Annotated in this window: 225 protein-coding genes, 1 tRNA gene and 1 riboswitch (1 of these 227 cut by a window edge); of the genes, 104 read left to right on the top strand and 122 right to left on the bottom strand. The window is 58.7% G+C overall.

The window, feature by feature from the left end; genetic code table 11:
* The 6 genes from bchZ to pufM form a co-directional block, all read left to right on the top strand.
* On the top strand, positions 1–1137 hold the 3' portion of the coding sequence (bchZ, locus tag AAF739_04400; protein MEM6381893.1) for a chlorophyllide a reductase subunit Z. 330 nt of this gene lie to the left of the window's left edge; 1137 of the gene's 1467 nt are visible here — the last part of the coding sequence; its start codon lies off the left edge, out of view; the stop codon is at positions 1135–1137.
* Between the two features lie 76 nt (positions 1138–1213).
* The gene (locus tag AAF739_04395) at positions 1214–1450 is read left to right on the top strand and encodes a hypothetical protein (protein ID MEM6381892.1); all 237 of its coding nucleotides are present in this window, start codon (positions 1214–1216) and stop codon (positions 1448–1450) included.
* A 135-nt stretch (positions 1451–1585) separates the two neighbouring features.
* A complete protein-coding gene (locus AAF739_04390; protein ID MEM6381891.1) occupies positions 1586–1732 on the top strand; it encodes a light-harvesting protein in 147 nt (48 codons plus the stop codon).
* A 29-nt stretch (positions 1733–1761) separates the two neighbouring features.
* A complete protein-coding gene (pufA, locus tag AAF739_04385) occupies positions 1762–1956 on the top strand; it encodes a light-harvesting antenna LH1, alpha subunit (protein MEM6381890.1) in 195 nt (64 codons plus the stop codon).
* A gap of 253 nt (positions 1957–2209) precedes the next feature.
* Positions 2210–3049: a photosynthetic reaction center subunit L gene (pufL, locus tag AAF739_04380; protein ID MEM6381889.1), complete on the top strand. Its 840-nt coding sequence runs from the start codon at positions 2210–2212 to the stop codon at positions 3047–3049.
* A gap of 9 nt (positions 3050–3058) precedes the next feature.
* Positions 3059–4033, top strand: a complete 975-nt coding sequence (pufM, locus tag AAF739_04375) for a photosynthetic reaction center subunit M (protein MEM6381888.1) — start codon at positions 3059–3061, stop codon at positions 4031–4033.
* 1020 nt (positions 4034–5053) lie between these two features.
* On the opposite strand, the gene puhB is transcribed toward pufM, so the two are convergent.
* The 14 genes from puhB to bchF form a co-directional block, all read right to left on the bottom strand.
* On the bottom strand, positions 5054–6205 hold the full coding sequence (gene puhB / locus AAF739_04370; GenBank protein MEM6381887.1) for a photosynthetic complex putative assembly protein PuhB: 1152 nt from the start codon (positions 6203–6205) through the stop codon (positions 5054–5056).
* Positions 6206–6232: 27 nt separating this feature from the next.
* Positions 6233–7033: a photosynthetic reaction center subunit H gene (gene puhA, locus AAF739_04365; GenBank protein MEM6381886.1), complete on the bottom strand. Its 801-nt coding sequence runs from the start codon at positions 7031–7033 to the stop codon at positions 6233–6235.
* Between the two features lie 210 nt (positions 7034–7243).
* Positions 7244–7774 carry an isopentenyl-diphosphate Delta-isomerase gene (gene idi, locus AAF739_04360; GenBank protein ID MEM6381885.1) on the bottom strand — a complete coding sequence of 177 codons (531 nt, stop codon included), beginning with the start codon at positions 7772–7774 and terminating at the stop codon, positions 7244–7246.
* A gap of 482 nt (positions 7775–8256) precedes the next feature.
* Positions 8257–9474, bottom strand: a complete 1218-nt coding sequence (gene hemA, locus AAF739_04355; GenBank protein MEM6381884.1) for a 5-aminolevulinate synthase — start codon at positions 9472–9474, stop codon at positions 8257–8259.
* A 161-nt stretch (positions 9475–9635) separates the two neighbouring features.
* A complete protein-coding gene (gene puhE, locus AAF739_04350) occupies positions 9636–10586 on the bottom strand; it encodes a putative photosynthetic complex assembly protein PuhE (protein MEM6381883.1) in 951 nt (316 codons plus the stop codon).
* A 21-nt stretch (positions 10587–10607) separates the two neighbouring features.
* Positions 10608–11720, bottom strand: a complete 1113-nt coding sequence (gene acsF / locus AAF739_04345) for a magnesium-protoporphyrin IX monomethyl ester (oxidative) cyclase (protein ID MEM6381882.1) — start codon at positions 11718–11720, stop codon at positions 10608–10610.
* The gene (locus tag AAF739_04340; protein ID MEM6381881.1) at positions 11717–12022 is read right to left on the bottom strand and encodes a hypothetical protein; all 306 of its coding nucleotides are present in this window, start codon (positions 12020–12022) and stop codon (positions 11717–11719) included. Before AAF739_04340 ends, acsF begins: the two co-directional genes overlap by 4 nt.
* A gap of 21 nt (positions 12023–12043) precedes the next feature.
* Positions 12044–13444 (bottom strand): BCD family MFS transporter, encoded by a 1401-nt coding sequence (locus AAF739_04335; protein MEM6381880.1) that lies wholly within the window; start codon positions 13442–13444, stop codon positions 12044–12046.
* A gap of 32 nt (positions 13445–13476) precedes the next feature.
* A complete protein-coding gene (gene bchM, locus AAF739_04330) occupies positions 13477–14226 on the bottom strand; it encodes a magnesium protoporphyrin IX methyltransferase (GenBank protein MEM6381879.1) in 750 nt (249 codons plus the stop codon).
* The gene (gene bchL, locus AAF739_04325; protein MEM6381878.1) at positions 14226–15167 is read right to left on the bottom strand and encodes a ferredoxin:protochlorophyllide reductase (ATP-dependent) iron-sulfur ATP-binding protein; all 942 of its coding nucleotides are present in this window, start codon (positions 15165–15167) and stop codon (positions 14226–14228) included. Before bchL ends, bchM begins: the two co-directional genes overlap by 1 nt.
* A complete protein-coding gene (locus AAF739_04320) occupies positions 15164–18988 on the bottom strand; it encodes a magnesium chelatase subunit H (protein MEM6381877.1) in 3825 nt (1274 codons plus the stop codon). The genes bchL and AAF739_04320 overlap by 4 nt, the downstream gene beginning before the upstream one ends.
* Entirely contained in the window at positions 18963–20627 is a 1665-nt protein-coding gene (gene bchB, locus AAF739_04315) for a ferredoxin:protochlorophyllide reductase (ATP-dependent) subunit B (protein MEM6381876.1), read from the bottom strand. The genes AAF739_04320 and bchB overlap by 26 nt, the downstream gene beginning before the upstream one ends.
* A gap of 11 nt (positions 20628–20638) precedes the next feature.
* Complete coding sequence (locus AAF739_04310) at positions 20639–21922, bottom strand: ferredoxin:protochlorophyllide reductase (ATP-dependent) subunit N (protein ID MEM6381875.1); 1284 nt, start codon at positions 21920–21922, stop codon at positions 20639–20641.
* A gap of 5 nt (positions 21923–21927) precedes the next feature.
* Complete coding sequence (bchF, locus tag AAF739_04305; protein MEM6381874.1) at positions 21928–22587, bottom strand: 2-vinyl bacteriochlorophyllide hydratase; 660 nt, start codon at positions 22585–22587, stop codon at positions 21928–21930.
* 566 nt (positions 22588–23153) lie between these two features.
* On the opposite strand from bchF, the gene AAF739_04300 reads away from it, so the two are divergent.
* The 5 genes from AAF739_04300 to AAF739_04280 all read left to right on the top strand — a co-directional run bounded on the left by AAF739_04300 (position 23154) and on the right by AAF739_04280 (position 29470).
* Entirely contained in the window at positions 23154–24089 is a 936-nt protein-coding gene (locus AAF739_04300; GenBank protein ID MEM6381873.1) for a cobalamin B12-binding domain-containing protein, read from the top strand.
* A 65-nt stretch (positions 24090–24154) separates the two neighbouring features.
* Positions 24155–25588 (top strand): transcriptional regulator PpsR, encoded by a 1434-nt coding sequence (gene ppsR / locus AAF739_04295; protein MEM6381872.1) that lies wholly within the window; start codon positions 24155–24157, stop codon positions 25586–25588.
* 103 nt (positions 25589–25691) lie between these two features.
* The gene (chlG, locus tag AAF739_04290) at positions 25692–26639 is read left to right on the top strand and encodes a chlorophyll synthase ChlG (GenBank protein MEM6381871.1); all 948 of its coding nucleotides are present in this window, start codon (positions 25692–25694) and stop codon (positions 26637–26639) included.
* A 69-nt stretch (positions 26640–26708) separates the two neighbouring features.
* Positions 26709–28058: a BCD family MFS transporter gene (locus AAF739_04285; protein MEM6381870.1), complete on the top strand. Its 1350-nt coding sequence runs from the start codon at positions 26709–26711 to the stop codon at positions 28056–28058.
* Between the two features lie 2 nt (positions 28059–28060).
* Positions 28061–29470, top strand: a complete 1410-nt coding sequence (locus AAF739_04280; protein MEM6381869.1) for a geranylgeranyl diphosphate reductase — start codon at positions 28061–28063, stop codon at positions 29468–29470.
* 140 nt (positions 29471–29610) lie between these two features.
* On the opposite strand, the gene AAF739_04275 is transcribed toward AAF739_04280, so the two are convergent.
* The 8 genes from AAF739_04275 to AAF739_04240 form a co-directional block, all read right to left on the bottom strand.
* On the bottom strand, positions 29611–30147 hold the full coding sequence (locus AAF739_04275; GenBank protein MEM6381868.1) for a hypothetical protein: 537 nt from the start codon (positions 30145–30147) through the stop codon (positions 29611–29613).
* A gap of 13 nt (positions 30148–30160) precedes the next feature.
* Positions 30161–30994, bottom strand: coding sequence for a YdcF family protein (locus tag AAF739_04270; protein ID MEM6381867.1), 834 nt, complete (start codon positions 30992–30994; stop codon positions 30161–30163).
* Positions 30995–31020: 26 nt separating this feature from the next.
* On the bottom strand, positions 31021–32355 hold the full coding sequence (locus AAF739_04265; GenBank protein ID MEM6381866.1) for a branched-chain amino acid ABC transporter permease: 1335 nt from the start codon (positions 32353–32355) through the stop codon (positions 31021–31023).
* Complete coding sequence (locus AAF739_04260; protein MEM6381865.1) at positions 32352–33365, bottom strand: branched-chain amino acid ABC transporter permease; 1014 nt, start codon at positions 33363–33365, stop codon at positions 32352–32354. Before AAF739_04260 ends, AAF739_04265 begins: the two co-directional genes overlap by 4 nt.
* The gene (locus tag AAF739_04255; GenBank protein ID MEM6381864.1) at positions 33365–34078 is read right to left on the bottom strand and encodes an ABC transporter ATP-binding protein; all 714 of its coding nucleotides are present in this window, start codon (positions 34076–34078) and stop codon (positions 33365–33367) included. Before AAF739_04255 ends, AAF739_04260 begins: the two co-directional genes overlap by 1 nt.
* Positions 34075–34887 (bottom strand): ABC transporter ATP-binding protein, encoded by an 813-nt coding sequence (locus tag AAF739_04250; GenBank protein ID MEM6381863.1) that lies wholly within the window; start codon positions 34885–34887, stop codon positions 34075–34077. The genes AAF739_04255 and AAF739_04250 overlap by 4 nt, the downstream gene beginning before the upstream one ends.
* Positions 34888–34995: 108 nt before the next feature.
* Entirely contained in the window at positions 34996–36195 is a 1200-nt protein-coding gene (locus AAF739_04245; GenBank protein MEM6381862.1) for an ABC transporter substrate-binding protein, read from the bottom strand.
* Positions 36196–36379: 184 nt separating this feature from the next.
* Positions 36380–37828 (bottom strand): NAD-dependent succinate-semialdehyde dehydrogenase, encoded by a 1449-nt coding sequence (locus tag AAF739_04240; GenBank protein MEM6381861.1) that lies wholly within the window; start codon positions 37826–37828, stop codon positions 36380–36382.
* Positions 37829–38040: 212 nt separating this feature from the next.
* Between AAF739_04240 and AAF739_04235 the strand changes: the two genes are divergently transcribed.
* The 8 genes from AAF739_04235 to AAF739_04200 all read left to right on the top strand — a co-directional run bounded on the left by AAF739_04235 (position 38041) and on the right by AAF739_04200 (position 45365).
* Positions 38041–39297: an amidase gene (locus tag AAF739_04235; protein ID MEM6381860.1), complete on the top strand. Its 1257-nt coding sequence runs from the start codon at positions 38041–38043 to the stop codon at positions 39295–39297.
* Complete coding sequence (locus AAF739_04230) at positions 39294–40082, top strand: isochorismatase family cysteine hydrolase (GenBank protein MEM6381859.1); 789 nt, start codon at positions 39294–39296, stop codon at positions 40080–40082. Before AAF739_04235 ends, AAF739_04230 begins: the two co-directional genes overlap by 4 nt.
* Positions 40079–40540, top strand: a complete 462-nt coding sequence (locus AAF739_04225) for a cupin domain-containing protein (protein ID MEM6381858.1) — start codon at positions 40079–40081, stop codon at positions 40538–40540. Before AAF739_04230 ends, AAF739_04225 begins: the two co-directional genes overlap by 4 nt.
* On the top strand, positions 40540–40935 hold the full coding sequence (hpxZ, locus tag AAF739_04220; protein ID MEM6381857.1) for an oxalurate catabolism protein HpxZ: 396 nt from the start codon (positions 40540–40542) through the stop codon (positions 40933–40935). Before AAF739_04225 ends, hpxZ begins: the two co-directional genes overlap by 1 nt.
* Positions 40932–42296 carry an FAD-binding oxidoreductase gene (locus tag AAF739_04215; GenBank protein MEM6381856.1) on the top strand — a complete coding sequence of 455 codons (1365 nt, stop codon included), beginning with the start codon at positions 40932–40934 and terminating at the stop codon, positions 42294–42296. The genes hpxZ and AAF739_04215 overlap by 4 nt, the downstream gene beginning before the upstream one ends.
* Positions 42297–42521: 225 nt before the next feature.
* The gene (locus tag AAF739_04210) at positions 42522–43547 is read left to right on the top strand and encodes an ABC transporter substrate-binding protein (GenBank protein MEM6381855.1); all 1026 of its coding nucleotides are present in this window, start codon (positions 42522–42524) and stop codon (positions 43545–43547) included.
* A 105-nt stretch (positions 43548–43652) separates the two neighbouring features.
* Positions 43653–44483 carry an ABC transporter ATP-binding protein gene (locus AAF739_04205; GenBank protein ID MEM6381854.1) on the top strand — a complete coding sequence of 277 codons (831 nt, stop codon included), beginning with the start codon at positions 43653–43655 and terminating at the stop codon, positions 44481–44483.
* A 129-nt stretch (positions 44484–44612) separates the two neighbouring features.
* Positions 44613–45365, top strand: coding sequence for an ABC transporter permease (locus AAF739_04200; GenBank protein MEM6381853.1), 753 nt, complete (start codon positions 44613–44615; stop codon positions 45363–45365).
* Between the two features lie 83 nt (positions 45366–45448).
* On the opposite strand, the gene ugpC is transcribed toward AAF739_04200, so the two are convergent.
* From ugpC to AAF739_04150, 10 genes are all read right to left on the bottom strand, one after another.
* The gene (ugpC, locus tag AAF739_04195; protein ID MEM6381852.1) at positions 45449–46507 is read right to left on the bottom strand and encodes a sn-glycerol-3-phosphate ABC transporter ATP-binding protein UgpC; all 1059 of its coding nucleotides are present in this window, start codon (positions 46505–46507) and stop codon (positions 45449–45451) included.
* Between the two features lie 12 nt (positions 46508–46519).
* Positions 46520–47851, bottom strand: a complete 1332-nt coding sequence (locus tag AAF739_04190; GenBank protein MEM6381851.1) for a trehalase family glycosidase — start codon at positions 47849–47851, stop codon at positions 46520–46522.
* A gap of 4 nt (positions 47852–47855) precedes the next feature.
* Positions 47856–49064, bottom strand: a complete 1209-nt coding sequence (locus tag AAF739_04185; GenBank protein MEM6381850.1) for a carbohydrate ABC transporter permease — start codon at positions 49062–49064, stop codon at positions 47856–47858.
* Between the two features lie 89 nt (positions 49065–49153).
* Complete coding sequence (locus AAF739_04180) at positions 49154–50476, bottom strand: sugar ABC transporter permease (protein ID MEM6381849.1); 1323 nt, start codon at positions 50474–50476, stop codon at positions 49154–49156.
* 91 nt (positions 50477–50567) lie between these two features.
* Positions 50568–51917: an extracellular solute-binding protein gene (locus AAF739_04175; protein ID MEM6381848.1), complete on the bottom strand. Its 1350-nt coding sequence runs from the start codon at positions 51915–51917 to the stop codon at positions 50568–50570.
* Positions 51918–52091: 174 nt separating this feature from the next.
* Entirely contained in the window at positions 52092–52925 is an 834-nt protein-coding gene (locus tag AAF739_04170) for an ABC transporter permease (protein ID MEM6381847.1), read from the bottom strand.
* Positions 52918–53685 carry an ABC transporter ATP-binding protein gene (locus AAF739_04165; GenBank protein ID MEM6381846.1) on the bottom strand — a complete coding sequence of 256 codons (768 nt, stop codon included), beginning with the start codon at positions 53683–53685 and terminating at the stop codon, positions 52918–52920. Before AAF739_04165 ends, AAF739_04170 begins: the two co-directional genes overlap by 8 nt.
* 76 nt (positions 53686–53761) lie before the next feature.
* Positions 53762–54775, bottom strand: a complete 1014-nt coding sequence (locus AAF739_04160; protein ID MEM6381845.1) for an ABC transporter substrate-binding protein — start codon at positions 54773–54775, stop codon at positions 53762–53764.
* Between the two features lie 130 nt (positions 54776–54905).
* Positions 54906–55460: a cytochrome b/b6 domain-containing protein gene (locus AAF739_04155; protein ID MEM6381844.1), complete on the bottom strand. Its 555-nt coding sequence runs from the start codon at positions 55458–55460 to the stop codon at positions 54906–54908.
* Positions 55461–55555: 95 nt separating this feature from the next.
* Complete coding sequence (locus AAF739_04150) at positions 55556–56170, bottom strand: TetR family transcriptional regulator C-terminal domain-containing protein (GenBank protein MEM6381843.1); 615 nt, start codon at positions 56168–56170, stop codon at positions 55556–55558.
* Between the two features lie 174 nt (positions 56171–56344).
* Between AAF739_04150 and AAF739_04145 the strand changes: the two genes are divergently transcribed.
* The 9 genes from AAF739_04145 to AAF739_04105 all read left to right on the top strand — a co-directional run bounded on the left by AAF739_04145 (position 56345) and on the right by AAF739_04105 (position 64577).
* Positions 56345–57607, top strand: coding sequence for a Zn-dependent hydrolase (locus AAF739_04145; protein MEM6381842.1), 1263 nt, complete (start codon positions 56345–56347; stop codon positions 57605–57607).
* Between the two features lie 156 nt (positions 57608–57763).
* Positions 57764–58051 carry a GIY-YIG nuclease family protein gene (locus tag AAF739_04140; protein MEM6381841.1) on the top strand — a complete coding sequence of 96 codons (288 nt, stop codon included), beginning with the start codon at positions 57764–57766 and terminating at the stop codon, positions 58049–58051.
* A 136-nt stretch (positions 58052–58187) separates the two neighbouring features.
* Complete coding sequence (hydA, locus tag AAF739_04135; GenBank protein MEM6381840.1) at positions 58188–59642, top strand: dihydropyrimidinase; 1455 nt, start codon at positions 58188–58190, stop codon at positions 59640–59642.
* A 10-nt stretch (positions 59643–59652) separates the two neighbouring features.
* Entirely contained in the window at positions 59653–60162 is a 510-nt protein-coding gene (locus tag AAF739_04130) for a hypothetical protein (GenBank protein MEM6381839.1), read from the top strand.
* A 210-nt stretch (positions 60163–60372) separates the two neighbouring features.
* Positions 60373–61164: an ABC transporter ATP-binding protein gene (locus AAF739_04125; protein MEM6381838.1), complete on the top strand. Its 792-nt coding sequence runs from the start codon at positions 60373–60375 to the stop codon at positions 61162–61164.
* A 7-nt stretch (positions 61165–61171) separates the two neighbouring features.
* Entirely contained in the window at positions 61172–61780 is a 609-nt protein-coding gene (locus AAF739_04120; protein MEM6381837.1) for a hypothetical protein, read from the top strand.
* Positions 61777–62655: an ABC transporter permease gene (locus AAF739_04115; protein ID MEM6381836.1), complete on the top strand. Its 879-nt coding sequence runs from the start codon at positions 61777–61779 to the stop codon at positions 62653–62655. Before AAF739_04120 ends, AAF739_04115 begins: the two co-directional genes overlap by 4 nt.
* A gap of 65 nt (positions 62656–62720) precedes the next feature.
* Complete coding sequence (locus AAF739_04110; protein ID MEM6381835.1) at positions 62721–63518, top strand: ABC transporter permease; 798 nt, start codon at positions 62721–62723, stop codon at positions 63516–63518.
* A 60-nt stretch (positions 63519–63578) separates the two neighbouring features.
* The gene (locus AAF739_04105; protein ID MEM6381834.1) at positions 63579–64577 is read left to right on the top strand and encodes an ABC transporter substrate-binding protein; all 999 of its coding nucleotides are present in this window, start codon (positions 63579–63581) and stop codon (positions 64575–64577) included.
* Between the two features lie 129 nt (positions 64578–64706).
* Here AAF739_04105 and AAF739_04100 read toward each other — a convergent pair whose 3' ends face one another.
* The 3 genes from AAF739_04100 to AAF739_04090 form a co-directional block, all read right to left on the bottom strand.
* Positions 64707–65078 carry an STAS/SEC14 domain-containing protein gene (locus tag AAF739_04100; protein ID MEM6381833.1) on the bottom strand — a complete coding sequence of 124 codons (372 nt, stop codon included), beginning with the start codon at positions 65076–65078 and terminating at the stop codon, positions 64707–64709.
* Positions 65079–65226: 148 nt separating this feature from the next.
* Positions 65227–65874 (bottom strand): thiopurine S-methyltransferase, encoded by a 648-nt coding sequence (tmpT, locus tag AAF739_04095; GenBank protein ID MEM6381832.1) that lies wholly within the window; start codon positions 65872–65874, stop codon positions 65227–65229.
* Between the two features lie 52 nt (positions 65875–65926).
* The gene (locus tag AAF739_04090; protein MEM6381831.1) at positions 65927–66412 is read right to left on the bottom strand and encodes a CIA30 family protein; all 486 of its coding nucleotides are present in this window, start codon (positions 66410–66412) and stop codon (positions 65927–65929) included.
* 221 nt (positions 66413–66633) lie between these two features.
* Here AAF739_04090 and AAF739_04085 point away from each other — a divergent pair, with 221 nt between their 5' ends.
* Complete coding sequence (locus AAF739_04085; GenBank protein ID MEM6381830.1) at positions 66634–67623, top strand: agmatine deiminase family protein; 990 nt, start codon at positions 66634–66636, stop codon at positions 67621–67623.
* Positions 67624–67669: 46 nt separating this feature from the next.
* On the opposite strand, the gene AAF739_04080 is transcribed toward AAF739_04085, so the two are convergent.
* Positions 67670–68362, bottom strand: a complete 693-nt coding sequence (locus AAF739_04080) for a fasciclin domain-containing protein (protein MEM6381829.1) — start codon at positions 68360–68362, stop codon at positions 67670–67672.
* A 1084-nt stretch (positions 68363–69446) separates the two neighbouring features.
* Here AAF739_04080 and cofG point away from each other — a divergent pair.
* From cofG to AAF739_04020, 12 genes are all read left to right on the top strand, one after another.
* Positions 69447–70568: a 7,8-didemethyl-8-hydroxy-5-deazariboflavin synthase CofG gene (gene cofG / locus AAF739_04075; protein ID MEM6381828.1), complete on the top strand. Its 1122-nt coding sequence runs from the start codon at positions 69447–69449 to the stop codon at positions 70566–70568.
* A complete protein-coding gene (gene cofH / locus AAF739_04070; GenBank protein MEM6381827.1) occupies positions 70562–71860 on the top strand; it encodes a 7,8-didemethyl-8-hydroxy-5-deazariboflavin synthase subunit CofH in 1299 nt (432 codons plus the stop codon). The genes cofG and cofH overlap by 7 nt, the downstream gene beginning before the upstream one ends.
* Entirely contained in the window at positions 71860–72801 is a 942-nt protein-coding gene (gene cofD, locus AAF739_04065; GenBank protein MEM6381826.1) for a 2-phospho-L-lactate transferase, read from the top strand. The genes cofH and cofD overlap by 1 nt, the downstream gene beginning before the upstream one ends.
* A complete protein-coding gene (gene cofC, locus AAF739_04060) occupies positions 72798–73427 on the top strand; it encodes a 2-phospho-L-lactate guanylyltransferase (GenBank protein MEM6381825.1) in 630 nt (209 codons plus the stop codon). Before cofD ends, cofC begins: the two co-directional genes overlap by 4 nt.
* Entirely contained in the window at positions 73424–74194 is a 771-nt protein-coding gene (gene cofE, locus AAF739_04055) for a coenzyme F420-0:L-glutamate ligase (protein ID MEM6381824.1), read from the top strand. Before cofC ends, cofE begins: the two co-directional genes overlap by 4 nt.
* On the top strand, positions 74191–74859 hold the full coding sequence (gene npdG, locus AAF739_04050; GenBank protein MEM6381823.1) for an NADPH-dependent F420 reductase: 669 nt from the start codon (positions 74191–74193) through the stop codon (positions 74857–74859). The genes cofE and npdG overlap by 4 nt, the downstream gene beginning before the upstream one ends.
* 21 nt (positions 74860–74880) lie before the next feature.
* On the top strand, positions 74881–75885 hold the full coding sequence (locus tag AAF739_04045; protein ID MEM6381822.1) for a TIGR03842 family LLM class F420-dependent oxidoreductase: 1005 nt from the start codon (positions 74881–74883) through the stop codon (positions 75883–75885).
* Positions 75886–76290: 405 nt separating this feature from the next.
* Entirely contained in the window at positions 76291–76551 is a 261-nt protein-coding gene (locus AAF739_04040) for a DUF4212 domain-containing protein (GenBank protein ID MEM6381821.1), read from the top strand.
* 16 nt (positions 76552–76567) lie between these two features.
* Positions 76568–78343 (top strand): sodium:solute symporter family protein, encoded by a 1776-nt coding sequence (locus AAF739_04035; protein MEM6381820.1) that lies wholly within the window; start codon positions 76568–76570, stop codon positions 78341–78343.
* Between the two features lie 212 nt (positions 78344–78555).
* Positions 78556–80406, top strand: a complete 1851-nt coding sequence (locus tag AAF739_04030; protein ID MEM6381819.1) for a DUF294 nucleotidyltransferase-like domain-containing protein — start codon at positions 78556–78558, stop codon at positions 80404–80406.
* 109 nt (positions 80407–80515) lie between these two features.
* On the top strand, positions 80516–81082 hold the full coding sequence (locus tag AAF739_04025) for a hypothetical protein (protein ID MEM6381818.1): 567 nt from the start codon (positions 80516–80518) through the stop codon (positions 81080–81082).
* Positions 81083–81270: 188 nt separating this feature from the next.
* Complete coding sequence (locus AAF739_04020; GenBank protein ID MEM6381817.1) at positions 81271–83346, top strand: exonuclease domain-containing protein; 2076 nt, start codon at positions 81271–81273, stop codon at positions 83344–83346.
* A 68-nt stretch (positions 83347–83414) separates the two neighbouring features.
* Here the strand turns inward: AAF739_04020 and AAF739_04015 are convergent, their stop codons facing one another.
* The 9 genes from AAF739_04015 to ccoN all read right to left on the bottom strand — a co-directional run bounded on the left by AAF739_04015 (position 83415) and on the right by ccoN (position 92030).
* Positions 83415–84014 (bottom strand): hypothetical protein, encoded by a 600-nt coding sequence (locus AAF739_04015; protein MEM6381816.1) that lies wholly within the window; start codon positions 84012–84014, stop codon positions 83415–83417.
* Complete coding sequence (gene ccoS, locus AAF739_04010; protein MEM6381815.1) at positions 84011–84196, bottom strand: cbb3-type cytochrome oxidase assembly protein CcoS; 186 nt, start codon at positions 84194–84196, stop codon at positions 84011–84013. The genes AAF739_04015 and ccoS overlap by 4 nt, the downstream gene beginning before the upstream one ends.
* Positions 84196–86496: a heavy metal translocating P-type ATPase gene (locus AAF739_04005; protein MEM6381814.1), complete on the bottom strand. Its 2301-nt coding sequence runs from the start codon at positions 86494–86496 to the stop codon at positions 84196–84198. Before AAF739_04005 ends, ccoS begins: the two co-directional genes overlap by 1 nt.
* A 39-nt stretch (positions 86497–86535) precedes the next feature.
* Positions 86536–87084: a FixH family protein gene (locus tag AAF739_04000; protein MEM6381813.1), complete on the bottom strand. Its 549-nt coding sequence runs from the start codon at positions 87082–87084 to the stop codon at positions 86536–86538.
* Entirely contained in the window at positions 87081–88544 is a 1464-nt protein-coding gene (gene ccoG, locus AAF739_03995) for a cytochrome c oxidase accessory protein CcoG (GenBank protein MEM6381812.1), read from the bottom strand. Before ccoG ends, AAF739_04000 begins: the two co-directional genes overlap by 4 nt.
* Positions 88545–88692: 148 nt before the next feature.
* Positions 88693–89592 (bottom strand): cytochrome-c oxidase, cbb3-type subunit III, encoded by a 900-nt coding sequence (gene ccoP / locus AAF739_03990; protein MEM6381811.1) that lies wholly within the window; start codon positions 89590–89592, stop codon positions 88693–88695.
* Positions 89585–89791, bottom strand: coding sequence for a cbb3-type cytochrome c oxidase subunit 3 (locus AAF739_03985; protein MEM6381810.1), 207 nt, complete (start codon positions 89789–89791; stop codon positions 89585–89587). Before AAF739_03985 ends, ccoP begins: the two co-directional genes overlap by 8 nt.
* Positions 89788–90528: a cytochrome-c oxidase, cbb3-type subunit II gene (gene ccoO / locus AAF739_03980; protein MEM6381809.1), complete on the bottom strand. Its 741-nt coding sequence runs from the start codon at positions 90526–90528 to the stop codon at positions 89788–89790. The genes AAF739_03985 and ccoO overlap by 4 nt, the downstream gene beginning before the upstream one ends.
* 5 nt (positions 90529–90533) lie before the next feature.
* Entirely contained in the window at positions 90534–92030 is a 1497-nt protein-coding gene (gene ccoN, locus AAF739_03975) for a cytochrome-c oxidase, cbb3-type subunit I (GenBank protein MEM6381808.1), read from the bottom strand.
* A gap of 419 nt (positions 92031–92449) precedes the next feature.
* On the opposite strand from ccoN, the gene AAF739_03970 reads away from it, so the two are divergent.
* A complete protein-coding gene (locus tag AAF739_03970) occupies positions 92450–93304 on the top strand; it encodes a DUF2189 domain-containing protein (GenBank protein ID MEM6381807.1) in 855 nt (284 codons plus the stop codon).
* Between the two features lie 63 nt (positions 93305–93367).
* Here AAF739_03970 and AAF739_03965 read toward each other — a convergent pair whose 3' ends face one another.
* Entirely contained in the window at positions 93368–93886 is a 519-nt protein-coding gene (locus AAF739_03965) for a hypothetical protein (protein MEM6381806.1), read from the bottom strand.
* 305 nt (positions 93887–94191) lie between these two features.
* Here AAF739_03965 and AAF739_03960 point away from each other — a divergent pair, with 305 nt between their 5' ends.
* Positions 94192–94689 carry a hypothetical protein gene (locus AAF739_03960; GenBank protein MEM6381805.1) on the top strand — a complete coding sequence of 166 codons (498 nt, stop codon included), beginning with the start codon at positions 94192–94194 and terminating at the stop codon, positions 94687–94689.
* Complete coding sequence (locus AAF739_03955; protein ID MEM6381804.1) at positions 94689–94910, top strand: helix-turn-helix transcriptional regulator; 222 nt, start codon at positions 94689–94691, stop codon at positions 94908–94910. The genes AAF739_03960 and AAF739_03955 overlap by 1 nt, the downstream gene beginning before the upstream one ends.
* 120 nt (positions 94911–95030) lie before the next feature.
* Here AAF739_03955 and AAF739_03950 read toward each other — a convergent pair whose 3' ends face one another.
* From AAF739_03950 to AAF739_03905, 10 genes are all read right to left on the bottom strand, one after another.
* A complete protein-coding gene (locus tag AAF739_03950; GenBank protein ID MEM6381803.1) occupies positions 95031–95366 on the bottom strand; it encodes a hypothetical protein in 336 nt (111 codons plus the stop codon).
* A gap of 128 nt (positions 95367–95494) precedes the next feature.
* On the bottom strand, positions 95495–96304 hold the full coding sequence (locus tag AAF739_03945) for a creatininase family protein (protein MEM6381802.1): 810 nt from the start codon (positions 96302–96304) through the stop codon (positions 95495–95497).
* A complete protein-coding gene (locus AAF739_03940; GenBank protein MEM6381801.1) occupies positions 96301–97248 on the bottom strand; it encodes a 2-oxoglutarate and iron-dependent oxygenase domain-containing protein in 948 nt (315 codons plus the stop codon). Before AAF739_03940 ends, AAF739_03945 begins: the two co-directional genes overlap by 4 nt.
* On the bottom strand, positions 97245–97898 hold the full coding sequence (locus tag AAF739_03935; GenBank protein MEM6381800.1) for an NAD(P)H-dependent oxidoreductase: 654 nt from the start codon (positions 97896–97898) through the stop codon (positions 97245–97247). The genes AAF739_03940 and AAF739_03935 overlap by 4 nt, the downstream gene beginning before the upstream one ends.
* Before the next feature lie 6 nt (positions 97899–97904).
* Positions 97905–98498, bottom strand: a complete 594-nt coding sequence (locus AAF739_03930; GenBank protein MEM6381799.1) for an NAD(P)H-dependent oxidoreductase — start codon at positions 98496–98498, stop codon at positions 97905–97907.
* A gap of 42 nt (positions 98499–98540) precedes the next feature.
* Positions 98541–99953 (bottom strand): FAD-binding oxidoreductase, encoded by a 1413-nt coding sequence (locus tag AAF739_03925; protein ID MEM6381798.1) that lies wholly within the window; start codon positions 99951–99953, stop codon positions 98541–98543.
* A complete protein-coding gene (locus AAF739_03920; protein ID MEM6381797.1) occupies positions 99954–101231 on the bottom strand; it encodes a cytosine deaminase in 1278 nt (425 codons plus the stop codon).
* Complete coding sequence (locus AAF739_03915; GenBank protein ID MEM6381796.1) at positions 101232–102107, bottom strand: ABC transporter permease; 876 nt, start codon at positions 102105–102107, stop codon at positions 101232–101234. It abuts the gene before it with no gap.
* Positions 102108–102110: 3 nt separating this feature from the next.
* On the bottom strand, positions 102111–102884 hold the full coding sequence (locus AAF739_03910; GenBank protein MEM6381795.1) for an ABC transporter ATP-binding protein: 774 nt from the start codon (positions 102882–102884) through the stop codon (positions 102111–102113).
* 134 nt (positions 102885–103018) lie between these two features.
* A complete protein-coding gene (locus tag AAF739_03905) occupies positions 103019–104044 on the bottom strand; it encodes an ABC transporter substrate-binding protein (GenBank protein ID MEM6381794.1) in 1026 nt (341 codons plus the stop codon).
* Positions 104045–104308: 264 nt separating this feature from the next.
* On the opposite strand from AAF739_03905, the gene AAF739_03900 reads away from it, so the two are divergent.
* Positions 104309–104710, top strand: coding sequence for a RidA family protein (locus AAF739_03900; protein MEM6381793.1), 402 nt, complete (start codon positions 104309–104311; stop codon positions 104708–104710).
* On the opposite strand, the gene AAF739_03895 is transcribed toward AAF739_03900, so the two are convergent.
* Positions 104707–106353: an FAD-dependent oxidoreductase gene (locus AAF739_03895; protein MEM6381792.1), complete on the bottom strand. Its 1647-nt coding sequence runs from the start codon at positions 106351–106353 to the stop codon at positions 104707–104709. The genes AAF739_03900 and AAF739_03895 overlap by 4 nt on opposite strands.
* 85 nt (positions 106354–106438) lie before the next feature.
* On the opposite strand from AAF739_03895, the gene AAF739_03890 reads away from it, so the two are divergent.
* Together AAF739_03890 and lhgO are read left to right on the top strand one after the other, a co-directional pair.
* Positions 106439–106894 (top strand): VOC family protein, encoded by a 456-nt coding sequence (locus tag AAF739_03890; GenBank protein MEM6381791.1) that lies wholly within the window; start codon positions 106439–106441, stop codon positions 106892–106894.
* Complete coding sequence (gene lhgO / locus AAF739_03885) at positions 106888–108093, top strand: L-2-hydroxyglutarate oxidase (GenBank protein ID MEM6381790.1); 1206 nt, start codon at positions 106888–106890, stop codon at positions 108091–108093. Before AAF739_03890 ends, lhgO begins: the two co-directional genes overlap by 7 nt.
* Here the strand turns inward: lhgO and AAF739_03880 are convergent.
* The 7 genes from AAF739_03880 to AAF739_03850 form a co-directional block, all read right to left on the bottom strand.
* Positions 108090–111323: a glycoside hydrolase family 38 C-terminal domain-containing protein gene (locus AAF739_03880; GenBank protein MEM6381789.1), complete on the bottom strand. Its 3234-nt coding sequence runs from the start codon at positions 111321–111323 to the stop codon at positions 108090–108092. The genes lhgO and AAF739_03880 overlap by 4 nt on opposite strands.
* 20 nt (positions 111324–111343) lie before the next feature.
* On the bottom strand, positions 111344–113137 hold the full coding sequence (locus AAF739_03875; protein ID MEM6381788.1) for an ABC transporter ATP-binding protein: 1794 nt from the start codon (positions 113135–113137) through the stop codon (positions 111344–111346).
* 12 nt (positions 113138–113149) lie between these two features.
* Complete coding sequence (locus AAF739_03870) at positions 113150–114115, bottom strand: ABC transporter permease (protein MEM6381787.1); 966 nt, start codon at positions 114113–114115, stop codon at positions 113150–113152.
* Positions 114115–115197 carry an ABC transporter permease gene (locus AAF739_03865; protein MEM6381786.1) on the bottom strand — a complete coding sequence of 361 codons (1083 nt, stop codon included), beginning with the start codon at positions 115195–115197 and terminating at the stop codon, positions 114115–114117. Before AAF739_03865 ends, AAF739_03870 begins: the two co-directional genes overlap by 1 nt.
* A gap of 94 nt (positions 115198–115291) precedes the next feature.
* The gene (locus AAF739_03860) at positions 115292–117025 is read right to left on the bottom strand and encodes an ABC transporter substrate-binding protein (GenBank protein MEM6381785.1); all 1734 of its coding nucleotides are present in this window, start codon (positions 117023–117025) and stop codon (positions 115292–115294) included.
* 61 nt (positions 117026–117086) lie between these two features.
* Positions 117087–117446 carry a hypothetical protein gene (locus tag AAF739_03855; protein ID MEM6381784.1) on the bottom strand — a complete coding sequence of 120 codons (360 nt, stop codon included), beginning with the start codon at positions 117444–117446 and terminating at the stop codon, positions 117087–117089.
* A gap of 87 nt (positions 117447–117533) precedes the next feature.
* On the bottom strand, positions 117534–118214 hold the full coding sequence (locus tag AAF739_03850; protein MEM6381783.1) for an MBL fold metallo-hydrolase: 681 nt from the start codon (positions 118212–118214) through the stop codon (positions 117534–117536).
* Positions 118215–118317: 103 nt separating this feature from the next.
* On the opposite strand from AAF739_03850, the gene AAF739_03845 reads away from it, so the two are divergent.
* The gene (locus AAF739_03845) at positions 118318–118791 is read left to right on the top strand and encodes a DMT family transporter (protein MEM6381782.1); all 474 of its coding nucleotides are present in this window, start codon (positions 118318–118320) and stop codon (positions 118789–118791) included.
* On the opposite strand, the gene AAF739_03840 is transcribed toward AAF739_03845, so the two are convergent.
* On the bottom strand, positions 118788–119618 hold the full coding sequence (locus tag AAF739_03840; GenBank protein ID MEM6381781.1) for a phytanoyl-CoA dioxygenase family protein: 831 nt from the start codon (positions 119616–119618) through the stop codon (positions 118788–118790). The two genes, AAF739_03845 and AAF739_03840, sit on opposite strands and share 4 nt — an antisense overlap.
* Positions 119619–119733: 115 nt before the next feature.
* Here AAF739_03840 and AAF739_03835 point away from each other — a divergent pair, with 115 nt between their 5' ends.
* From AAF739_03835 to AAF739_03815, 5 genes are all read left to right on the top strand, one after another.
* Positions 119734–120594, top strand: coding sequence for an AraC family transcriptional regulator (locus AAF739_03835; protein MEM6381780.1), 861 nt, complete (start codon positions 119734–119736; stop codon positions 120592–120594).
* A 142-nt stretch (positions 120595–120736) separates the two neighbouring features.
* The gene (locus AAF739_03830; protein MEM6381779.1) at positions 120737–121042 is read left to right on the top strand and encodes an usg protein; all 306 of its coding nucleotides are present in this window, start codon (positions 120737–120739) and stop codon (positions 121040–121042) included.
* Between the two features lie 83 nt (positions 121043–121125).
* The gene (locus AAF739_03825; protein MEM6381778.1) at positions 121126–121839 is read left to right on the top strand and encodes a D-lyxose/D-mannose family sugar isomerase; all 714 of its coding nucleotides are present in this window, start codon (positions 121126–121128) and stop codon (positions 121837–121839) included.
* A 63-nt stretch (positions 121840–121902) separates the two neighbouring features.
* Positions 121903–123237: an MATE family efflux transporter gene (locus AAF739_03820; protein MEM6381777.1), complete on the top strand. Its 1335-nt coding sequence runs from the start codon at positions 121903–121905 to the stop codon at positions 123235–123237.
* Positions 123238–123414: 177 nt separating this feature from the next.
* Entirely contained in the window at positions 123415–124530 is a 1116-nt protein-coding gene (locus AAF739_03815; GenBank protein ID MEM6381776.1) for a LacI family DNA-binding transcriptional regulator, read from the top strand.
* Here AAF739_03815 and AAF739_03810 read toward each other — a convergent pair.
* Entirely contained in the window at positions 124524–125186 is a 663-nt protein-coding gene (locus tag AAF739_03810) for a thiamine diphosphokinase (GenBank protein ID MEM6381775.1), read from the bottom strand. The two genes, AAF739_03815 and AAF739_03810, sit on opposite strands and share 7 nt — an antisense overlap.
* A 71-nt stretch (positions 125187–125257) precedes the next feature.
* A riboswitch (TPP riboswitch) is annotated at positions 125258–125372 on the top strand.
* Between the two features lie 63 nt (positions 125373–125435).
* Here AAF739_03810 and thiB point away from each other — a divergent pair.
* From thiB to AAF739_03780, 6 genes are all read left to right on the top strand, one after another.
* Positions 125436–126449, top strand: a complete 1014-nt coding sequence (gene thiB, locus AAF739_03805; GenBank protein ID MEM6381774.1) for a thiamine ABC transporter substrate binding subunit — start codon at positions 125436–125438, stop codon at positions 126447–126449.
* 25 nt (positions 126450–126474) lie between these two features.
* Positions 126475–128067 (top strand): ABC transporter permease subunit, encoded by a 1593-nt coding sequence (locus tag AAF739_03800; protein ID MEM6381773.1) that lies wholly within the window; start codon positions 126475–126477, stop codon positions 128065–128067.
* Positions 128064–128792, top strand: coding sequence for an ATP-binding cassette domain-containing protein (locus tag AAF739_03795; protein ID MEM6381772.1), 729 nt, complete (start codon positions 128064–128066; stop codon positions 128790–128792). Before AAF739_03800 ends, AAF739_03795 begins: the two co-directional genes overlap by 4 nt.
* 77 nt (positions 128793–128869) lie before the next feature.
* Positions 128870–130342, top strand: coding sequence for a bifunctional enoyl-CoA hydratase/phosphate acetyltransferase (locus AAF739_03790; protein MEM6381771.1), 1473 nt, complete (start codon positions 128870–128872; stop codon positions 130340–130342).
* Positions 130342–131511 (top strand): acetate/propionate family kinase, encoded by a 1170-nt coding sequence (locus AAF739_03785; protein MEM6381770.1) that lies wholly within the window; start codon positions 130342–130344, stop codon positions 131509–131511. The genes AAF739_03790 and AAF739_03785 overlap by 1 nt, the downstream gene beginning before the upstream one ends.
* Before the next feature lie 23 nt (positions 131512–131534).
* On the top strand, positions 131535–132185 hold the full coding sequence (locus AAF739_03780; GenBank protein ID MEM6381769.1) for a hypothetical protein: 651 nt from the start codon (positions 131535–131537) through the stop codon (positions 132183–132185).
* On the opposite strand, the gene AAF739_03775 is transcribed toward AAF739_03780, so the two are convergent.
* Positions 132182–133093, bottom strand: a complete 912-nt coding sequence (locus AAF739_03775) for a metallophosphoesterase (protein MEM6381768.1) — start codon at positions 133091–133093, stop codon at positions 132182–132184. The two genes, AAF739_03780 and AAF739_03775, sit on opposite strands and share 4 nt — an antisense overlap.
* A gap of 392 nt (positions 133094–133485) precedes the next feature.
* On the opposite strand from AAF739_03775, the gene AAF739_03770 reads away from it, so the two are divergent.
* On the top strand, positions 133486–133893 hold the full coding sequence (locus tag AAF739_03770; GenBank protein MEM6381767.1) for an NUDIX domain-containing protein: 408 nt from the start codon (positions 133486–133488) through the stop codon (positions 133891–133893).
* A gap of 4 nt (positions 133894–133897) precedes the next feature.
* On the opposite strand, the gene AAF739_03765 is transcribed toward AAF739_03770, so the two are convergent.
* Complete coding sequence (locus AAF739_03765) at positions 133898–134890, bottom strand: glutathione S-transferase family protein (protein ID MEM6381766.1); 993 nt, start codon at positions 134888–134890, stop codon at positions 133898–133900.
* A gap of 304 nt (positions 134891–135194) precedes the next feature.
* On the opposite strand from AAF739_03765, the gene AAF739_03760 reads away from it, so the two are divergent.
* Complete coding sequence (locus AAF739_03760) at positions 135195–135770, top strand: N-acetyltransferase (protein MEM6381765.1); 576 nt, start codon at positions 135195–135197, stop codon at positions 135768–135770.
* Between the two features lie 4 nt (positions 135771–135774).
* Here AAF739_03760 and AAF739_03755 read toward each other — a convergent pair whose 3' ends face one another.
* From AAF739_03755 to AAF739_03740, 4 genes are all read right to left on the bottom strand, one after another.
* A complete protein-coding gene (locus tag AAF739_03755; protein MEM6381764.1) occupies positions 135775–137916 on the bottom strand; it encodes a hypothetical protein in 2142 nt (713 codons plus the stop codon).
* On the bottom strand, positions 137916–140828 hold the full coding sequence (locus AAF739_03750; GenBank protein ID MEM6381763.1) for a DUF4159 domain-containing protein: 2913 nt from the start codon (positions 140826–140828) through the stop codon (positions 137916–137918). Before AAF739_03750 ends, AAF739_03755 begins: the two co-directional genes overlap by 1 nt.
* A 4-nt stretch (positions 140829–140832) precedes the next feature.
* On the bottom strand, positions 140833–141669 hold the full coding sequence (locus tag AAF739_03745) for a DUF58 domain-containing protein (protein ID MEM6381762.1): 837 nt from the start codon (positions 141667–141669) through the stop codon (positions 140833–140835).
* 110 nt (positions 141670–141779) lie between these two features.
* Positions 141780–142727, bottom strand: a complete 948-nt coding sequence (locus tag AAF739_03740) for a MoxR family ATPase (GenBank protein MEM6381761.1) — start codon at positions 142725–142727, stop codon at positions 141780–141782.
* A 362-nt stretch (positions 142728–143089) separates the two neighbouring features.
* On the opposite strand from AAF739_03740, the gene AAF739_03735 reads away from it, so the two are divergent.
* From AAF739_03735 to AAF739_03720, 4 genes are all read left to right on the top strand, one after another.
* Positions 143090–143647 carry a DUF1285 domain-containing protein gene (locus tag AAF739_03735; protein ID MEM6381760.1) on the top strand — a complete coding sequence of 186 codons (558 nt, stop codon included), beginning with the start codon at positions 143090–143092 and terminating at the stop codon, positions 143645–143647.
* A gap of 69 nt (positions 143648–143716) precedes the next feature.
* Complete coding sequence (locus AAF739_03730; protein MEM6381759.1) at positions 143717–144439, top strand: CoA pyrophosphatase; 723 nt, start codon at positions 143717–143719, stop codon at positions 144437–144439.
* A gap of 11 nt (positions 144440–144450) precedes the next feature.
* The gene (locus tag AAF739_03725; GenBank protein MEM6381758.1) at positions 144451–144705 is read left to right on the top strand and encodes a DUF6111 family protein; all 255 of its coding nucleotides are present in this window, start codon (positions 144451–144453) and stop codon (positions 144703–144705) included.
* Positions 144702–145949, top strand: a complete 1248-nt coding sequence (locus AAF739_03720; GenBank protein MEM6381757.1) for a CCA tRNA nucleotidyltransferase — start codon at positions 144702–144704, stop codon at positions 145947–145949. Before AAF739_03725 ends, AAF739_03720 begins: the two co-directional genes overlap by 4 nt.
* A 23-nt stretch (positions 145950–145972) precedes the next feature.
* Here the strand turns inward: AAF739_03720 and hemF are convergent, their stop codons facing one another.
* On the bottom strand, positions 145973–146908 hold the full coding sequence (gene hemF, locus AAF739_03715; protein ID MEM6381756.1) for an oxygen-dependent coproporphyrinogen oxidase: 936 nt from the start codon (positions 146906–146908) through the stop codon (positions 145973–145975).
* Between the two features lie 40 nt (positions 146909–146948).
* The gene (locus tag AAF739_03710) at positions 146949–147416 is read right to left on the bottom strand and encodes a tRNA (cytidine(34)-2'-O)-methyltransferase (GenBank protein ID MEM6381755.1); all 468 of its coding nucleotides are present in this window, start codon (positions 147414–147416) and stop codon (positions 146949–146951) included.
* Positions 147417–147748: 332 nt separating this feature from the next.
* On the opposite strand from AAF739_03710, the gene petA reads away from it, so the two are divergent.
* The 5 genes from petA (at position 147749) to AAF739_03685 (ending at position 151532) form a co-directional block, all read left to right on the top strand.
* Positions 147749–148327, top strand: a complete 579-nt coding sequence (gene petA, locus AAF739_03705) for a ubiquinol-cytochrome c reductase iron-sulfur subunit (GenBank protein ID MEM6381754.1) — start codon at positions 147749–147751, stop codon at positions 148325–148327.
* Positions 148328–148366: 39 nt separating this feature from the next.
* Positions 148367–149662: a cytochrome b/b6 gene (locus AAF739_03700; protein ID MEM6381753.1), complete on the top strand. Its 1296-nt coding sequence runs from the start codon at positions 148367–148369 to the stop codon at positions 149660–149662.
* A 31-nt stretch (positions 149663–149693) separates the two neighbouring features.
* On the top strand, positions 149694–150536 hold the full coding sequence (locus AAF739_03695; protein MEM6381752.1) for a cytochrome c1: 843 nt from the start codon (positions 149694–149696) through the stop codon (positions 150534–150536).
* Positions 150537–150678: 142 nt separating this feature from the next.
* Positions 150679–151230, top strand: coding sequence for an adenine phosphoribosyltransferase (locus tag AAF739_03690; GenBank protein ID MEM6381751.1), 552 nt, complete (start codon positions 150679–150681; stop codon positions 151228–151230).
* 92 nt (positions 151231–151322) lie between these two features.
* Positions 151323–151532 (top strand): DUF2892 domain-containing protein, encoded by a 210-nt coding sequence (locus tag AAF739_03685; GenBank protein ID MEM6381750.1) that lies wholly within the window; start codon positions 151323–151325, stop codon positions 151530–151532.
* Between the two features lie 10 nt (positions 151533–151542).
* Here the strand turns inward: AAF739_03685 and AAF739_03680 are convergent, their stop codons facing one another.
* The 5 genes from AAF739_03680 to AAF739_03660 all read right to left on the bottom strand — a co-directional run bounded on the left by AAF739_03680 (position 151543) and on the right by AAF739_03660 (position 155549).
* On the bottom strand, positions 151543–152145 hold the full coding sequence (locus tag AAF739_03680) for a cobalamin biosynthesis protein CobQ (GenBank protein ID MEM6381749.1): 603 nt from the start codon (positions 152143–152145) through the stop codon (positions 151543–151545).
* 30 nt (positions 152146–152175) lie between these two features.
* Positions 152176–152934, bottom strand: coding sequence for a dienelactone hydrolase family protein (locus AAF739_03675; protein MEM6381748.1), 759 nt, complete (start codon positions 152932–152934; stop codon positions 152176–152178).
* Between the two features lie 69 nt (positions 152935–153003).
* A complete protein-coding gene (gene ychF, locus AAF739_03670; protein ID MEM6381747.1) occupies positions 153004–154101 on the bottom strand; it encodes a redox-regulated ATPase YchF in 1098 nt (365 codons plus the stop codon).
* Between the two features lie 15 nt (positions 154102–154116).
* Positions 154117–154857, bottom strand: a complete 741-nt coding sequence (gene pth / locus AAF739_03665; protein MEM6381746.1) for an aminoacyl-tRNA hydrolase — start codon at positions 154855–154857, stop codon at positions 154117–154119.
* Positions 154858–154904: 47 nt separating this feature from the next.
* A complete protein-coding gene (locus AAF739_03660) occupies positions 154905–155549 on the bottom strand; it encodes a 50S ribosomal protein L25/general stress protein Ctc (protein MEM6381745.1) in 645 nt (214 codons plus the stop codon).
* A gap of 618 nt (positions 155550–156167) precedes the next feature.
* On the opposite strand from AAF739_03660, the gene chrA reads away from it, so the two are divergent.
* Positions 156168–157487, top strand: a complete 1320-nt coding sequence (gene chrA, locus AAF739_03655; protein MEM6381744.1) for a chromate efflux transporter — start codon at positions 156168–156170, stop codon at positions 157485–157487.
* A gap of 50 nt (positions 157488–157537) precedes the next feature.
* Positions 157538–157837, top strand: coding sequence for a hypothetical protein (locus tag AAF739_03650; GenBank protein MEM6381743.1), 300 nt, complete (start codon positions 157538–157540; stop codon positions 157835–157837).
* Between the two features lie 8 nt (positions 157838–157845).
* Here AAF739_03650 and AAF739_03645 read toward each other — a convergent pair whose 3' ends face one another.
* From AAF739_03645 to lgt, 5 genes are all read right to left on the bottom strand, one after another.
* Entirely contained in the window at positions 157846–158781 is a 936-nt protein-coding gene (locus AAF739_03645) for a ribose-phosphate pyrophosphokinase (GenBank protein MEM6381742.1), read from the bottom strand.
* 102 nt (positions 158782–158883) lie between these two features.
* Positions 158884–159771 carry a hypothetical protein gene (locus AAF739_03640; GenBank protein MEM6381741.1) on the bottom strand — a complete coding sequence of 296 codons (888 nt, stop codon included), beginning with the start codon at positions 159769–159771 and terminating at the stop codon, positions 158884–158886.
* Between the two features lie 73 nt (positions 159772–159844).
* Positions 159845–160618: a peptidoglycan editing factor PgeF gene (pgeF, locus tag AAF739_03635; protein MEM6381740.1), complete on the bottom strand. Its 774-nt coding sequence runs from the start codon at positions 160616–160618 to the stop codon at positions 159845–159847.
* 18 nt (positions 160619–160636) lie between these two features.
* Positions 160637–161725, bottom strand: a complete 1089-nt coding sequence (locus AAF739_03630; protein ID MEM6381739.1) for an SAM-dependent methyltransferase — start codon at positions 161723–161725, stop codon at positions 160637–160639.
* On the bottom strand, positions 161712–162548 hold the full coding sequence (gene lgt / locus AAF739_03625; GenBank protein ID MEM6381738.1) for a prolipoprotein diacylglyceryl transferase: 837 nt from the start codon (positions 162546–162548) through the stop codon (positions 161712–161714). The genes AAF739_03630 and lgt overlap by 14 nt, the downstream gene beginning before the upstream one ends.
* A 193-nt stretch (positions 162549–162741) precedes the next feature.
* Here lgt and AAF739_03620 point away from each other — a divergent pair, with 193 nt between their 5' ends.
* The 5 genes from AAF739_03620 to AAF739_03600 all read left to right on the top strand — a co-directional run bounded on the left by AAF739_03620 (position 162742) and on the right by AAF739_03600 (position 165714).
* Complete coding sequence (locus AAF739_03620) at positions 162742–163002, top strand: accessory factor UbiK family protein (GenBank protein ID MEM6381737.1); 261 nt, start codon at positions 162742–162744, stop codon at positions 163000–163002.
* Between the two features lie 256 nt (positions 163003–163258).
* A complete protein-coding gene (locus AAF739_03615) occupies positions 163259–163759 on the top strand; it encodes a YbjN domain-containing protein (protein MEM6381736.1) in 501 nt (166 codons plus the stop codon).
* Between the two features lie 6 nt (positions 163760–163765).
* The gene (proC, locus tag AAF739_03610) at positions 163766–164608 is read left to right on the top strand and encodes a pyrroline-5-carboxylate reductase (protein ID MEM6381735.1); all 843 of its coding nucleotides are present in this window, start codon (positions 163766–163768) and stop codon (positions 164606–164608) included.
* 54 nt (positions 164609–164662) lie between these two features.
* The gene (locus tag AAF739_03605; GenBank protein ID MEM6381734.1) at positions 164663–165367 is read left to right on the top strand and encodes a TetR/AcrR family transcriptional regulator; all 705 of its coding nucleotides are present in this window, start codon (positions 164663–164665) and stop codon (positions 165365–165367) included.
* Positions 165364–165714 (top strand): tRNA-binding protein, encoded by a 351-nt coding sequence (locus AAF739_03600; protein ID MEM6381733.1) that lies wholly within the window; start codon positions 165364–165366, stop codon positions 165712–165714. The genes AAF739_03605 and AAF739_03600 overlap by 4 nt, the downstream gene beginning before the upstream one ends.
* A gap of 28 nt (positions 165715–165742) precedes the next feature.
* Here the strand turns inward: AAF739_03600 and AAF739_03595 are convergent, their stop codons facing one another.
* Genes AAF739_03595 through AAF739_03585 form a run of 3 tightly spaced genes read right to left on the bottom strand, consistent with a single transcriptional unit; the run spans position 165743 to position 168506 of the window.
* On the bottom strand, positions 165743–167230 hold the full coding sequence (locus AAF739_03595) for an ATP-binding protein (protein MEM6381732.1): 1488 nt from the start codon (positions 167228–167230) through the stop codon (positions 165743–165745).
* A 52-nt stretch (positions 167231–167282) separates the two neighbouring features.
* A complete protein-coding gene (locus AAF739_03590; GenBank protein ID MEM6381731.1) occupies positions 167283–167993 on the bottom strand; it encodes a response regulator transcription factor in 711 nt (236 codons plus the stop codon).
* A 12-nt stretch (positions 167994–168005) separates the two neighbouring features.
* A complete protein-coding gene (locus AAF739_03585; protein ID MEM6381730.1) occupies positions 168006–168506 on the bottom strand; it encodes a MarR family transcriptional regulator in 501 nt (166 codons plus the stop codon).
* A gap of 268 nt (positions 168507–168774) precedes the next feature.
* Between AAF739_03585 and AAF739_03580 the strand changes: the two genes are divergently transcribed.
* On the top strand, positions 168775–169668 hold the full coding sequence (locus AAF739_03580) for a branched-chain amino acid aminotransferase (protein MEM6381729.1): 894 nt from the start codon (positions 168775–168777) through the stop codon (positions 169666–169668).
* 73 nt (positions 169669–169741) lie between these two features.
* Here the strand turns inward: AAF739_03580 and AAF739_03575 are convergent, their stop codons facing one another.
* From AAF739_03575 to AAF739_03535, 9 genes are all read right to left on the bottom strand, one after another.
* A complete protein-coding gene (locus AAF739_03575) occupies positions 169742–170200 on the bottom strand; it encodes a molybdenum cofactor biosynthesis protein MoaE (protein ID MEM6381728.1) in 459 nt (152 codons plus the stop codon).
* Positions 170201–170205: 5 nt separating this feature from the next.
* Positions 170206–170457, bottom strand: a complete 252-nt coding sequence (gene moaD, locus AAF739_03570) for a molybdopterin converting factor subunit 1 (protein ID MEM6381727.1) — start codon at positions 170455–170457, stop codon at positions 170206–170208.
* Positions 170454–171053 (bottom strand): CDP-diacylglycerol--glycerol-3-phosphate 3-phosphatidyltransferase, encoded by a 600-nt coding sequence (gene pgsA / locus AAF739_03565; protein MEM6381726.1) that lies wholly within the window; start codon positions 171051–171053, stop codon positions 170454–170456. Before pgsA ends, moaD begins: the two co-directional genes overlap by 4 nt.
* 86 nt (positions 171054–171139) lie before the next feature.
* Positions 171140–173146, bottom strand: coding sequence for an excinuclease ABC subunit UvrC (gene uvrC / locus AAF739_03560; GenBank protein MEM6381725.1), 2007 nt, complete (start codon positions 173144–173146; stop codon positions 171140–171142).
* 101 nt (positions 173147–173247) lie between these two features.
* The gene (locus AAF739_03555; GenBank protein ID MEM6381724.1) at positions 173248–174027 is read right to left on the bottom strand and encodes an SDR family oxidoreductase; all 780 of its coding nucleotides are present in this window, start codon (positions 174025–174027) and stop codon (positions 173248–173250) included.
* 42 nt (positions 174028–174069) lie between these two features.
* Entirely contained in the window at positions 174070–175032 is a 963-nt protein-coding gene (locus AAF739_03550) for a calcium/sodium antiporter (GenBank protein ID MEM6381723.1), read from the bottom strand.
* A 205-nt stretch (positions 175033–175237) separates the two neighbouring features.
* The gene (locus AAF739_03545; GenBank protein MEM6381722.1) at positions 175238–175843 is read right to left on the bottom strand and encodes a glutathione S-transferase N-terminal domain-containing protein; all 606 of its coding nucleotides are present in this window, start codon (positions 175841–175843) and stop codon (positions 175238–175240) included.
* Positions 175844–175916: 73 nt separating this feature from the next.
* Positions 175917–176624 (bottom strand): ribonuclease T2, encoded by a 708-nt coding sequence (locus AAF739_03540; GenBank protein ID MEM6381721.1) that lies wholly within the window; start codon positions 176622–176624, stop codon positions 175917–175919.
* Positions 176625–176645: 21 nt separating this feature from the next.
* Positions 176646–177179, bottom strand: a complete 534-nt coding sequence (locus AAF739_03535; GenBank protein MEM6381720.1) for a hypothetical protein — start codon at positions 177177–177179, stop codon at positions 176646–176648.
* Between the two features lie 107 nt (positions 177180–177286).
* Here AAF739_03535 and AAF739_03530 point away from each other — a divergent pair, with 107 nt between their 5' ends.
* Both AAF739_03530 and AAF739_03525 read left to right on the top strand, forming a co-directional pair.
* On the top strand, positions 177287–177973 hold the full coding sequence (locus AAF739_03530; protein ID MEM6381719.1) for an MBL fold metallo-hydrolase: 687 nt from the start codon (positions 177287–177289) through the stop codon (positions 177971–177973).
* Positions 177974–178111: 138 nt separating this feature from the next.
* Positions 178112–179041 (top strand): phosphatase PAP2 family protein, encoded by a 930-nt coding sequence (locus tag AAF739_03525; GenBank protein ID MEM6381718.1) that lies wholly within the window; start codon positions 178112–178114, stop codon positions 179039–179041.
* Here AAF739_03525 and AAF739_03520 read toward each other — a convergent pair.
* From AAF739_03520 to AAF739_03505, 4 genes are all read right to left on the bottom strand, one after another.
* Positions 179038–179436 (bottom strand): DUF4189 domain-containing protein, encoded by a 399-nt coding sequence (locus tag AAF739_03520; GenBank protein ID MEM6381717.1) that lies wholly within the window; start codon positions 179434–179436, stop codon positions 179038–179040. The genes AAF739_03525 and AAF739_03520 overlap by 4 nt on opposite strands.
* A complete protein-coding gene (locus tag AAF739_03515; GenBank protein MEM6381716.1) occupies positions 179436–179639 on the bottom strand; it encodes a dodecin family protein in 204 nt (67 codons plus the stop codon). The genes AAF739_03520 and AAF739_03515 overlap by 1 nt, the downstream gene beginning before the upstream one ends.
* Before the next feature lie 1293 nt (positions 179640–180932).
* On the bottom strand, positions 180933–181439 hold the full coding sequence (locus AAF739_03510; protein MEM6381715.1) for a hypothetical protein: 507 nt from the start codon (positions 181437–181439) through the stop codon (positions 180933–180935).
* Positions 181440–182798 carry an HD domain-containing protein gene (locus tag AAF739_03505; protein ID MEM6381714.1) on the bottom strand — a complete coding sequence of 453 codons (1359 nt, stop codon included), beginning with the start codon at positions 182796–182798 and terminating at the stop codon, positions 181440–181442.
* Between the two features lie 232 nt (positions 182799–183030).
* Between AAF739_03505 and AAF739_03500 the strand changes: the two genes are divergently transcribed.
* Complete coding sequence (locus AAF739_03500; GenBank protein MEM6381713.1) at positions 183031–183402, top strand: septal ring lytic transglycosylase RlpA family protein; 372 nt, start codon at positions 183031–183033, stop codon at positions 183400–183402.
* Positions 183403–183821: 419 nt separating this feature from the next.
* Entirely contained in the window at positions 183822–184232 is a 411-nt protein-coding gene (locus AAF739_03495) for a nuclear transport factor 2 family protein (protein MEM6381712.1), read from the top strand.
* A 258-nt stretch (positions 184233–184490) separates the two neighbouring features.
* Here AAF739_03495 and uvrB read toward each other — a convergent pair whose 3' ends face one another.
* Positions 184491–187265: an excinuclease ABC subunit UvrB gene (uvrB, locus tag AAF739_03490; GenBank protein ID MEM6381711.1), complete on the bottom strand. Its 2775-nt coding sequence runs from the start codon at positions 187263–187265 to the stop codon at positions 184491–184493.
* 215 nt (positions 187266–187480) lie between these two features.
* Between uvrB and AAF739_03485 the strand changes: the two genes are divergently transcribed.
* The 3 genes from AAF739_03485 (at position 187481) to AAF739_03475 (ending at position 190402) form a co-directional block, all read left to right on the top strand.
* Positions 187481–187915 carry a hypothetical protein gene (locus AAF739_03485; GenBank protein MEM6381710.1) on the top strand — a complete coding sequence of 145 codons (435 nt, stop codon included), beginning with the start codon at positions 187481–187483 and terminating at the stop codon, positions 187913–187915.
* 229 nt (positions 187916–188144) lie between these two features.
* Positions 188145–190118: a bifunctional 2',3'-cyclic-nucleotide 2'-phosphodiesterase/3'-nucleotidase gene (locus AAF739_03480; GenBank protein MEM6381709.1), complete on the top strand. Its 1974-nt coding sequence runs from the start codon at positions 188145–188147 to the stop codon at positions 190116–190118.
* 116 nt (positions 190119–190234) lie between these two features.
* A complete protein-coding gene (locus AAF739_03475) occupies positions 190235–190402 on the top strand; it encodes a hypothetical protein (protein MEM6381708.1) in 168 nt (55 codons plus the stop codon).
* Positions 190403–190415: 13 nt separating this feature from the next.
* Here the strand turns inward: AAF739_03475 and AAF739_03470 are convergent, their stop codons facing one another.
* A complete protein-coding gene (locus AAF739_03470; GenBank protein MEM6381707.1) occupies positions 190416–191324 on the bottom strand; it encodes a LysR family transcriptional regulator in 909 nt (302 codons plus the stop codon).
* Between the two features lie 85 nt (positions 191325–191409).
* Between AAF739_03470 and AAF739_03465 the strand changes: the two genes are divergently transcribed.
* Complete coding sequence (locus tag AAF739_03465; protein ID MEM6381706.1) at positions 191410–192135, top strand: class I SAM-dependent methyltransferase; 726 nt, start codon at positions 191410–191412, stop codon at positions 192133–192135.
* Here AAF739_03465 and AAF739_03460 read toward each other — a convergent pair.
* Genes AAF739_03460 through AAF739_03445 form a run of 4 tightly spaced genes read right to left on the bottom strand, consistent with a single transcriptional unit; the run spans position 192132 to position 194368 of the window.
* The gene (locus AAF739_03460; GenBank protein MEM6381705.1) at positions 192132–193034 is read right to left on the bottom strand and encodes an alpha/beta hydrolase; all 903 of its coding nucleotides are present in this window, start codon (positions 193032–193034) and stop codon (positions 192132–192134) included. The genes AAF739_03465 and AAF739_03460 overlap by 4 nt on opposite strands.
* A complete protein-coding gene (locus tag AAF739_03455; protein ID MEM6381704.1) occupies positions 193024–193416 on the bottom strand; it encodes a hypothetical protein in 393 nt (130 codons plus the stop codon). The genes AAF739_03460 and AAF739_03455 overlap by 11 nt, the downstream gene beginning before the upstream one ends.
* Complete coding sequence (locus tag AAF739_03450; protein ID MEM6381703.1) at positions 193400–193822, bottom strand: DUF3775 domain-containing protein; 423 nt, start codon at positions 193820–193822, stop codon at positions 193400–193402. The genes AAF739_03455 and AAF739_03450 overlap by 17 nt, the downstream gene beginning before the upstream one ends.
* Positions 193823–193855: 33 nt before the next feature.
* The gene (locus tag AAF739_03445; protein ID MEM6381702.1) at positions 193856–194368 is read right to left on the bottom strand and encodes a DUF1499 domain-containing protein; all 513 of its coding nucleotides are present in this window, start codon (positions 194366–194368) and stop codon (positions 193856–193858) included.
* A 169-nt stretch (positions 194369–194537) separates the two neighbouring features.
* Here AAF739_03445 and AAF739_03440 point away from each other — a divergent pair, with 169 nt between their 5' ends.
* The gene (locus AAF739_03440; GenBank protein MEM6381701.1) at positions 194538–195185 is read left to right on the top strand and encodes a glutathione S-transferase family protein; all 648 of its coding nucleotides are present in this window, start codon (positions 194538–194540) and stop codon (positions 195183–195185) included.
* 3 nt (positions 195186–195188) lie between these two features.
* Here AAF739_03440 and AAF739_03435 read toward each other — a convergent pair whose 3' ends face one another.
* A complete protein-coding gene (locus tag AAF739_03435) occupies positions 195189–196364 on the bottom strand; it encodes a PQQ-dependent sugar dehydrogenase (protein ID MEM6381700.1) in 1176 nt (391 codons plus the stop codon).
* Between the two features lie 193 nt (positions 196365–196557).
* Here AAF739_03435 and AAF739_03430 point away from each other — a divergent pair, with 193 nt between their 5' ends.
* A complete protein-coding gene (locus AAF739_03430) occupies positions 196558–197481 on the top strand; it encodes a cupin-like domain-containing protein (GenBank protein MEM6381699.1) in 924 nt (307 codons plus the stop codon).
* Between the two features lie 50 nt (positions 197482–197531).
* Here the strand turns inward: AAF739_03430 and AAF739_03425 are convergent, their stop codons facing one another.
* Positions 197532–197897, bottom strand: a complete 366-nt coding sequence (locus tag AAF739_03425; protein MEM6381698.1) for a hypothetical protein — start codon at positions 197895–197897, stop codon at positions 197532–197534.
* Between the two features lie 286 nt (positions 197898–198183).
* Here AAF739_03425 and AAF739_03420 point away from each other — a divergent pair, with 286 nt between their 5' ends.
* The 5 genes from AAF739_03420 to AAF739_03400 all read left to right on the top strand — a co-directional run bounded on the left by AAF739_03420 (position 198184) and on the right by AAF739_03400 (position 203254).
* Positions 198184–199386, top strand: a complete 1203-nt coding sequence (locus AAF739_03420; protein MEM6381697.1) for a pyridoxal phosphate-dependent aminotransferase — start codon at positions 198184–198186, stop codon at positions 199384–199386.
* Positions 199387–199510: 124 nt separating this feature from the next.
* Positions 199511–200530: a protein-methionine-sulfoxide reductase catalytic subunit MsrP gene (msrP, locus tag AAF739_03415; protein MEM6381696.1), complete on the top strand. Its 1020-nt coding sequence runs from the start codon at positions 199511–199513 to the stop codon at positions 200528–200530.
* Positions 200531–200665: 135 nt separating this feature from the next.
* Positions 200666–201427 carry a hypothetical protein gene (locus tag AAF739_03410; protein MEM6381695.1) on the top strand — a complete coding sequence of 254 codons (762 nt, stop codon included), beginning with the start codon at positions 200666–200668 and terminating at the stop codon, positions 201425–201427.
* Between the two features lie 152 nt (positions 201428–201579).
* Entirely contained in the window at positions 201580–202194 is a 615-nt protein-coding gene (locus AAF739_03405) for a LysE family translocator (GenBank protein ID MEM6381694.1), read from the top strand.
* 22 nt (positions 202195–202216) lie between these two features.
* Positions 202217–203254 (top strand): cysteine synthase A, encoded by a 1038-nt coding sequence (locus tag AAF739_03400; protein ID MEM6381693.1) that lies wholly within the window; start codon positions 202217–202219, stop codon positions 203252–203254.
* Positions 203255–203610: 356 nt separating this feature from the next.
* Here the strand turns inward: AAF739_03400 and AAF739_03395 are convergent, their stop codons facing one another.
* The 3 genes from AAF739_03395 to AAF739_03385 form a co-directional block, all read right to left on the bottom strand.
* Positions 203611–204504 carry a LysR family transcriptional regulator gene (locus tag AAF739_03395; protein ID MEM6381692.1) on the bottom strand — a complete coding sequence of 298 codons (894 nt, stop codon included), beginning with the start codon at positions 204502–204504 and terminating at the stop codon, positions 203611–203613.
* Positions 204505–204605: 101 nt separating this feature from the next.
* A complete protein-coding gene (trxB, locus tag AAF739_03390) occupies positions 204606–205592 on the bottom strand; it encodes a thioredoxin-disulfide reductase (GenBank protein MEM6381691.1) in 987 nt (328 codons plus the stop codon).
* Positions 205593–205731: 139 nt separating this feature from the next.
* The gene (locus AAF739_03385) at positions 205732–206718 is read right to left on the bottom strand and encodes a mitochondrial fission ELM1 family protein (GenBank protein ID MEM6381690.1); all 987 of its coding nucleotides are present in this window, start codon (positions 206716–206718) and stop codon (positions 205732–205734) included.
* An 86-nt stretch (positions 206719–206804) separates the two neighbouring features.
* Between AAF739_03385 and AAF739_03380 the strand changes: the two genes are divergently transcribed.
* Complete coding sequence (locus tag AAF739_03380) at positions 206805–207281, top strand: Lrp/AsnC family transcriptional regulator (protein ID MEM6381689.1); 477 nt, start codon at positions 206805–206807, stop codon at positions 207279–207281.
* A 27-nt stretch (positions 207282–207308) separates the two neighbouring features.
* Here the strand turns inward: AAF739_03380 and AAF739_03375 are convergent, their stop codons facing one another.
* Complete coding sequence (locus AAF739_03375; protein MEM6381688.1) at positions 207309–207680, bottom strand: VOC family protein; 372 nt, start codon at positions 207678–207680, stop codon at positions 207309–207311.
* Positions 207681–207795: 115 nt separating this feature from the next.
* Between AAF739_03375 and AAF739_03370 the strand changes: the two genes are divergently transcribed.
* A complete protein-coding gene (locus AAF739_03370; GenBank protein ID MEM6381687.1) occupies positions 207796–208140 on the top strand; it encodes a metalloregulator ArsR/SmtB family transcription factor in 345 nt (114 codons plus the stop codon).
* Between the two features lie 2 nt (positions 208141–208142).
* A complete protein-coding gene (locus tag AAF739_03365; protein MEM6381686.1) occupies positions 208143–208655 on the top strand; it encodes an SRPBCC domain-containing protein in 513 nt (170 codons plus the stop codon).
* Here AAF739_03365 and greA read toward each other — a convergent pair.
* The 3 genes from greA to AAF739_03350 form a co-directional block, all read right to left on the bottom strand.
* Positions 208649–209119 (bottom strand): transcription elongation factor GreA, encoded by a 471-nt coding sequence (gene greA, locus AAF739_03360; GenBank protein MEM6381685.1) that lies wholly within the window; start codon positions 209117–209119, stop codon positions 208649–208651. The two genes, AAF739_03365 and greA, sit on opposite strands and share 7 nt — an antisense overlap.
* Positions 209120–209203: 84 nt before the next feature.
* Positions 209204–212623, bottom strand: a complete 3420-nt coding sequence (carB, locus tag AAF739_03355) for a carbamoyl-phosphate synthase large subunit (protein ID MEM6381684.1) — start codon at positions 212621–212623, stop codon at positions 209204–209206.
* Positions 212624–212805: 182 nt separating this feature from the next.
* On the bottom strand, positions 212806–213162 hold the full coding sequence (locus AAF739_03350) for a helix-turn-helix transcriptional regulator (GenBank protein ID MEM6381683.1): 357 nt from the start codon (positions 213160–213162) through the stop codon (positions 212806–212808).
* A 467-nt stretch (positions 213163–213629) separates the two neighbouring features.
* On the opposite strand from AAF739_03350, the gene AAF739_03345 reads away from it, so the two are divergent.
* Positions 213630–214571, top strand: coding sequence for a neutral zinc metallopeptidase (locus AAF739_03345; protein MEM6381682.1), 942 nt, complete (start codon positions 213630–213632; stop codon positions 214569–214571).
* Positions 214572–214619: 48 nt separating this feature from the next.
* Here the strand turns inward: AAF739_03345 and AAF739_03340 are convergent, their stop codons facing one another.
* Positions 214620–215147, bottom strand: coding sequence for a hypothetical protein (locus AAF739_03340; GenBank protein ID MEM6381681.1), 528 nt, complete (start codon positions 215145–215147; stop codon positions 214620–214622).
* A gap of 232 nt (positions 215148–215379) precedes the next feature.
* Here AAF739_03340 and AAF739_03335 point away from each other — a divergent pair, with 232 nt between their 5' ends.
* Together AAF739_03335 and AAF739_03330 are read left to right on the top strand one after the other, a co-directional pair.
* Positions 215380–216444 (top strand): AraC family transcriptional regulator, encoded by a 1065-nt coding sequence (locus AAF739_03335; protein ID MEM6381680.1) that lies wholly within the window; start codon positions 215380–215382, stop codon positions 216442–216444.
* Positions 216445–216770: 326 nt separating this feature from the next.
* Positions 216771–217247: a MerR family transcriptional regulator gene (locus tag AAF739_03330; protein ID MEM6381679.1), complete on the top strand. Its 477-nt coding sequence runs from the start codon at positions 216771–216773 to the stop codon at positions 217245–217247.
* Positions 217248–217253: 6 nt separating this feature from the next.
* On the opposite strand, the gene carA is transcribed toward AAF739_03330, so the two are convergent.
* Positions 217254–218474, bottom strand: a complete 1221-nt coding sequence (carA, locus tag AAF739_03325; GenBank protein MEM6381678.1) for a glutamine-hydrolyzing carbamoyl-phosphate synthase small subunit — start codon at positions 218472–218474, stop codon at positions 217254–217256.
* 290 nt (positions 218475–218764) lie between these two features.
* Here carA and AAF739_03320 point away from each other — a divergent pair, with 290 nt between their 5' ends.
* The 4 genes from AAF739_03320 to AAF739_03305 all read left to right on the top strand — a co-directional run bounded on the left by AAF739_03320 (position 218765) and on the right by AAF739_03305 (position 223983).
* Positions 218765–219226 carry a GatB/YqeY domain-containing protein gene (locus AAF739_03320; GenBank protein MEM6381677.1) on the top strand — a complete coding sequence of 154 codons (462 nt, stop codon included), beginning with the start codon at positions 218765–218767 and terminating at the stop codon, positions 219224–219226.
* A gap of 57 nt (positions 219227–219283) precedes the next feature.
* The gene (gene dnaG / locus AAF739_03315; GenBank protein ID MEM6381676.1) at positions 219284–221122 is read left to right on the top strand and encodes a DNA primase; all 1839 of its coding nucleotides are present in this window, start codon (positions 219284–219286) and stop codon (positions 221120–221122) included.
* 426 nt (positions 221123–221548) lie between these two features.
* Positions 221549–223567 (top strand): RNA polymerase sigma factor RpoD, encoded by a 2019-nt coding sequence (gene rpoD / locus AAF739_03310; GenBank protein ID MEM6381675.1) that lies wholly within the window; start codon positions 221549–221551, stop codon positions 223565–223567.
* Positions 223568–223698: 131 nt separating this feature from the next.
* Complete coding sequence (locus AAF739_03305; protein MEM6381674.1) at positions 223699–223983, top strand: HlyU family transcriptional regulator; 285 nt, start codon at positions 223699–223701, stop codon at positions 223981–223983.
* A gap of 124 nt (positions 223984–224107) precedes the next feature.
* Here AAF739_03305 and AAF739_03300 read toward each other — a convergent pair whose 3' ends face one another.
* On the bottom strand, positions 224108–225886 hold the full coding sequence (locus tag AAF739_03300) for a TadE/TadG family type IV pilus assembly protein (GenBank protein MEM6381673.1): 1779 nt from the start codon (positions 225884–225886) through the stop codon (positions 224108–224110).
* A gap of 153 nt (positions 225887–226039) precedes the next feature.
* Positions 226040–226822 carry an SIMPL domain-containing protein gene (locus AAF739_03295; protein MEM6381672.1) on the bottom strand — a complete coding sequence of 261 codons (783 nt, stop codon included), beginning with the start codon at positions 226820–226822 and terminating at the stop codon, positions 226040–226042.
* A gap of 206 nt (positions 226823–227028) precedes the next feature.
* Between AAF739_03295 and AAF739_03290 the strand changes: the two genes are divergently transcribed.
* Positions 227029–227105 (top strand) — tRNA-Ile (locus AAF739_03290).
* A 376-nt stretch (positions 227106–227481) separates the two neighbouring features.
* Here AAF739_03290 and AAF739_03285 read toward each other — a convergent pair.
* Genes AAF739_03285 through AAF739_03275 form a run of 3 tightly spaced genes read right to left on the bottom strand, consistent with a single transcriptional unit; the run spans position 227482 to position 230004 of the window.
* The gene (locus tag AAF739_03285) at positions 227482–229149 is read right to left on the bottom strand and encodes a recombinase family protein (protein MEM6381671.1); all 1668 of its coding nucleotides are present in this window, start codon (positions 229147–229149) and stop codon (positions 227482–227484) included.
* Positions 229146–229589, bottom strand: coding sequence for a DUF2924 domain-containing protein (locus AAF739_03280; GenBank protein ID MEM6381670.1), 444 nt, complete (start codon positions 229587–229589; stop codon positions 229146–229148). Before AAF739_03280 ends, AAF739_03285 begins: the two co-directional genes overlap by 4 nt.
* Before the next feature lie 34 nt (positions 229590–229623).
* Positions 229624–230004 carry a DUF3489 domain-containing protein gene (locus AAF739_03275; protein MEM6381669.1) on the bottom strand — a complete coding sequence of 127 codons (381 nt, stop codon included), beginning with the start codon at positions 230002–230004 and terminating at the stop codon, positions 229624–229626.
* Positions 230005–230686: the final 682 nt, after the last annotated feature.

Here is a 230686-nt window from a genome sequence, read left to right as displayed (position 1 = left end):
ATCAAACGCTTCCTGCCGCGCACGATCGATGAGGATCAGTGGCAGAGCGCCGACCGTGCGTTGAAATGGCTTTGGACTGAGTTCGGGCCGAAGAAGGTGAAAGCGGTCAGAGCGCGCAAGCCGGACCAGAAGCCGAAGGTGAACATTATCGGCGCCATGTACGGCACGTTTAATTCGGCGTCCGATTTGGCGGAAATTCGGCGCCTGATCGAAGGCATAGGTGCCGAGGTCAACATGACCTTCCCGCTGGGTAGTCATTTGGCCGATGTGTCCAAGCTCGCAGACGCCGAGGTGAATGTCTGCTTGTATCGCGAGTTTGGCCGATTGTTGTGTGAGCATCTGGACCGCCCGTATCTCCAGGCGCCGATGGGACTGCATTCAACGACGCAATTCCTGCGGACACTTGGCGAGCTTCTGGGCCTCGATCCCGAACCGTTCATTGCCGAAGAGAAGCACACCACCATCAAGCCATTGTGGGATCTGTGGCGCTCGGTGACGCAGGACTTCTTCGGTACGGCGACTTTCGGGATTGTCGCAACTGAAACCTACTCCAGAGGTGTTCGGCACTTTCTCGAAGATGAGATGGGCTTGCCTTGTGCGTTTGCCGTGGCGCGGGAGAGTGGTCGGAAAACCGATAATGATGCCGTCCGCGAGATGGTGCATTCGAAAGCGCCGCTGGTGCTATTCGGCTCGTACAATGAACGCATGTATCTTGCCGAGAAACAGGCAGGATTTGGACCGCAACCGGTGTTCATTCCGGCATCCTTCCCCGGCGCCATTATCAGACGGAGCACCGGCACCCCCTTCATGGGGTACGCCGGCGCGGTCTACCTGGTCCAGGAAGTCTGCAACGCGCTGTTTGATGCGCTTTTCGCAATTCTCCCGCTTGCCTCGTCAATGGACAACGCGCCGGCGACCCCTGCGAGGGTCTCCGATGCGATCAGCTGGGATGCCGAGGCATCAGCCCTTCTCGACCGCGCGGTCGAGGCTGCGCCGGTTCTGGTTCGCATTTCCATGGCCAAGCGTTTGCGTGACGTGGCTGAGGCTAAGGCGCGTTCAGAGGGTTTACGGCACGTAGGCGTCGATCTTTTGCGGACCGGGCTTGCCGAAACCTATGACGAAAAGGAGCTGGCATGATGTCCATTGCACCTGTGCTGAGGACGCACCTGCGGGGTGAAACCTTCTGTGCCAACAATTCCAAGGAGTTGAGCTCGTGACTGACACACCACTGAACCGGGCTGGGTTGGGGCGCAATCGGCGCACAGAGCGGCGATCCTACGTTGTTTTGTACGCTCTAACTTTTGGACTTTTCTTGTTGGTGGCGATCCTTGCTCGGCTGATGCCGAGGCGGATTGATCCATTTCATTCGGGTGGCGGGGCCCGCAGATCAGTGTTGGCGGAGGCTCAGTCCGCCGCCAGCGCAACCATCGGGTACGCCTTCATGGGCTAGCCGATGATCTCAGATGGGCCGGCTTGCCGGTTCATCGCCCGGTGGTGAGCGAGAGCTTTCATCTCCGGTAATCCCCGCCGCGCGGGAGTTGCGCGGTAACGGCCGGTTTCGGCCACACATACGGAGGTCATCTTCATGGCTGCAGAAAAAGCAAGCCTATCGGGTCTGACCGCACAGGAAGCGCAGGAGTTTCACAAGCTCTTTGTGAAGGGTGCCATCGCGATGTCGCTGCTCCCTTTCCTCGCGCATATTTCTGCGTGGTTCTGGCGTCCGTGGCTCTAATCCCTTCAACCGAATAAGGACATCAAAACATGTGGAGAATCTGGCTCCTCTTCGATCCGCGGCGCATCATTGTCGCGCTGGCGGTCTTCCTGTTCTCGCTCGCAGTGTTGATCCACTTCATCTTGCTCAGCGATCCTTACTTCTACTGGCTTGGCGGTCCTGGTGGGGACGACATGTCGTCGATCGAGACCATCAAGAACCTGCTGCTTGTTCTGCCGACTTAGTGCGGCGGCTCGCCAGTAAACGCAACAACGCGATGTGGAGGGCATCGGCCGATTGGTCGGGCGTCTCGCAAAGCCTGGACTGCCTGTCTGAGAACCGGCATGCCCCCCGCTCGCACGCAACATTGTTTAGCAGCTAAGGCACCAGAGCACCCGCGAGCCGGGCCGGATGGTGATCGCTTAAAGCGGCCGCGCAAAGGGCAGGTCTTCCCCGCGGGGATGGCGGTCAGATGCCCGCTTGGCTAAGGAGGTTACTATGGCTTTGCTCAGCTTCGAGCGAAAGTACCGCGTCCGTGGCGGCACGCTCATCGGCGGCAATCTGTTCGATTTTTGGGTTGGCCCGTTTTACGTTGGTTTCTTCGGCGTAACGACGATGTTCTTCGTGATCCTGGGGACCGCGTTGATCATATTCGACGCATCCCAAGGTCCGACGTGGAACATCTGGATGCTGTCGATCGATCCGCCCGACATCAGCTACGGTCTTGGTTTTGCCCCGATGTCCGAAGGCGGATTCTGGCAAATCATCACCATCTGCGGTTTTGGGGCGTTTGCGTCCTGGGCGCTCCGAGAAGTTGAGATCTGCCGCAAGCTGGGCATGGGCTACCATGTGCCGTTCGCTTTTTCGGTCGCGATCTTCGCCTTCGCATCGCTCAACATCATTCGGCCGTTCATGCTTGGTGCATGGGGTCATGGCTTTCCCTACGGGATCATGAGCCACCTCAACTGGGTTTGGTTCACTGGCTACCAGTATGGGAATTTCCACTACAACCCCGCGCATATGGTCGCGATCACGTTCTTCTTCACGACCACTTTTGCGCTTGCGTTGCACGGTGGGATGGTGCTGTCGGCGACCAATCCTCAGCGCGGTGAGACCGTTAAATCTCCGGAGCATGAGGATACTTATTTCCGCGATACCATCGGCTATTCCATCGGCACGCTCGGTATCCACCGTCTTGGACTTTTCCTGGCGCTGAACGCCGGCTTCTGGAGCGCGATCTGCATCATCATTTCTGGACCGATTTATGCCGGTTCTTGGATCGATTGGTGGGAGTTCATTCGCGAAACCATGAACTGGGGCGGCCCAGGCCCGCAGTAGGAGAAGATCATGAACAACTATCAAAACATCTTCACCCGCGTGCAGGTCATGGGTCATCCCGAGCCGGGAATTGCCATCGATGATGACATGGAATTCGAGCGTAAGGGGGGCATGCTCAGCTACTGGATCGGAAAGATCGGTAACGCTCAGCTTGGACCCATCTACCTCGGCTTTCTGGGGGTCGCGTCGATCATCACCTTTATGATCAGCTTTACGATCATGGGTTTCAGCATGGCGATGGATGTCAACTGGAACCCGTATCTGTTCGTTCGGGAGTTCCTTTGGCTATCACTTGACCCCCCCTCGCCAGAGTACGGCCTGTCCTTCCCACCGCTGCGCGAAGGCGGTTGGTTCCTGATTGCCGGCTTCTTCCTGACGACCTCGATCCTGCTCTGGTGGGTTCGGATGTACCGTAGAGCGAAGAAACTCGGTCTTGGGCTGCATGTTTGCTACGCCTTCGCGGCTGCGATTTGGCTCTTCCTCGTTCTTGGGTTTTTCCGCCCAATCGCGATGGGAAGCTGGAGCGAGGCCGTCCCTTACGGGGTGTTTCCACACCTCGACTGGACCAACAACTTCTCGCTCGCTTGGGGGAACCTCTTCTGGAACCCATTCCACATGCTGTCGATTGTGTTTCTGTACGGTTCGGCTCTCCTGTTCGCCATGCATGGAGCAACGATCCTGGCGGTAACGCGCTACGGTGGCGAACGCGAAATCGAGCAGATCACCGATCGCGGTACTGCTTCTGAGCGTGCTGCACTGTTCTGGCGCTGGACCATGGGTTTCAACGCGTCAATGGAATCGGTTCACCGGTGGGCGTGGTGGTTTGCCATGCTGACCACTTTAACCGGTGGGATCGGCATTCTGATCACGGGCCCTGTCGTTGATGATTGGACGATCTGGGCGATGAAGCACGGTGTCGTGCCTGTAGATTTGTCGTGGTGGCCCATCACGCCCGACTCCACCACATCCAGTTGGGGCAATTAGCCCGCAAACGTTGCCTTGAAGGGATGTGGTGCTGGGACGGCGCCGGTCGAGAGACCGGCGCCGTTTACATTTTCAATGATGAGATCGTGAAACGCGTTCGAGCGTTACGTATCCGTAGCTGTCATTTTGCCTCGTGATCGACCAAAGTTCTGCCAGGCCTTCCGGCCATAGCGCTTCCGGGCGTTGCCGGCAGGGCTGGAGGGATCACATTACTTGCCAGACAAATGGCAGGTTCCACCCGCAACAATCTCCTGATTGCCGGATGACGGGTGATAGGAGCATGTCACGGTATAGATTTCGCTGACCTTCTGCCCGGTCTGTTGCCCTAGCGGTTGATAAAGAAATGAACGACGCGCCTGTGAGCGACGCGGAATTGGTCGCGGTCGCTTGGGTTTGGTCTGCGACTAAACCTTAGCTGCAGTCCCTTGACAGGGGTGGCGACTAACGGCCGAACGTCTTTTGTTACGGTGTTTCGTAGCTGACGTGCGAGCGGTTCAGGATCTGAAGCGCGATGATGCCTGCGTACTTAGTGCTTGGTACGACTTCCTGGCTGGTCGGTTGTATCGTGAGTTTGCCGAGGGCTCATGGAGCCGCCAATTTTTTGATGTTTCTTACCTTGAGCTCATCGTACAAGCGGAGACGGCGCTGCGGTGCCGAGCAGGGCTGTTTTTCCTCTCCGGCTAATCGCCTGAGAAAACGAACCGACCCAATCTCCGCCTATCAGCTGCGCTTACGCGCCCAACGTGTTTTCAACGCCTTGCGCCAACCGGTCTCGGTCAAAAGCCTACAACTCTGCTTGAGAGGCTTCGCTCTTCTTCGATCGGGTACCAGCGCCCTTGCACGCTTTTTTACGTACGTGCCGCAGGGGAGCGTCACGTTGCTCCACAGCCCTTTAGTTGGGGTGCACATGGCTGCTGTGCCGTAGCCCACCGTTCCTGTGCCGGATCCGGTTACAGTCCATAGGCACATAGGCACATAGGCACATACGGTGCGCCTATTTCCTGTGGTCTTGCAGAGCGCTTAAAGCCCCAATGCGAGCAGGTCGGCTAAGGCGCCGGTTTGAGTGGGGCCGAAGGAATCAAGCCTGATGTCGCGGCCTGTCTGGGGGTCGAACAGATACATGCCGTCGTTGGGCAATCTGCGAAGTTCGTAAGGCTCTGCCAATTCTGCTCCGATCGCAGTCCTGCTTCTGCCCAATCCTCGGATCGCCGCGCGCAGTAAGCCTTCACCTTGTGCCGGCATGGTGGTCAGGGTCTGCCCCGATACTGGGTCGATGATAGCAATGGTCTGATCGGTATTCTCGGTGAAGACGATGGACTGTTGAAAGGACGGCTGAATGCTCTCAATGGACCGAACCGGGTCGCCAAGGAGGGAATGAATACCAACGAACAGCAACGCGGCGATCGCAACACCGAATGCGAGCATTGCGGGGCGGCGCCCGACATAGGGCTTGCTCGGCGCGAGCGGGGGAAGGCGCTTGTTTTGTGCATCGGGTCCCATCTCGCTCCCAAGCGCCCCTTTTGAATTCGCTGAAAGTGCCGTCGCGCTTCGGACGGTGTTCGCCTCTTCCTGCTCGACAAACGCACGCAGAGCTTCGCCCAAAAGCATCGCCGTTTTTTCAGCTTGTGGGATGGCCCGGAGCATGGGTTCCGTGCGCCCGAGACGCCAGGGTCGCGCATGCGGCCACAGAATAAGATAGGCAATCGACACGCCTGGCTTGAACTGCACGCAGATGCTGCCAAAGCCACCTCTGCCATGCATATTAACCTGGGCACCGTCTATCTGCGCGAAGGGGATGCTGAAGGTCTTTTGGATAGCAACGCCAACCCGCAGAACAATTCGGCGGTTTGTTATCGTATAGACGGTGGTCTTTTCGACGAGCTTGGCAATGCCGTACAGGATCGCCAGCCCGACCAGTCCGAACGCGACAATGACCGCCGATTGGCCCGCTGCCAAACCAATGGATTGACCGGACGCCAGCGCAGCAGCACCTTGCGTCAGCGCCCCTGCGAGCACGGCTGTTCCAATCAGATGGGTCCTGTAGGCCTGCCGAGCGAACATGCGCCAGTTTGGCCCGCCTTGCCAAAGAATAAACTCGCCCCGAGGCAAAAGCGCAGGTAGCCCGCGCTTCGGCTCGGTGGCGAAATCATCGTCATTGTATATGTAGTTCAACGGCCCGCCTCGTTGATTGCGTCCTAGCTAGACAAGTGGATTGGCTCGATCAGGCATGGCGTAGAAGAAGCCTGCACCGTAATATCCCATGATCTTCTCTTCCTCGAGCATGGTGATGGTCTCGGGGTCTTTGGTCAGCGGTACATCCGCAAACTGGGAGCCTGTGATTGCGTCCACATACAGATGCGTTTCCGGCTTTGTGCGAACGACCGCAAAGTTTGCCGGCATCAAGACCGTGCGAACCTTGGGATCGTCGGAAACCTTGATCTCGTAGTAGCGAATCACGCTCTCCGCTTTATCGACCCAAACATCGACAACCGTGCCGCCGACAGCATCGTCACAGCCCTTAACCTCTCCTCCAATGGGATTGGGGTCACCGGACGGAATGGCGTAGACGTCCGCAACGCGCATTGGTTTGATCTTGACCTCGCCGCTCCACATCTGATCGGGAACGTCCGCGCGCTCCGCCCATGCGCCCGGTCCAACGCCGTCGAGCATTGGGTTGGATCCCGTTGGGTCTTTGGGAGCTCCGGACCATGGCTCTGATGGCTCCAAATTCAGCTTGCGCGATTCGCGTTTGTAATCGGGCAGGGCCACATCTCCGTGGCCATGGGGCAGCTTAAAAACCTTTGCGTCTGGCATGTAGATCACACCATGATTGACCACGGCGCCGGTCTCGTCAGACTCAAGCGGATAGCCTTCCCGCCTTGTTTCTTTTTGTATGTAAAACAAGAGGTAAGCGAAAAATGCCCAGAACAGATACAGAAGGATCTGAGCGAGATCCACGTAGGGCCCAAAGTTCACGAAATCAAAGTCGGAGAAATCCATGCCAGCCTCCAGAGGCGTCCAACGGTGTTCGGCCCGTGCAGCGGCGTTCGCCGCGCATCAAAGCGCGCTAAAAGTGACGGTCCGGCGAAACCGATGGCCCGCTATGGCACTCGACGGCACGCATCACTGACCGAAGGATAAAAGTACCGTCAGCCAGTGTCAAATAAATTGGACGGTAAGTTGCCTTTACGCAAATGGGTTTTCAGCGGACTAAGCCGCTGGAACCCACATATCGGACCGCTCCCGTAGATAAATACGGAACCATGGCGTGATCGCTTCGGGATTGTTGTCTGCCATCTCTGCAAGATCCGGGATGGATTGCCAGGCGACGGCCTCAACTTCCGACGGCTCCAGCCTAACGGTCAGCTCTTGTGGATTTGCTGTGCCGCGGAACAAATGCACGTGTTCATGCTCGGTCAGTCCCCCACCAACATCGGCCTTGTAGATCAGAGAGCCGACCGGGGTCAGCGGTACGCTGAAGCCCAGCTCTTCGTGTAGCCTCCGAGCTGCGGCCGTTGGTAGGTCCTCATTCCAGTGCGGATGGCTGCAACACGTGTTCGCCCACTGCCCACCACAGTGGTACTTTGACCATGCGCGCTGTTGCACAAGCAAACGACCATCTGGGCTGAACACGAAGACCGAAAGGGCAAGGTGCAACTGGCCTTGGCGGTGCGCCTCCATCTTCTCGATCGGAAAAACCGACCCGTCTTCGTCAATCGCCGGAATGATGATCTGCGACATGGTTTGCTCTCGCGCTCATTGGCGTTGTCCCGGTCTTCACCGAGGCTGGTCGCGGCGGTCTTCCGCGGTTCGCATGCAGTGTTTGGCCCTTTGGGAGTGACTGGGCTCCGGTCCTTAAACTGCGCAAAGCGCTCTGAGCCAAAACTGGAGTCTACGACCGCAAGCACCCCAAGAGCGACTTCGCACTTTAACCGATCAGAAAAAATGACAGGTAATTATGTCCATTCTTTCTGACACGTCACAAATGATGCCCTTGCTTATCGATGTTCTATACATGTTCTTGTTATGATCCGCCTTGTCGAACAATGTTCTGTTCTGGTTTGACTTAGGCCAACCCTGTTCTGCTTGCTGCCGAGCAAGCCGGCTAGAGCGTAAGGCGCTGCCTGACCCAGTCTCGCTGAAGCAGACTTGCCGGCTCAATGACAAGCGCCGACCGCGCAGGACGTGCCCTGTTTTGCTTCATTGCTCGCGGATCCGCCAGGCTATGCTACCGCTCGGCTGAGCGCACAGTGCGACCACAACTCGTTGAGAGCTTTGATCAGGTGATCGATATCCTCATCGGTATGCAGGGGCGATGGCGTAATACGAAGCCGTTCAGTACCCTTGGGTACGGTGGGGTAGTTGATCGGTTGAATGTAGATCCCGTACTGATCCAGCAAGACGTCGGAGATGAACTTGCATTTCTTCGGATCGCCGACCATCACCGGTATGATATGGCTTGGATTGGGTTGATGAGGAATGCCGTTTTCGTCCAATGCAGCGCGCACCTTTGCGACACGCTCTTTCTGGCGATCGCGCTCGGTTGCTGACCGTTTCAGATGGGCAATCGAGGCTGTTGCAGCTGCAGCCACAGCCGGCGGAAGCGCCGTTGTAAAAATGAAGCCCGACGAGAACGAACGGATGTAGTCGCACAGCGCGTTTGAACCGGTGATGTAACCACCCATGACGCCAAATGCCTTGCCTAGCGTTCCTTCAATCAACGTGACGCGGTCCATTACGCCGTCGCGTTCGGCAATACCGGCCCCACGTGCGCCGTACATGCCGACGGCGTGCACCTCGTCGAGATAGGTCATGGCGCCATGCCGCTCGGCCACATCACAAATCTCGTCGATCGGGGCGATGTCGCCATCCATCGAGTAAACGGATTCAAATGCCACGATTTTTGGCAGCGCGGGATCAAGGCCCGCGAGTATCTCGTCAAGATGAGCTGGGTCGTTGTGCCGCCAGATCATCTTCTTGGCGCGCGAATGGCGGATGCCTTCGATCATCGAGGCGTGGTTGAGCGCATCTGAGAGGATGACGCAGCCGGGTATCGTCGAGCCAAGCGTACCAAGCGAGGCCCAGTTCGAGACGTAGCCCGACGAGAAGATCAGAGCTGCTTCCTTTTGGTGCAGGTCTGCCAGCTCCTGCTCCAACATAACATGAAAGTGGTTTGTGCCTGAGATGTTGCGCGTTCCACCGGCGCCCGCACCGCAGCGATCAATCGCATTGTGCATGGCCTCGAGAACTTTGGGGTCCTGGCCCATACCGAGGTAATCGTTTGAACACCACACAGTAACCTCATGGGTCCCAGTCTGCGTGTGGCGGGTCGCCTTGGGAAAGTTGCCCTGCTGCCGCTCCAGATGGGCAAAAACCCGATAGTGGCCTTCCTGGCGCATGTCCGAAAGTTTGCGCCGGAAGAACCATTCGAAGCCGCTGATATTGGAGAACTCTGCATGGTGCTCCGCGCTATGTGCCTCGATTGTCTCGCTGGCAACATGGCTGATCGGGCACTTCCCACCCTCATCGAAGGGAGGCAGCTCAACGCTTAGTTGATCGTCATTGTCCCCGAGGCGGGCAATACCCCGCTGTGCGCCGTCTGTCATGATTGAGATCCCCCGATTGTACAGCCTGCCGCCACCGGCGACTGGTCATGAATGAGAAAAGATGACGAAGGTTTGCCCGCCCGAACGGGTTGCCCTTCCTTGTTGGTGGCCGCCAGGTTCAACGAGCGCCGGCGGAAGTCAGTGGATTTCTGGGTGTCCGCAACCGGTAGCGCTTTGACGTTGTCAGCCGGGCGCAAGTACCAGCGCCAGAGTTTCTCGTCTGGTAGCGGCAGAACGAGAAACCAATGTTCGAGAACGCCGAGCCCGCCCAGCGTGGTCAGAAGCGAAAATGCTACGGCCTGGCTTGTTTGACCGGCTTCCACGGCACCGATAGCGAGATGAGCGAACCAGAAGGTGAGCGCTGAACCCACCGTGATTGAAATTGGGAAAAGCAGGTTGAGGGCACGCGTGCGGAAGTAGCTTTTCAGGTGCGCAAGCCTGGCTGGCAGAAACTCCGAGGTGACGTTGGGCACGCCCAAGAAAATGTTGAACTTTGCCGACAGGCGCATCCCCCACAACAGCAAGAACGCCCAGAGCCCAGCCATGTTCAGCGATCCCGACAGCATGAGCCACAGGATTGCAGCGGTCCCGGCAATCGTTAGCTCGTGGTAGATCAAGGTCTGCGTGGCGTAGATGAAGCGTTGAAAGCCGCTCAGTTCTGGCGGACACACGGTGCGGCGCGGACCGGTGATCGTGCCGGATAGGAACGCGACCTCATTCCACCCCCAAAGGACGATGCCGGCGCAGAAAGACATGTAGGCGCCGGCAATCGTCATGTTGTCTTTGGTCAACCACAGCGCAGCCAACGCGACCACGGCCGTGACGCTGGCAAGCACCATCATGGCGCGCTCGCTCAGGCTTGGCATCCGATCGGCCAGTAGAATCAGGCCGGTCGAAAACCACCATAAGAACATGGCAAAAAGCGCTGGGATGACGAAATGGCTCAAAGTTCAGCTGTCCTTGTGCATCTACCAGGCCGGTTGAAGCCGGCTTAGTTCGGGAATTTCGTTGGATTTGGTCGGCAAGAAGTAGAGCCCGGCGAATGCAGTAACTGCCTGAGCGCCCAAGGCGTAACTCTTCAGCTTTCCGCCAAGCCCGCCCTGACGTTTGGCGCGGTCAAGCGCGAGGTTAATGCGGTTGAGCTTGCGCAAACCCTCGAGAAACTTCGGATTATCGAGGTCCAGCAGAACCGGAAAACACTGTTTCGAGATTTCCGTCGTCGTCCGGAAAACCTGCATGTCGTAGTCTTCGACATCAACGCCCAATGCTTCGTGGAACGCGGGACGCGCTTGGTCGCGCACATGCATCGTGCAGAACACCGCCAATAGGAAGAAACGGATCCACAGCTTGTTACGACCCTTGAGAAGGTCAGGATCCGCTCGCATCAGAAGCGAGAATGCCTCGCCATGGCGGAACTCGTCATTGCACCACTCACGGAACCATTTGAAAATCGGATGAAAACGCCTGTCGGGGTTCTTCTCGAGATGCCGGAAGATCGTGATGTAGCGCGCGTAACCGATCTTTTCAGAAAGATAGGTGGCGTAGAAAATGAACTTCGGCTGGAAGTAATGGTACTTCTTGGCCTTCGTTAGGAAGCCGAGATTCACACCGATGTTGAACTCTTTGAGCGCATCGTTGATGAACCCCGCGTGACGACTTTCATCGCGCGCCATCAGCGAGAACAGTTCGCAAATCTCTTTGTTTTTGCCGCGTTTTTTCATCTCCTTATAGAGAACACAGCCTGAAAACTCCGATGTCAGTGACGACACGAGAAAATCAACAAACTCCTTGCGAAGTTCGGGTGAAAGCTCGTCGAGATCGATGGAATCCCAATCTTCGTTGCGCTTGAAATGCCCCCGGTTGGGGTCATCGCGCATCTCCTGGATCAGCGCGTCCCACTCCTCGCGCACCGGCGAGACATCCACCTGGTCGAGCTTGTCGAAATCCGTGGTGTAGAAGCGCGGATCGAGCAAGGTTTTGCTCTCTGCCGCCATGCGGGTGGTTTCATTGACCGGCAGCTTGGCTTTATCGGCGCTGCGCAGACGTTGAGCTGAGATTGGCGCTTGATGGTGAACGTTCATAGTGTTGCCTCCTCTGAGAAGGAGAACTCGCAGAGTTCCATGAACTCCATATCGCCCGTGAGCCGGATCCACGTGCGTTCGAGCCAACCGGCGCGACGTACGGTTGCCTGGCGTCGGAATACCTGGTGCTCGCCATAGGGAACCTCGACTGGGTTCCCGTGTACGATCACCTCGTCGCCCGGATGGATGGCAATGTCACCGTCCAGCTCGACATAGGCGTGCAAACTGTCGAACGTGTTTTGAACATCGACCGTACAGCCGACATCAAAGCTCTCACCGTTCAGTATACTTGGAAATCGCATGGCGATATCCTCCTTCCCCCGCTAACTGGGAAATTCCGCCAGGCCGAACGTATGTTCGGACTTGGGATTTTCCGGATGGATGGTACGCTTGCCAACCAGTGGGCCAAGCGCGATGAGGGTTGCGAAAAGCAACCAGATTTCAATGTGATAGACGGCACTGTATCCAAAGGATGGATCGCTGATTATGGGGCCGAACCAGCTGGCGCTGCCTGCAGATGCGAAGGCGTCCTTCAAGGCCCCACCAAGAGCCAGACCGAGCCCAGCTGCGCTGGCATTGACCGCCCCCCAAGCGCCCAGCGCCATACCGGTTGAACCCTCGCTTGCTCGTGCGATCACCGCTGTGAGAAGACACACCGCGAAAAGCCCGCTGCCGAAGCCTACGAGAAGTGTCGCGATCCGGAAGAGCGTCGCCGAGCCGAAATAGCCCGCAAACACGATCATCGAGAATCCGGCTATCCCGACGAGCAGCCCGATCGCGGCGTATCGATACGGATCGCATTGACGGCTGAGCCGCCGCGCGGCGAGCGCAAAGCCAAGCAGCGTGCCGCCGGCGAAGATCGCTGTCAGCAATGTGGTCGCGCTCACCGACAGGCCAAGCACTTCACCGCCATAGGGTTCAAGGAGAATATCCTGCATAGCGAACGCCAGCGTCCCCAGCCCCACGGCAACCAGAAGCCGCTTTGTCCCGTCATCGGACGAAAAGCTGGCCCAAGCCTCGCGAAAGCTCGGAAGGTGCCGGTCTGCCCGCGTCTTTTCCGGTTGGCGGGCCTCCTGCTTCCAAAGCGCCACTATGTTCAGCACCAGCGTCACAACGGCGGCACCCTGGATGACCTGAATAAGCTTGATGTCGGTGAAATCGTTCAGGAGCCACGAAAACGCGCCAGCGCTCAAGACCATTCCGACAAGCAGCATCACGTACAAGAGTGCGACCACTCGTGGTCTTGCATGGTCCGGTGCGAGGTCGGTGGCAAGGGCAAGACCCGCCGTCTGTGTGGTATGAAATCCAGCGCCGATCATCACGAATGCGATCGCGCTGATCGCGTGGCCTGTGTAGGCTGGTCCGCCGCCTTCGCTCATCAGCAAGATGGCGAACGGCATCACGGCCAAGCCCCCGAACTGGAAGATGGTGCCCATCCAGATGAACGGCACCCGCCGCCAACCGAGTACGGAGACGTAGGTGTCAGAGCGGTGTCCCACGAGTGCCCGGAAGGGGGCAAAAAGCAGTGGCAGCGCGATCATGCTTGCGACCAGCCAGGCGGGTGCCTGAAGCTCGAGGATCATCACTCGATTGAGTGTTCCTGTGACTAGGGTGATCGCGATGCCTACGGAAATCTGGAATAGCGCCAGCCTGAGGAGCCGCGAAAGCGGTAGGTCATCCGTTGCAGCGTCCGCAAACGGCAAGAAACGCGGCGCGACGCGCATCCACTGTCTTTGGAGGCCTTGCGGTTGATCCGTCACGCCGTACCTCCAAGACTGTCCGTCTGGACGATCTGCATCGCCTGCGAGGTGTAGAAGCCGGACCGGATGGTTTCAGTGTTGCTGATTGTGAAGGTTGCGAGGTCTGAAGACCGCCCGATCAGCCGGCGCATTGTTCGCTCGGCAACCGGCACGATAGCTGGCGCGCGATCGCCTCTTGGGAAGAGCTTGCCCACAGTGTGCATCGCCGTAAGGGCTGGATTGGATGGGGGGAAGGTGAACAGGACGGAGCGCTTTGCCCGTGTCGCAAGGCCAGCTAGCGCTGCGACCTTGTCGGTGCTTTCATAATGAATGACCGAATCCATTGCGATGACATGGTCAAACCGACCGAGCGCAGGGTCGAGCATGTCACCGGCATGCCACGTCACGGTTCCAGAAAGACCCTTTGGCATCCGATCGCGGGCCACCTCGATCAGATTCGGTGAAAGATCAACCGCCACAACGTCCGCACCCCGCGCGGCAGCTTCAACCGCCAAGGCGCCGGTTCCGCAGCCGGCATCCAGCAAGCGCAGGCCCGACAGATCAGGGGGCAACCATGAAAGCAGCGTAGCGCGCATCCGGTCGCGGCCGGCGCGGACGGTGGCGCGAATGCCCGAAACGGGCGCATCAGAGGTGAGCCGCTCCCAGGCTTTGGCCGCGGTACGGTCGAAATAGTGCTCGATCTCGGCACGCCTGGTCGCGTAACCGGAATGGGTATCTACCGTGCTGAACTGGGATGCGTCTGACATCAGTCGAACCCCAGAAAGTCAAAGATTTCGCGATCTTTCATGGGCGTCGGATCCAGCACTTCGGTTCCATCCAGCAGGCTTTGTGCAAGGCGCAGATATTCCTGCTGGACCGCCAGAACGCCAGGCGTTTCGTCCATTTCGAACAGCGTGCGCTTCTTCAGGCGCGAGCGGCGAATTTCATCGAGGTCGGGTAGGTGCGCGATGCGGTTGAGGCCGGTCGACGCGGCAAAGCGGTCGATCTCATCGGTGTCTTTCGAGCGGTTGGCGATCACGCCGCCCACGCGGACATCGTAGTTCTTCGACTTCGCCTTGATCGCCGCTACGATGCGGTTCATCGCGAAGATCGAGTCAAAATCATTCGCGGTTACGATCAGAGCGCGCTCGGCGTGCTGCAGTGGGGCTGCGAAGCCGCCGCAAACCACGTCCCCGAGGACATCGAAGATCACCACATCTGTATCTTCGAGTAGGTGATGCTCCTTTAGCAGTTTGACGGTCTGACCGACGACATATCCGCCGCACCCGGTTCCCGCTGGCGGCCCGCCGGCTTCGACGCACATCACGCCGTTGTAGCCCTCGAACACGAAGTCCTCGGTCTGCAGTTCCTCTGAGTGGAAGTCGACTTCTTCGAGCACATCAATGACCGTCGGGCACAGGCTCTTGGTCAAGGTGAACGTGCTATCGTGCTTGGGGTCGCAGCCGATCTGAAGCACGCGCTTGCCCAACTTGGAGAATGCGACGGACAGGTTGGAAGACGTCGTTGACTTGCCGATCCCGCCTTTGCCGTAAACCGCGAACACCTGTGCAGTGTCGATTTTAAGGTTGGGATCAAGCTTAACCTGAACCGAGCCTTCACCATCCTCGCCCTTTGGCGCAAACCCCTTGGGTGCGCGGTCGAGCAAGGTCGTGGTTCCAGGCGCGGGTGGTTTTTGAATAATGTTCATGAAGCTGCCTCTAAGCGCGTGGGTTCGCCATGCGCGGATGTGCCGGGTACGGACGTATCGGGCGCGTAGGGCCCAACGCCTTCAAGCCGATCTTCGAGTTCATCTCCGGCTTCCCGGAGCGCATCGAGCGTGTCGTCGTCGGGCTGCCAATAGTCGCGCTCATGCGCCTCTATGAGGCGCTCAGCGAGGCGGGCGGATGCGGCCGGGTTTAGTCGCGCAAGTCGATCACGCATCTCGGGATCAAGAACAAACGTTTCGGTAAGCTCGCGATAGACCCATGGCTGAACCTGCCCCGTGGTCGCCGACCAGCCCACCGTGTTGGTGACGTGTTCTTCGATCTGGCGCACGCCCTCATAGCCGTGCTTGAGCATACCCTCATACCATTTGGGGTTCAGCATGCGCGTGCGCGTCTCGAGCGCGACTTGTTCTGACAACGAGCGCACGCTGCCCTGGCCACGCGTTTGGTCGCCGATATAGACCGGTACCTCGCCTTCCTGACCGCTGTTGCGTCGTGCAAGTGTTGCGGCTTTTGAAATGCCACCGAGTGTGTCGAAATAGTGATCGATGGTCGTGACGCCCAACTCGACCGAATCGAGGTTTTGGTAGGCAATGTCGATCTTGCCGAGCATGGATTTCAGCAGCTCCGCCTGTTGTACCGGCTTGCCCGAAGCGCCGTAGGCGAAGCTCTTGCGGCTCTGGTAGGTTTCGGCGATCTGCTCGTCCTCGTCCCATGCACCTGACTCAACGAGATTGTTGACGTTCGAGCCGTAGGCACCATCTGCGTTTGAGAAGACCCGCAAAGCTGCGGTTTCAAGGTCGCAACCGTGTTCGGCCATGTAGGCCAGCGCATTGGCGCGGATGGGATTGGCATCGGCAGGCTCGTCCGCTTGGGCGGCCAGGAGCGCTGCTTCGGCCAGCATGCGGGTCTGAATCGGCAGCAGATCGCGGAAGATCCCTGACAACGTGAAGACGACGTCAATCCTTGGTCTGCCCAGCTTATCCAACGGGATCAGTTGCGCGCCGCACAGGCGACCGTAGCTGTCAAATCGGGGTTCAGCGCCCATCAAGGCCAGCCCTTGCGCGATGGCTCCGCCCTCCGTCTTGAGGTTATCGGTTCCCCAAAGAACCAGAGCAATCGATAAGGGCATCGATCCGGTTTCTTCGCGATGCCGCGCAAGCAACCGATCAGCCTGCAAGGCGCCGTCCTTGATGGCGAAAGGAGAGGGGATGCGGAAGGGATCAAAGCCGTGAATGTTGCGACCCGTCGGCAGAACTTCCGGTGTCCGCACAACATCACCGCCGGGCGTCGGCTGGATGAAGCTGGCGTCTAAGGCCCGGAACAAGGCTGGCAGCTCATGATCCTTTGCCAGCAATTTTGAGGTATCCGACAGCGCTTGAAGGGCTGAACCCTCCAAAGGCGCTATCGGGTCTTCGCCTAGCGCGACCGCCAGCGCATCGTCGAGGGAAAGCTCCAGCCCATGAGCACTTTGGGCAATGGCTTGGACCATTTCGGCGCGCTCTGCATCGCTCATGCCATCGCCGACGACGTGAAGCCCGTGCGGAATGAGCGTGTATTCCAGCTCGAGAACCGCTGAATTAAGCGCTGAGATGCGCACTTCAGCGTCAGCGGCCCATGCCGGTTCTGCATCGGCGAGTTCCAGCTGGGCCGCCTGTGCCTGAATAAGGCTTGCAAGCTCGGCCGCGGAGCCTTCGCGTTCGTCGATACCGGTGCGCCAGCGATCAATGGATGCCTTGAGCTCATTGAGCCCTTTGTAGAGACCTGCGTGCGCCAAGGGAGGCGTCAGGTAGCTGATGAGCGTTGCGCCAGACCGCCGCTTCGCGATCATGCCCTCGGAGGGGTTGTTCGCCGCGTACAGATAGAAGTTGGGGGTATCGCCGATCAGCCGGTCCGGCCAGCATTTGCCCGAAAGACCTGTCTGCTTGCCGGGCATGAATTCGAGCGCGCCATGGGTGCCGAAATGCAGCACCGCATCGATGCCGAAATCATCGCGCATCCAACGGTAGAACGCGCTGAACGCATGCGTCGGCGCGAACCCGCCTTCAAAAAGAAGGCGCATGGGATCGCCCTCGTAACCGAACGCTGGCTGAACGCCGACGAAGACGTTTCCGAACGTGGCGCCCAAAACGAAGATCGATTGGCCGTCGGTTTGATGCTTGCCCGGCGCTGGGCCCCACACGGCTTCAAGCTCCGACAGATAGGGCTCACCTCTTACGTGATCGTCGACCGAAACCTGTGTAGCAACATTCGCAATTGTGCCGTAGCGCGCCGCATTTCCGGTGATGATCGCGTCGCGCAGAGCATCTACGGATGACGGAACCTCGACGTCATACCCTTGCGCTTCGAGGCCCTTGAGCAGGTTGAACAGCGACTGGAAGACAGACAGATACGCTGCCGTCCCTGTGTTCCCGCCATTGGGCGGAAAGTTAAACAGTACAATTCCGATCTTGCGATCGCGGCGCTCCGAACGGCGGAGTTGGATAAGCCTGTCCACGCGCGCGGCGAGCGCGACCACGCGCTCGGGTTCAGCGTGCATCAGTTTTGCTTGCGTGGGGTCGCTATTGCCGTAGGCATCGGCGGTTTCACCTTCGCCGGCTGCCTGATCCGGGTCGATCCTCCCACCGAACACAGTGGGCCCGGTGGCCCCATCCAGCTCGGGTATCGCGACCATGATGGTCGCTTCGACCGGCATGAGCCCGCGCGACGACCCGCCCCAGCTTTGCAGGGTTTGAAACTCGATGGCGTGGGCCGCGATGTATGGAACATCGAGGTCGGCCAGCAGCTTTTGAGCGGCTTTGGCGTCATTGTAGGCCGGTCCGCCGACAAGCGAAAAACCGGTGAGTGAGACCAGCGCATCGATAATCGGGCGCCCGTCCTTGATGAAAAAGCGCTCCGCCGCAGGCCGGGCGTCGAGCCCGGCAGCGAAGACAGGGATGACCTTCAGGCCCCGCGCCTCAAGTGCCTTGATGACCGCATCATAATGGTTGGTATTGCCCGCCAGCAGGTAGGACCGCATCAGCATTAGCCCGACGGTGCCCTTTGATGGTCTAGGGGAGGGGAGCCCCGCGTCGGTCTCGGTGATGCGGGTCGGCAGGTCGGGATGGTAGATTCCGACTTCTGGATACTCAGTTGGTTTTTGCGCTTCGATTGCCTGCCTAAGGCTCTCCCGTGGACCGGTTGCGTATCGGCTGACCAGGAAGCGCACCATGTTGGCGACGTTCTCTTCGGAGCCCGCCAGCCAGTATTGCAAGGTGAGGAAATAGGCGCGCACATCCTGCGCCGTGCCTGGGATGAAACGTAAAATCTTCGGCAAGCGTTTGAGCATGGCGAGCTGCTTGGCGCCAGAGTTGGACGTTGCAGCGCTCGCTTTCTTGCCCGGTTGGTCCTTTGCCGCTCCACGGAGCCTCTTGAGAAGCTTCATGGCGGTTGATTGCTTGCCGTCCATCGTAAACTGACCAATCCGCGTCAGCTTCATGATCTCGCCCGACGACATCATGCAGACCATCGCGTCGCAGCGGTTGCGCCTGGCTTCGAGCGCCGGACGGATGGCCTCGATCTGATCTTCGAGGAACAGCATGGTAACGATGACGATATCCGCCGTCGCGATTGCGTTGCGGCAGGCGTCAAGTTGGTCCGGCCGCTCACCCCATTCGGCGCAAGCATGAAGCTCGATGGATAAGCCCGGAATCTCCTTGCGCAGAGCATGTTGCGCACGTTCAACCGCACCAGACAAATGATTGTCCAGCGTGACGATCACCACATTGACGGTCGTGTCTTCAGCGGCCGAAATGGGCTTTGGCATCGTAAAGCGTCTCCAGGGTGATTTCTTTGAGCCCGTGGTTCTGAGCAAAGGACTCTGTGTTCCGTCGGGCTTTTGAGCGGACGAAGAATGGGATCTTTTTCAACTCCATTTCGGCTTCGGTGGTCCAAGGAGCCTTGGTCTCGAGGGTCAGGGTGTTGTCAGCGGTCTGCTGACGCGTCGGCGGCAGCAGCTCAGTTTCGCTCGCAACAGGCACGCTGCTGGCGGCCCCAATGTCTTCATCGCTGCCCACTGCGATTTCAGGGCCGACCTGATTGAGCGGGTGGCGTTGTGGCTGATGTCCGTGATGCGACGGCCCGTTCGCGTCAGAGAACTCGAAATCATCGCGGAACATGCCCAGCAGATGTTCCTCAAGGCCCATCACAAGCGGGTGTACCCATGTATCGAACAGCACATTGGCCCCTTCAAAGCCCATCTGCGGGGCGTAGCGGGCCGGGAAGTCCTGAACATGGACTGGTGCCGATATGACCGCGCATCCAACGCCGAGACGCTTGGCGATGTGCCGCTCCATCTGCGTACCGAGCACCAGTTCAGGTGCTGCGTCGATGATGGCCTGCTCGACTTCGAGATAATCGTCGGTAATCAGAGGCTGAACGCCAATTTCTTTGGCGGCGGCGCGAACGTCGCGGGCGAACTCGCGGCTGTAAGTTCCTAGCCCGACGACTTCGAAGCCCATTTCCTCGCGTGCGACGCGGGCTGCTGCAAGGGCATGGGTGGCGTCGCCAAAGATAAAGACGCGTTTGCCGGTGAGATAGGTCGAATCGATTGAGCGGGAGTACCAGGGCAGATGGCTGTCGTCGGTGTCGAGTGTCGCATCCACATCGATCCCTGTGATGTCGGCAACCTCCCGAAGGAAATCCCTTGTTGCCCCAACGCCAATCGGAACCGTCTTGGTCATGGGCTGGCCGAAGGTGCGCTTCAACCAATCGGCGGCAGTTCGCCCGATTTCGGGATACAGAACGATGTTGAAGTCAGCATCGCCCAGCCGCGCAATGTCCGCCGGTGTGCTGCCCATCGGGGCGATGACGTTGACGTCGATGCCAAGACCGGCGAGCAGCCCAGTGATTTCCTTGATGTCATCGCGGTGACGGAAGCCAAGGGCCGTTGGACCAAGCAAATTCGCCGATGGCCGCGTGCCGTCCGGCCTGTTTGGGCGCGGCGTGCCGGGCTCGGGCGCATGCGCACCGGCTATGGCGCGAACGATCTGGTAGAAGGTTTCAGACGCGCCCCAGTTCTCCTTTTTTGAGTAGGACGGCAACTCCAGGGGAATGGTTGGAATGGGTAGGCCCATGGCCTTTGACAGCCCGCCGGGGTCGTCCTGGATGAGCTCGGCCGTGCACGATGCACCGACAATCATCGCCTGGGGCTTGAAGCGGTCATAAGCCTCTCGCGCCGCCGACTGGAACAGTTCGGCGGTGTCTTTTCCCAGATCGCGGGCTTGAAACGTCGTGTAGGTGACCGGGGGTCGCCCCTTCCGACGCTCGATCATCGTAAAAAGGAGGTCCGCATAGGTATCGCCTTGCGGGGCGTGCAGGACGTAGTGGAGCCCCTCCATGCCCGTCGCGATCCGCATCGCACCGACATGAGGTGGGCCTTCGTATGTCCAAACGGTAAGTTGCATCGCTTCGCCCCCTAGACCTGCAGCCGCGTGCGGCGGACAAGGGGACGGGCAAACAGTTCAGCGAGATCGCCGGCCTGCTCAAAGCCCTGGATCGGCGTGAACACCAGTTCGATCGACCATTTGGTCGTCAGGCCTTCGACCTCGAGCGGATTGGCAAGCCCAAGCCCGCAAACGGTAATATCGGGCCGCGCCTCGACGCAGCGATCAAGTTGCTTGTCGACATCCTGCCCTTCGCTGAGTGTTGTTGATGCTGGAAGACACGCAATCTCAGGCGCCATCAACCGCCGGTTGAGGAACGGGGTCCCGACTTCGATCGGGACCATGCCCAACTCCTCGTGCAGGAACCGCGCGAGCGGGATTTCCAGCTGCGAATCGGGAAACAGAAAGACGCTTTTGCCCTTCAGCGCATCGCGATAGTGCGCCAGCGCCTTTGCTGATCTTGCCTTGGGCGCGGAAATCACAGCGTCAAATGTTACCTCACTGACCCCAAAGCTCTCAGCCGCCGCGCGCAGCCAGGCGGTCGTTCCGTGCGAACCAAGCGGGAAGGAAGCGGGCAGGTGCACCGCGCCTCGCCGCGCCAGCGCACGAACCGTCTCCGTGAGAAAGGGTTGGGCCAGCAAAACCCGTGTGCCTTCGCCAATGGCGGGCATGGACGCCGCGTTGCGCGCAGGCAAAAAATCGACCTTGTCGATGCCCATTTGATTGAAAAGACGCCTGAATTGATCTTCCACCACATCGGCAAGTGCGCCCACAACCAGCAAGCGCTCGCTTGCGTCTTCGGCAATCGGTAACGTTGGCACGAGCGAGGCGAGGCATGCATCCTCACCTTCGGTGAAAGTCGTCTCAATGCCCGATCCCGAGTAGTTCAGGATCCTGACGTGCGGCGTGTACTGGGCCGAAAGGCGTTCTGCGGCGCGGGCAAGATCGAGCTTGATGACTTCCGAAGGGCACGAGCCGACCAGGAAGAGCATCTTGATGTCGGGGCGCCGCTCAAGAAGGCGGGCGACGACCTTGTCGAGTTCCTCATTGGCGTCAGCCAGGCCCGCAAGGTCTTTCTCTTCCATGATCGCCGTGCCAAAGCGCGGCTCGGCGAAAATCATGACGCCAGCTGCCGACTGCATCAGATGTGCGCAAGTGCGCGATCCTACGATCAGAAAGAATGCGTCCTGAATCTTCCGGTGCAGCCAGATGATGCCGGTTAGGCCGCAAAAGACTTCCCGTTGCCCGCGCTGCTTCAGGATCGGTCTTTCGCCTGCACCAACGGCGCAGCCGGCAACAGGCTCGATTCGCGCCATATCGTTCATGGCGCTGTCTCCAACGACAGGGTGGAGGCATGGGTTGTGGTCACAGGCCCGGCGGCATCGAGGCGCGCAAGGCGCAGTTTCCAGACGAACTGAGCTGCGTTGATGGCGTACGCAGCGTAGGCTGCGAGCGCGAGAACCATCTGGCTCTGGGCGCCGAGCGCTCCGGTGAACACCGCAATCAGATAGGCGGTGTGCAGGGCCAGCACCAGCATCGAGAAGACGTCTTCCCAGAAGAAGGCAGGCGCAAACAGGTAGCGGCCGAAAACCACTTTCTCCCAAATCGCGCCAGTGATCATGATCAGGTAGAGAACCAGCGTCTTGAGGATGACCGATCCGGTTGCGACGCCAAAGCCTTCGCCGGTCGCCAGGTAGCGCAGGACGAGCGCAAGCGAGATCAAGAACACCACAAACTGTAGGGGTGCCAAAATCCCCTGCACCAATGTCCAACCAGTGGCGTCGCGCTTCGCGCGCTGTTCGGGCGTGTAGAGCGGTGCCCGCGCCGCGCGTGATGCTGCTCGACCCGGCGTGTTTGAATGCGCAGATCGCGCGCCTGGTGCCGCGTCCACAGAATTGCTGTCGGAACACGCGAGGACCGCCGCGCGTCGCGAAGCGTGCTCCGTCGAGGCTGATGGGTCAGGTGGTATGCGATTGGGCATAAATGCCACCAACTCCTAGAATTCCCGCAAATTCCGTTGAGTGGATGGCCGCCAGAAGCAGCGCGATAATCACCGGAATTGGACGTTAGTTTGGAATTGGGCGGCGCTAATGTCAATTCGACTGAACGTCAAAAAAATTTGACACACGAGCCCCAGAAGACGCTCTTTACGGCCAGTTTCTACGCGCTTGCCCTGATCTGTGGCGCCAAAACCTGCAGATGAATCATGCTAATGGCGTAGGCGTTTTCCCGTGCGAACTGGTGAATCTGCTTAAGTTAAGTGATATTGTTTCTAATTTCGACTAGATAAAGCCTTTTTATGCGAAAGTGGAAAAATTAGCTGGACCTTAGGTCTAAACAGGTCTTTGATAGGGCGAAGGATACGCGAGCCGCGACTCGTTGCGTGCAGTTCATTGTTGCGTGTCTGTAAAAATGGACGCTGGGCTGAACTCGGCGCTGGTTTCACCGCATCGGCGTAGCGGGGCGTCGATAACTGGGGGCGTCTACCGCATCTGAAGACAGTTGCCTGTTGAGTAGGAAGCGCGCGCTCCAAAGAAGGCGTTACGCATGACGGATCGAAGCAGCCAGTCTGTCGATCAAATACAGTCAGAGCCTCGCTCGGCCATGAGCGAAGGCCTTCGTTCGGACGGCTTCAATCTTGTTTCCGCCGTTCAGGAACAGATCATTCCCCACCTGCTCACCGGGCTGAGAGAAGGCCGTGCCGAGACACTTGGACAGGCTGCCTATGAAGACGGCCAGCCGGAACTTTCTTATGCCAATGAGAAAAACGCGGCATCATCGTCTGAGCAGAACATCAGCGCCGACGCTTATTCCGACGCTGCGATTGATGAGTTCGCCTCGATCTTGCTGACCTATGACGCCTTCGCGGCGCTCAGGCACGCCGAAGGCTATGTAGCGCGCGGTGCACGCGTTATCGACGTTCTGCTTGATCTCTGCGCGCCTGCTGCCAGACGGGTCGGTGATCTGTGGCTTAACGATGCCTGCAGCTTTTGTGATGTGACAGTCGCCACATCATCGCTCGAAAAGGTTATTCTGCGCTTTGGCAGGCTTGAGGAGGAGGCACCGGTTTGGTCGGACCCCTCCCGCACAATTCTGCTGGGTCGAGCGCCAGGAGAACAGCACCTGTTTGGTTTGCTGATTGTAAGGGAGATGCTGCGTAAGGCCGGATGGTGCGTCAGGATGCCAGCCGGCAATTCGGCCCACGCTCTTGTTGATGCCGTCCGGCAAACGCGCTTCACTGCAATCGGACTATCGGTCGGAAACAGGGATCGGCTGACAAACCTGGCAGAATTAATAGGGGACTTGCGCAGCGAATCACTTAATCAGAACTTGCTAATAATGGTAGGCGGGCAAGCCGTCGAACATGAATCTCCCGAAGTGCGGGCTTTGGGCGCCGATTTGATTGCCAAAGATGGCCGTGATGGCCTTCAACAGTTGGATCGCATGGTTTCCGGACATGGTCCGGCGCACCATGTGAACTAGACAGGACAAGCAACAAAGCGACCCCGTGGGACTTACGCCACAGCCGCAAATCGTGGGAGACCCCCTTGTTAAACCCCCTGATGGCGCGAAGCTTCAGGAACCCCGGCCAGAATTTAGGAGCAATGGATGCCGATGCGGCGGCGATCCTGCTTACGGCTGCGGCGGATCTGACGCTGGTGCTCGATAACACAGGTGCCATACTTGATATCGCTTTTTCGGGAGCCGAAATCGCAGGCGAAGGCCTCGACCAATGGGTCGGGCAACCGCTGATCGACAGTGTTGCCGAAGACAGCAGAAGCAAAGTGTCTGCGACGCTCGGAGAGGTCATCTCTGGCGGGACGTCGCGCAAGCGAGAGTTGAATTTCGTCGGCGACAGTGACGAGATGCTCCCGATGAGCTGCGTTGCGGTCAAGTTGGCTGAGGACGACCGCATCATCTTGTTCGGTCGCGATATGCGCGGACTTGCGCGTCTCCAACAGCGCCTGGTGAACACTCAGATCTCCATGGAGCGCGAATACACCCGGTTGCGGCAGGCGGAGGCCAGCTACCGGTTGCTTTTCCAGATGGTCGGTGAAGCGGTCCTGATTGTCGACGCGTCTTCAATGATCATCAGTGATGCAAATCCCATGGCGGCCGAAGTGCTCGATGTGCCCGTGGGCAAAATGGTGGGCCGGCGTGCCACGCACGTGTTTTCAAGCAACCATCGGGAAGCCGTTCGCGCCATGCTTGGTTCTGCCCAATCGGTTGGCAAGGCTGAACTCAGCGATCTGACGCTGGCTGGCGAGACGCGCTACACGGCGCGCGCAACGCTTTTTAGACAAGCTGACGTGTCGTATCTGATCGTCCGCTTACTCAGCGCAGAAAGGGCCTCCGCTGACGCATCCGGCGGCGCCGAAAACGATGCGTTGGCCGTTATCGAACGGCTGCCTGATGGCTTCGTCATGATCGACGAGCAACGCCGGGTTAAGCGCGCAAATACCGCCTTTATCGAGATGGTTCAGGCCGCAAATATGGATCGCGTTATCGATGGTCCGCTCGACAATTGGTTCGAACGTTCAACTGTTGATGCGAACGTGCTTTTGGCGAACGTCCGCGAGCATGGGCTTGTAAGACGGTTCCCGACGGTCCTGCGTGGCGAGTTAGGCGCGACTGAAGACGTTGAGATTACGGCTGTTTGTGTTCCATCCGATGGGCAGAGCCTGTACGGGTTGGTTCTGCGCCGTGTCAGCCGTATGCCGGCCGCCGATGAGCCGGTTTCCGGGTTCCCAGCGAAATCAGCGGAACAATTGACCGATCTCATTGGGCATATGCCGCTCAAAGAAGTTGTGCGCGAGACAACGGATGTGGTCGAGCGTTTGTGCATCGAAGCGGCGCTGAAACTGACCGGTGACAACCGGGCCTCGGCAGCGCAGATGCTCGGCGTGTCGCGCCAAAGCCTCTACGCGAAAATGCGCCGTTTCGGGCTCGGCGATCTGACGGGACCAAGCGGTGGCTCGTAAGGTCCATACCGGTCTCATCCGGTGACGAGTTGTAGGCGAGACTAGTCAGAAAAAAGTGTCAAATAAAATTGACACTCGAAAATCCCAAAGCTAATCTTTGGGAATGAAACGCTCAGCCGCAGCGGCCCTCCCATCGCCTGCCGATTCAAGCATTCCGCAGTTGTCGGCGGTGGTCGAACTGCTCAAACCAGTCACATGGTTTGCCGCCATGTGGGCCTTCCTGTGCGGCGTTATCTCGTCGGGTGCGTCGCTAACGGGCAATGTGTTCTTTATCGCGTTGGGTATGGTTCTCGCCGGGCCGCTTGTGTGTGGGATGAGCCAGGCAATCAATGATTGGTACGATCGCGATGTTGACGCCATTAACGAGCCTGATCGACCTATCCCATCCGGGCGGGTGCCGGGGCGTTGGGGGCTATGGATTGCGCTGATTTGGACCGCGCTCTCGTTGGTCGTCGCTGCGGTTCTGGGGGCTTGGGTGCTGGTCGCGGCCATTGTGGGGTTGATCCTCGCCTGGGCGTATTCCGCGCCGCCTTTGAGGCTCAAGCGAAATGGCTGGTTTGGCAACGCCGCCGTCGGTTTCAGCTATGAAGGGCTCGCTTGGTTCACGGGTGCGGCTGCGGTGCTGTCTACCTTTCCCGATGGCAGCATTATCGCGCTTGCGGTGCTTTACTCCATCGGGGCGCACGGCATCATGACGCTAAACGATTTCAAGGCGATCGAAGGCGATCGGCAAATGGGTGTGCGCACCTTGCCGGTGCAGCTTGGAGCGGCGGGGGCCGCCCGTGTTGCGTGCCTTGTGATGGCGGTCCCGCAGCTCATTGTGGTGGCGCTGCTCATGGCCTGGGGAAAGCCGGTCTTTGCGGCTGCGGTGGTCGTGCTGATCATAGCGCAACTTGCCTTGATGGTGCGGTTTCTCCTGAACACGGACCGTTTGATGGCCGCGCCCTACCGAAACGCAGCGCTCTACAACGCGACCGGCGTCACGCTGTACGTTTCGGGGATGATGGTCAGCGCGTTCGCGGTTCGCTCAATCATGATTGCTGGGGGTTGAATCATGGCCATGGTCGCAGATGCATCTGTGCCAAAGCACGGCAGCGGGACGGCCCGTCCGGCAGGACGGATGCCTTATCTCGGCTGGCTGGGGATTTTTCGGCTCGGTCTTGTCCAAACCGCACTTGGTGCAATTGTTGTCCTGACAACCTCCACGCTCAACCGCGTTATGGTCGTCGAACTGATGCTGCCAGCCATGCTGCCTGGCATCCTCGTAGGCCTGCATTACGCGGTGCAGATGTCACGGCCCCGCTGGGGCTACGGCTCCGATATGGGAGGGCGGCGCACGCCTTGGATCGTCGGCGGGATGGGCGTGCTGGCGCTTGGCGGGTTTGCCGCTGCGCTGTCTGTTGCGCTCATGGCGCAAAGCACGGTCATCGGGATAATCGCAGCCACGCTGTCTTTTGTTGCGATCGGCGTTGGGGTTGGGGCTTCGGGGACGTCTTTGCTGACGCTCCTGGCCGTCCAAGTTGACCCGGAGCGCCGTGCGCCGGCCGCTACCATCGTCTGGGTGATGATGATCGTCGGGTTCATTCTCACCGCCGGTATCGCCGGCGGCCAACTCGACCCCTTCAGCATGACCCGACTGATCACGGTCACAGCAGTGGTTTGCGCGTTTGCATTCGCTTTGACGGTCGTCGCGTTATGGAAAGTTGAAAGACCGCGCGACTTGACCGCCGAAGCCGCGAGCGAAGAACAAGCAGCCAAGCCGCCTTTCAGGCAGGTGATGGCCGAGGTCTGGGCCGATCCGAAGGCCCGCTCGTTTGCAATTTTCGTGTTCGCGTCGATGCTGGCTTACTCGACCCAAGATTTGATTTTGGAGCCGTTCGCTGGCGCCGTCTTTGGTTACACACCTGGCGCGTCAACGCAGCTTGCCGGTGTTCAGCATGGTGGCGTCCTGGTTGGCATGATTGTGGTTGCGCTGGCAGGCATGGGTTTTCGCGGCATTCGCTTTGGCTCCCTCAAAGCCTGGACAGTCGGCGGATGTGCGGCCTCCGCGCTTGCCCTGCTGGGGCTCGCGGTCTCCGCGAATTTTCCCGGGTCCTGGCCATTGAAGGCGAACGTCTTTGCGCTTGGACTTGCCAACGGCGCGTTTGCCGTCGCCGCGATTGGTTCCATGATGAGCATTGCGTCCGATGGGGGTAAAAACCGCGAGGGTGTCCGTATGGGCCTGTTCGGTGCAGCCCAGGCAATCGCTTTTGGCCTTGGTGGGCTCGTTGGAACCATAGGGATTGATGTGACGCGCGCGCTTACCGGCTCCATCCCTGTCGCCTACGGAACAGTTTTTACCCTTGAGGCCTTTGTTTTCTTCGTTTCTGCGGCGCTCGCTGCCCGCATTGGGATGGATCATCTTGCGGAGCGCCGCGACCGGCTGTCCGTTGCGGGCGACGGTTACCTGTCGGGCGTGGGAGGGCCCTGAACATGAGCTTGGATTTGCGCGAAAATATCGACTTTGAATCCGCGGAGGATCTTGCGGTAAGCGCTAGCGCTGCATCGATGCCCGTTGATGAGGACCAGCCCGGGGTCGACGTCCCGGGGACGGAATGGAAAACCCATCCCCTTCCTGACCAAGACCAGCGATTTGATGTGGTTGTAGTTGGTGGGGGGCCATGCGGTGCGACGGCTGCCAATGGTCTGGCGCAAGCCGGCCACTCGGTCCTTCTGCTCGACAAAGACGGGCGCATCAAACCATGTGGCGGTGCTATTCCGCCCCGTTGCGTCGAAGATTTCGACATCCCCGACGATCAGCTCGTGGCGCGGATTAAGTCCGCTCTGATGGTCGCGCCGTCGGGGCGTCAGGTGCCGATGCCCATCGATGGCGGCTATGTCGGCATGGTTGATCGCGAGCATTTTGACGAGTGGTTGCGCACCCGCGCCCAATCATCGGGTGCCACACGCGCCTATGGCGGGTTCGAACGCTTCGAAGACTGTGACGACGGCACTGTACGGGTTTTCTTCAAAGCCAAGAGAGATGGCAGCGGGGCACCCTTACGGTCCGTCATTGCACGGGCTGTCATAGGCGCCGACGGAGCACGCTCTGCCGTTGCAAAGCAGGCTGTGGACGGCGCAGAGCGCGTACCATGCGTGTTCGCCTACCATGAAATCGTGAAATCGCCCGAGCCCGAATCGGATGCCGCTATTGACGCGGATTTCGCGCCCACCCGGTGCGATGTCTATTATCAAGGGCGGGTCTCGCCCGATTTCTACGGTTGGGTTTTTCCGCACGGCCCGCATACATCGATCGGCGTGGGTAGCGCCAACAAGGGCTTTTCGCTTCGCGGTGCAACCAAGACGCTGCGCGAGGTCGCCGGCCTCGATGGCTGTGAAACCGTCCGTAAGGAAGGCGCGCCCATACCGCTCAAACCCCTCAAGAAATGGGACAATGGCCGGAATGTTGTCGTTGCAGGCGATGCGGCGGGAATTGTGGCGCCAGCCTCGGGTGAGGGCATCTACTATGCAATGGAAGGTGGACGCCGGGCCGCGGACGCGGTGGCGATGTTCCTTGCGACCGGCGACGCGCGGGCCCTTGCTACCGCGCGCAAGAAATTCATGAAGGATCACGGCCGGGTCTTTATGATCTTAGGCATCATGCAGCACTTTTGGTATTCATCCGATAAGCGGCGCGAGCGTTTCGTCTCGATCTGTGAGGACCCTGACGTTCAGCGGCTGACCTGGCAGGCCTACATGAACAAGAAACTCGTGCGGGCCGATCCAATGGCCCACCTTCGCATCTTCTTCAAAGACCTTGCGCATCTTATGGGGCTGGTCTCTGCCGCTCCGCGCGACGGTTCGGCGGTGCAAACGGACGTGGCGCCTAAGCCCCAAGGCTAGGCGCACGTTCAGACGCCGCAGATTGCCGGTCGCATTATTTGGTCCCCGTGTTTGAAGCAGCTTTGCCGCGTGCGAGCTTCCGGCGGGCGTTGATGATTTCGAGCGACCAACTGTTTGTTGGTGGGCTTTATCGTTCGAGGTCAAAATGGCTTTTCGGGCTTGGATGGAAACTGCAGCGGCAGGTCGTCAAAAAGCGACGATCCACCGGCCTGGCCATCGGCGTTCTCGTATTTGCGCATCCAGGAAAGAGCACCTGCAAACGCACCGGCTCGTTCCCAGTTGAAGTAGCCCAGCTCCCCTTTTGCGGGGATGGGCTCACACGGCCGTGGCTCCTCCAAGACGAGGCCACGATTGTCGGGCCTTGATCGTCCGAACCACGGACTTGCGCTCTCGCTGACAATATCGACAACCTTGACCTGGCCAATAATCGCGCCACGCACGAGGTCTCGAGGTAACGGGCATTGAACGCCGTGCTCGGACAGTTTGTCGTAACCCCAGCGGAATTCCTTCTCCGTCAGCCCGGTTGCAGCATGGATTGCTATGGGTCTGCAGTCCATCTTCCCCGAGATAATTGACCCGATGGACCGGTTTTCGATCGCTTTGCCGCCATGAATGATGGCCCACGCCCATGGCTGTCGAACTGAAAGCGCGAGGGGCGGCAGGTTAGTGCTCAACATGCTGTCAGCTGGGTCAGCATTGTGATGGAAACACGTTCGGCGTGTGGCCTTTCAAGTGGTAAGCAATGAGCCCCGCCCATTCGCGGAATGCCAACTTGAGGTCCCCAAGGTTATTGGCATAGTTCCAGCGAAGCCGGTGCGCCAAGCTGCGACCGGGTGTGGTGCGAAAATCTGTGGGGTCGGCGACGAGATGCCGGAAGCCCGCTTGGCACAAGACGCCGATCGTCCGCGGCATATGAAATGCACTTGTGATGATCAGCAGTGGCTGTTCCGCGCTCGGTTCGACGCCCAACTGGTCGAGCATCTGGACGATGTCTTCCGTGTGCTCCGCTGTCCGGCGCGCTTTCCCGAGATGTTGCACCCGATCCTCCGGCAGCCCAAGCTGACGGAACAGGCTTGCCGCCTGGTCCGCGCCGTTCACCAGAGAGGGGTCGTTGAGTGGATTGAACGCGCGCCCCGTGAACAGAAGCGGCGTATCGGGATACTCCAGCGCGCGTTCGACCCCACGGGTGAGGCGGTCGCCAGCGTCATTGATGTTGACCTGGCCCCAGGCGCTGCTGATAGCGGCTTCTTCGCCACCACCGAGCACGATGATCGCCGATGGCGCGCCCGCGAGGGACGGGTTTACAGGAAATCGATTTTCTAGAGGCGCAAGCCACAGTGAGCCGACCGGATAGAAACCGACGAGCGTAACCGCGATAACAATTGACCAGGTGACCCACCGCGCGAGCTTGATCCACCCGCGGTGGAGAGCAAGCAGTACCGTCAGTAAGCCCAGCCAGAGCCAGAAATCCGGCCTCACAAACAGGGCGAGCAGCTTGCTGGGCAGGAGGTCGAGATCGGTCATATCCAGCTCCCGATTGGGTTGGCGCGCTACCGTTCAGGCAGCAAACCGCGTGGACGAAACCGCAAAACAAGCACCAGAATAAGGCCCATCAGAACCGGTCGCAGGTGCGGGGCTGCGTCGCGGAAACTGTCGCGTAGCGGGCTTTGTTCGGCGAGCGTCGAGGATGCGAGGTCCGCGAGCAATGTACCCAAGGCTTCCGACTGGACCCAGACGAACCAGATCAGAAAGCCCCCAAGCACCGAGCCGAGATTGTTGCCCGATCCGCCAACCACGACCATCACGAGGACGAGGAACGTGAAGCGCAAAGGCTGGTAGGAGCCGGGCGTGAATTGCCCGTCGAGCGTAACGAGCATGGCGCCGGCGATGCCGCATATCGCTGATCCAATGACGAAGGCTTGAATGTGCCGTGCCTTGACGTCCTTGCCCATCGCCGATGCAGCGGCGGGCCGGTCGCGGATGGCACGCATCATGCGGCCCCAGGGAGAGTGCAGGGCCTTTTCGGCCAAATACACCATTGTGATCAAAACGATGCCGAACAGGGCGATGAAGGCCAGCTTGACAACGATGCCCGCTGCGACGTTTGGTTCAGCGCCCAGGCCTGCCGCAAACTCGATGAAACCGGGATCGGTTTGCAAGTCCACCTCGTAGGGAACAGGCCGGTCGAGGCCGGTCACATTCTTGACGCCACGCGTAAGCCAATCCTCGTTCTTGATCACCGCGAGGATGATCTCGGCGATCCCCAAGGTGGCAATGGCGAGGTAGTCGGAGCGCAGCCCAATCGCGATTTTTCCGATGACCCAAGCTGCCCCTGCAGCAAACAGTCCGCCCAAGGCCCAACCAAACAGGATCGAAACGCCCATGCCGCCCAGATAGCCCGATTGTGCCGGGTTGACCGCCTCAACGGCATCGCGGGCAGGCTCGAATAGCTGGGTGAATATGGCGAAACCCGCCACGATCAAAATGAGTGTTGCCAGTGAGCGGGCGAGGCTACCTAGGCGCTGGCGGGCCAGAACGACCGCAACGATCACCACTGCCAGAAAAACAAAGGCGAGCACGATCCGCCCACCGCCCGCGCTCCAGGCTTCCGCTACCGGCGGAGCCGATGCAAGGACCGCTGCCACGCCGCCAAGCGCGACGAAGCCCATCGTTCCGGCATTGAAGAGGCCTGCATAGCCCCATTGCACATTGACGCCGAGCGCCATGATCGCTGAGATCATGCACAACTGGACGATGGTCAGTGCCAGAAGCCAGCTTTGGACGAAGCCGGTGAAAGCGAGCAGGCCGCCCATGATCGCGAACAGCAGCCACGGGTTTTCCCACCAGGCGGCGGGCTGTCCGTTTTGGGCGGCAGTGTCGCTCATACGATCCTCCCCCTAAAGATGCCCGTCGGCCTGATCAGCAGAACGATCACCAGCAGGATGAACGAGATTGCGAACTTGTATTCGGTTTCAACCAGTTGGAAGAGCCCTTCGGGGTCCCAGTTTTCAGGGCCGACATAAGCGAAGACGCGGCGGTAGGCATATGTCAGCGCGACCTCCGAAAAGGCGATAACGAAGCCGCCGACGACCGCGCCGATGGGCTGGCCGATACCGCCAAGGATGGCTGCCGCGAACATGGGCAAGAGCAGCTGGAAATAGGTGAACGGGCGGAAGCTCTTGTCGAGGCCGTACAAGACCCCTGCTATTGTGGCCAGCCCGCCAGCGATGATCCAGGTGACCAGCACCACGCGTTCGGGATTTATGCCCGACAGAAGCGCAAGGTCTTCATTGTCGGAGAAGGCGCGCATCGATTTGCCGGTTCGGGTTTTCTGCAAGAACCAGAACAAAGCGGCCATCACGCCCACCGCCACAACGATGGTGATCACTTGCGTGGTGCGCAGGGCCAAACCCTCATCGAGACCCGTCATGTCGCGGAACTCACGCGCGCGCAGGAGGAACCGGCTGCCGTCGGCGAACGCTATATCGCCGGTCCCGATGAAAATGCGAACCAGTCCATTCATCATGAACATGACGCCCACCGAGGTCATCACGAAAATGACCGGATCAATCTTCCTGTTGCGATAATGTTTGTAGATCAGCTTATCGGTGCCCAGCACGAGCAGCGCCGTCGCAACCATCGCAAACGGCAGCGCAAGAAGCGCCACCGGAAAGATGCCCAGCGACAGCCCCATCGCTTGAAAGGCCCAGGTCAGGAAGATCGCAACCATCGTGCCGAACGCCATGGTGTCGCCGTGAGCGAAATTGGCGAAGCGCAAAATCGCATAGATCAGCGTGATGCCCAGCGCCCCGAGCGCGAGCTGCGCGCCGTAGGTCACCGATGGAATCAGAACGAAGTTTGAAAACAGCACCAGCGCGTTGAGAAGGTCGGCCATCAGGACTGATCCCCTCCCAGGAAGGTCGCGCGCACCTGTTTATCGGCGAGGAGCGCGGCGCCAGTATCGGTGTAGCGGTTGCCCCCTTCCACAAGGACATAGCCGGTATCGGCGATTTCGAGCGCCTGCCGGGCGTTCTGCTCGACCATGAGTATGGCGACGCCCGTCTTCGCAATCTCGAGGATGCGGTCGAACAATTCGTCCATAACGATTGGAGATACGCCAGCAGTTGGCTCATCAAGGATCAGAAGGGTCGGCTCCGTCATCATCGCGCGGCCCACCGCAACCTGTTGTCTTTGGCCGCCGGAAAGCTCGCCCGCTTGCTGATAGCGCTTCTCATAAACGGCGGGAAACAGTGCGTAGACCTTGTCCATGATGCCGGCGCCGCCGTCGTCACGCAGGAACGCGCCCATTTGCAGGTTTTCTTCGACCGTCATCGTTGGGAAAACATTGTTGGTCTGCGGGACAAGACCCATGCCAGCTTCGACGCGCTGCTGAGGAGCAACTCTGGTGATCTCCTGACCATCGAGCGTCACTGACCCACCGCGCAGGTTGAGCATGCCAAAAATGGCCTTGATGGCTGTCGACTTGCCCGCGCCATTCGGCCCGACGATGACCGCCACTTCGCCGCGATCACAGGCGATGGTGCAGTCCTGCAGGATGTCGGCTGCGCCGTAGCCGCCACGCATCTTATCGGCGACGAGAAGCGTCACGAAGCCGCCTCCGTAGCGCTGGGGGCCTCGCTTTCATGCTTGGCCGCTTGTTTGCGACCGACGCCAAGGTAGGCCTCGATCACGCGGTCGTCCTTTTGAACGACATCGGCCGGCCCTTCGACCAGAACCTTGCCTTCCGCCATCACGATCACCGGGTCGCACAGCCGCGAGATGAACGCCATGTCGTGTTCGATCATACAGAAGGTGTAGCCACGTTCCTTGTTCAGGCGGATGATCGCGTCGCCGATTGTGTTGAGCAGCGTCCGGTTCACGCCGGCACCGACCTCGTCGAGGAACACGATCTTGGCGTCGACCATCATCGTGCGCCCCAACTCCAGCAGCTTCTTCTGGCCGCCCGACAGGTTGCCGGCGCGTTCATCGACGAGATGGGTGAGGTTAAGGAAATCGAGAACGTCATCGACCTTGTCCGCGATGGCTTTCTCGCGCGAACGCACCGCAGAACCCTTGAACCACGCGCCCAAAAGGCTCTCACCGGGCTGGTCCGGTGGCACCATCATGAGATTGTCGCGAACTGTTAGGGATGAAAACTCGTGTGCGATCTGGAAGGTTCGCAGCAGACCTTTATGGAAGAGGCTATGCGCCGGTAAGCCTGTAATGTCCTCGCCGTCTAGTTCGACCTTGCCGGACGTCGGCGGGAAAGCGCCCGCGATCACGTTGAAAAGGGTGGTTTTACCGGCTCCGTTTGGCCCGATCAGCCCCGTGATGGTGCCCGTCCTGATCTCGACAGATGCCCCATCGACGGCGTGCACGCCGCCAAACTGCTTGTGAAGATCCGTGACGCGGATCATCGGGGAGCTCCATCGGCAGACGAGATAAGGAAAACGGATGTGTGCGGTTCAGAAAAAGGCTTGGCCGCCCCTTGGAGAGAGGCGGCCAAACACATCACGGGCGTGCGCTTAGCGAACGCGAACGGTTTCCAGTGAGCCGTCCTGAAGCTCGAACTCGTTGAAGACGCCGCTTGGCTCGCCAACTTCACCGAACTCGACACCAGTTGCACCGACATAATCGATATCACCGCCAGCAGCGATGATTTCCAGCGCTTTGGCCAGTTCGCCAGCAGCGATCGGCTCGCCTGGAGCGTTTGCAACGGCCATCATGTTGGCAGCTGCGGCTTCAGAGGTGTGATCACCACCAGCGGCCATGGCCAGAAGGATCAGTGCAGCCGCGTCATAAGACTGGCCGACGAACGGGCCTTCATGGTTGACGCCTGCTGCGTCAGCAACAGCCGGCCAAGGATTGTCGCCACCGACAGCTGATCCGGGCAGGGTGCCGAACCAGCTCTCAAGGTCAGCGCCCAGGTTCTCGACGAGCGAGGTTCCGAACATGCCGTCGCCGCCGACGAAAGTTTCGAACGCGCCGGTGTCGATGGCTGACCGGATCACGCCGAGACCGCCCCGGTCGACATAGCCAAGAACGACCAGTGCATCGCCGCCAGCGGCTGCCAGAGCGCCAACTTCGGCGGAATAGTCGCCGCGGCCATCTTCATGCGGAGCCGAAAGGGTGACAGAGCCGCCCATGCCCTCGTAGGCGGCGACAAATGCGTCGGCGAAGCCCTTGCCGTAATCATTGTTGGTGAAGGAAACGGCCACCTCTTCAATGCCGCGATCCATCACAACTTCAGCCAGAACGATCCCCTGCCGTGCATCTGACGGCGCGGTGCGGAAGAACAGGCCATTGTCTTCAATATCGGTTAGCGCCGGCGACGTGGCAGACGGCGAGATGTTGACGATGCCCTGCGGCACGGTTGCATTGTTGATAATGGCCGTCGTCACGCCCGAACAGTCGGCACCCATGATCGCGGCGACGCCTTCGGCTGAAATGAGGCGCTCAGCTGCCGCGGTTGCGGCAGCGGCGTCAACGCAAGTTGAGTCCGCGCGAACCGAGGTCACCACATGACCATCAAGGAAGAGGCCCGACTCGGAAATTTCACTCATGGCCAGTTCGGCACCTGCCGCCATGTCCGGCGTGAGCGATTCAATTGGGCCTGAGAAGCCCAGAATGACGCCGAGTTTCACTTCATGGCCTTCTGCCTGTGCGGCGACGCCAGATGCCATCAGCGCAGATACGCTCAGGCCGGCGAGAAGAAGCTTTTTCATCAGTACTGTTCCCTGTTTTTTTGCACGCGGCATAAAGCGCGTTTTATGTGAGCGGACCAACCTCGCGGAAGCAGCAGCCGGACGCGCGCATCGGCGTTTCTTAGGACAATCGCTTATGGCCGTGCAACTCTTGTTTGCAGTGCATGGTTAGTGGGCACTCCGGCGGTAGGGCCATCCTTGAGACTTACCGCCGGTCTTCAACGACGAGCCGCGTTCGCTGGTAGGCTTGCAGGCCTTCGATACCGCCCTCATGGCCGTAACCGGATTCGTCAATTCCGCCGAAGGGCGTCTCCGGAAGTGAGATCGCGATTGCATTGATGCCAAGCATCCCGACTTCAACCTCACGCGCAAAACGGTCGGCGGTCGTGCTGTTGGTGGTGAAGGCATAGCCGGCGAGGCCGACCTCTAGCCTGTTGGCGCGCGCGATCATCTCATCGACGCTGTCAACGGGTGAGATCGGGGCAACCGGGCCAAAAGGCTCCTCGTTCATCATATCCATATCATCGGTCATGTCGGCGAGGACGGTGGGCGCGTAGAACGAACCGAGATTGCCGACGCGTTCGCCGCCGGTTGTAACGGTCGCGCCTTTGGAAGTTGCGTCCTGTACGAGCCGCTCCATGCGCTCGACCTGCCGTTCGGCAATCAGCGGACCCATCGTGACGCCTTTATCGAGACCGTTGCCCACGTTGATCGCCTTCGATGCTTCGGTCATGCCATCGACGAAATCTGCATAGACCTTGCGTTCGACGAGGAAGCGCGTGGGAGAGATGCAGACTTGGCCCGCATTGCGATATTTGAAGCTGCTGGCGAGCTTCACTGCCTTGTCGAGGTCAGCATCAGCCGTCACCAGGACCGGCGCATGCCCGCCCAGCTCCATGGTGACGCGCATCAAGGTCTGCGCCCCTAAAGCTGCCAGATGTTTGCCGACAGGTACCGAACCTGTGAAGGATAGCTTCTTTGTGACGTTGGACGCGATCAAGTGCCGGGAGATTGTGTCAGGGACACCGAAGACAATCTGCAAGGCTCCGTCGTGCACGCCTGCTTCGAGGAAACATTTTGCGATCTCGACCGCCGTTCCTGGGGTTTCTTCGGAGGGCTTCAGCGTCATCGAGCAGCCCGCACCCAGAGCGTGAGCGATTTTCCGAATGACGTTGGTGCCCGGAAAGTTCCACGCGACGAACGCGCAGGCGGGCCCGACCGGCTCGCACACTGCATGATAGCGAGGTCCGGGCACCGATGACGGGATGATGCGGCCATAGGCGCGTTTTCCCTCTTCGCCGCACCACCGCGTCATGCCAATCACAAAGTCCATTTCGGTCTTCGCCTCGGCCAACGGCTTGCCCATTTCCATGGTCAAAACCTGCGCGATGGACGTCCGCCTTTCGGTCATCAGGTCGGCCGCTTTGTTCATCACAGCCTGCCGGGCGGCCGGGGTCTTTGAAGACCAAGAGTTGAAGCCTTTTTGAGCGGCCGCGAGTGCTGCATCAAGATCGGTGGAGCTGGCGTGGGGCACCTCGCCGAGCGTTTCACCTGTTGCTGGATTGATCACCTCATCGCGGTCGGTCGATGACCCGGAGGTCCATTTGCCGTCGATAAGCATGGCGATGGTGGGATAGGGAGCGGTGTCGGTCATGGAGACTTTCCGGCGAGACGTTAAGGGTTGGGCATGCCTAGTTGCTGGTTTGCCCATTTAAGGCTGCCCAAAATGGAGCGAGCATTGAGCGCCGCAAGTCCCCCATACGCTGCGATCCTTTCAGCGTGTAAACACACTGGATACTCCGTATGGGTGTTGAACGGGAGCAATGGCATCGGTCTTGCATTCTTTAGCTGCATAAGAGCAAGCTGATGACCGTGGAAATCGACATTCCATTAGTCTTTACCGTTCCGGACGAGACAAGCCCCGATCCGCTTGGGGCGTTCATGGCGCATGCGCCTTATTCAACCGCAGGCTATGCGCCGGCTCCACAAAGCCAGCTCTTGAGCGGGCTGTCGGTTGGGATCAAGGATCTCTACGACGTTGCGGGTTTGAAAACCGGTGCCGGTTCGCCTGCCTGGTTTGCGCAGGCTAAGCCGGCGCAGCGTTCAGCGCCCGCGGTTGTCGCGCTGCTTGATGCAGGTGCTCAGTTCGTTGGCAAGACCTTGACCGATGAACTGGCCTGGAGCCTGAACGGGGAAAACGTTCACTACGGCACCCCGGTCAATGTCGCCGCGCCGGGCCGGATTCCCGGCGGCTCGTCGGCAGGTTCCGCAGCGGCGGTCACGGGTGGATTATGCGATCTGGCGCTGGGCTCGGACACTGGCGGCTCGGTGCGCGCACCGGCAAGCTATTGCGGTGTATGGGGTATTCGACCGACGCACGGGCGGATTTCGCTGTCCGGGGCGGTCGCCTTGGCGCCGAGCTATGACACAGCCGGTTGGTTTGCACGTGATGCTCGTGTCCTGGCTTTGGCAGGTCAGGCACTTCTCAATGCTGACAACGCCGTGCCTCTGACCCCAGAGCGTTTGCTCGTTGCTGAGGAATTGTTTGAGCGGCTCGACGCGCCGCTGCGCGCACCGTTGTTGGAGAAGGTTCGCGTGTTGGCGCGTCGTTTAGGATTGGTGCCGGAGTTCGTAACCTTGTCTGCAACAGATGAGAGGGTGGGGGATGTTGCTGCGTGGCGACAGGCTTTCATCACCACCCAATCCGCAGAGGTCTGGGACGTACACGGCGATTGGGTTGAGCGGGAAAAACCTCAGTTTGGCCCCGGCGTGGGTGAGCGCTTTCTGGCTGCCCAATCCCTGCCTGCCGATGATATCGCTGAAGCACGCGGAAAACGCACCGCTGTTGCTGACCATGTCCGCGGTTTTTTGGGTGACGCGAGCCTTCTGGTTGTCCCGGGCGCTGCGGGCGTCGCGCCGCACAAGAATCTGGATCCAGAAACACTGCAGGAAATCCGCATGCGCGCGCTGGATATCTTATGTGTCGCTGGGATGGCGGGCTTGCCCCAACTGGCTATTCCAGCTCTCAAGACCCCCGAAGGCCCTGTCGGTCTGGGGCTGATCGGCCCCGCTGGTACCGATGAGGTCCTGTTAAATTTGGCGCAGGAGCTTGAAGAACTGTGAACGAGTTTGAACCCCTCCGTCCGCTTGGACCTAACAGTCGGAACAGCTGGAAGGTCAACGCACAGTCTGCCGATCTGGTCCGCCCGCCCTTGGAGGTCCGCGCCGCAATCGTGGCGAGCGAACCGAAGCCCGCGCGCTTTGACATCAATCGATCGGCGCTGATCGTGATCGATATGCAAAACGACTTCTGCCACGCCGACGGTTGGCTGGCGGGCATCGGGGTCGATGTTGCCCCCGCTGCGTCGGCGATTGCACCCTTGCAGCGGGTCCTACCAGCCGCGCGGGCAGTCGGCATGCCGGTATTCTGGGTCAATTGGGGCAACCGACCCGATCTGGCCAACATCTCTCCGGCGCTGCGTCACGTTTACGATCCGGCTGGACAAGACGTCGGACTGGGCGCGCCCATGGGCCCGCGCCGCGCACCTGTCCTTGAAAAGGGTAGTTGGGGCGCGGCCATCGTTGAACCTTTGATGACCGAGCCGACCGACATCTTTGTCGACAAACATCGGATGTCCGGTTTCTGGGATACGCCTCTCGACTCGATCCTGCGTAACTTGCGGGTCGATACGCTGTTTTTCGGTGGCGTGAACGCTGATCAGTGCGTCTACCACACGCTCGCCGATGCAAACTTCCTCGGCTACGACACCTTCATGTTCGAGGACGCCGCCGCGACCACCTCGCCCGAATATTGCATGCAAGCAACCATCTACAATGCGCGCCAGATCTTTGGCTTCACGCTGAAGGCCGATGCGTTTGTGACCGCCCTGGAAGGAGAGTCCCCATGAGTATTCAGATCGCAACGCCACCAGCTGATGCCGTCATGCGGACGCCGTCAGACCTCAAAGCCTACAAGATCAGCCCCAACGATACGAACTATTTTGCCTGCCTCGCGGATCCCGTTCAGGATGGTGTTCCGTTCACATTCATCGTTGAAATCTATGAGAAAGGTGGCGCAACACCGCCAAACACGCACACGGTGGCGCACGAGTTCTTTTTCATTCTCGAAGGCACCGGCAAGGGCTATTGCGACGGGGTCGAGGTCGACCTAGCGCCCGGTTCTTCGCTTCTGATCCCGCCGGGCAAAGAGCACGTTGTCGAGAACACGGGCGAAGGGAAGCTCTATGCCCTGTGCGCGATGGTCCCCAATGAAGAGTTCGCAGAGCTGATTCATTCCGGTCAGGAGGTACCCCTCACGGAAGAGGATCTGGCGGTGATCGGGCGCAGGATGCCGGTTGCGGCTTGATGGTCGATGTCAATCGAGCGGATGTTCTGGCCGAAGTGGAAGCCGTCTTCGCTGATTATGAGCGGGCCTTGGTGACCAATGACGTGAACACCCTCGACACGCTGTTTTGGAGTTCCGAGCACACCATCCGTTACGGCCCGGCGGAGAGCCTGTACGGGCAGGACGAAATTCTCGCGTTCCGCAAAGCAAGGCCTTCAACGGGGCTTGAACGCGCCTTGCGCCGCACGGTTATCACGACATTCGGGGCGGACATGGCGACAGCGAACACGGAGTTCGTCCGTGGCGACGGAGCGAAAATCGGCCGCCAATCGCAGACATGGGTACGCATGGAGGATGGTTGGAAAGTTGTTGCCGCCCATGTTTCGCTGCGCGACCGGGTGGAGGGAGATCCGTGACGCTGGCCTACGCGTTTGACCGGGAACGCTATGACCTTGAAGGGTTTCGAGGTGCCGTCAATGGCGTGAAGCTGTTTGACGACCCGGTCACCCTGAAGCGCCGCTCGCGGGACTATTACTGGTTCAGCCCAATCGCGAAAGCTGCGCTTGATGGGCTTCAAGCTGATCTCGTAGCGGTACCGGCCACCGTCGAAGAAGTCATCGCCATCGCATCCGCCGCGGCGCGTTTGCGCATCCCCGTGACCGTCAGAGGTTTCGGGACTGGGACCTATGGTCAGGCTGTCCCTCTGCATGGCGGGATTGTTCTCGATCTTTCCGAGATGACGGACATTCTCGAACTGGGGCCGACCGGTTTTCGGGCCATGTCCGGCGCCAAAGTCGACGCGGTGGAACGTGCGGCCCATGAACAGGGGCTTGAGCTGCGCATGCACCCGTCGACCAAGAAAATCGCCACCATCGGCGGCTACTTCTGCGGCGGCTCGGGCGGAATAGGCTCGGTTACTTGGGGCGGTTTGCGTGAAGAAGGTAATCTCCACGGTGCAACGGTGATCACCCTCGAAGATAGTCCACAAACCATCCGGCTTGAGGGTCTCGATACCAATCTCGTCAATCGCACATTTGGCTCGACCGGCGTCGTGGTCGACGTCGCCGCGCCGCTTGAGCCCGCGCGCGCCTGGCAGGACATGGTTGCCGCCTTTGATGATTTCGACGCCGCCTTACGCTTCGCGCACGATGTGGCCGCAGATCCCGGCATTGCTAAACGGCTGGTTTCGTTTCACGTTGCGTCCTGCGCGCATTATCTGCGGCCGCTCATTCCACAGCTCGAGGGGGGCAAGTGCGCGGTCCTCATGATGATTGACCAGCGCGACCTGCCGAAAATCGACCCAACGCCGATCATCGTCAGTGAGCCCTCCGATGCGCGTGAGGCCGATCCGAAAAAGCTGCCCATCTACGAGATGAGCTGGGGTCATACGACGTTGCACGCGGTCAAGCAGGACCGCTCGATTTCCTATTTGCAGACACTGTTTCCGCCCGGCCGCATCATCGAGACAGCCAGCGCAATGCATGCAGCACTCGGTGATGAATTACCGCTGCACATGGAATTCATCCGTTATGAGGGCGAGCTTGCCGCCAACGGCGCACAGCTGTGGCCCTTTACAAGCCCTGAGCGACTGAGCGAGATCATCGCGCTGCATGAAGATAACGGGGTTCCTGTCGCCAACCCGCACGTTTTCACCGTTGAGGACGGTTCACGCCACAAGCGTGTGCCCGGTGATCAGTTGGCTTTCAAGGCACGCGTCGACCCTTATGGACTGTTAAACCCTGGAAAGATGCCGAGCTACGTTCCGGTTCGTTCATAAGCTTTCGCTGATAAATGCCTAACCCTTAGGCAGCTTTAAGGGCATTCAGCGCCAATATTGGGCATGGCGTAAAATTGTGCGCTTCCTTAACCAAGCCAGCGTTGCCCCTGTTCGCGCAGCACAGTACCTCTACCATTACGGCGGTTTGCGGATGTGTTCTGCCGCCAAGATAATTCGCACCGACGCGCCTGGACGCGAAACGGCGCTTCAACAGGAGAAACGACAATGGGTCGAACACTTTTCACCCGCGGTATCATCGCTGCTGGCCTCACGGTCGGGCTTGGCGCAACAAGCGCGCTGGCCACCGATGTCCGCTTCACGATGGACTGGGCTTGGCAGGGGCCGCAGGCGTACGCGCTGATGGCGCAGGAATCTGGCTGCTTCGAAGAGGGCGGCGTCAACATCTCATTCGACCGTGGGTTCGGCTCCGGCCGCGTTCCGGTCGATCTGGCCGCTGGCACTTACGATATGGGCGTTGCGGACATCAATCCGACAATCAAGTTTCGCGCTGAGAACCCTGACAGCGACCTGATCGCGGTAGCCGTGCTGTTCGATGGCTCACCTCTTGTTGCGGTCGTTTCTGCCGATAGCGAAATCGTCGAGCCCAAGGATTTCGAGGGGACAACGCTCGCCGCTCCAGACTTCGACGCCGGTCGCCAGCTTTTCCCGATTTTTGCAAAAGCCAACGAGATCGACGAGTCCACCATCGAGTGGATTTCCGTGAGCCCCGAACTGCGCGAACCGATGCTGGTGCAGGGTGAAGCTGATGGGGTAACGGGCTTCATCACCTCCTCAACGATGAGCCTGGCGCGCCTTGGCATGACCGAAGACCAGCAACGCGTGTTCCGCTACAAGGATTACGGCGTCGAGCTGTACTCAACCTCTATCCTGACAAGCCGCGCATTTGCCGAAGCCAATCCCGAGGCTGTAACGACCGTCGTGGGTTGCATGCTGGAAGGCCTGAAGATGGCCATTGCCGACCCTGATGCGGCTATTGCCGGGCTGGCGGAGTTCGAGCCACTGACCGACGTGCCGATCGAGCGCCAGCGCTGGCAGATCTCGATTGATGAGATGATCATGACGGACAACGTCAAGGAAAATGGCATTTCGTCGGTGGACGAAGAGCGGTTTAATCTGGGGATCATCGAAGTTGAGAATGCATACGACATTCCCAATTCCCTGACGATGGACGACATTTATACCGACGCGTATCTTCCCTCGAAAGAAGATCGCATGCTGCCAACGATGTAAGCGGAAACGCATGATGACACGGTATGCCGGGCTTGGACCTCGTCCTCGCCTGGTATCCGTCACAGGCGAGCACATGATCCGAAGGCAGCGGCCGGAGAGACCTGCATGAGTGGTGGATTTGTTGAGCTTGACGATGTTTCGCTGCGCTACGGCGGCGAAGAGTCGGGAACGCTGGCGCTGTCCGGTGCTAATCTGAAGGTCGACAAGGGCGAATTCATCGCTGTGGTTGGTCCCTCGGGATGTGGCAAATCCACTTTGATGAAAGCCATGTCTGGTCTGTGGCCGGTGACATCAGGCGGCGTGCGCGTCGCTGGTCAGTATGTCGACGGGCCACTTTCCATCGTTGGCATGGCGTTTCAGGCCGCGACCTTGCTTCCGTGGCGCAACACGATCGACAATGTGATGTTGCCGCTTGAGATTGCGCAGCCCTATCGTTCCCAGCTTTCGTCTCGCAAGGAAGAGTTTCGCGAGAAAGCGCGGAGTCTTTTGAAGCTTGTCGGCCTTGAAGGGTTCGATGAGAAGTACCCTTGGCAGCTTTCAGGCGGGATGCAGCAGCGGGTTTCGCTTTGCCGTGCGCTGATCCATGAGCCTGAACTGTTGATGCTCGACGAACCATTCGCGGCCCTCGACATGTTCACGCGTGAAGAGCTGTGGGGCGTTCTGCAGAACGTATGGATGGCGAAGAAGCCGACCATCATTCTCGTCACGCACGATCTGCGCGAAGCGGTGTATCTGGCGGACAAGGTTTACGTCATGAGCGCGCGACCGGGCCGCATGATCCATGAACGCGATATCGAGTTTGCCCGCCCGCGCCAGCTGGACATCACCTTCCGCCCCGATTTTGGCGGAATCGCGCAGGATTTGCGCGATCATATTTACACCGCGCGCTCAGACGAAAGCGCCCCTGTCGCGCCGATCCCGGCGGCAGCTGAATAGGCGAGGAGCTCGCAACAGATGGTCGACACCACCGCACAAACGCAAACCCCGGCTCCATCGTCAGCTGCGGCGCAGCCTTCTCGTAAAACCGGGGGCTTGAAGCTCAGCAGCAAGCAGCTGGAACGCATCATGCCGTGGCTTGTGGTGTTCAGTTTGTTTGCAATTTGGGAGGGGACGGTTCGGCTGTTCGACTTTCCGCAGTTCATTCTGCCCGCGCCGACGGTCATTTTTGAATCCATGTGGCAATGGCGCGTTCCCATTATCGACAACGCCATGCAGACTGCGTTCACCACGGTGGTCGGCTTTGGCATAGCTATCGTTTTCGGTCTGGTGACGGGCGTTCTGATCGGCTCGTCTTCACTCGTCTACAACGGCTTCTATCCGGTCCTGATCGGCTTCAATTCCATCCCGAAGGTGGCTGTGGTTCCGATCCTCGTCATTTGGTTCGGTATCGGCACCGTGCCTGCGATCATCACCGCGTTCCTGATCTCGTTTTTCCCTATTCTGGTAAACGTCGCGACCGGCATTGCCACGGTGGAGCAGGAGCTTAAGGACGTGCTGCGTGCGCTCGGCGCGTCCAAGCGCGACATCATCATGAAGGTCGGCATACCGCGCTCGCTGCCGTACTTTTTTGCGTCGCTGAAGATCGCGATCACCGTTGCATTCGTTGGCTCGATCATTGCGGAGACCGTCGCCTCCAACAAAGGCATTGGCCATCTCATGATCCAGGCGTCCTCACGGTTTGAGGTGCCTCTGGTGTTTGCCGGTTTGATGGTAACCGCGATCATGGGCGTGCTGATGTATCTTGCCGCGAACTTTGTTGAGCGCCGCATGACCGGTTGGGCGACGCGTTCGCAAGGCGACCCGGCAAGCCAGGTCTGATTGGTTTCAGCTACCCGTGAGCAAAAGCTGGCCGTTTAGAACGGCCCCTTGTTTTGCAAATGGCCCGCTTGTTGCTTGGCCGTTCAGCGAATAGCGCGGCCTTCCGCATTGAAGAAGTGGGTGTGCCCGTCCTGGAACGCGAGACCGACATGAGCCCCGACTTCGAATACGTCTGACCCCGGTGCGCGAACGGTCAGCGTCTGCTCATCGTCGAGCGTCACGTACAAATAGGTATCGGCGCCAAGATACTCGATCACGTCGATCCGGCCGTGGACGAGGCCTTCGCTATCCGGGGTTATGGTGATGTGCTCGGGCCGGATCCCGACACGCGCGGCGGACGCGCCGCCCTGGCCGTAGGGAAACAGCCCAGAGCCGTGTCCCGAAACGGTGAAGCTGTCGCCGGACGTGGTGCACGGCAGCACGTTCATCTTTGGCGAGCCGATGAACTGCGCGACGAAGAGGTTTCCGGGCCGTTCATACAGTTCCCGCGGGCTTCCAACCTGCTCAATCTGGCCTGCCGATAGCACGACGATCTTGTCGGCGAGGGTCATCGCTTCGACCTGATCGTGGGTGACGTAGATCATCGTTGCGTTCAGGTTCTGGTGCAGCTTGGCGATCTCGAAGCGCATCTCAACGCGCAAGGCCGCATCGAGGTTCGACAGCGGTTCATCGAACAGGAACGCTGCCGGCTCGCGGACAATGGCCCGTCCGATCGCCACCCTCTGACGCTGGCCGCCGGACAGCGCTTTCGGCCTACGGTCAAGGTAGTCGTCGAGCTTCAGGACATTGGCCGCATAGGCGACTTTTTCTTCGATCTGCGGTTTGGCAATGCCGGCAGTCTTCAGTGGAAAGCCGACATTCTCGCGCACCGACATGTGGGGGTACAGCGCGTAGGACTGGAAGACCATGGCGAGGCCCCGCTCGGAGGGTGGGGCGGTCGCGACCGATTTGCCATCGATGAGGATGTCGCCGCGGCTGGTCTCTTCCAGGCCCGAGATCATGCGTAGAAGCGTCGATTTTCCGCATCCTGACGGGCCAACGAAGATCACGAACTCGCCATCGTTGATCTCAAGGTCAACGCCCTTGATGACTTGCAGATCGTCAAACCATTTTTCGACCGCCTTCAGTTCAATCGCGCCCATAGTTCCCCCTGATCAAATCCTCGATGTGGGCACGGCGGTTGGCGCCCACGGTGCACCGATGGCGGCGAATTGCAGCCATGCCGCAGCGGTCCATGAGAAGGCCACCCCGCCCGCCGGGTTGCCGTTGTTGCAATCGAAATACTCCGCAAAGCCCGCGCTGCGGATGAGTGTTCGGGTGTCGTCCCACACCTGCAAAGCTTCGCGAACATGGCCGTGGGTAAACAGGCCCCGTCCGATCATCATATTCATGAAGGCCCATACCGGCCCACGCCAGTAGCGCTTGGGATCGAAAACAGGTGTGTCGGGATCGTGGCTGGCGACGCCGTAACCGGTCTTGCGGCGGATGCGATGATAATGCTCCAGCATGGCGCGCTTTTGCCGGGCGCTGCCGGTTTCGGCGAAAAAGCAAAGCAGTGCTGCGTTTGAAACGCCGAGGCTATGCTGCGAGGACCTCAAATCGAGCGAGGTGAACGTTTGTTGCTCCTCGTCCCAAAGGCGCTGCGTTCCGGCTTCCCCGCGCGCGATCCACTCCTCAAGGTCCGCCATATCGTCCAGTTTCTTGAGCGTCTGCGCCATGCGCATCAGGGCACGATCAGCGGCGAGCAAAATGAAGGTGGAGCCCGGGTCGGCGACAAAGAACGGGTTGCGGGTTCCTATATCGCGGGCGTTCCAGCCCAGCGATCGTCCGAACTCAACTAGCGCGATATAGCGGTTGTATTCCTCGTGGGTCGGTCGCATGGCCGCATCAACATGCTGCAAGTCCCGCCGCTCATACGGCGTGACGTTGGAGCCGTCGACGGCTTCCATTGCATCGTCCCAGTCGGTGCTGTTGTCACGACCTGACTCCCATGGGTGGGTAACAGCCACGACCCCCAGCTGCCCCGGGTCGCGGTAATCGTGCCACCAGCGATGCCAACGCATGAGCGCGTCGAAAACGCGCGATGCGCGCTCAAGGCTGCTGCGCCCTTCACTGCGTTTAAGTAGCTCCTCGGCGCAAAAGGCTGCGACGGGAGGCTGGGAAATGCCGGACGTGGCGATGGGCCGCTGGGTGTCCCAAACCGACGGGCCGGGGAAGTAGGAGGGAACCTCCTCGTGGAAGATGATGTGGGGGATCATTCCATCTGGCCACTGATGGGTGACCAGCGTTTCGATTTCGGTCCACGCGCGATCAAGATCGAACGCCCCGAAGCCCATCGCGACGATCGCTGAATCCCAGTTCCACTGGTACGGATACAGGCCCGCTGTTGGCACCGTGTAGCCGCCACGATCATTACCGGCGATGATCGATTGTGCAGCTTGGGTCAAAGCTTCATCAGAAATCGGCAACACATCTTCGAGGGCCACAAGGCTATCCCTTTACTGAGCCGGCGGTCAGGCCCGCCACCAGAAACCGCTCGAGCCATAAAAAGATCACGAGCACCGGCACCGTCGCAACAACCGCGCCAGCCATGAGATGCTGCCTTGGGACTTCCGAAGAATTGAGAGAGACGACCCCGCGCGAGAGCGTGAAGATCGAGGGGTCGTCGAGGAACATGAACGCGAAGAGGAACTCGTTCCAGGCGATCATGAACACGTAGAGCGAGACCGAAGCGAGCGCGGGCAGGGCAAGCGGCAGCGTGATCTTCATGATCACGCCAAACCGTGTGAGGCCATCCATCAGGCCCGCTTCTTCAAGCTCAGCCGGCAGGCCTTCAAAGTAACCCTTGAGCATGTAGAGCGCGACCGGCACCGTTGTGGCCGGATAAACGATCAACAGGCCGAGAAGCGAGTTCCGCAGCCCCAGCTGCGAGAAGACCGCGTAAAGCGGGATCACCAGCACGATAGCCGGGACCATGTAGATCAGAAGGATAGAGCGTGCGAAGGCTTGCCGACCTGTGAAGCGCAGCCGCGCAACCGCGTATGCGCCCGGGATCGAAAACAGCAGCGTCAGGATGACCGTCGCTGTCGAGACGATGAACGAGACCAGCAGATAGCGGCCGAAATTGAATTGTGTGAACAGTTCGATGTAGCTGGAAAACAGACCCTCGGCGCCGCCTTCGAAGCTGATAGACAGGTCGAGCGGGTTGGCGAGAAGCTCCGACTGGTTTTTCAGCGATGTCATGACCATCACGTAGAAGGGCAGGGCAACCATGACCGTGAAGATCACGTAGCCTAGACCCTTCATCGTGCGGATGAACGCTTCTTCGCGTTTGTAACGCGAGACTCCCGTAATGGGCAGGTCGCCGATGATGACCGCGCTGCCGACGACCGTGAGATAGGCGAAGATGGCCAGCGCGACCGCTTGTGCGGCCGGGACGTTCTCTACGCTGAGGCCGAAGGGCATTGCGAACGTGACCGCCAGAAGCGCGACCAGCAACACGATGGCTGCGACGATCTTCGCGCGCAGACTTTGGCGTGCATGGGGCGGGTTCGCGCCGAGATAGACGCCCATCAGCAGACCGGCAAGCGCGGCGGAGCCTGCGGGCGGGGCGGCAAAAGCGCCGGTGACGAGGCCCAGCGTCACGCCAACGACGATCATGACGACAAAGCCGCTCAGCGCGCCGATGGCTGCGCTCATGATCGTGCCTGCGCCAAGGCCAAAGCCGCCTTGCGGTGCTTCATCAGCCGACCGATCCGGGGAGAGGGAAGTGTCCATCGTGGCCATGATCAGGCACCTCCCTCTTTCGGCGAGAAGCGGAAGAAGACCAGAGCAAACGCGAGCAGGACAAAGAACACGACCACGGCAACCGCTGCGCCCGCGCCGAGGTTCGACAAAGCAAACCCCTGCTCATAGACCTGGACGGTGAGGGTGCGTGTCCCCGCTGCGCCCCCGGTCAGCAGGAAGATGTCGTCAAACTTGTTGAAGGTCCAAATGAAGCGCAGCAGAAACAGGACCGAAAGAATGCCGATCAGTTGGGGTAATGATAGGTACCAAAATTGCTGCAGCGGTGATGCGCCGTCGATTTCCGCCGCTTCGTACATGTCGGTGGGAACAGCCTGCATTGCTGCCAAGATGAACAGGAACGAAAGCGGGAAGTAGCGCCAGGCCTCGAACGCGATCACGGTCGAAAGGGCGACGGGGAACTGAAAGGTCAGACCGAGGATCGTCACATCGACTTCACGAGTGCCGAAAAAATTGATCGGTGCACCTATAAGCCCCATCTCGACGAGCATCGCGTTTATTGTGCCCGAAAACGGATCAAGCAGGATCAGCCAAGTGAAAGCGACCGCGATGACCGGGGCGACATAGGGGAACAGCAACAGTCCGCGCAAGATACCGCGCCCCTTGAAGGCCGTATTGAGAAGTTGCGCCGCGAACAGGCCAACCACCAGCGCGCCGGCGGTCGAGAAAACCGTGTAGTAGATGGTGACGCGCAAGACCGACCAGAACTCGGAGGCCGAGAAAACGCGCTGGAAATTTTCGGCTGTGAAATCAAGGCTGGTCAGCACATTGACGCCAGACCCTGTGACCAGGGGATCGGTGTCACGCACATCGGAAGGCGCGTCAAGAAACGCCTGGGTAACCTCCGCTTCAAGCTCGAAACGTTCACGGAACCCGCCTTCGAGATCACCAAGCGCGCAAGTCAGATTACGGCCGTCCAACGTGCACCGCTGATCGAGCGCAGTGACCGTCAGGCCAAGGGGAATGGTATCGCTGAAGCCCGCTTCGATGACCGGTCGCTCCGGCGATGAGTTGCGGATGCGGTACTGAAGTTCCACCACATCGCCCACCGCGTCAGCGTCGCCGCGCAAGCGTTCGGTGACCAGCGCTGTCGGCGCGCGCAAATCCGCCAATTCCACCGGTTTGACCGATATCCAGAAATTGGCCAGCAGCGGCCCCAGAACAACGAGAATGATGATCAGCGCGGTGGGTAACAACATGCCCAACGCAAGCTTTGCTTCGCGCTTGCGCATCGGACCCGCGCCTCTTGGAGGCTTGGCTTCGGACTGCTGGACTGCAGCAGCAGGTGTGTTTTCAGCCATCGACATCTGGGATGCCTCGAAAAATGGCGGCATTGCCGCCTGTCAGGCAATGGGAGGCGCGCACGATCGTGTGCGCGTCTCCTTCACGTGTTGGCATTTATTCGACTGCGGCCGCCAACTCTTCGTTGATGATCGCAACGGTCGCCGCCGCATCGCGTTCGCCGTCGATGAACTCGCGCACATACCGATTGATGATCTGCGTGTTGATAATCTGCGATGCGATGGAAAGCTGATTTTCGCTGACGCCCCAGCGATCCGCCGTTTCGAGACCCGAAACGATCTCCGAGATCACCTCTGCAGGGTAGAGATCGGATAACGGAGCGCGGCGATCAACGCCGACATCAAGCATCGACCAGGCATCGACAAACGCGGTTGGGTCATCGGACGTGCCGCGGCGGACCGGGAACTTGCCTTCGGGCGCAATGGACAAGGTCGATGTGTAGCCATCACCCATCGAAAACTCGACAAAGGCTTGTGCTGCATCGAGGTTCGCGCCGGATGTGATGCCCATGTAGCGGATGTCCGCCCACGCAGCGCCATCGGGGTTGGACGGACCCGAGAAGGTGGTCACGATGCCGGTCTTGGAGGCAAGCTCTGATGATGTTGGGTCATCATTGATGGTAGGGGGTGCGCTGTCGCGCAGGCCTGCCAGTTCATCAAGGATGAAGGGCGACCAGATGATCATCGCCGCCTGCCCGGCGAAATACAGTTCGCGCGACTGTTGCCAGAACAGATCGCCCGGAGGGGACGCTTCGGCGATGGCCTTGTAGAATTCGAGGACCTCGACGGTGGCCGCTTCATCCAGCGGAGCAAACCCATCGGCCGAGACCGGTGAAACGCCGTTCGCCAGGAAGACATGTTCGAGCACCTGGCTCATGAAGTTCTCGTCGATCTTTGTCGCGGCGACGAAACCGAACAGTTCTGGCGGATTGTGCAGCGCTTCGACGGCAGCCAGAATGTTGGCGTAGGAGGTGGGTGGCTCAAGGCCTGCTTCTTCAAACAGATCAGCGCGGTAGACCACCATCTGGGTCCAGCCATCGACGGGGACCGCAGCGTACAGCTCGGCTTCAACGGACGCCATTTCCAACGCGCCGGGCGCGAACGTGTCTGCGCCCAGATCATCGATGATGTCCGTTGCGGCATCGGGGTCGAGGATGCCCGCTTCCGTCCATGGGAAGACATATTGGAGCGTGTGGTAGATCACGTCTGGCAGGTCACCAGCAGCGAAGGCGGCCGTTGCACGGGTGCCCAAGTCAGACTCGGTCACCGGAATGACCTCGACTTCCGTCCCTGTTGCTGCTTCGAAGTCGGCGGCCATCTGCTGTTGGATGGCCAGTCGCTCGGGCTGCTCTTCGGTGGTCCAGAAACGGATGGTTTCGGCGTTGGCGGCGCTTGCAAGCATGGTCGTTGCGAGCAGTCCGCTCAACAGCGCGGTGGTGCGCGTCATGGGTGATCCTCCCAGATCGTTTGAAGCCTCTTGCGGGCATGGGGCATCTTGGCGTGCCCGCAGGCCCTGTTCATCAGGGCTCGGTCAAATTGGGTAGCCAATAATGCCGGTCCCGTCCAGCCTTCAAACCGGTGTCGAGATGCGCCAGCGTGGCAAGTTGAACGCGACCGGTGACTAGCTGCGCCAGCGCAAAACGCGATTTTCGATCAAGCCGAGCAGGAAATTCATCAGGACGCCAAGCACCGAAAGGATAATTACGCCGGCGAACAGCCGCTCAAGATCGTAGAGCGATCCCGCTTCGAGAATGTAGGCGCCAATCCCGCGCCGTGCGCCCAGCATCTCGGCGGCTACCAGCAAAATGATCCCGATGGCGACCGAGACGCGAAGCCCTGAAAAGATGCCGGGCATCGCACCAGGCAAGACGATCTTGCGCACGATGGATGCCCAGGACAGCGAAAAGCTCTGACCCATGCGGATCAGTGTGCGATCGACATTGTCGACCGCGCCATAGGTTGCGACAACCATCGGCGTGAAGGTTCCCAGCGCAATCAGCGCGTATTTCGACCCTTCGCCGATGCCGAACCAGATGATGAACAGGGGGAGAAGCGCGATTTTGGGGATGGGAAAGATCGCCGCCACCAGCGGCACAAGGCCGGATCTCGCGTAAGAAAACAGCCCGATCATGATCCCGACGGCGACCCCTGCAGCGCAGCCCATCGCCGTGCCGACGAAAAACCGCGTCAGAGACGGCAGAAGATGATCGATCAGGGCGCCGGTGCGCCAGAGTTCACCGAAAGTACCCGCAACATCGCCAGGGCGCGGCAATGTCAGGCTCGAGATGAAACCGTACCGCGTTCCCAACTCCCAGATCAGTACAAGCGCCGCAAAGACCACAGGGCCAATCCAGTAGATGGTGCGCGTTCGGAACCCGCCGCCGCGGAAGCGCACGGACGTATTGGACGTATTCGACGTGCCTGGGCGCGAGCCCCCGCTCGAGACCTCAGCCATGAACCAGCTCCTGATCGGCCGCCTGAGCCTCTTCGCGCATCAGATCCCACAGCCTTGCCTCGGTGGCGACTAGGTCGCTGTCGGTGCGAGAGCGCTGGTCGAGGGGTGTTTCAATGCTGATGATCTCGCGGATGGTTCCCGGCCGTCGCGACAGGACCACGATGGTGTGCCCCAACCTCACCGCCTCGGCGAGATTGTGCGTTACGTAAACAGCGGTGAAGCGCTCACGGGCCCACAGCGCAATGAGATCATCCATCAACAGTTCGCGGGTCTGGCTGTCGAGGGCCGAAAGCGGCTCATCCATGAGCATGACGGCAGGGTTGACGGACAGCGCGCGCGCAATCGCGACACGCTGCTTCATGCCGCCTGAAAGCTGTTTGGGAAGCGCGTCGGCAAACTCGGTTAGTTTCGTCCGGGCCAGCACATCGGCGATGATGGCAGCTTGTTGCGCGGCACCGAGGCCGTGGTCTTCAAGGACGAGCGCGATGTTGCCCGCTACCGACCGCCACGGAAGCAGCGCAAAGTCCTGGAAAACATAGGTTAGCGGATTGAGGCTGCCTGCCGGCGGTTCTCCGCGCTGCACCACGCGCCCCGCGCTTGGTCGCTCGAGCCCGCCGATCAGGCGCAAAAGCGTCGATTTTCCGCAGCCCGATGGCCCAATGATCGAGACGATCTGCCCCTGCCGGATATCCAGATCGATTTGGCGCAGAACTTCCAGATGGCCGTACTCGTGCGAGAGCGCCTCGATAGCAAGGTCCATATGGCCTGCGCCTTATCTCACCAGAAGCAGTGGAGCCCGCTTCTGGTTCTGCTGTGAAAAGCCTGTTCGTCAGGCCTTACATGGTCTCCACGTACGATCCGTCCACCAGATTGTCCATCGATGCGCTTTCATCGATCAGCCCTTCGGATTTGAACCAGTTCATCTGGTTTTCAAGCGAGGTGGTGTTCAGCGCCGCGCCTTCATTGATCCGCATCGCACCGTTGACGATCGCCGGACGCGCGGCATCAAGCTCACGGTCGGTGTAGACGTATTTGTGGATGAGCTGGACCATCTCCTCAGCGCCGTCCTCGCCTTGCGTCTTATCGACAAGGGCCGCGTTGAAGTCGGCGGCACCGCGCGAGAACGCAGCGATGAACGCTTCACTTTTCGCGCGCTCATTGGCGGCGTTGTCCGACGAGGTGAACACCGTCGTCACCTGATAGTTGGGCAGATAGTCAGCGACATCCCCGATGATGTGGACGGCACCGCTGGCGTCGAGCGGCTTGGCGATGTGAGGAACAATGGACCAGGCATCGACCTGATCGGACCGCAGGGCCCCGATGATGTTGCCGACGCCCTGGAGTGGCTGGAACTCGACCTCGACCCCTTCGGCTTGGGATATCTTAGAGCCCATATAGTGGAACGACGAGCCGGCTTGCGTGACGGCCCATGTCCGCCCTCCGAGGGCTGACGGGCTGTCGACACCATCCGCCAGCGCTGCGTTCGAGACGACGATTTTCTGCCCGTCGATGCCCTGCTCTTCGGACAGAGCACCACCGATAACTTTAGTTGCTCCGCGCTCGGCCAGTGAGATCAGCGCACCGGAAACGGCGGTCACCGCGAAATCGGCGTCGCCCGCAGCGATCGCCAGAGCCATCGGCTGAGCGGCCTGGAAAAACTCGAAGTTCACATCGAGCCCGGCGTCGTCGAAGTAGCCTCGCTCGAAGGCAACAAAGCTTGCGGCGTGGCTGGTGAAGCGAAGTGCGCCAACGGTGATGGCTGTGTTGGCATAGGCGGGTCTGCTGAGAAGTGGGGCAGCGGCCGCTGCGCCCATCAACCCCATGGTCTGGCGGCGTGTCAGCTTGGTCATGATGTTCTCCCTCATCTCGCGCGCTTTTGTCTCGTTGTTTTTGGCTGCGCGTTTGTGGGGCAGGGATAGGCGAGTGCGGTAAGGGTGGCAAGACTGGTTCCGCAGCGCCTACGCTCGTGCCGCCGACTGCCTAAGTGGCCCGGTCTCCGAACCACATGCGGCGTAACAGCTCCGTGCCGCGCATTTCATGCATGGTAACCGCAGCCAGGTGCACAGCGATGAACCCGATAAGCGTAAACGCAATGAATGTATGCGCTGCTCGCGTCGGCAGGTCGTCGAAGGTTGCTGGGAGCGGATCGCCTGAGCCGAAAAACACGATCGCCGGCAAGCCCGCCATCACACTCATGGCCATGCCGGTGCCGACCATACCGAAGACGAGGGCATATGCCAGTAGATGCACGGGACGCGCGATGCGGTTGAGAAATGCCGACCCGCTGTCCGGCTCGGGCGGCTTGCTTGTGCGGAAGCGGACAATCAGCCGAACGGTGATCAAGATGGCGATCAGGCTGCCGGCTATCATGTGCCCGAAAAGCGCTCCGATCTTGTCGGGTGAATCATTGGGGATGCCGTCGAGGATCGCCATGCCACCAATCAGCGACATGGTCAGCAGGATCGCCAATGCCCAATGCAGCGCCACAAGCGCTGGGTGATAGCGGTTGACGCCCGATGGGTTCGCTTGTGCCATGGTCCATTCCTCGAAGCTTTGGCCGCTCTGCGCTACCCGCTTAGACTAGCGCGACTATGTGGATCGGCCAGTGAATTTGCTCAAAGCCTGGAGCTTCAGCGCGGCTTCACGCCGTTCAGGATGATCGATAGCACGGCTTGGCTGGCCTGCTCATGAAAACCCGGACTGCGCGGTTGCCCGCCGGTGACGGCGTCGATCTGAGCGTCGAAGTCGGCATAGTGCTGCGTCACAGACCAGATCATGAAGATCAGGTGGTAGGGGTCGACCGGCGCCATCTTGCCCGTATCGATCCAGTGCCGAATGATCCCGGCTTTTTCATCGACAACGCTTTTCAGGCGACCTTCGAGAAAGTCCTTGAGGATCGGTGCGCCGGCAATGATCTCGGACGCGAAAAGGCGGGAAGCTTCCGGCCTGTCCATCGACATTTGCATCTTGAGGGAAATGTAGCGCCGCAGTTCCTCCACGGGATCGCCTTGCGGATCAAGGGTCAGAAGGGGACTGAGCCACTCCTCCACGATCTGCTCCAGACAGGAGCGATAAATCGCTTCTTTCGACGGGAAATAGTAAAGCAAGTTGGGCTTGGACATGCCCGCTTTGCCGGCGATCGCGTCAATGGTTGCTCCATGATAACCGCGCACGGAAAACTCGGTCATCGCAGCTGATGATATTGCGGCGCGATTGGCGCGCTGAATGCGGCTTGCTTTCGGCACGGCCTGCCCTCCTCCTTTGCCGCCTAAAATCTAACGCGTGAAATGGATTGCGCGCAAGTTACTCTTTAAGATCAATGGCATTGGACCAGTTGGTCAAAATCTTGACGCGGGCGGCGCGGCGGTCTTCACTGCAAACGGTTCGATCATTGGGGACGCGACACAGGGGAACGCACAATGGGCATGCAAGGCAGCCAGCCTGGGGAAAATCTTCGGATCAATCCCGATCGGCTTTGGGATACCATTCACGAGATCGCTGAGATCGGCCCGGGCGTTGCCGGTGGCAACAACCGGCAGACCGTTACCGATGAGGATGGCGAGGGCCGCAGGCTGTTCCAGCGCTGGTGCGAAGAGGCCGGCCTGACGATGGGCGTCGACGAGATGGGCACCATGTTCATGCGGCGCGAAGGGACGGACCCTGACGCGCTGCCCGTCTATGTCGGTTCGCACCTCGACACGCAGCCGACCGGTGGGCGCTATGATGGCGTGCTGGGGGTGCTGGCGGGCCTTGAGATCGTGCGCACGCTCAATGATCTCGACATCAAGACCAAGCACCCGATTGTTGTGACCAACTGGACCAACGAAGAAGGCACACGTTTTGCGCCGGCCATGCTGGCGTCCGGCGTTTTCGCAGGCATTCATGCGCTCGATTGGGCCTATGACCGCGTCGACGCGGAAGGGAAAAAGTTCGGCGACGAGCTGGAGCGCATCGGCTGGAAGGGCGAGGAAAAGGTTGGTGATCGCAAGATGCACGCCTTTTTTGAGCTGCACATCGAACAGGGCCCGATCCTCGAAGCCGAAGGCAAGGATATTGGCGTTGTCACGCACGGGCAGGGGCTGCGCTGGATCGAATGCACGGTGACAGGCAAGGAGAGCCATACGGGTTCGACGCCGATGCCGATGCGAAAGAATGCGGGGCGTGGCCTCGCGCAGATCACTGAGCTTGTGCACCAGATCGCGATGGACAATGCACCCAACGCGGTGGGCGCCATCGGTCATATCGACGTCTACCCCAACAGCCGCAACATCATCCCCGGCAAGGTGGTCTTCACCGTGGACATCCGATCGCACGAATTGGACCGGCTCCAGCGGATGGTTGCGCGTTTTGAAGAGGAAGCGCCAAAGCTGTGTGAGGCGATCGGCGTTGAACTGTCGTGGGAAAGCGTCGGTTCGTTCGACCCGCCTGCCTTCGACGAGGGCTGCGTGACGATGATCCGCGAGGCGGCGGAGCGTCTCGGCTACAGCCACATGAACATTGTGTCTGGCGCGGGGCATGACGCCTGCTGGATCAACCGGCTGTACCCGACCGCGATGGTCATGTGCCCCTGCGTCGATGGCCTGTCGCACAATGAGGCCGAAGAGATCACCAAAGAGTGGGCGCGCGCCGGGGCGGATGTGCTGTTCCACGCGGTGGTGGAGAAGGCGGAGATCGTGGGGTGAGTGAAGCGTTCTTCACTTGGCGCGAGGCCCCGGATCAAGTCCGGGGCTTAGCCAATACGAGCCAAGCCCCGGACTTGATCCGGGGCCTCCTGGCTCATTCGCAAGTCCCGGCCTTGAGCCGGTACCTCGAGCGCGTGGCACGCCGATGAGCTGCCGATGAGCTTCTGGGTCTACATTCTCGCAAGCCGGCCTCACGGCGCCGTCTACGTTGGCTCAACTGGAAACTTGCACCAGCGCGTTGAGCAGCACCGATCTGGCTCGGTTTCGGCGCACACCAGACGCTATGATATTCATACATTAGTCTGGTGCGAAGAGCATGGAGAACGCCACTTGGCAGTCAAACGAGAGCATCAAATCAAACGCTGGAGGCGCGCTTGGAAAGATGCGCTCATCCCAGAAATGAACCCGACTTGGCGTGATTTGAGCGCTGAACTTATCGGCTAGAACTGCGCGAGGTCCCGGATCAAGTCCGGGACTTTGCGAGATCGGGAAATGACCCCGGATCAAGTCCGGGGCTTGGCTCTACACCCTTCAAGCCCCGGACTTGATCCGGGGCCTCGAGCACAATGAGGCACCAACCATGACCACCACCATCAAGAACGGCACGATCGTCACCGCCGATCTGACCTACAAGGCCGACATTAAAATCGAAGACGGCAAGATCGCCGAGATCGGGCCGAACTTGTCCGGCGGGACCGAATTGGATGCATCTGGCTGCTACGTGATGCCCGGTGGGATCGACCCGCATGTGCATCTCGAAATGCCGTTCATGGGAACCTACTCGTCGGACGATTTCGAGAGCGGCACGCGCGCGGCGCTTTCTGGCGGCACGACGATGGTGGTCGATTTCTGCCTGCCGAACCCCGAGCAGAGCCTTCTTGAGGCCATCGACCGCTGGGACAACAAATCGACCCGCGCGAACTGCGACTACTCCTTCCACATGGCGATCACCTGGTGGGGTGAGCAGGTGTGGAACGAGATGGAGACGGTGGTCAGAGACAAGGGCATCAACACCTTCAAGCACTTCATGGCCTACAAGGGCGCGCTCATGGTGGATGATGATGAGATGTTCTCATCGTTCCAGCGCTGCGCCGCGCTGGGTGCCCTGCCGCTGGTGCATGCCGAGAACGGCGATGTGGTCGCGCAGCTTCAAGAAAAGCTGATGGCCGAGGGCAACAATGGCCCCGAGGCGCACGCCTATTCGCGGCCTGCCGAGGTCGAAGGCGAAGCGACCAACCGCGCGATCATGATCGCCGATATGGCGGGTGTGCCGGTCTACATCGTGCACACCTCCTCCGAGCAGGCGCACGAAGCCATTAGAAGGGCGCGGCAGAACGGAATCCGCGCTTATGGCGAACCGCTGATCCAGCATTTGACGTTGGACGACAGCGAGTACACCCACCCCGATTGGGACCATGCGGCGAGGCGCGTGATGTCTCCCCCGTTCCGGGACAAGAAGCATCAGGATTCGCTGTGGGCGGGCCTCGCAGCGGGGTCACTGCAAGTGGTGGCGACCGACCATTGCGCCTTCACCACTGAGCAGAAGCGCAACGGCGTTGGTGATTTCCGCTTGATCCCGAACGGCACCGGCGGGCTCGAGGACCGCATGCCGATGCTATGGACCTATGGCGTTGCGACCGGTCGGCTGACGATGAACGAGTTCGTCGCGGTTACGTCCACCAACAGTGCCAAGATCCTGAATATGTACCCGAAAAAGGGCGCGATCCTTGAGGGCGCGGACGCGGACATCGTGGTGTTCGACCCGAATAAGGAAAAGACGATCACCGCCAGCGCCCAGCAATCGGCCATCGACTACAATGTGTTCGAGGGCAAGCACGTCAAAGGCCTGCCGCGCTACACGCTCACCCGTGGGGTTGTCGCGGTGGATGACGGTGCCATCAAAACGCAGGAAGGCCACGGCAAGTTCGTTAAGCGCGAGCCGTTCCAGGCCGTCAATGCGGCCTACTCAACGTGGAAAGAGATCACGGCTCCGAGGAAGGTGGAGCGGACGGGTATACCAGCGAGCGGGGTTTAAACCGCTCCTGATGGCTTATCCGAAGGGCACCTGGTGGAAGGCCTCGCTTCTAGCCGCGACGCTTGGCTGGCTGGGAGCGGTGCTGCCGATGATAGCTTTTCCGCCGCCGGATGCTTCAGAAAATTGGGCCACTATGGTGCTTTTTTCTGGCGCGATATTTGGGCTTCCAATTGCGATCGTTGCAACGTTTTTTGTCGGCGGGCCGATCCTGTGGGTTCTGCTCCAAAAACTAGTTAGTTGGTTGAGGGCGGCGTCATTGGGTGCTCTTGTGCCGGCTATCATGATCCTGATGGCCGGCCTCCTTTCCTGGTATCCAGACTTTTACGCTTCGGTACGTGAGGCGCGTGAAGCGGCTGGATTATTCGAGGCCGTTCCTAGGGTGTTGGCGACGGACGTGTTTGTCTGGCCCCGGGTTTCTATAAGCGACGGCGTTGAGCTAGCCTTGTTCATTGCTGTTGGGGTTGGGACCGCACTAGCGTTAAGGGCGGTTCTCGGACCGGGCCATGCGCCAAGCGGATGAGTCTGTCGAAGCTGGGCCACCTCTACCGCACTTACCCTAGGCCTTGTGCCTAGGGTCCATAAGATGCTGGCTAACCCAAAGCGTCCCCAAAGTTCCCATGGATCCTAGGGACAAGCCCTAGGATGACGTCTTGTGGTCGGGGCTGGTTTTGTGCAGTTTTGAGGCATGCTCAGAGACAGGGCATTGCTAGACTGATATGAAGGCCCGTTCTTGACCGCCCCACCCATTATCTCCGCAAAAAACCTCGATCTCGTCTTCAAGACCGGTGACGGCGATGTTCACGCCCTATCGGACGTCAATCTGGACATTCAGAAGGGCGACTTCGTCTCGTTCATCGGGCCGTCGGGCTGCGGCAAGACCACTTTCCTTCGCGTGATCGCAGACCTTGAACAGCCCACTGGCGGCAGCATCACTGTCCAGGGCACGACACCAAGAAATGCGCGGCTCGACCGGGCCTATGGCTATGTGTTTCAGCAGCCCGCGCTCTACCCGTGGCGCAAGATCGAAGACAATGTCACCCTGCCGCTAGAGATCATGGGCTTCACAAAGGCCGAGCAGCGCCAGCGAGCGCAAAAGGCGCTGGAGCTCGTTGACCTTGCCGGCTTCGGTAAGAAGTTTCCATGGCAATTGTCCGGCGGGATGCAGCAGCGTGCGAGCATCGCGCGCGCGCTGGCGTTCGACGCGGATATCCTCTTGATGGACGAGCCATTCGGCGCGCTCGACGAGATCGTCCGCGATCACCTCAACGAGCAGCTTCTGGCGCTGTGGGCGCGGACCGAAAAGACGACCTGCTTTGTCACCCACTCGATCCCCGAGGCGGCGTATCTCTCCACCCGCATCGTGGTCATGAGCCCGCGCCCGGGCCGCGTCACGGATGTCATCGAGTCAACGCTTCCCAAGGAACGCCCGCTCGATATTCGTGAGACACCCGAGTTCCTCGAAATCGCGCAACGCGTGCGGGATGGGCTTAGGGCAGGGCATGCCTATGAGGAGGCGAACTAAGGTGTTTGTGGGTTCACTCGCCTATCTGGCCCGTATGGAAGACGAACTTGTCGAACGTTTGGAATGTCAAAGACATCAAGATGGCATCCCCGATGTCACGGATAACGAGCCTGCCCATTACGACAGATCGGCATATCGCCAGACTGAGAATTCCGTATTGCTTGTCGGCATCTTTTCGCTTGTTGAGTCCGTTCTTCAAGTGAGTTCTTTTGAAGTCGCCAACAAGCGGCCGCGTTGCTTCAAAGAACTTCTACGCGATCAATTTTCTTATCTGGGTCCCGAATTGATCAAGGAGCTGGAATTCTGGTCTCGCGTTGTCAACGTGCTGAAACATGGCAACGGTCCATCGTACAAAAAACTGGAGGAGCTGAACGCTGAGCGCTCAAAAGATAAGCGCGTAACGCTTATAGCGCGAAAGGAAGGGTCCTATACAAGAAACGGGGAAACGTACGTTACCTATCCGTTTGTGCTTGGACCTTTGCCCTATCTTGTCGAGGTAACGCTCGATGACGTGAGTGAGTGTTGCTCGGTTATTCGACAAGTCTTTCATGCGGTTTTTGAGCACGAGCGCATCGAAACCATTGAACGAGTTCGCAGGGAGGCGGCACATAAATGATCACCCGCTCCGTCCTCCCCATTCTCACCGTTCTCGGGATCATTCTCGCGGCCTGGTACGCTGGGACGATTGGCATGAACTGGCGGGTCGAGACCGAGCGGCTCGAGCGCATGGGGCTTGAGCGGACCTTCATGGAGAAGGTCGAGCTGACGATGCAGATGGACCGGCCGATCCTGCCGGCGCCGCATCAGGTCTGGGCGGAAATCCAGTCGTCCGTCTTCGAGCGGTCGCCAACCTCGCGCAGGAGCCTTGTCTACCACGCCTGGATCACGCTCTCCTCGACGCTGGTCGGCTTTGGTATGGGCACACTGCTGGGCATTCTACTCGCCGTGGGTATCGTGCATTCGCGGGTGCTCGACAAATCGCTGCTGCCCTGGATTATCGCGTCCCAGACGATCCCGATCCTCGCCATCGCGCCGATGATCATCATCGTGTTCAACACAGTTGGAGTGACGGGGCTGATCCCCAAGGCGTTCATCTCGACCTATCTGGCGTTCTTCCCTGTCGCGATCGGGATGACCAAGGGTCTGCGGTCTCCAGAGGCTATGCATCTCGATCTGATGCACACCTACAATGCGAGCCGATCGGAGATTTTCTGGAAGTTGCGGTTGCCGTCGTCGCTTCCCTATCTGTTCGCCTCGATGAAGATTGCGGTGGCGATTGCGCTTGTCGGCGCCATCGTCGGTGAACTGCCCACCGGCGCCGTCGCAGGGCTCGGCGCGCGGCTCCTGTCCGGTTCGTACTATGGCCAGACCACACAGATCTGGTCGGCGCTGTTCATGGCCGCCTTCATGTCGGCGCTGCTGGTCTATTCCATCGGCTGGATAGGCGCGTGGGTGAACAAGCGCATGGGTGCGCGCGAGGTGAACGTGTGACCGGCACCGGCATTCTCATCGCGGCACTTGTTTTCTGGCTGCTCGCCTGGGCGGCGAACCAGCGTATGGCCCGCCTTGAGCTTTCTGGGCCGGCGAAGTGGGCGATCAACCTCGCGATCCCTGTCCTGTTCGGCGTAACGCTGCTGGTGCTGTGGGAAGGCATCGTCCGCGGCCTAGACGTGCCCCAAGTGGTCATGCCGCCGCCCTCCATGGTGTGGGACCGGATCGTCGAGTCAACCGACATGCTCTGGGCCGACTTCGTGCAGACCTTCGTCCGCGCCGTTATTCCCGGCTACCTGATGGGCTGTGCATTGGGCTTCACCATCGCGGTGCTCATCGACCGCTCGCCGTTCTGGAAGGCGGGCATCATGCCGGTCGGCAACCTCATGAGTGCGCTGCCCATTATCGGGATCGCGCCGATCATGGTGATGTGGTTCGGCTTCGATTGGCCGTCCAAGGCGGCCGTCGTGGTCGTCATGACCTTCTTTCCGATGCTGGTGAACACCATGGCCGGGCTCTCCGCGGCGGGGCGCATGGAGCGCGATCTGATGCAGACCTACGCTTCTTCCTACGGGCAGGAACTGGTGAAGCTGCGCTTGCCGGCAGCTATGCCGTTTATCTTCAACGCTTTGAAAATAAACTCAACTTTGGCGCTGATTGGGGCAATCGTTGCTGAATTTTTCGGCACCCCGATCGTCGGTATGGGCTTTAGAATTTCAACCGCCGTTGGCAGCCTGAATATCGATCTGGTGTGGGCAGAAATTTTCGTCGCCGCCTTGGCAGGATCGCTCACCTATGGTGCGATAGCGCTACTGGAGCGGCGGATCACATTCTGGCACCCGTCCATGCGGCGGGCGCGCTAGGGCAACAGGGGAACAGACACCGCGATCGTGCGGTGCTGCATAAAAAGGGACTTTCTCACGATGAAGACAACCACCAAGCTGATCGCAGGGGCGGCGCTGCTCGCCTCATCAACGGCCTTCACGGCGCCTGCGATGGCGATGATGGATGAGCTGACGCTGCAGCTCAAATGGGTCACCCAGGCGCAGTTCGCTGGCTACTATGTCGCGCTGCACGAGGGGCTGTACGAAGCTGAAAATCTTGATGTCACCATCAATCCAGGTGGGCCGGATATCGCGCCGCCGCAGGTGATCGCCGGTGGTGGCGCTGATGTCATTATCGAGTGGATGCCCGCCGCGCTCGCTGCGCGTGAGCGTGGTGTGCCGCTCGTCAACATCGCCCAACCGTTCGTCCGCTCGGGCATGATGCTGACCTGCCGGAACGATTCCGGTGTCACCAGCCCGCAAGATTTTCCCGGTTCGACGCTCGGCGTCTGGTTCTTCGGCAACGAATATCCGTTCCTGTCGTGGATGAGCCAGTTGGGCATCCCCACCGATGGCGGCGATGAGGGCGTGACGGTCGTCCGTCAGGGCTTCAACGTTGACCCGATCATCCAGGGTCAGGCCGATTGTGTGTCCACCATGAACTACAATGAATACTGGCAGATTATCGATGCGGGTTTCGCGCCGGATGATCTGACGGTGTTCAACTACACCGACCAGGGCGTCGCGACGCTTGAAGATGGTCTGTACGTGGTTGAAGAGTCGCTTGAAGACCCCGCCATGGTCGACAAGCTGACCCGTTTTGTTCGCGCCTCGATGGCCGGATGGGCGTGGGCGCAGGAAAACCCCGAAGAAGCGGCCATGATCGTACTCGAGTATGATGAGACCGGCGCACAGACCGAAGCGCATCAGACGCGCATGATGGGCGAGATCAACGTCCTGACCGCGGGTTCGACCGGTGTTCTCGATGTTGCGGCTTACGAGACGACGGTGGAAACGCTGCTTGCTGGTGGTGATGACCCGGTGATCACGGCTGCTCCCGAGGGGGCGTGGACGTCGGTGGTGACCGACGGGCTGTAAGCCATCCGCCTTATCCGAAACGGGCGGTTCCGTTGCTGTCGCAAATCAGACGACCGCTTACCGAGACGACATCATGCATGACAAGGGGCCGGGAAACCGGCCCCTTTTTCGGCTCAGAGCCGTCGGTTCTCAAGCGCTCGCCGTCAGCCACGTTTCGGCTTCGGTTGCGTGCTGTGGTTCGAATGTCTTGATGGTGAGACCTGGTATCAGTGCGCCTTCAACTTCAGCCGCGGTGCGGATCCAACCCGCATCCGTAACCACCGCGCAGCGGCTAAATCGCCCGATCAGCGCGAAAAGTTTGGGCAGGCGACTAAACTCGACCGCGAGCGCACCGGCACTGGGCAAGGCGAAATCCGAGATCGTGTAAAGCATCACGCCGTCGGATATGCCATCGGAATGGGCGATCAGTTCATCGAGACCCGTTTGCATGGCGTCCGCATCGAGGCTGCCGCTCAGCACAATGTCCAAGCGGTTTTCGGACGGTTTGGTGACTGTCAACATGGTTTCTCTCCCGCTCTGTCGTCAGCGCGCCGCCCGTTGGGCGCGGTGCCTTGACCAAAAGAATGTGGGGACAATCGGAACCGGCTACAAGCCGAGCACCGCACTCAAGCGCTGGCTGACAGGGATAGGTATAAGCCTGGCTCGAAGCTTACGCAGCCGTCATAGGCGTCAGAAGCCAGGTCTGCTCACGGCCTTGGCAGCGTTGCGCGAGGGGCCCGCTAATTGGCCTATCGTCCAGCTGTTTGATCGCGTAGCGGGACGCGTAATAGGCTTCGATTTTTGCTTGCGGCACCGAAAACGGCGGGCCGCTCATCTGGCTCTGATCGTAATCATACGTCACCAGAAGTTGCGGCGCGAAACCGGACAGCGCCGACAGATGAGCGGCATAGTCCGCGCGCATCGTTTCTGGCATCGCGACCAGCGCCGCGCGATCGTAGATCGCATCGAGCGAACCGGTCATTTCGGCGGTCAACGCGAAGAAGTCCCCGACAAACACGGTGAGTGCGCCGAACCGGTAGCGCTTGAGCGGCCCCACCTGTTCGACGTCAGGGGTGATGGATTGGCGTTCAAAAACTTCCCGTACGGCACCTTCGTTGAGCTCAACGCCAGTGACGGTTCTGCCCTTGGCCAGAAGCCAGTCGAGGTCGAGCGTTTTGCCGCAAAGCGGCACAAAGACATGCTGGTCGCCGGTCAAGTTCAGCGCATCGACATGATCGACGAGGCGCGGGTTGGGCTGAAATTCATGGAACGCGATGCGGTTCTCGCGCCAGCGTTCCTGCCAAAAGGCCGCTTCCATCAGACTGGATCCATGCTGTTGGTCCTCAACTTGAGGGTCGTTCGATCGCGGCTCAAACCAACCGCATATCGGCAATGGCGATATCTGCCTGGAATGGCCGACCAATGGCAAGCACCCCGATCCGCCGAAGCCTCGAAAGATCGAGCGGCGCGGAGGCTCGGTGCGGTTCAAAATCTTCGAAGGCGATCCGGTGCGTCTCCCAAACGGCCCCCGCCATGAAGCTCTGGCGGTAGCTCTGCCATGGGCGGGTCAGGTCCGCTGTGCGCAGGTGCACATTGTATGTCTCGCCGCGCCGCAAGCCCTCAAACGCTGCCACGTCGATGGCCTCAAACGCCACACCAGAGAAGCTGCTCGCATTGAGTGCCCCGCCACGCGGCGGAAGGTCCGCTGCCATCTGGATAAAGCCGCCATTGTTGTCGAGGCTGATCGAGCCGCGCAGCCGCCACGCCTGTCGGCCCGCAACGATCTCTTCGCTCAGCGATCCCTGCGAGACGCCACCCATCACGGTGTCGGCAACATAGCCCCACTGCAAGTCCATTATCGTCAACGCGCTCTCCCGGTCTCTGCGCCTCTTGCTGTCCAGCATTGCCCAATTTTGCAAGCGGTGGTCTACCCTGTTCGCCTCGTTTGCATGGGATAGACGCAATGGCGCGAACAAGACGACAGGTGGTGCGCATGGGTCTTAAGATCGGCTTGGCCGCGGCGCTTTCAGGTGGTTCGGGAGCGGCGCGCGCGCAGGCGTCCGCAAACCGCTGGCGCATGCCCGCCGAAGAAGAGCCGCACGCGCGCACCTTCATGCAGTGGCCCGTCAGCCGCGCGGTCTATGATGACCGCCGGTTTCTCCGCGCCGTGCAGAAGACGATTGCCGACATCGCCAACACGATTTCCCAGTTCGAGCCGCTGACCATGCTCGCTGCCGCCGAGCATCATGCTGATCTCCGTCGCCAGCTCGCCGGAGACATCGAGCTTTGGGATATCCCGACCGAGGATCTGTGGTGCCGCGGTTCCGGACCGATCTTTGTCGTCGATGATGCGGGCGGCATCGCCGCCGCCGATATCCGGTTCAACGGCTGGGGCGACAAGCAGGTGCACCGGCATGACGGGCAAGTCGCGCGCCGCGTCGCCGAGCGGCTGGGGATCGAGATGCTGCCGACCGGGCTCGTCGGCGAAGCGGGCGGCGTCGAGCAGGACGGCCATGGCCTTCTGATGGCCCATGAGAGCAGCTGGGTAAACGATAATCGCAATCCGGGAATGGATCGTGACGAGATCGGGCGACGGTTGCTCGCGGCTTACGGTGCGGACGGGGTCATCTGGAGCCCCGGCGTGTGGGACGAGGACATCACCGACTATCACATAGACAGCCTGGCGCGCTTTACCGGCCGCAACGATGAGGGGGTGAGCCGGGTCCTGCTTAACCTTCCAGATGAGCCTGACCCGCGCGATCCCTTTCATCAGGCGGCGCTCGAAACGCATGATATTCTAGCGGCTTACGACCTCGATCTGGAGGTTATCCCGGAGCCTTCACGCCGCCGCGTCCGCTCCGCTGACTTCGTCGCGTCCTACGTGAACTACTATGTCTGCAACGGCGGGGTCGTCGCCGCACAGTTCGGCGATGACGAGGCCGACGACATCGCCCTCGACGCTCTGCAAAGGCACTATCCGGGCCGCGAAGTCGTGATGCTCAACGCCGATGCCCTCGGCGAGATCGGCGGCGGCATCCATTGCGCAACGAAGGAAATGCCAGGGTAGATAACCCCGCCATGCTCAATGATGTAAATGTATTGTACCCAAATATTTAGTCTATCACAATTAAATCCGCAAATGAATCAGTGATAATCAATTGATTTACTACCTGTATTATTATATTATCAGAAACATTCAAGTTTGGTCGCACTACAATTATTTCTGCTCGATCCACTGCTTCCGACCATTCGGACGGTTCAACAACGGTTTCCGTAACGTATTCGCTTACGGGCGTAAGAAAATCCATTTCATTTCGCCCGACAAGAGTATGATTTGCTAAGAAAGTGCCAAGCCTATCAGGATCGCTAGGGTCTACAAGTTGTTGGACAAAATCGTCTGGCAGTTCAAGGAATGCTTCATCAGATGGAGCAAGTAACGTAATTTCTTCCCCTGATAGATCTAAGTCCGTCATAAGCCTCTCAAGACCATATGATTCGATGAGTGCTTGGAAGGTGGCCGTGGGCGCGCGCGTCGGATAACTTGTTGTATATTCGAAGTCGAATAAGCTCGGGTCTCTGATCAAGACGGCAGGAAAGCCCAGGTCCGTTGTGATACTTACCTCATCATCAGATAGGTTGATATAGTCGATACCTTTAACTATTGCTTCTGCCAGCCCTTCCGATGGATAGACGTTATTCCAATCGGAGGCAGATATCAGAGTACCTACGTAACCTTCTGGCTGGGCTGAATCAGTTGGATTTGAAAATATGAAGCCGACCATGGCGTAGTCACCAGAGGCTTCCATTTGTGCTATGACTGGCGCTCCCCTCCAGTCGTAGCTCCCGAATAATGCCGGCCATGGGCCCGTTGGCTCGTCATCGCAGTCACTGAGCTCCGGCTGCAAAGTGCTTATGTCGACCCAAGCACGGTCTCCGTTGCAAAACTGAAAATTCGTACCTGTTTCAGTTGCTTGATCAAGTGATAGTATAAAACCTTTCCTTGGGTCGTCTGGGTCTCCAAGCCTGTAAAAGCTTGGGGGAATCGATGATTGACCAACCAGACCGTCTTGCGCAACGGCTGGTACCGAAACGGCTACTGGAACTAGGATGGCAGTCCTGCATGCAATGATTAGTCTTGAAAGACACGTAAGGTAACGGTGTCGGATTTCTGAAATCGTACAAGCCACCATCGATCCCCTCCTTGAAATATTGCGACCGCGAAATGTGTGTCGGGTGATGATGTAAGATATTTGTATTGAGTGTTAGGGGGTGACGGTAGATTTACAATAACGTTTTGCTCTGTAAAGATACTTAGCTGCATTGGATTAAGTCTAGATAAATCAGACTTTGCTTGGTCTAAACCTAATGAATGTGCAGAAATTGATGCAATTGCGATAATGAATATTCCAAAAAATACAATAAATCGCCGTAATAAAAAATAAAAATTATTTGATATTTCGAATATAAGTCCGATAATTATTAATCCGCTCAATAGTGGAAGTGTGATTACGAATCCTGTTTTACTTGCAATTTGAAAAAAGAATATCGCTCCGTGAGCGATTATTTCATGTATATCGGGAGAAATTTCGCGTACTGAAATATCGTAATATTCATAATACCCGTCGAGGTAAGCGTATCCAGAAAAATAAAGTATCGACGCGAATGCGACGAGCAACAATCCGTTCTTTAAATCTGCCATTCTGTGTGTCGATCCGAAAAGAACTGAAAGCTGCGTATTATGATCTCGAAATCTCTGCGGTCGCAAGTGGCTGGGATACCTCACCCCCTTGACCCGTTTTTGACCGAATGGTCTAGTTTGATTTTGCGGGAGAAAGCGATTTGGTCGTCAGTGCCGAAGAGGCGAAGCATTACGTCCATGCCGGCTCGGATTTGCGGCGGGTTCTGTACGAGGAAGCCTGCGCTATTCGGGCACGCCACTGGGGCGACCGCGTCACCTATTCCCGCAAGGTTTTCGCACCCCTGACCACCATGTGCCGCGACACCTGCGGTTACTGCTCATTCGTCAAGCGCCCCGGTGATCCGGGCGCCTATTACATGACCCCGGAACAGGTTCTGGATACCGCGCGGCGAGGCGAGGTGGCAGGCTGCAAGGAGATGCTGTTCTCGCTCGGCGAAAAGCCCGAAGCGCGTTACCGCGAGGCGGCGGACGCGCTTGCGGAACTCGGCCACGCCTCGACCATCGACTATTTGGCCGCAATGTGTGCGCTCGTCCTCGATCAGACGAGCCTTCTGCCGCATGTGAATGCCGGCACGCTAACGGATGATGAGATCGAAGCGCTCGAACCCGTCTCCGCCAGCATGGGCATGATGCTCGAAACGGTGTCCAACCGGCTGATGCAGCCGGGCATGCCGCATCATCGCTGCCCCGATAAGTCGCCTAAGGCGCGGCTGCGCACGCTGGAGACCACCGGCCGACATGGCATTCCGTTCACGACCGGCCTTCTCATCGGCATCGGCGAAAGCTGGGAGGAGCGGATCGAGGCGCTCGCGGCGATTGAAGCCGTTCACCAGCGCTATGGCCACATTCAGGAAGTGATCATTCAGAATTTTCAGCAGAAGCCGGGAATTGCGATGGAGCATCACCCCGAGCCGAGCCTCGATGACATGCTGCTGACGCTCGCGACCGCGCGGCTGATGCTCGACCCGTCGATCAGCCTGCAGGCGCCGCCCAACCTGTCCGCGCGCCACGTGGCTTACCTTGATGCGGGCATCAACGATTGGGGCGGGTTGTCGCCGGTGACAATCGATTTCATCAATCCCGGCCATCCCTGGCCGCAGATCGATCAGCTGGCAAAAACCTGCCTTGAGAAAGGCCTGCTGCTCGAGGAGCGGCTGACCGTTTATCCGGCGTTTCTTGAGCGGGATGCGCATGTGGTTGATGGCGATAGCCCGACGGCCCGGGCGCGGCGCATGGCTCGCGCCGACGGGCTTGCAAGGGATCAGGCGCTTGCCGCCTCTGGCACCGGCGCGGAGGTGGCGGTCTTATGTTGATGAAAGACCCCGCTTCGCCCGCCGTTCGGCGCATCCTCGACAGGGCGCTGTCCGGCGGTGAGGTATCGGAAGCCGAGGGCGCGGTGCTGTTCGCCGCGCGCGGTGCGGACCTTGAAGCGGTCGTGGCAGTGGCCGATCAGCTGCGACGACAGACCATTGGTGATGACGTCAGCTTCTGCGTCAACCGCAACATCAATTTCACCAATGTCTGCTACATGGGTTGCCAGTTTTGCGGGTTTGCCAAGCGGATGGACGAGGCGCGCGCCGAGTGGCTGCCGATCGAGACCATCGTGGCCCGCGCCCGGCAGGCATGGGATCGCGGTGCCACAGAGGTGTGCATCCAGGGCGGCTTGCATCCGAAGATGCCGGGCACCCATTACCGCGACATCGTGGTTGCGCTGAAAGCGGCTTTGCCGGAGCTGCATATCCATGCCTTCTCGCCGTTCGAAATCTGGTACGGGGTGAAGAAAACTCGCACGCCGCTGCGTGCGTTTTTGCAGGACCTCAAGGATGCTGGTCTCGGCAGCATGCCGGGGACGGCGGCGGAGATTTTGGACACCGAGATCCGCAAGGTCCTGACGCGTGACAAGCTGTCCGCTGATGCGTGGGAAGAGATCATCAGCACCGCGCATGAGGTCGGTATCCCGACGACGGCGACAATCATGTATGGCCACATCGACGGGCCGGAGCATTGGGCGGCGCATGTGGCGCGTATTCGCGACATTCAGCGGCGTTGTCGCGACAAAAACACCGTTTGTCGCGACAAGAATGGCGGTATTCCGGCCATAAGGGCGGACAATCCTCCCGTTACGGAATCAATAGGTTTTACTGAATTCGTTCCGTTGAGCTTCGTGCATGAAGATGCGCCGCTTTACCGCAAGGACCCCAATTCGGTCCGCCCCGGCCCGACGATCGACGAGATTGTCGCCATGCACGCGGTCAGCCGGATCATGCTGCATGGCTGGATCAATAACATCCAGGTTTCCTGGACGAAGCTGGGTCCGGAAATGGCGCAGGCCATGCTCGCATGCGGTGTCAACGATCTCGGCGGCACCTTGATGAACGAGAGCATAAGCCGCGCGGCTGGCGCGAAGAACGGCCAGGAAGTGACGGCGCACGAGATGGTGCAGATCATTCGGGCGGCGGGGCGTATGCCTGTCCAACGCTCGACGCTTTACAGGACGATTGAGCGCTTCGACGATCACGATCCTCAGGTCCATGAGCCGCTGGTTGCGCGGGCCGGCGCAGATCCACTCGCGTTTTTGGTACGCGACCGCCTTCGGTCCGCCTGATGGTGTCGGTGACGCTTCTGGCCGGCGGCGTCGGCGGTGCGAAAATGGCGGAGGGGCTCGCTGCGGTGGAGGGCGTCGAGCTGACCGTTATCGGTAACGTCGCAGACGATTGCGCCTTCCATGGCCTATGGGTTTCGCCCGATATCGACACGGTGACCTACACGCTCGCTGATATCATCAATCGCAAGCAGGGCTGGGGACTTGCCGATGAGAGCACGCGCGCGCTGCAGATGCTGGAGCGGTTTGGCGAAGCGACCTGGATGACCTTGGGTGACGCTGATTTGGGGCTGCACATCTACCGCACCATGCGCCGCGCACGCGGTGACCGGCCAACGCAGATCGCGGCGGATATTGCTCGGGCGCTCGGTGTCGGGCCGCGAATAATTCTGCCGACGGACGATCCGGTCCAAACACGGCTTCGGACGTCGATCGGAGAGCTTGGTTTTCAGGAGTACTTCGTGCGTGAACGGTGCGCGCCAACGGTGACTGGCATCTGGTTTGAAGGCGCCGATGCCGCGCGTCCGACGCCGGAAGCCCTAGAGGCCATCGCTCAAGCCGACCTTTTGGTCATCGCGCCGTCCAATCCGCTGGTCTCCATCGATCCCATCCTCGCTGTCGCCGGGTTGAGGGATGCGATGATTGCGGCGGCGACGCCCGTTGTGGCTGTCAGTCCGCTGATCGCCGGGAAGACCATCAAGGGGCCGGCGGCGCGTATGATGGAAAGCACTGGGCTTGAAGCCAGCGCGCTGGGGATCGCGAGGCACTATGCAGGGCTCATCGACCGGCTATTGATCGATAGTGTCGATGCCGGCCTTGCCGATGCTGTGCGCGAAAGTGGCATTGATCCCGTCGTTTGTCCGATTGTCATGGCAGACCTTGCAGCGAAGCGCTCAGTTGCCATGCAGGTGCTGCATGCCGGACAAGTAGACCTTGCAGCATGAATATTTGCGTTATCATTCCGATGAAAGACCCGAGCGAAGCGAAGAGCCGCCTCGAAAACCGCCTGCCGCACGCAGCGCGCGCCGCCCTCGCGCGGACGCTCTTTCGTAATCTGCTCAGTGTCCTTGGAAAGATCGCCGCTCAACCCACCATCCTCGTTGTCTCGTCGTCACCCGCGATCCGGGCTATCTGCAGCTCAGCTGACGTGGCTTGTATTGATGATCCAAGCGGTGATCTGAATGCCGCGGTCACCGCCGGAGCGCGACACGCCGCCGACCTCGGCCATCGCAGCGTATGCGTCCTGCCGGGCGACCTGGCCGATCCATCGATCGCCGATCTCGATGCGCTGTTCGCTCTGCCGCGCAACTTTGAATCTGTGATCGTCTCGCCTGCCCATGATGGTGGCACGAACGCGCTTATCGTCACCCCGCCGACCGGGCTTGCGTTTGCCTACGGCCCGCAATCGAGCCTTGAACATCAAAGACGTGCGGAAGCCTCGGGAATGGCAGTCATCGTCGCACCGCTCGATAGCCTGCTCTACGACGTTGATACCCAGGCCGATCTTGGAGAGCGCCTGACACGCGGTTTGCAGCGAGCGTTCGGTGAGAAGACGGAGCGGCGGTCATGAGTGTTGAGCTTATAGCGCTGCATGGATTGCCCGAAGTGCGCTTGAACGACAGTCTCGATGTGCTGATCGGTGACGCGCTGGAGGCAAATGGGCTCCATCTTGTCGACGGGGACGTGCTGACGATTGCGCACAAGATTGTGTCAAAAGCCGAGGGCCAGGTTCGGAGATTGGCGGACGTCAAGCCTCAACCCGAGGCGCATTTCTATGCCGAGAAGCTCTCCAAGGACCCGCGAAAGGTTCAGATCGTTCTCGATGAAAGTGTCGATGTTTTGCGGGCGTTCAAGCATCCCGGCGCCGACGAGGGGACGATGATCTGCGAGCATCGTCTTGGCCTGATCTCGGCTAATGCAGCGGTGGATGAATCGAACACCGCCGGTGACGGCGAAGCAATCTTGCTGCCTCAAAATCCTGACGCCAGTGCGGCGCGCATCCGCGACGGTCTCGAAAAGCGTTTCGGGGTGCGAATTGGTATCGTGATCACCGATACATTTGGCCGCCCGTGGCGTTTGGGTCAGGTAAACGTTGCGATCGGCCTGGCCGGACTGCCAGCGACCCGCAGCGAGATCGGCGGGGTTGATGCGCGGGGGCGGCGCCTTAGGGTTACGGAACCGGCATTTGCCGATGAAATCGCCGCCGCTTCCGGGCTTGTGATCGGAAAGGCCGCCAGGACTCCGGTGGTGCTGTTTCGGGGCCTTGAATGGTTGGAAGATGAAAAGACCAGCGCCGGGCATCTGATCCGCGCTCGGGGAGAGGATGTGTTTCGATGACGGTTGCCATTATCGGTGGGACTGGGCCTCAGGGCAGCGGTCTGGCGATGCGCTTCGCCCGCGCCGGAGTCCCAATTGTTGTGGGTTCGCGGGATGCCGCGCGGGCCGCCGAAAAGGCGCAGGAGCTTGCCGAGAATGCCGGTGTTGATAGGGGTCTGATTACCGGCGCGAGCAACGAAGACGCCACGGCTGCGGCGGACGGTATTGTCATCCTGTCGGTGCCGTACTCCGGCCATGACGCGACACTGGAAGCGTTGAAACCACATTTAGCCGGGAAGGTGCTGGTCGATATCGTGGTTCCATTATCGCCGGACGATCCCAAGGTGGTCGCGATGCCGCCGGAGGGCTCGGCGACGGAAGCGGCTCAGGCCTTGCTCGGTGCCGATATCCCGGTGATAGGCGCTCTTCACAATGTTTCGGCGCATACGCTCAACGATCTTGATGCGAGCATCAACTGCGATGTTTTGGTTTGCGGCAATTCACTGGATGCCCGCAAACAGGTCATGGCGCTGGTCGGTAAGCTTGGCGTCCAGTGCTACAATGCCGGTGCCGCCAACTCCGCGCGATGCATTGAGGCCATTACGCCGATCCTCATTCGGATCAATATTTCAAAGCAGGTGCCATTTTCGCACGCCGGGATAAAAATCTGGCCGCCGGAGCACTGATCAACCTCGGAGGGTGCACACATGGAATTCGGGATTACATTCAAAGGCGTCGTTGAGCCGGACCGCGCGAAAGCACTGGTGCGTCTCGCTGAGGACTGCGGCTTCAGTTACTGCTGGTTCTACGACAGCCACATCCTGTGGCGCGAGAGCTACATGGCAATGGCGATGCTCATGGAGCACACCAAAACCATCCGGTTCGGCCCGTGCGTCACCAACCCCAATACGCGCGACTGGTCCTTGGCAGCGTCCATGTTCGGTTCGCTGGCCAAACAGTCAGGTGGGCGGTTCGATATCGGTGTGGGCCGCGGCGACAGCGCGGTCCGCGTCATGGGCAAGAAGCCCGCGAAGCTGGCGACACTTGAGGAATTCGTACTCAAGGTTCAGGCGATGATCCGTGGTGAAGAGGTCACTTATGGCGATGTGCCAGCGCCGATCCAGTTCCCGTGGGCGACCGGTTACGAGCTGCCAGCCTGGATCGCGGCCTATGGGCCGATGGCTTTGGCGTCAGCGGGCAAGGTTGGCCAAGGGCTCATCTTGCAGATTGCCGAGCCGGGCATTTGCAAATGGCTCACCGATCAGGCGGTCGCTGCCGGTAAGGAAGCGGGACGCGATATGTCAGGCTATCGGGTGATGTCGGCAGCGCCGGCCTATTTTGGTTCGATGGACGAGTGTCGCGAGGCAACCAAGTGGTTCCCCGCAATGGTTGGCAACCATGTCGCTGATATTGTCGAGAAGTACGGCGCCGATACCGACCTCGTTCCTCAGAGCCTGACGAGCTACATCGAGAAGCGACGCGGTTACGACTATTCCAAGCACGGCCAGAGCGATAATCCCTACCTCGACTTCATCACCGACGAGATTGTCGATGGCTTTGCCGTGCTTGGCACGCCCGACGATCATGTCGCCAAACTCAAGGAGCTTGAGGCGGTCGGTGTGACCCAGTTCAACATCTATCTCGACAACGGTCGGGAGGCAGAAATCATCGAGACATATGGTGATCATGTCATTCCGGCGATGCAAGGCTAACCACTCGTTGAAGGCATCACGGGAGTTGCATCGGTAGCTTTCACTGTTGGTCTGTTCGGGGCTCGATGGGTGCTGGAAACGAGGCCGACTCTGTCTATGTGCAGTGCACATTCGATGGTGCGCTGCACAATAATTTATGCATTAGAAGTCCCTAAAAATATATATATTTCAATTACTTATATTCAAAAATACGTATGATTATGCCCTTGGTTTATTACCCACAAGTCTAGGGGGTAGTCCGTATGTACACGCTTCAAGAATCTCAACCCTTCCGATAGCTTCCGGCAGGCTTTGGATCCCTGCCGACCGGTGGGGCTGTCTTCGCATCGTTGCGCGAGGGCGCTGGCAAATCACTTTTCGTGTTGCGATCCGAGAGCTGAAAAGTGTTTTTTGGGAGGACGCAACTTGTCTGACAATTCTGACGATCAGGGCTACTGGAAGGCGAATGTTCGCCTGATCTGGCTCTGTCTGATTATTTGGGCGCTGTGCTCGTTTGGCTTTGCCATCCTGCTGCGCCCACTGGTTTCCGGTATCGCCGTCGGCGGCACCGATCTTGGTTTCTGGTTCGCCCAGCAGGGCTCCATCCTCGTGTTCCTGGTTCTGATCTTCTTTTATGCTATCCGCATGAACGCGATCGACCGTGAGCACGGCGTGGACGAAGAATAGTCCGGGGAGCTCTGGTATGGATCAAACAACTCTCAACTTTATCGTGGTGGGCGCATCGTTCGCGCTCTACTTCGGTATCGCCATCTGGGCGAAGGCCGCATCCACCAGCGAGTTTTATGCTGCTGGCCGGGGTGTGAACCCTGTCGTCAACGGGATGGCAACGGCCGCTGACTGGATGTCTGCCGCTTCATTCATCTCGATGGCGGGTCTGATTGCCTTCGTTGGCTACAACAACTCTTTGTTCCTGATGGGATGGACCGGCGGCTACGTGCTGATGGCCATGCTGCTTGCACCTTATCTGCGCAAGTTCGGCAAGTTCACGGTGCCTGAGTTCGTTGGTGACCGCTACTATTCCAACGCCGCGCGCGTTGTGGCTGTCATCTGTCTCATCGTGATCTCGGTGACGTACGTTATCGGTCAGATGCGTGGTGCGGGCATTGCCTTCTCGCGTTTCCTTGAGATCGATATCACCGCTGGCCTGTTCACTGCGGGTTTCGTGGTCTTCGTGTACGCCGTTCTTGGCGGCATGAAGGGCATCACCTACACGCAGGTGGCGCAGTACGTGGTGCTTATCACGGCCTATACCGTTCCGGCGATCTTCATCTCGTTGAACCTGACCGGTAACCCGATTCCGGGTCTTGGTCTGTTCTCAACGATCACCGAAGGTAATCAGGGCGCTGGGCAACATCTGTTGATTACGCTCGATGGGCTACTCACCGATCTTGGGTTCAGGGAATACACCGCGACGACCAATCCATGGCTCATGGCGCTGTACACCTTGTCGCTGATGATCGGTACGGCGGGTCTGCCGCACGTGATTATCCGCTTCTTCACCGTCCCAAAGGTTGCCGACGCACGTTGGTCAGCTGGCTGGGCACTGGTGTTCATCGCTCTTTTGTACCTCACCGCCCCGGCTGTGGGTGCGATGGCGCGCCTCAACATCACCACCACCATGTGGCCGGCAGGTATTGAGGGTGAAGCGGTTGCGGTCGACGAGCTGCCCGATTGGTTCGAAACCTGGCAGGTCACAGGCCTTCTGGGCGTCGAAGACAAAAACGGTGACGGTCGGATTCAGTACTACAACGACTCCAACCCCGACCTGCAGGCGCTCGCAACCGAGCGAGGCTGGGAAGGCAACGAGCTGGTCACCTTCAACCGTGACATTCTCGTGCTTGCCAACCCGGAAATCGCACAGTTGCCAGGCTGGGTGATCGCGTTGATCGCCGCTGGTGGTATCGCAGCCGCGCTATCTACGGCTGCCGGTCTGCTGCTCGCCATCTCGTCGGCCATCTCGCACGATCTGATCAAATCGGTGTTCAACCCGAACATTTCAGAGAAGGGCGAACTGTTGGCCGCTCGTATATCGATGGCGGTGGCGATCTGTGTGGCTGTCTATCTGGGTCTCAACCCTCCGGGCTTTGCAGCCCAGGTTGTGGCGCTGGCGTTCGGTCTGGCAGCGGCAACGCTGTTCCCGACGCTGATGATGGGCATCTTCTCCAAGCGGATGAATTCGCAAGGGGCGATTGCGGGGATGCTTGCAGGTCTGATTTCGACCTGTGCCTACCTGTTCCTCTACCTCGGGATATTCTTCCTGCCCGGTACGAACATGCTGGACTCCTCGCAGTACCTGTTCGGTATTCCGCCCACCCACTTCGGCCCGATCGGTGCATTGTTCAACTTTGGTGCCGCTTATCTGGTCTCCAACGCCACAGCGGCGCCTCCGAAAGAGATCCAGGATCTCGTGGAATCGGTGCGTATTCCGCGTGGCGCTGGAATGGCTGTCGATCACTAAGACCGCCGCAATTCAAAAACGGAACGGGCCCCTTGTGGGCCCGTTTTTTTTGGTGAGGGCGTCACGTTTTTTGCCTCTGCCAGCCGCACGATACGGGTTTGCCCCCCTTGGTCTTGGGCTGCGTCAAGGTCATGGTGCAGCCGCATTCGCGCTGCCCGAACCGCACGGTTGGCGCTTCCCCCCAACACCTTGTCTGTTTTCGGAGAGCCTTGATGGAAGCAGCCCGCCAGAGCGCAGCCCAGTTTGTCCGCCAGCATCACCCGTTCGACAGTTTGTCCGAGAAAGCGGCAGCCGATCTGCTCGCGAACCTTGATGTCGAGGCCTACGCCGACGGGGCGATGGTCTATGGCTACGGCCAGGACGTCGACGGCTTGCGGATCGTCGCGCGTGGGCAAGTTGAGTTGTTGTCCGCTGATGGCGACCTGATCTCTCAGGTGCATGTTGGCGACAGCTTTGGATCGCGCGCCCTGTTCAATGACGGCGTTGCCAACCAGGCTGCGCGAGCGAAGGCAGACGATGGAGATACCGATACGGTCGTCTACCGCCTTCCAATGAAAACGTTTGAGTTGCTTGTTGAAACCGAGTCCGCGTTCAACTCCTTCTTCAAACGTTTCACGCCCAGCGATGCTACAAATAAAGCCTCGGACGCCAGCCTGGTCGGGGTACCGCTCGCCGAACTCATGACCAGAAACCCGATCTCGGTCAGCAGCGACATGGCGGTTCGGGACGCCGCTGCCATTATGTCGGACAAGCATATTTCGTGCGTGCTGGTTGTCGATGATGGCGCATTGGTCGGCCTGTTGACGACGGGCGACATAACCGGCCGCATCGTGGCGACCGGTGGTGATGCAGACGCACCCGTCGCATCGATCATGACGGCGGACCCGCTCTCTTTCGACGCGAGTGCTTCGGGTTTCGATGCCATGCTCGCCATGAGCTCAAAAGGCATTGGCCACCTTCCGATCGTGGAGGATGGCAAGCCTGTCGGGATCATCACCCGGACCAATTTGGTGAGGCGGCAGCAGGTGTCCGCGATTTACATGATCGGCGACATTCGCCGAAAATCACACCCTGAAGACCTGGCGCACATCATTGATCAGGTGCCCGCCCTGTTGGCGCAACTGGTCGGTTCAGGCGTCAGGCCACATGAGGTTGGGCATGTCATCACCTCGATTACAGACGCGCTGACCGTCCGCTTGCTGGACCTTGCGGAAGATAAGCTGGGCCCGCCACCTGTTCCCTATCTTTGGCTCGCCTGCGGCAGCCAAGGACGGCGCGAGCAAACCGGTATCTCCGATCAGGATAATTGTCTGGTTCTCGATGATGCGTTCAATCCGGCTACCGATGACGCGTATTTCAAGCAACTCGCACAGTTCGTTTCGGACGGGCTTGATGTGGCCGGCTATTTTTATTGCCCTGGCGACATGATGGCCACGAACGATCAATGGCGCCAACCGGTGTCAGTCTGGAGGAGCTACTTCGAAAAGTGGGTGAAAAAGCCCGACCCCATGGCGCAAATGCTCGCGTCGGTCATGTTCGATCTCCGCCCGATCGCCGGGCAATTTTCCCTGTTCGATGGCCTGCAGAAGCGGACACTTGATCTGGCAAAATCCAATTCGATTTTCCGCGCACACATGGCGGCCAATTCGTTAAAGCATACGCCGCCGTTGAGCCTTTTTCGGGGCTTCGCGCTCATTCGATCGGGCGAACACAAGGACACGTTAGACCTGAAACTCAATGGCGTTGTCCCGATTGTCGATTTGGCGCGCATGTACGCGCTTGAAGGCGCAATCGAAGCGGTAAATACGCGCGAAAGGCTCATGGCGGCCCAGAAGGCTGGAACGGTTTCGGACAGTGGCGGCAGCGACCTTATTGCTGCGCTCGACCTGATCTCTTCGATGCGACTTCGCCACCAGGCGAGGCAGATCAATGAGGGCCGAAAGCCTGATAACTTCCTTGCTCCGTCCCGTTTGTCGGCGTTCGAGCGCAATCACCTCAAGGACGCGTTCAACGTCATTAAGAACTTGCAGTCGGCTCTGGGGCATGGGCGGAGCGCAGGCTAGCTAGCATTGGGCAAGATGCTGGCCCGGCGTTGCCTTTTGGGCGGCTAGCGCACGGTTCATCGCCGCGCTAAGACAGCGGCCCGTCAGGGCCTTGTTAAAGAGAGATGGTATGTTTCTAGGATACATCGGAGCAATCGCAGGCGGCATCGGCCTTGCCGCCTTGCTGCTGGCGATATCCAAGCTCTTTCGTCTCAACGTGCCGCGGTGGACATTTCCTGCGGCGGCTGGTGTCGGCATGATCGCTCTGACCATCCATGTCGAGTACGCATGGTACGGTGAGACCACGTCAAAGCTTCCCCCAGAGGTGGAGGTTGTCCAGACCTTTACAACGCAGGCTCCTTACCAGCCGTGGACGTATTTCAGACCTCGGATCAACCGGCTGGTCGCCGTCGACCACAGTTCGGCGCTGACCAACCCTGAAATTGAAAATGTGGTTCTTGTGGTCGTCTATCTTGCAGAGCGTTTGAGCGGCACGCTTCTCGCAGAGATGTTCATCAATTGCGAGACCGGAGAACGTACCCGCACAGGCGAGGATTTTGGCCTTGATGCACGCGGGATGCCACCCAGTGATGCTTGGATGAACCCGGGTGAGGACAGCCCGGTTGTCAACGCTGTGTGTGGCCGCCTTGGGCTTCCCGCTGCGGATGAGCAAGCGGCCCCCACGGCGCAGGGGTAGAGTGCACCCGGTCAGTCCAGCTTAGGCGGATGGCTAAGAGCAAAATTGTCTGCAGATTGGCTAGAATCAAAGCGCCGATCCGGGATCGGTAAGACCATAGGGACGTTGACCGCAAAAGCGCCGCCACACGGTAAGGCGTCGGTCACGCTGCGTCGGCCTTTGGCCACGCAATGCCGGGAGATGTCACAATGGCCAATGCAGGTGGCTCACGACCGTCTGGAGCGCTTCGTTTCGTACTGCCCACACTGGTGTTGTGCGCAGCCACGCTCAGTTTGCTTGTTGTCATCATGGTGGCCGGCTCGCCAGGCGGGCTTGCCGGCGCTCTGTTGCCGGTCGCTGGGCTGGTGTGTGCAGCCGCGATCATCGCCGCTTTTGCGATGAGGGCGAAAATCGAGCACGGCTTGCTGGCGCCGATCCAACGGGTTGAGCAGGCCATTCGCTCGGTGCCGGACGCGGGGCCCGTAGCCCTTGCGGGAGTGCAACAACCTGGGCAGCTGCAAACGCTGGTTCGTGAAGCGTCAGCACTCCTTGAAAAGGGTTGGCAGGCTCCCGAGGCCGACGAGCGGGGATCGCGCGAAACGCATGCGAAAACGCGGCTGGAGACGGTTTTGCGAGACCTGCATGACGGTGTCCTGATCTGCACGCTTGATCACCAGGTTTTGCTGTACAATCGGCGTGCGATCCAGCTGCTGAAGATCCCCGAAGGCGTTGGTCTTGATCGACCGCTGTTTGAAGTACTGGCTCCGCGAACGTTTCGGCACGCCCTGACCCGTTTGAAGGGTCGGTTGCGGCATGGCCGGCACGCGGAGCACGAGGACGGTCTATCCGTTTTGATGATGGCCGGGACGGTGGATGGGCGAACGATCATCAAGGGGCGTATGTCGCTCATGCTTGATGATGCCGGAACGGATCCCGTTGGCTACGTGGTGACCTTTGATGAGGTTACCAATTCGCTTTCACAGGCGCTTTGGCGCGAGCGCTCGCTTTTCGATCTACACGACGATCTTAAACGGCGTTTCGAGGCGCTGACCGGCCACAACGACGCCGACGTCATGGCGGCCGAAATCCGCGACATGGCAGAGGAGCTTGATCGCCTCGACACCCTCCTGCTCGATGTTTTGGGCAGTGCGTGGCCGATGAGTGCTGTTTTTTCGCACACGCTGTTCGAGTGCGTTCAGGAACGCAATTCCGAGGAACGGGGTCTGACGTTCGATGTTGAAGGCGATCCCGTCTGGCTTCACTGTGACAGCGCCGCGATCTCCGATTTACTGGATCGGCTCGGTAATCGCCTCTCGGTGCATTGCGGTCTCGATTACTTCCGACTGATCGCAACCATTGCACAAGATGGCGAGGGCTATATCGACCTGATGTTTGCCGCCCCGCCGATCGAGCAAGACTTGCTCGCGGAATGGTTGGATGAACCGCTTGAGCCGGACCTTGGTGCAGTGACCGGGCAAGATATCCTGCACCGGCATCGCACGGATGTTTCAGTGGCTGCGATCAATGATCGTGTGTCGCGTTTGCGTATGCCGTTGCGGTTGGCTGCGGAGCGCTATGAACGCACCGAACGTTCCTACATGCCGGCGCAGGCGCGCGCAGAGTTCTATGACTTTGACCTTCTCAATCGCCCGCATGCGGCCGAACTTGATCAGACGCCGCTGACTGCGTTGACGTGTGTGGTGTTCGACCTTGAAACAACCGGTCTTGAGCCGTCAAAAGGCGATGAAATCATCTCGGTTGGCGCGGCCCGCATCGTGAACGGCCGTCTCCTGCGTGGGGAGATTTTCAATGAGTTCGTTAATCCAGGCCGTTCGATCCCAGCCGCTTCGACGAAGATTCACGGCATAACCGATGCGATGGTTGCGGACGCGCCGTCGCCTGTGGAGACGCTGCCGAGGTTTCACCGATATGTGGGTAGGGCTGCTTTGATCGCTCATAATGCGGCGTTCGATATGAAGTTCCTTTCAATGAAGGAACAGGCCTTGGGCAAACGTTTTGAGCAGCCCGTTCTGGACACATTGCTTCTCGCCGCCCACGCGCTTGGACGCGACGGGTCGCTATCGCTGGACGGGCTTTCTGAGCGCTTCGGTATCACCTTGTCCGATGAGGACCGGCACACCGCCCTTGGCGATGCGCTTGCCACCGGTGAGGTGTTCCTGAAGCTTTTACCGATCCTGGAGACCAAAGGCGTCCGAACACTTGGCGACGCACTGGCCGCCTCGAACCGCCAGGTCGGATTGAGGCGGATGCAAGAGCAGTTTTAATCGCCGCTCTCGCTTCTTTAATCGCTACTCTCGCTTTGCGGTGATCTCTGGCGCGTGCCCGGAAGGTCTCAGGCTTCGACGATATCGTCGTTCTCACCCGGCTGGGCAAGGGTGGGGTTTGCCCCATTCAAGCCGATGAAGAAGAGCGCCGTGATGAAGATCGGCGTCGCGAAGACGGCGAAGAACGTTGCAGCCATCGGCCCGAAAACGATGACCGCAATGATGAGTGCGATGACGGCGTTGACGAGGAACATGGAAAGTGTGGTGGCGTCGGTCCAGCGCCCGCGGAAAAAGCTCTTCTTGGGTGCTTCATCGACTGGGGCGGGGTCGGCTGACGGCTCAATGCCCAACCGCTCGTCGCGTTTGGCAGCTGCTTTGCGCAGCAAACTTACAAGCATTGCAGGGATAAAAAGCGCGAAGCTGGCAATCAGGGCGATTGGCGCGACAACGAGTTTGCCGATGCCCGTTTGTTCAGCGCCGGTCGTAATTGTTGGCCAGGCGAAAAGCAGAGCGAAAAGCACCAAACCAACCAACGTTACCCAGATCGCCCCGGCGACGCCACCAACGGCGTAGCCGATCCCGCCGAAACCGACGACGTTGATCAACAGGACGATCAAACCGCCAAGGGTTGATCCGCCTTTTTTGGGCTTCGTGCTTTTGGTGCTCATGGTTCCCGTTCCCTATCCAAATTGGGTTCTGCGTGTTCTGGGTGATCGTCTGTGTACAGGATGCGCTCGGCCGCGCCTTGAAGATCATCAAACTGGCCGTTTTTTAACGCCCAAAAAAAGCCAATCAGCCCGACGGCGGACAAAAGGAGTGCGAACGGGATGAGGAACAGGAGGACGTCCATTACCGCTGCCCCGCCGGGATCGGCCTTGAAAGGTTGATAGCTGCCTGTGGATTTGCACGCGTTGCAATCGCCTGGAAGGGGTTGAGACCGTCAAGACGCAACGCATTGCCCGTTACAATCAGCGAGCTGAGCGCCATGGCTATCGCCGCGATCCATGGTGTGACGAGGCCCGCCACAGCCACGGGTATCAAAATGAGGTTATAGGCGATCGCGAACGCTATATTTTGCCCAACGATCCGTTGTGTCCTGGCGGCGATCGAGAGCATCGTCGGTAAGACCCCCAATGACGCTCCTTGAAAGACCAGGTCCGCCGCGCGTCTGGAAATATCCGCTGCCATGGCTGGCGCGAGGGATGCGTCTGCTGCAGCGAGGGCAGGGGTGTCGTTGAGACCGTCGCCAACCATAAGGACCTTGTAGCCTTGGGTTTGCAGCGCTTCGATGCGGGTGATCTTGTCCGCTGGCGTGCTTTGCGCCTGCCAGTGCTCGATGCCAAGCTGATCTGCAATGGCTTCCACGAATGGCCCGCGATCGCCCGATACGATTTCAACATAGATATTGTGGGCCTGAAGGTCCTTTACGGTTTCCAGCGCGTCGGGTCGCAGCACCGGGGCAAAAGCGAAGCGCACCGGTTCATGATCGGGCCGCGTTAGCCAGACCTCCGTTTCGAGGCCGCTTTGACTGGTGGACGTGGCAGACGGCTCAAGTGCGTCAGCGTCGAGGCCACACCAACGTGCAGACCCCAGCCGTGCCTCGCCGCCTTCGACGGGCATCGCTAAACCCTCTCCTGGATGCTCTTCGACCTGTTTAGCGCGCCGAGCGTCGGGCATCAGCGACCCGATAGCCTGCGACAAGGGATGCCGGCTTGCCGCTGCCATGGATGAAGCCAGCCGAACCGCTGTGTCGTCATTTGGGCGTTGGACCAGCTCCGGCTGAAGCGTGGTCAACGTTCCGGTTTTATCGAAGATCACTGCATTGATGTTGGCGAGGCGTTCTAACGCCGTATCGGATTTGACGAGAACGCCGAGGCGGCTGAGTTTGCCTGCGGCGACGACCTGCGTGATGGGAACAGCCAGGCCAAGTGCACATGGGCAGGTGATAATAAGAACGCAAACGGCGATCATGAGAGCTTCGGGAACATCAAGGCCGCCGAGTAGCCACCAGCCCAGGAACGCGGCCAGCGCGAGCGTGTGAACTGTGGGCGAGTACCATTCGATAACTTTATCCGCAAACGCGCGGTAGCGCCCCTTCTTCTGCTCGGCGGCTTCCAGAAGCCTGACGATTTCTGCAAGAACTGTCGCTTCGCCAACGCTCTTGACCTTTGCGACAAGCGGGCCTGTAAGGTTCATCGTCCCAGCGAGGACAGGGGCGCCAACCGCAAGGTCCTTGGGCGTGGTTTCGCCGTCGATCAGCGCCGTGTCGACGCTTGACTGTCCTTCGGTGATTTCACCATCGACGCCAATTCGCTCGCCAGCAGCGATATGCACCAGATCGCCCCGCGCAAGCTTTTCGGGCGGAACCGACCGCAGCGTTCCGTCGGCTTCGATCCGATTAACCGGCTGCCCGGCGAGCATGGCAAGGTCGTGGACCGCAGACCGTGCCGTTCCGCGTACCTTGTGGTCGAGATAACGGCCAACCAGGAGCAGGAACAGCAGCATCAAGACCCCATCGAAATAGACATGCGGGCCGCTGGTCATTGTCTCGTAGATGCTCATCGCGGTGGTCAGTACGACGCCGACGGAAATTGGCACATCCATGTTCGTCTGACGTTTGGACATGGCCCGCCATGCGGAGCTGAAAAAGGGCTGGCCGGAATAGTAGATGCATGGAACGGCAATAAGCGCAGCGATCCAATGAAAGAAATCGCGGGTTCCCTGACCCATCGTCGCGAAGTGTCCGGCCCAGACCGCCCATGCAAGCATCATAACGTTCGCCGCGCCAAAGAAGGCGACGGCAAGCGCCATCACCAACCTTTTCTCGACTGACTTATCCTTCTCCAGCAGAGCTTCGGTGCGATAGACACTCGCCGGATACCCAAGGCCCGAAAGCCGCTGAACGTAGGCGTTTGCGAGATCCGCGCTCCCTTGCCAGTTTAGCGCAAGGCGGCGTGTTGAGAGGTTCACCCGCGCCGATAGAACGTTCGGCTCAGCAGCCAGCGCTTCCTCCACCTTACGGACACACCCGCCGCAGGTGACGTCGCTGACCAGCAAATGAAGCTGCCAGCTGCCGTCGGGCTGCATTTCACAGGAGCCTGCCACATCGGCGCCAGCCGCCGGAGCGGGGCGCTCGATAGTATGTCTCATTTGGCCAGTATCGGTGACAGCCATACTCGGTTCGCGGTCTCACTCCACGCCTTGCGTGATCAGGAAAATTTCCGTCGTTTCGAAGTGCCGCTGTCCATCGATATCTGCGAGAATGCTGACCATCCATCGACCTGAGATTGGGAAGTTGGCCTCGGCTTCGTAAACGCCATTGCCGGCATCGTGCAGGTTGAGGCGAACCTGCTGCGCGTACCGCGTCATGCGCTCGGCCATCATCACCACGGCTCCGCCTGAAAGGGGCTCACCGTTGCGATCGTGCAAGGTGACGGCTGCCGTTTGGTTCGGCCCAGAAAGTTCCGGTAATGCGAGGTCCATGGTCCAGCCCCGCTCGGCTTGAAGGCGCTCGGCCTCCAGCAGGTCGTCATAGGCAAGACCGCGCTCATAGGCGTTCGTTGTTACAAGGCCAGTGAACGTGCCGACTGCGAGGCGTACGAAATTGCCCAGGACCGCAAAGATGGCGATGAAGAACAGAACGAACAGCCAAGGTACCCATCGGTGCTCGCCGAACAATCGAAAGCCTACGCCGCGGGAGCGACGCGCAGTTGGCTGTACCGCGTCTTGCATGCTCATGGTCGGTTCTCCGGTCCCCAGAAATAGGTGCTTGCTTCGGTCATCACTTCGCCAGTCTGGGCATTCGATAAGCGGATCATGATTGGCTCTTGTCCGCTTGGTCGATCCTGCGCTGGGACGGTGATCAGAACGCGCAGTGCGGCGGCGGTAAAACTGGTGAAGTCGATCGTCGGTGTTTCCGCTTCGGCGAGGGTCGACCCTGCATGTGAGATGGTGATGATGGGATTGTTGACGCCCTCAACCGTGAACAGGACAGAAGGGACGTCATCGCCGCGGTCGGACAGCCGAATGTTGTAGATGTTGCGGATTGACCCGTCAGAAAGCGTCACGAAGGGCGGGTTACGCTCTGGTGTCACGGCAACATCGAAGCCCGTGCGGGTCACGATGGTGAACACCATCGCCGCAGCGACAAGCGAAAGCATGACACCGTAGCCGTAGAAGCGAACCTTGGTGGTTTTGCGCTGCTTGCCGCCCGCATTTTGCAAGGGTGCCGTGAGATGGGCCTCATCATGGGTTTGCGCCAGACTGGCAAAATTGATCAGACCGGTGGGCCGCTGCAGCTTTGTCATGATGCTATCGCAGGCGTCCGCGCAAAGCCCACAACCGATACAGCCAAGCTGCAAACCGTTTCGGATGTCGACGCCGGTCGGGCAGACGTTCACGCACAGAGAGCAATCAACGCAGTCGCCAACCTCGCCGCCAGCAGCTTTCTTTTTAGCTTTGCCCCGCGGCTCCCCACGCCAGGCGTGATAGGTGACGATCTTCGTATCGGGATCGAGCATGGCCGACTGAAACCGTGGCCATGGACACATATAAAGGCACACCTTTTCGCGAGCGTGCCCGGCCAGAAGGTAGGTCAGCGCGGTGAAGACCAGCACCATGACACAGACTGTCGTGGACGCAGACAGCGTCGTCACCCCGATAAAGGTGTGTGCGGTTCCGGCAAAGTAGCCGATCAGCGTGAGCCCGGTGACGTAAGCGATCAGAAACCAAACAAAGTGCTTTGCGATTTTACGCGCGATGTTGTCAGGGGTGTTGCCTTCCTTAGCGCGCTTGATTTGCTCGTTCCGGTCGCCTTCGAATAGACGCTCCACCATCTGGAATGCGTCGGTCCACAAGGTCTGTGGGCACGAGAAGCCGCACCAGACGCGGCCAACGATCGTGTTGGTGAAGAACAGCGCAAACGACGAGAAAAGCAGGACCAGCGTGAGCAAGAACAAGTCTTGTGGCCAGAAGGTCAGCGGGCCAGCGTAGAACTTGCCCTCGCTGAAGGACATCAAGAAGGCCTGGTTCGGTGTTGCACCCGCCCGATCCCACGGCAGCCATGCTAGGCCATAGAACCCGATGAACATCGCAAGCAGCACAGCCGATTTGATCGTCCGAAACCGGCCGCTGACCGACTTCTGGAAGACTTTCTTTACACCGGGAAACTCATCTGCCTGGTAGCCGACGACCGACATTTAGGGCGCTCACTCTCGCTGCGAAACGCGGGGATTATTCAATCAACCGCTAATATGAACGAGAGGCGATGGGGTTGTTATTCGGACTAGAGCGTACCCCGACGTCCGCACCGCAAATTCAGCGCCTCTCTGCTGCACCGCCCGCCGGTTACTGCGCGCTGGCGGTTTCTTCATCGCCGCCTTCGCCGCCACCAAGCGAATGCACATAAATCGCCAGCATCTTGATGGTCGCCTCGTCGAGGCGTTCACCAAAAGCTGGCATAACACCCATCCTGGGATAGGCGATTTGGGCGATGATCTCGTCTCGCGCACCGCCGTAAAGCCACACCGCATCCGACAGGTTCGGCGCACCGAGATCATGGTTCCCCAGACCGGCAGCACCGTGGCAGGCGGTGCAGTTGAGGTCATAATTTTCCCAGCCTGGCATCTGCGATACGCCACCATGGTCAGGGCTGGCGGGATTAAGCGCGAGAACGACATCGGCCAGATCGGCGATTTCCTCGTCGCTCATCCAATCGCCGTACGCTGGCATCAAGTTGAAGCGCGCATCGAGGGTCTCGTTACGAATGCCGTGGTTGATGGAATACCAAATCTCTTCGAGTTGCCCGCCCCACAGCCAGTCATCGTCAATCAGCGAAGGAAACTGTCCAACCTGGCCGCCGCCGCCGGCACCATGACATTGGATGCAGTTCACGGCGAAAGCCGAGCGACCGCCATTGAAGGCCAGAACCGACAGTTCCGGGTGCGCCGCAATTTCAGCAAGTTCCAAGTCGGCCAGGACGGCTCCCTCCGCTTCACGCTCCGCTCGAACTTCCGCAAGCTGCGCTTCCAGACTGAGCCGCGCAGTGAAACCGGTCGCGCCCGCAGTCGTTTTGTTGCCCAACGGTATCGACGGCAGAAGGACGGCGTAGACAACCGCAAAGGCGATCGATGCGATCCAGACCAACATCCACCATGTTGGCACCGGCGTGCGCAATTCACGAATGCCGTTCCATTGGTGACCTGTGGTGTACTGCCCGGTAATGGGGTCTTTTTCGATTTTACCCATCGTCTTTTTGCCTTGAGGAGGAGGGGGAACTGGATGGTGGTTCGGGTGCGTCCTCACCGCGAAACGGAATGTTGGCGTGGTCTTCCATCTGCTTTTTGTTGGAGGGGCTGTAGACCCTGATCAGCAGCAGCACGATGGCTAGAAGGCCGACAACGACAAACGCAGCCTCCGCGTAACCGATGAGCGCTTCGGCGCTCAACGACCGATCTCCTGACCTTGCAACATCGTTTCTGGGTCGAAGCTGGTGAAGTCCACCATCGTCCCGAGAACCTGGAGATAGGCGATCAGCGCGTCCATCTCGGTGATTGTCTCATCGGGACCTGTGAACGGGCCGAGCGGCGCCCCCGGATAGCGTTCGCGCAGGGCCGATGAATCGCCAAGATCGGGCAAGGCTTGCGCGAGGATGTCGTCGTCCATCGCGGCAATGCCTTCGTCGGTATAGGGCACACCAACGAAGCGCAGGGTCTCCATGTGTTGGTCAAAATCACCGTAGTCGAGCGGGCGCTCAAGGAACGCGTACGCCGGCATGATCGACTCCGGAAGCACCGACTGGGGGTCGCGCAAATGTGCCGCGTGCCATTCGTTGGAGTATTTGCCGCCAACCCGTGCCAGATCCGGACCGGTGCGCTTGGAACCCCACAGGAACGGGAACTCATAGACCCCTTCGGCTGCTAGCGAGTAATGGCCGTACCGGTCCACTTCATCGCGGAACGGGCGCACCTGCTGCGAGTGGCAATTGTAGCAACCTTCTCGCATGTAGATGTTGCGGCCCAACTGCTCGAGCGGTGTGAAAGCGCGCACGCCTGTCACCGGTTCGATCGTTGATTCCACCTTGAACAGCGGAATGATCTGCACCATGCCGCCCACGCCCAGCGACAAGAGAATGAGAAGCAGCATAAGCGGCGTGCTTTTTTCGATGATGGAGTGGTTCAGCATGGCCCTTACTCCGCCGGTGCCAGGTCGCCGGTGTCGGGACCTGAGGTGAGTGGTTTCGGCGTACGTGCGATGATCGGCCCGGTGATGGTGCGGATGATGTTGTAAGCCATCACCACGACCCCAGCGACGAACAGCACGCCGCCCAGCAACCGCGTCACATAATAGGGGTGAAGCATCGCGACCGTGTCGGAGAACGAGTACAGAAGGAAGCCGTTCTCATCATAGGTCCGCCACATCAGACCTTGGGTGATACCGGACACCCACATCGCCGTAATGTACAAAAGGATACCGATCGAGGCGAGCCAGAAGTGGACCTCAATCAAGGCAACCGAATGCATGTTGCGACGCCACAGGCGCGGCACGAGATAGTAGACGGCGCCAAAGGCGATGAACGCAACCCAGCCCAGCGCGCCTGAGTGCACATGGCCAACTGTCCAGTCCGTGTAGTGAGACAGGGCATTGACCTCCTTGATGGACATCAGCGGACCTTCGAAGGTCGACATGCCGTAGAAGGCAACTGAGACAACAAGGAAGCGCATGATGGGGTCGGTGCGCAGCTTATGCCATGCGCCAGACAAGGTCATAATGCCGTTCACCATGCCGCCCCAGGACGGCATCCAAAGCATGACGGAAAACACAACGCCAAGCGTCTGCGCCCAGTCGGGCAGCGAGGTGTAGTGCAGGTGGTGCGGCCCGGCCCAGATGTACAGAAAGATCAGTGCCCAGAAGTGAACGATGGACAGGCGATACGAGTAGATCGGACGCTCGGCCTGTTTGGGCACGAAGTAGTACATCAGCCCGATGAAGCCCGCGGTCAGGAAGAAGCCGACCATGTTGTGGCCGTACCACCACTGGATCATCGCCGACTGGACGCCGGAATAGATCGAGTAGCTGTGCGGCGAAAACAGCGAGACGGGAATGGAGATGTTGTTGACGGTGTGCAGCATCGCCACCGCTAGGATGAACGCGAGGAAGAACCAGTTTGCCACGTATATGTGCGGCTCTTTGCGGCGCACGAGAGTACCAACAAAAATAACGAGATAGAGTACCCACCACACGGTGATAAGGATGTCGAAGTACCACTCCGGCTCGGCATACTCTTTGGATTGTGTGAAGCCCAAAAGGTACGAGATGCCAGCCGCTAGCAACACGACCTGGAACAACCAAAACATCGTAACGTGCAGCCACTGCGGGCCGAAAAGGCGTGTCTGGCAGGTGCGTTGAACGATGTAAAAGGACGATGCGAAAAGCGCATTGCCGCCAAAGCCAAGGATCACACCGGATGTGTGCAGAGGCCGCAAGCGTCCGAAGTTGATCCACTCGTGGAAGTTCAGCCATGGAAACGCAAGTTGAGCGGCGATGAAGACGCCTGCGAGCATGCCGGCCAGGGCCCAAAAAATCGTGCCGAGAGTAAACAGACGAATCGCGTCGTCCGCGTAGGTGAGCGGTGCACTGTCCGCAGATTGCCCTTGAACGGCGGTGGTAGCGGCGGTAGCTGCCATAATTGAACCCCGACATGTAGTCCCGACACGGTCGCTTAACGGTGGCTGATCCTGAGTAGCTGGACGCCCCGACGCGTCGTCTACCGTTCAAATCATCACCGGACAGGCGCCGCGTTGCGCAATGTCAAACCTAGCCAACATCACCAGCGTGTGGTGAGTTCGGTTCACCGCGCACGTACATCTACCCATCGCCGAAGGTTGCGTGCGTATTTGATCTAGATCGATAAGGCGTGCTGTGTTTGCGTATAAATTGCGCAGTAGGCCTTGAAACTGCCCGGCTGATTTGCCGCTGTCGGTATGAACGGTCATCGGGGACCGGTTGACAGGCTCGTTGGTACAGGTCGCCGAACGCGCGATGTTTTCGGGTATTCGGTGGCGGCCAAAGGGCGCAGGTCTTCGATGCAAGGGAGATAAAAACGATGGCGAACGAATCGGGAGCAATCGGTGATCTTGATGAGGTAATCGGCGCTGAAGCTGATGCTGAAGGATTTATTCCGAAGGGCTATGTGCCGCCGACTGAGGTGAATCAGATTACGCTCGATACCGTTTTCGAAGCGGTCCACGCTGGCATTGCCGACTTTAAGAAAGCGGCGTTCGTTTCCACCTTTTTCGGTTTTGCCTATTTTGCGGCGGGCTTGCTTTTGATCATCATCGCCTTGGTCACCGAGGTGTACGTGCTGATCTTTCCGATGGCGGCTGGGTTCTTGCTGATTGGCCCCATTGCCGCGATTGGCCTTTATGAGATCTCACGACGCATCGAGACTGGTGAGCGGGTCGAATATGATGTTCTGTGGGCGTTCAAACGTCACGGTGTAACGCACGTCTTTCTTTACGGCTTTGTTCTGGCCTTCATGCTTGTTGTCTGGCTGGTCGTCGCGCGGGTCATCTATGCGCTGAATTTCGGCTACAGCCCTCTGTATTTTGCGCAGATGGACATTTCTTCCTTGATGGAAGAGCTGTTCACCACGCGCGGTCTCGTGTTCCTGTTTGTTGGCAATGCCTTTGGAGCGGTGCTCGCTGGAACGGTTTTTTCGATCTCAGTGGTCGGGGTGCCTTACCTGCATGATAAGCCCGTAGACTTTATGACAGCCATCATGACGTCGGTGCATGCGGTCTCCAAGAACCCGCTGCCGATGCTACTATGGGGCCTGATCGTGGCGGTTGTCACCGGCCTGTCGGTGCTCTTGTTCCTCTTCCCGCTGATCATCACCCTGCCGATCATTGGCCACGCCACTTGGCACCTCTATCGCAAGACCGTCGTGGCGCGCGACTAGCGCTAAGCAAGGAGCGTTTAACCCTCGGCCCTGCGCGTTGTGCGGGGCCGAGTCTCTTTTTGCTCAGTTGCTGCAGATCGGCAGGTCGGCAAGTTCGCCGGACTGCAGTTCTCGTAAGTCGTAACCGTCAAGCGTGCGGACAAATCGCTCTGTCTCACTGGTCTTCAGGTAGACGTCTACCAACAATGGGCCATCGGGCAGGTCACCTTTTGCACAGACATCTGTGACGGCAACCGCCAGTGCAAGGCTACCGGTCCGTTCGGCTGCCTTCGCCTCTAGCATCTTACGCCGGATGTCCTCGAGTGACAGCTGATCGGCGGGTGCCAAGCTAAAGGTGTAGCTTTGGCGGCCCGGCGCAACCGTGGGCTGCGCCATTGCTGACGCTCGATCACTGTCGTTTCGGACGAGTACGAAGGATCGGCTTTCTACCACTTCTTCTTCAAGAGTCAGGGTCACATTGAAGCGGGTTCCCTCAGCGCGCGGTACTAGTTGCTGGGGCAGTTCCACGCGTGCGTTCAATTGCTGGAATGCCGTTGTTTCAAAGTCGATTGTGGACAGGGCCGGAACGGAGCGTAGGGGCACATGACCGCACCCCGCTAGCGCGAAACACATCCACGAAACCAACAGCGCACCATGGCGCTTGTTAGTCCAAAACGTGGGTCGTTTCGGGCGAGGTTTGGCCAAGAACCTGGGCAAGGGTGCGTGATACGTTGATGGTGTGGTGGGGTGAATTGACATGGAAGATACCTAAAACTAGACACGATAAAATTAAACTAATATATTAATTTATAAATGCAAAGAGAATTTGGAGAAGTCCCGTGCCCCTTAGCTCTCGCCAACCGAAACGTCCCACAATCCCCGTTCGGCGTGCGCGATGGATCGCGGGTGTGCCCCTCGTAGCTGCCGCGCTGCTTCTGCTCGGAATTGCGATGATGTGGCTGATCCCGGATGTCCGGTTCGGCGCGTTAAGCGCAGCCCTCGGCGACAGCGCTCCCGCGCCTGGTCAAGCGGTTTACACCTGGCGAAGCGCCATCGTTCCGCTTGCTCTTCTCAGCCTGCCAGCACTCGTTTTCGCTTGGACAATGTGGATGCTGAACCGGCTCTTCAGCCGTATGGCAAAGGGTATTGTTCTTGATGCGCACAATGCACGACTGGTGTCGCAGTCGGGGTTGGGGTTTGCCGCATTCGGTGTGCTTGCTGTGATCGGAAATACCCTGGCCGTGCTTGTTCTAACGGCGAGCAATGCGCCTGGGGAACGTGTCCTTTCAATCAGTTTTTCCGCTGCTAGCCTTGGGGCGCTGGCGGCCGGTTTTGCGTTTTGGGGACTGGGTGCGGTTCTGGCCGAAGCGGCTCGCGTTGCCGAAGAGCACGCGGGAATTCTGTGATGCCAATTGTGATGGAACTGGACGTGATGCTTGCGCGGCGAAAGGTCCGCTCAAAGGCGCTTGCTGAAGCGATTGAACTCACGGAGCAGCAAGTTTCTCTCCTCAAGTCCGGCAAGGTGAAGGGGGTCCGCTTCGAGACACTGGAGAAGATCTGCGACTACCTTGACTGCCAGCCAGGAGATTTGATTCGTTACGAAAGACCGGACGATTCTGAACGCTGAGGTTGGGCCAAGACGGGCTGAGCCCCGAACGGAAGGCCGCGATTCGGGCGAACGGTGGCAACACCTCCACCAGCGATTGATGTCCTTACGACATTCAGGTTGTGCGTTGGTGAAACGGGCTCACGAGCGTTTGGACCACCGCTTTGGTGCGCGCTGTGAAATGCTTTCCAACTCGTCAGTTTTGAACATGATTGCGATACCAGCCTGCACGGACGCAAATGTCGATCCCACGAACAGAGCCAACAAGAAGATCGCCAAGACGGCCACGTCTGCCCCCATGATCAGCGTTCCCAGGTTGCCGACGTTGAAAACCAAGATCGCAGCAACGAAGGCTGCACCACACACAAAGCCGGTCGCTAGATGTTTGAGGAGAAACGGCACCAGCGGCATGCGCTTCGCGTTCGTCACCTCCTGATTGACCTCCAGATGATCGATATCCCCGTCGTCGGTAGTCATCCCGCTTCCTTCAAAGTCAGTGCGCAAGCATTCAGATCACCGCAAGCGACAAGACGAAACGAGACAATTGTCTGAGCAGGACGTTCGAACTGGCGACGCATCGGCATGCGCTCGTGATATTTAGAGCGCTAATCGAACTTGGCGATGTCGGTTGCGGCGACGTCTTGAAGGAGTTCGATAAAGCGCCGGGCGTAGTAGTCGGCTGTTGTGGCGCCTTTCTCAGCCGTCGCAACGGACGCATCTCCCACCGTTCCATGGGGATTAAGATCGGAAGCGATCCAGCCATAGGCGGGCATACCCGTGGGTGAGATACGGATGGCGTCGTTGGCGCCATCAACAAGGTCTTCGGCTGTCGAGCGAAAGTTTTTCGCGTGCGCCATATCCACGAGGTCAGGGTGGAAATGAAGCATCATGGAGGTCTCTACATCACCGCCATGAATGCCGAAACGTATCTCCCGCTCGGAGTACAGGCCATCAGGAATGCCGAGCCCGCCCCACTGGTACTTCACTGCCAGCATGCGTGCTTGAACGCGCAGCTCGCGGGCGAGGATCGAAATAATGTCCAGATTGCCGCCATGGGAATTGATGATGACCAGCTTGCGAATGCCCGCCCGTGCAACGGACAAGCCTATCTCGGTCCAGCTTCTGAGAGCGAGATCGGCAGGAATGGTCAGTGTACCCGCTGCATGCAGATGCTCGTTGGATTTGCCGATGGCCTGAACTGGCAGGATGCGCACGTCGAGGTCCGGCGCCAATTCTGGCAGCAGTGTTTCGGTGGTTCGAAGCATGCCCTCGTTGAGAAAGGTGTCAACGCCGACCGGCAGGTGTGGCCCGTGCTGTTCGATGGCCGCCGTCGGCAAGACCGCGATGACCGATTGAGGATCAAGATCCTCAAATTCGGTCGTCTTGTAGTCGGCCCACCGATAGCGACGTGTCATGCCGCGCTTCCCGATTGTTTCTGACTGTAGGTGGCAGTCAATCGGTACGTCAGATACTCATGCGCTAGGATTGGTGAATAGTGCGCTTCGCCGTCGATCGTAGGGAGCTTTTCGACAAGGCTGTCGGGGTTCGGATCCATAAAGTAGGCGATCGACCGGCGCTCCTTCAGGGGCCGTTGGACCCGGTGTGGGTTGGATACATAGACATCATTGGTCCAACGCATCAGCAGGTCGCCGATATTGACGACGAATGCGCCATCGACGTGGGGAACATCGATCCAGTCGTCATTGTCGCGAGGCTTGACCTGCAATCCGGGTACGCCGTCGGTCATCAGGAGTGTGATCGAACCGTAGTCGGTATGTGCGCCGGCGCCGATTTCGCCAGGTGATGGGTTGTTTGCTGGCGGATAGCGAAGAACACGTAACGTTGACATGGACGCATCGAAATGGCCGGCAAAGAAGTCTTCCGCTAAGCCCAGGTCGAGTGCGATTGCCCGGTGGAGGTTCTGACCCAACTCGGTCACCGCATTGAAGTAGGCCTTAAAGGTGTCCGCGAAGCCTGGAACGTTGGGCCACATGTTCACACCGCGATACGGTTCGCCAGCAAGCACACGTGGATCGCTGGGCGCGAGGTCTAAGCCCATATTGTAGGCTTCCTTCTGGTCCATGACCCCGCTCTTCTCATCCAAGCTTTCCGACCCGGTGCCGGCGTAGCCACGATTGTGCGGCGACTTGTCGATTGAGACCTTGTTTTTCTCTTTTACAGGCTGCCCAAAGAACGCATCCGCTCGGGTAAACATGGCCTCGATCAGATCGCTCGGGACGCCATGGTTCTTGATGACAACGAAGCCGGGGCCCCGTGCGGCTTCACCCCAAGCGTTCACGAACGCGCTGCGGTCGCCGCTGGTGAACTGGCTGTAGTCGAGAACCGGGATGATTGTCATGCTGTTTGTCCAATGCGACCGGGTGTGCCAACGAGGCTGCGCAAGCGGCTTTTGGTACCAATCAGACTGCGGGTTCTGTTTGCGACAAGCTCCAAATGTCGCGAACGCGTTTCCTGCGTGGAGCTGTCCATCAGATAGTGGGCTGCAAACGATGTCTTTGCGCGTGGGTTCAAACAGGACCGCAGGCCACGTAGCAGGATGCGCTTGCCGGGGGCGCCAACGAACTTGGTAAACCAGAACGAAGCACCACAGGTTGTGAACACGCCCAAGCGGGTGATGTGTTGTAGTGTGTGGGTGATGCGCGGGTTCTGGTCCGTTGGCATATTGAAAGCCACACCGGGAACAAGCACGCGATCAAGCCAACCCTTGAGAATGGCAGGCTGCCCAAACCACCAAGTGGGGTAAATGAAAATGAGGCTGTCGCACCAGCGCAGGCTCTCCACATGCTGAGCAATGCGGTCGGTGTTGACGGCGGTATCTTCGTACTCGGTCCAATCCTCCAAGGTCAGGCGAGGGTCGAACTTTTCGGCGTAAAGGTCGATGACGCGGTGTTCGATACTTTGCTCTCTGAGTTCTGAGAGTACTGTTTCCAAGACCGCGTGGTTGAAGCTGCTGGCGCTTGGGTGGCAGTAGACGATCAAAGCCTTCATCGTGGGTCAGAACCTCTCCATCTCTTTGCTGATTTTTTGCAAGAACGATGCCCGCCTGTCATGCGAGGCACGGTTCATGTCGTAAAGTGCGAAGTATTCCATAGGCGCGCCGCCCGTGGCGTAGCGCACAGCGCGCGTCATCAGTTTGCGTGGTGGGTCGCCAGCAAGAAAAGCGCGGACGCGCGTACCGCCATAAGTCGTCACAACGGCGAACTTTTCGATGTGCGTGAGGTTTGGGGCAACCTTGCCATCGACCATCTTGAAGGACACGCCGGGCAGAAACACTCGGTCGAAAAACCCTTTGAGGATAGCGGGATAGCCGAAGTTCCAGACCGGATAGACGAACACCAGCGCGCTGGCGGCGCGGAGCCGGTCGACATAGCGTTGGACGGGCCGCGTATTGGTTTGCAGATCGTGATAACCACGACGCTCATCCGTCGATAACAAAGGCTCGAAGCCCTCTGCGTACAGGTCGCAGTCGTCGACAGACCAAGCGGTTTTTGACAGCGAGCTGAGCACAGCTTGGTTCAGTGAACCCGAAAAACTCTCCGGCACCGGGTGCGCGAACAGCACCATGACCGTTTTGTCCGGACCCATCATCGCGCCGTTTGCTCCCCCTTCAGGCTCCCCCGAGCTTGATCGCTATGCCGCTTTATCGTCAGGCTTCTTCATATCCGCGTACTCGTACATGCGGTCGTAAGCGAAGTCGGGGTCATCCCAGGAAATCATCTTGCCCGGGTTCAAAAGGCCCTTCGGATCAGCCTCTTTCTTGAACTTGAGCTGTCGATCGTCGGTCTTCTGGCGCCCACCCTCTTCAAGCGTGTAGCGGTGCGGGTTGAAAATCAGACATTGTTCGTCTTCGTGAATGCGCACGATTTCATCAAGCCGCTCCTCGGTGGTGAAATCAACAATGGGCAGGCCCGCGAAGATGACGCGCCCGTTTTCACGCATCACCTCGAGATGCTGGAGAACTTCGGCGCCGAAGATTTCCCGGATGCGGGCCACCTGCGCCACGGGATCGTCGCCGCCATAGCGGACCTGAAGATAGGTCACGGACGGCTTCACTTGGAGCGCTCGCAACGTGGTGTGGTTCCACGTGTATTCAGCGAGATGGCCGGGTGTCCGTTCAAAGGTCGAGGCATCCGAGCGGTAGATCACGTCGGGAGCACCTTTTGCTTTCATAAACGCTTCAAACCCGTCGAGCGAATGGGGCGCGACAAGCACGATCACCATCGACTGTTCGGGGGTTACGTATTTCTGGAACCGCTTGAAGTAAGATGCGGGAATCGGCGCTTCGATGGGCGTAATGAGCTTGCACAGGATGCCGTCCTGATGTGCCAGATCGTACGCAAAACGGGTGCCCTCCATGAAATCGGTGAATCCGACCGCAAATTCTACCCACTCGTAAGCTGGGGCGAGTGGCATCTCGACTTCGGTGATGATGCCATTGGTTCCGTAGGCGTGGGACACCCGGGCGAGGTCGTCGCCAGTAAACTCCAAGATGCGCGGTTCCGCTTCCATCGTTACGACACGGATGCGCAGAATGTTGCCAGTGTCGCGCAACGCGCCCCAGCGGCACGAACCAATGCCGCCTGACCCGCCAGCGATAAAGCCACCGATCGTTGCCGTCCCGTAGGTGGATGGCGTCATACGCTGCTCCTGGCCTGAGTGTGCTCGCGTTTCGGCATCAAGGTCTTTGACCACCTTTCCTGGTTCGACAATCACGCGGCCGGGGTGAATCTCCTTCACCTTGGTCATGTTTTTCATGTGCATGATGATGCCGCCGCGCATCGGCATGGCTTGACCGTAATTGCCTGTTCCGGCACCGCGCGTGGTCACTGGTACGTCGTGCTTGAAACAGGCGCGTAAAACCTCGATCACTTCTTCCTCGGATCGTGGCGACACCACGAAATCCGCCACCAAGTGGTCCATGCGCGCCTTGAGAACCGGCGAGTACCAGAAGAAATCGCGGCTTTTCTGTTTCAGCGTGGCTGGATTGTCGTCGATGTCCATGTGGGCGAGCGCTTCGCGCACGGCTGCACTGTTGGGGTTCATCTAATGCTCCATCAAGGTGTCAAGCGCCGCATAGCTTGGCGGCGAAAGGTCCAGCGCAACACCGTCTCGAATGACGGCTCTGTGTGCTTGTGGACGGGAAAAGAACTCGTTCCAGCTACGCGCTGAAACGACTACGAAATCGGCCGGTGTTCCTGCTTCGAATGGCGCGTAATCGAAGCCGCAAACCTGTGCGGGGGTCGTCGTGAAGCTGCGGACCCAATCGTTCGTGGTATGATCGAGATGGGCAATCCGCGTCGCCTCCCGCATCACTTCGACCATGTCGAGATCGCCGAAAGCGTAGAAAGGATCACGCGTGTTGTCGGAAGCAAACGCGACGTTCACACCGCGCGCTTTGAGTTCGTGGACAAGCGTTACGCCGCGCCAGCGGGGGGTGCGCGTTCCGTCTCCGCGATCCTGCAGGTAGAGATTGCACATCGGCAGCGAAACGATGTTGATGCCTGCCTGTGCAACGAGATCCATCGTCCGGTCGGCTTCGTCATCATCCATGACCGCAAGCGAACAACAGTGGCCGCAAACGACCGTTCCTTCGAAACCACTGTCGATCACTGTCTGTGCGATGGTTTTCAGAGTGTTGACCGACGGATCGCCGGTCTCGTCGACGTGCAGGTCAGCGTTCATCCCGCGTGCTGCGGCAATTCGGAAAAAATTTGCAATCCGCGCGTCAATGTCTGGCAGCGGCGTCGGTACATAACCGAGCACACCGCCGGCCTCCTGTGTAACGTTTGCGACGTGCGCAAAGGTCCCATCGCCATCGGGCTCAATGTGTTCGCTTCCGACCAGGCACACAGCCTGTAAATCGATCTTCCCGCGCCAGACCTCCCGCAGTTCTTGGAACACGCCGAACGAAATATCGGTTTGCTTGCCGATACTATCGATATGGGTACGGATCGCCTTCGTCCCGTAAGCGTAGGCGCACTCGAGCGCAAACTGCATGCGTGCCCGCACATCATCCGCAGACCAATGTGCCTCACGATCGGCACCGACAGCCGCAAGGGCGCCATCGAAGGACCCATCGGGGTTTGGTTGCCGTGGCCAGATGTGCCCCTTGTCGAGGTGCGTATGCATATCGATGAGGGCTGGCAGGCCGATCCTCCCGCCTGCATCAATGCGGTCGGGCGCCGGTTCACGACGAAAGCGCCCATCAGCGATCGTGACCGACCGCGTGACTAGGGCTTCAGAGGAACCGACAAGAGGACCGGGTATGGCAAGGTTGTCGAGTGTGATGGGGCCGGTGGGTATTGAAAAAGGCCGTTGCACTCATTGCTCCCGCTTTAGGGCACTTTCGTGCCATTTGCGCAGCAAAAGATAGCTGGTCAGCGACGTCAACGCGTAAATGACGACCCCGGTTGCAGCGATCAGGATAAGCGCAGCAAACATGCGCGGAATGTTCAGCCTGTAGCCAGCTTCAAGAATTCGGAAGGCAAGGCCAGAGTCGATACCGCCGCTACCGGCAACGTATTCCGCGACCACTGCGCCAATAAGCGCCAAACCGCCCGCAATCTTCAAGCCGCCCAGAAAAAAAGGTAAGGCGGAGGGAAGCTGAAGATGAATCAGTCTTTGCCACCGGCTGGCGCGATAAATTCGAAACAGATCGCGCAGATTATGGTCGGCGGAGTTCAAGCCAAGGGTCGTGTTCGCCAAGATCGGGAAAAACGCGACGATCCAGGCACACAGCAAAAGACCGACCAGCTTGCTTTCAATGTAGATGAAGATCAGCGGGGCGATGGCAACGATCGGTGTGACCTGTAAGATTACCGCAAAGGGCGAGAACGACATCTCAGCGAATTTGCTCTGAGCAAACAGTACAGCGAGCCCGACTCCGCCGACGACCGCCACGAGCAATGCGAGTGCCGTGATCTTCACGGTCACCCATAAGCTCTCGAACAGCATCGCCCGGTCAGCCCACAAAGTCTCAAGCACAAGGCCCGGACGGGGGAGGATGAAGTGGGGAATATCGTTCCAGACCACGATACGGTCCCAGAACCAGATCGCTGCCGCCATCACGATCAAAGGCAAAGCCCACTTGCCGATCTCCTCGGTTCGCTTGCGCCGCGCGATCTGCTCCTCTTCCAGGTCGACCGCGGTCGTCGTGCCTTCAGGAGGGGAGGATGGGGAGCTATCGATGACGGCCATTGTTCAATGGATCTCCGTTCCAGGTGCAAGGGTCCCCAGGAGCGTATCGGAGGTTTCCCGGGCAATGTGCGCGTAGTTGGGTGACGTCCGCCATTCGATCCCACGCGGGTAGGGCTCGGGGACAGTTATCTCCTTGACGACGCGCCCCGGTCGAGCCGCCATCACGATGATGCGGTCTGAGAGAAAAACGCTTTCGAAGACCGAGTGCGTCACGAACACGACGGTCGCATCGGTTTTCGCCTTAAGGTTCAAAAGATCGTCGTTCAGCTTCTGACGCGTGATCTCGTCGAGTGCGGCGAATGGCTCGTCCATCAGAATGATGCGTGGATTGGTGACGAGAGCCCGGGCAATTGAGACGCGCATTTTCATGCCGCCTGATAGCTCTCGAGGGTAGCTTTCGCCGAAATTTTCAAGCCCAACGAGAGACAAAGCCTCATAAATCCGATCACGAGACGCTGAAAGGCTTTGACCGCGCAGGCGGAAGGGCAACCAGACATTTCTTTCAACCGTCGCCCAGGGCATCAATGTCGGCTCTTGAAAAACGACGCCTAGATCGTCCTTGCCGCCACCACCTTCCCATTCGATCCGCCCTGAGGTTGGGCGCATAAGTCCGGCGATGAGCCGCAACGCTGTCGATTTACCGCAACCGGACGGACCGAGAAGTGAGAGAAAATCGCCCTTGCGAATGTCAAGGTTCATCTCATTCAAGGCAACAACGCCACCCCTGAACGTTTTGTCGATACTGCGCATGCGCAAAACCGTTTCGCGATCAGCCATCGCAAGCGCCGTTGCGTTGGTGGTCGAGGGTTGGGAAGCGACATTCATTGATGCAGCAGGTCCACCTGAAGCTGGGTACCGGGGAGGCGCTCGGCGCCGCAGGCGACGCCGAGCGGGTCTTTGCTTGGTGGCGATCAGGGCTTGAGGTCCATCCCGACGCCGTTATTCACAAAATCCAGGGTGTAAGAGGGTGAGATATCAAGGCCGGCCGTCACCACGCCCGCTTCAACCATCTTATTGTAGAAGTCCTGCATGCGCTCGTCGGTCATGGCTCCGATCCCTAGCTCCAGCGCGTCCCCGGAATCAACGATGCCTTGCGCGAGCATGACTTCGATCGCGTAATCAATGGCTTCCTGCGTCATTTCGGGATTGTCCGCCTTGATCATCTCGTCGGCGGCGGCGTTGTCGTTGTACAGGTAGTTGTACCAGCCCTTGATCGACGCATCGACGAAGCATTGGACGAGCTCAGGGTCTTCGTCGATAGTCGAGGCCAAGGTCTGAATCGTGGTCGAGTAGGCGGTGTAGCCGGCGTCGGCAATCAAGTAGACGTCCGGCGCCCAGCCGGTTTCGCGCTCGATGGAGAAGGGCTCGGAGGACAGATATCCTTGCTGAGCGGCGTCTTCGTTTACAATGAACGGTGCGGAGTTGAACGTGTAGGTCTCGCGTTGCTGGTCGTTGAACTCGTAAGCGGCCTTCATCCACTCATAATAGGTCGCGTTGTCCTGCACGATCATCGTCAGTTCGCTCATGCTTGCGAAATCTGCAACCCGGCCTGGGTGCGTCATCAACACCTGAGGGTCTTTCTGGAAGCTTGAGGCCACGTTGACCAGCGGTAGGTCCTCCTCGATTGCGAAGATCGCCCCAAGGTGGTCGCCCATATAAAAATCGATGCGACCGGCAAGCAGAAGCGCCGTGTTGTTCACCTGTGGACCGCCGGTGACGATCGTGACGTCGAGGCCGCATTCCTCGGCGTAGGTTCCATCGGCAACCGATTGGTAGAAGCCGCCATGCTCGGCCTGTGCGAGCCAATTGGTGCCGAAGGTGATGGGCCGCAAGTCCTGCGCGAAAGCGGGCGCTGCCAACGCCACACATACGCCAGTGGCTGCCAGAAGCGCGGCGCGGCGGCTCTGGTTGGCAAAAGAAAAGGTCATTACGGTCATTTCAAACTCCGAGTTTGGGCTTGTTTTGCGCCAAGGTGCCAGATTTGGCCTACGGTCTTGGTGGCGCTGCAACATCCTTGCCAATCCGCCATGGCGGCAAACAGCTATACCCCTATAGTTTGGCGAGGTGCGCCTTGCGATGTCAATGTGAAAACGCCTAAATTCGAGGCGTCTTCGGGCTGTGCATTCAACCTGTGCATATGGGTGCATCGCATGCCTGTGCCGTGGGCAGTTTCGGACCTCAAATATAGGAATGCACGTACCGTGTTTCGTTCTTTATTACCTGACAGTCTGGCTCCTCCGCTTGCCCGCTACGCTCATGGGGTAGCGATTCCTTCCGGTCAGACGTTGGTCCGGACCTCAGGTCAGTTGCCGGTGGCAAAAGATGGCTCGGTTCCCGAATCCGCATACGATCAAGCTGTGTTGGTGTTCGAAAGCCTTGATGCCATCCTCACAGACGGCGGCTTGAGCAGAGACCATGTGTTCCACCTGGGCGCGTACGTTACGGCGCGCGAGCACATGGCAGGCTACATGAAGGCTCGCGATACTTGGCTTGCCGACGTTCCCAGGCTTCCCGCGTCGACCTTGATCATCGTGTCGGGCTTTACGCGCCCCGAATTCCTCGTCGAGATTGAGGCATCTGCGATCGGCCCCGCTGCCGATTAAGTCGGATCGGCAAGATAGCCATGCACCGCTGAAACCACGACCGATCCTTCGCCAACAGCGGACGCCACGCGCTTGACCGAGCCTGAACGGATGTCACCGACTGCGAACACCCCCGGCAATGATGTGGCGTATCCACGCGTATGAAGTCCGACACTTTGGCCGGTTTTCACAAATCCCTTTTCGTCCAACTCGATCTGACCTGACAGCCATTCGGTGTTCGGTGCAGCACCGATCATGATGAAAAGAGCTGTTGTTGCGATGTTGGTCTGCGTTCCAGTCTGGCGGTTTGTCAGCGTCAGACCTTCCAGCCGTTCGCTCCCCGCCAGCGCCGTGACTTCGCTGAGTGTGTGCAGCGTGATCGACGGGTCACTATGAATGCGGCTCGTCAGGTAAGATGACATGGTTTCCGAAAGGCCATCGCGACGCACAACGAGATGAACGTGTTTGGCGTGGCGCGACAGGAACATGGCGGCCTGCCCGGCCGAGTTTCCCCCACCGATAATGACTGCTTCCGTGTTCTTGCAGAAGCGCGCCTCAAGCTCTGTTGCAGCGTAGTAAACGCCGTGGCCTTCAAGTGCTTCAAGGTTTTCCAGCGGCAAACGGCGATACTGCACACCGTTTGCAAGGATGAGCGCACGGGCACGGATGCAGCTGTCATCGTCCAGCTCCACCGCGAAGTGATCGGACTTTCGCACGAGCCGAGATGCCCGCCGAGGGACCGTGAAGCGGGCCCCGAATTTCACAGCCTGAACTTCACCAAGGTATGCCAGCTCCGCCCCTGAAACGCCTCTGGGAAACCCCAGATAGTTCTCGATGCGGCTCGACGTTCCGGCTTGCCCACCAATTGCGGTGTCTTCGATGGTGATCACATCGAGCCCTTCGGACGCGCTGTAAACCGACGCGGCGAGGCCGGCAGGTCCCGCTCCGACGACAAGTACGTCGAACACCTTGTCGGCTTTCGCTTCGAGATCGAGGCCAAGTGCAGCCGAAACCTCGCGCGTTTCCGGGTCGACCAAAACCTCGTCTTTGCCGATCAGCGCAAGACACTGGCCATCGGGTAAGCTGCACGTGTGCTCCACCCGGTCACGCCAGCCCGGTTCGCCGGTATCAACGAAGCGATGGGGGACAAGTGAGCGGGTGGCAAATTGCAGGAGTTCCAGGGTCTTACGATTTTTTGGGTCACCGATGATGGTCAGGCGACCTTCGCCCCATTCGAGGATCAGTCTGCGCCGGGCAGCAAAGGCGGTGACGATGATATCGCTTAATTCCGGATCGGTGGCGATCAGTTCTCGCAGTTTGGCGTTGGGGACGATGATCATGTCGGCATCTTCACCGACCACGCCTGCAAAAAACGTTCGCTGACCCATCAGGAGGCCAAGTTCTCCGATCAGGTTTGGGGCCTGAAGTTTTACAACCGTGTGCCCGTCGGTGCGATCGATGATGTCAACTGATCCGCTCAGGACATGGAAACAGTCATAGCTGTCCGCTCCCACCTCCCAAAGCACATGGCCTTTGGGTAGGTTCTCCCGTCGTCCCGCTCCTTCGAGCCGCGCCAGTTGGGAATCGGTCAGGACCGGGTAGGCCGCCTTCTCAAGCTGGGTCTTGGTTTGCGACGTGCGGGGGGTGACTGCGGTTTCGAGCATGAAAAATGCCTTGAATGAGGGGTCTTGGTCGGGCAACCGGTGTGCTCTAAGTCGGTGTCGACCAACCAAAGCGGAGTGAATGACAATGCGTTACCTGCACACAATGGTCCGGGTAGAGGACTTGGAAGCCAGCCTCAACTTCTACTGCAACCTGTTGGGCATGGTCGAGATACGTCGTCGTGAATCTGAAGGCGGCCGGTTCACGCTGGTTTTTCTCGCTGCGCCCGAAGACGAAGAAGCGGCACGAGCCAACAAGGCGCCCATGGTCGAGCTCACCTACAATTGGCCCGACGCAGACGGGGAAGGCGAAAGCTACTCAGGTGGCCGCAACTTTGGGCACCTCGCTTACGTTGTCGACGACATTTATGGCCTTTGCCAAAAGCTGATGGATGCTGGCGTTACCATCAACAGGCCCCCACGAGATGGCCATATGGCTTTCGTTCGGTCCCCTGACGGCATTTCGATCGAGCTCCTTCAAAAGGGCGAAAGTCTGACTAAGCAGGAACCATGGGCGGCAATGGAGAACGTCGGTAGTTGGTAGAAGGTTCTGTTGATTACCTCGTCATCGGCGGGGGCATTGTCGGTCTTTCAGCCGCTATGCAGCTATCGCGTCGTTATCCCGACGCTTCGATCGTGGTGCTAGAAAAGGAAGCTGAGCTGGCGGCTCATCAAACAGGCCACAATTCCGGGGTTATCCATGCGGGCGTGTATTACGCGCCGGGTAGCCTCAAGGCCCGGTTTTGCCGGGCAGGGGTCGAGGCGACTGTCGCGTTCTGCACCGAACATCAAATTCCCTTTGAACAGTGCGGCAAGCTGCTCGTGGCGACCACGCCGGTCGAACTTGAACGCATGGACGCGCTCGAAGAACGCTGCCGCGCCAACGGGCTCGACCCTCAACGTCTGTCAGCCGAGGAACTACGACAGCGGGAACCCAACATAAGCGGGCTCGGTGCCTTGTTCGTCCGCGTTACGGGGATTGTCGATTACCCGGCGATGGCGCGCGCGATGGCGCGGGTGCTTGAAGAGGCGGGCGGAAAGGTATTTTGCGACGTCGAAGTAACGGCCATCGCAGAAGGGCCGGACCTTGTTTCGGTTGCCACGTCAAAGGGCATTATCGAGGCTAGACAACTGGTTGTCTGTGGCGGATTGCAAGCGGACCGGCTCGCCGAAATGGCAGGTCTTGATATCGATTTTCAGATCGTGCCTTTCAGGGGCGAGTACTACCGGCTGGCGCCCAAACACAATGAGATTATCAAGCATCTGATCTACCCGATCCCCGATCCGGACCTCCCGTTCTTGGGTGTTCATCTCACGCGCATGATCGATGGGACGGTCACTGTCGGGCCGAATGCGGTACTCGGATTTGCGCGGGAAGGCTATGCCAAGGGCACCGTCGATTGGCGCGATGTGCGATCCATGATCGGTTTCAAGGGCTTTTGGAAGGTGGCGCGCAAGAATCTGAGAAGCGGTATCACCGAGTTCCGCAACTCTCTGTCGAAGAAGCGCTACCTCGAGCTTTGCAGACGATATGCACCCGGTTTGGAACTGGATGATCTGGAGCCTTACCCCGCCGGCATCCGCGCCCAAGCGGTTCTGCGGGATGGCACTTTGGTGCATGACTTTCTCATCCGGGAAACGCCCCGAAGCGTTCATGTCTGCAACGCACCATCACCGGCTGCGACGTCATCGCTGCCAATAGGCGCGCACCTTGTCGACTTGATCGCCGCGCGGGCGGCTTAGCTGAGGTCGTCCCCCTGCCTTAAGAGCTCGAGCGGTGCGCCGCCGGACGACACTGCGGGCACGACGCGCAACGTGATGATCTGATAGGGGCGGACGTCCAGCTCGATATGGTTGTGTCGGACCGGAACCGGCTCGCGCACGTCTTCCAGCAAATTGCAGACCATGACCGCCGCAACATCGAAACCGAACTGAACCGTAACTGGCCCGCGCTCGCGATTGTTCTCAAACAGGCGAACGATGATGCCGTTGCCGTCCTCGGCCTGCTTGATGGTTTCGATGATCAGGTTGGATTTGTGCGTTTTCGCCAGATGCCGCCAGGCCGTGTTGCCCTCCGCATTGTCGACGCGGTGCACGATGAGTGGATTGTTCAGATCATAAGCCGCGCGGGGCACATCGCGCCGCCAGTCGCCCTCATGGGGCAGAAGCGCGTAGGTCATGCGGTGCTCTCCCTGATCGGCGACTGGGTCGGGCATGGTAGCACTCTTGAGCAACGACAGCCGCATGACGTTGTGATGCACGTCGTAGCCATACTTGCAGTCGTTGAGGAGCGCGACGCCGTAGTTGGCCTCCGACAGGTCCGCCCACTTCTGCGCAGCGCTTTCAAAGTGAGCGAGGTCCCATGAGGTGTTACGGTGGGTCGTTCGTTCGATGTTGCCCCACTGGATGTCGTAGGTCGCCGTGGGTGACAGGATTGCAACGGGGAATGCTGCCTTCAAAAGGGTATGCGTTTCGCGCCAATCGATGTGCGTATCAAAGTCGATCCGCCTTGAGCGGTGGTCCAGCGAAATGCGCTGGGTGATTTTGGAGCTTCGGAACGTTCGGACGATCTCGATGGTCGCCCGTATCGGCCCGGTCTCCACGATATCCATCGAATCGAGCGCGGTGATCGGGTCGCAGCGGTCCTCGAAATAGATATCGATGTCCCAAGCGTCCCAAACCACTGGTCGATCCTCGAAGGCGAGTAATTGGTTGCCTGTTTGCCCTTCGGCGAGAACTTCGCGTTTGGCCTTCTTGTCCCATACCGATTCCAATTCACCGTTCGTGGCGAACACGACTCGGACGTCAAAGTTCTCCAGGAGCGCGCCGCCATCTTTGGTGCGCTCGGCCCTAAGGCCGGTGTTGGGATTGGCGGAGGTTTCGGTTTCGGTCAGCGCAATGACCGAGTAGGGCTCGATGATGGGAGTCTCAATCAGCGTCCCGCCGCTGACCGGCTGAGTGAGCAGGCTTCGTTGATCGCGCAGGTCCATGAGGCCTTTTTCGATGGCCCCAGGCAAAAATCCAGTGCGCCCGCCGCCAAACGGTTGAGAGTTGACCACCATCGCGACCGTTTGTTTGGGCATCGAGCGCCCCAACGCATCAAGCGCTCCATCAATGGCAGCACGGATCGTGTGCCGCACGTTCGCATAGTCGGTGAGTGTCTGCTCATAGACTTCGGTGATCGAAGACCCCGGGAGAATATCGTGGAACTGGTTGAGAAGAACCGTCTCCCACGCTTTGCGGAGCATCGCGTGCGGGTAGGGGTGACCGGTCGACAGATGTGCCAAGCTCCCAAGAAACTCGGCGCAGTGCAGCATGATCTCGCATTTGCGATTATGCCATTTCGCGCGCGCCTGGCTTGTCAGCGTTCCCCGATGCAGTTCGAGGTAGAGCTCGCCGTTCCACGTCGGTATTTCGGCAACATTCGGATCGTTTTCGGCGTTTTCAAAGAACTCGCGAACGGTGCCTGCGCGCATGCGCGGCGTGCCGGGAATGTGTTCATAGGCGTGAAGCGTATCGATCAACTCTCGCGTTGGCCCGCCTCCGCCGTCTCCATAGCCGTAGGCGACGATGAGTTCGTTATGTGACGGTTTTTGCCGGAAGTTCTCCCACGTTCCAAAGACCTCTTCGGCGGTAAGCTCAGCTTTGTAGGTCGTTGCGTGCGGCAGATACTGCACCTTGCGGGGCGTGGTCAGGAAATGCGCCATGACCTTTGTTCCGTCGAGCCCTTGCCACCACATCAGCTGGAACGGCATCTGGTTGTATTGGTTCCAGTTGAGTTTGTTTGTTACGAACCATTTGAGCCCCGCTTCTTTCATCAATTGCGGCAGCGACCAGGTGAAGCCAAACGTATCGGGAAGCCACAGGCAGGGGGTTTCGGCGTCGTTGCCGAACTCTTCGCGAAACCAGCGGCGTCCATAGATGATCTGACGGGCGAGCGCTTCTGCGCCGGTAATGACGCAGTCAGGCTCGACCCACATCCCGCCCAGCACTTCCCAGCGACCCTCTGCAACACGCTCTTTCAGGTCAGCGTAAAGCTTTGGATAGTCCTGTTTGGTGAAGACATATTGCAGCGGCTGCGATTGCGTGAAGTGATAGTCTGGATAGGTCTCCATCATCTTCAGGACGTTTGCGAACGTTCGTCCGCATTTGCGCCGTGACTGATCCACTGTCCACATGTAGGCCAGATCCAGATGCGCATGGCCGACGGCAATCAGGTCGACATCAAGCGGGCTGCCGCCTTCCCGAAGGCCGGTCGTCAGCGTTTCGAGCGCCGCTGGGACGGTTGAGTAGAACGCTTCACCGCCGACCGGGTCACGCGTATCGAGCACCTTGAATGCCGCATCGAGGCTCTTGAGGATTTCGTTGCGCGCCGTTGAGGTCTCCGGTTGCTGCCCCACGACGCTCAGGGCGGTGCCCGTCAGGGTACAGAAGGCCCGTGTCGGCTCGTCGATCTCGACGATGGCGCACTCGCGCATGAACAGTTTGTCTTTTGCGTTCGGATCGGGCGGCCAGCCGGACAGTCCGGTCCAGCCCCGCAGTGCGATGGTATGCTCCTCGCCGTCCAGTACATGTTCGGGGAGCAGGAGTTCGTGGTGGTGGCGGTCGATCGACGTTTCAAGTTCCCCGTCGATGTAGGCTGTCGCTTCGGGGTGGGTAAATATGTCTCCTGCGACGCCCAGTGGCAGGTGAAGCGCCAGTGGTCCTTGCCTGCTGTCGCTCCACTCCTGTGGAACGGAGATTTTGGTGCGCAGGATGAAGTCTGTGGCCCATTCCCCCCAATAGCTATGCGGAGGAATAATCGGCCAGGCGCTGTCGTCGATCGCTGGTTCCGTTGGTGCAGGTTCTAACGGCCCCGACAGCGTTTTGTATCGGAAAGGTTCAATTGCTTGCCGCCTGCGATGCACGAGCGGCGCAACCAACTTGAGACGGGCGGCGATCTTCTCGACCGTCCAGTAAATGGAATGTCTCATGTACGATGACGCGATGGCGGCTAGGCCGCGTTTGCAACGCTCCCGGGGATAGAGAGATCGAAGCCCGGCGCAGTACCACGAAACACAGTTCTTGTGTCGCGCGAAATCCTGGCGAGCGTTTTCACGTCATCGTCCGCCGAGGCGGACGTTCCCCATGACCGCTCGACGTCCGGCCAGGGGATCGAGTCGATGAGAAGCTGCGTGTAGGGGTGTTGCGGATTTCCAATCACCTCTTTTGGCGGGCCGGCTTCGGCAACGTGGCCGTGGTAGAGGACAATAACGTAGTCCGAGACGTGATAGGCCGTCGCCAGATCGTGAGTGATGTACAGGATCGAGATCCCGTACTTGTCCTTCAAGTCGTAGATGTTCTTGAGGATGGTCGCTCGGAGCGACGCATCCACCATCGATACCGGTTCATCGGCGATCAGCAATTTCGGTGAGAGCATAAGGGCTCGCGCGACAATCAACCTCTGGCGTTGACCACCGGAGAGTTGGTGAGGGTAGCGCCGCAGTACCTGGATCGGATCAAGGCCGACGGCGGTGCAAGCCTCATGCATCTTCTCTTCGGTGTGGGCTTCAGACTTGGCAAAGCCGAACCGTTTGAAGGGAAAACGCAGGGCATGATCGACCCGATAGAACGGGTTGAAGCAGCCGTAAGGGTCTTGAAAAACCGCCTGGACCTGTTTTCGAAACGCGAGGCTGGCCGCTGGTCCCATCTTGTAGACATCCTCGCCCTCGAACAGCACCCGGCCGCTTGAAGGTTTGTTGAAGCCAAGCATCATTCCACCCATGGTGGACTTGCCTGATCCCGACTGTCCGACAATCGAGATGATCTTGGGAACTTCGCCATCAAGCTTGAAAGACATCGGATGTACCGCGGTCACGCCGTCATAGACTTTCGAGACGTTGTCAAACTCAAGAAGCGGCTTGTCCGATGTTTCCCGCTTAATCGCGGGCGCTCCAACGTTTTCCGCATCAAGGAAACTATCGCCGCCCACGAGCGGCACGGAGGAGATGAGCTGTTGCGTATAAGGATGCTCCGGCTTTTCGATGATGGTCTTGACCGGGCCGTGCTCGACCAGTTCGCCATCTTTGAGAACGGCCAGTTCATCGACTGACTGCGCCATCAGCCCCATATCATGCCCGATCAGGATCAAGCCTGACCCGATCTCGGCCTGCACGTCCTTCAGCGTCTGCATGACGTGGCGCTGGGTAACCACATCGAGCGCCGATGTTGGCTCATCGGCGATGATCAGTTCTGGGTTAAGCGAAACACCCAGCGCGATGCACACGCGCTGTTTCATCCCACCCGACAGTTCATGCGGGTAGAGCCGTCCGGTGCGGGCGGGCAGGTCGACGCTTTCGAGGCAAGCATCGGACCGGCGTTTCAGTTCGGCCTGCGAGACGTTGCCCTCGTGCGCTTTGATTGCGTCCCAGATCTGATGCTCAATGCGCATGATCGGGTTGAGCGAGTTCATCGCGCCTTGTGGAATGTAGCTGACCCGGCGGAGCCTCGTCTTGCGCATCTCCTCCTCATTGAGATCGAGGATTTCCGTATCACCGAGCTGGATTGAGCCTTCAGACACAAAGCCAGGCGCCGCCAGCATCTGCATCACGGCGAGCGCTGTGGTGGTCTTGCCGGAGCCAGATTCTCCGATGAAGCCCACACGGCGCCCTTCGTAGATTTTGAGGCTTAGCGATCGGACGGCGTGCACAAGACCGCCGGAGGTCGGAAAATCGATCGATATGTCTTTCAGCGTCAGCACGACCTTGCCGGAGGTATCGATCGGATGTTGGATTGTTTCAGTTGCCATTATCCCAACCTCCTAAAGCTTGCGCAGACGAGGGTTGGAAACCTCGTCGAGCCCAAGGTTCACGAGCAGCAGCGCGATGAACATGATCGCGAGCAGCGCCGTCGGCAGGCCCCACCACCACCACAGGTTCTGAATCAGCGCGCCAGAATTGATCGCATCGTAAATCACCCGTCCGAGGGTCGGGATGCGTTGTGGGCCAAGCCCCAGCACTTCCAGTCCCACAGCGGTTACGATGGCCGTGGTCACGTTCGCGATGAATGAGCCGAACAGATAGGGTATCAGGTTGGGCATCATCTCGCGGAACATGATGTGCATCGTCGAGGCGCCTGAGAGCTGCGCCATTTTCACATAGCCAGACTCCCGCATGGACAGAACTTGCGCCCGGATCAGTCGGGTCGGCGACTGCCACATGAAGCCGGCAATCAGCACCGCCATCATCAGAAGCGAGACGTCTCCGAAGGCGGACTGGAAGACGACCAGGATGAGCAGCGGGGGAATGGTGATCATCACGTCCGACAGGATGCGGATCACATCATCGGTCCGTCCGCCGATGAAGCCCGCCGAGAAGCCCAAAAAGATGCCGGTCGACATCCCGATGAGCGAGGCCACCGCCCCGATCATGAGCGTGTTGGGGGTCCCAACGATCAAGAGGGCAAGGAGGTCACGACCAGCACCGTCGGTGCCGAGCGGGAATTCGCCAACGCCGGGCGTTCCCCGAAGGTTCTCAAAACCAACCGGTGGCAAGCGCAGGGGCGTCGAGCCGGTAAAGACCAGTTCGGTGTTCCACACGAACTGCCCGATGAAGCCCATCATGATGATGAAGAGGAGAATCGCGATGCCCCAAATAAGTTTGGGGTTGAGCCAGGGGTTGTCGAAACGGTTGAACTTGCCCGAGGCGGTGGAGGTATCGACCACACCCGCGGCTTCGGAGTCCGTGGTTGGTCCGAGGTTCTGGCCCGGTTGCGTTGCATCAGCCATTACGAACCTCCCTCGGTTGATTGCCGTATTCGCGGATCGATCAGCGGATAAATGAGATCGACCAGAAAGACGGACACCGCGGTCATCAAAATGATGATGAAACTCACGCCCTGAATGACGGCGAAGTCCTGATCGAGGATTGCGTCGTAGAGCAGCTTGCCCATGCCGTTGTAGGAGAATATCCGCTCGACTAGAATTTGGCCGGAGACGAGCAGTCCGATCTTCAGAGCGAACGCAGTCACCTGCGGCAGGATCGCGTTGCGGACCATGTACTTGTAGAGCACATAGCGCGGCTTAAGCCCCTTGGCCTTGGCAAGGTTCACATAGTCTTCGCCTTGGACGGTGATCATCAGCCCCCGCATGCCGAGCGTCCAGAAGCCGAAAGTCACCAGGATGATCGAAAGGGCCGGCAGCGTGCCGTGGTAGATAACCGAATTGGCGAACTCGAGTGTCCAGCCAGGTTCCACGTTGATGCCGTAGGACCCGGTCAATGGAAAAAACAAATCGCCCCCGGTCCATTGTCGCATCTTTATCGCGAACAGATACAGAAGCAGCAGGCCAGACAAAATGGGCGGGATCGCGGTGAATATCATCAAGCTTGGGATCACCACCTTCCAGACTTTCGGTGTCCGCTCCCACACCATAAACGCGCCGAGTGCGTTGCCGATGATGAAGGTGATGATCACCGACAGGAGCATCAGGCCGATGGTCCAAGGCAACGCCTGCCAGATCAGGGCGGCGACGGGTGTCGGAAAGCTTGCCGCCGATAGGCCAAAATCGAAGGTGATGATCGAACGCAGGTAAAGCAGGTACTGAACCCAAAGAGGCTCGTTGAGGCCAAAGCGCTCGCGTAACTGTTCAAGGATCTGATCGGACCCTTCGACGAATGCACCACCAGATGCCATCCGCCCGAGCATGACTTCGGCAGGGTCAACCGGTGAAAGCCGTGGAATAATCCAGATCAGTGTCGCCGCAATCCAGACCGTTAAAACGAACGTGATCAGGCGATTGACGATATAGGACGACGGAATTCCGAAGATGGTGCCGCCGCTGTTCGGAACGCTGGCCGTAGCGCCGCTCATGCCCTTGTCCCCCTGGTTTGTTTTTGCCGCTTATGGTCGCGACCTTACGAAAAAGGCGGGACGCTCGTCCGCGTCCCGCCCTTTGCTGATGTCTTTATTCAGCCTTTTCCAGATTGTGGATGATCTGGTGTGCTGACCCCCACCAAAATGCGGGGTGATTGTAGTTGTTCTCGGCGGTTGGCCAACCCGTCCAGAAGGTCTCATTAAAAGGCAAGAGCTTCGCGGCCTGAACCAGCGGGACGAACGGCACCTCATCAGCAAGGAAGCCGTGCGCTTCAGCAACCATGTCCACAATCGATGGATCGCCAATCGGCATGGTGCCCATCTGTTCGACGATTTCGGTGTAGGAAGCCGTGGCATCGCTGTTCCACCGACCGGTATTGTTGAAGCCCGGAGCCCGTTCACCGATCGGGGCAATCGTTGCGTTGGTGTAGCGGTTCATCGATGCCCAAGGCTCATTTACCGAACCGCAGGACAGCCATGAATAGCTCATGTCGTAGCCGCCAAGCGGCAGGACCTCGCCCCAGAACACGGAGTTTTCGACCGGCACGGAGCGGGCCGATATACCGGCCCGATTGAGCTGCTCGACAATGACGTCGATTGTACGCGTATATTCCGGTGATGCCGAGTTCACGTGGATGTTGGCAACAAGATCTTCGCCATCGCGTTCGAAGATACCGTCGCCACCCATGGTGTAGCCGTTGGCTTCGATGATCGCTTTCGCGCCGTCGACGTCCGCTTCGGCAGTGAAGCCGTGACCGGCAGCCTCGATGGCATCAATGAATGGGTCCATCGCGCCGTACTGCACGAACATGGTCCGTGACGGCTGAGTTGTCCCTTCGTAGGCGACGTTCACGATCTGATTGCGATCGATCAGCATCTCCACCGCGCGACGCATATCCGCGTTATCCCAGGGCGCAACGGTGGTGTTGAATTCCATTTGGCGAGCACATGGATCGGGCCAGGCATATGGAAGGTCATCAAACCAAGCGATAACGTTCGGGTTTTGGAACTGCATGGCCTCGAAGGTGCCAAGCGTTACGGCCTGTGCAGCGTCCATTTCGTTCGCGACCATCAGCTGGGCGCGGTTCTCCTCGCCGCCGGACTCAAGGAAGATCACGCGTTGCGGCTCAGGCAGGTCCATAAAGCCCGATGCAGCGCCCCACCAATCATCGTTTCGATCCCAGATAGCCCGGTTGGTGGCCATGGACGTCATCGTGTAAGGGCCGGTGCCGATCGGCGGATTGAACGCGAAGGTTGAAGGATCTTCGCCAGCCCAGACATGCTCGGGCATGATCAAGAACGAGCCAAAGATACGGTTGGCGAAATTCTCAAGAACAAAGCGGGGATTGGAGTTGTTGAGCGTGAAAGTGACCGTCAGATCATCAACCTTTTCAACGGAAGCAACTTGCGCCTGGATGGTTGCCGGCTCACGCTCGGACAGGCCTTCATTGTCCAGTGCCATCTGGACGGTGAAGACGACGTCATCAGCGTTGAAGGCCTCTCCATCCGACCATGTGACACCGTCGCGCAAGGTAAGCGTCCACTCATCCTGCGCCTCATTGGATTCAAAACCCGTCGCCAGCCACGGTTCAATTTCACCGCTCTCATAATTGAGGATGAAAAGAGGCTCCCACATCGTCTGATGCGCGCCGTGCTGACGTTTAACACCGGGCGTGAACGGGTTGAAATTCTCAGGATCCCGGATCGTCCGGTCGATATCGAAGATGACGGTGTCTTCGCGGGGAACATCTTGTGCGTTAACGGTCCCCGTAAAGGCAAGCGCCAACGCTGTACCTGCCAGAAGGCTGGCCTGAAGATGGGTCATTATTTCCTCCCTTGAACCCGGCGGCTCGAGTTTTCAAAACCGCTTCCGCTTTTCCATGATGCTAATCCGCCTTCAGAATAAGTCTAGTACGAATAAGTTTGCAAGCGTATGCAAAACCTGCGGCATCATCGCTCGTCGTTTGAGGTTCGCGCCGTCCAGCGAAGGCAGCGAGCGCGCTGCCATCGTCAGCGTGATGCAGCTTGCAATCCTTGGCGTTCGCGGCTTTCACACGGGCGCTGCGCGGCCTGTTGGTCCTTATCTGTTGGGTCGGGAAGAGGAGGGCCGGTGCCAATCGGTTAGGCGGGATGAACGAAGCAAAGGACAGGCGTGAGGCTCCAGCCGGCGCGATACTTTTGCCTGACATTGCAACGATACAAAGTCCGCTGCCCCGATGTGTGCCGACGCCGATCAGGCCGATCATTTAGGTGCCAGGTCTGCAGGCGAGAGACGTCACCTGTCCCGTGACCACGGATAAGATGGCCGCAAACGTTCAGCGTACAACTCAGCGTCAGTGACGGGCGTAATCCATCACGAGGACGCGTGTCGTGGCAGGGATATCGTCAGGCATCAGGTTAACGGTGTGATCAAGTGCGAAGTCCACATCGCTGTCGTCGAAATAGGACAGGAAACTCTCGATCCACATCGTGTTGCGCGGCTTGTATGTGAGGGTCCTGAAATGCATCGGGATCACCAACTTTGGTTTGACCGTTTTGATCAGCTCATCGAGGTTGGGCAACTCAATGGTCAGGTAACCGCCGGCCAACGCCAGCAGCACATCGACGTCCTCAAAAAAGGCCATCTGTTTTTTGTTGAGCGGATTGCCGACATCACCCATGTGGGCGATCTTCATCCCATCGAGTTCAAACCTGTACATGCCATTTTGACCGGGTACGCCTCGAGGATGGTGCTCCCATTCTGCAGCCTCAATTGCGCGAACTTCGACCCCGGCCGCACGCGCAAGGCCACCCCCGAGCGCTGTATCAAGCGCATTGATAACCTTGGGCTTGCCGCCTATCAGATCAGCACGACAATGGGCTTGGTCATCGGCCGACGAAATGATGACTAAATCGGCCTCATCCAGAATCGGGCTGTATCCCAACAGTTCGGGCGTGTAAGGGTCGGTGATGACGCGCGTACCGTCAGCGGCGGTCAACAGAAACGCGGCTTGGCCGTACCATTTTACTTGCATTGGTGTGATCGTCCTTGTTCGAAGGCGGGGAACGAAATTCCTGTTCGCCCAGTGTATCGGGCCAAGCAAGCCCCGCAAACATACCCAAAGCAACGGAACTTTTATGCCCAGTGAACCGACCCCACTCATCATCGCGATTGCGATCCTGTTGATGATGATCGGCGGAATGTCCATTTCCATCCAGGCGCCCATAAATGCGACCTTGAATCGCTTTCTTGACGATCCGGTCCTAACCGCCTGTGTTTCCTTCTTCGTCGGTTTCGTCGCGTTACTGATTATCTGGTTGGCGGGCGTGGTATCGAGCGGTCGCGGTTTTGCGCTGCCCGATCTCGCAGAGGCGCCGAGCTGGGTCTGGATCGGCGGGCTTTTGGGAACCACTTATGTTCTGGCTGCCCTTTGGAGCGTGCCACGTGTTGGGGTCGTAACCCTAGTCGCGGCAGCGGTTCTGGGTCAGCTACTTGCGGCCCTCGTCATTGACGCAACGGGCGCTTTCGGACTTGAGGCACGGGCTGTTTCTCCCACACGCATCATGGCAGTCGTCCTCGTTCTTGGTGGGCTGCTTCTGTCGCGCGTCTAATTTCCCCCGACATTGCGCGGACCTTTTGAAGGGTCGAACGCGTCGCTACTTGGGCGCTGATGATGCTCCCAATGGCCGGTTCTCTCCTTTCCCCGGCAGATGATTGGCTCGATCCCGCGGCGCCACGTCTTATCCGTAACGGTCACCTCTGGTGGACAGTAACGGATCGTCAGACCACAGCGCCGGCGACCGGAAAGGTTGGGTCGCGATCCATGGGCCAGCATGTCGGCATGCAAGGAGAACTCGCCGGCCTTCAGGGTGTTGAAGACGGGCTCGCCAAGTGAATCCACGTCGACGATGCTTTTGTCGAGCACATCGCGATCGCCGGCTTTCCTCCAAGCAAGGCGGCCCTTGTCATGTGTCTGAGGAATGAACTGCAAGGCACCATTATCCTCGTCGGCATCATCAATCGCGAGCCAAACCGTAACCGTGCGGCTAGGCGCCAGATGCCAGAAGATTGCGTCCTGGTGCCAGGGAACCGCGCGTGGGTCGCCAGGCAGTTTCGCAAAAAAGTGAGACGCCCAGCAGATGATGTCGGGGCCGATGATGTCTTCGACGTGGTTGAGAATGAGTGGATTTGTGCACAGGTCCCAGACGCCCCTTAGCCGCGCTTGGAAGCAATTCACCGCGTATCCGCCATCGGGACCGGCTTGCCGAAGCAGGCTGTCGAAGTAGGCTCGGTTGGCCTCGACGGCATCGGCATCGAAAGCTCTCAAGCCGCTAATGTAGCCTTCCCGATTGTAGTGAGAGACTTGCGCGGCGCTCAGCTTGTGGCCGGCTTTCATTGGGCTCGGCTGAAAAATATATGGTTCGGCAAGCGTGAGCATGGAGCGGATGCCTTCTACGAAGTGGGTTGCCACCTGAGCAGCGTCACATCCGCGAACAGACTTCTCTTTTGTTGATGTGTCTTGCCGGATTTGGCGTTTTTCTTATGGTATTTTGATGCCAAAGGCCGATCAGCGAAGACTTGAGGACTACACGAGCACGGGTGAGTACTTTCATTTCGCTCGAATAGAATTGCGACCGACACCCCTTGCATCGGCGCGTCCGCATTCCCAGGACTATGTCGAACTGTTCTGGCTTGAGCGTGGGAGATTGGTCCACACAGTCAACGGCCATAACCAGCACCTTGGCGTCGGCGACATTGTTTTCATGCGCCTGGCTGATGTGCACAAGCTTGAGCCGATTGGAGCCTCAGCCCTCCTCGTCAATCTGGCTTTCCCTTCCGATGCCCTGGAGTTCGTCGCCCAGCGGCATGGTGAGGTGGTCGCGGGCACCGCCTTTTGGGCTACCGGCCACCTTCCTGAGGTTCGGCCATTGGGGGCTTGGGCTCGTCGAGCGTTGACGCTTTGGGGTCACCGACTGGATGCCGCCGCGCGGACGCCTTTATCGCTCGACGCGTTCTTGCTTGCTGTGCTCAGCCTTCTGCACAGCGACACCACGCTGCCTCCGGGTGTCGAAGATGGTCCAGCTTGGCTGTTAGAATGCTGGAGAAATCTCGATACCCGGGAAGGCCTCAAGGGTGGCGTGAAAGGTTTCGTTCAGGCTTCCGGCCGGACGCCCGCTCACGTCGCGCGGACGACCCGTCAGTATACGGGGTGTAGTCCATCAGCACTGGTGGCGAAGGCGCGTATGGCGACTGCCGCCCGATTGCTCGTCCACAGTTCGATGGCCATCGTTGAGATCGCCGATGAGGTCGGTCTCCCGAATCTCAGCCACTTTTACGGGCAGTTCAAAAGTGCCCATGGGACGACCCCAAGGAGATATCGCAACCGTCATCGCGGGGATCCTGTTCGAGGATAAAGGCTGTTATCACTCACCATGATAGGCTGCTAACATACTGATCATATTGGAAAAAATTGGTGCACGTCTGCTCAGTTTAAGGACTTGTTTACCGTTCCTGCCGACGCTTTGCTGATCTGTGAGCAAGCAACAGGAGCACGCCATGCAAGCACCCAGCCCCCACAATGCAGCTGCGGCACCGACGCGCGAGGATATGAAGCTCATGTTGGAGGGTTACGGCCTTACCACCGCAAATATCCTCTATCGGATGCCTGATCATCCCAGCTTGCTGCAGACCTTTATCTGGCAGACGCTCGACCTTGCACCGGAATTTCCGCGCCTGGAGAAATTCATTGCTTTCTGGAAAGCCGAACTCGACGGGCCACTGCATTCAGTGCAGTTTGCCCACCGGAGACTGATCAGCCCGGGTGTGTGGCGGCATGTGGACGGAGATTTTCCCATACACTGACCCGCTTGTTTTATTGACCTACTTGCGGTTGCCGTGACACCTATCGCCGCTCCAAGTCGATATGGGTAGGGCGGCCTTGTTCCATGAAGCGATCTGAAATCAATGAAATCGTCCGGCAGGGCGACGCGTTTTTCCGCTCCTTCTCCTACACACTGCCGCCCTTCGCGTACTGGACGCCTGACCAGCTGGTGTCGAATTGCTCGGGGGATACAGTCTCTCAGGTTGCAAAGCGGCGTATGGGTTGGGACGTGACCGATTATGCGACCGGTGCGTTCAGCGAAACAGGGCTCTTCCTTTTTACCGTTCGCAACGGGCTTTTGGCTGACTTAGAAGCCGGTGGCGGTATGGTCTACGCGGAAAAGATCATGATCTCGCGGAAAGATCAGTTGGCGCCGATGCACCGGCACAACATCAAGGCTGAAGACATCATCAACCGAGGCGGCGGCACTTTGGTGCTCGAACTGTTCGCTCCGGACGAGGAAGGGTGGCTGCATCCAACTAAACCTGTATCGGTGCCCGTCGATGGACGAATGAAGAGCTTGCAGGCGGGGGGTCTGCTAAAGCTCGAGCCCGGAGAAAGCGTGACGCTCATGCCCGGCGTCTGGCACGCCTTTTGGGCGGAGAAAGCGGATGTTCTCATTGGTGAGGTTTCGACAGTCAACGACGACGAGATCGATAACGTGTTTCGCGAGGAAATTCCGCGATTTACGGAAGTCGAAGAGGACGAAGCGCCCATCCACCTTCTTGTGTCTGATTATGATCGCTGGCTAGCGGCGCCGCAAAGCCCGGCTGTCTGATTGACTGCAACTCCAAGCAAACAACGCTCCGAAGCCGGACTGGCTTGGCATCTCCGGCGCACCGTGGTTCTCGCCTGGCCCGTGATCTTGTCACGGGTTGGCATCCTGATGATGACCACCGTCGATGTCATCGTGGTCGGGCGCGCCGGAGCCGACCAACTGGCGTTCTATGTCCTGGGTTATGCAATCTATGACAGTCTTGTCGCCATGGTTGCTGGGCTGCATTTGGGTGTTCCCACGCTCGTGTCGCGAACGATTGGCGCCGGCGCACCCGTTCATGCCGCTCTCGTCTGGAAGCGAGGGCTTGTGTCTGCGATTGTCATCGGGTCCGTCATTGCGTTGATCGTTCAAGGTGCGCCTTGGCTGTTTACGCTTTTGGGTCAGGACAGGACCCTTGCAGAAGGCGGTGGCGAGGTTACCGCTTTGCTTGGGATGTGTTTGCCTTTTTTTGGGCTATTCCTCGTTTCAGCGATGTTCCTCGAAGCACTTGAAAAACCGCTCCAAGCCACGCTTGCGGTTTTGTTGGCGAACGTCCTGAACCTTGGATTGAGTATCACGCTGGTATTTGGCATTGGACCGATACCGGCTTTGGGTGCGTGGGGCTGCGCGTTAGCTACGCTTGTCACCGCTTCGTTTCTTGGCGTTGGCTTATATTGTTATGTCTTTTTTGGACTTCGCGATCGCCAGCGTTATGGAATTGGTACTCCGACGACTGCTGACGCTGATCAGGCTGTTCACGCCCCAACCTGGCGTGAACAGAGCCGTGTGGGACTAGCATCGGGCGTCTCGTACGGTCTTGAAGCGGGGTCGTTTACAGCATTGACGCTGATCGCCGGCCTGCTTGGCGTTATAGGGCTGGCCGCGATGGGCGTTCTGTTTCAGTTGTTCGCCGTCACCTTCATGATCTCATTTGGAATTGCGGGAGCAACGCAAGTTCGCGTGGGCAACGCTTGGGGCAGGGGAAGTCTTCGGGACATGGTTTGGGCCGGATGGGCTGGATTCTCGCTTTCCGTTTTCTGCTCGCTGGTCTTCTGTGCCCTGTTCCTTCTGGCGCCTCGTTGGTTTCTCGGCATTTTGACGACGGACGAAGCGGTTCTCCTTGCGGCGGCTCCAGTGATGGTTTGGATGGTTGCGGCCCTTATCGCTGATGGCGGACAAACCGTGCTCAACCATGCCTGCCGCGGCAGGGGAGATAGCTGGGTGCCAACTTTGGCCCACCTGGTGAGCTATTGGGCTATCATGGTGCCACTGGGCTGGGTGCTGGCCGTCCACCTAGGCGGCGGACCTCTGGGGCTCTACCAAGCTATCCTACTGAGCAGCGTTTTCTCGCTGTTTGCTATGGCAATGCGTTTTGTCGTGCTCTCTCGGAGAGGTCTGCCAGATGTCGCGGTGGCATAGCGGCCCGTTCAATGTGGCTGGAAGGAAGCGATCAGACTATGGCAATGGTTGCTTGCTGCCTGTGAAAACGGTACCGGCGGACGGGAGAAACGTCGGCGGTTGGTGGCAAATCAATCCGCTAGCAGGCCGCGCGGAAACAAAAAAGTGGGTCAAACCCGCTTCGCGCAGGAGGGCCAGGTGACCAAGAAGGTGACCGGAGCAGTCTCAGATCGATCCCGTAGGGTGAGGACAAACGCGGGGATCAATATAAATGATCTCGCTGAGCGTGCGGGGGTGGCGCCTGCCACCGTTTCGCGTGCGCTCAACGGCTACACCGACATAGCCGAAGCGACCCGCGACCGAATCTTGAAACTTGCGCGTGAGCTGAACTACCGGCCATCTTCCCGTGCCCGGCAGCTGGCGCGTGGAAGCATTGAAACCGTCGCTTTTATTTTGCCGTCTGCAAACGGGCCAATGAGCGACCCCTTTCTGTCGGATTTTCTCGATGCTCTTGCCTCTGCGCTGGCAGAGAAGGATTTTGATTTGCTTGTTGCAACGGTGCGTGAGGGCGAAGAGGAGGTCGATGTATACCGCCGCCTGATCTCGGCGCAGAAAACCGCTGGCTTCATTGTTACCAATTCCCGCGATCATGATCCTCGCATCGCGCTTTTGCAGGAGATGCGGGTTCCTTTTGTGGTTTACGGCCGAGCGGAGACGGAAACGCCGTTTGCCTACATAGATATGGACAATGAAGCGGCGATCGCCCGCATGGTCGATCATCTTTGCGCGTTAGGGCACCGGCGTTTCGCGTACCTAGACCTGAAAGACGATGCGACGTTTGCAAGGCTACGACGCGCTGGCTTTGACCGGGGCGCTCGCTCGTGTGGCTTATCTGCCGAGGATGTTGAGATCGTCTCAAGTGAACATACATCGGCAAGCGGTCAGATGGCTGTCGCGCAGTTGTTTGATGGCACAAACTCGCATCAGCCGACCGCGATAGTCTGCCCGGCCGACATCGTTGCCATTGGTGCCATTCAGGCGATCACGTCGCGTGGATACGCTGTTGGGCGCGATGTGTCGGTGACTGGCTATGACGGGGTTCCGCTAGGATCTTCGACGTCGCCTCCCTTGACGACGATGAGCCAACCAACCAAGAAGATTGGCAAGTGGCTGATATCGACGCTTTTTTCCATTATGGCCGGCGCCCAGCCCGATGGTTTTCAGGTTGTCTTGGAGCCAACCCTGGTTCGGCGATCTTCAGACGGCTCCCCAACAAGGCGAGGGCGTCCTGAAGCAAACGGCGCTGTTCATTGAACCACCTCGTCCGGCTGTGACGCAGACCAGATCAACAGAGCTCGCCCTTTGGCAAGGGAAGCGGTTACTGGCCCTTGCGCTTCGTTTGAGATGGTCAGAGTGCTACCAAACGGAACGTTGGCCCCGACCAATGGCCACTTTGCGTTGTGAAGGTTCAGGCCCTGCATTTCGGTAAATCCAAGCACACTGAAACGATCACCATTTTGAAGGGCCAAGTGTATTTCCTCGTCTCCAAGCGGCACCGCAAACTGCACCCCGTCGGTTAAAACGACATCCAGCCCCTCTCCGTAAAGCGCAATGGCTTGTGTCATCAGAGCAAAAGTGTGGTCGGACCGGCCGCCCAGCGCGCCCACAAGGACGATGTCGGTCGCCCCTCGCTTCTTCGCTTCGGCAATTGCTAGGGCGCCGTCGGTATCGGATTTTTCGGGATCGTAGGAGAGCCGCGAGACCTGCGCATACTGATTGTGATCGGATGCGGACGCCGAGTCGAAGTCGCCAACCCAAAGCTCAATATCACAACCAAGGTGCCGGGCGTGTCGAATGCCTCCGTCCGCGGCGATCACGCGACGTCCCGGCACGAGCTTTTTCAGCGCTTGCGACGCGGTTACGTCACCGCCCAGGAGAATTGCATAGCGCGTATCCGCTTCGGTCGCCATCGTGTCGCAGTCGCATGACTTGCATCGTGTTTCAAGCGGTAGACAAGGGCCCCTACGGCGCGTAGTTTGCGGCTTGCTCACCGGGGTGCCCAAGAGGCTGAGAGGCGGAAAGCGAACAACGCTTACGCCAACCCGTAGAACCTGATCCGGATCATGCCGGCGGAGGGATTTGGGCTGGCGTGCTTGAACAAAGCAGTCTTCCCCCATGATCACCGCTGTTTCCGGGTCGCTATCGAGGGGATAACATTCATGTATCTGTCACGTGCGATCCGCTTTGCCGTCGCTTTAGTGGTTCCCGTCAGCTTCGCGGGCAGCGCTTGGGCGCAGGAACGAGTCCTGACGATCTACACCTATGATAGTTTCATTGCAGACTGGGGCCCAGGCCCTGTTCTCACAGAGGCCTTTGAGGCTCAGTGCTCCTGTACGCTCGATTGGGTTGCTCCAGGCGATGGCGTGGCTGTCCTTAATCGGCTGCGCTTCGAAGGGGACACAACTGACGCGGACGTCGTCCTTGGGCTTGACACCAACCTGTTGGCGGAAGCGCAGCAGACCGGTCTGTTGGCGCCTCACGAAACCGATCTTTCGACGCTCGAGCTGCCGGTGGAATGGCAAGACGAGACTTTCGTCCCGTTCGACTATGGCTATTTTGCAGTGATCTACGACACCCAAGCGATCGAAACGCCGCCCACATCGCTGGCGGAACTCGTCGCCAGCGACGGCTCGCAGCCGTTGGTTATTCAAGACCCGCGGACATCGACACCGGGCCTTGGCTTTCTGCTCTGGATGAAGGCTGTGTTTGGCGATGACGCCGCTGAACGTTGGCAAGAATTGTCTGATACCATTTTGACGGTCACGCCCGGTTGGAGCGAAGCGTACGGACTGTTCACTCAAGGCGAAGCGCCTATGGTGCTGAGCTACACAACATCTCCTGCCTATCACATGGTCGTCGAGGAGGAGGGGCGTTATCAGGCCGCCGCGTTTGAGGAAGGCCACTACATCCAGATCGAGATCGCGGCGGCTGTAGCGCAGTCTGGCGAGCTCGATCTTGCAAGAGAGTTTCTCGCTTTCCTGATCTCTCCTCAGGCGCAATCGGTTATTCCCGTCACCAACTGGATGCTGCCTGTGGCCCCCGGGTCTGAAGCCCTGCCTGAGCCGTTTGAACGGCTTGTCGAACCGACACAAGCCTTGCTGCTCGACCCGCAAATAGTGGCCGAGCGTCGTGGTGAGTGGGTTGATGAATGGTTGAACGCGGTCGATCGGTAGTTTCGTCCGGTCGGTTGAGCAGACAGTGAACCGAGCGCTCGTTTCTGGTTCTTTTGTCCTCTTGGGCTTTGGTGGCTTTACGCTGGTGGCACTGGTCGCGCTCATCAGCGCGGCGGACGGTGGGCCGCTCGGCCTGCCTATCGATCGGCTCGCCAGCCCATACGCCCTGCGCATACTGGGCTTTACGCTTTCTCAGGCCTTTTTATCGGTTGGGCTTTCGATCTTGGGTGCAATCCCGCTCGCGTTGATTGTGATCCGTTATCGACGCTTCATGGGGCGGGACTGGATCATTCGACTGCTGGCTCTGCCTCTCGCGCTTCCACCGCTCGTTGCAGTCATTGGTCTGCTTCAGGTCTGGGGCCGCAGTGGTACGGTCTCCGATCTGCTGCAGTTCCTTGGCCTTGATATGAGGTTATCGATCTTCGGCATGGGAGGGGTCGTTCTTGCCCATGTCTTCTTCAACTTGCCTCTCGCTGCGCGTTTGATGATTACGCATCTTGAGCGCCAGCCCGACACCGTGTTTCGTTTAGCCGATCAGTTGGGCCTATCGGGGTGGTCGCGCGTTCGTCTGCTTGAGGCACCACTTTTGCTCCCGCATCTTCCGGCGGTCGCCGGGCTCGTGCTGATGCTCTGCATCGGGTCGTTCACGATTGTCCTGACGCTTGGTGGTGGGCCCGCGTCCGCCACCTACGAGGTCGCGATTTACCAGGCTCTCCGTTTTGACTTCGACCCCGGCCTTGCGGCCGTTTTCACGTTGGCGCAACTGGTGTTGGCAACAACAATTCTTCTCGTCTTACATCGATTTGGCGGTGCGCCCGACGATAGGGCGGGAACCTCATCCCGACCGCAGATGGGCGGGGAGAATTTGCCCCGGAGTGTTTTGGCTTTGCTGGGCGTTTACGGGCTTCTCTTGCTGGCCCCGCTCGTCGCTTTGGCCGCTGCCGGTGTTGGTGCTGAATGGGAGCGGCTCGTGCTCCTTCCAAGGCTTTGGTCTGCTACCATCACGAGCTTGGTCATTGCGGCGTGCTCAGCGTGTTTGTCGGTGACGGGGGCGTACTTGCTGGCTGTTGGCAGGGATCGCGGTCTTGCGCCACGAGGTGTGGCTCGAGGCCTTTATATGGCCGGCTACGCGTCGGTTGGGTCGGCTGTCCTCGCTATTCCACCAATCATCCTTGGTGCTGGTTGGTTTATACTGCTGCGCGGCGCTGCTCATCAGACGGCTCTGGCCGCTGTGATGGTGATTATCGTCAACGCACTGATGGCTCTTCCTTTCGTTCTGCGCGTTCTTGCTCCAGCGCACCAGGCGGCGATGCGCAGATATGGTTCCTTGTGTGCAGGCTTGGGGCTTGTTGGATGGCGGCGCTTCGTTTTGATTGATGCACCGGTACTCGCTCGCCCGTTCGCAGCTGCATGCGCCTTCGCTCTTGTGCTGTCGGTCGGCGACCTTGGTGCCGCGGCGATCTTCGGGGCTTATGACCTTGTGACTCTGCCTATCCTGATCCTCAACCTGATGGGAAGTTACCGGACCACCGACGCTGCTGGCGTCGCGCTGGCGTTGGCGCTGTTCGTCTTCGCGCTTATCTGGCTCGCCGATCGGATCAACAGGATCTCCCTATGATTGAGATGGAAGGTGCGGGCATTTCATTCTCGACGGGCGCGGACTTCACCTATGACTTGAGCATTTCGAAGGGCGAGGGTGTGGGCCTTATCGGTCCGAGCGGAGCTGGGAAATCGACGCTGTTAGCCATGCTTGGTGGGTTCCTGCCTATCGACAGAGGCAGCGTCTGTCTCGACGGCAAAAACCATACGGCGTCACCACCGGCTCACCGCCCTGTGTCCATGATGTTCCAGTCGAACAATGTGTTCGATCATCTTGATGTCGCGACCAATGTTGGGCTTGGAATCAGCCCACAATTTTCGCGAAAATCCAGTGACTTATCGGTTGTGCTCGATGCTCTGAATCAGGTTGGGTTAGCGGGATTTGAAGACCGGCGCGCCCACACGCTTTCAGGTGGCGAAGCGCAGCGCGTAGCGCTCGCCCGCGCATTGGTTCGGGATCGGCCGGTTCTTCTTCTGGATGAACCTTTTGCTGCGCTGGGGCCTTCAATGCGTGCGGGGTTCACCGACTTACTGGCTCGCTTTAAATCCCAGCATCACCTCACGATGTTGATCATCTCTCACTCGCCTTATGAGCTTCAACCTCTTTGTGAACGCCTCGTCTTTATCGATAAGGGCAGCATCGCGCAGGACGGGCCGTTTGATAGGCTGATGGACAGCGATCCCGACACGCCAATCGGACGTTATCTGGGCACGCGAGGCCTCATGACCGACAAAAGAGGGTAGGTATTGCCCGGCTTTGACATGACGCGGTCATCGGGGTTGGCTACGTCGTGCTGATTTGTAGCCCCGACTTAAATCTGATGAACGACACAGCTTCCCCCCAAAAACTTTCTGACGCGCAGCCGCGTCCGGTAAACGTGCCTTTTGATGAGCTCGAGGTTGGCCAGACCGTGACTGTTGAGCGGTTGTGTACCCAAAACGACCTCATTGTTTTCGCCCATTCTTCGGGCAATCGGAATCCGCTTCATTTGCCCACCACCGATTATACCGGCGATGGCGTCGACGACGTGCCGCTCGCACCATCCATGTGGCTGGCTTCGTTGATTTCTGCGGCGCTTGGTAATCACCTGCCTGGTCCCGGTAGCCTGTATCTGTCGCAGAACCTGAGGTTTCATGCCCGGGCAAGCGTAGGCGACTTACTGCGCATAAGTCTGAAGGTGCTCGAGCTTCGCGAGGCGCGTGAGGTTTTGCTGGCGACGACCGTACGGAGCGCAGACGACGCATTGCTTGTTGACGGTCAAGCAAGTGTGCGGGCGCCAAGCCGCCCTCTTTTTCTTGGCGATATCGACGTCCCAGACCTTCAGGTGCAAAAACATGCGCATTTCGATGCGCTTCTGGCTCGCGCTCAAGAATTGCCCCCAATGCCGGTTGCTGTGGTTGCTCCGGATGATCCCAATTCGCTGGGGGGCGCGCTTCTCGCACGAGATGAGGGGCTGATTAAGCCGATTTTGGTCGGATCGAGATCAAGGATAGCAGAGGCTGCCGGTGAACTTTCGATTTCACTTCAAGGCATTGAACTGATCGATATTGAAGATGAGCCTACAGCGGCTGCGCGTGCGGTCGAATTGGTTCACCAGGGCGCTGCACGCGCGGTGATGAAGGGGCATTTGCACACCGATCACCTTCTGAAGCATGTTTTGAAGTCTGATGGCGGGCTTCGGACAGGCAAGCGTATCAGCCATGTTTTCGTTATGGACGTGCCCGGCCGTCAAAGCCCAATTCTCATTACCGATGCGGCGATCAACATTGCCCCAGATTTAAAAACCAAGGTCCACATCGTTCAGAACGCTATCGACCTGGCGCGAGCTATTGGGTTCGACGTTCCCAAGGTGGGGATCTTATCAGCGGTGGAGACGGTCAACCCCGCCCTGCCATCGACAATTGATGCAGCTGTGCTTTCGAAGATGGCGGATCGTGGTCAGATAACGGGCGGCATGGTTGACGGTCCATTGGCGATGGATAATGCCGTCGATATTGGTGCCGCCCGCACCAAGGGCATCACCAGCCTTGTTGCTGGCTATGCCAATGTGCTCGTGGCGCCCAATCTTGAGGCGGGCAACATGCTCGCTAAGGAGCTGACGTTCCTGGCCAACGCGGAAGCTGCTGGGCTTCTGGTGGGAGCCAGTGTCCCCGTCATCCTGACAAGTAGGGCAGATGGCGACAAAGCGCGATTAGCATCGTGTGCGCTCGCGGTCCTCTATGAGGTTTGGTTGAGGACGGGATTACCGGTCGCTCCGGGCCTTTTCGGTGCCCAAGATGGCGATGCGTCCTGATGGGTATCGTTCTGACATTCAACGCAGGCTCCTCAAGCTTGAAGTTCAGCGGCTTCAAGCGAACAGAAGGAGATCCATCCCGTCTGTTCAAAGGGCATTTCGACGCTGGAAAAGCGCCCGATAGCCTGACAATCGAGCTGTCAACTGGCGAGGATTTTGCCTTAGGGCTTGAACAGTCCGGCGATCTATCGTCCGCCTTCGAAACGCTGCTTCGCTGGAGTTCCCAACACCAATCCGCTGGCAACATCGACGCGATTGGCCACAGGATCGTTCATGGCGGCCTGACCTACACGAACCCGATCGTCTTGGACGATGCTTCGTTGTCTGAGCTCGCGAAGTTGGAGCCTCTTGCACCGCTTCACCAGCCCTTCAATCTTAAAGGCGTCCGGCTTGCACGCCGGGCGTTTCCGGGCGTGCCGCAGATTGGATGCTTCGACACCGCGTTTCATCGAAGGCACCCATTTGTGAACGACACTTTTGGGTTGCCCTATCGCTTCTTTGACGAGGGCGTTCGTCGTTACGGCTTTCATGGTCTCTCATACACTTCGATCAGCGAGGCACTGGGTCGGCGCGATCCAAAATTCGCAAAGGCGAAAGTTATCGTGGCGCATTTGGGAAGCGGGGCATCCATGTGCGCCATCCGAGAGGGCCAAAGCATCGGATCCACAATGGGATTTTCAGCGCTTGACGGTCTTCCGATGGGAACGCGGTGCGGTCAGCTCGACCCAGGAGTCCTGATCTACCTTATGGAAACGCATGGGCTCGACAGGGCGGAGCTCACCGATCTTTTGTACCGTGAGTCCGGTCTTCTGGGCATTTCTGGCATCAGCAATGACATGCGGGTCTTGTTGGAGAGCGACCGTCCGCGAGCGCAAGACGCTATCGATTATTTCGTTTTCCGCATTCGGCGTGAAATTGGCGCGATGACGGCGGTGTTGGGCGGGCTGGACGCGTTGGTCTTTACTGGGGGTATCGGCGAGAACTCGGCTGTCGTCCGTGAACGTATTTGTGCCGACTTTGGGTGGCTAGGTTTATCCATTGATCCATCGAAGAACGACCAGCATGCCGATGTCGTCAGCCCTGACGGGTCACAGGTGGAGGTTATGGTGTTGCCGACTGATGAAGAGGCAGTTATCGCCCACGCCGCGATTGATCTGGCGGAAGGGTAAGTTGTGGCTGGAGCTAAGCGCTGATGGTGGATGGTGAGCATGATCGTACCGGCGGTTACGCGCAGTCGCGGCCATCCGACAATGTGGTTCCGATCGTCAGCCGAGCGGGCCGCCTCGCAGACGCGCTAAAAAGGGCGCGGGGGAGGCAGGAAGAACAGCTTCGCCGCGAGCTCGCTAACCGCGAAAGCTCCCTGTCCCATCTCGCCCTTCAGCTTGATGATCTCGCTGAAGAATTGAATTCGGTTTCAGATACTGATGCCGTTGATCGTTTCGAGCTGATCCCGTCTCAGGTCGGTGATCGTATAGTCGTGGACACGCTTAGCTATGTGGATATCGACCCGCAAAGCGCGCAATATCGTTTGCGTCGACAGCGACGCGAAGGGCCCGATACCCTGTTTGAGAGCTCTGACCGCGATGCCATGACCGATGCAGTCGCCGATTACATCGCACAGCGGTTGGTCGAGCGCGAATTGGACGGACCGCCAAGTCACCAACTCATGCAGCCGGTCCATCGCTCGTCCGAGATGAAACTACCTGAGTCACCGAAGCAAACGAGCGCATCTACCCGCACAAAGCGTAGCCTGTGGCCCGGACTGGGATTGTTTTTTCTGGGTGTGCTTTGTGGTGTGTTTGTCCTGTTTCTATGGGCTTGGTTTGCTTATCCCGGTTCCTAGGTCAGCTTCCGCGAAATGGCGACCTCCCCGCGTTCGAGTGTATCGATCGTATCGCTCCGATCTGCATAGCCTCGCCTTTCAAAGCTGAGCAACCAGCCGTCCGTGCTCCGAGCTATGGTGAAAAGCGTGTAGGCTGCCGCTGGCTTATGGCCACCGGGAGCCTGTGCAGCTGAGGAAACGCCAAACACGGGTACGGGTCCAGATCGACTGGATATCGTTGTTTGCGTGGGCAAGTGCGTGTGCCCGTGCAAAACCAGCTCGGCACCTCCATCAAAAATATCCTCCCGAAGCTGAGCCTCGTTGATCAGCCTTTTGTGCCAATGGGTTGCTTTAGGGAATGGCGGGTGGTGAACGAGAACAACGCGGAAGTGTCCTTCCGCTTGCGCCAGTAGTCGCTGTAAAGCGCGCCTTTGGCGGCGATCGACAAATCCAGTTGCCATGAACGGTGCAGTCGCGACCGCCGATGATATCCCGATGACGCAAACCGGGCCGCGATAGCGACCGAACGGATAGGGCTGCCCAACTTCCTTATCTGGCTGATCCCCTTCAAAGAAATCACCACAATTGGCGTTAAACTGACCAAGTGCTCCCTGCACGTAAGCGTCGTGATTGCCCGGGATAGCGGAAACGTCTGCAGGGTCGCCAAGTTGTTCAAGGAAGGTTCGCGCGCGCCCATATTCGGCATCAAGGCCAATGTTCACCAAGTCCCCAGTAACAACGATATGGTTCGGTTTTTTGGCTTTTATGTCGCCAACAAGCTGATCGGTAACAGAGCTGCGGAAGGATCTACCTCGGTTTTTGTGCCAGTTGAGGAAACCAATCGCACGCTTTGAAAGAAGATCTCGTATGCTCACCACTGGCATTGGCCCTAGGTGAACGTCTGATAGGTGTGCAATGCGAAAAGACATGCCTTATCAAATGCCCTTAATTTGATCCGCAGGCAAAGTCCTATGCGCCTAATCGAACCTATAGTGGCATCGTGAATCGAGCCTCAGATATCCCCGGCTTTGACCAGTCAACCATTGCATGGCGCGGTGCGAGCGGTGCGGACCAGAGAATGGTCCAAAACTGCCTAAACATTGTATCACTCCATCATACTGACCGCACAGACTGTCTCGCTGTGCGGAACGCGCATGTGGCAACGGCAACGATTTGTGCAACGCCCGCCTGTGCAACCCAGCTCTGCGCCCACCGCGTACCGGAAAGGTTGAAAGACGTGCTCGAAGGTCCAAAGCCAAGGAGCCCCCTGAGGTCTCTGCTGCGCGAGGTCAGGTTTCGGCTCATCATGGTGTTCCGAGGGATGTCACTTGGCGTGCGTGTGCTGGCCGTCGATCGTTCTGGTAGGATCCTCATGGTTCGCCATGGGTACACGCCAGGGTGGCACCTGCCAGGAGGAGGCGTCGATTATAACGAAACCCTCGAAGCCGCCGCAGCGCGGGAGCTACTCGAGGAGACCGGATATCGATGCCCGAACGGGATGCACATCAAAGGTGTAGCGTACAATCGAAAGCTCTGGAAAGGCGACCATGTCGTGGTTTTCTATGCCACCGACTTAGAAAAGATGGCTGACGTGAAACCAGGCTTTGAGATTGCGGAAACAGGCTTTTTCTCACCGGACGATCTGCCTGCGGATACGAGCGCAGGGACGCGAGCCCGCATTGTTGAATGGCAAGCGGGCTCCCCAATCTCTGCGTATTGGAACGGCTAGACTGTCACGCTGCTGCGCGAAGATGATCTCGACCGTGCGGTGAATCCAGGTCGAGTTCAGGTCCAACTGGTACAATCCGCGTCGGATTGATCGTCTCATGACTGGCATAGTAGTGGCGTTTGATATGATCGAAGCTGACCGTTTCGGCGATTCCTGGCCATTGAAAGAGCTCGCGCAAGTAGCCCGAGAGATTAGCGTAGTCTGAAATCCGGCGGACATTGCATTTGAAGTGGCCGACGTACACCGCGTCAAATCGGATCAGCGTTGTGAACAGCCGCCAATCTGCTTCGGTGATTTGATCCCCAACCAGATAGCGGTTCCGAGATAGTCGCTCTTCAACTTCATCGAGAGCTTCAAACAGTGTTGTGACCGCTTCGTGGTAGGCTTCCTGTGTGGTTGCAAAGCCTGATTTGTAAACGCCATTGTTGATCGCGTCGTAGATCCGCTCGTTCAGAGCATCGATCTCAACGCGGTGGTTTTGCGGATAGTAATCTGCGGGCGTTGCACCAACGCCGTCAAAGGCGCTGTTGAGCATACGGATAATCTCCGACGACTCGTTTGACACCATTGCGTTCTGCGCTTTGTCCCAAAGGATCGGGACCGTGACACGTCCGGAGTAAGTTGGATCGGCTTTCACGTAGACTTCCGAAAGCGCTGATGATCCGAATAGTCGGTCTGATGTTGCTTCGGGTTGCTGATCGTCGAAAACCCAACCTTTTTCGTACATGAGTGGGGAGACGACATCGACCGATATCATGTCCTCAAGACCTTTGAGCTTGCGCATAATCAGCGTGCGATGGGCCCACGGGCAGGCGAGGGATACGTACAAATGGTAGCGCCCAGGCTCCGCCTTGAACCCTCCAACGCCCGATAGCCCGGCGTCACCATGAGCGGTGACCCAATGGCGAAACTGGGATTGGGAGCGGACGAACTTTCCGCCGGTCTTACGGGTATCGTACCATTGATCTTGCCACACGCCGTCAACCAAAAGCCCCATCGGTTCGCTCCCTTTTGTGTCGCTGAACTTTTCTAAGAATGAAAAGCAATAAACGGTCCATACACGGCGGGCCACCTCTGGCGCCCATGACAAACTGTTTGGATATTCGCAACGGTAAGCACGACATTCTCGAAGCGCGTGTTGCCTGTTCAAATGATTGTCACGCGAAGCTGCCCGTGGTAGCCGCATCGTCATGGACACAAGACCCTCAGCCCGACTGCGACGAAGCATAGCGATTTGACGATCCCTGCAAGGGGCTGGATCGCCCTTTGTGCTTTGTGAATCTTCAGTGGCGAGTTAGTCCATGACCTCCCCCAATGCCCTAAGCGCCAGTGCCCGGCCTTCTGCAGGCCCGGCGATCGGCCCTTCGTTCTCTCTTGTTCCGTTTGATCCGACAAACGCACCCGACGTGGACCGTCTGCACGCGTCAGTTTTCGGGCCCGGCCGCTTCGCCCGCACCGCGTTTCGGCTGCGTGAGCAGGCCGAACCGATTGCATCCTTCTGCTTTACGGCGATGGATCGAGATAACCTCATCGGCGCTGTGACTGTCTCGCGCATCCGCGTTGGCGCTGACCGTGGCGTTTTGCTGGGCCCGCTCGCAGTTGTGCCTTCCCAACGCGAGCGTGGCGTTGGTCGTGCGTTGCTTGCTAAGGCTGTTGAGCGCGCTTTTCTTTCTGGGGAACCGTTCGTGCTGCTCGTTGGCGACAAGCCATATTATGAACCGTTTGGCTTCACGCCCTGCGCAGCCGATCAGATCGTTATGCCCGGTCCCGTTGCGCCAGACCGCTTGTTGGTTGCGCGTGGGCCTCTATGCGCGGATGATATGCCCAAGGGGGTCGCGCGCGGAGAGCGGCAAACTCGACTGCCGCGTCGAACATAAGCCGCTAGCGACCTTCACGCCACCATGTCGCGCCCCAAAGCATCAGTGCAGGTATCAGCGTCCAAAGTCCCAGTGTTAGCGGCTGTTGCCTCGCGCCGAGAAGAACAGATGCCTCACTGCGCCGGAAACCGATCCAGCCGCTTCCAGTCGTCCGGCCGGCGCCGTCCACCAGTCGCGTGCGGGGCACAGAAAGTGATCCATCTGCGGTTGGTTGTAGGCGCACTGCTGCAGAGCGGGTCGCGGCGGCTATCGGTTCAAATCGCTGCGTTGAGCTGACCACTGTCTGCAGTTCGTTGGGGTTAGGTGGCCCCACGTGTGCGAGGGTGGATAAGGTGCCGTCCGTTAAGCGCCAAAGCCCGATCTCGCGAGCCTCTATCGAGACGCGGAATAGCCCGTCGCCCTGATTGTCCAGAGAGACAGTAAGCTCCTCACCGCCTGGCGCCTCGATGTCGATGTCGTCCACCGAATCGGCCAGCGTTCGGCGTTCAATCAGCAGACGCTCCCCGACAACACGAGCCTGAAGTGTCTCGTCTTCAAGGTCGGGCTCTCGCATCAGCCAATGTGCGGTCCGACGCAGTAATTGCACATGCGGCCCTCCTCCTTCGAAGTTGCGCGCCCAAAGCCATATGTGATCCGACAGCAACACAGCCACACGCCCGTCCCCACGCTTGTCCAGTGCAAGAAGCGGCGCGCTTGGAACGGCTGCATCGATTGGTGTTCGCATTGCGACCGTACTGGCTTGCGTGGCTTCTGCCGCAATCAATCGGAACCAACGGCTCCAGTCAGGGTCGTTTTCGTCTGTTTCCGTCGCCGTAGGGGCGCCTACCAGCCCTCGGGTGATTGGATGCCTTCGGCCGATCTCCGATAGTCGCGGATGAAAAGGGGCTTCTAGAATTTCGCCGGTTGGAAAAACGGGTAGGACGTCCGCGAGTGCCGTAAACGCTATGCTGGTCTCATCGGCAAATTCCGGCCCCGCTGCGATCAGTAGTGCGCCGCCGCGGCGCACATAATCGGCAATGTTGTCAAAATAGACCAGCGGCAAAACGCTGCGACGCTGGTAACGGTCCAGAATAATAAGGTCAAAATCGTTGATACGTTCGACGAATAGCTCTCGGGTTGGAAACGCGATCAACGACAGCTCGCCAATCGGTGTTCCATCCTGTTTTTCGGGGGGACGCAGGATGGTGAAGTGCACCAGGTCCACAGCCGGGTCGGACTTCAGGAGGTTGCGCCATGTTCTCTCGCCTGCATGCGGCTGACCCGAAACGAGCAGGACACGCAAAGTGTCCCGGACCCCTTCCACTGAGAAAGTTGCCTGGTTGTTCAACTCGGTCAGTTCACCATCGGCCTGCGCGATGCGCAGCTCAAACAGATTGTCGCCTGCGCGGTCGACCGAGATTGGCACATCGATATCGACGCCGATTGGCACCTCTGTTTCGATGAGGATTTCGTTGTTCCGCAAGATCGAAAGTCTGACGGTGGCATCGGGGTTCGCGGTAAGTGGGGCTCCATCCTCGACAACCCGGAATACAAGCGGTTCCCTGCGATCCACCAGCGTGAAGCGAGGCACTTGGAGCAGCTCAATACGCCGGTCGCCTTCGTCCGGCACGCCAGTGATCAGCGCGTGGATGGGGATGCCGTCACCCAGAATAGCAGGTGCTTGCGCGTCCAGCGTAGCTGCAGGTAAATCTGCGATTTGCCCATCGGTTATGAGCACGGCTCCGCCGATCTGTTCGCGTGGGACATCCGCCAAGGCTTCCTGGAGGGGGCCGATTGCGAGGGTGCCGGCTTCACGGTCGGTTCCAAGCGTCACCGTCCGAATTTCCACACCCCCAAGCTCAGAGAGGCGCTCTTTGAGAAGCTCAGATGCTTGAGCGGTTTGCTCCTGGCGTGGATCAATGCTGGTTTGGCTGGCGCTCGCGTCCTCAACGACTGCGATCACTGTCGGTTGCCGCTCGCGCTCTTCCAATCGGAGCGAGGGGTTCACCAGGCAGCCTGCTACCAGCGCCAGTGCTGTCCCCCGAAGCCACGCGCCTGGACGTCGGCGCAGAACGCCTGCGGTGAAGACCGCGAACGCGAGAAGAGCGAAAACGCCAATGACTGCTGGAGAGATCAGCGGGTCGGCAGTGATTGACCAATCCGTCATTATTGGATGAGCCGTTCAAGTAGCGCGGGAATGTGCACCTGATCGGCTTTGTAATTTCCGGTCATGACGTACATGGCAATGTTGACCCCGGTCCGGTATGCGAACTCGCGCTGCAGCGGGTTTGGCGGTGAGGTGGGGTAAAGCGGTCGCCCATCGTTTGATAGTGCCCACGCTGATGCAAAATCATTGCTCGTGATCATGATGGCGCTGACGCCATCTCCGCCGCGTGCCGGACGGTCCACATCATCGGGCGAATCCGGCAGGCGTTCGACCCACAAAGGCCCATTGGGGTAGCGCCCTGGATAAGCATCTATCAGGTAGAAGCTCTTGGTAAGGACATGATCATCCGGCACAGGCTCAAGCGGCGGAATGTCAAGAGCGCCCAGTAGTGCGCGAAGATTGGCTGTTTGCGGGGTCAAGGCATTGGAAAACGCATCGCTGGCTTCGTCGCGCGTATCGAAAAGGATCGTGCCGCCATTTTTCATGTAAGCGTCAATGCGCTCCACAAGTGCCTCTGGTACGGCCATCGGTGTGTCGGGCATTGGCCAATACAAAAGCGGATAAACCGATAGCTCATCGGTCGCCGGGTCGATGCCAAATGGTGGTGCCGGTTCGAAAGCCGTTCGTTGCGTGAGAATGCGTGATATCCCTGAGATGCCTTCACGGGACCGACGGTCAATGTCACTTTCGCCGGTGAGTACGTAGGCGAAACGCGTCTCATTGCTTGCAGCAATGATTTTTTGCAGAGCATCCGCTTCGTTGGTCTGGGCAACAGTACCGGCCGGATCAACCACGACCAGCACACACGCAAGAAACCCGACGCTGGCACTCGAAGCAACTCGACCGCGCAACAGACCGCCGGATAGCGCAAGTACGATGGCAGCGTCTGTCAGGGCCAGCAAGATGGCAAGTGTGAACAGCCCCGTGCGCAGGTCTGTGCCCTCGTGTTCATCGATCACCAAAAGACCGGCACCGCTCTCCCTCAACAGATCCGGGCGCGCGGCGACCAGATAGGGATCGCCATCGAAGAGATTGAGGGCGAACGGCGATGATGGGGGGCCGTAAAACCCTGGTGGGGTTCCGACGGTAGCAAGTGGCTCCACGCCAGCGGCCAGAACCAAGGTTTCGGCGAAGGATGGGACCCCGCCGAGAGTGCCGAAGGCGTTCAGCGTCTGACGCGGGTTCAGGGCTTGAGCCTCGCCCTGGCGGGCCGTTGTGTCGTCAACGGCCAGCGCACCTGTCCGTTCGGCGTTTCGCGCTCGGCTCGTGTTGGGAACCGCCAGTTCGATAAGCCGCCCCAACATATCGACGAACAGACCTGATAAGGGCAGGTTCGACCAGCTGGTTTCCGCCGTCACATGGAACAGGATCAGGTGGCCCAAGCCTCTGTGCTGACCCGTAACAAGCGGGGTCGCATCACTCAGCTCAGCATACGTGTTGGTGGCGAGCGCGCTTCCCGGTTCGCTTAGGACTTGCCTTTCAATAACAATCTCGCTGGGCACGGTTAGCCCAGCAAATGGACTGGATGCCCTGAACGGTGCAATGTTTTGCGGCTGTTCCCAGGTCAGCGCCCCACCGAACTGCCTATCGACGGCGCGCAACGGGACGGGCAACAGCGGATCTGGATTAGAAGCAAGCCCGGCGCTAGCAAATCGGATAAGCACCCCGCCGCTTTCGATCCACGGAGAAAGGTCGGCTACGGTGCCGGGCACAAGGCTTAGCGAGCCTGCCAGGATGATGACGTCCGCACCATTTGCTATCGCCCGTCGCACCTCACTGTTACCGTCGCCAGTTCGCGGGGCACGAACGTCCGCCAATGGTTGAAGAGCGCGCTGAAGGTAGGTTGCTGCGGATAGAAGCGGCTGGGCCTGGTCAGCCCTATCGCCGCTGATAATGGCAACCTGCCGACGCTCATTTCGATCGTCGATCAGGAGAACCTCGCCTGCGTGTAAAACCGGCTGGGCGGCTATTCTCGCAATGTCATTTCGCAAGTCGCTGGGTAGGTCAAAGGCGATACGTTCGGCAGTGACCCCCTCCGCATTAGTCAACGGTACGGTTGCCAACTGACGCCCCGCTGCGTCGTAGGCAATCACCGAACGGGCCCTGAAATCAGTTGGGAAGGACGGCTCCGTTTGCGGGTCAGACCGCACGGTGTGGATTAGCGCGGCTGGGCCGTCGCGCCCACCGTCAAGGGTCAGTGCAAGCTCTGGCGAGGCGCCTGGGATGATCGCGAGGTTTCCCATTTGGAGTAGGGGCTCGATCCAGGCGGGCGCCCGAGCGTTGTCATCACTTGGGGTGGGCTCGGCCAAACCGCTTGTCATCCAGATGATCGCTGGATTGGTCCAGGCATCAGTCTGGAGGTATTCACTGACCCGTTCGGCGACCGCCAACCGATCAAGTCGTGCCGGATGGGGCTGGAGGTCGTCTAGTTGTGAAGCTGCCGCAGCGCCATCCGAGGGAAATGGTGCTGTGCTCGTCGGCTGCGGAACTGCCAACAAAGCGATCGGACGGCCTTGCTGGGCGGCTGCATCGGCAATCCGCTCGGCTTGCTGAATGCGTTGGGTCCAGTTGTGAGCGCTCGCCCAGTCGCTTTCGATAACGAGCAGGATTGGATCATCCGACGCGCCGGGGAGCGCGATCGCGTTCCCAGCGCGCCATTGTGGTCCCGCGAACGCCAAGATCAGTGCGGCGAGCAGCAGCAGGCGCAAAAGCAAGAGCCACCACGGTGTTTTGTCCGGTGTCTGCTCAGGCTGCTCAAGTTTTCGCAGGATCTCAACGGGCGGAAAAAAGGTCCGAACGGGTTGAGGTGGCGTTGCGCGCAAGAGCCACCACAGCGCGGGTAAGGCAAGCAAGCCTAAAAGCGCGAGAGGTGCTGTGAAGCTAAGGGCTGACAGGCCGATCATGCCGCCCATACCCTTAAGCCTGTTTTGCGCGTGAAAGCGCTTCGTGGACACTGAGCAGCGGTATCGAAGCGGTCCTGTCCGTGTGGGAAAGTGTATGGCTCCAGCCGCGTGCCCGAGCGATCTGCCTCAGTTCGTCTGTGAAAGCGAGGAAAAGCTCGCGGTATCCGTCGCGCCATCTTTCTGCGCGACCGGCCAAGAGGTTTGATCGGCTTTTGGATAAGCCTTCGAACCTTATGCGTCCCTTGAATGGGAAGGCTTCTTCCGCTGGGTCGACGATCTGTACAAAGTGGGAGCGGGCCCCACGCGAAACCAACTGATCCACCAGCTTTGTTCGAGCGTCATCAGGGAAAAGGAAATCCGAAAGGATCACGACATCTTCCCGTGGGCGCACGGCCGTCATATCCGACCAAACGTGCTTGCCGGACTTGTCAGTATCGCGTGTCAGCAGTTCCTGTGCGATTGTTCGCAACGCCGCGTTGCCGGTTTTCGGGCGCTCACCTCCCACCAGCGCGACACGCTCGCCACCAGCTGTCAGCAGGCTTGCCAAGGCCATCGCGAGCAGCACCGCGCGATCTCGCTTCGGCTCGCGCGCATCGGGCGATGCGAAGCGCATGGACGCAGACATGTCGACACACAGCCGCACCGTATGGGCGCTCTCCCACTCCATTTCGCGCACAAATAACGTGTCACCCCGTGCTGATCGACGCCAATCGATGCGCGATGACGCATCTCCTACGCCATATTGCCTGAATTGCCAGAAGGCATGACCGGGACCGGCGCGTTTGCGGCCGTGCAGGCCAGCAAGTAAAGAAGCCGCCAATCTGCGCGCCTCGACCATCAAAGCCGGCATACTGTCTGCTAGAGCCCGCGGTCGCGTGCTTATGTCCAGCAGGTCAACCGGGTCGAGCTGATCCGGGCCGATGGCGGCAGTTTTGTTTGACAGCAAGGTGCCAAAACTGATCACAGGACCGCCTCAGCGAGCTTCGCCACCAAATCGCGTCGCGTGACACCTTCCGCCCGCGCTGCGTACGTGAGCGCCATGCGATGCCTCAAGACCGGTTCGGCGAGCGCTGCGACGTCCTCGGTAGAAGGGGCAAAGCGACCGGTGAGCAGGGCTCGGGCCCGGCTTGCAAGCATCAAAGCCTGGGAGGCGCGGGGACCAGGCCCCCAATCCAGATGGTCGCCGATGACCGCGTGAGCTTCCGGCCCTGGTCTGGCGCCCCGCACCAAGTCCAGGATCGCTTCAGCAACTTTTTCGCCAACTGGCATGGCCCGAACGAGGGCCTGAGCCGCAATCAGTTCGGACGTCGATAAGATCGCGGTTGGCGTGGCCTCAATGCTCCCGGTGGTTAGCTTCAGCATAGCGCGCTCAGCTTCGCGGTCGGGAAAGCCGATTTCGATCTCCAGAAGAAACCGGTCGAGCTGCGCTTCAGGCAGCGGATAGGTGCCCTCTTGCTCTATGGGATTTTGCGTGGCGAGAACGTGAAAAGGCGCTGGTAATTCATGGCGGGTGCCAGCGACTGTCACATGTTGTTCCTGCATGGCCTGCAGAAGAGCGCTTTGCGTTCTTGGACTTGCTCGATTGATTTCATCGGCCATCAGAAGTTGCGAGAACACAGGCCCCTCAATAAAGCGGAAGGCGCGCCGCCCGTCCGCACTCTCCTCAAGCACTTCAGCTCCAAGGATGTCGGACGGAAGGAGGTCGGGTGTGAATTGGACGCGGCGCGCATCAAGGCTGAGAACTGTCCCAAGCGTTTCGACCAGCTTGGTTTTCGCAAGACCCGGCAAGCCGACCAGCAACGCGTGACCGCCGCACAGCAAGGCGATCAGTGCACTATCGATCACTTTTTGCTGGCCAAGGATCGTCTGGCCAATCGTAACGCGCGCCTGCTCAAGCTTTTCGGACATTGCCGCCGCCCGATCCGCAATTTGTGTCTCGGAGGCATGGGCCGTTTCGATTACAGCGTCGCTCAAGACTTGCTCTCCTGCCTTGGATCAAGTTGCTCTTGCAACCTGTGATGACCAATTAGGCCCGTCTGATGGCGTTGATGCGGCGTCTGTCGATCAAGTTAGTTGCCGCGTATTCATATGATTCCAACCGCAGTGAACGCAGTTTTCTGACAAAGCTCAATGTCTTTTGAGCTTGGCTGTGCACATAGAGCGCTAAGGTGTCATCGACAGGTTATTTGAAAGCGCACAGCGCCACACACGAAACATATCGGGCAATTACGCTCTTTCCTTGAAGGCAAAAAAGCACGACACTCTTTCCTATGGACACGCTAACGCCGTTTGAGACTCTCCTATTCGCCGCCGGTTCTGGTCGGCGGACACCGCCCGTTGATCGCTGGGATCCGCCCCTTTGTGGGTCCATCGACATACGAATCGCTGCGGATGGGACGTGGTATCATGAAGGGGGTCCAATCAATCGTACGCGCTTGGCGCGGCTGTTTTCCTCACTGTTACGCAAGGACGAAGACGGCGTGACCTATTTGGTCACGCCACATGAGAAATTAGCCATCGCGGTTGATGACGCGCCGCTGATCGGTGTCGATCACGCAATTCGAGATACCAAGGATGGCCCCGTTCTGGCCTTGCGAACGAACATGGATGATTTTCTGGAGATAGGTTCAGAGCATCCAATTCGCTTCGAGGTTGAGCCGGAGACCGGTGGCATCAAACCCTACGCTCTGGTGCGCGGCCGTATTGAAGCCTTGATCAACCGTTCCACGACGATGGCGATATTGAGCGATGACCGCTTGGTAGGCTTCTCCGATGAGCAGCCAATCCTTCGGTCAGGCGGCGAAGTCTTTCCCATTACACTCGTTTGACGAAGGCCAGCCCTTGTATTGTTTGCTGCCGCGGGAGAGGGCAGGCGGACGTCGCCGGATATACTATTCATGGATAACGTGAGCAGGTCGCAAGCCGCAAAGGTCGATAGTCTTTCTGCGCTGTCCGGTGCGCAATTGCTCGATAGGCTCTTTGAAAGCCTGCTTCTCAAGCCGCTCATCCCGGTGACACATCCTCCAGCGATATTCAGCTCAGGTGAGCGGCCGACCAACACGGTTCCCGATCCGAGCGGTGATCATGTTTTGAACCCCGACTTTTCTGGTCGCTTGGTGCAACAACCACTCAAGCCGGCGGCGGTCCTCATAGCGATAAACCGCAACGCGGCAGAGCCGGAGGTTGTGATGACCGTTCGGACGGCTAACCTGTCGTCACATGCTGGGCAGATTGCGTTTCCTGGTGGCCGAATAGATCCTGGCGAGGCGCCTGAAGAGGCTGCGGTGCGCGAGGCGTTCGAGGAGGTGGGTCTCGATCAAGACGCCGGATCGCTGAAGGGCTTTTTGCCAAGCTACGCCTCCCGAACCGGTTACCGGGTCTACCCAGTGGTGTCTTTGGTTGATGGCTGGCCGCCGCTGGTCGCCAATCCTGCAGAGGTTGCTGACATTTTTTTTGTGCCGCTGCGTTTTTTGCTCGATCCGCGAAACGTATCGAAGACAAGCCGCTTTTTTGAAGGTGCGGAGCGCTTCTTTTACACCTATCAATATGGTGATCGTCGCATATGGGGTTTGACGGCAGGAATCATTCACCACATGTCCAGTCGGGTTCTGACAAACTAAGGTGGTTTTCCGTGCTTCGTATCGCTGTGATCAATCTGGCGCTGTTTCTTGTTCCGTTCGCGCTGTATTTGCTTTGGACGACGGTTCGAGGCAAGCGGACGGATGTACCGTTTTACTGGCTGCTTGGAAGCGGTGTGGCCCTCGTTTTTGTCTCCATGATCACGCTGGCGCAGTTCGAGACGGGCGGGACCACTGGTCAATATGAGCCGCCACGTATTGTCGATGGCGAGATCGTACCAGGTCGCTTTATCGAGCCTACCGAATGACCGACGCAATCGGCGCGCTCTTTGAGCGTCCGGGCGTCCGCACTGTCTTCGACGCTGTCCAGCAGGACGAAGACGAGGCTTGGCTTGTGGGAGGGTGCGTTCGTAACGCCCTTCTTGGCGAGCCCGTTGGTGATATCGACATCGCAACGCAAGCCGTCCCTGAAGCGGTAATCGCACGCGCCCAGACAGCCGGGATCAAAGCTGTACCGACTGGGATTGACCATGGAACGGTCACGCTGGTGGTGGGTTCCGTTCCGTTTGAAATCACGACACTTCGCAAGGATGTTGCGACGGACGGGCGTCGCGCGGTTGTGGCCTTTTCCCGCCATCTTGGCGACGACGCTGTGCGTCGCGACTTCACGATGAATGCGCTTTACGTCTCTGCGGACGGCACGCTGCACGACCCGGTTGGCGGTCTCGATGATCTCGAGGCGCGTAGGTTACGCTTTATCGGCAATCCTGTTCAGCGCATCACCGAAGACTATCTGCGGATACTGCGGTTTTTCCGTTTTTACGGCTGGTACGGTCGAGGTGCGCCTGACCGGGATGCCATTAAGGCCATCGTCAACAAACGCGATGGTCTGCGCGAGCTTTCCGCGGAGCGGGTTTGGTCAGAGTTGAAGAAATTGCTTTCGGCACCCGATGCAGGCCGAGCGCTTTTGTGGATGCGCCAATGCGGGGTGTATCAGATCATCCTGCCCGAAAGCGGCGACATGGACGGTTTCGCGCGGTTGCAGCGCCTGGAGAGCGCCTTGGAAGCGCCGGTGGAGCCACTCCGGCGGCTCCTAGTCCTGTTGAACCCTTTTGGTCCGGATAGAACCAACGCGCTTGCCGAGCGTCTGAGGCTATCGGGTGTAGAGCGCAAAACACTGCTTAATGTGCGCTCTGCGATCGAGGATGCTAATATTGATCGGCTTTCCGAGCCGGCCAAGCTGCGTCTGTCCCTTTACCAGCACGGGGCAAGCGCCATCATTGATGCCGCCATCCTCCGTGGCGCTGCATCTTTGGACGCGGATCCTGAGCAGCCCTTACCGGCTGCATTGGTTGCCGTGTTGTCCGATGTGCTCAAGCAAAGCCGTACTTGGAAAAAGCCCAGTCTTCCGGTGAGTGGCTCGGATCTTGTTGCGCGCGGGATCGAGCAGGGCCCGCAGCTCGGTGCTGCGCTTAGTATGATGGAAGGAGCCTGGGTGGCGTCCGACTTTCAAATGGGCCGTGATGAACTCTTGGATGTCTTGAAAAGCTGAAGGGAAAAGACTGGCAGGATTTGTCAGGGAAAGTGCACTTCTGGCGGCATTGACGATAGGATTGCATCGACGTTTCCGCCGGTTTTCAAGCCAAAAATTGTGCCTCTGTCGTACAGCAGGTTAAACTCAACATAGCGCCCGCGCCGGACCAATTGTTCGTCCCGTTGCGCTTGACTGAATGGCTTGTCCCAATTGTCGCGGACGAGCTTTGGGTAAATGTCGGCAAAAGCGGTTCCCACTGACTGGGTCAGGGCAAAGTCGGCGTTCCAATCGCCAGAATGCAGATAGTCATAAAAAATGCCGCCTATGCCGCGCGCTTCGTCGCGATGCGGTAGATAAAAATAGTCGTCGCACCAAGCCTTGAACGCGGCATAGTCTGCTGGCTCATGCCCGTCGCACGCATCTTCCATCGCCTGATGAAATGCTAGGCTATCGGGGTCGTCTTGTGTTCTGCGGGCCATAAGCACGGGCGTGAGGTCTGCGCCTCCACCGAACCATTGCCTCGTCGTTACAACCATGCGCGTATTCATATGCACCGCTGGTATGTTCGGATTGCGCATGTGGGCGATCAGCGAGATGCCCGACGCCCAAAAACGAGGGTCGTCTGCGGCACCAGGAATTTGCTTCTGGAAGGCGGGTGCGAAGGTCCCGTGGACGGTGGATATGTGAACGCCAACCTTCTCGAAAATTCTTCCCTTCATCAGCCCCATGACGCCGCCGCCCCCTGCGGTCCCGTCATGGTTCGTCCTTTCGTGGGGGCGTAGCTCAAATTGGCCAGCGGCGTGGCCTTCTGTGCCGGGTTTTCCGTCTGCATCCTGCTCGATGCGCTCAAACGCCCCGACGATCCGGTCGCGTAACTGTTCGAACCAGGTCCTGGCGAGATTTTTTTTGTCTTCGGTGTCATCAGGCAGCTGTGCCGGCAGAGCGTCTGGCGAGAAGATCGGTTTAAAGCTTGTCATGAGGGTCGGGCTTCGTTCGGTGTATGCTTTGTTTGGCTGATCATAAGTGACCGGGGAACGCATTGGTTTGCCGCAAAGCTTCGCCAATGACGATGCTTGCTGCGATGCTGAGGTTCAGTGAGCGCTGGTTTGGAGCCATAGGAACGCACAAACGAACATCAGCACGTTGGTGTAGCCACTCAGGTGCCCCGGACGATTCGCGCCCCATAACGATGACGTCGCCCGCTTCAAAGCGGTGGTCATGATAAGGGACGTGAGATTGCGTTGTCATCAGAACAAGGCGCGGATGATCCCACGCCATGGCGGAGGAAAAAGCATCGAAATCGGGATAGAGGTGGGTTTGGGCATTATCACGATAATCGAGGCCAGCCCGCCGCAACGCCCGATCCGTCATCACGAAACCGGTCGGGCCTATTATGTGCAACGGTATATCGAGGCACGCTGACAAGCGCATCAATGCGCCGGTATTGCTGGGAATCTCAGGCTGAAACAGTGCAAGTGCTACCATAAAACGCGGTACTTTTCGGGGTGATAGCGGGCGTGAACCATAGCGAACCAAATTGCGTACAGACTAATGTCTGTCACAGGCTGGGGTATCGCATCGCTTGGATAAGATGCCTAGCTCTCAGGAGCAAAAAAACTTGCACATTTGTCCCGCCGAGAGGTGTTGCATTGAGACTTTTGGCGCGCTGAAAGATTGCTCCAACAGCCATGGAATGCGGCGAATTGCCAGACTGACCACAGAGCCAATTTGAATTATGTAACCATTCTAAAGTAAATGGGTAGCAGGATGCGGACAAAGGCGTATGCCAACTCGATTTTCTGCTGAGGATTAGGACCTTGTCGACACAAACTGATATTTCCCCAGATCCCGATGGTGACGAGCCAACACGGCGGGATTTTCTTTACATTGCGACAATCGCGATGGGAGGAATCGGCGTAGGCTCACTCGCGTGGCCTTTTATTGCGCAGATGAACCCTGATGCCTCCGCATTGGCCTTGTCGACAAGTGAAGTTGACATCGGATCCATGCAGCCTGGCGACCAGGTGTCGGTCATGTGGCGGGGCAAGCCGGTTTTCATTCGGTACCGCACTGAGGAAGAGATTGCGGAAGCAGAAGCAGTCGAAGTTTCCGAACTGCCCGACCAGAATGCGCGTCTTGAGGTAGACCCGGCAGCGACAGCGACGAACGAAAACCGTTCGCTTGCCGATCGTCCGGAATTCATTCTGATGACGGGTGTTTGTACGCATCTGGGCTGCATTCCGCTTTCCGAAGCCGGTGATTTTGGGGGCTGGTTCTGCCCTTGTCATGGGTCTCACTACGATACCGCCGGACGGATTCGGCGCGGCCCGGCCCCGGAAAATCTTGCGATACCGACCTACGAATTCATTTCTGACACGACCATCCGCATCGGCTGATACCGGCGGACAATCTTATCATCTCTGAGGAGATATTTTATGTCTGGACCTTCAAGCTACGTTCCTAAGACGGGTGTTGAGCGTTGGCTCGATGCGCGTCTTCCGATCGTGCGGATGATGCACGGCCAATTTGTTGAATTTCCGATCCCTCGGAACCTCAACTACATGTACACGTTTGGCGGCATCCTGATGATTATGCTGGTCTCGCAAATCGTGACCGGCATTGTGCTTGTGATGCATTACACGCCGCATGCGGACATGGCGTTTAACTCTGTTGAGCACATTATGCGGGATGTGAACTACGGCTGGCTGTTGCGTTACATGCACGCGGTTGGTGCGTCGATGTTCTTTATCGCCGTCTACCTCCACATCTTCCGTGGGCTCTATTATGGGTCTTACAAAGAGCCGAGAGAGGTTCTTTGGATCCTTGGCGTGATCATCTTCCTCCTGATGATGGCGACTGCGTTCATGGGTTACGTGCTTGTTTGGGGCCAGATGTCCTTCTGGGGCGCGACGGTTATCACGAACTTCTTCTCGGTGTTCCCGATCGTTGGCGACACGCTGGTGCAATGGTTGTGGGGCGGATTTGCTGTCGACAATCCGACGTTGAACCGCTTCTTCTCACTGCATTATCTGATGCCGTTCATGATCCTCGGCGTAGTTATTCTGCACGTTTGGGCCCTGCACGTGACAGGCCAGACCAACCCCACCGGCGTGGAGGTCAAGCAGAAATCCGACACTGTGCCATTTACCCCATATGCGACGGTCAAAGATTTGTTTGCGATGATCGTGTTTTTCGCGGTGTTCGCATACTTTGTCTTCTATCTGCCAAACTATTTGGGTCACGCGGACAATTACATTGCGGCGAACCCGCTCGTGACGCCGGCCCATATCGTGCCTGAGTGGTACTTCCTGCCATTTTACGCGATCCTGCGCGCAGTACCGTCTGCGTTGGGCGGCGTGCTATTAATGTTTGGCGCGATTGTGGTGCTGTTCTTCCTGCCATGGCTCGACACCTCGAAGGTTCGTTCCGGCGCCTTCCGCTCGGTCTGGTTCAAAACCGCTTTCTGGTTGTTTGCTATCAACGCCGTTTGGCTGGGATGGTTGGGCTCGAAGCCAGCCGAGGGCTGGTACGTTCCCGCCATGCAAATTGGCACCGTCTATTACTTCGCTTACTTCCTGATCATTCTGCCGGTGCTGGGTCTCTTTGAGACGCCAAAGCCTCTCCCGGCCTCGATCACCGAAGCAGTTCTCAAGAAGTCTTCCAAGCGCCCAATTGCTTCAGGTGCAGGTCAGCCCGCTGGGGCGACTGCAGCGCCTGAAACGAAGGGTTGATTGGTTGAGCTTCCTTAAGGAGACGAAATAAATGGCTTACTTCCCAAGCCGGACCTTCAAGAACGTGCTGGTCGCCGCTTTGGTGGCGATCCTTCCGGCATCGGCTGCGCTCGCTGCCGGTGGCGGGAAAGCGCCGCGCGAACAGGATTGGTCGTTCGCCGGCATTTTCGGCACTTACGATACCCCCCAACTTCAGCGCGGGTTCCAGATTTTCTCGGAAAACTGTTCTGCATGCCACGCTTTGAGCCGCATCGCATTCCGTAACCTCATGGAGCCCGGTGGGCCAGAGTTTTCGGAGGCCGAGGTTCGCGCCATCGCATCGACCTATTTTGTGGAAGATGGGCCAGATAGCTTTGGAGATATGTTTGAGCGTGAGGCGCGTTTATCTGATCGCTTTCCAACGCCGTTCCCGAACCGGGAAGCTGCGGTTGCTGCGATGGGTGCCTATCCGCCAGACTTTTCACTGCTCGCCAAAGCGCGCGCTCCAACCCGCGGTTTCCCGAACTTCGTGTTCGATATTTTCACGGGATACGCTGAGAATGGGCCGGATTACATTTATTCCCTGTTGACTGGTTATGATCCTGATCACGTCAACCCGGAAGGCCAGAGCGGCAACTACAATCCCTACTTTGCGGGCGGTGAGTATATCGCAATGGCACAGCCGTTGTGGGACGGTATGCACGCCTATCAGGATGGATCTCCGGAGACGGTTAGCCAGTACTCCAAGGACATTTCAGCCTTCATGATGTGGGCCGCCGAGCCGCACCTTAACGCCCGTAAGGAAATGGGCTTTCGCGTGATGGCCTTCCTTTTGATCTTTGGCGGTTTGGTCTACGCGACCAAGCGCCGGGTCTGGAGCACAATCGAGCACTGATCAACCGCGCCGGTCTTGCAATAGTGGAGGGTCGCCATCGGGCGGCCCTTTTTTATGTTCGGACAAAGCCAGCCATGCGCTTTCCAATGCGGTGAGACGGCCATAGGGTGCGACGCCTGTCGATTTTACCGAGCTGAGGACAATGTCTGTGGCGCCTGCACCTGATCCCATTCTGGAACAAGCAATCCGAACAATCTCTGATTATCCGAGGCCCGGCATTGAGTTTCGCGACATAACCACTTTGCTTGGTGATGCTCGTGCTTTCCGGCGTGCGGTTGATCAGCTTGTGCAGCCCTATGCAGGGCATAAGATCGACAAGGTTGCTGGTATCGAGGCTCGGGGTTTTATTCTGGGTGGCGCTGTCGCGCATCAGATTTCGGCTGGGTTCGTTCCGATCCGTAAAAAGGGAAAGCTGCCGCACGAGACCGTGCGCATCGCGTATTCTCTTGAATACGGCATCGATGAGATGGAGATGCACAAAGACGCCGTCGGTCCAGGTGAGAAGGTACTGGTTGTTGACGATTTGATTGCCACGGGTGGTACCGCGGAGGCCGCGATCAAACTCCTGCAATCGATTGGCGCCCAGGTTGTTGCGGCGTGCTTTGTGATTGATCTCCCGGATCTCGGTGGCGCGAAGAAAATTGAGGCGCTTGGTGTGCCCGTGAACGCGCTCTTGGAGTTTGAGGGCGACTGATGTGCAGGCCACGATAGCGAGCCTGATATTTCGCAATGCATGGCCGTTCTAAACGTGCTTGAGGCAGCGACAGCAACAGGGGGAGCATTGCAATGTGGGAAACAAATGTCGGAAAGCTCGACCGCCTACTGAGAGTAGTGGCCGGTGTTGCCATGGTCGCGTTTGCAGTCTTTGGGCCGGAGGAAATCGCTTGGAAGGGCGTCGGCTACCTGGGCTTCTTCGTGGCGACAACAGGGCTTCTGCGGACGTGCCCGGGCTACTCCATACTGGGTCTATCGACCTGCTCGAAGAAGTCCGCCTAGTCGGCTGACGTTACCCGCCGAACTGCAACCACCAAAATAACGGCACAATCAGGTACGCGGCGATGCATAAGGCAAGAAGAGCGCGGAACCATATGCTTGCGAAACGGCGCCAAAGAAAGACTGCGAGCCCGATCCCGAGTAAGGCCTCGAACAAGCTGAACTCACGACCATAGTGGTTGCCATCCCAATAGGATATCGGCGAACGGAAGCGCCAATCTGTCAGTGGCCAGAAATGTGGATGAGCATCATCCACATGGACTGGAAGATCGCCTGCAAGATGGCTCAATGCAGCGAGGCCTAAAACAGTTAGGGCGGGCAAGGTGTCCACGCTTTTGCCCGCCCTTGCCTGAGCCCAGAACCAGCCTAACAGAGCAATAGCAACGTACAGCGGAGCGGAGTTCGCAATCGCCGTTAGCGTCAGCATCGGCTCAGAGAAATAGATTCGGCTCCAAAGCTCGTTTTGGGGTGTGCCCGTCACCAGCGCCCACGCAAAGAGGCCAAAAATTGCCAGATCGGGCAGAAACGCGCCGACCGCCCACGCGATGTTTCGGCGTGGCGCGTTCGGCCTTGCAAACAGCGCGGCAGCGACAAGAAAATGCGTCTGGGTGTTCACGACTTCTCTTATCGCTGCCGGAGCTCAGGCCTAGAGCTGCTCTGTCAAGAAGGTCTGGAGGCCAGCCCAGGACGCTTGGTCGGCTTCGAGCAAATAGTCTCGTGAGTTGAACACCGTGAACGAGTGACGCGCGCCGCCGTAGATGCTCGCGGCATGATTGACACCGGCGGCTTCAAGTTCATCAAGCGTTTGCGCCAAGTCTGCCATCCCCGATACGGGGTCAGCGGTACCGTGGTGGAATTGAATGGGCGCTGCGACAGATGCCCAGTCCTGACCTTCCGGTGTGCCCAGACCGGCGTGGAAAGCCACAAATCCATCGACATCGGCGCCGGCCCGAGCAGCTTCGAGTACCGCCGCACCGCCAAAGCAGTAGCCGATCATGATGATGTTATCGGTGCCGCCCGCGATGTTGGATGCTTCAGTGACGGCACCAAGCAGGCGCTCACGGAAGGTCTCGCGATCTGCGTACATGGCGCCGGAAGCGGCGCGATACTCTTCAAACCCTTGCGGGTTCACGTCTGTTGAATACACATCAATGGCGAATGCGGTGTAGCCCAGCGCCGCGAGCATATCGGCGCGGCGCATCTCATAGTCTGTCAGACCATCCCAATCGTGGACGATAAGGACTGTACCCTTTGCCTGTTCCAGCGCGGTATTCGTCGCGACATAGCCTTCGAAGGTCAGATCCCCAATCGTGTAGGTGTGGGTTTCGCCAACGATTTCGGCGTTGGCGGTCGACGCTGCAAACGCGCAGGTGATGAGAAAGGTGGAGGCTACAAACGGGCGCATGGCGATTTCCTTTTCCGGCGGGTGACCGCGAAATAGGTAGTGCGCTTCGAGACGCCTGCCAGATGAATGTCATGTGTTGAACTTGAACAGAAGCACGTCGCCGTCTTGGACGACATACTCCTTGCCTTCATCACGCGCCTTGCCAGCCTCTTTTGCGGCCGCTTCGCCCTTCAGGGAGATATAGTCATCGAAGGCAATGGTTTGGGCGCGGATGAAGCCACGCTCAAAATCCGTGTGGATGACACCGGCTGCCTGCGGCGCCTTGGTACCCGTGGTAACGGTCCAAGCGCGCGTCTCCTTGGGTCCCGCGGTGAAATAGGTGACAAGACCCAGCAGGGCATATCCCTCCCGAATGAGGCGATCGAGACCCGCTTCGTTAAGCCCCAGTGTTTCCAAAAACTCGGCTTGTTCATCGGTTGGCAGAACCGCGACCTCCGCCTCGATGGCTGCTGAGATCACCACGGCGCGCGCGCCCGTCGCCGCAGCATGGTCCTGGACTTTAGCGGAGTATGCGTTGCCATCTCCGGCTGCGTCTTCCTCAACATTACAGACATAGAGGATCGGCTTGGATGTCAGGAGGTTCAGGCCGCGAAACGCTTTCTCATCTTCCGGCGTCCGTTCGACCATCCGTGCCGGCTTGCCCTGTTGAAGCATGGTGAGCGCCGCCTCCATGATGGGAAGCACAACCAACGCTTCTTTGTCCTTGCCGGAGGCCTTTTTGCGTGTGTTTATCACACGCTTTTCGAGGCTTTCGAGATCGGCGAGCATCAGCTCGGTTTCGATGGTCTCGATGTCGGCTAGCGGATCGATCTTTCCATCGACATGGGTGATGTCGTCATCTTCGAAGCACCGGACCACATGCACGATGGCATCGACTTCCCGGATGTTGGCGAGAAACTGGTTGCCCAATCCCTCGCCGGAAGCTGCACCACGCACAAGGCCCGCGATATCGACAAATGTTATCCGGGTCGGAATCACTTCTTTTGACTGCGCGATGATCGAAATCTCCGCGAGCCGTGGGTCTGGCACAGCGACGTCGCCAGTATTCGGCTCGATGGTGCAGAAGGGGTAATTTGCCGCCTGCGCCGCAGCGGTTTTCGTCAGCGCGTTAAACAGTGTGGACTTGCCGACATTGGGCAGGCCAACGATGCCGCATTTAAAACCCATCGCAATGGTCCGTTCTTAGTCTTTGGTGCCAAACAGCGTTCTCAGCATGTCGGCCATGGGCCCTTTTTCAGGGACCTTCGATTGAGGTGTGTTGGCGCTCGGCACGCGCGCCTGGCGGATGTGCGAGCGCCCTTTCGCTGCGGCAGTCTTCTGAGCAACCTTTGCATCGTTCGGCGTGCTCTGACGAAACGATACAGTCGCCTCGTTCAAGCGGCTGTTGAGATCGCTATCCTTACCCTCGATGAGTAAGTCTGTTGATCGCGCGAGCTCGTCGCACAGCGCTTCGACCCATTGTTCGTCCGCCTTTGGGAAGTCCTTAAGCACGTAGCCTGACACAAGATCTTTGTGGCCGGGATGACCAATGCCCAAGCGAACACGGCGATAGTCCTTGCCAATATGTGTGTCGAGGCTCTTGAGACCGTTGTGCCCACCATGGCCACCGCCGCGCTTGATGCGTGTGCGGCCTTGATCGAGGTCCAGTTCGTCGTGAACCACGCTAACGTCGGAAGGGTCGAGCTTGTAAAAGCGCAGCGCCTCTCCCACCGCCTGACCGGACAGGTTCATAAAAGTCGTCGGCTTAAGCAGGAGCACTTTTTGGCTGCCAATCCGCCCTTCGGCGGTTTCGGCGGAGAAACGTGAACGCCACGGCGAAAAGCCGTGACGCTCATGAATCGAGTCGACTGCCATAAAGCCGATATTGTGGCGGTTGCGCGCGTATTGAGCGCCAGGGTTACCAAGACCGACGATTACCTGCATCGGATTGTCTCCAACGCCCTTACAGGCAGAGAAGCAATGGGCGCCGCTTACTCTTCAGCGCTATCCTCAGAGGCTTCGGCGCCGTCATCTTCGGCGCCTTCAGCGTCATCGTCCTCGCTCTTCAGGCCAGCCGGCGAAGCAATGGTTGCGATCACGAAATCGCGGTCGGTGATGGTTGGTTCGGCACCGTCAGGCAAAGTGATGTTCGAGATGTTCAGCGTATCGCCTAGCTCAGCCGTTTCGAGGTCAAGCTCAAGGAACTCGGGAATCGCGTTTGCAGGACAGTTGAGCTCCACCTCGTGGCGGACAACGTTCAGCACACCGCCAGCTTTGAGCCCAACGCTGGTTTCTTCATTGAGAAAGTGCACCGGAACATTGACGGTTAGCACGGCGCCCTTGGCAACCCGCAGGAAATCGACATGCATCGGGAAATCGCGGACTGGATCAAGTTGATAATCCTTGGCGATAACCTGATGCTGCTCTCCATCAACATTGATGGTCCCGACCGTGGTCATGAAGCCGCCGCCATGTATCAGCAGATTCACTTCCTTATAGGGCAGGGCAACGGGAATCGGGTCTTTCTTGTCACCGTAAATGACGGCTGGTAGCTGAGCCTCGCGTCGCAATGCACGGGCGGCTCCCTTGCCGACCCGTTCGCGCCGCGTGCCAGCCAATTCGTAGCTCTCACGCATAGCATATCTCCAGAAATGCAATAAAAACTGCCGGGTAGTCCGGCGTGCTCACCGCGCTTGCCTCCAGGGGTGTCTGGCGCGGACGGCAGTGCATATCGCCGTTTGCCCTTCGATGCAACGCCTTGCCATCGTCGGGCCTTACGTATAGCCCCGCTAGCAATGGGGCCTCCAGTGGCCGCCCCAATGTGGTTCCACCGAACCCAAGTGCCGCTCCTCTTTGGTGTTTGAGGAGAATGGCCTTGTCCATTAAATCTCGAGTGGTGTCCAACACCGCCACTGCGATCTCGGTGCCGGCCTTGTTTCAGCTGCCCTCTGAGCGTGCCTTAATTTTTGATGTTCGGCGCGAGACGGCATACCAACGCGAACCTGACACGATTTCTGGCGCTGAGTGGCTTCCACCCTGGTTGATCCCCGCAAGGCTATCGCAGCTGCGGGGATCGCGAAGCTTCCTTCATCCGCTTGTCATGGTGTGTGTCTACGGCCATTCAGTGAGCCAGTCCGCCTGCATAGTTGCGCGTTGTCTTGGCTTCGACGCGATGTACCTTGAAGGTGGGTTGACGGCATGGAAGTCGGCAGGGCTGCCCACCGGGCCCTCCACCCCGCGATGGGAGCCCAGCCATGACTGATGCAACGGTAAGTACTCCCGAAGTTCCCAACATCACCACGAGCGAGATCACCCGCACCTTTGCGCGTGTGGGCTTGCTCTCGTTTGGAGGGCCCGCCGCGCAGATCGCTTTGATGCATCGTGTCATCGTTGACGAAAAGAAGTGGCTCAATGATGAGCGTTTCCTGCATGCCTTGAATTACTGCATGGTTTTGCCTGGCCCAGAGGCTATGCAGCTCGCAACCTATATCGGTTGGCTGACTGGCGGGGTGCGGGGCGGCTTGGTCGCGGGCGCCTTGTTTGTCCTGCCGGGTTTCTTTGTGCTTGTGGCCTTGGCTACGCTCTACATCACGCTTAGCGATGTCCCTGCCGTTGAAGGTCTGCTTTTTGGGCTTCAGTCGGCTGTTCTGGTTCTTGTCGTCCAAGCGCTTTTGAAACTGTCGCAGAAAACTCTGACGTCTCCACTCTCCGTTGCCTTAGCTGTTGCCGCTTTTATCGGCTTGTACGTCTTCGACTTGCCGTTTCCACTCGTTATCGCTTTGGCTGCCGGTTTGGGGGTCGCGGTTTGGGGGCGTGGCGAACCTCAAGGCAAGGGCGTTTCACCTGCGGTTGAAAAGGATCAGCAAGCGGCGTCGATGCGTGCGGCGGCGATTTGCGCAGGCTTATGGCTTGCTCCTGTTTTGGGTTTGGTCGCCCTTGCGGGCGCTCAGTCCATCTGGGCGCAACAGGCCTTGTTCTTCTCGTGGACAGCTATCATTACCTTTGGCGGTGCGTACGCCGTGCTTGCCTACATCACACAGGTCGTGGTGCAGGATTTTGCTTGGTTGTCGACGGCTGAAATGGTCACCGGGCTGGGTCTCGCCGAAACGACGCCCGGACCCTTGATCCTCGTGTTGGTTTTCGTCGGCTTTGTCTCTGCCGCAAATGCAGGTTTAGCCATTGACCCCGTCCTTGCCGGACTACTTGGCGCATGTGTGACCCTATGGGTGACATTCATGCCGTGTTTCGTCTGGATTTTTCTTGGTGCGCCCTTTGTTGAGCGTTCACGGGAGATTGTCTGGCTTAAGAATGCCCTCCGCGGGGTCACGTCTGCTGTGGTTGGCGTCATCGCATCACTGGGCGTTTGGTTTGCCTTGCAAGTCCTGTTCGCAGAGGTTGCGACGGTATCGTTCGGGCCGATGAGCTTGCCTGCACCTGACTTGAGCACTCTCAATGCTCTTGCGCTTGCAATAGTGAGCCTCGCTGCTGTGCTTCTGTTTGGTTTACGGGTGCAGCTGCTGACGACCATTGCTCTTTGCGGTTTTGCCGGTGTTGTTGCCCGTCTGCTTTTCTAGCTTTGTAACTTGGACTACTCTTGGCCCTTGGATGTCGGGGAGTTTGAATAATGCTGGCTGTACGGACCTTTAGCTTCAGACTTGCAGTTCTTCTGATTGCTCTGGGTGCGGTATGTGGGCCGCAGCCTCAGGCAAATGCGCTCCCTTATTGGGATCGTAAGGTCTACATCATCGATACCCAGATAGTCGCGCACGGCCCGCGGCGCGGCACCTTCAGGCTCGCCAATGGCATGATCCTTGATCGTTTGATCGAAGGGTTTTCCCAGTCTCACCCTCTCAGTGTGGGGGACACGGTACGCCTGATTTTTGATGACACGCGCTTCCTGCGTCGGGTTGTGCGTTTGGACTGAGGCGGCGGCTAGGAAAAAAGGCTGGAAACAGACTTTTCCAAAGCCGTCCGGTTGATTGCTTCCCCAAGCAGGCCCGCGACTGTGATCACCCGGATGTTGTGGGCCGTCTTGATCGCCTCGGTTGTCACGATGCTATCGGTAATGACCAACTCCTTCAGATTGGAGCCGGAGACCCGGGCCACGGCACCGCCCGACAAAACGCCATGAGTGATGTACGCTGATACTTGTGTGGCACCCATTCCCAGCAAGGCATCGGCCGCATTGCACAGCGTACCGCCTGAATCGACGATGTCATCAACCAGTAAGCAGCACTTGCCCTGCACGTCTCCGATAACGTTCATGACCTCCGACTCGCCGGGGCGATCCCGGCGTTTATCGACAATAGCCAGTGGTGCGTCGATCCGTTTGGCGATCGCACGGGCGCGAACAACCCCGCCGACGTCGGGCGAAACCACGGCGACCGGACCGTTGGCGATATAGTTGTCCATGACGTCCCTGGAGATGACAGGTTCGGCAAAAAGATTATCGGTGGGTATGTCGAAAAAGCCCTGAATTTGCCCGGCATGCAAATCGAGCGTCAGCACACGATCGGCGCCGGCTTCGGTGATCAGGTTGGCGACGAGTTTGGCGGATATTGGTGTTCGGCCCGCCGTCCGTCGATCTTGCCGGGCATAACCGAAATAGGGGATGACGGCGGTAATCCGTTTGGCCGAGGATCGACGAAGCGCGTCGATTAGGATCAGCAACTCCATCAGGTTGTCGTTTGCCGGGAAACTGGTCGACTGGAGCACAAAGACGTCTTCGCCGCGAACGTTCTCCTCGATCTCGACGAAAATCTCGAGGTCTGCGAAGCGTCTGACGTCCGCTTTGCAAAGCGATGCATCCAAATAGTTGGCAATAGCGTGCGACAGGGGCAAGTTTGAGTTGCCAGATACAAGTTTCATGAAAATGTCATCCTGCGCGAGCCGCTTGGGGGTGCCTTTAATCAAGCGTGCCGCGAGAGTCCATAAACCGATTGGCGGGTTTTCTCTCGCCGCGCTTGGCCCTTATCCCTGTGGATTTAACCGGAACCACGGCAGCAACTGACCCCCAACGTCGCGCGCGATCGTCGTAATGGCTGCTGGATTGACGAAATCCCATCCATTGGGGCCAGATTGTGGAACCGCCAAACTGCCAACCACGCGGTGGCGCAGCGTCCCCCGCGCGTCAAAAACGTCAAAGGTGTACAAGACTTGGGTGCTCGTATCTGACGGTATGGCGCTTAGTTGCGAGCGCACCACAAACTGGGCTGTGTCATCGCCAAAAAACGCGAGTTGCATACCACCTTCGAACATCACATCGTCTAACGCATCGAAAAGCTGGGTGGACTGTGGTTCTGGCGCGCTTGAAATCGGCGCCAGCGAAGCGCGGGGATACTGGGGCCTTGCCGGCTGCAGAAGTCCAGGGGTCGCCTGTCCAGTGAGACTTTGCTCAACTGAGTCTTCCATGGATCGCTGCGTCCCGTCCCCGAAGGTGTTGGCGCCTAGCGTATTCAGGGTTTGCGCCTCACGTTCGTCAGCAAAAGGGTCGTTTTCTGGCACGAGACGAGGATCGATGCTTGAGAAATCTTCCAAGGTCAAACCGGAAGACTGAGATGACACCCCTGCGTTGACTTGCGGGCTGACGAGTGGATCGCCAGATGGCTGACCGGGTGATGCGAAGATCGACTCAGCGCCTTCGGCACCAATCTGATTGCTGTAAAGGCTCGGCGCTGCTTGCCCGGGTGTGTTGAGTGCTTGCGACGAGACCGGTGCGGGTAAGGGCGCTGTCTGCGCGACCGGCGGCTGAGTGGTGGCAGGGCTGCTTGCCCCCACACGACCGAGTGAACCTGGACCCTCAACCGACGCACAAGCGGTAAGCGCGAGCAGACCGACGGAGAGGAAGAAAAAACGCATGGTACACAGGCTTCTACGGCGCGCGGTTGCGCTGGATGTCCAACAACAATCGTTTTGGCCCTATTGCGGGTGCCTATGTCAACATGATGGCGCTAACCAGCCGGCCGTAATCGGGTTCGCGTTGATGGGTGGAGCGTCTGTAGCTGTAGAACAGGTCAGGTTCGCCATACGTGCATCGGTCCAGCGTTGAAGCTGCTACGCCAGCTGCTTGCAGTCGCGCGAGGATGTAGGCGGGCAGATCAAACATGGAATGGTTCGCGCGCTGCGACGGTTCAAAAAACCGGTCATTCGCGATATTCGCGCTCACAAAACGCGCTTTGAACTCCGGCCCGACCTCGTAGGCGTTCCGGCTGATGCATGGACCAAGTACGGCGATGATCCGATCTCGTGTTGCCCCCTCCGCTTCCATCGCTTCGAGAGTTGCTTCCAACACCCCATCAAGGGCGCCTTTCCAACCGGCATGAGCGGCCGCGACAACTTTTGCATGGGGGTCGGCAAACAACACTGGGCCGCAATCGGCCGCCAGAGCGCAGACGACAAGTCCAGGTTTTGCGGTCACGATGGCGTCCGCGCGCGGTGCGCATCCCGCTTCCCACGCCGCAGCGGTCCGTATGCTGGTCGTGCTGTGGTGCTGATAGACTGTAAGCAGCGCCTCGCCGCCCAAAGCTGCTTTCATGCGCTCTCGGTTTTCCAAGACTTTGCTTCGTCGATCGTTTGAACCGATGCCGCCGTTCAAGCTTGCGTAAAGTCCATCCGAAACTCCGCCTTGCCGCGTGAAGAAGGCGTGCCGAACCCCCTGGATTGGCTCGAAGGTAGGCGCGGTCAGATATGGCGGAGTCGCGTTCATATGACCGAATGTACTCCGTTAGTCGTTGACAACAATAAGGCCAGGTAAGTGGATTTCTTTGCTGGCGAGGGCCATGGCCTTGAATAGCTTGCCCATCGCCGCATCCGATGCAAGCCGCTCCACCGCAGCGCTTATGGCGTCGCGCTCCTCGGGGCCGGCGTTGGCGCCCAGCACCCCCGCCCGTTCCAAAAGTCCCATCGCGATCAGGAAGTCCCCTTGGGCGGACCAAGCTGTCGTTCGAACGCCAGCATCAATCGCCTTGCTGCGCAAATGGCCGAAGTCGGTTTGGGTTGTCAGATCAGATGCTCCAGGATCGTCTAGCGGATCAGCAGGTCGATGCATTCGGACGGCTTGCAGCGTGTCCCCGAAACCGGTGCTCAAGCTGCCATAATCGGTGATCAGAGCGGCCCCCCCGTAGCGGACGATGCGATCTGCCATCATACCCATGATAGTGTCTTGCGCCGGGCTGTGTTCGACGATCGTACCAAGCGCCGCGTTTTCTCGAATGAGCTTTGGTGGGGCTGGCAACGGCGTTGGATCAACACCGAAGGTAAGCTTGTTGTCCGCGTCCAGGCCGATCTTTCTGGCATTCCAGCCCCTGTCTGTTCGCACCCACTGGTTGGTCGGCAGGGCATCGAAAAACTCGTTTGCCACGAAGAGAGTTGGCAGCTTGGGAAGTGAAGCGATGTCGCTGTGGAATGTGGGCGCGATCGAAGAGCTTTGCAGTGTTTTGGACTGAAGGTCGCGAAGGGGTTTGCTCAGTTCGACCAGGTGGACCTTGCAACCATCAGTAAATGCGCGGTCGACCGCTACCGCCCGAAGGATATCGGCCATCAGTGTTCCGCGACCCGGTCCCAACTCGACCAATGCAAACGGACTTGGCTGGCCGAGTGCGCGCCAGACGGTGACAAGCCAAACGCCCACCAGCTCCCCGAACAGCTGGCTGATCTCAGGTGCGGTGGTGAAATCGCCTTGTGCCCCGAGCGGCTGCTTGCTTGTGTAGTAGCCATACTTGGGGTGGCTTAAGCAAAGCTGCATGTATCGGCCGACCGTTATCGGCCCGGTCGTTTCAATCTCTGTGCTGATGAGTGCATCAAGCGGGTTCATGGGAGGTGCGGCGTTGGGCTGATGCAATCATGAGTAGCCCAACCGCTATCATTGGCAGTGACAGTAGCTGTCCCATCGTAAGCACGCCGAACAGCAACCCGATTTGCGGGTCAAACGCCCGCACGTATTCGGCAAGAAATCGGGCGGAGCCATACCCTGCGGTAAACAGGCCGCCGACAAGACCGGGCTTCTTGAGACCGCCAAGCGCGATGGCGACGGCACAAATAGCAAACAGCACCAACCCTTCCCCAAACGCTTGATAAAGCTGGCTAGGATGGCGCGGCTGCTCGTCTGCGGTCGGAAATACCATCCCCCAAGGCAGGTCGGTCGGACGGCCCCATAGTTCCGCGTTGATGAAATTGGCGATGCGTCCAAAGAACAGGCCAATCGGCGCTGCCGCCCCGATGACATCAAACAGGCTCAGCGCGCTTTGGCCCCGGTTGTGCGCGAAGGCGATCATCGCAACGATCACGCCCAGCAGACCGCCATGGAACGCCATTCCACCTTGCCAGACATATAAAATGGCGGCGGGCTCGGCGAGGAACCGGTCGGGCTCGTAAAACAACACGTAACCAAGCCGTCCGCCGATAATGACCCCGAGCGTTGCCCAAGTCAGGAAGTCATCGATATCCGCCGGCGTGTAGGGTGCGGCTGATTTGGCCCATAAAGACGGCCGCCGCACCAAACGGCGCACATACCACCACCCGCCAACAAGGCCTGCAATATAGGCCAGGGCGTACCAACGAATGGCGAGGGGACCAATTTGGATCAGAACTGGGTCAATGACCGGAAATGCGATCGCGGGTAAGGTCGTAAGGGACAGCGTTTCTCTTCCTTCAAACCGTTGGTTGTTTGGCTCAGGCCTGCAAGGACATTACATGGGCTGTGGCCGCATGCCCGCTTGTGCGACCTGTCAATCGTCTTGCATGATCGACAGGCGCAAACCATATCAAATACGTGAAAGTCATGTGTGTCGTGCTTGGCATACGAACCCGTCTTTAGAAGGACTGAAATCGATGACAGGACCCAACAACCGACTGCTCGACGATCTTGGCCGCCTGATGACAGATGCGGCAGGGCTGGCTGACGGCGTGCGCCGCGAGGTTGAAACTGTCGCGCGGGGTCAGATGGAGCGGGCTCTGGCGACGATGGATCTCGCTCGCGAAGAAGACATTGAGACACTTCGCGATATGCTGACGACCCTGCGCGAAGAAAACGTGGAACTTGCCAAACGCGTTGACGCGCTTGAAGCGAAACTAAGCGAAAAAGCAGGTTAATCAACGCGCTAAATCGCTTGCAAACGCCCAGTTGGCGCGGTGTTCCACACGATAAGGTGGAATTGTTCACGGATAAGTCAGGCGCCTGGCTTGCGTGGCTGGTGCCGCGGCTTTGCCGTAAAGCTATACTCCAAACTGTAAAAAGATTCGGGCGGTGTTCGCGCAGCGATCCGCTCGTTTGTTGGCGCTCAATTGGCATCTGACGATCCGGTTGCGCCAAATACCAGCCTTCTAGCGGGCCGGAAGGATAGTGTGCATGTCGCTTGCCGATCTCGAGCTTGATCGCTTGGTTCACCCTGTTGATGTGGTGGAACAGCTTGCTTCTCTTAACGAGTGGGCATTTGAGCGTTCGAGCGATCACGAAATCACCATCTCCGTTGAGGGATCGTGGTCCCCTTACCACGTGTCGTTCTCTTGGATGGAAGAGAACGAGGCCTTGCACCTCGCGTGTGGTTTCGACCTTAAGGTGCCAACAACCCGGCTGGCTGAGGTCACAAAGCTGCTCGCGCTGGTTAATGAACAGCTGTGGCTTGGCCACTTTGATCTTTGGCGTGAACAATCAGCAATTATTTTCCGGGCAACCCTTTTGCTCAGCGGTGGGGCAGATGCAAATTCCCAGCAATGCGCCTGCATGCTGGAGGCTGCAGTTGATACCTGCGAACGGTACTACGAGGCCTTTCAATATGTCGTCTGGGCTGGAAAAAACGCGCAAGACGCCCTTTCCGACGCTCTGTTTGAGACGGCTGGCGAGGCCTAGCAAGGCATGACCGGGGGCGCCGGTTCATCGGCTCATAGCATCCAGCCCATCATGGTGATCGGAGCGGGGAAGATGGGCTCCGCCATGGTCGACGGCTGGTTGGCTCGCGGATATCGAGCCGGTGAGATTACACTTGTTGACCCGATCTTCGCCCAGGGCGGAGGCACCTGGATAGACAAAGGGGTCGACGTTTGCGTTTCGGTTGAGAGCGCTGGGATCAAAAAGCCATCGATTATCCTGCTTGCCGTAAAGCCCCAGATCATGGCGAGCGCGCTGGCATCCGTTAAAGCTCTGGATCGCGATAATCTTGTCGTTGTATCGATTGCGGCAGGCGTGCGATCCAGCACGCTCAGGGCCGCTCTTCCGCGGTCAACGGTCGTCCGGGCGATGCCCAACACACCATCAGCGGTCGGGGAGGGAATCACGGCGTGCTTTGCCTCATCAGCTTCGTCAGCAGAACGTGAACGTGTTGCAGCGCTGATGCAGGCTGTGGGTTCGGTGGTTTGGGTGGATGCTGAAGCGCTCATGGACGCGGTCACAGCTTTGTCTGGATCGGGCCCAGCTTATGTCTTCCATTTGGTTGAAGCGATGGCTTCCGCCGGTGAGAAGCTGGGTCTACCAGCAAACACCGCCATGACACTTGCCCGGCAGACGGTCGTTGGTGCGGGAGCATTGCTGTCAGCCAGTGATGAAGATGCTGCCACCTTGCGAGAGAATGTTACCTCTCCGGGCGGAACCACCCAAGCGGGTTTGCAGGTGTTGCGCGATAGCGGAGCCTTGGCGGACCTACTTGCCGCGACCGTGCAAGCGGCGGCAGACCGGTCTGCGGAGTTGGCGTCATCTGAATAGAGGTGCAACTCGTAATCGGATTAGAGCTGTTCATTATTCATTTCGGAGCTAACCATGCTGACCAAGGCGCAGTCCACAAAAACGGTTGATGCGTTCATGAATTTACTGGTGACCGAGTCATTTTCTTCGGTCACGCTTCGTGGAGTGGCGGACGAGGCGAACGTCCCACTCGCCAAGCTTGTCATGACGTTCTCGCAAAAGACCGAACTGTTGGACGCTTTTGCATCACGGATCGATGAGATCGTCCTCGCTGACGACGACCCAGATATGGGTGATGAACCCGCTCGTGAGCGGTTGTTTGATGTGCTTATGCGCCGGTACGACGCGCTGCTACCTTACAAGCTGGCATTGATCCAACTGGAAAAGGATGCACGGCGTGACCCCGCGCTTATGCTTGAGCTGGCGCGCATTGCGTCACGCTCGATGCGGCGTATGGCGGTCAGAGCCGACCTTGATGTTGAAGGGGCCCGCGGCGGCTTGGTCTTGACAGGTCTGCTGCGCCTGCATGAGCGCACGATGCGCGTGTTTTTGGCGGAAGAGGAAGGCGGGCAAGCCAAGACCATGGCATCGCTGGACACGGCGTTGCGACAAGCGGAACGCAGAATGCGTGACATTGATCGCAGTGTGACACTGATGCGCGGGGAGGGCGGTCCAACCGGCGGTCCGCTCTGCCGTCTGCGCGCTGCAATGGACCGTCGGCGTGATGGCGAAAGTGCAGGGAGCGCAAACGAGGATGCGACGACCGGCCAAGCCGCATGAGCGAGTTGCCTGAAACGATCTCTTTCGACGATTTTCTTAAGGTCGACATTCGCGTTGGTACGGTCGTCGAAGCCAAGCCCTTTCCGGAAGCACGCAAACCCGCCTTTAAGTTGAAAATCGACTTTGGCGACAATATCGGGGTCAAGAAGAGCTCGGCTCAGATCACGGCGCATTACACGCCTGAAGGTTTGCTGGGTAAACAGGTCATGGCCGTCGTGAACTTCCCACCCCGCCAAATTGGTCCGTTCATGTCTGAAGTGCTGACCTTGGGTGTTTCGGACACTGAAGGTGAGGTCGTTCTCCTGGAGCCGACCCAATCTGTGCCAAATGGCGGGCGGATGTACTGAAAAGGGACAGCGGCCATCTGCTAACAGGCTAGCCCGGCAGAGTAACCCGAGCCCGCAAGCCCCCCATCGCGCTTTCGTCCAGTGTGATATCGCCTCCATGTGCGCGCGCGATATCACGGGCGATCGGCAGGCCAAGCCCGGTCCCGCTGTCGTCGAGGTTGCGGGCCTCATCAAGGCGGTAAAAGGGTCGAAAAACCTCTTCACGCTTGTGCGCAGGAATACCAGGCCCGTTATCGTCTATATCGATGGTGAGCAGGTCGGCGGAGCGAGTCGCGCGCACTGTGACATGCTCCGCGTGCCGCAGAGCATTCATGATGAGGTTGGTGATCAAGCGTTTGAAGGCGTTGGGTTTAACGGACGTTTCGGCGTCGCCTTCAAAGCTAACGGCGATGGGTCCATCTGCGGTGCCGACCTGGGACGCAACGTCGTGCAATAGTGCCTCGACATCTGTTGGGATCGAGTTTTCGCCGTCATCGCCTTTGGCAAACGCCAAATAGCCTTCCAGCATTGCTTGCATGTCATCAACGTCACGCGTCAACGATCTGGCGGCCTCTTGGTCGGATAACAGTGCCAATTCCAGCTTGAACCGGGTCAGGATGGTTCGCAGGTCGTGGCTGACACCGGACAACATGGCCGTGCGCTGGTCCACGTGCCGCTCGATGCGCTCCTGCATGCGCCAAAAAGCCAAGGTGGCGCTGCGTACTTCCCGTGCACCCCTCAACCGAATTGGGCGATCAACAGCTTGACCTTGTCCAAATCGGTCCGCTGCGCCGGCCAACTCCAAAATTGGCCGAATCTGGTTTCGCAGAAACAGGATCGCGACGATCAGCAGGACAAGTGAGGCCCCTGTCATCCAGACGAGGAAGATATGCGAATTCGAAGCGTAAGCGTTGCTGCGACGGGCGAACACACGCAAGGTTTGCCCGTCGTCGAGTTGAACGCGCACTTCAATCAGGTTCGAACGACCGACCGTATCGACCCAATAGGGCCGATCGATCCTCTGAGCGATCTTCTGGGACAAGGTCCGATTCAACAGGTCAAAAAAGGGCCTTGGAAGGGCATCTGGCAGAGAGGTTTCTGGCAAGACTGCAACGTTGAGATCGAGCGTTTCTCGAGCGATCCGAAAAATGTCCGCTTGCGCCTCATCATCGTCAGCATAGGTTTCGACCATTGCGATGACCGCGGCGATGTCGCGCGTGACAGCTTCTGACAAGCGCTCGGTGACCAGCTCCCAGTGGCGCTCGAGAAAAACGAAGGCCGCTACAGATTGCAGCAGGACGACCGGTGCTATGATGATCATTAAAGACCGCGCATAGAGCCCGCGCGGCAAGATTGGTTTGATGAGTTTGCCGATGAGTCTCTGCAGCCAAGCCAGTGGTGCTAACAGCGAACTCAGCCACTGCCGCGTTGCGCCGCTTTTTGCGCCAACCGCATGGCTCTCTTGGCCCTCGTCGCGCGCGATGCCTTGCGTCGATGGCAGGTCCAATTCAGCATCGGATCGTTCAATGTTGGCCATGGTCCAACGCGCTTGGCTCCACTATCGTCAGGCGCGAGCGCTTGATTGCTCGCTAGTCGCTGACAAGACGATAGCCCAAGCCACGGACTGTTTGAAGATAGGCGGGCGTTCCTGGGTCTGTCTCAACTTTGCGTCGTAAGCGGGTCATCTGGACGTCTATGGCACGATCGGTTTTGGAGTCGTCAGCACCCAGAAGGTCGAAGCGCGACACCGTGGCGTTGGGCCTGGCGGCAAGCAGCGCCATGATTTCGCGTTCGCGTTCGGTCAGCCGGACCAATTCGCCGTTGCGGGTCAGTTCGCGGCGTTTCAGGTTGAAGCGAAATGCGCCGAAATCCACCATATCGACCGGTGCATTTCGCCCCGATTGTCCAGCCTTCAGAATGTTTTCAATCCGCAAAACCAGTTCGCGCGGCTCGAATGGTTTTGTCAGATAATCGTTCGCGCCCCCTTCAAGGCCGTTGATCCGATCATCGGCTTCGCCCCGTGCCGTCAACATGATGACGGGAATCGTCGATGCTTTGCGTGTGCTCTCGAGGAACTCAAACCCGCTCTCGTTTGGCATCATGACATCCAAAACAATCAAGTCGAATGATAAGCCTGAGAGAGCGACACGGGCTTCAGCGGCCGAAGCGACGGCCGTGACCCGGTATCCTTGGTCGCCGAGGTAGCGCTTTAGCAGCTCGCCTATGCGGGCATCGTCATCGACAATCAGAATATGGCTGGCGGTGTCGGAAGGAATGGCGGATTTCAATTTCAGAGCCATAAACGGCCTCGCTCATTCACTTGGCGTCTCGTCGACACCAGCATCGCGTTGCACATTCCCGGCAAAGCCATGGGTGAGTGCCGTAGGCTGGTTACGCAGACTGCGTAGGAAAAGACCTATTGCCGGCCGCTGTTCGGCTGGCACAGCGTGTAGAGCGCGCCCAATCCGTGACGATTGTATGGCAATGAGATCGTTTGCGAGCGTTGCACCCTGGTCGGTGGTGTACAAGAGCCGCTGTCTTCGATCACGCGGCCCAGGCCTTTGTTCGATAAAGCCTTCATCGATTAGAGACTTCAACACACGCGCTAGGCTCTGCTTGGTAATCTGCAAAATGTCCAGCAGGACAGCGACGGTCATCCCTGGATTGCGATGAACAAAATGCAGGACCCTGTGGTGAGCACGGCCAAAGCCGAGCTTGCTAAGAACACCGTCCGGCTCGCCGACAAAATCACGATAGGCGAAGAACAGTGCCTCGATGATCTCGAGCTCTTGGGTTGTTTGCGTCTCTGTCATCAACAGGCTTCCGTACAGCACGAATTTCTCATCATAAAAATATGTCAGTCATGTTGACATTTTTTTGCAAGCTTGTTACGTCCGCAGCCCGTCATCTGAAAGAAATGATCAGTATGACGAGCCACGCTTTTCAATTGTTTCGCGACGTGCCTGTTTATTAGGCCGTCAGTGGGGCACCTTTGACTGGCGGTGATTGACTTAAGTGCTTTCCCACGGACGGGCCTTTACAGTGAGGTGCCCGGCAGCTGCAAGCGGTAGGAGTTTTGATATGGCCGGCGTTCCTTTTGACCAATTATCCGGATGGATCTGGATGAACGGTGAGTTTGTGGCGTGGGATGACGCGAAGGTCCACGTGTTGACCCATGGGCTTCACTATGGCTCCGCGGTGTTCGAAGGTCAGCGGGCCTACGGTGGTGTTGTCTTCGAGCAGACCGCCCACCATGAGCGCCTTCACACGTCTGCAGAAATCCTCGACATGACGATGCCCTACAGCGTTGAAGAGCTCAACGCGGCTTGCGAGGCGGTGATCAGCAAAAATGGGTTCGTCGACGCCTATGTGCGCCCAATAGCGTGGCGTGGGTCGGAGATGATGGGCGTTTCAGCACAAGCCAACCGTATCAATGTCGCGATCGCGGCATGGGAGTGGCCGAGCTATTTCGCCCCCGAGGAACGCATGAAAGGCATACGCCTCGACATCGCCAAGTATCGCCGTCCTGATCCGCGTACAGCTCCATCCCACGCTAAGGCGGCTGGCCTGTACATGATTTGTACGCTGTCCAAGCACGCCGCAGAAGCCAAAGGTTACGCTGATGCGCTGATGTACGATTGGGAAGGTTATGTCGCGGAGGCCACGGGCGCGAACGTGTTTTTCGTTTCGGATGGCGTTCTGCATACGCCGACTGCCGACCGTTTCCTTGATGGGATCACCCGCCAGACAGTGATGAAACTGGCTGAGGCACGCGGCATTGAGGTGGTCGAGCGTCGCATTCTTCCGCACGAAATGGCGTCCTTTTCAGAGTGTTTCATCACCGGTACGGCAGCAGAGGTCACGCCGGTTTCGCAGATCGGCCCTTTCGAGTTCACACCGGGAGACATCTCACGAGCGCTCATCTCTGATTACGAGGCGGCGGTTCAACCGGGTTCCGCGCGTGCCGCCGCATAGCTTACAGCGCGAAGCCTAGCTTCCAGCTTGCAATCTTGTCGCGGTGTTTTTGCAGTGTTGGCGCGGAAGACTGTCAGCGCCAGCGGTCAGCGTCTGCGTCGTCGGAAGCCTTTGCCTCGACCCAAGCAGCTTCGGCATGCGGTCCGACTGGATGCTGCTTCTTCCAGAACGGTGCCTGGGTCTTCAAGTAATCCATGAGAAAGTCTGCCGCTTCAAAGGCGGCGCGACGGTGCGCACTGGCGGTCACGACGAGGACGATCGGCTCGCCCGGCTTGAGCATGCCGTGCCTATGGATGATCGTGGTCGCAGCCAAAGGCCAGCGGCCGCCCGCTTCGCTGGCTAGCGTTCTCAGCTGGCTTTCCGCCATGCCAGGAAAATGCTCCAGCTCCAAAGCAGCCAGCCTCCCACCTTCGTCACGAACATATCCTGTGAACGTGACAACAGCGCCGATTGCCGGGTCATCCGCATGGACCATCGCGGCTTCGTCGCCGACATCAAAGCTATCGGCCTGAACGGCAACTCGAAGCCGCATCCCACTTAGCCGCCCGTCATGGGCGGAAACAACGCTGCCTCGGTCGCGCCTCCAAGCGGTGCGTTATCGTCGGCCAGTTTCTTGTCCAGTGCGACGCGGACCACGGCGGGATTCTCAAGTGCGTAGGCATAGCCTTCATCGCGTTGCGCCAACCAGTGCTTGAGGCCGGCCACCGTGTCCACCGAAGCTGGTAGGTCGACGTCTTCTTCGGGCACCCCAATACGCTCGCGGACCCAGGCGAAGTACTTCAGTTTCATTGCGCTCGGCTCCGGATATCGGCGGCAACCAGATGGGCGATACCCGCGCGGACATAGTCATATCCAGTCCAGGCAGTCAAAAGCGCGGCAACCCACAAAAGCACGATACCTGCTTGTGTCGCGATCGGGATCACGACGTCTCCGGCAGGACCGGCGATGAGAACGCCCAACGCAATCATCTGTACCGTCGTCTTCCACTTGGCGAGGTTGGAGACCGGTACCGAAAGGCTCATTTGGCCAAGATATTCACGTAGGCCCGAAACAAGGATTTCGCGGCTCAGGATGATGATCGCCGGTATCAGTGTCCAATCGACAATGGTGCCGTTCGCAACCAGCATGATGAGCACCGCTCCAACCAACAACTTGTCCGCAATCGGGTCGAGCATTTTTCCCAAGCTCGATTGCTGGTCGAGAACGCGGGCGAGATAGCCATCAAAAAAATCGGTTATCGCGGCAGCTATAAAGACCAATACAGCCACCCAAAGCCAGACGTGTGAGGTTGAGAACAGGCATGCCACAATTGCCGGTACGGCGAGAATCCTCGCGTAGGTCAAGAGGTTCGGTATCGACAACACCATGCTTTGAACTGCCGCCATCGGGTCTGCGTCCTGCGGATTTTATGCCCACGCACTGGTTTCATCACGCGCGGTGTTAGCCGTCAACGTGGGTGGATTGCGCGTGCTTATGACCCCTGAAAGTGGTCGAAAATAGTCTGCGCAAGTGCATCGGAAATGCCCGGCACGTTTTGCAGGTCAGCCAATGCCGCGCGTTTTATTCCTTTCACGGAACCAAACGCGTTCAACAGTGCCCGTTTACGGGTTGGCCCGATACCACCGATCTCATCTAGCGGGTTTTCCCTGAGCTGCGCCGAACGTTTTGCTCGGTGGGTGCCAATCGCGAAGCGGTGCGCCTCATCACGCAGCCTCTGGATAAAGTACAGGACAGGGTCACGCGGCTGCAGCATGAACGGCTCGCCGATCATGGGGTGAAGAATTTCCCGGCCGGCGTCGCGATCCGGTCCTTTTGCTACACCGACCATCGTAACCTGCTCGGCAATGCCCAGGTCGTCGAGGACCGCTTTAGCTGCAGACATCTGGCCCTTGCCTCCGTCAATCAGCACGAGGTCAGGCCACTGGGGGAACTCCGCTTCGTCATCGATCGGCGTGTCGAGTGCCCCGGGGCTGTCGAGTTCTTTGATCAGCCGGCTGAAGCGTCGCGTCAAAACCTCGCGCATCATGCCGAAGTCATCACCGGGGGTGAGGCTCTCATCTTTGATGTTGAACTTGCGGTACTGGTTTTTCACAAAGCCGTCCGCGCCTGCAACGATCATCGCGCCAACGGCGTTGGTGCCCATAATGTGCGAGTTATCGTAGACTTCGATCCGCCGAAGCTGCCCATCATATCCGATTGCTTCGGCCAGACCCTCAAGCAATTTGGATTGGCTTGCGGTGTCCGCAAGCTTGCGGGCCAGTGCCTCTTTGGCGTTGGTGGTGGCCTGCTCGACCAGTTCGCGCCGTTCGCCGCGCTGCGGCTTGGTGAGTTCGACCTTTCGATCGGCCCGCTGCGAGAGTGCGTCGGCAAGAAGTGACGCCTCGGGGAGAGCGTGCGAGGCGAGGATGAGTTTCGGGATCGGCTTGTTGTCGTAGAACTGCCCGACGAAGCTCTGCAACACCTCTTCCGGTTCCAGGCTCTTGTCTGCCTTTGGAAAATAGGCGTGGTTACCCCAGTTTTGCCCGGTCCGAAAAAAGAACACCTGGACGCAGAATTGGCCTCCCTCGCTGTGCAAGGCAAACAGGTCGGCCTCATCGATCGTCCGTGGGTTGATACCTTGGTGGCTCTGAATCTGACTGAGCGCGGAGATACGGTCGCGATAAACAGCCGCCCGTTCGAAATCGAGCGCTTCGGAAGCTTCCTCCATCTGGTTGGCCAGATCAGCCTTCACCTCTCGGGAATTGCCCGAAAGGAAGCCCTTCGCATCGGCAACAAGCGCGGCGTAATCGCCGGGCGATATCTCGCCTGTGCAGGGCGCTGAGCAACGTTTGATTTGGTACAGCAGACACGGGCGCGTGCGGCTTTCGTAGACACTGTCCGTACACGTGCGGATCAGGAACGCTTTCTGCAGGGCATTGACGGTCCTGTTCACGGCGCCAGCCGAGGCAAACGGTCCGAAATACTGACCTTTGCGCGACCGCGCGCCACGGTGCTTGGCGAGCTGCGCTGCCTGATGATCTTCCGCCAGAAGGATGTAAGGGAAGCTTTTGTCGTCGCGCAGAAGGACATTGAAGCGTGGGCGCAGGCGCTTGATCAGGTTGGCCTCAAGCAACAGGGCTTCCGTCTCCGTGCGGGTCGAGATGAACTCCATCGCCGATGTCTGCGTGATCATGCGAACGATCCGGCTCGTAAGCCCTGTTGCGCGTGTATAGCTGGTCACACGCGCCTTCAGGCGCCGGGCCTTGCCGACATACAGAACGTCTCCATCGGCGTTGAGCATCCGGTAGACGCCCGGCGTGTTTGGCAACCTTTTGACGAAGGCCGCGATGACCTCGAAACCCGATTGCGCCAGACCGTCGTCGCCCAGATCATCACCGACCCAGACTTCGCTCGCGTGCGGCGATGTACCGTCAGCGAGCGCTGCCTTGCCGCTCGGACCGCTTGATAGGAGGGAATCGCCGTCTTCCATAGCCTCCATCGTGCCCTCTGATCCCTCGGGAAATCTAGGCCTGAGCCATTTCGGTCGCCGCCTTTTCCTGCCACGTTTGGCGGCAGTCGGCGTCGCTGGTGTCCCGCTGGTCATTCGTTCGCATTAAGCACATCCGGCGTCTGCCAGCTCAGATGTTGGCCACCGTCGAGCGCAACCATCTGACCGGTGATCGACCGCATCGCCCACAAGTACTGTATCGTCGTGCCAAAATCACGAAGTTGCGCGCCGCGTCCTAATGGAATTCCGTCCAACTGCGCCTGGAAGTCCTCGGGCTGTTGCCGCTCGTTTGCAAGCGTTGGCCCCGGCCCGATTGCGTTGACGCGAACACGACCCTGCGTCGTTTCCGCATAGGCCTGCGCCAAGGTTTGCGTCAGGCACCAAAGCGCAGCCTTCGACGCGGTGTACGAAGGAAAATGTGGCGTGAGCCGCCAGACCCGCTGGTCGATGATGTTGACAACCAAACCGTCTTCGCTTGCCGGTAACTGGTTGACCATCGCATCAGATAGCAAGGCCGGTACCGTGGCGTGAATTGCGAAATGCGCTTCGAACAAATCCGCGCTCAGCGAGCCCACTTCGTCTTTCGCGAAGATCGATGCGTTGTTGATCAGGCATCCAATCGGTTCGCCCAGCGCACGGCTGGCGTCGCCAATAACGGCGTGCGCCTGATCAGCCTTCAGTAGGTCAGCACTGATCGCAACCGCTGTCCCGCCAGCTTTCTCGATGTCTGTAATCAAAGCGGACGCTGCGTCGGCGGAGCGATTGTAGTGCACCGCGACCGGCGTGCCATGAGATGCCAGCTCGACGGCAATTGCCCGACCGATGCGGTTCGCGGCACCTGTGATCAGCGCGGCGGGCAGCGAGCCGTTCATCGTGCGCACCCTTCAACTCGGCCCGCCGCCGGGTTTTGCCAACTACGAAGTGGCATGGGCAACCAGAATGCCGAGATAGGCGACATAGGCGAGGAGGAAAATCACGCCGGTTGCCCGTCCGATATCCCGTCGGCCCAGGACGAACGGCAAGAGCAAGAGCGATGCGGCCAGCATGACCCATATATCGAAACGGATGATCTGTTGGGCAATCGGGATCGGTGTAATCGCGGCCGTCGTGCCGAGGATGAACAGAATATTGAAGATATTCGAGCCGATGACATTGCCGACACCAACATCGGATTGTCCCTTCAATGCGGCGACCACGGTCGTGACCAATTCTGGAAGGGATGTGCCAATGGCAATAATCGTAAGGCCTATCACGACCTCTGGCACGCCGAGTGACCGTGCAATCGCTGTGGCGGAATCAACGGTGGCGTCTGCGGCAAAAGGCAGGCCAATGACGCCGACAGCGAAGAAACCGAGGGCTGCCCAAAGAGAGTGGGGCACACCTTCAACACCGTCTATGGTTTCGAGCTGCGCCATGTCTGCCCCAGTCTGATCAGCGATTGCCGATCGGTAAGAGCCGTACAGAAACAGCAGCAAAGCCGCCAGAAATACCAGACCGTGCCAAAGCTCAAGGCGTCCTGAAAAAGCGAAGACGATGAACAGCACCGATACGCCCAACATAAAAAACGTCGAGCGCTTCAGGCCCTTCTGGTTGCAGGGAATGGCTGCAATGAGCGCGGGGACGCCCAACACCAGAAGAACGTTGGCGATGTTCGAGCCGACGACGTTGCCGATTGCGATGTCGGCGACGCCTTCGAAGGCAGCCTGCACCGAGACCATGAGCTCCGGCGCGCTGGTTCCCAGCGCGACAACCGTCAGACCGATGATCAAAGGAGGAATGCCGAAACGCTCCGCAAGGCCAACTGCCCCGCGCACAAGCATGTCGCCGGTGATCACCAAACCCGCAAGTCCAAGCAGAAGTATGAGATATTGCAGCAAGCTCGGCCTTCTATTCGCGCGGCTCGTTAGACCGGTTCAGACATTTCGACCGCCGGGTGGATGGTGCTCCGCGCCCAACTGCAAGCCGCATTTAAAAGGCTCATGTGCTGCTGGTGTTGCAGGTTGACAAGCCCCGGAGAAAGGAAGTTCGCAATTTAAGCGTTGTTCGACCCCTGAGTGCGGAGCGAAGCACGCGGACAGACCATCAGGTTGGCGATGTCGCATCAAAGGCCGGATTTGCCGTTCTGAAAGCGTTGAGCCAAGCGACAAGTTCGGGTCGGTTGCGCCGCCATGCGCCCTCAAACCGCAGATCAAGGTAACCCAGTGCGCACGCAATCGCGATGGTCCCGGCGGTCGGTGCACCGGTTGCTGGGGGTGGGTCTGCCTCAATCGATGCGAGCCCGGTCTGCACGCGCTCGGCCTGTCGATCAGTCCAGGACGCGGTACGCTGAGCTTCCGGGCGCATGCGTACTTCATAAACCTGAAGCAGCGCAGCTTCCATGATTCCATCTGCAAGCGCCTGCATGCGCAACGTCCGAATTCGTTCCATCGGGTCGACCGGAAAGAGTTTGTTGCCGCCAGCAAGGTGGTCGAGGTACGCGATGATTACTGCTGAATCATAGAAGGTCTCGCCATCCTCCAGAACGAGAGTTGGAATTTTGCCCAATGGATTTTGCTGACGCAGGCTATCAAGTGGATCCGACGTGTCGGCCGATTGAGTTGTCACGTGATCTTCAAGTCCAAGCACCAACGCAGCGATTGCGCATTTGCGCCCGAACGGTGAGGCGGGGGAGGTTCGCAAAATAGCCATGGTAACCCTGAGGTGCGGTTCGTGAAGCCTTTGGTTGGCCCTCTCAGCCCTTTGTCGTCAAGCGCTGCTGGGTTCAAGGCGGCACGATTTCGAGATTTGATTGTGTGCAGCCGTTTCGATCAACCTGCTGGCAGGTGCGTGGATCAAGGTCTGTGGTTAGGCAAACGCGCACCTCGGTAAGCCGCCCGTTTCGGCACTGAACTGCAATGCCGTCCCTGCGCAAACCGGAATTGACAGACAGAAAAGCGGTTTCAATATCGGATGCATCAAGGCGCTGTGGAAGCTGGTGGCCTCCGCCATCGGGTAACAAAGCGCCTGGTATTGCGATAGCGTCACGCGCTGCGATGGTCGCCAGCGCATAGGCCGCAGGGGAAAGGCCGGTGCAGGTGCCGTGCTTGTCCCATTGATGCTCAATCAATCCCCGATCGGGCATGCTTGGAAGGAGCGTATCCACGACCGAGTCCGGCGGCGGGTCACCATAGTCTGTCTGGCAGAACGATGGCCATCCATCATCGAACTGCGGCCAGAGCCCATGCGTGATGAAGCCAAATTCTGCGTCTGGTCCGCACTGCAGCGGCGAATTCTTGCCGGCGTCGGTCAAGCAGAATGCGGGCGACCAACTCAGTGCCAGAACGTAAAAATCGAAGCCTGATGGTTGATCAGCTGGTGACTGTTGATCGTTCGTGGGATCCCCACGGAAACCACCATTTCCCGTAACGACTGCGACCGCGATCCCGATTGCGATGATCGTGATCTGCCCTGCTCGCCGGAGGCTGAGCATACGCGTCCGCCTTATTTGGGCTTACCAGGTGCGAAGGACGCTGCAATCGCCGCCGTAAACGTTCCACAGGTCCCGGCCTGCAACACAGCTTTCGACGCCAAATCGGATGCCCGCAAATCCAGCATACCCCTCAATGAGGTACCAAACCGTCCGCGTTTGATGGCTATCAAGGGTCAGTCTCGCGGTGCACCAACGGCGCTCACGCAACCCCGGTCCCATCGAGCCGACATGCCGCGTCTGCTGAATGCGATCGATTGCCGTAACTTCAATTGGGTGCTGGTACGGTATGGCACCTGTGTTGCTTGTGTCGCGCAATATCAGATTGAGTACGCGATCCGCTTCACAAGTTGGTAGTGACCGATGATCGAGATGGCCTGATGGAGGATGGGTTCCCGCGCCTGGGTGGGACCATGCGGCGCTTATGCCAATGAGCATCAACGCAAATGCAACAACCGGCAGCATCGCGAAAATCAAGGCTTGGCGGGCACGTGAACCAGCGCTTTTTTGCGCGGCGAGACAGGTGGTGGCAGTGGCAGCTTTGGTAGGGGGCGTCATTGGTAGAATCCTCCGGTCTTCGGCACTTTGGCACACCCCGAGGTAAAATGGGAAGCGGTTTGCGTTACGCGCTTGTCAACACGGTTGGCCCATGCCAACCCAGCCCAATGACAGACACAAGCAACAGCACCGATCAGCCGGCCCGAGCCCTCGAAGTCTCGGTCATTCCGGTCACCGATATTCAGCAAAACTGTTCCGTTCTGACCTGCACCGCAACGCGCAGATCTGCCCTTGTCGATCCCGGCGGCGAAGCGGAGCGGCTGATCGACTTGGTGCAGCAAGGCGGCATCGAGCTCGAACAGGTTTTGCTGACCCACGGTCATATCGATCACATCGGTGGCGCGCAGGATATTGCTGATCAGTTCAACATTCCCATTGTCGGACCCCATAGTGCGGACGCGCCCTTGATCGATAATGTTGAGGACCAGGCGCGGATGTTCGGTGTGCCCGGTGTTCGGGCGCCAACCATAGACCGTTGGCTTGAGGCCGGGGATACAATTCAGGTTGGCGAGGTGGTCTTTGAGGTGCTGCACACGCCGGGCCACGCTCCTGGACACGTCATATTCGTCAACCACGAGAGCCGCTTTATCGTGATGGGCGATGTACTGTTCGCCGGATCGGTCGGCCGAACGGACCTGCCGCTTGCCGACCACGGTACATTGATGAAGTCGATCTTCCAGACGGTGCTTACGCTCGGCGATGATTACCAGTTCCTGCCCGGCCACGGCCCGGCTTCGTCACTTGGACGCGAGCGCCAGACCAACCCATTCCTGCAGGATGGCTTCAGCGCCTAAACGCTGCACGAGCCGTTAGTCTTCGGTTGACCATAATGGTTTTTCTGCCGTCCGGGCTTGGCCTGCGCACGCTTGTTTAAGACACGGCGGTCATAGTCGCGGCTGGTTTACACGGTCGGCTTGTTGGAACGTCTGAGCATGTCGCTATCGCGCGCATTGAAACTCACCACTGTCACAATCATCTCCGCTGCTTGCCTCGCAGCCGCTTTCGCTCCGTTTGCAATTGAAGCGGCGCCGTTTGCGGTCAATGCCGGCATCGCGCTGCTGCTGTGGGGGCTGGCCTATTTCTACACCCACCGCCGGCCCGACGCGAAGATCGCGACGACCGCCGAAACAGTCGGCTATATGACGGTCGTGTCGGCCTGCATCGGCTTGATTTCCTACACGATGGTGACGCTGAACCGCCCGCTCATCGACGAGCATCTGGCGCAGATAGACGCGGCGGTGGGCATCGACTGGCTCGCGTTCCTTGCGTTCTCGGCGCAGTACCCGTGGTTCACAACCGCGATGGAGCTCGCCTATCACTCGTCAGCCTGGCAGCTGTTTGCCGCGTTCTTCATCCTCAGCTTCTGCGGCCAGTTCGACCATCTGCGCCGGTTCCTGCTGACCTATGCGTGGACCGTGTTCGTTGTCGTCATCGTCGCCGGTTTGATGCCCGCGATCGGCGCCTACATCTACTATCAGCCACCGCCCGAGCTGCAGGTGATGAGCGCGCAGGCCGGCATCTGGCATCTTGAGCATTTCAACGCCCTGCGCGACGGCTCGTTCAGCGTCTTCAAGCTGATGGAGATCGAGGGCCTCGTCACTTTTCCCTCCTTCCACACCACGCTCGCGCTGCTGACGGTGTGGGCCTACTGGCCGATCGCGCTGCTGCGCTGGCCGATCCTCATCGTGAACATCTTCGTGCTGCTCGGAACGGTGCTCGAAGGCGGACACTACGTCATCGACATGGTTGCGGGCGCGGCGCTCGCGGGCCTCGCCATCGTTCTCGTCAAGCGCCTGCGCGGAGCGGACGCCGAGACCAAACCGGCCAAGCAACCCGCCGAAGGCCCTGCGTTTGCGACCTAGTTCGGCGTCGCGCTCGAATTGCAGACCCAAACGAACGGCTGGCACGCAGTGTTGTGCGACAGGCACTCCTGTTGCGCGTTGTTGGACGCTTCGCGGAACGTTTCGCCCCAGTCCGCGCCCCAGCCGCCATTGCCGCTGATTTGAACCGACAGCGCGCTGCAGGCGTTCTGTGACCAGTTGACCACCTGGCAATCGTCGGCGTGCTCGGAGCAGCGGGCCAGCGCATCGCGCTCGGCGGCTTCCTGGCTCGGCGCGTCGTAGGCGTAGCCGACGGCGTTGGTCGATTGCGAGTAGGCGATGGAGGTGAAACTGTCGCTTTGCGCCAGCGCGGGCGCAGGAACAAGAGCCGCCCCGAACGCCAAGATGGCGAAAAGCTGCAAGAGACGGCCCGCCATCAGTCTTCCAATATGAAGGTGACTTTCATGTTCACCCGGTACTCGGTGATCTTGCCATCCTCGACGACGACCTTCTGCTCCTGAATCCAGGCGCCCGTGACGTTCTTGAGTGTCTTGGTGGCTCGCTCGATGCCGATGTCGAGTGCATCGTCAAAGCTCTTTGGCGAGGACGCGGTGATCTCGGTAACGCGTGCGACGGTCATGCTGGTTCCCCCTTGTTTGTTGGCCGGGGTTCGCACTTCGCTTTGGCTCAACGTGCGCCCCCAATGGCTGTTTGGGAGCGTGCCGGGCGTATGCCCATACGTCAAGCACCGCGGTTGTGCCGAAGGCACAGAGCAAACAAGGATGCCGCGGTTGTGCCGAAGGCACAGAGCAAACAAGGATGCCGCGGTTGTGCCGGATGCATAGAGCAAACAAGGATGCCGCGGTTGTGCCGGATGCATAGAGCAAACAGGGATGCTGCGGTTGTGCCGGAGGCACAGAGCAAAAAATGATGCCGCGGTTGTGCCGGAGGCACAGAGGAAACAAGGATGCCGCGGTTGTGCCGGAGGCACAGAGCAAACAAGGATGCTGCGGTTGTGCTGGAGGCACAGAGCAAACGGGGATGCCCCGGTTGTGCCGGAGGCACAGAGTAAACAAGGATGCTGCGGTTGTGCCGGAGGCACAGAGCGAACAGAGATGCAGCGGTTGTGCCGGAGGCACAGAGCGAACAAGGATGCCGCGGTTGTGCCGGAGGGACAGAGCAAACAGAGATGCTGCATTTGTGCCGGAGGCGCAGAGCAAACAAGGATGCCCTAATCAAAGCCATAGCCAAGCGCGGCCATGCGCGAATGACGCGCAAGCCTTTGAGCAAGAGACGTGAACGAGGCGGGGCGCATGAAACGCCGGTCCGCTTTGTTTATTGGGTGGCGCTTGATGCGCCCCGCCCGCAGGGGCCAACCGTTGCCCGCCGGTGAATCTGTCACCGATGAGATGCGCTATCCGCGATCGAGGTGGGTCATGTGACGAAGATGGTTCGCGTCCCCGCCATCCACTTTTTAATCCACAGTTGCCGTCGACCCAGCGACTGGGAGGCCCACCGCCCGAAGGCAGAAATGAAGATCGGCATTTTTGTTGATCAGGATCTTGCGCTTCGCATGCTGGTCGCATGCTCAACGTGCGATCCTGATTGACTACAAAGAATGCTCGACCAGCGCACCCCTCAAGCTCGCGCTATCGGGGTTCGGCCTTTGTTGGGAACCGTGTGAGTCACCATTCATGAAACAGCGATCCAAGCGGTCATTCCGATGCGCCACGCGCCCGAAGGCGAAAGGCGAAGACGGAACGGAGCGCGGATCGCCCACCATTGAATGATGCGGCTTCCAACAAAACCTGCCCTCCCGCCCCACGCATGGTTCACGGTGCACACGCGCTGTCCACGTGAACGGAAGTGGGAGGAGGATAGGGGAGGGAAATCGGGCGGGGATAAGAGGGAGGTCTATCCGCCGTGTTATTAGTCAACTGACAGACAAACCGAGTTTATCCAGCAAGCAGAGCGCACGACTAACATTCGCATCTGTAGCCTTACCTGCTTTTCTAGCAACCAGCTCAGAACGCCAGTCCTGGAAATTCTCCTTGGTGGCGATCCAATGGATGGTTGCCGCTAACTCAATCTGGACAGAGGAAAGCTTCAACATCTCAGCAAGGCTTCTGGCCATCTTTTCAGGCGGAATTTTAGCTGTGATAGTCTGCTCGGTACCGTTTTCCAGGATATAGGTACTGAAAGGATTGCCATATACGGTATAGTCGACTTGCTCCTTCAAAATTTTATCAACAACGCAAGCGGACTGAACAGATTTAGAGAGTTCCTCTGAATAAGGGCCGTAGTGATGATAAGAAAACTTAAGGCCAGAATCTAATCCAAGCTGTTCAAGTAGATAAAATACTTTTTGGAAACGGATACGACCGACAATCCTCTTTCTTTCAGTCGCGGCTAAAACGGTCGCTATGATTTGATTGTCCATTCATCGTCCCCTTAAAAGCTTTGCTGCCTCGTCGCGCATCTCTCTTGTGGGATAATAGAAGCGGACCAAACGTCTTTTTTTCCTTAATTTTTTGCTAATTATTGTCTCGGGAAAATCTGTAATCTCTTTGGCTTCGCCAGACCCGTTGAGTACCCGAACAATTTTATGCACCTTTTCAGATTCGCCTTGCATTGACGAGTAAAGGTTTATTGGGGGATCGTCGACAAAAACGCTCCTTCCAAGCTCCGCGCCTGCGTGATTACGAAGCTTGTATTCCACATTCAGAAGCACTTCATCATTATGTCCGAATTCAGAGAACAAATCAAGAACATACAAATGATCTCGGTTTAGCAGCCGTTTCGCAAGCGTTGAAGCTTCAGCGTGAACCCCTTCGGCTATGAGCCTAATCGCATTCCAAACTACGAAGTCGTCGAGGTGCAGGTATCGGGAGAGCGAGATGTCTCCGCGCATAAAGCGCAGAAGCGGGTCATCAATTGGCAGATTTAACTTGCTCGAATCTATATCATCGCTGCCAATTAACTCGATAAGTCGAGTCAGCAGTACTTCAAATCCTCTGGTAGTCTTATGAAGATAAACCTCAGTATATAGCCTAAATCTTGCCAGTAGAAAATCTTCCGCAGCTTGCCGGCCTTTTGTTTTGAAAACGAAGGTTGGCGTAGTTAAGGTGTCCTCATCGCCATCTTGTGATGTTGTTAGAAGAAAGCCATCCAAATTGTCCATCAACCAGTCGACATCGATTGCACCCGTACCGGTGCCCGTCATGTATCTGTCACGGACTAAATAGTCTAAACGATCTGCATCGAAAGAGCTTGAGATAACTGCATCATATATGTCTCTTGGTTCATCAGAGCTAATAACAGCGGCTACCTTGGTGGCCATTCCAGCTCGATGATCTTCCAAAAGGGGGAGTATCTGCCCATTTGGATCTAAAATTATTTTGGCTGAATACTTCTCATGCTTTTCTATCGGGCCATGGTCGCGTTGTTCCGCAACTACCTCGCGGGCTCTTTCGAATGCGTGGCTGAAGGGGCCGTGGCCAATATCATGAAGCAGCGAGGCTATCAGAATGTCATCCGCGCGATCGGGGTCGTATTGGCTTGCCCCGCTCCCTAGGTAGCCCTCGGCAACGTTTAGTAGCTTTCGTGCATTCGCGTAAACACCAACGGAATGCGCAAACCTATTATGCGTAGCTCCCGGGAAGGTTAATTCCGAAAAACCAAGTTGCTTAATTCGTCGCAGTCTCTGAAACTCAGGTGTTTCGATCAGAGACCAGGCAAGTTCATCAATCTTGCTTTCAAATTTGATCAGGCCGTGTATCGGGTCACGGATGCGTTCCAAGGTAATTCCCGTTCTTAAACGAATTTAGCGCTCGCGACTCTGCCCAGATAATACATCGAACAACAATACGTTAGAGTGTTACTCGGCGGATTTGCACAACAAGGGCGTTAGTCAAGACTGCGAAACTAGCCGAGCATGCCAAGTCCGATTTCCGCGCTGGGGCGCCACACTTCCTCCGCATTCCGCCTTTCTACCGCGCCGCATCGCATTCTCCCCAATCCAAGGAAATTCCATGCAGAAGGTTCTCACAGCCGTGTCCCTCGGCCTGTTCGTCTCGGCGTGCGCGTCATTGCCCGTTCTGTCCCACCACACCACCAATAGTGCCGACGGCACCGTCACCACCGCGAGCTGGTACCAATGCTGCTCGACCACCGCCAATGGCGAGCGCTTCAACCCCGATGGGCTGACCGCCGCGCACCGGACCCTGGCGTTCGGCACCCGCGTTCGGGTCACCAATCTATCGAACAACCGCTCCGTCACGGTGCGCATTAATGATCGCGGGCCGTTCATTCGCGGTCGCGGCATCGATCTGAGTCGCGGCGCTGCGCGGCAGATCGGCTGCATTTCTTCGGGCACTTGCCGGGTTTCGTACCAGGTGCTTTAGCGCCGCTTCATCCCTGATTGCTCTGTTCCATCTTTTTCGCTCTGGGCCTCCGGCCCAACCGGCATCCTTGCTCGCTCTGGGCCTTCGGCCCAACCGGCATCCTTGCTCGCTCTGGGCCTTCGGCCCAACCGCTGTTAAGCGTCATCCTCGGACTTGATCCGGGGATCCATCCCGAGTGTCTGGCCGCTGGTAGCTGTTGTTCCGAATAGAGCTGGATGGCCGGTTCAGGCCCGGCCATGACGTCGGGTTAGGCGCTCCGGCTACCTGCACAGGTCTCTCCAGTGTGATTTTCCCCTTCAGCCCGCAATTGAGGCGCGGCGCGCATCGGTTTTGAGCATTGATCCGCCGTCCCGCCGAGACTCATGGGCGGTCGTCGCTTAGTCTCATCCTCTGCACCGAATATGCCGGGAGGATCACACATGGATATGTCAGCAACAGCGATGGCGTTTTTCGACGCCTGCGAAACCGGGAAAGGCTGGTCGGTCTGCCAAGCGTTCTGCACGGATAAGGCGACCTTCTCCGCCCAGGCTGACGCGCTTGCCGATGTCGTCACGCTTGAAGCCTACACCGAGTGGATGAAAGGGCTCCTGGTGCCGGTCGCTGATGGGCATTACGAGCTGAAGGCGTTTTCAGTCGACGGCGAGCGCGGGATTGCCACGGCCTTTGCCGTGTTTCACGGAACCCACACCGTGGACGGCCCCGTGCCAGCTACCGGCAAAACGGTCGCCGCCGACTATGTCTACGCGATGGCCTTCGATGGCGATAAGATCAGCCACGTCACGAAGATCTGGAACGATGTCCACTCGTTGAAGCAGCTGGGCTGGGCTTAGGCTGCCTGACCGGCCACTCTCACCCGCTCCGGACCTGCGGCCCGACCGGCGCTTTTGCCTGCTCTGTTCCTGACGGAACAAGCGGTACTTTTGCCCGCTCCGGTCCTGCGGCCCGACCGTACTCTCGCTTGCTCCGGTCCTACGGCCCGACCGCACTCTCGCTTGCTTTGTTCCTGACGGAACAACCGGCATCTTACCCGCTCCGGTCCTGCGGCCCGACCGCACTCTTGCTTGCTCTGTTCCTAACGGAACAACCGCTCAGCGCCGTTTGCTTCGCGCTTTCGCGCCGCCGCCTTTCTTCTGCCCCTGATATCCGCCGGTGACGTTCTCGACGTCTGACTGGCGGGCCAGCGCATCGTCGGCCAGCACAAGCTCGGTCTCGCGCAGGCGCTTGAGTTCGTCGCGCAGGCGGGCCGCTTCCTCGAATTCGAGGTTGGCAGCCGCGTCGCGCATCTTCTTCTCGAGCTCCTCCAGCGTCACCTTCATGTTGCCGCCGACCAACTTGCCCTCTTCAACAAGCCCCGGCTTCACCCGGACATGGTCCTTCTCGTAGGGGCTGTCGAGAATGTCGGCGATGTCCCGCTTGACGCTCTGCGGCGTGATCCCGTGCTCTTTATTATAGGCGAGCTGCTTCTCGCGGCGGCGGGTGGTTTCGGCGAGCGCCCGCTCCATCGAGCCGGTCTTGGTGTCGGCATACAGGATCACCCGGCCATCGACATTGCGCGCGGCGCGGCCGATGGTCTGGATCAGCGAGGTTTCCGAACGCAGGAAGCCTTCCTTGTCGGCGTCGAGGATCGCCACCAGTGCCACCTCGGGGATGTCGAGGCCTTCCCTCAAGAGGTTGATGCCCACCAGCACGTCAAACGCGCCGAGCCGCAGATCGCGGATGATCTCGATGCGCTCCACCGTGTCGATATCCGAGTGCATGTAGCGCACGCGCACGCCATGCTCGTGGAGATATTCGGTGAGGTCTTCGGCCATGCGCTTGGTCAGCACAGTCACGAGGCTGCGATAGCCCTCGGCGGCGACCTTCTTGACCTCGTCGAGCAGATCATCGACCTGCATCGTTGCAGGCCGGATGTCGACCGGTGGATCAATGAGCCCCGTGGGGCGGATCACCTGCTCGGCGAAGACGCCGCCGGCTTCTTCCAGCTCCCACTTCGACGGGGTCGCGGAGACGGCCACGGTCTGCGGGCGCATCATGTCCCACTCTTCGAATCTGAGCGGACGGTTGTCCATGCAGGAGGGCAGGCGGAAGCCATACTCTGCCAGCGTCGCCTTGCGCCGGAAGTCACCGCGATACATCGCACCGATCTGCGGGATCGTCTGGTGGCTTTCATCGACGAAGATGAGCGCGTTGTCGGGGATGTATTCGAACAGGGTAGGGGGCGGCTCGCCGGGCTGGCGGCCGGTCAGATAGCGCGAATAGTTCTCGATTCCGGCGCAGGACCCGGTCGCCTGCAACATCTCGAGGTCGAACTGGCAGCGCTGTTCAAGCCGTTGGGCTTCGAGGAGCCGGCCCATACCCTTCAATTCCTGAAGCCGCACCTGTAGTTCGCGCTGGATGCCTTCGATGGCCTGGTTCAGCGTCGGGCGAGGGGTCACATAGTGAGAGTTGGCGTAGATCTTCACGCTCTTGAGGTCGCCCGCCTTTTTGCCCGTCAGCGGGTCGAACTCGGAAATCGCCTCGATCTCGTCGCCGAACAGCGAGACGCGCCACGCCCGGTCGTCATAGTGGGCGGGGTAGATGTCGATCGTGTCGCCCTTGACCCGGAAGGTTCCGCGCACGAACGCGCCATCGTTGCGCTTGTACTGCAGCGCCACGAGATCAGCGAGCAGTTGGCGCTGTTCGATACGCTCCCCGACCTTCAACTCGAACGTCATCGCCGTGTAGGTCTCGACCGAGCCGATCCCGTAGATGCAGGAGACCGAGGCGACGATGATGACGTCGTCGCGCTCGAGCAGCGCACGGGTTGCCGAGTGGCGCATCCGGTCGATCTGTTCGTTGATCGTCGACTCTTTCTCGATGAACGTGTCGGTGCGTGGGACGTACGCTTCGGGCTGGTAGTAGTCGTAGTAGGAGACGAAATACTCCACCGCATTGTCGGGGAAGAACGTCTTGAATTCGCCGTAGAGTTGGGCCGCAAGCGTCTTGTTGTGGGCAAGGACGACCGCGGGGCGCTGGGTCTGCGCGATGACCTGCGCCATTGTGTAGGTCTTGCCCGAGCCGGTGACGCCCAGCAGCACCTGGGTCGCGTCGCCATCATTGATGCTTTCAACGAGGTCAGCGATAGCGGTCGGCTGGTCGCCGCGCGGCTCATACTCCGACACGAGCTTAAAGGGTATGCCGCCCTCGGACTTGGTCGGCCGTTCCGGGCGGTGCGGCGTCCATGTGCCGTCACGGAACGCCGGGTGCCCGTTCTGGATAAGATCCTCAAGCGCCGCGACCGTTGCGGTGACGCCGGTATTGGCGGGCAGATTCTTGGCATCTTCCAGCGAGACATCGAGCCCCGCCACCGGGTTGAGGCCCGCTTCGGCCCGCTTCTTGGGGTCGGAGGTGCCGCCGATGGAGTAGCCGCCAGACGTGCGTTTATCGCCAACGGTGTAGGTTTTGTCGGTGTTCTTTTTGCTGGAAGTCTTGCTGCTGGAAGTCTTGCGCTTGGCTTCGCCGGTTTGGCCTCCCAGGGTCCCATCGGCCTTGGCGCCTTTTGCCGAGCGCCTGTTCTTGCGACCGTCTTTGACGTTCAATGGGATCGCTTCATCACCACCGGCTCGGGCGCGTTCCCTGGCGCTTCTCTTTGCGGTCCGCTGAACGGTTGAAGGTGAGCCGGGCTCGGGTTTCGACGTGTCCAATGCCTCGTTGATCGATTTCGCGAAGCGAGACGCAACATCACTCTGGGCAGCCTCGTCCTTGGCGCGCTTAGCGATCTTCATCGGGTCGAAGATGTCCACCGGTTCGCCGGCGTCGAACGCGGCTTGCGGCGCTTCCTCAAAACCTGATGGCTTGGAACTGGATTTTTTGGCGGTGCTCATTCCTGCCTATATGGCGGCAATGGCCTTGCGGGGAAAGGGTTCAATTGGTGACCTCCTGACAAGGGTTTGTCAGCAGCTTTGACACGATTGCAGGCCGTTCTGCCGAAATCATACGCGGCGGCATGTCGCACATGATTGCGCTGTTGCGGATGATCTATCGGTAAACTTGAAAACGTATGGCAACATAAGACCTAAGTAGAAAGGAGATTGATAGAATGGCTTCCCTCGATGCTGCAGTCGGCTCCGTTGCAAACGTCAGCCGACGCATCCCAACCATCCGCAGCGCGGACTGGTTTATCCGTATTCCACTTGCCGTTATCATCATTGAGCAGGCAACCTTCAAACTGCCGGACTTCGCCGGACAAGCCGAAGCCTACGGTTTGCCGCTGATCCTGTTTGGACTTGCAACGTTCGCGGAATTTGCTGGCGGTGCCGCTATTCTGCTGGGTGGTTTGATCCGCAATAACTGGTTCGCAGATCTTCTCACTCGCCTCGGTGGACTGGCCATCGCAAGCGTGGTCGCTGGCGTGATCGTCATGATTTACTTTGGCCCGTTCGCCGGTTGGCAGCTGCAGGGTATGTTGCTCGCAGGCGGCTTGTTCTTCCTGTTCCGCGGGAACGGTGACGTCACTGGACGCAAGCTGATCTAGCGATTTCCTGTCATCGATGCGTATGCATCAAGAGGCTTCCGCCCATCCGGGGCGGGAGCCTTTTTTCTTGGTGGCGAGCCTTGCAAATGCGCAAGAACCCTTACCCGGCTCAATCAGCGTTGACTTATCTCTTCGACGGGCGTGCATTTGTGTCATGTGCGCCTGCTAAACCAGCAGCGTCGTGACAGTGCGCCGGGGTGGGGGCTCCGGCCGAAACGGGGAGCCAATCATGTCCATCACACTCAATCGTCGAACTTTTCTGGCCGGCACGGCCGTTGCCGGGGCCAGCAGCCTCATCGCACTGCATCCGTTTTCCGCGCGCGCCATGGCGAACCAGGCACATCTTCGGATCATGGAGACGACCGACCTGCACGTGCACGTATTCCCGTATGACTACTACTCTGATCGACCTCGCGACACGGTGGGTTTGGCGCGTACGGCGGCCCTCATTCAGGATGTGCGCGACGAAAGCACCAATTCGCTTCTGATCGACAATGGCGATTTTCTGCAAGGCAACCCGATGGGCGATTACATCGCCTATGAGCGCGGGATGAATGAAGGCGACACCCATCCGATCATTGATGCGATGAATGTGCTCGGGTTCGATGCCTCCACGCTCGGCAACCACGAGTTCAACTACGGCCTGTCGTTCCTTGAAAAGTCGCTGATGGGCGCTGCCTTCCCTGTGGTTTGCGCGAATGTTGCCATGGAAATGGGCGCCACCGCGCGCGACGACAAAACCTTCGTGCCGCCTTACGTCGTTCTCGATCATGAGGTGACCGACGGCGCGGGCGAAACGCACCCCATCAAGGTCGGGCTGATCGGTTTCGTGCCGCCCCAGATCATGAATTGGGATCGCCGCCATCTCGAAGGCAATGTGCAGGCGCGTGACATTCTGGACGCCGCTAACGCCTATATCCCGCAGATGAAGGAGGAGGGGGCGGACATCATCATCGCGCTGTCGCACTCCGGCATCGGCGAAGCGAACGTGTCCGACGGGATGGAGAACGCTTCAGTGCCGCTGGCGGCTATTGCTGGTATTGATGCCATCCTGACCGGCCACCATCACCGGGTCTTCCCGGGGCCGGACTATGAAGAGACCGCGGGCGTCGATGCGGCTGCGGGGACGATCATGGGCAAGCCGGCCGCGATGGGCGGCTTCTGGGGAAGCCATATGGGTCTTGTCGACCTCATGCTGGAACGCGACGGCGGCAGCTGGAAAATTGCCGCGCACACATCGGAAGCGCGGCCGATTTCCATGCGCAATGAGGACCGTTCGGTAACCGCACTCGTCGAGAGCGTGCCGGAAGTCGAAGCTTCCGTTCAGCAGGAGCATGATGAGACGCTCGCCTATGTGCGCCGCGCGGTCGGCCGGACGGACTCGGCTCTGCACAGCTACTTCGCGCTCGTCGCCGACGATCCCTCCGTACAGGTCGTGTCGATCGCACAGACGTGGTACATTGAGCAGATGATGCAGGGAACCGAGTATGAGGGCCTGCCTATCCTGTCCGCGGCGGCACCGTTCAAGGCGGGCGGGCGCGGCGGTCCCGAATACTACACCGATGTCCCCGAGGGCGATGTCGCCATCAAGAACGTTGCCGATCTCTACCTCTATCCGAACACCGCGCGGGCAGTTCTGGTATCCGGTGCGGAGCTCAAGGATTGGCTCGAGCGCTCTGCGGGCATCTTCAATCAGATCGAACCCGGCGGTCAGGATCAGGTTCTGCTCAACCCATCCTTCCCAAGCTACAATTTCGATGTGATCGACGGGGTGACCTACCAGATCGACCTGTCGCAACCTTCAAAGTTCGATACGGACGGCAATGTGGTCGCGCCCGATGCAAACCGGATTGTCGACCTCGCCTATAATGGTGTGCCGGTGACGCCTGACCAGCAGTTCGTGATTGCCTCGAACAACTACCGCGCTGGTGGCGGCGGAAATTTCCCCGGCGCGTCGCCTGACACGACGATCTTCGAGGGACCCGACACGAACCGCGATGTCATCGTTCGCTACATCGTGGAGCAAGGCACGATCAGCCCGCGTGCTGACGCCAATTGGTCGTTTGCGCCGATGGATGGCACCACGGTCCTGTTCGATACCGGGCCGGCGGCAACGCAGTACGCCGACCAGGTGCCGGGCGTTACCATTGAGCCGGCGGGCGACGGGCCTGATGGCTTTGCGCGGTTCCGCATCACGCTGTAGGGCAAGCCGGCGATAACGGCGGGCTCACCAGGGCTTGATTGGACCGTGCGCGGTGGTCGGCGGATGATGTGGTCATCATCCATCGATCCCCGCACGATCTGAGACGGAGCTCTCCCATGCTGAAACGCCTGACCTTCACTGCGATCCTGCTTGCCGCCCCCCTGTTTGCCCAGGCCAAAGTGTTGCCGCCCAGTGAGACCCGAGCGCCGCAGTGCGCCGAGGGTGAGCGGTTTGACCAGCCCAGCCAGCGGTGTGTGCCGGCCAATCAGGGTCAGGCGCAGTAGTGCCACCTTCCCCCTAATCGAGTGACGCAAAGCTCCCCTCGTGAGGAGCCTTCGCCATTTCTTCGGCCAGCAGGTCGAAAACCAAGCGGATGGGTTTCGACGTCCGAAGCTCCCGGTGGGTAAGCAACCATATCGGCACAGGGATACTTGGCACGTCCTCCAGAACCCGGACCATTGACGGAAATTGGATTGCGATATCACGGCCCATAGCGCAGATACCGAGGCCTAAACGCGCCATTTGCCAGCACGATACGGTGTTGTTGGACAGGGCCATGAAATCATCGACGCCGAGATCAAACCCCATCGTTCGCAGAAATCGAGCAAACCGCTCCGTCGGCTCAAAGCCGATGAAGTCGCTGGCCTGCACGTGTGATGCGTCCTTGGGGTGGCCGTTGCGTGCAATCCAATCGGCCGACGCAAAAAAGTGAGCGACATCGTCGCGCAGCTTCCTGCCGATGAGGTCGGGCTCGGTCGGTTCGACATGGCGGATCGCGATGTCGGCTTCCCGGCGGCGCAGGTCGGAAAGCGTGTTGGACGACACCAGCTCAATACTGATCTGCGGCGCGATCTGCCTTATCTTTGCGACGATCGGCGGTAGCGCGTAGATCGACATACTGTCGCCAGCCGAGATACTGACCCGCCCGACGATCGATTCTGATCGGCCAGAGGCAGTGAGCGCGAGCGCGTCGGCCGCTTCGCCCATCCGTCGCCCGTGCTCGAGCAGGTCGAGACCTGTTTCGGTGAGAATCAGTTGCTTGCCGATGCGTTCGAACAGCGTCAGGCCAAGTCGCTCCTCAAGCGCCGCCACTTGGCGGCTGAGCGTCGGTTGGGTCAGACCGAGCTTGCGTGCGCCCGCCGATAAGGAACCCGTTTCGGCTGCGGCAAGGAAACCGCGCATCTGGTTCCAGTCAAAGCTACTCATACAGATTTGTATATCATGCCTTCAAAATCGGGCAATTCTATAAAAATTTGTTGAGCGCTAGATGCGGTCTTGAAGGAGACATGCGATGACCACACAAACCATCAAGACCCTCGAAACCGCGCGCTTTTCCGCCGCCAACGCCAGCCGAGCACAAAGCCCCACCGTGTCCGATAGCACCGCAAAAGATGCCCGCTTCTGGGACAAGATCGCCGCCAAGTACGCAAAGAGCAAGATCGGCGACCCAGCCGGCTACGAGCGCACGCTCAGCCGCGTTGTCGACCATCTTCAGCCAACCGACCGTGTTCTCGAGGTGGGCTGCGGAACCGGCACAACGGCCCTGAAGCTTGCGCCACACGCCAAGGAAATCGTCGCGACCGACATCTCACCGGCGATGGTTGAGATTGCCCGCGGCAAAGCGCATGAGCAAGGCATAGACACGGTACACTTCGTTGCAGCCACGGCGGACGATGTCCGGTTCTCTGGCGAGCAGTTCGATGCCGTGCTGGCATTCAACCTATTTCATCTGGTCACGGATATTGATGCAGCGCTCGCCGCCATTGCAGCAAGCATCAAGCCAGGCGGTCTCCTGATGTCCAAAACGCCAAGCATTGGCGAGATGAACCCGCTTATCCGTTGGGTGATGATCCCGACCCTGTCGCTCATCGGCAAGGCACCATCGACCGTCCATTGCCTCAAATTCGGCGATATGGAACGTGCCTTTGATGAGGCTGGATTTGACGTCATCCTCGAAGAAAGCCATGCGTCAAAGGGTAAGGATACCCGGCCATTTCTCGTCGCGCGCAAGCGCTAAGGCGGCGCGTGAAGAAAGTCGCGTAAGGCGGCGAGTGTTTCGGTTGGAGCGGTATCGACGAAGAAGTGTCCCCCATCGATGGCTTCGCACTGGACCGGCCCGCTGGCGCGCCGACGCCAAAGCGCACCAACGTCGAACTTTTGGGCAAGCACGCCACGTGCTCCGTAAAGCACCAGCAACGGGCATTGGATGGTCTTCTGTTCGTCCTGCCGGTCGTGATCGAGGTCTGCGAACGCCCCCGAACGATAATCTGCGCAGGTTGCGATGATCATGGCAGGATCACGCCAGGCCGCGCGATAGGCTTCGAGGCTCTCCGGATCGAAATCGGTCAGTTTTGCCTTCCCCCAGCTTTGCAGGCAGTGTTCGAAGAACCCGTCAGGATCCGGCGTGATCAGGCTGCTTGCAAAGCCGGGCGACTGGGCGAGCAGTGGCCAGTGCCAGTAGGCGAGGCTCATCTCCGCGTCCATGTTTGCCCAAACGTCGGTCGTGGGGATGATGTCCAGCAGGCACAGGCTGATCAAACGCTCCGGCGCATCAAGGGCGAGCCGATGGCCAACGCGCGCACCCCTGTCATGGGCCGTTAGATGAAAGCGTTGATGCCCCAGTGCGCTCATCAAGCTGAGCATATCAGCGGCCATGTCGCGGAAGCTGTAGGGTGCGCCGTCCTGGTTTGGTTCGGGTTTGCTCGACGCGCCGTAACCGCGTAGATCAGCCGCTATCACGGTGAAGGACTGGGCTAACGTGCCCGCAAGCTCCGACCACATGGCTCGGGTCTGCGGATAGCCGTGCAATAGAAGGAGCGGCGGTCCGTTGCCACCGGCCACGTAGGCGATATCGACCCCGTCCAGGCAGCTGTGAAAGCCGGTGGTAAAGCCAGGGAAAAGCGGATCAGCGCTCAAGATCGATGGTCAGCTCGGCGCCGCCGAGGCCGTGCTGTGAGTCATGCGCTCGCACCGTGATGGTGGTGATGTCTGCTGGAATTGTGACAGTCACCGATCGCGTGAACGGTTGCTCCTCAACGTGCGGGTGAAGAAGCACTCGCTCGCCCAAGACTGTTCCGTCCGGGGCCAGGACATCGAAACGGTCCGCATAGTGCTCCCAACCGGTATCAGCATGTGCAACCGTTGCGCTTACCCGCCATTGCTCGTCGCCCAACGCTGTGGCTTCAACGGCAATGATATCGGCCTCACCAGCCAGCGCGGCGTCGCCACCCGCTGTGACGGCAGCAATCGCCACGATCACGGTACTTACTGACAGTGTTGTTTTACGGCTGAAGCGCATCGAGCCCGCTTTCAAGATATTCAGCAAGCATCGGCATACCTAACAGGTAGCCGCTGGTCGGACCTTCTGCGCGATCAGCCGCTTGTTCCTTAGCCTCTTCGTACCCGCTCGCATCGAAATCTCCGCGACCAACCCAGGCGATCGCGACAAGGGCAGCGGCCTCATCATCGTTCAAATCATCAATGAGTTCTTCGAGCTCGGTGGCCGTCAGGTCATCGCTCTCTTCTTCGGCTAGCCCATCATGATGGTGTGTGTCGGTCAGACGCTCGGCATCAAATTCCACCGATTCACCGGGCTGGTGCTCGAGATCGGTACCAATGTCGGCTGCAAGTGCTTTTGCCTTGTTAATGAACAGGCGCACCGTTGCCGGGTCGATTGATAGATCAACGCTGAGTGACTTTTGCATCCCGCTCCCCTTCTGCGGTTGAGGCCCGAAGACCTATTGCGCACGTTTTGGGACATCATCCAGCAGACCGAGCCAAGTTTCCAGTCTTTGCCGGTTTTTTCCCAGATCGGAATGGCCCAACTGGGCTGCCGCGTAGAAAGCGATGCTGGCGCTCGCATCGCCATCTGCAACCACCCAGATGTGATTGACATCTGGGAATCGGAGCGTTGGTGAGAAGGTCACCGCGCGGGCATAAAGTCCTTCGGGGTCCTTTTCCGCCCAAGTGACGCTGCTCTGCGCTTCGACCCGGTCGATCACCGTCTGGAACAGCACGGGCGCGGCAACGGCGAAGACCGGTGCCACGCGATCAGGCGGTATCGGTGTCGCCGTTTCAGGTGCCAGCAGCGCATCATTGGGCTTTCCCGTGCGCGCTATGTCGGCAAGCGCAAGCCGGCCAGTATCTGGGTCGCCGGCCAGGGTCCGCCAAACCGTCTGAGGTCCTACGGCGAAAAACGCCACGACCGCCACGACAGGTACGACGATAACCGCAGTTATCCATCCCAACATTGTCACCCCTCCTGCTACGTGGACCAGAGCATAGGTTTTTCGAAGCCTTCTGCTCGATCTGATGATGCGTCCCGCATCTGCTGCGTTCCGTGGTGCAGTATGCAATTTGGCACCCACGGACAGAGAATCAGGATACGGTGACAATCTGTCGACGCTGCGGGCATCGGAGATACTCATGCTCACGCTGTATATTGGAAACAAGAATTACTCGTCCTGGTCTTTTCGCCCCTGGATCGGCATGACCGTCGCGTCCATCCCTTTCGATGAGCGGCTGATCCCCTTCAACAATGAGGGCAAGAACCCCCAATACGCCCAGTTCTCGCCAACGTCTCAGGTGCCAGTGCTCGTGGATGGCGAACTCACCGTTTGGCAGTCTTTGGCAATCCTCGACCATGTTGCGCGCAAACACCCCGATGCTGGGCTTTGGCCGTCCCGGACCAGCTTGCGTAGTCGGGCGATGGCCATGTCGTGTGAGATGTTGGCTTCGTTTCTCGCGTTGCGCGCAGCTTGCCCCATGAATATGAGACGGCCACGCTCCGCGATCACCGTGACGCCCGCAATCCGGACCGATATTGATCGGATCGAACATATGTGGGCCGATGCGTTGGAAGAAAGCGGTGGGCCGTTCCTATGCGGTGGGTTCTCGATTGCGGATGCAATGTATGCTCCCGTCGTCAATCGGTTCGATGTTTACGATCACGACGTCTCGCGCCGTACCGAGCACTACATGCAAACGATCAAAGACCTACCAGCCTGGCGAGAATGGGAAGCTGCGGGCAGCGCCGAACCCTGGGTGGTGGAAGCCGACGAGGCTTGAAACTCAACAAACCTCGTCTTCTGGCGCGACTCGCACCAGCGATCCCGCGCTGTCATCCGTAAGCAGCCAGATCGCACCGTCCGGTCCTTGGCGCACGTCGCGAACACGGCCCATCTGTTCGGCGAACAGGCGTTCTTCGCCTACGATTGCCCCGTTTTGCCGGTCAAGTCGGACAAGCATCTGTGCACGCAGCGCTCCGACCAACATGTCGCCCTGCCAACTTGGAAACAGTGCGCTGTCGTTGACGATTGCCATACCTGACGGCGCAATGGATGGATCCCAGAAATAGATCGGTTGCTCGAGCCCGTCAGCCGCCGTGCCTTCACCGATGGGAGCGCCGGAGTAGTGAACGCCATAGGAGATGGTGGGCCAGCCGTAATTCAGGCCTGCTTGCGGGCGATTAATCTCATCACCACCGCGCGCGCCGTGCTCGACGGTCCAAAGGGTTCCGGTTTCGGCGTCCAGAGCGGCGCCCTGCGGGTTGCGATGACCTGTGGACCAGATCTCGGGCGCGGCTTGTGCGCCATCGGCAAACGGATTGTCGCTGGGGATCGAACCATCCGCATTGATGCGCAAAACCGAACCGGCATGGTCAAACGGATCCTGAGCGCGACGGTCAGTACCGCGATCACCTATCGTAAATGCAAGCGTTTCGTCGGGCAGGATGACGATGCGCGAGCCAAAATGAAAACCCGAATTATCGGGGTCCGACTGCTGAAAAATCACCTCGACGTCGGACAGAGTCGGAGAACCGGTGTCGAGCCCTTGCAGTGTTCCCCGCGCAATCGACGTTCCCGTTGACCCACTTCCTCGCGGCTCAGAAAACGAAAGGTAAATCGTACCGCTTCGCTCGAAGTCTGACGCCAGAACGATGTCTAGGAGCCCGCCTTGCCTGTTATCGACAACGTTCGGGGCGCCCGAGACACCGCTTACCGAACCATCGTCAAGATCGACGAGGAGCAGGCCGCCCGACCGCTCGGTGATCAGCGCTTGGTTGTTCTGTGGAAAGGCCAAACCCCAAGGATGCTCGAAGCCGGTCGTCACGATTGAGGCTTCAAGCGCGCAGCCCTGGCTTTGATCGCGAAAGTCATCTTGCGCCAAGGCGTATGTATGGCCGGTCAGCGCGACGGTGCTCGCGGTGAGAACAAGGGTTGCTATCGGCTTCGCGCGGCTGGGCATCGCGGTTGATCCTCTCGGTCAAGTCAAACGTCAGTTCAGGCGGTGACATTATAGGAGTTAGGGACTGAGCGCTGATGGTAAAGGCTTAACCATGCAAGCATGCCAAACTTGAAAACCACGTGCAGCTTAAGGATTTGAAGGATATCTGCCGTTAGCTGGCCGACAGGCCAATGCCTTCGTCATGGAGCAAGCGATGATCTTCAAATCCTTTTCTGAACAGGACCGGAAGTTGTGGGGCAAGCACATTGTCCAGCTGCAGCATACCTTGCACGAGAACGATCTTTTCTCGGATGAGACGCTGATGGACCTGATCGACCGCTATCCGCGCGACCAGTACAATCTGGTGACCATGGCCAAGCCTGGTGCGCCGAAGTCGTTCTGGCGCGAAGGCGAAAAGGGCAATTCAAGCGGGGAAGACGTGTTCAAGGCCATCGAGAACGGTCAGCTTTGGATCAACATGCGCAACACCCACATTGTCGATGAGCGCTACCAGAAGCTGATCGACACCATCTTTGGCGAGCTTGAAGGCTACATGCCGGACTTCAAGACCTTCAAACACAATCTGGGCATTCTGGTTTCATCGCCGGGGGCGCAGGTCTTCTATCACTGCGATATTCCCGGCCAGTCCCTGTGGCAGGTCCGCGGCAAGAAGAAGGTCTACGTGTACCCAAACACCGCGCCCTTCCTGACCGAGCCGGACATGGAGAAGATCATTCTCGGCGAGACCGAGGAAGAGATCCACTACGAACCCTGGTACGATGAGCACGCTTCTGTCGTCGAGCTTGAGCCGGGGCAGATGCTGCATTGGCCGCTGAACGCGCCGCACCGCGTTGAAAATCTCGGCATGCTGAACGTTTCGATCACGACCGAGCATTACACCAAGGATGTCACCAAGGCTTACGCGATGCGGTACGCCAATGGCATCTTGCGCTCGCGCGTCGGCATGAACCCGGCCGCTTCAATCGATAGCCCGACCGTTTATCCGAAGATGGGGATCGCCGCGGCCTTCAAGTATGGCGGTTTGCAGAAAAAGCGCGCCATCCAACGCATGGTGGATTTTCGCGTATCCAAGGATGCGCCGCAGGGCATGGAAGACATCCCAGCCTACGCGCTGTAAGCGGGCGGTGAACGTCAGATAAGGCGCTCCTCACGGGGCGCCTTTTTTCTTTATCGGATACGTTTGCTCTGGCGGCCAGCGTTTTGGCGAACCGACGCCGCCGCTTTTGACCAGCTGTGCCCGACAAGTGCTAGCATACCGATGAACAGGGCCAATAGCGCAAGCATTGTCACACCAGTCGACTGGGTCGTCATGTGAGCGAGCGCTTCGTTGCCAGCGTGTGCCCGCGCCGGCAGCATAAGTACGATCGCGATGACCGCGACCAAAGCGCCGCTCAGCCCGCGACACACTGCAGAAGCAAATGGGAAGGTCTTTGGCTCGGTACGGGCTGGGTTGCTGACCGCGGCTTCAGGTAACGCGTTGTCGGTCTGGAAGACGCTGAGGCTGGCTTGGCTTTGGGGCATTTGGGCGGACACGGTGGACCTCATGAAAGCGGGTAAACATTCCTGTTGTCACCACAGACCCCAGCGATGTGACCTCAGCTGGGACATGTTCGGGCAACAGCCGGGTTGTTTGATGACCCAAATGTGGCAACCTCGGTGTGTCCGGCGTCACATCGGCGGCGTTTAGGCGGCGGGGAGCGCCATCTTCGTCTTTCCCGTTCGCCTGTCTTTCAGACGCTGTTTGAGTTGCGCGGTGCCTTGAGCAAAGCTACACACCAGTGGTGGTGACACTCCCAAAACGCAAAGGACTTTGACGAAGATGGCTTTCCTTGCCGACGCGCTCTCCCGGATTAAACCATCGGCGACCATCGCGGTCACGAACAAGGCGCGGGAGTTGAAAGCTGCGGGTCGCGATGTGATCGGCTTGGGGGCTGGTGAGCCGGACTTCGACACCCCCGATAACATCAAGGAAGCGGCGATGGCTGCGATCCGCGATGGCAAGACGAAATACACCGCGGTGGATGGAATCCCTGAGCTGAAGGCTGCCATCTCAGCGAAGTTCGCACGTGACAATGAATTGTCCTACGAAACGGGTCAGATCACGGTCGGCACGGGCGGAAAGCAGGTGCTCTACAATGCCCTGATGGCGACGTTGAACCCAGGTGATGAGGTCCTGATCCCAACACCTTACTGGGTGAGCTACCCGGATATGGTTCTGCTGGCGGGCGGAACACCCACCTTTGTCGAGACGACACTCGAATCACAGTTCAAGCTCACCCCTGAGGCGCTTGATGCGGCGATCACCCCGAAGACCAAATGGTTCATCTTCAACTCTCCGTCGAACCCCTCTGGCGCCGCTTATTCACGTGACGAGCTGAAGGCTCTGACCGATGTGCTGATGAAGCATCCGCATGTTTGGGTGATGACCGACGATATGTATGAGCATTTAGTCTACGACGATTTCCAGTTCACGACACCTGCGCAAATAGAACCGGGGCTTTATGAGCGGACGCTCACGGTCAATGGCGTCTCCAAAGCCTATGCCATGACCGGGTGGCGGATCGGGTATGCTGGCGGGCCAGCGCATCTGATCAAGGCGATGGCGAAAATCCAGTCGCAGTCAACCTCTAACCCGTCCTCTATTTCGCAATGGGCGGCGGTTGAGGCACTTGGCGGCACGCAGGACTTCATCGAGCCGAACAACGACCTGTTCAAAGGCCGCCGCGATCTGGTGGTTGGTATGCTTAATCAGGCTAACGGTTTGAGCTGTCCCACGCCAGAAGGCGCCTTCTATGTCTACCCGTCCTGCGGGGGTTTGATCGGCAAGGCAACGCCCTCAGGCAAGGTTCTGGAGAGCGATGAAGACTTCGTCACGGAGCTTCTGGAAAGTGAAGGCGTGGCAGTGGTTCAGGGTTCGGCTTTTGGCCTTGGGCCCAACTTTCGGATTTCATATGCGACCTCGAATGAGGCGCTTGAGGAAGCCTGCACACGCATTCAGCGTTTTTGTGGAAGCGTAGCCTGACATAACGCAGTCTGCTCACGGACCCTCGCACGGGCTTGTGAGTGGACGGTGAGCCCCTGCCTGCCTATCTGTTGCGTATCGCCAACTACTTCAACACAGATACTAACCCAAGGTGCGCTGAGCCATGCTTATCCGATCGCCCAAGAGGTGGCAGCTGCCAGACAAAGCAGCAACCAGTGAAAGCGTCTATCTGTCCCGCCGTAGTCTGATGAAAGGTGCTCTGGCTCTTGGTGCTGTAGGTACCGGCCTGAGTGCTGCGCCGCGCGACGCACAGGCGCTTTTTGGTCTGTTCGACCGTGACGGAGGCAACGATGTGCCCCTGACGGTTGAAGGGGATCCGACGGCTAACCTTTATCCCGCTTTTGCCAATCCTGATTTCGCCAACGCCGACCGGCCGCTTACCAACGAGATGGATGCGGCAACCTACAACAACTTTTACGAGTTTGGTTCTCACAAGGGTATCTGGCGTGCGGCTCAGAACCTGGAGACCCGGCCGTGGACGGTCGTCTTTGACGGCATGGTCGAGGAGGAACGAACGGTCGATATCGATACGCTTATAGGGGCGATGGAGCTTGAGGAGCGGGTGTATCGCCACCGTTGCGTTGAAGCATGGGCCATGACGGTGCCGTGGACGGGTTTCGCAATGCGCGACCTGGTGGCTTATGCCAAGCCGTTATCGTCGGCACGCTATGTGGTCATGGAAACGTTCAACGACCCTGACATGGCCTCCGGGCAACGGCAGAGCTGGTATTCATGGCCTTACACTGAGGGTCTGACCATGGAAGAGGCAACCCACGAACTGGCGTTTATGGTCACCGGTGTCTACGGCAAGCCCATGGCCAAGCAGTATGGTGCACCGCTTCGCCTCGCTGTGCCTTGGAAATATGGATTTAAGAGCGTCAAATCCCTGGTTCGGTTCACCTTTACCGATGAGCGTCCTCTTACGTTCTGGGAGGAGGCCAACGCCAGCGAGTACGGCTTTTGGGCCAATGTGAACCCAGAGGTGCCGCACCCACGCTGGAGCCAGGCGACCGAACGCCTGCTGGGTGGTGAGGAGCGTGTCCCCACACTGTTGTACAACGGATATGCCGAAGAGGTGGCCGAGCTGTACAGCCAAATCGACGATCCTCGTTTGTGGATGTAGCCACTTGTGCATCGCAATAAAAAAGCCGCCGGTTGGTTTGCCAGTCGGCGGTTTTTTTTGTTAGGGACCCGCGGAGCGTGCCGGGGGCCTTCGATAAGGGGTACGCGTTGTGATGCAAAAACGGGGAACCTTGTTATGCGCATACGATACGCAATCCTGCCTCTTGCTGCAGCGCTTGCCCTTGCAGGTTGCGGCGAAGAAGAACAATCCGCCGAAGCCGAGGCGCCAGCGCCCGTAGAAGTTGAGGCGCAGGCCGAAGAGACAGTCCCTGAGACCGAAGAGGTGGCCGATGCGCCACCGACTGAGTTGGCTGCGCCTGAGCCAACCGTGGTCGAGCAGGCCACCGAGACAGCAACGGAACTTGCCACAGACGCCGTCAATCAGGTGGTTAACGAAGGCCAATCCGTCGGTGAAGCGGCCAGTGAGCTGGTCGACAACGCGGCCAACGAAGCGACCGAGTTGCTCACCGAGCAACTACCTGAGGGTACCCAGGAGGCTGTAACCGGATTGGTTGGTGCGCTTACCGGAACGGTAGAGGATGCTGCCGAGGCGACGGAAGATGCTGCAGCAGCAGCAGCCGATAGGGCAGCGGAAGCTACCGATGCCGTCGAAACCGCAGCATCTGACGCGGTTGACGCCATCCAGGACGCGGTGACGCCGGAGGTTGATTGGCAAAGCACGTTTAGCCCTGAGGTGCCGTTCGTCAACACCACCGATGCGGCGGTTCAAGCTTTCGCGGAAGCGGGCGGTGAAGGCGCAGCCTTGTCCGAGATCGCGCCCAATGAGGGCGGCCGGATCCAGGCGTGCAACGCAACACTGGACTGGTGCCAGATCCAATTGAGCGATGGTTCGCTTGGTTGGGTACCGATGGCCAGCTTTGGCGGCGTAGCCAACTGACGCCGATGCACGACACAGGTATGCGCGGTCCGTTGGGTCGGCGCATGCCTGTTTCTCGTTTGCCGTGTGCCTTGGATGATCAGCTGTTGAGCGGTCGGTTCTATGGGCCTAGCGTGCGCGCTGAACTCACTTGAACGCCGCACGGATGCCTGATGGCCATTGACGCCGCTTTTGCTCTCGTACTCGCCACGATCATCATGGTCCTGATCCCAGGGCCCAACCTGGCTCTGTTCGTCGCGAACACGCTTCGCCACGGCTGGACGGTCGGCGCAATAACCGTTGCAGGCACCGCCACTGGCATCATGCTTCAGCTGGCTTTGGTCGTTCTGGGTCTCACCGCGCTTTTGGCCGTGGCCGCATCGGCGCTGGTCTGGGTAAAGTGGGTGGGGGTTGGTTACCTGATTTGGTTAGGGATCAGTACCTGGCGGAGCGATACCCCTGACATGGCGGCATCAAACCCCGCGCCACGGCGGGTGTCGGGAGCCTTTCTTCAAGGTCTGGGCCTTTCGCTCCTCAATCCCAAGACGCTGTTTTTTAACGCGGCTTTCGTGCCGCAGTTCATAGCGCCTGAAGCCGGTTTTGCAGGTTTCGCTGTACCGATTGCACTCTATCTGACCGTTATCGTCATCGGTGATCTTTTATGGGTCACAGCAGCCCAGCGTGCCGCACCGGCGCTTCAGCGGTTTGGTGCCCTTCGGCAGAAGCTGACAGGTGGTCTGTTCATGGCCGCCGGCATTGGGCTGGCACTGGCGCGCGTCGAGCGCTGAAGCCTCCAACAAGGATCCTATCATGACCATTCGCGCCGATCTTGCCTCTGCAATTGGCAACACCCCACTGATCAAACTTCGCGCGGCTTCCGACGCAACTGGCTGCACCATTCTTGGCAAAGCCGAATTTCTCAATCCCGGTCAATCGGTGAAGGATCGCGCCGCTCTTTTCATCATCCGTGATGCGGTGGAAAGCGGTGCGCTGCGTCCTGGCGGCACAATCGTTGAAGGTACGGCTGGCAACACGGGCATTGGGCTGGCGCTTGTTGGTGCGTCGATGGGCTTCAAGAGTGTGATTGTGATCCCTGAAACGCAAAGCCAGGAAAAAAAGGACATGTTGCGCCTCGCTGGTGCGCAGCTCGTTGAGGTTCCGGCGGTTCCCTATAAAAACCCCAACAATTATGTCCGTTACTCGCAGCGACTGGCCGAAGAGTTGGCGCACAGCGAACCCAATGGAGCTGTTTGGGCCAATCAGTTCGACAACATCGCCAACCGGCGGGCGCATATCGAAGGGACGGGTCCGGAGATTTGGGCCCAGACCGACGGTAAGGTCGATGGTTTTATCTGCGCGGTCGGAACCGGCGGCACGATGGCTGGCGTCGGGATGGCTCTTCAACCCAAGGGGGTCGGAATCGGTCTGGCTGACCCGCACGGCTCGGCGATCCACTCGTTCTATAAGACCGGCGACTTCAAGGCCGAAGGTGGTTCGATCACCGAAGGGATCGGGCAGGGCCGCGAAACGCAGAATTTGAAAGGATTTAAGCCCGACTACAGCTACTCGATCCCCGACAGTGAAGCGCTTCCGATCGTGTTCGATCTGCTCGCCCAAGAAGGTCTCTGTCTGGGCGGTTCATCAGGGATCAATATCGCCGGCGCGATGCGCCTCGCGCGCGACCTCGGACCGGGCAAAACGATCGTGACGATCCTGTGCGACTACGGAACACGTTACCAGTCGAAGCTCTTCAATCCGGCTTTTCTCCGCGAGAAGAACCTGCCCGTCCCGTCATGGCTAAAAGAGGACGCGTCACAGGCTCTGCCGGACATCTCGGTGGCAAGCTAACCCCCCGACAAAAAAACGCCGGGCGATCTGGTTCAAAAACCGATCAGGCCCGGCGTTGCAGTTGCAGGCATCGACGTTCGAGGGCGAACGGACGCCTTGAGGGGAACAGCGATCTGCACAGGGAGGGAGTGCGTTCGATCGTGTCAACAAACAAGGTAGATTAGAATGATTTTATCACAAGCAACGTACTGGCATGTCAGTCATGCATTGAATGCATAGCTTAACGTGAACAAATCAAGCCGCCTGCATAGCTTGTTGATTTTCTGGGCAATTATTCTGCGTGTTGCCGTTTTATGCACATGCACCTGATGCACGCGCGCATCCATAGGGGTGTGCGATGTTGCGCAAATGCAACGTCAGTATTGCCAGCGGCGCGCGTTCGTCAGCAGAAAATCGCGAAAAACCATCACCCGCGCCGAGTTCCGCATCTCTTCGGGATAGACGAAATAGGTGTCGAAATGGGGTAAGCTTTCCCCATCGAGGCCTATCTGCACGAGGCCCTTGTCGTCTTCGACGATGTAATCGGGCAGCATCGCCAATCCCACTCCGCGAAGGCATGCCTTGCGAAGACCGTAGACGTTGGTGATGCGGACCTGCGCGCGCCTTGCTTCGTCTTCGGGCCGACCAGCGGTCTCAAGGTAGTTCATGTTGCGCAGGTAGGGCGGTGCCGGATAGCCGTAGCTGAGGATCACATGATCATCGAGGTCAGCGACGGATTTCGGCTGACCGTAGCGTTTGATGTAGTCCGGCGCTGCATAGACATGGAAGTGTACTGTGAACAGTCGCCGTTGCACGAGATCCGGCTGAACCGGCTTCCGCAGGCGGATGGCGACATCGGCTTCGCGCATCGACAGGTCCAACTCGTCGTCGTTCAAGATCAATTCGAGCTGAATGCCGGGATACAGTTCGCGAAAGTCTTGCAGGCGCGCCGTCAGCCAGGTCGAGCCCAAACCAACCGTGGTGGTTACCCTCAAGATACCAGTCGGCTGGTTTTTCGAATCCGATAAGCGGGTACGGACGGAATCGAGCTTTTGCAGCACCTCGTGGGCCGTTCGGTACAAAAGCTCTCCCTGTTCGGTAAGCACCAGTCCGCGCGCATGCCGGTGAAACAGCTTCACGTTAAGATCGGCCTCAAGCGCTGACACCTGCCGGCTGACCGCAGACTGGCTCATGTTGAGGCCGTCTCCAGCATGTGTAAACGAGCCAGCTTCCGCCGCCGCATGGAAGATGCGCAGCTTGTCCCAGTCCATGACGGCTGCCGTGTCGTCATGGACAATCATGCGGCCGGTGTTCGGCATCAGCGTTCCTTAGCCTTGAGGGGTGGCTTCACACGTTGCGCAGCGACGACGCATTACTCCGCAGCTTGAGTGATAGGCAGGGCTGCGTCGTCAACTTCGGCTGCTGCGAGAAACTTCTCCGCTTCCAAGGCGGCCATACATCCGAGACCGGCAGCCGTGACGGCCTGGCGGTAGATGTCGTCGGTGACATCGCCCGCGGCGAAGATGCCGGGGACATCGGTCGCTGTCGAGTCGGGGGCCGTCCATAGATAGCCATTGTCTTTCTGTTTGACCTTACCTTCGAACAGGCTGACCGCTGGAGCATGGCCAATCGCAACGAACGCGCCATCCGTTGGATGGTTCATCTCGTCCCCGGTGATGCTGTTTTTAAGGCGTAGATGGGTGATGCGTGGCGGAAACCCCGTTTCGCCGCAGAATTCCTCGACTGTGTGGTTCCAGATCACCTTGATCTTGGGATGCTTGAGCAAGCGGTCCTGTAGGATTTTCTCGGCCCGCAACTCATCTCGACGATGGATGAGGGTCACCTCGCTGCACAGGTTGGCCAGGTAAAGCGCCTCTTCCACAGCGGTGTTGCCGCCGCCGATCACGGCAGCCCGTTTGCCTTTGTAGAAGAAGCCGTCACACGTCGCGCAGGCGGAGACGCCGCCACCCATGAAGGTTTGCTCCGAGGGCAGGCCGAGCCACTTTGCCTGTGCACCGGTCGCGATGATGATGCTGTCGGCTATGTAGGTCGCCCCCGAATCGGACGTGCAAACAAATGGTCGCTGATCGGTCGCGACATCGGTGATGATGTCCTGCACAAAGTGGGTGCCAACATGCTCCGCTTGCGCCTTCATCTGCTCCATGAGCCACGGCCCCTGAATGACGTCGGCAAAGCCGGGGTAGTTTTCGACATCGGTGGTGATGGTCAGCTGGCCGCCCGTTTGAAGGCCGGAAACCAACACCGGTTCCAGCATGGCACGCGCGGCATAGATTGCGGCGGTATAGCCCGCCGGTCCCGACCCGATGATCAGGACCTTGGTACGGATAGGGTCAGACATGGTCGCTCCGAAAGCGTGAATGAGATTGCAACATATGTATGCGCTTAGGCCGTCAAGTTCCATGCCGCTTGGGCGGCAGCAGGGTTTTCCGATAAGCGATCCCCAAGAAAGCTCTCGAAGTAAGCTCTCCAAGCAAGCTCTAACAAAGTTCACCTAATGCTTCACGTATCCTGGCGGCGATCATCGGGGTCGCGTCGATAGGCTCCTGCCGGTGTTCCGGATCGAGTGGAACTGGAGCACAGATGGCGCCTCGACACTCCAACCTGTCGAGGAACTGAACGAATTTTTTGGGTAGGCCTTTTGGTCGAAAAACCATGGTCTGGCGCCCTGCGCACAGCGCTTCGGACACCATGTTGTGGCTGTCTCCCGTGACAAAGAATCCGTCGCAAGCCCCTAACATGCCTGCGAGAGGGTTCTCGTCCTTGCCATCCCAAACCCAGCCTTGAGGATGCGCCGCTTTAATTGCGTCCAGAAGGGCTGCAGGCGTCCGGCGCGATGCGGTAACGATGGGTGTGGCACCGCTCGAGACGGCCTTGCGAAGGGCAGCTTCCAACGCGTCGCATGTCGATCGGTCATATCGGACCCGACCGCTGGGGCCGCCGAGAAGCACCGCCAGCCATGGGCGTTCTGTCTTCTTGCCGAGACGTGCTTGCAGCTTTTTTGGCGCTTCGGCCCGGACGGTGGTTGAAAACCTGTGCGGTCCCGTCGGTGTCACGATAACGTTTCCCCCGCGCAACCGGTCGTGTGCGGGAACCCATATCAGATCGGCAGTTTTCAAGCCGGTTCTGGGATCTTTCAAGAAAACAGTCAGCGTCGAGGCGCCCCATAGCTCCTGCAGATAGCGAAGGTAGGGGACCGTGCGCCGCCCCGAAGCAACGACCAGCGACGGCGGGGAACGCACGCTGATAAGGGCGCTATCGAAAGAGCTGTCATGGCCTTTAACCCCAACAGTGCGGTTCACCAGAGAAGGACTGATGACAATTTCTGTTGCTCGCATCTCGAGCCGCTCAACAAGCCCAATGCACTGAGCTCGATCGCCAGCCTTGCCGTCGGTCAGAACAAGCGCCTGCCCAAGATCCGCGCCGGATGCCTGTTTTTCCATCATGGCTTTGCTTGTCTGTGACACTTGAAACTGTCAATCAAAGATGACGCAAGATTGTTGCGTCCGCGCGTTACAGAACCGTCGCATCCCAGCGGCACCATGAGGCGGTGATGAAAGCTCTTCTTGATACAATCGATTGGCGTATTCTGTCTGAATTGCAGGATGAGGGCAGGGTGACGAATGTCGAACTCGCGCGCAGGGTGGGCATCTCGGCGCCGCCTTGCCTGCGCCGGGTCCGCGCGCTTGAAGAGGCGGGCTTGATCCGCGGGTACAGGGCGCTGCTCGACGAGAAAGCGCTGGGCTTCGATATCGTAGCTTTTGCGATGGTGGGTCTGACGAACCAGTCGGAAGCCGACCTCATAGCCTTTGAGCAGCAGGTGATCGCCTGGCCAGTGGTGCGCGACTGTTACGCGATATCAGGTGAGGTTGACTTCATCCTCAAATGTACGGCGCGCGATTTTTCAGCTTTTCAGAGTTTTATCATCGACGAACTGACGACAACGGAGAACATCGCGTCCGTGAAAACCGCCCTGACTCTGCGGCGCGTCAAAGACGCGGGTGTCGCGCCACTTGATGTGGAGCATTAGCAGGGCGCGTTCGGTTTGCGCGATGCGTTAGATGTGCTGATCGATCAGAATTGGGTTGCCGTCGGGGTCGGTGATAAGCACGCTCGCTGGACCGGTTGATCCGTCTTCAACTTCTGAATCAAGCGCAATACCCTGCGCCTTCAGATGTGCTTGAACGTCTCGAATATCTGTAAAGGATTCCAATGGCTTGGCGCTTTGATCCCAGCCTGGATTAAACGTCAGCATGGGCTTTTCAAACATACCTTTGAACAGCCCAATAATGGTGTCACCGCTCTTGAGGATGATCCATCCCTGATCCGAATAATCGCCCATAGTCTCGAAGCCGAGCGCTTCATAGAACGCCTTTGACTTGGCGAGGTCCTGGACCGGCAAGCTAATCGAAAAAGCGCCGAGATGCATAGTGAAGCCTCCGGTTTTGGTTCGGCAGTTTAGCGCGACCGGAGTTTTGCGCGCGTCCGCATTGACCCGTGCTTTCCAATCATTTAACCGTAAAGTAAATTAACTGATAGGTTAAATGATGGACTCTCGGCAGATCGATCTCACCTTCATGGCGCTGTCTGACCCCACCCGGCGTGCGATCCTCGCGCGCTTGGCTGAGGGCGAAGCATCAGCTGGCGAGCTTGCCGCGCCTTTCTCCATGAGCCAACCGGCGGTGACCAAGCACCTCAAAGTGCTCGAACGGGCCAAACTCATCACCGTGTCGGTCGATGGAAAGCGCCGCCCGCGCCGCTTGAACCCTGTACCCCTTGGCGAGGTGCAGGCCGTTATTCAGCACTATCAGGAGATTTGGGATGCCAACTTTGAGCGGCTCGATGCCGTGTTGACCGAACTGCAAGTACAAGAAATCCAGGGAGACTAGGCATGGCCAAGTCGAGTGTTGTCACGGTGCTCAGCGACCGCGAAGTGCAGGTTGAGAGACGCTTTGAGGCCCCCCGCACCCTTGTGTGGAGGGCGTTTACCGAGCCAGCGCTGATCCAGAAATGGATGCTGGGACCGCCGGGATTCTCCATGCCGATTTGCGAAATGGATGTCCGCACGGGCGGCGCGTACCGCTGGGGTTGGAGCGATGGAAAGACGTCTGGAACGTTTGGCTTCCACGGTACTTACTCGTCGGTCGTCCCCATGGAGAGCTTTGCTCACAACGAGATCTACGACCCGCCTCAGGGCTCTGGGACCGGCGCAATGGCGAACGAGATGCTCGTCACCATTCGGTTTGAAGACCTCGAGGACGGTGGCACCATAGTCACAACATCGATGGTGTTTGAGAACAAGGAAGCGCGCGACGGTGCTCTTTCAACCGGCATGACCGACGGAATGGAGATGAGCTACGCGCAGCTTGACGCTCAAGCACAGAGCTTTGCCGGTGCTCAGTAGCCTATGTCTATGATTTCCAATTCGCGCTTGCCGCCTGGGGCCGCCACTTCCACGAAGTCGCCAACCTTCTTGTTGATCAGCGCACGCGCGATGGGCGAGGAAAGCGAAACCTTGTTCTGCTTGATGTCCGCCTCGACGTCACCGACGATGATATAGGTTTTCTCTTCCTCGGTCTCGTCGTCGACGACGCGAACCTTGGCACCGAACTTGATGGTATCGCCGGATATCTTGGCTGGGTCGATCACGTCAGCCCGCGCGATGAAACTCTCAAGTTCATTGATGCGGCCCTCATTGAGGCTCTGCTGTTCCTTTGCGGCGTGGTATTCGGCGTTCTCGGACAGGTCACCATGCGCGCGCGCTTCTGAAATCGCCTCGATGATTTTCGGGCGATCCTCGCTTTGCCGCTTCTTGAGCTCAACCTGAAGGGCTTCGTAGCCCTGCTTGGTCATAGGTACCTTTTCCATGGTCCCTCCTCATGCGCTTGAACCCCGAACAGTGGTCCGGGGCGGTCTTCCGATCGGCTTCCAATGGTTTGGGGGAGCGGCCGGTTACGCCAAGCCAGACATATACGCTTGTAAGGGTTTTACCGCAATATCGCGCGAGAGCATGGCGTCGATCGCCTGTACTGCGGCGGCTGCCCCGGCGAGGGTGGTGTAGTAAGGAACCTTGTTCATGAGGGCTGCTTGACGCAACGAACGCGAATCTTCGAGTGCCTTTGCGCCTTCGGTGGTGTTGAACACCAATTGCACGTCGCCATTCTTGATCGCGTCGACAACGTGCGGTCTGCCTTCAAGCACTTTGTTGACCCGTTCGGCTTTGACGCCGGTTTCACTCAGGAAGCGCTGCGTGCCGGATGTTGCAAGGATGCCGAAGCCTAACTCTGAAAGAAGCTTGATCGATGGCAAAGCCGCCTGCTTGTCGCTGTCGCGCAGCGAGACGAACACCGTCCCCAGGAGGGGAACTTTGGAACCCGCTCCAAGCTGAGACTTCGCGAACGCGTAGCCGAAGCTCTCATCAATGCCCATGACCTCGCCAGTTGAGCGCATTTCCGGGCCGAGGATCGTGTCGACGCCTGGGAAACGCGCAAACGGGAACACCGCTTCTTTCACTGCAATATGGGGCAGGTCGCGCGATTGCGGCGTTCGCCCGTAGGCTTCGATGGCGCGCGTCAGTTTTTCCCCTGCCATCACGCGTGATGCGATTTTCGCGATTGGCGCACCAACGGTCTTGGCGACAAACGGTACGGTTCGCGAAGCGCGTGGGTTCACCTCAAGGATGTAGACCGTGTCGCCCTGAATGGCGTACTGCACGTTCATCAGCCCGCCGACATCAAGCGCCAAAGCAAGCTTGCGTGTCTGTTTCTCAAGCTCATCAATGATCGTTGCGGGCAAGGTGTGCGGTGGTAGGGCGCAGGCGCTGTCGCCGGAATGGATGCCGGCCTCTTCGATATGCTCCATAATGCCGCAGACGTGCACGTCCGTACCGTCGCACAGCGCATCGACGTCAACCTCAATCGCCCCTGCAAGGTAGCGGTCGAACAGCAGCGGGTTCTTGGACAGAACCGTGTTGATCTGGCCGGTCTTATCGTTTGGATACCGGGCCTTTACGTCGGCGGGCACGAGTGATGGCACCGTTCCAAGCAGATATTCATCAAAGGCTGCTTCGTCATGAATAATGGCCATCGCACGTCCGCCCAAGACGTAGGAGGGGCGCACGACGAGGGGAAAGCCCAAGTCCGAGGCGACCAGCCGGGATTGCTCGACTGAGTAGGCGATGCCATTTTCGGGCTGACGCAGCCCCTGTTTTTCGATGAGCCGCTTGAACCGGTCGCGATCCTCGGCGAGGTCAATGGCGTCCGGTGAGGTTCCCAGGATCGGGATGCCGGCTTCCTGAAGGCCCGCAGCAAGTTTAAGAGGGGTCTGACCGCCAAACTGCACGATTACGCCGTGCAGCGTGCCGTTCTGTTTCTCAAGCTCAAGGATTTCGAGGACATCTTCAACCGTCAGCGGTTCGAAATACAGCCGATCCGACGTGTCGTAGTCGGTCGATACGGTCTCGGGATTACAGTTGACCATGATCGACTCGAAGCCTGCGTCCCGCAGTGCGAACGACGCGTGGCAGCAGCAATAGTCGAACTCGATGCCTTGGCCGATGCGGTTGGGTCCGCCGCCCAGGATGACGACCTTTTTGCGGTCTGACGGCGCGGCCTCATTGTCAGGCACGTCGCCGAACGGCTGCTCGTAGGTCGAGTACATATAGGCCGTGGGAGAGGCGAACTCCGCTGCGCACGTGTCGATGCGCTTGAAGACGGGTCGCACGCCAAGCGACAGACGATGATCCTTAGCCTGAGCCTCAGAAAGTCCAGCAAGTGCGCCGAGCCGAGCGTCGGAAAATCCATTTGCCTTCAGTTCGCGCATCCAGCCTTCGCTGTCGGGCAGACCATGCGCCCGAACACGCGCCTCAAGATCGATGATCTGGCGCATCTGTGCGAGGAACCATGGGTCAATTTTGCAGCCTTGGTGAATTTGCTCATCGGTTGCGCCATGGCGCATAGCTTGCGCAACCATAAGCAGCCGGTCCGGTGTGGGCGTCGAAATCGCCGCACGGATCGCGTTCTTGTCGTCGCCCTTTCCGATGCCGTCGATCTCGATCTCATCAAGACCGGAAAGCCCCGTCTCAAGCCCGCGCAAGGCCTTCTGGAGGCTCTCGGTGAAGGTCCGTCCGATGGCCATGACCTCGCCGACCGATTTCATTGAGGTGGTGAGAACGGGGCTGGCGTCAGGAAATTTCTCAAAGGTGAAGCGCGGTATCTTGGTGACCACATAATCGATCGTCGGCTCAAAGGCCGCGGGCGTTGCGCCGCCGGTGATGTCGTTGTCCAATTCGTCAAGGGTGTAGCCGACCGCCAGCCGCGCGGCGACCTTGGCAATAGGGAAGCCTGTCGCCTTGGAGGCCAACGCAGAGGATCGCGACACGCGCGGGTTCATCTCGATCACCACCATGCGCCCGTCGACCGGGTTGATCGCGAATTGCACGTTCGAGCCGCCGGTTTCGACGCCAATTTCGCGCAAAACCGCGATCGAAGCGTCGCGCATGATCTGATATTCTTTGTCGGTCAGCGTCAGGGCAGGGGCGACGGTTATCGAGTCGCCGGTGTGGACGCCCATGGGATCAACGTTTTCGATCGAGCAGATGATGATGCAGTTGTCCGCCTTGTCGCGCACAACCTCCATCTCGAACTCTTTCCAGCCGAGGACCGATTCTTCGATTAGCACCTCGTTGGTAGGGGACGCGTCGATACCGCCCTCCACGATCTGCAAGAATTCTTCGCGATTGTAGGCGATCCCGCCGCCCGTCCCGCCAAGCGTGAACGATGGGCGGATAACGGCCGGCAACCCGACCATATCGAGCAGGTTGAGTGCCTTTGCCAAGCCTTCGGGGGAAAGTTCTTTGATCGGATTGCCCGCGCGGTCGACCACAGGATTTCCAGCCGAGTCGAGCTTCGTGCGCAAACTGCCTTTAAGCGTTTCGCCGCGCGGCGTTTGCAGCCCGATCTTCATCATCGCTTCACGGAAAAGCTCGCGATCTTCGGCCTTGTCGATGGCCTCCGCTGTCGCGCCGATCATCTCGACGCCGAATTCGTCTAGGACGCCCATCTTCCTCAGCGACAGAGCGCAGTTCAGCGCCGTCTGGCCACCCATCGTGGGCAAGATTGCATCAGGGCGTTCTGCAGCAATGATCTTGGCCACGATTTCCGGCGTTATCGGTTCGATGTAGGTCGCGTCCGCGAGATCCGGATCGGTCATGATCGTTGCGGGGTTTGAATTGACCAGGACGACCCGGTACCCCTCCGCCTTGAGCGCCTTACAGGCCTGTGTACCGGAGTAATCGAACTCGCAAGCCTGGCCGATGATGATGGGTCCAGCGCCAACGATGAGGATCGAGTTGATATCGGTGCGTTTGGGCATGGCTAAGGCTCGATCGGCGGACAGACGTTGAGGCGTTCGGTGCCCTTGCGCTCACCGCATTACGATGCAGCGAGCCGCGATCAGGTCCCGAGACGCAGAGGGATCGCTGGCTCTATAGTGATCATGGGAAGCATTGGCAAACGGGCCCGGAAACGACATCCGGTGCTTGATCGGGCTCGGTGCTAGCCGATGTCTTTTTCAGCGTGGATCGTTTCGACGACACTGAGATCAGGTGGTCCTTCAGTGGTTCGAACAAGGCGAGGGCCGAGATCGACGTGGCCGGTCACCCTCTCGCCATCGAAATCGCCGATTCCACGCTCCAGCGCATAGCAGGCGAGGCGGATAGACTTGGGAATGGCCACGTCGTTGCCGGAGCGTTTGCCGGTCTCGTAATACTGGATCATCCGTTTTTTGAGCCCAAGCAGTTCGGCGGCATCCTTCTGCTTGAGGCCGAGGCGTTTGCGCCAGTCTCGAAACGCCTCACCGGACATAACGCTTTCGACCGACGCGTGTCCCCTCTTTCCTGCTCGATCACCCATCAGAACTCAACCAACTCTCAGTAAGCGCACAATTTGCCTTCCTTAGACGCAAAATGTGCATTTTTTGCTTGCCAAAGGCGCACAATTTGCCTTATCCCAAATGAAAGGTGCACAAAGTGCGCCGGTCACGGTGTGGAATTCGATCATGTGTATCATCGCATGGTTGCAGGGTCCGCACCAGAAAGGAAGTCCCATGTTGACGGATATGATCGTCCATCGCTCAGCTGTTGGTACGCGCCGTCCCGACCTGCATCGCCACGCAACCTTTTCGTGTTCGTGGCACGCTTTCATGCGGTATGTGGGTATCGATTGGTAAGCGCCTAGCGCCTCCTGGTTGAGCAAAAAGCGCCGCTCTGAACATGAAGTTCAGGCGGCGTTTTTGCGTTTCCAACACTCGTATCGCTTGAGTTCGTTCGCCGCGGTTGGCACTGTCACGCCAGACTGTCTGATTTCTGGGGGTGTTGTGTATGCGTTGGCGCAATATGAGGCGAAGCACGAAGGTGCGCGATCTTCGCCGGGCGGGCCGAAGCTCTTCACGGGTTGGCGGTGCACGCATGCGTATTCCATCCGGCAGACGGGTGCGGATTCCCTCAGGGCGTTCAGGGGGCGGGGGGTTAGGCCTGGGCGGTCTTGTGGTTGTGGTGCTGATTGCTTGGGTACTCGGTATCAACCCGCTTTCACTGATAAGTGGCGGCGACGTTGGTGGTACGGTCGGGCAATTTCAGGCCCCATCGCAACAGCGCGCCGAACCTTTCATTCCTTCGGCGGGCGATGAACTTGCCGAAATGTCAGCGCGTGTTTTGGGCGATACTGAAGATCTTTGGGCCCGTGAGTTTGAAGCGCGCGGTATGCGTTATGATCCGCCAACGCTCACCTTGTTTACAGGGCAAGTGCACTCGGCCTGCGGATTTTCGAGCTCTGCGAGCGGCCCATTTTATTGCCCACCTGATCAGGGCGTGTTTCTCGACCTGTCCTTTTTCGATGAGCTTGGCCGTCGTTTTGGGGCGCCTGGAGACTTCGCACAGGCCTATGTTATTGCCCATGAGGTCGGGCACCATGTGCAAAATCAGCTCGGTATCCTCGACCAATACAATGAAGCGCGAGCCCGCATGAATGAGCGGGATGCGAACGCATTGTTGGTGCGCGTTGAACTGCAAGCGGACTGCCTCGCTGGCGTTTGGGGACATAGCGCAGCCCAGCGCGGCCTGCTGGAACGCGGTGATCTTGATGAGGCGTTGAATGCAGCCAATCAGGTTGGCGATGACACGATCCAGCAGCGCACGCAGGGCTACGTCGTTCCAGAGACGTTCTCGCATGGTACCGCGGAGCAGCGCCGGCGATGGTTCAGCGCAGGCTTCGAAAGTGGGCGAATGGAAGAGTGTGACACCTTCAACACCAACACTTTGTAGCTTATCGCCGTACCAGCCGTTTGACAGAACTCAGCATGCAGCCTTCGCCTATGGGGCGAAATCCTGCTCGCCTTGGTGTGCGTCCATGTGCGTTGCCGTCATGTCCTCTTCGGCCCAAATCCAGATGCCAAAAAGGCATCGCTGATCGCCGCAATCGTCCGCGATGGGCACAATCGTGCGCGCATAGCGCGCGGCTGGAGCGTTGCGGGCGAGGTTCATGCACCGCCAATGGTGCGGCGTTTGTTCTGACGCGCACTGCTCGTAGATCGCTTCAATCCGATGCAAATGCGCCGGATGCAAAATTTCGTCCAGCGGCTGATGAGGTTGGTTGTGTATGCCGCCGAACGTTCTGTGGTGCACGCCGAGCTCGATGACTTTAAAGCCCGGTTTGCTGCGTGAGCAGCTTCTTTCGACGCGCCCGATGATGCCGAAGCCAAGATGGCCCGTATCAACGCCCAGGCTTGCAAGCTGATCAATAGCTGGCAGCTTTGTTGGTGAGCATTTGGCGAGCTGCTCCCAGCTTTCCATCAGTTTTATGAGGGCTGTGAGATCATACTGATGGTTCAGCGGCTTCACTCCTACAGGCCTTCGTTACCGTAGCGCCCAAACCGATGGTGCACCGCCTGTGATGCATCGTCATATTGGTATTGCAAAAACCCATACACGCCGACTTTTGTCGCTATGTGTCCCTTGGTGACAGATTTGTTTCCCCGTCCGCCAAACACTGCGCTTCCGGCGGGCCCCGGGAGCTTCATCCCGCGTATCCCATCATGCTTTTGTCGTTGCTCATGATCCGCTAATGTACCGCATGGCGTCTGAGCAACCATCGGAAGGCATTCCAAGCAGCGGCGATGCCGATCGCTTTGTCATCCATGTGCGTGCGCTGATTGCCATCCGTGATTACTTGATTGAGCGGGGGCATGATCAGTCTCAGATCAGGAAGGTTTTAGCGCAGTACGGACTTGAGTCCGCCGATGTGCAAGCCTTTCATGGCTTCATCAGTATTCAGCGCTTTGCCTTGCTGCTTCGGGGTCTCAGCGTGGTGAGCGGTGACCCGACCTTGGGGCTGAAACTGGGTGATCGAACCGATGCCAGCTCCCTAGGCGTATTGGGCCAAGCCTTCCAAACCGCGCCCAACCTTGAAAATGCGCTGGAATTGCTCGCCACGCATATGAGGCTCTACGCGGATGTCTCGTTCTCTGGGCTATCGGTTTCGGACAGTCGGGTGGAGTTCACCTGGTCGTATTCACCGCTGATCCGTATGCGCGATGAGCTGACGGATCGCGCGGCGCGGCTTTTTGTCCGAAGCATCCGCAGGCGCTTTTCACCGGATTGGTGGCCGGTGGAAGTTCATCTTCAACGCCGAACGCCGGCTGATGTCACGCCGTACCGACAGTTCCTCGCTCCGGTCGTCCATTTTGATACGCCCGCAAACATGGTCGTGTTGCGGGCCTCCGACCTCTCCCGGCCAAATCTAAACGCTGACGCATTTGCCCATGAGGCTGCCATGGAATTGGTTCGGCGCGTCAGCGCCGAGCGGCGTGTTCCGGACGATCTTCGCATTCGCGTGAGCGAAGACATTGTCGCGCACATGGCCGACAGCGGAAACTCGGTGTCCGAAACCGCAAGGAGAATGGGAATGAGCACCCGTGTCCTTCAGCGCAAGTTGGACGCCCTGGGCACCAGCTACCACGATCTGTGTGATCGGTTACGCAAAGATAGTGCGATCGAACTTCTACGGGGCAGTGACCTTCCTCTTGCCGAAGTGGCCTTCCGGTTGGGTTTCTCCAACCAGGCCAACCTGTCTCGTGCGGTCAAGCGATGGTTGGGGCAGTCGCCGTCGAGTGTGAGAACCCGCTCGGATGACGGTTAGCGTCCCTCGTGTCGCTAGGTGATCGGCAGACTGGACGGAGGCGCTGGGGCGGCAAGAAGCAAGTCCACCAAGCCGACCCGGAGTGGGTAGTTAGACGATTGTCTATTGGACTCACCGCTCGCCGCCCTATTTCGTGGTGCGGAATGTTTATCAAGATAAGTAATTGACGCTGAGAGAATAGTTCATGCGCAAGATGGTCCTTATACCGCGATCATCGAGCCGGCCTGCGTGCGGCTCCGAATGTGCATGCAGGCAAGCTCACGCAAACACTTATACGCTGGTCGCAGATTTGTGGCCGGTGAGCGTTTATTTTGGGAGAATTCCTAATGAGCTTTATCGGACGCCCAACTTCGCTGGGCGCTAATTTTGCCCCACCCGGTGTCGGAAGCGCTTCCGGTGCCTTGGTGGCAGACAATGAAGACCTCATTTCCTCTGCGGCGCGCTCCGACGAGTTGTCGATATCGCAAATGGCCGATGAGTTTGGTGTCACAATGCGGACGCTTCGGTTTTACGAAGAGAAGGGCCTTCTGACACCGCGTCGTGTTGGAAACCGCCGCTTTTACGGTTCGCAGTCTAGAGAGCGTCTGAGCCTTGTTTTGAAAGGCAAGTCGATGGGTATGGGCCTGGATGACGTCTCAGCCCTGGTGAGTGCGCTCGAGAGTGACGGCGACGACAGTCAGCGTGCCGCGCAAGTCCAGCGTATTTGCGCTGAGCAGTTGCGCCATCTTCAAGAACTCAAAGCGACAATCGAAGCCCAGATCGAGCAGACCGAACGCGTGATGGACGGACTAAGCACCGTTTGACCGTTGTTACGGCTTCTCGGCACGCATAAGATCGATGAAGCGATCGAACAGATAGTGGCTATCGCGCGGTCCGGGTGACGCCTCAGGATGATGCTGAACCGAAAAAATGGGCAACGTCCTATGGCGTAGTCCGCAGTTCGTACCATCGAACAGGGACGTGTGGGTCGCCTCGACGGTATCGGGAAGCGTGGCAGCGTCGACGGCGAAACCATGATTCATCGAGGTGACTTCGACTTTGTCGGTCGTATGGTCCATCACCGGATGGTTCGCGCCATGGTGCCCCTGATGCATTTTGATGGTTGAGGCTCCGAGGGCCAACCCAAGGATCTGGTGCCCCAAGCAAATGCCGAATGTGGGTAAGCCGGCCTCAATGAGTTTTTGGATGGTCGGCACCGCATAGGTGCCAGTGGCAGCCGGGTCGCCGGGGCCATTGGACAGAAACAAACCATCAGGTTGCAGCGCCAAAACCTCATCGGCTGACGTGGTGGCGGGCACAACGGTGATCCTGCATCCGCGGTCTGCCAGTAGACGCAAAATGTTGCGTTTCACGCCGAAATCGATTGCAACGACATGCAGTTCTGTTGCGGTGCCGGTACCAAAGCCCGCATCGAGTGTCCAACTGGTCTGTGACCACCCGCGTTGGTCCTCAATGGTAACGTTTGGAACCAAATCCCGGCCCTCAAGGCCGCCCCAATTTACCGCCTGATCCGCCAATGTGGGAATGTCAAAAACACCGTCAGGCTCGTGCGCGATGGATGCATTCGGCATGCCGTTGCGGCGAATGTGAGCCGTCAGTGCGCGGGTATCTACGCCGGAAAGCCCTATGATGCCGCGTTTTTTAAGCCATACGTCGAGGTGGGCGGTCGCACGCCAGTTTGAAGGATCGGTGATGGGTGCTTTGACGATCACCGCAGTGGCGGCTGAAACGTCGTCTCCGGTTGGCAACTGCTCCAGATCGTCTGCGTTGACGCCAACATTGCCGATATGGGGAAAAGTGAAGGTAACGAATTGGCCAGCGTAAGATGGGTCCGTCAGAATCTCCTGGTAACCCGTCATGGCGGTGTTGAAGCACACTTCCCCAACGGCCGATCCTTGCGCCCCGAAGCCGAAGCCTTCGAACACCGCCCCATCAGCCAAGACAAGACGCGCCGTCGTCACGCGCGGTGTCCAAGCATCGGGTTTGGCGATGGATTGGTCGGTTGTTGTGGTCGCTATGTCGGTCGGCATCGGGCGCTCTTTAGGGTCGAAGTTCGACGAGATTGGTGGGCATTTGTGACAAACTTGCGGATATTTGATGCGCTTACCATGTAATAGGCTCGGATCAACAGGGCGCTGGAGCGATGGGCGGCTGCTCCGTTCACAGGCCAGTACGATCTGCTCCAACTTCAGGCTTGCCATTCACCTTTTGCAAACCATACCGTTGGAGGGTTCGAAGGTCAGGTATATGACCCGCACGAGTGATACGGCGGCGCTGTCAGCGCCGCCTTTTGTGAAACGTTCACGCTGGTTGGAGTAAGATGCGCGAGCACCTCAATGAAAGCCTGAAAGACGCCGTCAAAGCGAAAGATAGCCGCAAGGCCTGTACGCTTCGGCTGATTAATGCTGCCATCAAGGACCGCGATATTGCGGTTCGGTCGAGTGGCTCGGAGAAGCTGTCAGACCGCGAAATCATCGATCTGTTGGCCAAAATGGTCAAGCAGCGCGAGGAATCAACGCGTATCTACGAGGAAGCGGGCAGGCTCGACCTTGCTGGACAAGAGCGCGATGAAATTGCGATCATTCGTGAGTTCATGCCGCGCCAGCTCAGCGAGAGTGAGGTGAGTGCCGCCGTCATTCGGGTCATCGATGAGACCGGTGCCGAAGGCTTGCGCGATATGGGTAAGATTATGAGCGCAATGAAGTCCCAGTTTCCTGGGCAATTCGATGCCTGCAAAGCGTCGTCGGTCGCCAAGCAGCATTTGTCAGCTGCCGCATCATAACGCGGCCGCACAACCCGCACGATAGGTGCCGTCCGCGACGGGCGGTATGGAGATGCGATGATCCGGTTCAGCGACGGTTTTCTGTCGGCTATTCGCGATCGATTGCCTCTATCGGATGTCGTCGGGCGCCGGGTTAGCTGGGATCGTCGAAAATCGAAGCCAACGCGCGGTGACCATTGGGCCTGTTGCCCGTTCCACTCTGAGAAGACGCCTTCCTTCCATGTGGACGATCGCAAGGGGCGTTACCACTGCTTTGGCTGCCAGGCGTCTGGTGATCATTTCCGCTTCGTCATGGAGACCGAAGGCCTGAGCTTCCCTGAAGCCGTCGAAAAGCTGGCTGGGGAGGCGGGCCTTGCGATGCCGACGCCCGATCCGGAGGCGGCGAGGCGGCATGAGGCGCGACTCAAGCTGCACGACGTTCTCGAGCTTGCTGCAACGTTTTTTGAGCAAGCCCTCCAATCGCGAGACGGTGCAGACGCCTTGGCCTATGCGGAGCGGCGCGGACTGGATGCAGCTTTGCGCGCGACGTTTCGGGTCGGCTACGCTCCAGACCGGCGCGATGCGCTTCTAACCTACCTGCAAAACCGAAATGTGCCAGTGTCAGCTATGGTCGAGACCGGTCTGGTCATCCAGCCGGAGGAGCCTGGGAGACAGCCTTACGACCGTTTTCGCGGCCGGCTCATGGTCGCCATCGAAGATTTGCGCGGCCGCGTTGTCGGGTTTGGTGGTCGTGTCCTAGGGCAGGGCGAGCCGAAATATCTCAACTCGCCCGAAACCGAGTTTTTTCGCAAGCGAGAGATGCTGTTCAACGCGCAGCGCGCTCGTGAGGCCGCCCATAGGTCTAAGCGCCTTTTGCTGGTTGAAGGTTACATGGACGCCATCGCGCTGCACCGCGCGGGATTCGCCGATGTGGCCGCGTCGCTTGGAACGGCGCTGGGCGAAGAGCAGATCGCGCTGATGTGGCGGATGACCGACGAGCCTATCCTATGTTTTGATGGTGATCAGGCGGGTGTTGCGGCAGCCCATCGCACGATGGATCGGGTTCTTCCGCTGTTGAAGCCGGGAAAGAGCCTTCGGTTCTTATTCCTGCCGCAAGGCCAGGACCCCGATGACTTCCTCGCTGAGCATGGCCCCCAGGTCTTTGCGGCTTTGCTCGACAAGGCGGAACCTCTCATCGAGGCGTTGTGGAGCCGCGAAGTTGGCAGCCACGACGTTTCAACGCCTGAGCGTATGGCGGCCTTTCAGAGTTCGTTGGGACGTCTCAGTGCCAGCATTGGCGATGGATCGGTTCGCGCACATTATGACCAGGCGCTGAAAGATCGGTTCTACGCCTTTCGGCGATCACTGCGGGCGGCAGGGACGCCGGGGCGCTCAGGGCCCGCAGGTATGGTGGACCGGAACGCGCTTGCTGGTGGAGGCTATGGGGCGAAGACGGTTAAAGCGCCAACGCCGATGTCCTTGGAAGCTCAGCTGGTTCATATTGCAGAGATATTTCCTCAGCAGTTTGCCGAATTCGAAGATCGCGATCCCGGCTCACTGTTTGAAGATCCGCTTGCGGCGCAGCGGCTGGAACGGATCGCCGGCCATAGTGCCTCGTCGGATCTCGATCAGAACGACCAGCCAATGATGGTCGTACCGTCGTTTCCGCTGCTGGAGCGGGACGCGTCTCCCAGGATCGTGTCTATGGTGATGGCTTACCTGATCTCGCGGCTCGAACTGCGCGCTGTGCAGCGGGATGTCGAGCGCAGCCAAGCCGACGTTCTTGAAGATGAAGCAGCGCTCGAGCACGCTTTGGCACTGAGCACGGAAGCGCGCACCATGCAGCAGCGGCTTGCCGAACTTGAACAGGCGCTCGACGAAGAGGCCAGCTTGTTGCGGGTGCAGCAAGCCCGCTAGAGTAAGAGCAAGGTTCTGCGTTCTGTTTGTCGCCTGGAAGGCGAAAGAAAGCGCTCAGTTGTGGCCGATTCAGCACGATGGGTGGTTGCAACCCCCATTTGCGGCCTTATTTTAGGATCAAGCGCGGGAAAAGCGGGCTGACCTATGCAAGGCGCCCGAATGTTGAAGCCGACGCCTCAAATTGAGCGACACCGGGCTGCCTTTTTGGTTTGCCCGGCTAAGAAGGTTTTACGTTTGAGCCAACGGTCTGTGGCGCGCTTCGTACGATGTGTGTTGGACGCTGGCTAACGACGAGCGCTCCATCGGTCATAGACCTTTGAGAGTATGGTTAGGGGCCGGTTAACGCGAAGCGTGCACACTGGCCCGATTGAGGTTGCGACGAGCGGCATTGATTTGCTCGTCATGTGCAAAGGAGTGGGCTTGTCCATGGCTGCAAAGCAGGCTGAAGCCACCGTTACCAGCGAAGCACCCGAAGCGAGCGATGGTCCGCTGTTGGATCTGAATAACGCTGCTGTCAAAAAGATGATCAAGGCCGCGAAGAAGACCGGCGTTGTCACCTACGATGAATTGAACGCCGTTCTCCCGTCCGATCAGGTTGCGTCGGAACAGATCGAGGACATCATGGCGATGCTCAACGACATGGGCATCAACGTGGTGGATGGCGAAGACGCCGAAGAGACGACCGAAACGTCTACGGCGGTTGTTGAAGCGCCGACGACCGGCAAGGCCGTTGCAACGACTACCAAGCGGGACTCCTCAGATCGGACCGACGATCCGGTGCGCATGTACCTGCGCGAGATGGGCACGGTTGAGTTGCTGTCTCGCGAGGGCGAGATCGCAATCGCTAAGCGCATTGAAGCCGGTCGCGAAGCGATGATCGCGGGGCTGTGCGAAAGCCCTTTGACTTTTCAGGCAATTATCATCTGGCGCGATGAATTGAATGAAGAGCGTGTTCTGCTGCGCGACATCATCGATCTTGAGGCGACGTACGCCGACCCGGAAGGTAAGGGGATTCAGCATCCACCGCCAACCCAGCCCGGCGGCCAACCGACTGCTGCAGCGGCGGCCGCTGCTCAAAAGGTGCCAGTCGCGGCAAACGATGATGAACGCGTGCCGGAAGGGCGCGAGGGCGACGGGGATGGTGATGGCGACGAGGATGATGACGATGAAGACGACATCAATCTGTCGCTCTCCGCAATGGAAGCCGAACTCAAGCCGAAAGTCGTTGGCGTGTTCGATTCCATCGCCGACAACTACACAAAGCTCTCCAAGCTTCAGGACGTCAATCTTGACGGGCGCACTGGCAACCAGCTGACACCCAGCCAGGAGCGTCGCTTCAAAGAGCTCAAATCTGAGATCATCACAGCGGTCAAAAGCCTGCAGTTAAATAACAACCGCATCGAGGCCCTCGTCGAGCAGCTTTATGCGATCAACCGCAATCTTGTTTCGATGGAAAGTCGCCTGTTGCGCCTAGCGGAAAGCTACGGTGTCGATCGCACCGAGTTTCTCAAGACGCACCAAGGTTCTGAGCTGGACGCAAACTGGGTCCGGCGCGTAGCGGGCCTGTCGTCACCTGGCTGGAAACGGCTTATCTCCGACGACAAGGACCTCGTGAAAGAAATCCGGGGTGATATTCGCCAGCTGGCAACAGAGACGGGTTTGAACGTCGCTGAGTTCCGCCGCATCGTGAACAAGGTGCAAAAAGGCGAACGCGAAGCTGCCATCGCGAAAAAGGAGATGGTCGAAGCCAATTTGCGGCTCGTGATCTCCATCGCCAAGAAATACACCAACCGCGGGCTGCAGTTCCTTGATCTGATCCAGGAAGGCAATATCGGCCTTATGAAGGCGGTGGATAAATTTGAGTATCGCCGTGGTTACAAGTTTTCCACCTATGCAACATGGTGGATCCGTCAGGCGATCACGCGTTCGATTGCGGACCAGGCGCGTACGATCCGCATCCCGGTTCACATGATTGAAACGATCAACAAGATCGTCCGGACGTCTCGCCAAATGCTCCATGAGATCGGTCGTGAGCCGACGCCTGAAGAGCTATCCGAGAAGCTTGCGATGCCGCTCGAGAAGGTGCGCAAGGTCCTCAAGATCGCCAAGGAGCCGATTTCGCTGGAAACGCCGGTTGGCGACGAAGAAGACAGCCATTTAGGCGACTTCATCGAGGACAAGAATGCGGTCCTGCCGATCGATGCTGCAATCCAGTCAAACCTTCGCGAGACAACCACGCGCGTGCTTGCATCACTCACGCCGCGCGAAGAGCGCGTCCTACGCATGCGTTTCGGGATCGGCATGAATACCGACCATACGCTTGAAGAGGTCGGCCAGCAGTTTTCGGTGACGCGCGAACGTATTCGCCAGATTGAAGCGAAGGCTTTGCGTAAGCTGAAACACCCCAGCCGGTCGCGGAAGCTCCGCTCTTTCCTCGACAACTGATACGCGACTTATCCGGTAACCCGCGGCCAGCGTGCGGGTTACCCCTCCATCGCGCAGCGTGGTGTTCATAGAGCCCTGACCTCTATCCTGAGCGCCATGACCCATCTGCCCCCAAAACTGACGGAGTGGCTATGTCCTTCTTCAAGAAATTGTTCGGTGGCGGGGGCGAGAGTTCGTCCACGTCGGTCACCGCGCGCGAAACCTATGAAGGGTTCATCATTGAAGCGGCGCCAATACCCGAAGGCGGACAATTTCGGCTTCGAGCTTTCGTCATGGAAAGCGATGAGCCGGACGCGCGAAAGCATACGCTGATCCGCGCTGATCTGTTTCCGTCTGCTGATGCGGCATCCCAGTTTGCTGTGACGAAAGCCAAGCAAGTCATCGATGAACAAGGGGCACGACTTTTCGACGATTAGAGGTTCGGCGGCGGATCGCCCGGGGTCTGCGAGTGAGAGCCACCGCCGAATGCCAGCGAAGCCGGGAAGTACAACCGGTCTACAAAAAAACCCAGGGTAGCACCTCGGGTTTTTCTTTGGAGGGCTAGCGCGTCAGACGTAGCTCGCCGACCGAGCCAGCGATTGAATTGAACGCGCCGACTAGCTCGTTCGATGTGTTGACGTGGTACGCCATCGACGTTTCGGTCGCACAATCATCCCAAAGCCTGCGAGCATCATTGCTATTGAGGCCGAAGGTTACCGTGTAGACAATGACGCCGGCAGCTTTCGCATTGGTGCAGGCGGCGAGCGTTCTCTCGTCGATATAGTCGCGACCGCTGGATATCGACGTTCCCAAACGACCCATGCGTAAGTGGCCGTAAGCCGAGTAGTCACTCAGCGTCGCGCTCTGATCGGAACGGACCAGTTGGTTGACGCCATCGGTCATCACAACCATCACCTTATTTGCATCGCCGTATGGCACGCCTTCGGTGAACGGCGCCGAGGGAGACAACGCTCTCCAGCCCCAGACCACGCCCTGCGAGGTTTGCGTCCCACCGTTGTTCCAGTGGCTCATGCCGCTGACGCGCTCAGTGAGCAGGTCGTAATCGTTGGTCAATGGCAGGATCGGGTCTCCGCAAGCCTTGTTCGGCCCGGTGGTGCGGGGCGGGACTTCGTCGACAACAGGCGTGTTGGAGGCGTTGTACTTCATCGCGCTGTACGCCCGGCCCCATGTATTGGTTGCCAAATCCGTATCAGCTACGAATGGCCCGTCATCTAGCCAGTTGTTGCTGGTGCTGGGTACCCACCACGCGAAATCATCAACATCGTCCATCCAGAAATACGGCACCCAAAGTGTATTCGGATTGCTCGGATCTGCTGGGACATCCAGCACGTCGAACGGCTCAGGCCGGGCCTCGACGCACCCCTTCCATTCGACATCCACAAGATCGAACAGCTGCCAGTGGCTCATCGGATCGGGGTTCGCGATGTAACATTCGTCGACAATGGTGTACTCGTAAGGGTCTGCCGCCATTGCGGGTGTCACGCCAACAAGCTCCTTGAGCACATCGGTAACCAGCGCAACGCGTTCGCCCATCATGTCCATGACCGGACTTATGTTCGAGGGCGAGAGAGACGCGCCATCGCTTCCGCTGCCGCTATTGTCCCAGTCGGCTCCGCCGCCACCGGTGGGCCAGTCGCACCAATTGTATTTCGCCAACCAGCGGGTCTCGATAAGATCAGCATGCCAGCGGGATCGACCGTCAATGTCCAGCCAGTTCTGCTGCATCTGTCCATTGCCGATATTGACCGAGGCAACATACGGGACAATTGCAATCGAGGTATTCTCGTTGTCGCCATCTTCCATGACGACATCGACAAAGTCTTGCGCTGCAGTGCGCAGCGTTGTCATGCGCTGCGACATGGACCCCGTGTTATCAAGGACCAAAGCAACCTCAAGATCTTCATATTCCGCAGCGACCGAAGAGAACGCACCCAACTCGATGTAGTCCACACCCATCACCGCCAGCATCGCCGTATCGATGTTCATGCTCGCGGTGGCTTCGATGACATTATCGTTCACATCCTGATCAACATGAATGGTCAGGCTGCCCGCGCCATGGCCATTGTCCAGTATCGCCAGCACGCGCTCCTTAATGATGCTGGCTGCCTGTTGGTCGGACAGATTCGGCTGCTGCGCCACCGAAAGCGCGGCTGCATCCAGCGCATTCTGCAGTTCGCTGTCTGCGCTGGAGGCACGGCTGAAATCTACCGCAGCCGCAACCATACCCATGACAGGTATCATGCTGATGGCCATCGTCACGACGACGGTGCCACGCGTATCCTGTCTGAAGCGTTTGATGAGTTTCGAAAACGCCTTCACTGTCTTATTCCTTCTTCGACCGGACCTTGCCCTTGGAACAGACAATAGCCGAGCCCTCTAAAGGAACTTGGGCAGAAGTGACGCAAATTGCGTTGCGGGCGTTTACTGGCCGTTTAGCATCCGGTGTACCCCTTCAGCTCCGAGAGCCGCATGCTAGCGTGTGCCGCCATTGTCGATTGCCCAGACGATTGTGACGATGGCGCGGATCGATTGTTCGCCGGTTGCGATCGGGACCGATTCAGCAATTGCGTCCGCGGCCATGGCCGCCATGCGCGGCTGCATTCCCCTCGGTTGCGGCGTGTTCTGGCTGATCGATATGACCCGTCCCAGAGCCACACCAGCCGCCTCGGTCAGCAGCTCTGCCTCAGCAAGTGCCTTTTGCACGGCTTCCCGCCTGGCGTTCTGCATGAGTTCGTCCGGCTCGTCGACGGCGAAGCTCAACCCACCCATTTCGTTAACGCCCGCGTCAATCAAGGCATCGAGTGCTTCTCCAATTGCCGCGAGATCACGCAGCCGAAGGGTCAGATTGTTTGAAACCGTGTAGCCATCGATCCTGGGGGGTCTGCGCGTGCCGTTTTGCGGCTCGAAATAGGTGTACCGAGGGTTCACCGACAGCTGACTGGTCTGCATATCCCGATTGTCTACACCCAGCCGCTGCAGGGTCTGGAAGGCCTGCTCCATGATCTTTGAATTGGCGTCGAGCGCTGCGCGTGCGGTGGGAGCCTCTGTTACTGCGCCCGCCCGTATAACTGCGATGTCGGGCTCGGCCAGGACGCTCGATGTTGCTGTCACAGTGATTGTTGCCTCGCGAAGTGTTGCCTCTGGCGCGGTAGACGGGCCTTCCTGGGCGAGGGCAGCTTTGAAAGTTGCACAGACACTCAGCAGCAGTGCGATGACAGACATGATGAGCAAGCGGCGAGAGTTGACGGCAATCATTTGGTGCGCCTGTTCCTGTGGACGGGAGCGTGGTTTGGCGCGGAGATTGCGGCGGGATTAGGACTGTTGGGTGCTATCGTGTCTGGAGGCGAGTGATTTCTCGCTACTAGGGACGCAAATCTTGATTGTACCGCTGATCACGTCCATCGAGCGATTGACGTTTATCCACGCTCGCGGCATGAGACCGATGCTTACCATGCGGCTATGGGCCTGTAGCTCAATTGGTTAGAGCCGGCGGCTCATAACCGCTTGGTTGGGGGTTCGAGTCCCTCCGGGCCCACCATGCAGTCTTCTAGACGCTCTTAAATCCTTTGACATTCCGAAATTATCAATTTTTTCAGTGGTTTGTGAGCCAGTAGTCAGAACAATCGGACAAGCGTAGTCTCCCTCGACCGCCATATATCACACCGGTGCCACTCGGTCTCTCCGGGGGCGGTTTTGGCTCCAGGCGTTTCGAAGGGCGATGGTTCGCGACTGACAGGCCGGGTTCAACGCTGCGAGTGCGGTCGGAGGCTAGTGGTGTGGGAAGCTTTAATGACCTCTTCAACCGGCTTCGAATGCGATTTGAATGAGCAACTAATAGGTCGTCACCCTTCCCGACCCGTCGATCGTTCAGGTTTGCTGGTGCTAGGCCTGCGACTGGGCCCGATCCGTATGCGTCACATTCCGAGCGCTTTGCGTTGATCCGTCCAGACAAGGGGTAGCTCGGCAAGCCTGGTAAGATCGTCCACGGTAAGGGTTGGCGGCTGAGTACCATCGAGGATGGCCGCGGTGATCGCCGGATCAAGGAAGGCGAGGGGAAGGATGCGGCTTACTTCCGAGGCTGGCACCTTTCGGGCCTTGGCAACATCGGCGATCGTTGCGCCGCCATGCCCAGTGAGGTCATGCAGGTAGGTATGCGCGCGGACGAGGAGAGCGACCAATCTCGGTTCTGGAGACCGGATTTGCGGATGATCACCCGTCAGCACGACCTTTGCCTCGACGCCGCGCCGACGCAACTGAAAAGGCTGCACGGTTTGATGGAGCTCGTGCTCGGCGGGATCGATCGTAGGTGGCGTCATACCTAGAAGATAAGCGACGAGGGCAGCGCTGCGGACTGTGAACGTCAACTTGCCAGGTTCGATGGTGATCCTGTGGAAGGTAATGGCGAGCAGCCGCTTTCGCTCTTCGACCGCCGCATCGCCATAGCTACGGGCAAGCCGCTCTGCTGCCTTCAGAACATCAATGCTATCGCTGGCGATCCCGCGGTTCGGAAGGCCGGATAGCAGAATGTACTGGGTTTGCAGGATACGCAAAAACTCCTGCTCAACGGCGCGCTCGAGTTCCCTGGCAGGAAGACGCCAACCGCCTGGATCGGCATCACGCTTGCGCAGCCTGCCCAGCCGTGCGGAGATGTAATAGCCGCTGCGCTTGCGGGCTTTAGAACTGTGCGTAGGCGTAAGGCGGTCGCCCGTCTCGTCGAATACCAGGCCAGTTAGCAGATGCCTGCCTTGCGAGAGCTTCCAGGATGCATGGGCGTGCCGCTGCTCTGCCCGCACGCGTTGCGCCTCGTTATATAGATCCAGGTCGACGATCGGATCATGAGCGCCGTCGAAGGTCTCGTCCTTGTGCCGGACCAGACCGATGTAAACAGGGTTGGAGAGCAGGTGGTAAAGCCAGCCATTGTGAACGGCCCGCTCGAAGCCGTACGGGGGCCGGGCCTTCAAGTCGGAGGCCAGGGCACGCACCGACTTCAAAGTGATGTAACGCTTGAAGATGTCGACCACGATGCAGGCTTGAGGTTCATTGGGAACCAGGGCCTTGTCGATGATCTGGTAGCCAAACGGAACAGTGCCGCCCATCCATAGGCCCCTGCGCCGTGAGGCAGCGATCTTGTCGCGAATGCGCTCCGCTGTGACCTCGCGCTCGAACTGGGCAAACGATAGCAGCACGTTCAAGGTCAGCCGCCCCATGGATGAGGTGGTGTTGAACTGTTGGGTCACCGAGACGAACGCAACCTGATGGCGTTCGAACAGTTCGACCATGCGCGCGAAGTCGGCCAACGATCGTGTCAGCCGGTCGATCTTGTAGACCACCACCACATCGATATGCCCGTCCCTGATCTGCGTAAGCAGCTGTTCGAGGGCAGGGCGGTTCATCGTGCCGCCCGAGACCCCGCCATCGTCGTATCGCTCGCGCAGTTCCTTCCATCCAAGTCCACCCTGAGATGCGATGAAGGCTGAGCAAGCTTCCCGCTGCGCATCGAGTGAGTTGAAGGCCTGATCGAGTCCATCTTGGGTGGACTTGCGAGTATAGATCGCGCAGCGCTGACGGACGGCGTTGCTCATAGCCCAAAGAACCTCGGCCCCGACCAGTGGGTCCCGGTGATCCGTCGCGCGACCGCCGTCAGAGAGCGGAAGGTATTACCATCCATGACGAACCCCTCAGCCGTGACATCAACGATATAGGTCCTGCCGTTCCACTCACGGATCAGACGGGTACCCATAGGTGGGGCGGAGGATCGCGCTCCCTTCCCACGCTCACCACCATCGGCGCTCGCTGTCGCGACGCATGGTTGCTTTAGGCGATGAGCCTCGTTCATCCGTCGCTTGAGTTCAGACTTCACGCGACCGACGAGATGAGGGCTGGATCGCGCTTGGATGTGCCACGCCGATGAGTGTTCCAGAAGCCGCCGCCGCACGCCCTTTGGCGGCGGGCACTTATAGGCCCGCTCCCATAAAGCTACGAGCTGATCCCTCGACAGCCCAGCGAGATCATCGAGCTGCATCCTATGGTACGCCCTGGGCAACCGCGACCTAGGCTTAGCGCGGCTCATCGGAGACCACGCTGATGTAGACCGTCTCACCCTTGCGGTTCTTGCGGCGCTCGATGGCCACGCCCTCTTTGCGAAGACCCGATAAAGCTGCCCGCACGCTGTGCGCCTGCCAGCCGGTCGCCGACATCAGCGCAGTCACGGTCGCGCCAGCTTTACGGGCAAGCAGCCGACGCAGAACGACGTTCTTGGGCTCGCGTTGATCGGTCGAAGCTGCCCCTGTTCGGGAAGGTCGCTGATCGTTGGTGGTGAGCTGCGTCGCAACCTCCGACTTGGTCGCGGCGCCGTTAGCTTTGGAAACGCCTGGCTGTGTATTCGCGCGCTTCGGGCCGGTCTGCTTGTCGTCTTGGCTTACAATTGTATCGGTCATTTGGTTCTCCGTCGGTGATGTTACGGCGCTTGATGGCGCCACCGACGAAATCCCGGAGCCCGGGCAAACCAAGCAGGCCTCGTAAGGTGACCATGCTTGGTACGCCCACTACCGCTCGTTCGAGAATAGAAGTCCAGTCCTTTTCGAAGGTGGACTGCACTTACAACTACTCAGCACCCGACGGGCCGTAAGGTGCGCCGGAGAGCGATGCCGCCAAGGCCAACAAAGACCGCTTAATCCCCATTCCAGACCTTAGCGGCACTGCGAAACACGACTTGCCAGGACGGACAGCAGACAGTGGCTTCGGATGGAGCGGATAACCGCATTGCGGACAAAGCAGTCATCAACTCATAAGCGACTTTTGGCGGGAAGCTGACATTCTCCGTTCAACAAACCAGGCTCCGCTACATCCCCAAAGCATGAGCAATCGGGCTTAGCGCATAGACGTCGAGCACCTTAGTGTTGAGCGGAAAGACGGGCTTGCGATCTCGGAAAACGTCGAAGTCTAAAGAAGCGGCGGTCGCCTTTTCACTGTTTCTGGTGCTAAGGCTTGACCCAACGGAAAATATGCCCGCTGGGAGCGCATCATGGCCAACTTCGTCGTAACCACAAATCTCGACGAGAATGACAGCGGCGCGACGGTTGGCTCGCCCATTGGGGCGGGGCTGTCGTTGCGAGAGGC

Source organism: Pseudomonadota bacterium (genome assembly GCA_039024915.1).
Lineage (GTDB): Bacteria > Pseudomonadota > Alphaproteobacteria > Rhizobiales > MH13 > MH13.
The sequence above is the reverse complement of the archived record's forward strand: the minus strand, read 5'-3'. Positions and strand labels throughout refer to the sequence as shown.

Coding starts and splice junctions, on each gene's coding strand:
- chrA (MEM6381744.1), top strand. CDS start 156,168: ATGACTGATGCAACGGTAAGTACTCCCGAAGTTCCCAACATCACCACG.
- AAF739_04130 (MEM6381839.1), top strand. CDS start 59,653: ATGGCTTATCCGAAGGGCACCTGGTGGAAGGCCTCGCTTCTAGCCGCG.
- AAF739_04265 (MEM6381866.1), bottom strand. CDS start 32,355: ATGAGCGACACTGCCGCCCAAAACGGACAGCCCGCCGCCTGGTGGGAA.
- AAF739_04080 (MEM6381829.1), bottom strand. CDS start 68,362: ATGGAAGCCTCTGGTGACTACGCCATGGTCGGCTTCATATTTTCAAAT.
- AAF739_04030 (MEM6381819.1), top strand. CDS start 78,556: ATGGAAGCAGCCCGCCAGAGCGCAGCCCAGTTTGTCCGCCAGCATCAC.
- acsF (MEM6381882.1), bottom strand. CDS start 11,720: ATGAACGTTCACCATCAAGCGCCAATCTCAGCTCAACGTCTGCGCAGC.
- AAF739_03555 (MEM6381724.1), bottom strand. CDS start 174,027: ATGAACGGCTCGCTGCCCGCCGCGCTGATCACAGGTGCCGCGAACCGC.
- AAF739_03430 (MEM6381699.1), top strand. CDS start 196,558: ATGATCTTCAAATCCTTTTCTGAACAGGACCGGAAGTTGTGGGGCAAG.
- AAF739_04250 (MEM6381863.1), bottom strand. CDS start 34,887: ATGATCCGCGTCACGGATCTTCACAAGCAGTTTGGCGGCGTGCACGCC.
- trxB (MEM6381691.1), bottom strand. CDS start 205,592: ATGTCTGACCCTATCCGTACCAAGGTCCTGATCATCGGGTCGGGACCG.
- pufL (MEM6381889.1), top strand. CDS start 2,210: ATGGCTTTGCTCAGCTTCGAGCGAAAGTACCGCGTCCGTGGCGGCACG.
- AAF739_03970 (MEM6381807.1), top strand. CDS start 92,450: ATGGCGAACGAATCGGGAGCAATCGGTGATCTTGATGAGGTAATCGGC.
- AAF739_03400 (MEM6381693.1), top strand. CDS start 202,217: ATGACCATTCGCGCCGATCTTGCCTCTGCAATTGGCAACACCCCACTG.
- AAF739_03695 (MEM6381752.1), top strand. CDS start 149,694: ATGGCTTACTTCCCAAGCCGGACCTTCAAGAACGTGCTGGTCGCCGCT.
- AAF739_03700 (MEM6381753.1), top strand. CDS start 148,367: ATGTCTGGACCTTCAAGCTACGTTCCTAAGACGGGTGTTGAGCGTTGG.
- AAF739_03770 (MEM6381767.1), top strand. CDS start 133,486: ATGTCACTTGGCGTGCGTGTGCTGGCCGTCGATCGTTCTGGTAGGATC.
- puhA (MEM6381886.1), bottom strand. CDS start 7,033: ATGGATTTCTCCGACTTTGATTTCGTGAACTTTGGGCCCTACGTGGAT.
- AAF739_03830 (MEM6381779.1), top strand. CDS start 120,737: ATGCAAGCACCCAGCCCCCACAATGCAGCTGCGGCACCGACGCGCGAG.
- ugpC (MEM6381852.1), bottom strand. CDS start 46,507: ATGGGCGCGATTGAACTGAAGGCGGTCGAAAAATGGTTTGACGATCTG.
- AAF739_04300 (MEM6381873.1), top strand. CDS start 23,154: ATGACGGATCGAAGCAGCCAGTCTGTCGATCAAATACAGTCAGAGCCT.
- AAF739_04245 (MEM6381862.1), bottom strand. CDS start 36,195: ATGAAAAAGCTTCTTCTCGCCGGCCTGAGCGTATCTGCGCTGATGGCA.
- AAF739_03605 (MEM6381734.1), top strand. CDS start 164,663: ATGCTGACCAAGGCGCAGTCCACAAAAACGGTTGATGCGTTCATGAAT.
- ccoP (MEM6381811.1), bottom strand. CDS start 89,592: ATGGGTAAAATCGAAAAAGACCCCATTACCGGGCAGTACACCACAGGT.
- AAF739_03500 (MEM6381713.1), top strand. CDS start 183,031: ATGCAGAAGGTTCTCACAGCCGTGTCCCTCGGCCTGTTCGTCTCGGCG.
- AAF739_04200 (MEM6381853.1), top strand. CDS start 44,613: ATGCCGTGGCTTGTGGTGTTCAGTTTGTTTGCAATTTGGGAGGGGACG.
- AAF739_04165 (MEM6381846.1), bottom strand. CDS start 53,685: ATGGACCTTGCTATCGAGGCGCTCTCGCACGAGTACGGCCATCTGGAA.
- AAF739_03345 (MEM6381682.1), top strand. CDS start 213,630: ATGCGTTGGCGCAATATGAGGCGAAGCACGAAGGTGCGCGATCTTCGC.
- AAF739_04100 (MEM6381833.1), bottom strand. CDS start 65,078: ATGTTGACAGTCACCAAACCGTCCGAAAACCGCTTGGACATTGTGCTG.
- AAF739_03395 (MEM6381692.1), bottom strand. CDS start 204,504: ATGGACTGGGACAAGCTGCGCATCTTCCATGCGGCGGCGGAAGCTGGC.
- AAF739_03335 (MEM6381680.1), top strand. CDS start 215,380: ATGGCGTCTGAGCAACCATCGGAAGGCATTCCAAGCAGCGGCGATGCC.
- AAF739_03850 (MEM6381783.1), bottom strand. CDS start 118,214: ATGCAAGTAAAATGGTACGGCCAAGCCGCGTTTCTGTTGACCGCCGCT.
- AAF739_04025 (MEM6381818.1), top strand. CDS start 80,516: ATGTTTCTAGGATACATCGGAGCAATCGCAGGCGGCATCGGCCTTGCC.
- hydA (MEM6381840.1), top strand. CDS start 58,188: ATGACCACCACCATCAAGAACGGCACGATCGTCACCGCCGATCTGACC.
- AAF739_04205 (MEM6381854.1), top strand. CDS start 43,653: ATGAGTGGTGGATTTGTTGAGCTTGACGATGTTTCGCTGCGCTACGGC.
- AAF739_04170 (MEM6381847.1), bottom strand. CDS start 52,925: ATGGCTGAGGTCTCGAGCGGGGGCTCGCGCCCAGGCACGTCGAATACG.
- AAF739_03755 (MEM6381764.1), bottom strand. CDS start 137,916: ATGACGGATTGGTCAATCACTGCCGACCCGCTGATCTCTCCAGCAGTC.
- AAF739_03275 (MEM6381669.1), bottom strand. CDS start 230,004: ATGACCGATACAATTGTAAGCCAAGACGACAAGCAGACCGGCCCGAAG.
- AAF739_03580 (MEM6381729.1), top strand. CDS start 168,775: ATGGCCGGCGTTCCTTTTGACCAATTATCCGGATGGATCTGGATGAAC.
- hpxZ (MEM6381857.1), top strand. CDS start 40,540: ATGGTCGATGTCAATCGAGCGGATGTTCTGGCCGAAGTGGAAGCCGTC.
- AAF739_03915 (MEM6381796.1), bottom strand. CDS start 102,107: ATGGCCGTCATCGATAGCTCCCCATCCTCCCCTCCTGAAGGCACGACG.
- AAF739_04035 (MEM6381820.1), top strand. CDS start 76,568: ATGGATCAAACAACTCTCAACTTTATCGTGGTGGGCGCATCGTTCGCG.
- AAF739_03745 (MEM6381762.1), bottom strand. CDS start 141,669: ATGCCGGCTTTGATGGTCGAGGCGCGCAGATTGGCGGCTTCTTTACTT.
- AAF739_03465 (MEM6381706.1), top strand. CDS start 191,410: ATGACCACACAAACCATCAAGACCCTCGAAACCGCGCGCTTTTCCGCC.
- AAF739_04335 (MEM6381880.1), bottom strand. CDS start 13,444: ATGCGCGTCGCGCCGCGTTTCTTGCCGTTTGCGGACGCTGCAACGGAT.
- AAF739_03320 (MEM6381677.1), top strand. CDS start 218,765: ATGCGCGAGCACCTCAATGAAAGCCTGAAAGACGCCGTCAAAGCGAAA.
- AAF739_04240 (MEM6381861.1), bottom strand. CDS start 37,828: ATGACCGACACCGCTCCCTATCCCACCATCGCCATGCTTATCGACGGC.
- AAF739_03410 (MEM6381695.1), top strand. CDS start 200,666: ATGCGCATACGATACGCAATCCTGCCTCTTGCTGCAGCGCTTGCCCTT.
- pufA (MEM6381890.1), top strand. CDS start 1,762: ATGTGGAGAATCTGGCTCCTCTTCGATCCGCGGCGCATCATTGTCGCG.
- bchM (MEM6381879.1), bottom strand. CDS start 14,226: ATGTCAGACGCATCCCAGTTCAGCACGGTAGATACCCATTCCGGTTAC.
- AAF739_03650 (MEM6381743.1), top strand. CDS start 157,538: ATGCTGGCTGTACGGACCTTTAGCTTCAGACTTGCAGTTCTTCTGATT.
- AAF739_03475 (MEM6381708.1), top strand. CDS start 190,235: ATGCTGAAACGCCTGACCTTCACTGCGATCCTGCTTGCCGCCCCCCTG.
- AAF739_04090 (MEM6381831.1), bottom strand. CDS start 66,412: ATGGACTTGCAGTGGGGCTATGTTGCCGACACCGTGATGGGTGGCGTC.
- pgsA (MEM6381726.1), bottom strand. CDS start 171,053: ATGGCGGCAGTTCAAAGCATGGTGTTGTCGATACCGAACCTCTTGACC.
- AAF739_03630 (MEM6381739.1), bottom strand. CDS start 161,725: ATGAACCCGCTTGATGCACTCATCAGCACAGAGATTGAAACGACCGGG.
- AAF739_03660 (MEM6381745.1), bottom strand. CDS start 155,549: ATGCGTGAGAGCTACGAATTGGCTGGCACGCGGCGCGAACGGGTCGGC.
- AAF739_03540 (MEM6381721.1), bottom strand. CDS start 176,624: ATGCTCAGCCTCCGGCGAGCAGGGCAGATCACGATCATCGCAATCGGG.
- AAF739_03765 (MEM6381766.1), bottom strand. CDS start 134,890: ATGGGGCTTTTGGTTGACGGCGTGTGGCAAGATCAATGGTACGATACC.
- AAF739_04005 (MEM6381814.1), bottom strand. CDS start 86,496: ATGAGACATACTATCGAGCGCCCCGCTCCGGCGGCTGGCGCCGATGTG.
- AAF739_04310 (MEM6381875.1), bottom strand. CDS start 21,922: ATGGCGCGAATCGAGCCTGTTGCCGGCTGCGCCGTTGGTGCAGGCGAA.
- AAF739_03740 (MEM6381761.1), bottom strand. CDS start 142,727: ATGTCCGAAAAGCTTGAGCAGGCGCGCGTTACGATTGGCCAGACGATC.
- chlG (MEM6381871.1), top strand. CDS start 25,692: ATGAAACGCTCAGCCGCAGCGGCCCTCCCATCGCCTGCCGATTCAAGC.
- moaD (MEM6381727.1), bottom strand. CDS start 170,457: ATGAAACTGAAGTACTTCGCCTGGGTCCGCGAGCGTATTGGGGTGCCC.
- AAF739_03840 (MEM6381781.1), bottom strand. CDS start 119,618: ATGCTCACGCTTGCCGAACCATATATTTTTCAGCCGAGCCCAATGAAA.
- AAF739_03350 (MEM6381683.1), bottom strand. CDS start 213,162: ATGGGTGATCGAGCAGGAAAGAGGGGACACGCGTCGGTCGAAAGCGTT.
- AAF739_03735 (MEM6381760.1), top strand. CDS start 143,090: ATGGACACGCTAACGCCGTTTGAGACTCTCCTATTCGCCGCCGGTTCT.
- AAF739_03835 (MEM6381780.1), top strand. CDS start 119,734: ATGCCAAAGGCCGATCAGCGAAGACTTGAGGACTACACGAGCACGGGT.
- AAF739_03420 (MEM6381697.1), top strand. CDS start 198,184: ATGGCTTTCCTTGCCGACGCGCTCTCCCGGATTAAACCATCGGCGACC.
- AAF739_03535 (MEM6381720.1), bottom strand. CDS start 177,179: ATGACGCCCCCTACCAAAGCTGCCACTGCCACCACCTGTCTCGCCGCG.
- carB (MEM6381684.1), bottom strand. CDS start 212,623: ATGCCCAAACGCACCGATATCAACTCGATCCTCATCGTTGGCGCTGGA.
- AAF739_03845 (MEM6381782.1), top strand. CDS start 118,318: ATGCCCAGTGAACCGACCCCACTCATCATCGCGATTGCGATCCTGTTG.
- AAF739_04160 (MEM6381845.1), bottom strand. CDS start 54,775: ATGACCAAGCTGACACGCCGCCAGACCATGGGGTTGATGGGCGCAGCG.
- hemF (MEM6381756.1), bottom strand. CDS start 146,908: ATGACAAGCTTTAAACCGATCTTCTCGCCAGACGCTCTGCCGGCACAG.
- AAF739_03585 (MEM6381730.1), bottom strand. CDS start 168,506: ATGACAGAGACGCAAACAACCCAAGAGCTCGAGATCATCGAGGCACTG.
- AAF739_03640 (MEM6381741.1), bottom strand. CDS start 159,771: ATGCGTTTTTTCTTCCTCTCCGTCGGTCTGCTCGCGCTTACCGCTTGT.
- AAF739_04260 (MEM6381865.1), bottom strand. CDS start 33,365: ATGGCCGACCTTCTCAACGCGCTGGTGCTGTTTTCAAACTTCGTTCTG.
- AAF739_04020 (MEM6381817.1), top strand. CDS start 81,271: ATGGCCAATGCAGGTGGCTCACGACCGTCTGGAGCGCTTCGTTTCGTA.
- AAF739_03480 (MEM6381709.1), top strand. CDS start 188,145: ATGTCCATCACACTCAATCGTCGAACTTTTCTGGCCGGCACGGCCGTT.
- AAF739_03860 (MEM6381785.1), bottom strand. CDS start 117,025: ATGACCCATCTTCAGGCCAGCCTTCTGGCAGGTACAGCGTTGGCGCTT.
- AAF739_03455 (MEM6381704.1), bottom strand. CDS start 193,416: ATGCGCTTCAGCCGTAAAACAACACTGTCAGTAAGTACCGTGATCGTG.
- AAF739_04185 (MEM6381850.1), bottom strand. CDS start 49,064: ATGAGCGCAGCCATCGGCGCGCTGAGCGGCTTTGTCGTCATGATCGTC.
- AAF739_03685 (MEM6381750.1), top strand. CDS start 151,323: ATGTGGGAAACAAATGTCGGAAAGCTCGACCGCCTACTGAGAGTAGTG.
- AAF739_03525 (MEM6381718.1), top strand. CDS start 178,112: ATGTCGCTATCGCGCGCATTGAAACTCACCACTGTCACAATCATCTCC.
- AAF739_03855 (MEM6381784.1), bottom strand. CDS start 117,446: ATGATCGGCCTGATCGGCGTCGGCACACATCGGGGCAGCGGACTTTGT.
- AAF739_03780 (MEM6381769.1), top strand. CDS start 131,535: ATGGTGGATGGTGAGCATGATCGTACCGGCGGTTACGCGCAGTCGCGG.
- AAF739_03910 (MEM6381795.1), bottom strand. CDS start 102,884: ATGGCTGATCGCGAAACGGTTTTGCGCATGCGCAGTATCGACAAAACG.
- AAF739_03870 (MEM6381787.1), bottom strand. CDS start 114,115: ATGGCTGATGCAACGCAACCGGGCCAGAACCTCGGACCAACCACGGAC.
- greA (MEM6381685.1), bottom strand. CDS start 209,119: ATGGAAAAGGTACCTATGACCAAGCAGGGCTACGAAGCCCTTCAGGTT.
- msrP (MEM6381696.1), top strand. CDS start 199,511: ATGCTTATCCGATCGCCCAAGAGGTGGCAGCTGCCAGACAAAGCAGCA.
- AAF739_04275 (MEM6381868.1), bottom strand. CDS start 30,147: ATGTTGAGCACTAACCTGCCGCCCCTCGCGCTTTCAGTTCGACAGCCA.
- cofE (MEM6381824.1), top strand. CDS start 73,424: ATGAGTGTTGAGCTTATAGCGCTGCATGGATTGCCCGAAGTGCGCTTG.
- AAF739_04110 (MEM6381835.1), top strand. CDS start 62,721: ATGGCCCGCCTTGAGCTTTCTGGGCCGGCGAAGTGGGCGATCAACCTC.
- AAF739_03615 (MEM6381736.1), top strand. CDS start 163,259: ATGTCGCTTGCCGATCTCGAGCTTGATCGCTTGGTTCACCCTGTTGAT.
- pufM (MEM6381888.1), top strand. CDS start 3,059: ATGAACAACTATCAAAACATCTTCACCCGCGTGCAGGTCATGGGTCAT.
- AAF739_03690 (MEM6381751.1), top strand. CDS start 150,679: ATGTCTGTGGCGCCTGCACCTGATCCCATTCTGGAACAAGCAATCCGA.
- AAF739_03485 (MEM6381710.1), top strand. CDS start 187,481: ATGGCTTCCCTCGATGCTGCAGTCGGCTCCGTTGCAAACGTCAGCCGA.
- AAF739_04225 (MEM6381858.1), top strand. CDS start 40,079: ATGAGTATTCAGATCGCAACGCCACCAGCTGATGCCGTCATGCGGACG.
- AAF739_03435 (MEM6381700.1), bottom strand. CDS start 196,364: ATGCCCAGCCGCGCGAAGCCGATAGCAACCCTTGTTCTCACCGCGAGC.
- AAF739_03905 (MEM6381794.1), bottom strand. CDS start 104,044: ATGACCGTAATGACCTTTTCTTTTGCCAACCAGAGCCGCCGCGCCGCG.
- AAF739_04285 (MEM6381870.1), top strand. CDS start 26,709: ATGCCTTATCTCGGCTGGCTGGGGATTTTTCGGCTCGGTCTTGTCCAA.
- AAF739_04390 (MEM6381891.1), top strand. CDS start 1,586: ATGGCTGCAGAAAAAGCAAGCCTATCGGGTCTGACCGCACAGGAAGCG.
- AAF739_03890 (MEM6381791.1), top strand. CDS start 106,439: ATGCGTTACCTGCACACAATGGTCCGGGTAGAGGACTTGGAAGCCAGC.
- AAF739_03295 (MEM6381672.1), bottom strand. CDS start 226,822: ATGATTGCCGTCAACTCTCGCCGCTTGCTCATCATGTCTGTCATCGCA.
- pgeF (MEM6381740.1), bottom strand. CDS start 160,618: ATGAACGCGACTCCGCCATATCTGACCGCGCCTACCTTCGAGCCAATC.
- AAF739_03370 (MEM6381687.1), top strand. CDS start 207,796: ATGATGGACTCTCGGCAGATCGATCTCACCTTCATGGCGCTGTCTGAC.
- AAF739_03510 (MEM6381715.1), bottom strand. CDS start 181,439: ATGGACAATCAAATCATAGCGACCGTTTTAGCCGCGACTGAAAGAAAG.
- AAF739_03405 (MEM6381694.1), top strand. CDS start 201,580: ATGGCCATTGACGCCGCTTTTGCTCTCGTACTCGCCACGATCATCATG.
- AAF739_03365 (MEM6381686.1), top strand. CDS start 208,143: ATGGCCAAGTCGAGTGTTGTCACGGTGCTCAGCGACCGCGAAGTGCAG.
- ccoS (MEM6381815.1), bottom strand. CDS start 84,196: ATGGACGTCCTCCTGTTCCTCATCCCGTTCGCACTCCTTTTGTCCGCC.
- AAF739_03945 (MEM6381802.1), bottom strand. CDS start 96,304: ATGACACGTCGCTATCGGTGGGCCGACTACAAGACGACCGAATTTGAG.
- bchL (MEM6381878.1), bottom strand. CDS start 15,167: ATGAACATTATTCAAAAACCACCCGCGCCTGGAACCACGACCTTGCTC.
- AAF739_03950 (MEM6381803.1), bottom strand. CDS start 95,366: ATGACTACCGACGACGGGGATATCGATCATCTGGAGGTCAATCAGGAG.
- AAF739_03730 (MEM6381759.1), top strand. CDS start 143,717: ATGGATAACGTGAGCAGGTCGCAAGCCGCAAAGGTCGATAGTCTTTCT.
- AAF739_03545 (MEM6381722.1), bottom strand. CDS start 175,843: ATGGCTATTTTGCGAACCTCCCCCGCCTCACCGTTCGGGCGCAAATGC.
- uvrC (MEM6381725.1), bottom strand. CDS start 173,146: ATGGAGGCTATGGAAGACGGCGATTCCCTCCTATCAAGCGGTCCGAGC.
- bchB (MEM6381876.1), bottom strand. CDS start 20,627: ATGCAACTTACCGTTTGGACATACGAAGGCCCACCTCATGTCGGTGCG.
- AAF739_03710 (MEM6381755.1), bottom strand. CDS start 147,416: ATGGTAGCACTTGCACTGTTTCAGCCTGAGATTCCCAGCAATACCGGC.
- AAF739_04015 (MEM6381816.1), bottom strand. CDS start 84,014: ATGAGCACCAAAAGCACGAAGCCCAAAAAAGGCGGATCAACCCTTGGC.
- AAF739_04115 (MEM6381836.1), top strand. CDS start 61,777: ATGATCACCCGCTCCGTCCTCCCCATTCTCACCGTTCTCGGGATCATT.
- pth (MEM6381746.1), bottom strand. CDS start 154,857: ATGCAGGTAATCGTCGGTCTTGGTAACCCTGGCGCTCAATACGCGCGC.
- AAF739_03590 (MEM6381731.1), bottom strand. CDS start 167,993: ATGGCTCTGAAATTGAAATCCGCCATTCCTTCCGACACCGCCAGCCAT.
- AAF739_03330 (MEM6381679.1), top strand. CDS start 216,771: ATGAGCTTTATCGGACGCCCAACTTCGCTGGGCGCTAATTTTGCCCCA.
- thiB (MEM6381774.1), top strand. CDS start 125,436: ATGTATCTGTCACGTGCGATCCGCTTTGCCGTCGCTTTAGTGGTTCCC.
- AAF739_03750 (MEM6381763.1), bottom strand. CDS start 140,828: ATGGGCGGCATGATCGGCCTGTCAGCCCTTAGCTTCACAGCACCTCTC.
- AAF739_04085 (MEM6381830.1), top strand. CDS start 66,634: ATGCCCGCCGAAGAAGAGCCGCACGCGCGCACCTTCATGCAGTGGCCC.
- AAF739_03880 (MEM6381789.1), bottom strand. CDS start 111,323: ATGAGACATTCCATTTACTGGACGGTCGAGAAGATCGCCGCCCGTCTC.
- AAF739_03645 (MEM6381742.1), bottom strand. CDS start 158,781: ATGAAACTTGTATCTGGCAACTCAAACTTGCCCCTGTCGCACGCTATT.
- AAF739_03810 (MEM6381775.1), bottom strand. CDS start 125,186: ATGGCGACCGAAGCGGATACGCGCTATGCAATTCTCCTGGGCGGTGAC.
- bchF (MEM6381874.1), bottom strand. CDS start 22,587: ATGCCCAATCGCATACCACCTGACCCATCAGCCTCGACGGAGCACGCT.
- AAF739_04320 (MEM6381877.1), bottom strand. CDS start 18,988: ATGCCAAAGCCCATTTCGGCCGCTGAAGACACGACCGTCAATGTGGTG.
- carA (MEM6381678.1), bottom strand. CDS start 218,474: ATGCCGACCGACATAGCGACCACAACAACCGACCAATCCATCGCCAAA.
- AAF739_03720 (MEM6381757.1), top strand. CDS start 144,702: ATGACCGACGCAATCGGCGCGCTCTTTGAGCGTCCGGGCGTCCGCACT.
- tmpT (MEM6381832.1), bottom strand. CDS start 65,874: ATGGAAGCGGCCTTTTGGCAGGAACGCTGGCGCGAGAACCGCATCGCG.
- AAF739_03375 (MEM6381688.1), bottom strand. CDS start 207,680: ATGCATCTCGGCGCTTTTTCGATTAGCTTGCCGGTCCAGGACCTCGCC.
- AAF739_03575 (MEM6381728.1), bottom strand. CDS start 170,200: ATGCGGCTTCGAGTTGCCGTTCAGGCCGATAGCTTTGATGTCGGCGAC.
- AAF739_04000 (MEM6381813.1), bottom strand. CDS start 87,084: ATGAGCATGCAAGACGCGGTACAGCCAACTGCGCGTCGCTCCCGCGGC.
- AAF739_03675 (MEM6381748.1), bottom strand. CDS start 152,934: ATGCGCCCGTTTGTAGCCTCCACCTTTCTCATCACCTGCGCGTTTGCA.
- AAF739_04145 (MEM6381842.1), top strand. CDS start 56,345: ATGGGCATGCAAGGCAGCCAGCCTGGGGAAAATCTTCGGATCAATCCC.
- AAF739_03495 (MEM6381712.1), top strand. CDS start 183,822: ATGGATATGTCAGCAACAGCGATGGCGTTTTTCGACGCCTGCGAAACC.
- ccoO (MEM6381809.1), bottom strand. CDS start 90,528: ATGCTGAACCACTCCATCATCGAAAAAAGCACGCCGCTTATGCTGCTT.
- AAF739_04140 (MEM6381841.1), top strand. CDS start 57,764: ATGAGCTTCTGGGTCTACATTCTCGCAAGCCGGCCTCACGGCGCCGTC.
- AAF739_03450 (MEM6381703.1), bottom strand. CDS start 193,822: ATGCAAAAGTCACTCAGCGTTGATCTATCAATCGACCCGGCAACGGTG.
- AAF739_03520 (MEM6381717.1), bottom strand. CDS start 179,436: ATGGCGGGCCGTCTCTTGCAGCTTTTCGCCATCTTGGCGTTCGGGGCG.
- cofH (MEM6381827.1), top strand. CDS start 70,562: ATGTTGATGAAAGACCCCGCTTCGCCCGCCGTTCGGCGCATCCTCGAC.
- ychF (MEM6381747.1), bottom strand. CDS start 154,101: ATGGGTTTTAAATGCGGCATCGTTGGCCTGCCCAATGTCGGCAAGTCC.
- AAF739_04105 (MEM6381834.1), top strand. CDS start 63,579: ATGAAGACAACCACCAAGCTGATCGCAGGGGCGGCGCTGCTCGCCTCA.
- AAF739_03895 (MEM6381792.1), bottom strand. CDS start 106,353: ATGCTCGAAACCGCAGTCACCCCCCGCACGTCGCAAACCAAGACCCAG.
- AAF739_04280 (MEM6381869.1), top strand. CDS start 28,061: ATGAGCTTGGATTTGCGCGAAAATATCGACTTTGAATCCGCGGAGGAT.
- AAF739_03875 (MEM6381788.1), bottom strand. CDS start 113,137: ATGGCAACTGAAACAATCCAACATCCGATCGATACCTCCGGCAAGGTC.
- AAF739_04270 (MEM6381867.1), bottom strand. CDS start 30,994: ATGACCGATCTCGACCTCCTGCCCAGCAAGCTGCTCGCCCTGTTTGTG.
- AAF739_03775 (MEM6381768.1), bottom strand. CDS start 133,093: ATGTCTTTTCGCATTGCACACCTATCAGACGTTCACCTAGGGCCAATG.
- AAF739_03515 (MEM6381716.1), bottom strand. CDS start 179,639: ATGACCGTCGCACGCGTTACCGAGATCACCGCGTCCTCGCCAAAGAGC.
- AAF739_03795 (MEM6381772.1), top strand. CDS start 128,064: ATGATTGAGATGGAAGGTGCGGGCATTTCATTCTCGACGGGCGCGGAC.
- uvrB (MEM6381711.1), bottom strand. CDS start 187,265: ATGAGCACCGCCAAAAAATCCAGTTCCAAGCCATCAGGTTTTGAGGAA.
- AAF739_04235 (MEM6381860.1), top strand. CDS start 38,041: ATGACCGTGGAAATCGACATTCCATTAGTCTTTACCGTTCCGGACGAG.
- AAF739_03760 (MEM6381765.1), top strand. CDS start 135,195: ATGACCTCCCCCAATGCCCTAAGCGCCAGTGCCCGGCCTTCTGCAGGC.
- idi (MEM6381885.1), bottom strand. CDS start 7,774: ATGTCGCAGATCATCATTCCGGCGATTGACGAAGACGGGTCGGTTTTT.
- AAF739_03280 (MEM6381670.1), bottom strand. CDS start 229,589: ATGCAGCTCGATGATCTCGCTGGGCTGTCGAGGGATCAGCTCGTAGCT.
- AAF739_03595 (MEM6381732.1), bottom strand. CDS start 167,230: ATGGCCAACATTGAACGATCCGATGCTGAATTGGACCTGCCATCGACG.
- AAF739_04155 (MEM6381844.1), bottom strand. CDS start 55,460: ATGGCACAAGCGAACCCATCGGGCGTCAACCGCTATCACCCAGCGCTT.
- proC (MEM6381735.1), top strand. CDS start 163,766: ATGACCGGGGGCGCCGGTTCATCGGCTCATAGCATCCAGCCCATCATG.
- ccoN (MEM6381808.1), bottom strand. CDS start 92,030: ATGGCAGCTACCGCCGCTACCACCGCCGTTCAAGGGCAATCTGCGGAC.
- AAF739_03930 (MEM6381799.1), bottom strand. CDS start 98,498: ATGATGGGTCCGGACAAAACGGTCATGGTGCTGTTCGCGCACCCGGTG.
- AAF739_03935 (MEM6381800.1), bottom strand. CDS start 97,898: ATGAAGGCTTTGATCGTCTACTGCCACCCAAGCGCCAGCAGCTTCAAC.
- AAF739_03925 (MEM6381798.1), bottom strand. CDS start 99,953: ATGAACCCCAACAGTGCAGCCGTGCGCGAAGCGCTCGCCCACATGGAC.
- cofC (MEM6381825.1), top strand. CDS start 72,798: ATGAATATTTGCGTTATCATTCCGATGAAAGACCCGAGCGAAGCGAAG.
- AAF739_03955 (MEM6381804.1), top strand. CDS start 94,689: ATGCCAATTGTGATGGAACTGGACGTGATGCTTGCGCGGCGAAAGGTC.
- AAF739_03790 (MEM6381771.1), top strand. CDS start 128,870: ATGAACGACACAGCTTCCCCCCAAAAACTTTCTGACGCGCAGCCGCGT.
- AAF739_03865 (MEM6381786.1), bottom strand. CDS start 115,197: ATGAGCGGCGCTACGGCCAGCGTTCCGAACAGCGGCGGCACCATCTTC.
- rpoD (MEM6381675.1), top strand. CDS start 221,549: ATGGCTGCAAAGCAGGCTGAAGCCACCGTTACCAGCGAAGCACCCGAA.
- dnaG (MEM6381676.1), top strand. CDS start 219,284: ATGATCCGGTTCAGCGACGGTTTTCTGTCGGCTATTCGCGATCGATTG.
- npdG (MEM6381823.1), top strand. CDS start 74,191: ATGACGGTTGCCATTATCGGTGGGACTGGGCCTCAGGGCAGCGGTCTG.
- AAF739_04175 (MEM6381848.1), bottom strand. CDS start 51,917: ATGACGCGCACCACCGCGCTGTTGAGCGGACTGCTCGCAACGACCATG.
- AAF739_03285 (MEM6381671.1), bottom strand. CDS start 229,149: ATGAGCAACGCCGTCCGTCAGCGCTGCGCGATCTATACTCGCAAGTCC.
- ccoG (MEM6381812.1), bottom strand. CDS start 88,544: ATGTCGGTCGTCGGCTACCAGGCAGATGAGTTTCCCGGTGTAAAGAAA.
- AAF739_03445 (MEM6381702.1), bottom strand. CDS start 194,368: ATGTTGGGATGGATAACTGCGGTTATCGTCGTACCTGTCGTGGCGGTC.
- AAF739_04210 (MEM6381855.1), top strand. CDS start 42,522: ATGGGTCGAACACTTTTCACCCGCGGTATCATCGCTGCTGGCCTCACG.
- cofD (MEM6381826.1), top strand. CDS start 71,860: ATGGTGTCGGTGACGCTTCTGGCCGGCGGCGTCGGCGGTGCGAAAATG.
- AAF739_03305 (MEM6381674.1), top strand. CDS start 223,699: ATGTCCTTCTTCAAGAAATTGTTCGGTGGCGGGGGCGAGAGTTCGTCC.
- AAF739_04180 (MEM6381849.1), bottom strand. CDS start 50,476: ATGTCGATGGCTGAAAACACACCTGCTGCTGCAGTCCAGCAGTCCGAA.
- AAF739_03785 (MEM6381770.1), top strand. CDS start 130,342: ATGGGTATCGTTCTGACATTCAACGCAGGCTCCTCAAGCTTGAAGTTC.
- AAF739_03470 (MEM6381707.1), bottom strand. CDS start 191,324: ATGAGTAGCTTTGACTGGAACCAGATGCGCGGTTTCCTTGCCGCAGCC.
- AAF739_04045 (MEM6381822.1), top strand. CDS start 74,881: ATGGAATTCGGGATTACATTCAAAGGCGTCGTTGAGCCGGACCGCGCG.
- AAF739_03600 (MEM6381733.1), top strand. CDS start 165,364: ATGAGCGAGTTGCCTGAAACGATCTCTTTCGACGATTTTCTTAAGGTC.
- AAF739_03380 (MEM6381689.1), top strand. CDS start 206,805: ATGAAAGCTCTTCTTGATACAATCGATTGGCGTATTCTGTCTGAATTG.
- AAF739_03940 (MEM6381801.1), bottom strand. CDS start 97,248: ATGACAATCATCCCGGTTCTCGACTACAGCCAGTTCACCAGCGGCGAC.
- AAF739_03530 (MEM6381719.1), top strand. CDS start 177,287: ATGACAGACACAAGCAACAGCACCGATCAGCCGGCCCGAGCCCTCGAA.
- AAF739_04340 (MEM6381881.1), bottom strand. CDS start 12,022: ATGCGATTTCCAAGTATACTGAACGGTGAGAGCTTTGATGTCGGCTGT.
- AAF739_03620 (MEM6381737.1), top strand. CDS start 162,742: ATGACAGGACCCAACAACCGACTGCTCGACGATCTTGGCCGCCTGATG.
- AAF739_03825 (MEM6381778.1), top strand. CDS start 121,126: ATGAAGCGATCTGAAATCAATGAAATCGTCCGGCAGGGCGACGCGTTT.